Origin of the sequence: Sorangium sp. So ce406, from assembly GCF_051474675.1 — a bacterium.
Taxonomy (GTDB): Bacteria; Myxococcota_A; Polyangia; order Polyangiales; family Polyangiaceae; genus Sorangium; species Sorangium cellulosum_G.
This window is the reverse complement of the sequence record NZ_CP150340.1, coordinates 4,397,915-4,628,600: the sequence shown is the minus strand read 5'-3', so window position 1 is coordinate 4,628,600 and position 230,686 is coordinate 4,397,915. Positions and strand designations below refer to the sequence as shown.

Annotated in this window: 151 protein-coding genes and 2 pseudogenes (2 of these 153 cut by a window edge); 75 read left to right on the top strand and 78 right to left on the bottom strand. The window is 72.0% G+C overall.

What is annotated here, in order from left to right:
* The 3 genes from WME96_RS16860 to WME96_RS16850 all read right to left on the bottom strand — a co-directional run.
* Positions 1 to 182, bottom strand: partial view of a hypothetical protein gene (locus tag WME96_RS16860; protein ID WP_437291138.1) — the beginning only. Its footprint begins 637 nt before the window's first position; 182 of the gene's 819 nt are visible here — the first part of the coding sequence; the start codon lies at positions 180 to 182; the stop codon falls past the left edge of the window.
* The gene (locus WME96_RS16855; protein ID WP_437291137.1) at positions 179 to 1,327 is read right to left on the bottom strand and encodes an aromatic ring-hydroxylating oxygenase subunit alpha; all 1,149 of its coding nucleotides are present in this window, start codon (positions 1,325 to 1,327) and stop codon (positions 179 to 181) included. Before WME96_RS16855 ends, WME96_RS16860 begins: the two co-directional genes overlap by 4 nt.
* A gap of 94 nt (positions 1,328 to 1,421) precedes the next feature.
* Positions 1,422 to 2,504 (bottom strand): latent transforming growth factor beta-binding protein, encoded by a 1,083-nt coding sequence (locus tag WME96_RS16850; RefSeq protein WP_437291136.1) that lies wholly within the window; start codon positions 2,502 to 2,504, stop codon positions 1,422 to 1,424.
* 850 nt (positions 2,505 to 3,354) lie between these two features.
* Here WME96_RS16850 and WME96_RS16845 point away from each other — a divergent pair.
* Complete coding sequence (locus WME96_RS16845) at positions 3,355 to 4,911, top strand: hypothetical protein (RefSeq protein WP_437291135.1); 1,557 nt, start codon at positions 3,355 to 3,357, stop codon at positions 4,909 to 4,911.
* Between the two features lie 104 nt (positions 4,912 to 5,015).
* Here the strand turns inward: WME96_RS16845 and WME96_RS16840 are convergent, their stop codons facing one another.
* On the bottom strand, positions 5,016 to 6,353 hold the full coding sequence (locus WME96_RS16840) for a sialate O-acetylesterase (RefSeq protein WP_437291134.1): 1,338 nt from the start codon (positions 6,351 to 6,353) through the stop codon (positions 5,016 to 5,018).
* A 259-nt stretch (positions 6,354 to 6,612) separates the two neighbouring features.
* A complete protein-coding gene (locus tag WME96_RS16835; protein WP_437291133.1) occupies positions 6,613 to 7,281 on the bottom strand; it encodes a universal stress protein in 669 nt (222 codons plus the stop codon).
* A 391-nt stretch (positions 7,282 to 7,672) separates the two neighbouring features.
* On the opposite strand from WME96_RS16835, the gene WME96_RS16830 reads away from it, so the two are divergent.
* The gene (locus WME96_RS16830; protein ID WP_437291132.1) at positions 7,673 to 8,458 is read left to right on the top strand and encodes a CBS domain-containing protein; all 786 of its coding nucleotides are present in this window, start codon (positions 7,673 to 7,675) and stop codon (positions 8,456 to 8,458) included.
* Between the two features lie 206 nt (positions 8,459 to 8,664).
* Here the strand turns inward: WME96_RS16830 and WME96_RS16825 are convergent, their stop codons facing one another.
* Genes WME96_RS16825 through WME96_RS16815 form a run of 3 tightly spaced genes read right to left on the bottom strand, consistent with a single transcriptional unit; the run spans position 8,665 to position 12,328 of the window.
* Positions 8,665 to 9,531, bottom strand: a complete 867-nt coding sequence (locus WME96_RS16825) for a hypothetical protein (RefSeq protein ID WP_437291131.1) — start codon at positions 9,529 to 9,531, stop codon at positions 8,665 to 8,667.
* The gene (locus tag WME96_RS16820; protein WP_437291130.1) at positions 9,528 to 10,898 is read right to left on the bottom strand and encodes a hypothetical protein; all 1,371 of its coding nucleotides are present in this window, start codon (positions 10,896 to 10,898) and stop codon (positions 9,528 to 9,530) included. Before WME96_RS16820 ends, WME96_RS16825 begins: the two co-directional genes overlap by 4 nt.
* Positions 10,898 to 12,328 carry a LysM peptidoglycan-binding domain-containing protein gene (locus WME96_RS16815; RefSeq protein WP_437291129.1) on the bottom strand — a complete coding sequence of 477 codons (1,431 nt, stop codon included), beginning with the start codon at positions 12,326 to 12,328 and terminating at the stop codon, positions 10,898 to 10,900. Before WME96_RS16815 ends, WME96_RS16820 begins: the two co-directional genes overlap by 1 nt.
* A 448-nt stretch (positions 12,329 to 12,776) precedes the next feature.
* Here WME96_RS16815 and WME96_RS16810 point away from each other — a divergent pair, with 448 nt between their 5' ends.
* The 5 genes from WME96_RS16810 (at position 12,777) to WME96_RS16790 (ending at position 18,365) form a co-directional block, all read left to right on the top strand.
* Positions 12,777 to 13,196 carry an outer membrane protein assembly factor BamB family protein gene (locus WME96_RS16810; RefSeq protein WP_437291128.1) on the top strand — a complete coding sequence of 140 codons (420 nt, stop codon included), beginning with the start codon at positions 12,777 to 12,779 and terminating at the stop codon, positions 13,194 to 13,196.
* A gap of 485 nt (positions 13,197 to 13,681) precedes the next feature.
* Entirely contained in the window at positions 13,682 to 14,422 is a 741-nt protein-coding gene (locus tag WME96_RS16805; RefSeq protein WP_437291127.1) for a hypothetical protein, read from the top strand.
* Positions 14,423 to 14,716: 294 nt separating this feature from the next.
* On the top strand, positions 14,717 to 15,370 hold the full coding sequence (locus WME96_RS16800) for a hypothetical protein (RefSeq protein WP_437291126.1): 654 nt from the start codon (positions 14,717 to 14,719) through the stop codon (positions 15,368 to 15,370).
* A gap of 106 nt (positions 15,371 to 15,476) precedes the next feature.
* Positions 15,477 to 17,702 carry a CHAT domain-containing protein gene (locus WME96_RS16795; protein ID WP_437291125.1) on the top strand — a complete coding sequence of 742 codons (2,226 nt, stop codon included), beginning with the start codon at positions 15,477 to 15,479 and terminating at the stop codon, positions 17,700 to 17,702.
* A gap of 252 nt (positions 17,703 to 17,954) precedes the next feature.
* Complete coding sequence (locus WME96_RS16790; protein WP_437291124.1) at positions 17,955 to 18,365, top strand: hypothetical protein; 411 nt, start codon at positions 17,955 to 17,957, stop codon at positions 18,363 to 18,365.
* Between the two features lie 57 nt (positions 18,366 to 18,422).
* Here the strand turns inward: WME96_RS16790 and WME96_RS16785 are convergent, their stop codons facing one another.
* Both WME96_RS16785 and WME96_RS16780 read right to left on the bottom strand, forming a co-directional pair.
* A complete protein-coding gene (locus WME96_RS16785; RefSeq protein ID WP_437291123.1) occupies positions 18,423 to 18,977 on the bottom strand; it encodes a hypothetical protein in 555 nt (184 codons plus the stop codon).
* A gap of 131 nt (positions 18,978 to 19,108) precedes the next feature.
* On the bottom strand, positions 19,109 to 19,762 hold the full coding sequence (locus WME96_RS16780; RefSeq protein WP_437291122.1) for an RNA polymerase sigma factor: 654 nt from the start codon (positions 19,760 to 19,762) through the stop codon (positions 19,109 to 19,111).
* A gap of 295 nt (positions 19,763 to 20,057) precedes the next feature.
* On the opposite strand from WME96_RS16780, the gene WME96_RS16775 reads away from it, so the two are divergent.
* On the top strand, positions 20,058 to 20,795 hold the full coding sequence (locus WME96_RS16775) for a hypothetical protein (RefSeq protein ID WP_437291121.1): 738 nt from the start codon (positions 20,058 to 20,060) through the stop codon (positions 20,793 to 20,795).
* A 47-nt stretch (positions 20,796 to 20,842) separates the two neighbouring features.
* Here the strand turns inward: WME96_RS16775 and WME96_RS16770 are convergent, their stop codons facing one another.
* Complete coding sequence (locus WME96_RS16770; RefSeq protein ID WP_437291120.1) at positions 20,843 to 21,325, bottom strand: hypothetical protein; 483 nt, start codon at positions 21,323 to 21,325, stop codon at positions 20,843 to 20,845.
* 151 nt (positions 21,326 to 21,476) lie between these two features.
* Here WME96_RS16770 and WME96_RS16765 point away from each other — a divergent pair, with 151 nt between their 5' ends.
* Positions 21,477 to 21,710, top strand: a complete 234-nt coding sequence (locus WME96_RS16765) for a hypothetical protein (RefSeq protein ID WP_437291119.1) — start codon at positions 21,477 to 21,479, stop codon at positions 21,708 to 21,710.
* Positions 21,707 to 22,123, top strand: coding sequence for an HNH endonuclease (locus WME96_RS16760; RefSeq protein ID WP_437291118.1), 417 nt, complete (start codon positions 21,707 to 21,709; stop codon positions 22,121 to 22,123). Before WME96_RS16765 ends, WME96_RS16760 begins: the two co-directional genes overlap by 4 nt.
* Positions 22,124 to 22,212: 89 nt before the next feature.
* Here the strand turns inward: WME96_RS16760 and WME96_RS16755 are convergent, their stop codons facing one another.
* Entirely contained in the window at positions 22,213 to 23,415 is a 1,203-nt protein-coding gene (locus WME96_RS16755) for an FAD-dependent oxidoreductase (protein ID WP_437291117.1), read from the bottom strand.
* A gap of 113 nt (positions 23,416 to 23,528) precedes the next feature.
* On the opposite strand from WME96_RS16755, the gene WME96_RS16750 reads away from it, so the two are divergent.
* On the top strand, positions 23,529 to 24,533 hold the full coding sequence (locus WME96_RS16750) for a LysR family transcriptional regulator (protein ID WP_437291116.1): 1,005 nt from the start codon (positions 23,529 to 23,531) through the stop codon (positions 24,531 to 24,533).
* The gene (locus WME96_RS16745; protein WP_437291115.1) at positions 24,493 to 25,851 is read left to right on the top strand and encodes a cytochrome P450; all 1,359 of its coding nucleotides are present in this window, start codon (positions 24,493 to 24,495) and stop codon (positions 25,849 to 25,851) included. Before WME96_RS16750 ends, WME96_RS16745 begins: the two co-directional genes overlap by 41 nt.
* Positions 25,852 to 25,853: 2 nt before the next feature.
* Here WME96_RS16745 and WME96_RS16740 read toward each other — a convergent pair whose 3' ends face one another.
* On the bottom strand, positions 25,854 to 28,175 hold the full coding sequence (locus tag WME96_RS16740) for a nitric-oxide reductase large subunit (protein ID WP_437291114.1): 2,322 nt from the start codon (positions 28,173 to 28,175) through the stop codon (positions 25,854 to 25,856).
* Positions 28,176 to 28,381: 206 nt separating this feature from the next.
* Here WME96_RS16740 and norR point away from each other — a divergent pair, with 206 nt between their 5' ends.
* A complete protein-coding gene (gene norR / locus WME96_RS16735; protein ID WP_437291113.1) occupies positions 28,382 to 29,929 on the top strand; it encodes a nitric oxide reductase transcriptional regulator NorR in 1,548 nt (515 codons plus the stop codon).
* Positions 29,930 to 29,995: 66 nt separating this feature from the next.
* Here the strand turns inward: norR and WME96_RS16730 are convergent, their stop codons facing one another.
* Positions 29,996 to 30,256: a hypothetical protein gene (locus WME96_RS16730; RefSeq protein WP_437291112.1), complete on the bottom strand. Its 261-nt coding sequence runs from the start codon at positions 30,254 to 30,256 to the stop codon at positions 29,996 to 29,998.
* 739 nt (positions 30,257 to 30,995) lie between these two features.
* Between WME96_RS16730 and WME96_RS16725 the strand changes: the two genes are divergently transcribed.
* Entirely contained in the window at positions 30,996 to 31,661 is a 666-nt protein-coding gene (locus tag WME96_RS16725) for a histidine phosphatase family protein (RefSeq protein WP_437291111.1), read from the top strand.
* On the opposite strand, the gene WME96_RS16720 is transcribed toward WME96_RS16725, so the two are convergent.
* Positions 31,630 to 32,166: a phosphotransferase family protein gene (locus WME96_RS16720; RefSeq protein ID WP_437291110.1), complete on the bottom strand. Its 537-nt coding sequence runs from the start codon at positions 32,164 to 32,166 to the stop codon at positions 31,630 to 31,632. The two genes, WME96_RS16725 and WME96_RS16720, sit on opposite strands and share 32 nt — an antisense overlap.
* Before the next feature lie 759 nt (positions 32,167 to 32,925).
* Between WME96_RS16720 and nhaA the strand changes: the two genes are divergently transcribed.
* Entirely contained in the window at positions 32,926 to 34,332 is a 1,407-nt protein-coding gene (gene nhaA, locus WME96_RS16715; protein WP_437291109.1) for a Na+/H+ antiporter NhaA, read from the top strand.
* A 73-nt stretch (positions 34,333 to 34,405) separates the two neighbouring features.
* Here nhaA and WME96_RS16710 read toward each other — a convergent pair whose 3' ends face one another.
* Positions 34,406 to 36,586 (bottom strand): bifunctional alpha,alpha-trehalose-phosphate synthase (UDP-forming)/trehalose-phosphatase, encoded by a 2,181-nt coding sequence (locus tag WME96_RS16710; protein ID WP_437291108.1) that lies wholly within the window; start codon positions 36,584 to 36,586, stop codon positions 34,406 to 34,408.
* 329 nt (positions 36,587 to 36,915) lie between these two features.
* On the bottom strand, positions 36,916 to 37,950 hold the full coding sequence (locus WME96_RS16705; RefSeq protein WP_437291107.1) for a BON domain-containing protein: 1,035 nt from the start codon (positions 37,948 to 37,950) through the stop codon (positions 36,916 to 36,918).
* A 456-nt stretch (positions 37,951 to 38,406) separates the two neighbouring features.
* On the opposite strand from WME96_RS16705, the gene WME96_RS16700 reads away from it, so the two are divergent.
* The 6 genes from WME96_RS16700 (at position 38,407) to WME96_RS16675 (ending at position 45,219) form a co-directional block, all read left to right on the top strand.
* The gene (locus WME96_RS16700) at positions 38,407 to 38,970 is read left to right on the top strand and encodes a hypothetical protein (protein ID WP_437291106.1); all 564 of its coding nucleotides are present in this window, start codon (positions 38,407 to 38,409) and stop codon (positions 38,968 to 38,970) included.
* Between the two features lie 212 nt (positions 38,971 to 39,182).
* Entirely contained in the window at positions 39,183 to 39,797 is a 615-nt protein-coding gene (locus WME96_RS16695) for a hypothetical protein (protein ID WP_437291105.1), read from the top strand.
* A 220-nt stretch (positions 39,798 to 40,017) separates the two neighbouring features.
* Entirely contained in the window at positions 40,018 to 40,911 is an 894-nt protein-coding gene (locus WME96_RS16690; RefSeq protein ID WP_437291104.1) for an SRPBCC family protein, read from the top strand.
* A 226-nt stretch (positions 40,912 to 41,137) separates the two neighbouring features.
* A complete protein-coding gene (locus WME96_RS16685; RefSeq protein WP_437291103.1) occupies positions 41,138 to 41,965 on the top strand; it encodes an inositol oxygenase family protein in 828 nt (275 codons plus the stop codon).
* A gap of 440 nt (positions 41,966 to 42,405) precedes the next feature.
* Positions 42,406 to 43,707: an endo-1,4-beta-xylanase gene (locus tag WME96_RS16680; protein WP_437291102.1), complete on the top strand. Its 1,302-nt coding sequence runs from the start codon at positions 42,406 to 42,408 to the stop codon at positions 43,705 to 43,707.
* Between the two features lie 324 nt (positions 43,708 to 44,031).
* Positions 44,032 to 45,219, top strand: coding sequence for a polysaccharide deacetylase family protein (locus WME96_RS16675; RefSeq protein ID WP_437291101.1), 1,188 nt, complete (start codon positions 44,032 to 44,034; stop codon positions 45,217 to 45,219).
* A 110-nt stretch (positions 45,220 to 45,329) separates the two neighbouring features.
* On the opposite strand, the gene WME96_RS16670 is transcribed toward WME96_RS16675, so the two are convergent.
* The 6 genes and pseudogenes from WME96_RS16670 to WME96_RS16645 all read right to left on the bottom strand — a co-directional run bounded on the left by WME96_RS16670 (position 45,330) and on the right by WME96_RS16645 (position 50,289).
* Positions 45,330 to 46,910, bottom strand: a complete 1,581-nt coding sequence (locus WME96_RS16670) for an MFS transporter (RefSeq protein WP_437291100.1) — start codon at positions 46,908 to 46,910, stop codon at positions 45,330 to 45,332.
* Between the two features lie 94 nt (positions 46,911 to 47,004).
* Positions 47,005 to 48,066, bottom strand: coding sequence for a pyrroloquinoline quinone biosynthesis protein PqqE (gene pqqE / locus WME96_RS16665; protein WP_437292324.1), 1,062 nt, complete (start codon positions 48,064 to 48,066; stop codon positions 47,005 to 47,007).
* 165 nt (positions 48,067 to 48,231) lie between these two features.
* A pseudogene (gene pqqD / locus WME96_RS16660) lies at positions 48,232 to 48,492 on the bottom strand (pyrroloquinoline quinone biosynthesis peptide chaperone PqqD); the annotation flags it as partial.
* Between the two features lie 7 nt (positions 48,493 to 48,499).
* Positions 48,500 to 49,201: a pyrroloquinoline-quinone synthase PqqC gene (pqqC, locus tag WME96_RS16655; protein ID WP_437291099.1), complete on the bottom strand. Its 702-nt coding sequence runs from the start codon at positions 49,199 to 49,201 to the stop codon at positions 48,500 to 48,502.
* Positions 49,198 to 50,115: a pyrroloquinoline quinone biosynthesis protein PqqB gene (gene pqqB, locus WME96_RS16650; protein ID WP_437291098.1), complete on the bottom strand. Its 918-nt coding sequence runs from the start codon at positions 50,113 to 50,115 to the stop codon at positions 49,198 to 49,200. Before pqqB ends, pqqC begins: the two co-directional genes overlap by 4 nt.
* Positions 50,116 to 50,151: 36 nt before the next feature.
* A complete protein-coding gene (locus WME96_RS16645; RefSeq protein WP_437291097.1) occupies positions 50,152 to 50,289 on the bottom strand; it encodes a hypothetical protein in 138 nt (45 codons plus the stop codon).
* 268 nt (positions 50,290 to 50,557) lie between these two features.
* Here WME96_RS16645 and WME96_RS16640 point away from each other — a divergent pair, with 268 nt between their 5' ends.
* Complete coding sequence (locus tag WME96_RS16640) at positions 50,558 to 51,016, top strand: hypothetical protein (RefSeq protein WP_437291096.1); 459 nt, start codon at positions 50,558 to 50,560, stop codon at positions 51,014 to 51,016.
* A 19-nt stretch (positions 51,017 to 51,035) separates the two neighbouring features.
* On the opposite strand, the gene gspC is transcribed toward WME96_RS16640, so the two are convergent.
* Positions 51,036 to 51,989, bottom strand: coding sequence for a type II secretion system protein GspC (gspC, locus tag WME96_RS16635; RefSeq protein ID WP_437291095.1), 954 nt, complete (start codon positions 51,987 to 51,989; stop codon positions 51,036 to 51,038).
* 332 nt (positions 51,990 to 52,321) lie between these two features.
* Here gspC and WME96_RS16630 point away from each other — a divergent pair, with 332 nt between their 5' ends.
* The 4 genes from WME96_RS16630 (at position 52,322) to WME96_RS16615 (ending at position 58,280) form a co-directional block, all read left to right on the top strand.
* On the top strand, positions 52,322 to 53,842 hold the full coding sequence (locus WME96_RS16630) for a sensor histidine kinase (RefSeq protein ID WP_437291094.1): 1,521 nt from the start codon (positions 52,322 to 52,324) through the stop codon (positions 53,840 to 53,842).
* Positions 53,839 to 55,212 carry a sigma-54-dependent transcriptional regulator gene (locus WME96_RS16625; protein WP_437291093.1) on the top strand — a complete coding sequence of 458 codons (1,374 nt, stop codon included), beginning with the start codon at positions 53,839 to 53,841 and terminating at the stop codon, positions 55,210 to 55,212. The genes WME96_RS16630 and WME96_RS16625 overlap by 4 nt, the downstream gene beginning before the upstream one ends.
* A gap of 537 nt (positions 55,213 to 55,749) precedes the next feature.
* Complete coding sequence (locus tag WME96_RS16620; protein WP_437291092.1) at positions 55,750 to 57,012, top strand: patatin-like phospholipase family protein; 1,263 nt, start codon at positions 55,750 to 55,752, stop codon at positions 57,010 to 57,012.
* Positions 57,009 to 58,280, top strand: coding sequence for a patatin-like phospholipase family protein (locus WME96_RS16615; RefSeq protein ID WP_437291091.1), 1,272 nt, complete (start codon positions 57,009 to 57,011; stop codon positions 58,278 to 58,280). The genes WME96_RS16620 and WME96_RS16615 overlap by 4 nt, the downstream gene beginning before the upstream one ends.
* Before the next feature lie 183 nt (positions 58,281 to 58,463).
* Here WME96_RS16615 and WME96_RS16610 read toward each other — a convergent pair whose 3' ends face one another.
* The gene (locus tag WME96_RS16610) at positions 58,464 to 59,177 is read right to left on the bottom strand and encodes a YsnF/AvaK domain-containing protein (RefSeq protein ID WP_437291090.1); all 714 of its coding nucleotides are present in this window, start codon (positions 59,175 to 59,177) and stop codon (positions 58,464 to 58,466) included.
* A 919-nt stretch (positions 59,178 to 60,096) separates the two neighbouring features.
* Between WME96_RS16610 and WME96_RS16605 the strand changes: the two genes are divergently transcribed.
* The gene (locus WME96_RS16605) at positions 60,097 to 60,588 is read left to right on the top strand and encodes an HPF/RaiA family ribosome-associated protein (RefSeq protein WP_437291089.1); all 492 of its coding nucleotides are present in this window, start codon (positions 60,097 to 60,099) and stop codon (positions 60,586 to 60,588) included.
* A 531-nt stretch (positions 60,589 to 61,119) separates the two neighbouring features.
* The gene (locus WME96_RS16600; protein WP_437291088.1) at positions 61,120 to 61,692 is read left to right on the top strand and encodes a hypothetical protein; all 573 of its coding nucleotides are present in this window, start codon (positions 61,120 to 61,122) and stop codon (positions 61,690 to 61,692) included.
* 96 nt (positions 61,693 to 61,788) lie between these two features.
* Here the strand turns inward: WME96_RS16600 and WME96_RS16595 are convergent, their stop codons facing one another.
* From WME96_RS16595 to WME96_RS16565, 7 genes are all read right to left on the bottom strand, one after another.
* Positions 61,789 to 62,562 (bottom strand): hypothetical protein, encoded by a 774-nt coding sequence (locus WME96_RS16595; protein ID WP_437291087.1) that lies wholly within the window; start codon positions 62,560 to 62,562, stop codon positions 61,789 to 61,791.
* Between the two features lie 196 nt (positions 62,563 to 62,758).
* On the bottom strand, positions 62,759 to 64,387 hold the full coding sequence (locus WME96_RS16590; RefSeq protein ID WP_437291086.1) for a DUF1552 domain-containing protein: 1,629 nt from the start codon (positions 64,385 to 64,387) through the stop codon (positions 62,759 to 62,761).
* Between the two features lie 19 nt (positions 64,388 to 64,406).
* A complete protein-coding gene (locus tag WME96_RS16585) occupies positions 64,407 to 65,900 on the bottom strand; it encodes a DUF1592 domain-containing protein (protein WP_437291085.1) in 1,494 nt (497 codons plus the stop codon).
* Positions 65,901 to 66,635: 735 nt separating this feature from the next.
* Positions 66,636 to 68,108 (bottom strand): cytochrome P450, encoded by a 1,473-nt coding sequence (locus tag WME96_RS16580; RefSeq protein WP_437291084.1) that lies wholly within the window; start codon positions 68,106 to 68,108, stop codon positions 66,636 to 66,638.
* On the bottom strand, positions 68,105 to 69,013 hold the full coding sequence (locus WME96_RS16575; protein ID WP_437291083.1) for a methyltransferase domain-containing protein: 909 nt from the start codon (positions 69,011 to 69,013) through the stop codon (positions 68,105 to 68,107). Before WME96_RS16575 ends, WME96_RS16580 begins: the two co-directional genes overlap by 4 nt.
* Positions 69,010 to 70,533, bottom strand: coding sequence for a hypothetical protein (locus WME96_RS16570; protein WP_437291082.1), 1,524 nt, complete (start codon positions 70,531 to 70,533; stop codon positions 69,010 to 69,012). Before WME96_RS16570 ends, WME96_RS16575 begins: the two co-directional genes overlap by 4 nt.
* 47 nt (positions 70,534 to 70,580) lie before the next feature.
* Entirely contained in the window at positions 70,581 to 71,819 is a 1,239-nt protein-coding gene (locus WME96_RS16565; RefSeq protein WP_437291081.1) for a cytochrome P450, read from the bottom strand.
* A 1,356-nt stretch (positions 71,820 to 73,175) separates the two neighbouring features.
* On the opposite strand from WME96_RS16565, the gene WME96_RS16560 reads away from it, so the two are divergent.
* Positions 73,176 to 74,453, top strand: a complete 1,278-nt coding sequence (locus WME96_RS16560; protein WP_437291080.1) for a hypothetical protein — start codon at positions 73,176 to 73,178, stop codon at positions 74,451 to 74,453.
* A gap of 173 nt (positions 74,454 to 74,626) precedes the next feature.
* Here WME96_RS16560 and WME96_RS16555 read toward each other — a convergent pair whose 3' ends face one another.
* Positions 74,627 to 76,141 carry a glucose/sorbosone family PQQ-dependent dehydrogenase gene (locus WME96_RS16555; protein WP_437291079.1) on the bottom strand — a complete coding sequence of 505 codons (1,515 nt, stop codon included), beginning with the start codon at positions 76,139 to 76,141 and terminating at the stop codon, positions 74,627 to 74,629.
* A gap of 681 nt (positions 76,142 to 76,822) precedes the next feature.
* Here WME96_RS16555 and WME96_RS16550 point away from each other — a divergent pair.
* Complete coding sequence (locus WME96_RS16550; RefSeq protein ID WP_437291078.1) at positions 76,823 to 78,766, top strand: TrkH family potassium uptake protein; 1,944 nt, start codon at positions 76,823 to 76,825, stop codon at positions 78,764 to 78,766.
* A 222-nt stretch (positions 78,767 to 78,988) separates the two neighbouring features.
* A complete protein-coding gene (locus WME96_RS16545; RefSeq protein WP_437291077.1) occupies positions 78,989 to 79,495 on the top strand; it encodes a hypothetical protein in 507 nt (168 codons plus the stop codon).
* 48 nt (positions 79,496 to 79,543) lie between these two features.
* On the opposite strand, the gene WME96_RS16540 is transcribed toward WME96_RS16545, so the two are convergent.
* The gene (locus WME96_RS16540; RefSeq protein WP_437291076.1) at positions 79,544 to 80,827 is read right to left on the bottom strand and encodes a winged helix DNA-binding domain-containing protein; all 1,284 of its coding nucleotides are present in this window, start codon (positions 80,825 to 80,827) and stop codon (positions 79,544 to 79,546) included.
* A 10-nt stretch (positions 80,828 to 80,837) separates the two neighbouring features.
* The gene (locus tag WME96_RS16535; RefSeq protein ID WP_437291075.1) at positions 80,838 to 81,818 is read right to left on the bottom strand and encodes a MarR family transcriptional regulator; all 981 of its coding nucleotides are present in this window, start codon (positions 81,816 to 81,818) and stop codon (positions 80,838 to 80,840) included.
* A gap of 296 nt (positions 81,819 to 82,114) precedes the next feature.
* Between WME96_RS16535 and WME96_RS16530 the strand changes: the two genes are divergently transcribed.
* The 11 genes from WME96_RS16530 (at position 82,115) to WME96_RS16480 (ending at position 95,671) form a co-directional block, all read left to right on the top strand.
* Entirely contained in the window at positions 82,115 to 83,296 is a 1,182-nt protein-coding gene (locus WME96_RS16530; RefSeq protein WP_437292323.1) for a DUF418 domain-containing protein, read from the top strand.
* Positions 83,297 to 83,466: 170 nt separating this feature from the next.
* Positions 83,467 to 84,981 (top strand): CotH kinase family protein, encoded by a 1,515-nt coding sequence (locus tag WME96_RS16525; protein WP_437291074.1) that lies wholly within the window; start codon positions 83,467 to 83,469, stop codon positions 84,979 to 84,981.
* Between the two features lie 270 nt (positions 84,982 to 85,251).
* Entirely contained in the window at positions 85,252 to 86,436 is a 1,185-nt protein-coding gene (locus tag WME96_RS16520; protein ID WP_437291073.1) for a serine hydrolase domain-containing protein, read from the top strand.
* 437 nt (positions 86,437 to 86,873) lie between these two features.
* Complete coding sequence (locus tag WME96_RS16515) at positions 86,874 to 87,245, top strand: hypothetical protein (protein ID WP_437291072.1); 372 nt, start codon at positions 86,874 to 86,876, stop codon at positions 87,243 to 87,245.
* A gap of 125 nt (positions 87,246 to 87,370) precedes the next feature.
* Positions 87,371 to 87,925 (top strand): hypothetical protein, encoded by a 555-nt coding sequence (locus WME96_RS16510; protein ID WP_437291071.1) that lies wholly within the window; start codon positions 87,371 to 87,373, stop codon positions 87,923 to 87,925.
* Positions 87,922 to 88,872, top strand: coding sequence for an HTTM domain-containing protein (locus WME96_RS16505; protein ID WP_437291070.1), 951 nt, complete (start codon positions 87,922 to 87,924; stop codon positions 88,870 to 88,872). The genes WME96_RS16510 and WME96_RS16505 overlap by 4 nt, the downstream gene beginning before the upstream one ends.
* Positions 88,873 to 88,920: 48 nt before the next feature.
* Positions 88,921 to 89,604, top strand: a complete 684-nt coding sequence (locus tag WME96_RS16500) for a potassium channel family protein (RefSeq protein WP_061616550.1) — start codon at positions 88,921 to 88,923, stop codon at positions 89,602 to 89,604.
* A gap of 189 nt (positions 89,605 to 89,793) precedes the next feature.
* Positions 89,794 to 92,562 carry a TonB-dependent receptor domain-containing protein gene (locus WME96_RS16495; protein ID WP_437291069.1) on the top strand — a complete coding sequence of 923 codons (2,769 nt, stop codon included), beginning with the start codon at positions 89,794 to 89,796 and terminating at the stop codon, positions 92,560 to 92,562.
* Positions 92,562 to 93,698 carry a hypothetical protein gene (locus WME96_RS16490; RefSeq protein ID WP_437291068.1) on the top strand — a complete coding sequence of 379 codons (1,137 nt, stop codon included), beginning with the start codon at positions 92,562 to 92,564 and terminating at the stop codon, positions 93,696 to 93,698. Before WME96_RS16495 ends, WME96_RS16490 begins: the two co-directional genes overlap by 1 nt.
* Before the next feature lie 106 nt (positions 93,699 to 93,804).
* The gene (locus tag WME96_RS16485) at positions 93,805 to 94,899 is read left to right on the top strand and encodes a TRAFAC clade GTPase domain-containing protein (RefSeq protein ID WP_437291067.1); all 1,095 of its coding nucleotides are present in this window, start codon (positions 93,805 to 93,807) and stop codon (positions 94,897 to 94,899) included.
* Positions 94,900 to 94,918: 19 nt separating this feature from the next.
* A complete protein-coding gene (locus WME96_RS16480) occupies positions 94,919 to 95,671 on the top strand; it encodes a hypothetical protein (RefSeq protein WP_437291066.1) in 753 nt (250 codons plus the stop codon).
* 114 nt (positions 95,672 to 95,785) lie between these two features.
* Here the strand turns inward: WME96_RS16480 and WME96_RS16475 are convergent, their stop codons facing one another.
* Positions 95,786 to 96,682, bottom strand: coding sequence for an ATP-grasp domain-containing protein (locus tag WME96_RS16475; RefSeq protein ID WP_437291065.1), 897 nt, complete (start codon positions 96,680 to 96,682; stop codon positions 95,786 to 95,788).
* A gap of 147 nt (positions 96,683 to 96,829) precedes the next feature.
* Here WME96_RS16475 and WME96_RS16470 point away from each other — a divergent pair, with 147 nt between their 5' ends.
* The gene (locus WME96_RS16470; RefSeq protein WP_437291064.1) at positions 96,830 to 97,690 is read left to right on the top strand and encodes an SDR family NAD(P)-dependent oxidoreductase; all 861 of its coding nucleotides are present in this window, start codon (positions 96,830 to 96,832) and stop codon (positions 97,688 to 97,690) included.
* A 50-nt stretch (positions 97,691 to 97,740) separates the two neighbouring features.
* Here the strand turns inward: WME96_RS16470 and WME96_RS16465 are convergent, their stop codons facing one another.
* Positions 97,741 to 98,652: a LysR family transcriptional regulator gene (locus tag WME96_RS16465; RefSeq protein ID WP_437291063.1), complete on the bottom strand. Its 912-nt coding sequence runs from the start codon at positions 98,650 to 98,652 to the stop codon at positions 97,741 to 97,743.
* A 118-nt stretch (positions 98,653 to 98,770) separates the two neighbouring features.
* Here WME96_RS16465 and WME96_RS16460 point away from each other — a divergent pair, with 118 nt between their 5' ends.
* The 5 genes from WME96_RS16460 (at position 98,771) to WME96_RS16440 (ending at position 103,569) form a co-directional block, all read left to right on the top strand.
* The gene (locus tag WME96_RS16460; protein WP_437291062.1) at positions 98,771 to 99,541 is read left to right on the top strand and encodes an SDR family NAD(P)-dependent oxidoreductase; all 771 of its coding nucleotides are present in this window, start codon (positions 98,771 to 98,773) and stop codon (positions 99,539 to 99,541) included.
* 226 nt (positions 99,542 to 99,767) lie between these two features.
* Positions 99,768 to 100,748: a class I SAM-dependent methyltransferase gene (locus tag WME96_RS16455; RefSeq protein ID WP_437291061.1), complete on the top strand. Its 981-nt coding sequence runs from the start codon at positions 99,768 to 99,770 to the stop codon at positions 100,746 to 100,748.
* 146 nt (positions 100,749 to 100,894) lie between these two features.
* Positions 100,895 to 102,493, top strand: coding sequence for a hypothetical protein (locus WME96_RS16450; RefSeq protein WP_437291060.1), 1,599 nt, complete (start codon positions 100,895 to 100,897; stop codon positions 102,491 to 102,493).
* Positions 102,494 to 102,594: 101 nt separating this feature from the next.
* Positions 102,595 to 103,437 (top strand): PfkB family carbohydrate kinase, encoded by an 843-nt coding sequence (locus tag WME96_RS16445; RefSeq protein ID WP_437291059.1) that lies wholly within the window; start codon positions 102,595 to 102,597, stop codon positions 103,435 to 103,437.
* A gap of 3 nt (positions 103,438 to 103,440) precedes the next feature.
* A complete protein-coding gene (locus WME96_RS16440) occupies positions 103,441 to 103,569 on the top strand; it encodes a hypothetical protein (protein WP_437291058.1) in 129 nt (42 codons plus the stop codon).
* 77 nt (positions 103,570 to 103,646) lie between these two features.
* Here the strand turns inward: WME96_RS16440 and WME96_RS16435 are convergent, their stop codons facing one another.
* From WME96_RS16435 to WME96_RS16410, 6 genes are read right to left on the bottom strand one after another with little or no spacing between them, the layout of a single operon-like run.
* Positions 103,647 to 107,288 carry an SUMF1/EgtB/PvdO family nonheme iron enzyme gene (locus tag WME96_RS16435; RefSeq protein ID WP_437291057.1) on the bottom strand — a complete coding sequence of 1,214 codons (3,642 nt, stop codon included), beginning with the start codon at positions 107,286 to 107,288 and terminating at the stop codon, positions 103,647 to 103,649.
* 1 nt (position 107,289) lies between these two features.
* Positions 107,290 to 108,477, bottom strand: coding sequence for a VWA domain-containing protein (locus WME96_RS16430; protein WP_437291056.1), 1,188 nt, complete (start codon positions 108,475 to 108,477; stop codon positions 107,290 to 107,292).
* On the bottom strand, positions 108,474 to 109,370 hold the full coding sequence (locus WME96_RS16425) for an AAA family ATPase (RefSeq protein WP_437291055.1): 897 nt from the start codon (positions 109,368 to 109,370) through the stop codon (positions 108,474 to 108,476). The genes WME96_RS16430 and WME96_RS16425 overlap by 4 nt, the downstream gene beginning before the upstream one ends.
* Positions 109,367 to 110,464 carry a hypothetical protein gene (locus tag WME96_RS16420; protein WP_437291054.1) on the bottom strand — a complete coding sequence of 366 codons (1,098 nt, stop codon included), beginning with the start codon at positions 110,462 to 110,464 and terminating at the stop codon, positions 109,367 to 109,369. The genes WME96_RS16425 and WME96_RS16420 overlap by 4 nt, the downstream gene beginning before the upstream one ends.
* Positions 110,465 to 110,480: 16 nt before the next feature.
* Entirely contained in the window at positions 110,481 to 111,500 is a 1,020-nt protein-coding gene (locus tag WME96_RS16415) for a caspase family protein (protein ID WP_437291053.1), read from the bottom strand.
* A complete protein-coding gene (locus WME96_RS16410) occupies positions 111,500 to 112,390 on the bottom strand; it encodes a hypothetical protein (protein ID WP_437291052.1) in 891 nt (296 codons plus the stop codon). Before WME96_RS16410 ends, WME96_RS16415 begins: the two co-directional genes overlap by 1 nt.
* Positions 112,391 to 112,819: 429 nt before the next feature.
* Between WME96_RS16410 and WME96_RS16405 the strand changes: the two genes are divergently transcribed.
* On the top strand, positions 112,820 to 113,785 hold the full coding sequence (locus WME96_RS16405) for a hypothetical protein (RefSeq protein WP_437291051.1): 966 nt from the start codon (positions 112,820 to 112,822) through the stop codon (positions 113,783 to 113,785).
* Positions 113,786 to 113,806: 21 nt separating this feature from the next.
* Here the strand turns inward: WME96_RS16405 and WME96_RS16400 are convergent, their stop codons facing one another.
* Entirely contained in the window at positions 113,807 to 117,196 is a 3,390-nt protein-coding gene (locus WME96_RS16400) for a protein kinase domain-containing protein (RefSeq protein WP_437291050.1), read from the bottom strand.
* Positions 117,193 to 118,662, bottom strand: coding sequence for a sigma 54-interacting transcriptional regulator (locus tag WME96_RS16395; RefSeq protein ID WP_437291049.1), 1,470 nt, complete (start codon positions 118,660 to 118,662; stop codon positions 117,193 to 117,195). Before WME96_RS16395 ends, WME96_RS16400 begins: the two co-directional genes overlap by 4 nt.
* A 293-nt stretch (positions 118,663 to 118,955) precedes the next feature.
* On the opposite strand from WME96_RS16395, the gene WME96_RS16390 reads away from it, so the two are divergent.
* Positions 118,956 to 120,860: a M6 family metalloprotease domain-containing protein gene (locus tag WME96_RS16390; RefSeq protein ID WP_437291048.1), complete on the top strand. Its 1,905-nt coding sequence runs from the start codon at positions 118,956 to 118,958 to the stop codon at positions 120,858 to 120,860.
* Positions 120,861 to 120,898: 38 nt separating this feature from the next.
* Here WME96_RS16390 and WME96_RS16385 read toward each other — a convergent pair whose 3' ends face one another.
* The gene (locus WME96_RS16385; protein WP_437291047.1) at positions 120,899 to 121,639 is read right to left on the bottom strand and encodes a hypothetical protein; all 741 of its coding nucleotides are present in this window, start codon (positions 121,637 to 121,639) and stop codon (positions 120,899 to 120,901) included.
* Positions 121,640 to 121,823: 184 nt separating this feature from the next.
* Between WME96_RS16385 and WME96_RS16380 the strand changes: the two genes are divergently transcribed.
* Both WME96_RS16380 and WME96_RS16375 read left to right on the top strand, forming a co-directional pair.
* Complete coding sequence (locus WME96_RS16380) at positions 121,824 to 122,411, top strand: LysE family translocator (protein WP_437291046.1); 588 nt, start codon at positions 121,824 to 121,826, stop codon at positions 122,409 to 122,411.
* A gap of 3 nt (positions 122,412 to 122,414) precedes the next feature.
* Positions 122,415 to 123,854 (top strand): PLP-dependent aminotransferase family protein, encoded by a 1,440-nt coding sequence (locus WME96_RS16375; RefSeq protein WP_437291045.1) that lies wholly within the window; start codon positions 122,415 to 122,417, stop codon positions 123,852 to 123,854.
* 151 nt (positions 123,855 to 124,005) lie between these two features.
* Here the strand turns inward: WME96_RS16375 and WME96_RS16370 are convergent, their stop codons facing one another.
* Entirely contained in the window at positions 124,006 to 124,527 is a 522-nt protein-coding gene (locus WME96_RS16370; protein ID WP_437291044.1) for a hypothetical protein, read from the bottom strand.
* Complete coding sequence (locus WME96_RS16365; protein ID WP_437291043.1) at positions 124,461 to 124,946, bottom strand: hypothetical protein; 486 nt, start codon at positions 124,944 to 124,946, stop codon at positions 124,461 to 124,463. Before WME96_RS16365 ends, WME96_RS16370 begins: the two co-directional genes overlap by 67 nt.
* A gap of 270 nt (positions 124,947 to 125,216) precedes the next feature.
* On the opposite strand from WME96_RS16365, the pseudogene WME96_RS16360 reads away from it, so the two are divergent.
* Positions 125,217 to 125,465 (top strand): annotated as a pseudogene (locus WME96_RS16360) (eCIS core domain-containing protein); the annotation flags it as partial.
* 101 nt (positions 125,466 to 125,566) lie between these two features.
* On the opposite strand, the gene WME96_RS16355 reads toward WME96_RS16360, so the two are convergent.
* Positions 125,567 to 126,064, bottom strand: coding sequence for a Uma2 family endonuclease (locus WME96_RS16355; protein ID WP_437291042.1), 498 nt, complete (start codon positions 126,062 to 126,064; stop codon positions 125,567 to 125,569).
* Between the two features lie 143 nt (positions 126,065 to 126,207).
* Between WME96_RS16355 and WME96_RS16350 the strand changes: the two genes are divergently transcribed.
* Positions 126,208 to 126,345 carry a hypothetical protein gene (locus WME96_RS16350; RefSeq protein WP_437291041.1) on the top strand — a complete coding sequence of 46 codons (138 nt, stop codon included), beginning with the start codon at positions 126,208 to 126,210 and terminating at the stop codon, positions 126,343 to 126,345.
* Positions 126,346 to 126,501: 156 nt separating this feature from the next.
* Here the strand turns inward: WME96_RS16350 and WME96_RS16345 are convergent, their stop codons facing one another.
* The 15 genes from WME96_RS16345 to WME96_RS16275 form a co-directional block, all read right to left on the bottom strand.
* Positions 126,502 to 127,812 (bottom strand): glycoside hydrolase family 43 protein, encoded by a 1,311-nt coding sequence (locus tag WME96_RS16345; protein WP_437291040.1) that lies wholly within the window; start codon positions 127,810 to 127,812, stop codon positions 126,502 to 126,504.
* A 406-nt stretch (positions 127,813 to 128,218) separates the two neighbouring features.
* Positions 128,219 to 129,061, bottom strand: a complete 843-nt coding sequence (locus WME96_RS16340; protein ID WP_437291039.1) for a cyclase family protein — start codon at positions 129,059 to 129,061, stop codon at positions 128,219 to 128,221.
* A gap of 224 nt (positions 129,062 to 129,285) precedes the next feature.
* Positions 129,286 to 129,870: a histidine phosphatase family protein gene (locus tag WME96_RS16335; protein ID WP_437291038.1), complete on the bottom strand. Its 585-nt coding sequence runs from the start codon at positions 129,868 to 129,870 to the stop codon at positions 129,286 to 129,288.
* Between the two features lie 88 nt (positions 129,871 to 129,958).
* Positions 129,959 to 132,091 carry a DEAD/DEAH box helicase gene (locus WME96_RS16330; protein WP_437291037.1) on the bottom strand — a complete coding sequence of 711 codons (2,133 nt, stop codon included), beginning with the start codon at positions 132,089 to 132,091 and terminating at the stop codon, positions 129,959 to 129,961.
* Positions 132,084 to 133,445, bottom strand: coding sequence for a BREX system ATP-binding protein BrxD (gene brxD, locus WME96_RS16325; protein ID WP_437291036.1), 1,362 nt, complete (start codon positions 133,443 to 133,445; stop codon positions 132,084 to 132,086). Before brxD ends, WME96_RS16330 begins: the two co-directional genes overlap by 8 nt.
* Positions 133,438 to 136,425, bottom strand: coding sequence for a BREX-2 system phosphatase PglZ (gene pglZ, locus WME96_RS16320; protein WP_437291035.1), 2,988 nt, complete (start codon positions 136,423 to 136,425; stop codon positions 133,438 to 133,440). Before pglZ ends, brxD begins: the two co-directional genes overlap by 8 nt.
* Positions 136,422 to 140,225 carry a hypothetical protein gene (locus WME96_RS16315; protein ID WP_437291034.1) on the bottom strand — a complete coding sequence of 1,268 codons (3,804 nt, stop codon included), beginning with the start codon at positions 140,223 to 140,225 and terminating at the stop codon, positions 136,422 to 136,424. Before WME96_RS16315 ends, pglZ begins: the two co-directional genes overlap by 4 nt.
* Before the next feature lie 17 nt (positions 140,226 to 140,242).
* Complete coding sequence (locus tag WME96_RS16310; RefSeq protein ID WP_437291033.1) at positions 140,243 to 140,794, bottom strand: hypothetical protein; 552 nt, start codon at positions 140,792 to 140,794, stop codon at positions 140,243 to 140,245.
* Positions 140,787 to 141,878 (bottom strand): AAA family ATPase, encoded by a 1,092-nt coding sequence (locus WME96_RS16305; protein ID WP_437291032.1) that lies wholly within the window; start codon positions 141,876 to 141,878, stop codon positions 140,787 to 140,789. Before WME96_RS16305 ends, WME96_RS16310 begins: the two co-directional genes overlap by 8 nt.
* Positions 141,875 to 145,834: a BREX-2 system adenine-specific DNA-methyltransferase PglX gene (gene pglX, locus WME96_RS16300; protein WP_437291031.1), complete on the bottom strand. Its 3,960-nt coding sequence runs from the start codon at positions 145,832 to 145,834 to the stop codon at positions 141,875 to 141,877. Before pglX ends, WME96_RS16305 begins: the two co-directional genes overlap by 4 nt.
* Positions 145,831 to 150,696, bottom strand: coding sequence for a protein kinase domain-containing protein (locus tag WME96_RS16295; protein WP_437291030.1), 4,866 nt, complete (start codon positions 150,694 to 150,696; stop codon positions 145,831 to 145,833). The genes pglX and WME96_RS16295 overlap by 4 nt, the downstream gene beginning before the upstream one ends.
* An 11-nt stretch (positions 150,697 to 150,707) precedes the next feature.
* Positions 150,708 to 151,463, bottom strand: a complete 756-nt coding sequence (locus WME96_RS16290) for a hypothetical protein (RefSeq protein ID WP_437291029.1) — start codon at positions 151,461 to 151,463, stop codon at positions 150,708 to 150,710.
* A gap of 234 nt (positions 151,464 to 151,697) precedes the next feature.
* Positions 151,698 to 152,315, bottom strand: a complete 618-nt coding sequence (locus WME96_RS16285) for a hypothetical protein (protein ID WP_437291028.1) — start codon at positions 152,313 to 152,315, stop codon at positions 151,698 to 151,700.
* Positions 152,312 to 153,082 carry a hypothetical protein gene (locus WME96_RS16280; RefSeq protein WP_437291027.1) on the bottom strand — a complete coding sequence of 257 codons (771 nt, stop codon included), beginning with the start codon at positions 153,080 to 153,082 and terminating at the stop codon, positions 152,312 to 152,314. The genes WME96_RS16285 and WME96_RS16280 overlap by 4 nt, the downstream gene beginning before the upstream one ends.
* Before the next feature lie 404 nt (positions 153,083 to 153,486).
* Positions 153,487 to 154,392, bottom strand: a complete 906-nt coding sequence (locus WME96_RS16275) for a hypothetical protein (protein ID WP_437291026.1) — start codon at positions 154,390 to 154,392, stop codon at positions 153,487 to 153,489.
* A 339-nt stretch (positions 154,393 to 154,731) separates the two neighbouring features.
* On the opposite strand from WME96_RS16275, the gene WME96_RS16270 reads away from it, so the two are divergent.
* Complete coding sequence (locus WME96_RS16270; protein WP_437291025.1) at positions 154,732 to 155,112, top strand: hypothetical protein; 381 nt, start codon at positions 154,732 to 154,734, stop codon at positions 155,110 to 155,112.
* Positions 155,109 to 155,960 carry a hypothetical protein gene (locus tag WME96_RS16265; protein ID WP_437291024.1) on the top strand — a complete coding sequence of 284 codons (852 nt, stop codon included), beginning with the start codon at positions 155,109 to 155,111 and terminating at the stop codon, positions 155,958 to 155,960. The genes WME96_RS16270 and WME96_RS16265 overlap by 4 nt, the downstream gene beginning before the upstream one ends.
* A gap of 190 nt (positions 155,961 to 156,150) precedes the next feature.
* On the opposite strand, the gene WME96_RS16260 is transcribed toward WME96_RS16265, so the two are convergent.
* Positions 156,151 to 156,834, bottom strand: a complete 684-nt coding sequence (locus WME96_RS16260) for an O-methyltransferase (protein WP_437291023.1) — start codon at positions 156,832 to 156,834, stop codon at positions 156,151 to 156,153.
* 140 nt (positions 156,835 to 156,974) lie between these two features.
* Between WME96_RS16260 and WME96_RS16255 the strand changes: the two genes are divergently transcribed.
* A complete protein-coding gene (locus WME96_RS16255) occupies positions 156,975 to 157,877 on the top strand; it encodes a LysR family transcriptional regulator (protein ID WP_433937767.1) in 903 nt (300 codons plus the stop codon).
* Positions 157,878 to 157,894: 17 nt separating this feature from the next.
* Here WME96_RS16255 and WME96_RS16250 read toward each other — a convergent pair whose 3' ends face one another.
* The 5 genes from WME96_RS16250 to WME96_RS16230 form a co-directional block, all read right to left on the bottom strand.
* A complete protein-coding gene (locus WME96_RS16250; RefSeq protein WP_437291022.1) occupies positions 157,895 to 159,640 on the bottom strand; it encodes an Ada metal-binding domain-containing protein in 1,746 nt (581 codons plus the stop codon).
* 298 nt (positions 159,641 to 159,938) lie between these two features.
* A complete protein-coding gene (locus WME96_RS16245; RefSeq protein ID WP_437291021.1) occupies positions 159,939 to 166,280 on the bottom strand; it encodes a hypothetical protein in 6,342 nt (2,113 codons plus the stop codon).
* Positions 166,277 to 170,242, bottom strand: coding sequence for a hypothetical protein (locus tag WME96_RS16240; RefSeq protein WP_437291020.1), 3,966 nt, complete (start codon positions 170,240 to 170,242; stop codon positions 166,277 to 166,279). The genes WME96_RS16245 and WME96_RS16240 overlap by 4 nt, the downstream gene beginning before the upstream one ends.
* Complete coding sequence (locus WME96_RS16235) at positions 170,239 to 173,343, bottom strand: phospholipase D-like domain-containing protein (RefSeq protein ID WP_437291019.1); 3,105 nt, start codon at positions 173,341 to 173,343, stop codon at positions 170,239 to 170,241. The genes WME96_RS16240 and WME96_RS16235 overlap by 4 nt, the downstream gene beginning before the upstream one ends.
* A gap of 206 nt (positions 173,344 to 173,549) precedes the next feature.
* A complete protein-coding gene (locus WME96_RS16230) occupies positions 173,550 to 174,662 on the bottom strand; it encodes a hypothetical protein (protein ID WP_437291018.1) in 1,113 nt (370 codons plus the stop codon).
* A gap of 273 nt (positions 174,663 to 174,935) precedes the next feature.
* Between WME96_RS16230 and WME96_RS16225 the strand changes: the two genes are divergently transcribed.
* From WME96_RS16225 to WME96_RS16200, 6 genes are all read left to right on the top strand, one after another.
* Positions 174,936 to 176,273, top strand: coding sequence for a DUF2403 domain-containing lipoprotein (locus WME96_RS16225; protein WP_437291017.1), 1,338 nt, complete (start codon positions 174,936 to 174,938; stop codon positions 176,271 to 176,273).
* Positions 176,274 to 176,410: 137 nt separating this feature from the next.
* Complete coding sequence (locus tag WME96_RS16220; protein ID WP_437291016.1) at positions 176,411 to 178,120, top strand: hypothetical protein; 1,710 nt, start codon at positions 176,411 to 176,413, stop codon at positions 178,118 to 178,120.
* Positions 178,121 to 178,787: 667 nt separating this feature from the next.
* A complete protein-coding gene (locus WME96_RS16215) occupies positions 178,788 to 185,474 on the top strand; it encodes an amino acid adenylation domain-containing protein (protein WP_437291015.1) in 6,687 nt (2,228 codons plus the stop codon).
* Between the two features lie 3 nt (positions 185,475 to 185,477).
* On the top strand, positions 185,478 to 190,892 hold the full coding sequence (locus WME96_RS16210; RefSeq protein WP_437291014.1) for an SDR family NAD(P)-dependent oxidoreductase: 5,415 nt from the start codon (positions 185,478 to 185,480) through the stop codon (positions 190,890 to 190,892).
* Positions 190,893 to 190,937: 45 nt separating this feature from the next.
* Entirely contained in the window at positions 190,938 to 199,409 is an 8,472-nt protein-coding gene (locus WME96_RS16205; protein ID WP_437291013.1) for an amino acid adenylation domain-containing protein, read from the top strand.
* Positions 199,410 to 199,473: 64 nt separating this feature from the next.
* Positions 199,474 to 200,301 (top strand): FkbM family methyltransferase, encoded by an 828-nt coding sequence (locus WME96_RS16200; protein WP_437291012.1) that lies wholly within the window; start codon positions 199,474 to 199,476, stop codon positions 200,299 to 200,301.
* 55 nt (positions 200,302 to 200,356) lie between these two features.
* Here WME96_RS16200 and WME96_RS16195 read toward each other — a convergent pair whose 3' ends face one another.
* The 5 genes from WME96_RS16195 to WME96_RS16175 form a co-directional block, all read right to left on the bottom strand.
* Positions 200,357 to 202,339 carry a carbamoyltransferase family protein gene (locus tag WME96_RS16195; protein ID WP_437291011.1) on the bottom strand — a complete coding sequence of 661 codons (1,983 nt, stop codon included), beginning with the start codon at positions 202,337 to 202,339 and terminating at the stop codon, positions 200,357 to 200,359.
* A gap of 296 nt (positions 202,340 to 202,635) precedes the next feature.
* Positions 202,636 to 203,910 (bottom strand): DUF4190 domain-containing protein, encoded by a 1,275-nt coding sequence (locus tag WME96_RS16190; protein WP_437291010.1) that lies wholly within the window; start codon positions 203,908 to 203,910, stop codon positions 202,636 to 202,638.
* Between the two features lie 2 nt (positions 203,911 to 203,912).
* Positions 203,913 to 205,517, bottom strand: a complete 1,605-nt coding sequence (locus tag WME96_RS16185) for a hypothetical protein (RefSeq protein WP_437291009.1) — start codon at positions 205,515 to 205,517, stop codon at positions 203,913 to 203,915.
* Between the two features lie 353 nt (positions 205,518 to 205,870).
* Complete coding sequence (locus WME96_RS16180; protein WP_437291008.1) at positions 205,871 to 208,963, bottom strand: DUF3427 domain-containing protein; 3,093 nt, start codon at positions 208,961 to 208,963, stop codon at positions 205,871 to 205,873.
* A gap of 255 nt (positions 208,964 to 209,218) precedes the next feature.
* Positions 209,219 to 209,722 (bottom strand): hypothetical protein, encoded by a 504-nt coding sequence (locus WME96_RS16175; protein WP_437291007.1) that lies wholly within the window; start codon positions 209,720 to 209,722, stop codon positions 209,219 to 209,221.
* Between the two features lie 104 nt (positions 209,723 to 209,826).
* Between WME96_RS16175 and WME96_RS16170 the strand changes: the two genes are divergently transcribed.
* Positions 209,827 to 210,342: a hypothetical protein gene (locus WME96_RS16170; RefSeq protein WP_437291006.1), complete on the top strand. Its 516-nt coding sequence runs from the start codon at positions 209,827 to 209,829 to the stop codon at positions 210,340 to 210,342.
* Between the two features lie 47 nt (positions 210,343 to 210,389).
* Here WME96_RS16170 and WME96_RS16165 read toward each other — a convergent pair whose 3' ends face one another.
* Positions 210,390 to 211,472 (bottom strand): hypothetical protein, encoded by a 1,083-nt coding sequence (locus WME96_RS16165; RefSeq protein ID WP_437291005.1) that lies wholly within the window; start codon positions 211,470 to 211,472, stop codon positions 210,390 to 210,392.
* 234 nt (positions 211,473 to 211,706) lie between these two features.
* Here WME96_RS16165 and WME96_RS16160 point away from each other — a divergent pair, with 234 nt between their 5' ends.
* From WME96_RS16160 to WME96_RS16110, 11 genes are all read left to right on the top strand, one after another.
* Positions 211,707 to 212,720, top strand: a complete 1,014-nt coding sequence (locus WME96_RS16160; RefSeq protein ID WP_437291004.1) for a DUF2169 family type VI secretion system accessory protein — start codon at positions 211,707 to 211,709, stop codon at positions 212,718 to 212,720.
* 56 nt (positions 212,721 to 212,776) lie between these two features.
* Entirely contained in the window at positions 212,777 to 213,352 is a 576-nt protein-coding gene (locus WME96_RS16155; RefSeq protein WP_437291003.1) for a hypothetical protein, read from the top strand.
* A 25-nt stretch (positions 213,353 to 213,377) separates the two neighbouring features.
* Positions 213,378 to 213,746, top strand: coding sequence for a PAAR-like domain-containing protein (locus WME96_RS16150; protein WP_437291002.1), 369 nt, complete (start codon positions 213,378 to 213,380; stop codon positions 213,744 to 213,746).
* Positions 213,747 to 213,908: 162 nt separating this feature from the next.
* Complete coding sequence (locus tag WME96_RS16145; RefSeq protein ID WP_437291001.1) at positions 213,909 to 214,538, top strand: hypothetical protein; 630 nt, start codon at positions 213,909 to 213,911, stop codon at positions 214,536 to 214,538.
* A 9-nt stretch (positions 214,539 to 214,547) separates the two neighbouring features.
* Positions 214,548 to 215,357: a hypothetical protein gene (locus tag WME96_RS16140; protein WP_437291000.1), complete on the top strand. Its 810-nt coding sequence runs from the start codon at positions 214,548 to 214,550 to the stop codon at positions 215,355 to 215,357.
* Positions 215,354 to 216,337: a type VI immunity family protein gene (locus WME96_RS16135; protein ID WP_437290999.1), complete on the top strand. Its 984-nt coding sequence runs from the start codon at positions 215,354 to 215,356 to the stop codon at positions 216,335 to 216,337. Before WME96_RS16140 ends, WME96_RS16135 begins: the two co-directional genes overlap by 4 nt.
* Before the next feature lie 19 nt (positions 216,338 to 216,356).
* Positions 216,357 to 217,463, top strand: coding sequence for a hypothetical protein (locus WME96_RS16130; RefSeq protein ID WP_437290998.1), 1,107 nt, complete (start codon positions 216,357 to 216,359; stop codon positions 217,461 to 217,463).
* A 71-nt stretch (positions 217,464 to 217,534) separates the two neighbouring features.
* Positions 217,535 to 219,763: a type VI secretion system Vgr family protein gene (locus tag WME96_RS16125; RefSeq protein WP_437290997.1), complete on the top strand. Its 2,229-nt coding sequence runs from the start codon at positions 217,535 to 217,537 to the stop codon at positions 219,761 to 219,763.
* A 1-nt stretch (position 219,764) separates the two neighbouring features.
* Entirely contained in the window at positions 219,765 to 221,972 is a 2,208-nt protein-coding gene (locus tag WME96_RS16120; protein ID WP_437290996.1) for a type VI secretion system Vgr family protein, read from the top strand.
* 1 nt (position 221,973) lies between these two features.
* Positions 221,974 to 224,289, top strand: coding sequence for a type VI secretion system Vgr family protein (locus WME96_RS16115; protein WP_437290995.1), 2,316 nt, complete (start codon positions 221,974 to 221,976; stop codon positions 224,287 to 224,289).
* A 2-nt stretch (positions 224,290 to 224,291) separates the two neighbouring features.
* Positions 224,292 to 227,276: a hypothetical protein gene (locus WME96_RS16110; RefSeq protein ID WP_437290994.1), complete on the top strand. Its 2,985-nt coding sequence runs from the start codon at positions 224,292 to 224,294 to the stop codon at positions 227,274 to 227,276.
* 36 nt (positions 227,277 to 227,312) lie between these two features.
* On the opposite strand, the gene WME96_RS16105 is transcribed toward WME96_RS16110, so the two are convergent.
* Both WME96_RS16105 and WME96_RS16100 read right to left on the bottom strand, forming a co-directional pair.
* A complete protein-coding gene (locus WME96_RS16105; RefSeq protein WP_437290993.1) occupies positions 227,313 to 228,059 on the bottom strand; it encodes an AAA family ATPase in 747 nt (248 codons plus the stop codon).
* A gap of 255 nt (positions 228,060 to 228,314) precedes the next feature.
* Positions 228,315 to 230,686: the 3' portion of an alpha/beta fold hydrolase gene (locus WME96_RS16100; protein ID WP_437290992.1), read on the bottom strand. It continues 124 nt past the right edge of the window; the window shows 2,372 of its 2,496 coding nt (coding positions 125–2,496); its start codon lies beyond the right edge, outside the window — the gene reads right to left on this strand; its stop codon occupies positions 228,315 to 228,317.

The following is a 230,686-nucleotide window of genomic DNA, read 5'->3' as shown; positions in this document are numbered from 1 at the left end:
GGGTCCTCCTGCACCCAGGGAGCGACGACGCCCATCCATTTCAGGCTGCCGCCGGTGTACGAGGGCTCGACGCGGCAGAGCCCGAGCACGATCTCGCGATCGAGCTCCGCGAAGCAGGACGTGTCGATCAGCGACGAGAGGTCGATGTAGGGCCGGCCCCACAGGCCGCAGAGCTTGCTCATGCTGTCCTCTCGCTCTCGCCGACGGCCGAGAGGTACCTGCGCGCGACCATGCCGTCGAAGGCGTGCACGCCGTCCTCCACCGTGGCGTACGCCGACGGGGCGTACCCCGGCGCGCGCATCCCGCGCTGCTGGCGCTCGCAGATCGCGCGGTCTTCGCGGTTCACGGTGTCCCAGAACGTGAACACGTCGCCCGGATCGAAGCCGGGGGAGAACGCCGCCGGGTGGAAGTGCGTGTCGGCGACCACGAGGGTCCGGTCCGGCGCGCGCGGGGTGAGCCGGTAGGTGAGCAGGTAATCGGGCTGGAGGCTCGTCAGCAGGCCCGGGAAGAGCATCGCGTCGCGCACGCGCCGCCGCTCCGCCTCGGGGACGACGAGCGGCCGCGCGCCGCGCGCCGCCGTGGTCGACACCGTATCGGCGCCGGGCGCGAGGTCCATGATCCCGCCGAGCCACGGGCCGCCCCTGCCCCAGGAGACCGCGTCGTCGCACGGGGTGAGCCGCTCCAGCCCGGGGTGCACGCGCGGGAAGTGGTGGGACTCCTGGAAGTTCTCGACGCAGAGCTTCCAGTTCGCGGCGACCTCGTACTCCACCCGCCGGCCCCGCCGGAGCGAGCGCAGCTCGGGGCGCGCGAGCCACGGCGGCGCCTCGCCGAGCGCGCGCTCGAGCGCCGGCGCGTCCGGGTCGAGCGTCACGAAGAGGAAGCCGAGGAGGGCGCCCGCACGCACGCCGAGCAGCCCGTGCGCGCCGCGGTCGAAGCCCGGGGGCGCGTGCGGCGCGGCGCGCAGCGCGCCGGAGAGCTCGTAGGTCCAGCCGTGATAGGGGCACGCGAGGCGATCCACCCGGCCGCACGCGCCTTCCAGCAGCGTCGCCGCGCGGTGGCGGCAGACGTTGTGGAACGCGCGGATCTCCAGATCGGCGCCGCGGACGACGAGCACCCCTGCCGGCGTCAGCGGCGCGAGCAGCCACTCTCCGGGCCGGGCGAGCTCGTCCTCCCGCCCGACGCAGAGCCAAGAGCGCCCGAAGATCTCGGCCTGCTCGAAGGCGAAGACGCCCTCGTCCCAGTAGGCGCGTGCGGGCAGCGGGCGGGCGCTGTGGAGCGGCTCGAGGACGGCGTGGAGATCGGCTGGGGAGAGAGGGAGCTCCGGCAAGCGGCGCGATGCTACCAGAACGGGCCTGCCGGCGCGCCCCCGCGCCCCTGGCCCCGCGCTCCTGCAGACGAGGAGCGCCGGGAGCCGCCGAGGATCAGCACCCGAAGATGCCGCGCTTGTTGCACGAGATACGGCACTCGCTGCAGTGGACGCACCTGTCGTAGAGCCGGTACAGGGCAGCTCCGGCGGGGCGCTGGCTCTCGCACGCGCTCAGGCAGGCCGCATCGCCCTTCGCGCAGGTCACGGCGCACTGCCTGAAGTAGATGCACTCGTTGTCGCTGACGCACGCCGCGAGCTCGTCGGCGCAGCTCCCCTCGTTCGCGCACGCGACGCACCCGGACGTCTCGTTGCCGCAGGAGCGGAGGTTGTCGCAGGTGCCGAGGTCGTTGCAGTCGTTCACGTCGGTGCCCTCGGCGCAGCTCCCGTTGCCCTCGGGTTCGTCGCACTCGCCGTCGTTCGTGGTGAGGCACGGCTCCACCGCGCAGTCGTCGACGTCCGTCCCCTCCGCGCACTGACCGGTGCCCTCGGGCTCGTCGCAGGCGCCGTCATTCGTGTCGGCGCAGGTCGGCGCCGCGCAGTCGTCGACGTCCGTCCCCTCCGCGCACTGACCGGTGCCCTCGGGCTCATCGCACGTCCCGTCCATCACGTGATCGCACCGCGGGGGCTCGCAGTCCTCGACGTCGGTGCCCGCCGGGCAGAGGCCGGTGTTCTCGGGCTCGTCGCAGACGCCGTTGCCGGTGTATGGGCAGAAAGAGCGGCAGTCGTCGGGGTCGGTCCCGACCGGACAGCCGCCGGTGCCCTGCGGCTCATCGCAGGTGCCGTCACCCGCGGTGGAACAGCGTTCTTCATCGTCCGGATCGAGGCAGCCCAGGAGGGCCGCCTCCGCCTCGTCGCACACCTCGGCCACGTGATGACCGTCCACGCACCGGCCCTCCAGGCGGACGCACTCGATGTACGCCGTGTGCTCGTCCTGGCAGCGCTGCTCGGCCCTCTCCGCGAGGGCCTCCTGCTCGGCCTCGCACAGGCCATCCTTGTCCCCGGAGCAGTCCTCGCAGGCACAGCGCGCCTCGCAGACCGTCGCGTACACCGGCTCCAGGGGCTCACCCGCCTTCGAGCTGGCGCAGGCCGCGAACCAACCGGCGAGAGCTGCTGTGGCCATCACGTGTCTGACACGCATCGTGGTCTCCTCATCCTATGGCCGAAGCGAGAGAGGGTCGCGCCGAGGCGCTGCGCGCCGCCGCGAGGCAGGCAAGGGCAAACGGCGTCGCTGGAGCCGAAAGCCCCAGGTACCCTCCACCTGCGCACACCGCGCTCGACCGTCTCTCGCCTCGACTGTGGCTGTAAAATTCGGTCAAAAGAAAACAGCTACCTATACCAGTCCGCCGAGAGACCGGTCAATCGTCCAAGCAGCCTTCGTCCGACAGCCGCGAAGTGCGTCGCCGCCTGGGTCGGGCCAGGTGAGCGCAGGAGGGTATTCAGCGCAGCGACCGCGCGCTGGCGGGTGGCGCGGGCAAGTGTGTGTGTGTGGCGCGCGAGCGAGGCTGCGCGAGGTCCGCAGGAGAGAGGCACGCTCGTGGACCGGGCGCGGCGCGCGGGGCGCTCGGGAGGACCGCTGCGGTGCCGTGGAAACGATCTGGAAACGGGGAGAGCCGCGCTCAAGAGGAGCGCGCGGGATTCAAGAGGACTCGCGCGATGAGCGGAGAAAAGGACCTTGCGACCCGCAATGAGCCATCCGTTATCACGGAGAGAGCGCGGCGCCTGGAGCGAGCGCGGCAGTGCGGCGGCGACCGTCGGAAAGCTGCGGCTTGCGTTCTCGTTGCCCGGGAGAGGGCGAGCGCTGGCGGTCGGGCGCGGAATGCGCGGTCGCTCCCTGCGCAAAAGAGCCGAGAGGGCATAAAGAAGCGTTGGCTTCGGTGCGGTTTCGGCAGAAGATGTGCGCGCGCGTGGACCACGCGGCGGCGCTGGACACCTCCGAGCGACGGCGCTGCGTCACTTGACCCTCATCGGCTGGAGAGCTGCGGATGAAGATGCGATCTTTGGTATACCTCTTTGCGCTGAGTCTGTTGACGACCGCGGCGTGCGGCGATGACGACGTGACGACCCCCCCCGGGACCGGAGGAGGCGGCGCGGGCGGCGGCACCACCACGACGAGCGGTACCGGCGGCGACGGCGGCGGCACGACGGGCGGCGGCGAGGGCGGTGAGGGCGGCGCCACCACGGGCACCGGCGGCGCGGGCGGTGAGGGCGGCGCCACCACGGGCACCGGCGGCGACGGCGGCGCGGGCGGCGCGACCACGGGCACCGGCGGCGACGGCGGCGCGGGCGGCGCGACCACGGGCACCGGCGGCGACGGCGGCGGCACCACCACCGCCGCCACCACGGGCACCGGCGGCGACGGCGGCGGCACCACGGCCACCACGACCTCCGCCACCACGGGCACCGGCGGCGACGGCGGCGGCAGCGTCACCTCCACCACCTCCGCCACCACGGGTACCGGCGGCGACGGCGGCGGCAGCGTCACCTCCACCACCGCCACGACCTCCGCCACCACGGGCACCGGCGGCGACGGCGGCGGCAGCGTCACCTCCACCACCTCCGCCACCACGGGCACCGGCGGCGACGGCGGCGGCAGCGTCACCTCCACCACCGCCACGACCACGGCCACCACGGGTGCGGGCGGCGACGGCGGCGGGGGCAGCGGCGAGCTCGGCGCCGACGGCGCTTCCTGCTCGGCGGATGCCGCGTGCGAGGGCGAGGTCTGCATCCAGGAGATCTACGGCTGGCCTGCCGGCTACTGCACGGGCGACTGCGCGGCGGACAGCGACTGTGCCGGCGGCGGCTCCTGCGGGTTCACGTCGAGCGGCATCGGCTTCTGTCTGTCCGCTTGCACGGAATCGAGCGATTGCCGCGACGCCTATGGGTGCATCAACGGGTTCTGTCAGCCGAGGTGCACCAGCGACGCGCAGTGCGCGGAGGTGGGCGTCTGCGACGAGGCGTCAGGCTTCTGCGACGCGCCGTCGGACGGGAGCGCCGACGGCGTGTCTTGCTCGGCGAGCAGCGAGTGCGCCAGCGCCCTCTGCGCCGACGAGCGCACGTACGGCTGGCCCGGCGGCTTCTGCACGGGCGAATGCACGGCGGACAGCGACTGCAACGGCGGTATCTGCGACCCCATCGGCATCTGCTTGATCGAGTGCACCACGTCGAGCGACTGCCGCGAAGGCTACAGGTGCCTTGAGGACAACACCTGCTGGCCGGCCTGCACCAGCGACGACCAGTGCACGCTGGAGGGCGCCACCTGCAATGCGGTCTCGGGCCGCTGCACCCCGCCGCCCGGCGAGGGCGCCAACGGTGACGTGTGCACCGCCGACGCCGATTGCGCCGGCCTGTTCTGCCTCACCGAGGCTGATATCGGCTGGCCCGGCGGCTACTGCACGAGTGATTGTGACGCGACCACCGCGTGCTCCGACGGCTCCGTCTGCCTGACGGGCGACGATGGCACCGGCCTCTGCTTCACGGCATGCGCCACGTCGAGCGACTGCCGCGAAGGCTACATGTGCGACGAGGGTACCTGCTGGCCGGAATGAGCCAGCGACGGTGAGCGCCCGCCGAGGCCCGTTCGGCGTCACGAAGGGCCTCTGCGGCGCCATCTCCCGTGCCTCATCTCCCGTGCGTCATCCCCGGTGACGCGTCATCCGGCCTGCCGCCCGCGAGGGCGGCGGCGACGCAGGCCCGCGAGCGCGGCCAGCCCGAGCGCCGCCGCTGTCGTTCCGGGGCCCGCGCCGCCGGCCATCCCGCAGCCGCAGCCGCCGCTCGAGCCCGCGCCCACCGGCGCGGCCCCGCTCGATCCGGCCGCGCTCCCGGCGCTGCCCGTGCCCGTGGTCGCGGTGGCTCCGCTCGACCCCACCGTGACGCCCCCTCCGTCCGCGCCCGCGCTCCCCGCGCCGCCCGTGGCGGCCGCGGAGCTCCCGGTCGCCCCGGAGCCGCCCCCGGTCGCGCTGGAGCCGCCCCCGGCGCTCCCGCTCGACCCGGCCGTGGCACCCCCTCCCCCCGCGCCCGTGCTCCCGGCGCCGGTCGCCGAGGACGCGCTCGACGAGCCCTCCGCGCTGGCCAGCGCGATATACGCATCGGCGAAGCGCTGTCCGAGGACCTGGTAGGCGGCGGAATCGAAATGGTACGTATCGTCGGGCGACCGCGGGGCGAAGTCATCCGTATCGACCCACGCGACCCGGGGATCCTCGTCGGCCACGGTCACCTGCGCGGCGCGCACGGCGTCGATGTTCGCCTCCCTGCCGACGGCGATCGGCCCGCCGTTCGCCGGGTAGAGGTTGTCGCTGACCCGGCCGAGCACGACGGGCAGATCGGGGACGCCGAGATCCCCGCGGACCGCCGCGATGAAGGCGCGCAGCGCGTCGCCGTACCGGAACGCGGCCGACCACCCCGCCTCGTTCTCCCCCTGCATCCAGACGAGCGCGGCGATCTCGACGTCATGCCCCTCCGACTCGAGCCGCGCCAGGGCGTTGTCGAGCCGCGTCACCTCCTCCGGGTACTCGAGCGCGCGATCGTCGGCGTACGTCGCCGAGTCCAGCTTGCCGAAGAGCGCGTGGTAGAGCTGCGATTTGTAGAGGGCCTCGGGGTCCGGCGGGAGCCCGCGCCCCCAGTGGTCGACGAGGTTCGTGCCCCCTTGCGACACCTTGACGATCGCGATCCGGTGCTCCGGGTACGCCGCGGCGATCGTGCGGCCGAACGTGATCTCGGGCCCGTAGCGGCGGGCTTCGCCCTTCGGCTCGAGCGGACCCCAGTCGGTGCTCGTCGCCGCGGCATACGGCCCTCCCTGGCGCGCGTCGGGGTTGAAGTGGTCGTACCAGATGTCCGGCTGGCTCCGGAGCTCGACCGGGAGATCGGCGCCCACCCCGAAGCCGACCATGTTCGACTGCCCCGCGAGGACGAACACCTTCACCGGCTGCGCCATCGCGGACGCGGAGAAGGACAACACGCCGGCTGCCAGGACGATGCAAGACCGCTTCATGGCACGGTATATCCCTCGCGCGTGCCCCAACGTCAATACGCGGCAGGACAGCGCGCTCGTGATCAGCCGGGCGATCCGCGGGAATGGATATCAGGAGCCAGGAGCTACCAGACAGCACACGGGAGCAGCGACGCTCGGCGCTCAGGCTTCAGGCCTGTCTGCCAGGCCGACGCCTGGCGCTCTGTTTCAGTTCCAGTTCCAGTTCCAGGCGCGCGGCGCGGCAGGTGCTCAGTCCGGTCGAGCTCGCCTCGCGATCACGTCACTCGGGCGTCGCCTGATAAGCCGCGCTCGACGCCGCGTAGACCCCGTTGGTCGCGTAAGAATAGCGGTGCGGGCGCACGTGGTGCTCCGAGTGGCGCGCGCACCAGAGCGCGGCGCCGCCGGTCTCTTCCCGGTGCTTCACGCACTCCGGGCACGGCGGCTCGATCTCGGGGACCCGGCCCGCGGTCGCGTGCTCCTTCGGCCGCATGATCCACACCGGGCAGCGAGCGAGCCTGGAGACGCGCTCGGCGACCGAGCCGAGGAGCAGCCGCTCGAGCCCGCGGTGGCCGTGCGAGCCGACGACGACGAGGTCGGCGTCGAGGTCGGCGGCGAGCTGGGCGATGTTCTCGGCGGCGGCGCCCCGGCGGAAGTGGACGACGACGCGCTTCAGCCGCTTGCCGTCGAGCTTGCCGCCCATGGCGCGCACGCGCTCGCTCGCGCGCTGCTGGAGCTGCTGGAGCGCCACGTCGGGCCTGGTGGCCGCGGCGGGCACCCTCGCGATCCCGACGCCGATCCAGCTCTCGGGCTCGACGTAGACCGCGTGCACCTCGGCGTCCTCGCGGCAACAAGCGGACTCGAGCGCCTGATCCAGCGCACGGTTGCTCAGCTCCGAGAAGTCGACCCCGACGACGATGATGAACCGACTCGCTGCGCTCGCGCTCGACATGACAGCCTCCTCAGCCTCCTCGCGAGGCCGCACCGGCGGGAGGACCCGCCCTGCCCAGCACGCGCTCGCACGCCCCGTGCCATGCATGCGGAGTCGGGCTCTTCGCGCGGCACCAAGGGCGGGTTGCTCACGGGGCGCCGCCAGTGCGCCCGCGTGAGGCCCCGGCGCAGACGCCGGGAGCGGGCTCCGCGCGAGGCGGGCGGCCTGCATCTCCTTCGTCGCGGCGCAAACGGCGCGCGCGGGCGCAGACGTGGCGCACCGACGTTGTCGCGTCGCTCCCGGCCGGCGCGCGCGCCGGAGCGGGCGACGTCGCGGCGACGCATGGCACGGTCGGTGCTCCACGCATGACGGGCCTCGAGCGAAGGACGCCGGGGCAGCCGGAGAGACGACGATGACGAGCCCTGGACCGATCCATGGAGAGCACCCCATCCCGCAGCACACGATCCGCAGCGCGCGCGTCGTCGGAGACGACGGCGAGGAGTCGGTCCTGGCGACCGTCTACTGTCCGGTGAAGGAGCGTTCGACCACGGTGCCTGAGTGCGAGTCGTGCCATCGCTTTCATGCCTTGCACTTCGACGCGACCGCGCGCACGACGTCCGTCCTCTGCCATACCGGCCCGGCGGGCCGGGGCGCGGAGCGCGCGGATGTGCTGCGCGGCGTCGGCAAGTCGCTGGATCCGGAGACGCCGCTCGCCGACATCATGACCAGGGACGTCATCTGCGTCCGGCCGGAGGTCACGGTGGACGAGATAGCGACCTTGCTCGTGCGCCACGGCATCAGCGGGATGCCGGTCGTCGACGCGGAGGGCAAGCCGGTCGGCATGGTGTCCCGGGCCGACGTGCTCCGGGCGGCGCAGGAGCGCGGCGACACCGAGGAATCGGAGCGGCTCACCCTGCGTCCGGACGACGTCGCGCCGCTCGACATCGAGCAGGGCTTTCACGTGTACGAGCCGGTCAAGACCGCCGCGCGCGACGTGATGACGCCCGTCGTGGTGCAGCTGCACGAGAGCGCGAGCATCCGCCAGGCTGCGTCGCTCATGGCCTACGAGGGCGTCCACCGGCTGCCTGTCACCTCGGACGACGGAAAGGTCGTCGGCATCCTGTCGTCGCTCGACGTGCTGCGGTGGTTCGGCCGGAGCTGCGGGTACCTGATCCCGCCCGCGCGCAAGAGGGCCTGAGGCGCGACAGCGCAGGAGGGCTGTTCCTGGACCTGAGGGAGAAGGGGGCTCGGGGCCTCTCCACGAGCCTCCGCGCCAGAAACCTGAGCTGCGCTCGGGCGGCAAGGCCTGCACGAACACAGCATCGACGGACCCCACGTCGCGGTGGCCCCACATCACCTCAAGTGAGGCCCAACGACAGGCTCCGGCCAGTAGCTGCGCCAGCGTCACGGCGCGCGGCGGAGCGCTCCGCGCTGCCACACGTACCGGCCGCGGGAGCTGCAGATACGCCGGTAGGTGGCGCGAATGCGCTGCCTTGAGGCGCTGTTCCCGTCGGTGGCGCCCGGAAGGGGCTTGTTCGATGCGATCCACGGGTGGTCGCATGCGGGGGTCGCCCCAGCCGGTTCCTCGAGTCGGACCGCGTCCCCCTCGACGCGGAGGTCGAGCGCGACGGAGCAGGGGATCGCGGTATCCGGCGCGCACTCGTCGAGCGTCGCGCCGGTGGGTGCGTCGAGCACGGCCTGGAGCGCGCCGCCCCGCGATGCATAGAGCACCGTGTGCGTCACGAAGGGCACCGCCGAGGATTCCTGCTCGCGCCCGCGCGAGCACGCCATCAGCTCGATCTCGGCGAGCCTTAGCGTCTTGTGGCATGAGCACATGTTGATGCGGCGAGGCGGGCTCGTGGCGAGGGTCGACCAGCACGAGGCATCGGGCCGCCACGCGGCGCCACGGGAGGCCAGCCAGGCATCCTGGTCGAACGGCCCGCGAGCCGGCGCGCTCGGGTCGGGGATCATCCCAGGAGCAGGCGATGCTGCCCCCGCACCAGCGGTCGACGACGGCGCCGCTCCCGCGCGCGACGCCCCGGTGACGCCGGGGCGCGCGACATCGAGATCGACCAGGCCAGCCACGCCAGCGGAGGCCCCTCCGGCGGGCGAGGCCGACACCGCGGGCGCGCTCGCGGTGGTGATGGACGAGCCCAGCACGCCCGGCGACGCGTCGCCCTGGGACTTCCGCTCTCGATGACAACCTGGCTGACCTGCGGCCAGGGCTGCCGCGAGCGCTGCGACGACGAGCGGGACGAGGGCGCGCTTCAAAACGGAGAGTCCTGCAAGAACTGTTGCAGAAAGGTCAGGGCGAAGGGGCCGGGCATGGCGACGTAGCCGCCAAAGACCGCGAATTGATGCCAGCAGTCCGCCCTCTCGCGCAACTGCGGGTACGCGGAGATCACATGATCCCAGAGGGGGTTGCTGCCGGCCTCGTAGGCCCTCCTGTCCGGCGGCGTAGCGGTGACCCGCGGCACGGGGCCGCCCGCGAGCTTCTCGATGCTGATCCGGATCCCGTCGTTCGCCGCGAGCTGATAGCCCCCGGTCATCCGCAGCACCGTGTCGCTCCGCGCGTTGAACCACTGGATCGCGGCGGGTGCATTCGCGGGCGTGCCCCGCGCATCGAACGCGTACACCTCCGAGACGCGCTGCCGGTTGCTGGCGAGGGCGGCCCACATGGCCAGCCCGCCGGCGCTGTAACCCGCAACGCCGAGGCGGCCGAGGTGGATCGCACCACGGCTCCTCGCGAGGCGTTGCTCGGCCCACAGCAACCGGAGCGCACCGCTCGCGAGCGCCGGCAGGGAGGCGCCGGTCGCGGCGCCGAAGTCGGAGCCGCTCGGCCAGGGGTGAAGGATGATCACGGCCTTCTGGCTCCGGGAGAGAGCATCCTCGAAGCCAGCCCGCAGATGCACGAAGGGATTGTTGTCCGCGGCGGGGTCGGGGCGGAACCTATCGAGCCGCCAGACATCCGCGAACAGATCGTCCACGGGCTTGAGCAGATAGCGGTTGAGCCCGAACATCGAGTGATGGGCCTCGTCGACGCGAGTATAATCGTAGCTCGTGGGCCGGAAGAACACGAGGCAGCCGACCCCGGGGGCCGGCGGCGCGGCGCACGCCGCGGGGACGGTGGCAAACCAGATGAGCGGCTTGCCGCCGGTGTAGCCGAGGGCGACGAGCTCGGGATCGCCCGGCTGGTGATCAGCGACGTACTCGGACGCGAAGTCGGCGTACGCCATCCAGAACGGCGTGATGTTCACGAACTCCGTCCGGATCTGCGCCAGCGCGGCGCCGTGCACGTTGGCCATCACCTTCGTGTCCACGAGCGGGTGGCTCTTGACGTAGGCCGGGATGCTCGCCGCCTCGAGCATCGTTCCCCCCGCGACGACGTCATAGGGCTGCTCGACCTGGAGCACGGGATGGCTCATAGGGCCCGCGCCTCCGACCGCGCCGAACGAGACCGTGAACGTGGCCTTGAGGACGACCCGCGCCGTCCCGTCGGGAATGTCGAACTCGCGCACGCCCGCGGACGTGGACGCGAGCGGCAGCGGCGCGCCGCCGGCCTCGAGGCGCACGTCTGCGCCCGACTCGGGCAGGAGCGCGTGCCCCGCGTTCGGCCAGGTGACCCTGAGCTTCAGCATTAGACCTGCTTCGTCTCCTGGAACACGGGGTCCACCTTCCCCTCGAAGGCCAGCTCGACCATCGTCGACCGGTAGACGAGCTCCTCGACGAATGGCGGAGACGCGTCGAGGCTCGGCGCGGGCAGGTCGAGCGGGATGCTCTCGAGGAAGCGCCATACCGGGTCCAGCCGCTGCTGGAACAGCGCATCGTGGAGCGCGTCGACCGCCGCGCGGAACCACTCGGGCGGCGCCGGCGCGGCGGGCGCCGCCGCGTCCGGCGGGGGCGCAGGGCTGGCCGGCAGGGCGACCCACGCCGGGACCGCCTCGGGTGGCATCACGAGCGTGTCGCCGGGGAAGATCACGTCGGGTGAGCGCCCTGCGTAGCGCTCCTGGTTGAGCGCCCAGATCTCCCGCCAGCGGGCGCCGTCCCCGAGGTAGCGAGCCGCGATCCGCACCAGCGTGTCGCCGCTCTGGACCACGTAGACGTCGGGCGCGACCCACAGCCTGGCGTCGATCGGCGGCAGGGCGACCGGCCGCGGCGGCGCTGGCGGGGGCTCGGGCGCGACGCCCTGCAGGACGGCCTGGGCGCCCGTCGCGGAGGAGTGGAGCGCGAGCATCGCGCGCTCCTCAACGCGGGTGAGCTGCCACGGCCCGGCCTCGTCGGCCAGGGACAGCGCGGGCCACGGGGAGGCCTGGGTGACGTGGACGAGGTCGGTGCGCGTCACGAGCAGGAGCGTCTGGGGCTCGGCGTCCGGGAGGATCACGGCGTCGCCGATGCGGCTCGGGACGCGGGCGTGCCACGCATCCCCCTGGGGCAGCGGCGCGGTCCGGCGCGGGCCACGCTCCCGGCCGCCGAGCGCCCTGGCGAGCTCACCGGCGTCGGCGATCACGGCGCTCCCCCAGCCCGCCGGCACGCCATCGACGCGCACGCGCCCGCTGGCGTCCGTCGGGCGCACGACGTCCCCGGCGGGCGTGCTCACCCGCAGGCCCACGCCGGCGATCGGGGTCTCGAGCTCGTCGAGCAGGACGATCTCGTAGAACGAGAGCGCCGACCCCGCCTCGCGAGGCCGTGACGCCGCCGGTGCGTCGCGCGGCGCGCGAGCTTCCGGGCCCCGGGGCGCGGCGGACGTCGAGACGCGGACATCGCGAAATGCGACGAGCTCTCCGTGCTTCAGCGCCTGGCGCACCCGGGCGGTGATGCGATCGCGAAGCTCCCGCTGGTCCTGCTGGTGCAGGCTCGACCGGCCGCAGAAGGTGAGCTCGCAGTAGATCTCCTGGAGGACGGGGAGGTCCTCGCTCCGCCGCGCATCGATGGCGGACGAGGCAAACAGGCGAGGCACCGGCTCGAGGTGCAGGCCGGAGGGATCGCCGGGCGCGTCGCTCGCGCGCACGATGTAGATTCGCTGGCCGAAGTCCGAGACCGGCCATCTCCAGAGCCACGAAGGCATCATCTCGGGGGCGACCTTGGGATCGGCATGGATGCCATCGATCGGTCAGGGAATACCACGAGGCACGGTTGTCGAGGTAGATCGATCACGCTCCGACGCCCTCCCCGCCGCGGATGTCGCTCGTTGTATACTTCACGACGCAGGACTGCTCCTTCTTTTCAGCGAGGCGCCCGGGACTCGACGAGAGGAGATTGGCATGCCGCTGAGCTGGGACTCCGCTCTCCCGCGCTCGACATCCCAGGGGGATCATGAGCGCGCCTCGCCGGCATCCGGGCACGGGTCGGAACCTCGACCGCGAGCCCCCGCTGAGTTTCCTGTCTCTCGCCGTCTTGCTCTCTCGCCGGATGGCGTCTTCGTCGTGCACCCGGCGCGACGCCGCGCGCGCTCACACCTTTCCGCGCCGACGCCGCGCTGATGCTACGCTGCGTTCGTTCAGGAAGGGAGGCGACGAATGAGCGAGTACCGGACGTTCGCAGCGAAGCCGGTGTTGGTGGCGGCGTTCCTGGATCAGATCTTCGGCGTGGATCCGGTCACCGGGCGCGTGCTCTGGGAGCACAAGCAGGACGGGATGGTGCACTCGTCCACCGCGCTCCTGGTCACGCCGACGGCGATCTACGCGGCGACGTTCAGCAGCATCACCTGCTTGCGTTACCCGACGGGCGAGCTGCTCTGGGAGGCAAAGACCGCCGTGGGCGGTCGCGCCACGCTCCTGCTGGAAGGAGACCGGCTCTTCGTCGGCAAGCAGGGCGAGATCGAATGTTTCTCGCTCACCGGTCAGAGCCTCTGGCACAACCGCTTCAAGGGCAAGGGGATGGGCCCGGTCGCCCTCGGGGTGCCGGACAATGTCGCCCAGTCCGACGACAAGGACTGACAGGCGCCTTCCGAGCGCGTGAGCCGCCCGCGCGTCGTCGTCGGGTGAGCCCTTCGGAGCCGGGAGCGGCGTCTGCCGCGAGCAGCAGCGCGCGATAGCCCCCTCCGTCTCCGGCGTGATCTCCGCCTCGACGCCGCCCTCCGAGGCGCGACACCGTGTGTCTCCCGGACGCGGCAGGACGATCTCCCGCTCTCCTCGATGGCCCCGCAGCTCGACGTGCGCGGCGCCGCCGGCCGCCGCGCCCCTCACCGTCACGCGTGCGGCAGAGTACGCGAGGGGCAAGGGCGTTTCCAGCGGGCGGGTGGCGGCGGTCTGCACGGCGATCTGGATGAGGCGACGGACCGGTGCCGAGCACGACCGGGATTTTTTCTTTCGCGAGGAACGCCCACAAAACCCGCCTTTCTCGTCACCGGACAGCGTGATCTCGTCGCGCCGACGTCGCGCCGCGCGCCTCACGACCGGACCTCGCGGAAAGGATCGGACACATGTGTGAACTTCGGACAGGGCAGCACGGATGGCCCCTCGGCGCAGCGCCGCTGTTCTTCATGCTCGGGTGCTCGTTCGAGCTGCCGCCTCAGGTACCGGTGGGGTCGGCGGTCCCGGTCGCCTTCAGCCTACCGGACGACTCGAGCCCCTACCAGGTGAAGGTGTCTGGCCCGGGGCGCGCAGAGCAGCGCTGTGCTCTCCCCTGCGCAATGCAGGTGCCCTCGGGCTCTGCCACCGTCCTGGTCTCGGGGCCGCGCAGCTACGCCGTGCCCGTCGTGATGCCGGGCGAGCCTTCGCGGGCCGAGCTGAAGCAGCAGCGCCGCGCGCAAGCGAGCGTCGGATGGATCGCGGTGCTCAGCGGCGTCGTCGCCGGGAGCACCGCGCTCGCCGTGACCCGCGACGCGGACGCGGACGGGCAGCTCGCAGGCGGTATCGCGGGCATCGTGGGAGGCGGCGTGGGGCTCGTGGGGCTCATCGTGGCCCTCACGGCCGGCAAGGACGAGGTCCGCTTCACGCGCGCGTCCGTCGACGTCCCCCACGCGCCGGAGCCTGCACCTGTCTCCCTCGCCAGCGGCGCGCCGGAGGAGCGCGCCTGTCGATCTCGCCTCGACTGTGAGGGAGGGCTGGTGTGCCCGAAGGGGCGGTGTGTCGCGTCGGCCTGTGTCGCGGACAAGGACTGCTCGAAGGGGCAGCCGTGCACGCTCGAAGGGGTATGTGCGCCTGCGAACAGCGTCCGTTGAGCACATTCACGATGGCTGTCACGAGGAGGCTTGGAGTCATGAAGAGGAAGTTTCATTGGGTCGCAGTGGGGGCGTACCTATCACTCGTGCTCTCGACCGCCTGCGGCGTCTGTGGGCGCGTATTCCGCGACGCAGGGCAGGAAGGAGGCGGCGAGACGGGCGGGAGCACCGCGAGCGGGAGCGGTGGGAGCGGTGGGAGCTCCACGAGTGGGACCGGGGGGCAGGCCCCCGACCTATGCGTGCTGGGCTCTTCAGAGATTGGCTGTCAGTTGCAGTGAGGAAGGAAGGTATACGATGAAGCTCGATGGCATGATGATCGTCCCCGGCGCGCGGCAGAAGCGGATCCTCGCAGGTGGAGTGATCGCGTCGCTCGTTCTCGGCCTCGCCGCCGTGACGTACGCCGGGCCGCCCCTCCGCTCGTGGAAGGATGGTGACACGCTCGAGGCGACCGAACTGAATGGTAATTTTAGCGCGATCGACACGCGCCTCGCGGCCGTCGAGAAGCTCCCCACCTACCTCGTCGCCGAGAGCGAAGCGACGGAGAACGCCGCGTTCAATCAGGACGTCGTCTATCAGGGCGTCAGCCTCGATCTGACGCCGGGGACGTGGCGCGTCGAGGGGTTCGCGACGCTGTCGACGACCGTCGCCCCGGATGCCGTGCAGATCAGCCTCTGGGACGACAGCAACGGAGTCGAGTTCCCGCAGACGAGGAGCCCGCGGCAGTCGACCGTGGCGTCCAGCGGGGCGGAGTCATGCGATGGCGTGAACCAGTACTGCACCGAGGTCGCGGCGACGACGTCGAGCGTCATCACCGTGGCTGCCAACACGAAGATCCGGATCAAGGGGCACCGCAACGGAAGCTCGCAGCTCTGGTTCGGCGCTTCGGCGCCTCCCGGCGTGCTCATCCTGCCTCCTGGACACCGCCTCACGGCGCTTCGTCTGAAATAGGCAGCGGGTCCAGTAGCTTCCGCTCGTAGGTTTCGCGGGGACGCGAGGAACGGCGTCGTCCACGGTATTTCTTGGCCGCCAACCGGACCGGCGTAGAATCCATCGGGTGAAGCTTGCGTCGACGCTGACCTGTCTGGCGCTGGCGAGCCTCACCCTCGCCGTCTCCGACGACGCGGGCTTCGGATCGCCGTCACGCTGTCATGAGGCCGAAAAGCGGGGCGACTGGCGCGAGGCGCTGGTCGTGTGTCAGGCGAGCTACGCGCGTGATCCGCGGCCGAGCTACGGCCTCGCCCTGGCGAGGGCGAAGATGAGCCTTGGCGACGACGACGGGGCGCTGGCGCTCGCGCGGCTTGCCGAGGCCGGAGAGATGCGCGCCGAAGCGCTGCTGATCGCGGGGCTCGTCCTCGATCGCCGGGGGGACGAGGCGCCTGCGCGCGCGGCGCTTGGGGAGGCGCTCGCCCTCTTCCGCGCGCGGGGCGAGTCGCCCAAGGCCGCGCGGGCCGCCTACGCCCTCGCGGGATCGCACTGGCGGAAGGCTCGCTACCGCGAAGCGCTCGCGGAGCTCGACGCCTCGATGCGCGACGCGGAGGCAGGCCACGACGCGCGCATGATCGGGTACGTCGCGCTGATGCGCGGCGACGTGCTGCGAGCGCTCGGCGACGCGCGGGGCGCCGAGGGCGCGTTCCGCGAGGCCGACGCGGCGCTCGCGGCCACCCCCGGGGATCTCGTGTACGTCCGGCTGAAAATGGGGATGCTTCACCGGGCCGCCGGCCGGCTCTCGCTCGCGCGGCAGGCTTTCGAGGAGGCGCTCGCGTTCTCGCGCGAGACAGGGCTCCACGAGATCGAGGTCGCCGCGCGCCTGAACCTTGCCTACACGGCCCACCTCGAAGGGGACGCCATTGCGGGGCTAGCACACATCGCGGAGCTGTCTGCGCCCCGCGATGTGTCCTACCTCTACAACCGCGCGCTGCTCGAGTCCGATCGCGGTGCGTTCGTCGAGGCGGCGAGCCTCCTCGACGAGGCTGCGGCGGTGGCCGGGAGCGACGAATGGGCGTGGGACATCGCGTATCAGCGCGGCCGGATCGCCGCGCGCACAGGCGACACGGCGGGGGCGGAGCGCGCGTACCGTGCGTCCATTGCTGTCGTCGAGCGCATGCGCGATGCGGTCGACCTGACGGAGCTCCAGCCGTGGGTGTTGCAGCGCCGGCGCGCGCCCTACGAAGCGCTCTTCGCCATGCTCGCCCGTGCCGGCCGGACACCGGAGGCGATCGAGGCGCTCGAGGCGTTCACCGCGCGCTCGTTCCTCGACTCCCTCGTGCGCGCGGAGGGCGCCGCTTTCGATGCGCCCGCGCACGCGGACGCGATCCGCGCGCTCTGGCGCGGGCTCCGCAAGGAGGCGGCGCAATCCGAGCTCGGAACGCGCCTCGGCGAGCGCGAGATCCTGGTGCACGTCGAGGCGCAGGGCAGACTATGGGTCGTGCACCGCGGCCGGGACGGGGAGTTCGCGTTCGCCGACCACGGCGACGCGGCGCCAGCGCGAGCGCTCGCGGAGCGGCTTGCGGCCGATCCCGACGACGACGAGGCCGCCGGGGAGCTCGGGGAGCTCCTGATCCCCGAGCGCGTCACGGCGGGCGACGATCTCCTGTACGTCGTTCCGACCGGGAGCTTCCTTTCCGTTCCCTACGCGGCGCTCCGGCGTGGGTCTCGCCGGCTCGTGGACGAGCGCCCCGTCGCGCTCGCGCCCAGCGTGCGCGCGCTCGCGGTGAGCGCGGTATCCGCCCCGTCCGAGGGGGCGCTCGTGCTCGCAGACGCCGACGGCACCCTCCCGGCTGCGCGCGAGGAGGCGGCGCTGGTCGGGCGCATCCTCGGCGTCGCGCCGCTCACCCTGGCCGAGGCGACGCACGAGCGGCTCCTGGCGCCGCCGTCGCGCCGCGTGCTCCACGTGGCCACGCACGCCGGGATCGACGCCGGGGGGGCGTGGCTGCGCCTCCACGACGGGCGTTGGACCGCGCGCGACGTGCTCGCGTCGAAGGTCCGCGCCGACGTGGTGGTGCTCGCGAGCTGCTCTTCGGCGTCGACGCGCCACGAGGAGATGTGGGGCTCGCTCGCCGCGGCGTTCCTGGCCAACGGCAGCGGCGCCGTCATTGCGACGCTCGGCTCGGTGGACGACGCCGACGCGCGCGCGGTGGTGACGCGCCTCTACCGCAATGGGGTGACCGACGATCCCGTGCGCGCCCTCGCGGCCGCGCAGCGCGAGATGGCGCGTTCGGTCCCTCCCCGGCGCTGGGCCTCGTTCGTGGCGTACAGCGCTGCGGCCCCATCGCGTGAGTGATGAGGCGACGGACCTGGGCGGAGCACGACACCGCGGCCTTCACAATCTTATCAAGGGCCCGGAATCGCTTCATTTTTCGGTGAGCCCGGCGGCCCCCGTCGATCCTGCGCCGCCTGCGGCGCCTTCCGAGGTGAGCGCGCCGAGATCTTGGCCGCACGCGTGATCCGACGTCCTATCATTGGCGGTACGCGCATTACAGATCGTGGAGGCAAACGCCGCCCCGCGCGCCACACGAATTGGCAGGAGACGAACATGAGCTATGCACGATACTACATCATGCCACGGTCGCCGCAGGCCACGAAGCTGAGTTTCACCGCAGGCCAGCAGTGGGTTCAGGTGGCCATCCGCGGCGTCGATCCACATGGAAATGCGATCTCCAAGCCGCCTCTCAAGATCAAGCAGGGCGGCGGAACCCTCGATTTGAGCGCCAGCTGTGTCTACGAGATGTACTTTTCGGACGTCATCATCGATCAAAAGATGCTCGACGGCCTGAAGGGGGCCGGCCAATCCCAGTTGCCCGGGAACGGCATCACCTTCTCGCCTTCCCTTGGCGGCATCGCCCAGCACGCAGAGGACCCCCCGCCTCCACCGCCTCCAGGGAGCAGGCCCGGCGCGCCGGACGCGCCATTCGACATGAACAACGTGTACGACCTCTCGCCTTGATCGCGGCTCGCTCCGCGTCCGTCCTGGCGCACGTGATCCGCACCCGCGGATCGCGGCTCACTCCACGTCGACCGCCGGGCCCACTTCCACGCGCCCGCCGAGCGCGCGGGCCGCTCGGGCGTCCTCGTCGAGCGACCCTCCCGGCGCCGCCAGCGGCGCGTCCGCCGCGAGCACCAGCGCGCGGTAGCTCCCCCTCGACGTGAGCGTCAGATCCGCCTCGATCGCCCCGCCTGCGGCGCGACACCGACGGTCCCCCGGACACCGCAGCACGAGCTCCCGCTCTCCCCTGTAGACGCGGAGCTCCACGTGCGCGGCGCCGCCGGGAGAAGCTCGCAGCTCGAGGCGGTCGCCGACGACCGCCGAGTCGGCGCGACGGCCCGACGCCGCCGGGATCACCTCCTGGCGCAGCGCGAGCCGCTCCTCGGGCGGCCGCCGCAGGATCACCACCGCGGCGACCAGGAGGAACGCGGCCGCGAGCGCCCACGTCCAGCGCGCCGGGAGGCGCCTCGCGGGTGCAGCTGGGGGATTGACGCGATCGACGCGCTCGACGCGAGCGAGCACGCGCTCCTCCCACCCCGCGGGAGGAGCGAGCACGGGCAGCTTCACGAACATCTCGGCAATGCGATCGTAGCGAGCGCGGGCCTGCTGGCATTCGTCGCACCCGCGCTCATGGGCGTCCGGAGGCGCTCTGTCGTCCCATCGGGCGACCCGTTCTTGCTCGGATCGGTCGCAGCCCGGCCGGCTCATGGCTCGATGCCCTTCCCTTCGAGGCAACGGCGCAGGAGCGGCAGCGCGCGCGTCACCCGCGCTTGCAGCGTCGTCGATTTCTCGCGGCACATGCGGCCCATGTCCTCGTAGGTCATCCCCTCCTGGAACCGGAGGAGCACGGCCATCCTCGACTCGGCCGAGAGCTCGCGGAGGCACGCGGAGAGGGCGTTCGCGACCGCCGCCGCGTCGACGCGCTCGGCCAGGTCCCGCGGCTCGTCTGCGACGTCGGCGAGGCCCTCGTCGTCGCCGACGAAGCGCTTCTCCCGGCGGCGTCGCGCCTTGATGGCGTCCAGGCACCGGTGGTTCGCGATCCCGAAGAGCCACGACCGGGCGTGCTCCGGGCGCAGGAGCTTGCCGAGGTCGCGGTATGCCTCCTCGAACACCTGCTGGTGAACGTCGGCGCCGAGGGTGGCGTCGCCGAGCACGCGCGTGCAGTAGCCGTACACGGCCGCGCCGTGCTCCGCCATGAGCGCGCGGAGCGCTGCGCGGTGGTCGCCCCGGTCGAGCGCTGCGTGGAGCGAATCCCCGGGTCGTTCGCCGCCCTCTACCGCCCGCCTGCCCGCCATGCGCTCGGCAAGGTACGCGAGGGGCGACAGCGCTTCAAGCGGGCTGGTGTCAGGGGTCCGCATGACGATCCCAATGAGGCGACGGACCTGCGCCGAGGACGACAGAGTTTCTTTTTTGCATTCAACAACTGCCCGTAACGATTGATTTTTTGCCTCCGGGCGCCGTCCCGGGCGTCGAGCCTCATCGCGGTGGGCGCCCCATACACGTCGGTTCGCACTCTCCGGAGCCCCGCCGCGGCGCGGCCTCGCGAGATCTGCAATCGGCGTCTCGGTTGCTGAACCCCCCCCGCGCCGACGAGGATGGCTGAAGGCAGCGAGCCTCCCATCGCGCGCATCGTTATGTATGAAGGAGTTGCTCATGAAAACGCGCTTGCTCTATGTCCTGCCCGCTCTCTCAAGCCTCATGATCGCCTGCGCAGCGCCGTCCTCGACCGAGCTGCAGATCGACGAGTCGACGACCGCCGATTCCCCGCTCTCCGTTCGTGCGTCGGCGAGCACGCACGACGCGCTTCGCATCGCTTCCTGGTCGGTCTCCGGCACCGGCGACGCGCGGACCTTCGTCGGGCTGGACGACGCCGAGGAGCCGGTCGCGACCCTCACGATCCAGCCCGAGAGCCTCGAGCGAGGCGCCAGGTTGCTCGTGGAGGTCGACACGCAGGAGTCTCGCGAAACGCTCACCTTGACGGCCGACGGAGCCGTCAATGGCGATGGCTCCGCGCGCGCCGTCGCGCTGGCGAACGCGCTCTACGGGGATCTGAAGGCGTTCTCGGCGTCGGGTGCGGCGCAGCCGCGGGAGCCTCTGACGTCTGCGGATGGCGAGCAGATCGGCGCCGCGAGCGATGCCTTGACGTTCGCGTGCGGTACGACGATCAATACGGGGCATGACGTCCGCTGCGGAACTGATTTTTGGGGCGAAAACTCGATCTGCATCGTGAACAATACCGGCTCGCTCGGGAGAGCATTCGTGGACTACTTCGGCCGGTACGTTGGCGTCTATCCGCATTCCCAAACCTGCTTCCGTCGCTGGTACTGGGGAGTCGACGTTTACGTGTACAACGATTCGGACCCGGGCGTCGCCCTCACCGTCAGCCACTGACGCGCGTCGCGCGCACGCAGGACCGCTCCCGCCCCTCCACCGCCGGGCTACGCCGCCCGCGCCTCCCAGTCGATCCGGTACGCATACGCGCGCGCCTGCGCCGCCGCGCCGAGCCGCAGGAACAGCGGCAGCGCTCTGTCGCGGAGCCACCCGACCACCGGCCCTGCGACCGCCTTCCGGTTGCCCATCCACCGCGCCTGTCGGACGACTGCCTCGACGTACGGGGGCGAGCGCGTCCGGATTGAGCCACGGCGGCGCTCGCCGGCGGTAGGACGCTCGCCGCGCGGCTGGCGGAGATCCCGGTACGCCCGCTCCACCTCGCTCTTGCCGCGCGCCGGGAGCAGGCTGAGCAACACGTCCTTGGCCTCCACCGTGCCTCCCGGCGGCAGGCGCGCGGCGCGGACGCGGCCGAGGAAGTCGCGCAGGTCGGAGGCCTCGACGCCGAGCGACTCGAGCGCGCGGCGGCGCCCCTCTTCCGGGCGGGTGTGTCCGCGTCGCTCCGCGATGCCGCGTCGCTCCTCGGGAGGCACGTCGCGGCGGCTCGGCTGCCGGACGGAGGGGGCTCTCCACCGCCACCACGAACGGCTCAGCAGGCCCCCCGGCTCGCACCTTCGTCCCCGCCTCTCTCTCTCCGGCTGGTCGCCGACCTCGTACCTGCTAGGTTCTCCGAGGAGTTCGACCATGGCTACACCGGCAACGGTTCACATCGACGTGGAGCTCCCTTCCGATCTCGCCCAGCTCCGCCTTCCGGCGGGGGTCGATCGACGACTCCAGGCGCTCCTGGACAAGCAAGATCGCGGAGAGCAGCTATCCGCGGATGAGGCCATCGAAGCCGAGGGGCTCGTCGATCTCGCCGAGCTGCTCAGCCTGCTGCGACTCCGCGCATCGCGGCAGGAGCCCACGCCGGCGCGATGAACCGCGACAGCGTCCCCGCAGCGCTCCAGCGCCGCGTCCGCGAGCGAGCTGCCGATCGGTGCGAATACTGCCGCCTATCCCAGGTCGGCCAGGAGGCCACGTTTCATGTTGATCACATCCAGCCGCGACAAGAAGGTGGCCTGACTGCCCTCGAGAACCTCGCGTTCGCCTGTGTATCCTGCTCGCTTCGCAAGGGAGCGCGGACCCATGGCGCGGATCCGGTCACGGGCGCCCCCGCGAGCCTCTTCCATCCTCGCTGGGCTCGCTGGGAGGACCACTTCGACGTCACGAGCGAGCTCCTGATCGCTGGCAAGACCCCCACCGGCCGCGCCACCGTCGCGCTGCTCCAGATGAATAGGCCTCTCGTCGTCGCGATTCGACGCGAAGAGGCCCTGCGCGGTCGATTCCCCTAGAGCGCACGGCAGAGGCACTCCGCCCGCCGGCGCCGCCGCCCGCCTCAATGCGACTGCGCGCCACCTCCGCATCCACCCCACACCTGCCGCTACGCCGCCCGCGCCTCCCAGTCGATCCGGTACGCATACGCGCGCGCCTGCGCCGCCGCGCCGAGCCGCAGGAACAGCGGCAGCGCTCTGTCGCGGAACCACTCAGCCACCGGGCCCGCCACCGCCTTCCGGTTGCCCATCCGCCGTGCCTGTCGGACGATCGCCTCGACGCGCGGCCGCCGCGCTCGCTCGAAGGCCGCGAACGCCTGCTCCGGGTCGGGCTCGTCGCGGAGGCACCTCGCGAGGAGCATCCCGTCTTCCATGGCCAGCGAGGCGCCCTGACCGGCGTGCGGCGTGGTCGCGTGCGCCGCGTCGCCGATCAGGCACACCCGGCCTTCGTGCCAGCGCGGCATCGTGAGGATGTCGTGGAGCGGCCACGGCCCGAGCACCTCCGGCGTCGCGCGCACCACGTCGGCGATCCAGCCCGGATCGCCCTCGTGCAGCGCCAGGATGCGCTCGCGGAGCTGCCCCGGCGCGGCGCCCCTCCCCGGCTCGGGCTCCCCGCCGTTGTGGAACCACCAGATCTCGCCGTCCGGCGCCGCGAACGCCCCGAAGAACGCGCGCCGGCCGAACACCATCACGCTCCATCCCGGCTCGTTCGGCGCGCCGGGACAGCGCGCAAACCCGCCGAAATCGATGAGCCCCGTGTACCCCGGCGCCGGCGCGTCGGGCACCGCGCACGCCCGCGTGCGCGAGCGGAACCCGTCGCACCCGATGAGCACGTCCCCGCGCGCCTCGCCGCCCCCGCCGCCCTCGCCGAACCGCGCCACGACCTGGCGCGGATCCGACCTGTCGACGTCGGTGAGCCGCATCCCGTACCGGATCGCCACGCCGCGCCGGACCGCCTCCTCCGCGAGCGCCGCGTGCAGCGCGCCGCGCCGGATCATCACGAGCCCCGCCCCGAACCGCCGCGCCGCCTCGCGCTGGTCGATCTCGCCGATGCGCCGGCCGCGCGCGTTCTCGAACCGCATCCCCACGAAGGGCGCGCCCCGCGCCTGCACCGCCTCCGCGACGCCCAGATCGGCGAGCACGTTCATCCCGTTCGGCGCGATGCCCAGGAAGGCGCCCTCCTGCTCCGCCGGCGCCTCCCGCGCCTCGAAGATCGTCACCTCCACGCCGATCCGCCGCAGGAACATCCCGAGCACCGGGCCCGCGATGCCCCCGCCGATGACGATCGCGCGCCGCACATCCCGCTGTGTCATCCCGAAACCTCCTCTCGATGTCTCGATGTCTCGATGTCTCGTTGTCCGGGCCAGCATGGGTGCGACCAGAGCTCATTGCCAGTGATGATCCGTGATGATAATCGTCACTGACAGTGAACCTATCGGCGATCGACCTCAATCTGCTGCTCGTCCTCCACGCGGTGCTCGAGGAGCGGAGCGCGGCGCGCGCGGCGCGGCGGCTGCGCGTCACGCCGTCGGCGGTGAGCAACTCGCTCGCGAAGCTGCGCGCGCTCCTCGGCGATCCGCTGGTCGTGCGGAGCGGGCGCGGCCTCGCGCCGACGCCCCGCGCGCTGGAGATAGCGCCGCGGCTCCGCGCGGCCTTCGGGGAGATCGCGGGGGCGCTCGAGGGCGAGCGCTCGTTCGACCCGAAGGCGACCACGCGCGCGTTCGCGATCGCGTGCTCGGACGTCGACCAGATCTGCAGCCTGCCCGCCGTCGCGCGGTCGTTCGCGGCGGAGATGCCGCGCGCGGCCCTCCGCGTCGTCAGCGTCGATCACCTCGAGGCCTCAGGCGGGCTCGGAGGCGGCGAGATCGACACGGCGATCGCGCCCGCGCACCCGCTCCCGCCCGGCCACCACGCCGCAGACCTCTTCGAGCAGGACAGCGTCTTCGTCGTCCACCGCGATCACCCGTGCGCCCGCCGCCGGCTGACGCGCGAGCGATTCAACGCGATGCGCCACATCGACATCCACGTCGCGCTCGGGCGCGGCGGCATCGGCAACCGGGCCGCCCAGGAGATGCTCGCGGCCCACGGGCTGCGCCGCGAGATCGCCGTCACCGTCCCGACCTTCTTCGCCGCCGCCGTCGTTGCCGCGAGCACCGACCTCATCGCCGGCATGCCGCGCCGCCTGGCCGAGGCGCTCGCGCAGGTCGCGCCGCTCGCCATCGTCGAGCCGCCGGGGCCCGGGATGGTCTTCCGCATGCAGCTCGTCTGGCACGAACGGACGCACCTCGACGAGGGCGCCCGCCGCTTCCGCGAGATCGTCATCGCCGCCCTGCGCACCCCCCGGCGCGCGCGGGGGGGCGCCCGGCGGAGACACGACACGGCTCGCCTCGATGATCTATTGCCTGGAACGCGCAGCGCGTGGCATATCTGAATGGGGGGCCCGGCGCATTACACCAATACGGCGCTCCCCCCCGATCGAGATGTCCGCTCTTCGGATGGCAGCCCCGAGCGCCCCGCGCTGGACGGGCGGCCGGGAGGCAGCTCCGATGAATTCTCTGATTGATTTGCTGGCCCTGGAGTTCCGCGCGAATCCGTACCCGGTTTACGCCGAGATGCGACGCGCGAGCCCGGTCTGCCAGGTCGAGCCCGGCGGGATGTGGCTCGCGACCCGGTATGATGACGTGCTCTTCATCCTGAAGACCCCGGAAGTCTTCTCCTCCGAGGGCTTCAAGGCGGCCCTGGAGCCGCCCTGGGTGGGATACAACCCGCTCGGCAACTCGATGCTTGCCCAGGACCCGCCGTCGCACACGCGTCTGCGCGGCCTGATCCATCGCGCGTTCGGGGCAGCCACCGTCGCGCGGATGGCCCCGCGCCTCCACGCCGTCGCCGCGGAGCTCGCGGACGGCCTCGTGGGCGAGGTCGACTTCGTCGAGGCGCTCGCGAACCCGCTGCCGGCGTTCGCCATCGGCGAGATCCTCGGCTTCGATCACGCGCTGCGCGCCGATTTCAGGCGGTGGTCCGACGATATCGCCGGCATCATGCCCGAGCCCCTCGACCCGGAGCAACCCCGGCGCGTCCGGACGACCATCGCGGAGCTGACAAGGTACATGACGGCGGTCATCGAGGAGCGGCGCCGCGCGCCCACGGACGATCCGGTGAGCGATCTGGTGCGCGCCGAGGTCGACGGGCAGCGGTTGACGGACACCGAGATCATCGAGTTCCTCTTCCTCCTCCTGATCGCCGGGCTGGAAACGACGACGCATCTCCTCGGCAACTCGCTGCTGTTCCTCGCGGATCACCCCGACATGATGCAGCGGCTGCGCGCCGACCCGGCCCTGATCCCGCTCTTCGTCGAGGAGATGATCCGCTTCGATGGCCCGATCCACATGGTCCCCCGGATGACGACCACCGAGGTCGCGATCTCCGGGGTGACCGTGCCGCGCGGAGCGCTGCTGTTCCCGGTCCTGGCCTCGGCCAACCGGGACGAAAAGCGGTTCAAGGATCCGGATCGTTTCGATTTGCACCGTGGCGCCCAGGGAGCTCTACCTTTCGGCCACGGCATTCACTTCTGTATCGGCGCGGCGCTGGCCCGCCTGGAGGCCCGGGCGACGATGGAGGCCGTGATCGCGCGGTTCCAGCGGATCGAGCGCGTCCCGGGGGAGATCCGCTATAACCGCGTCTTCACGATCCGCGGCCCCGTCGCCTTGCCGCTCCGGTTCATCCCCGCCGGCGGCTCGCCCAGCGCCTGACGTCAGGCCGCCGGAGCGCGGCTCGCGACCGGAGCGGGCATCTCGCCCGCCTCGCCCGCCGCCGCCTCGGGCCTCGCCGAGGCGGCGCCCGCCGGCCGGCGGGTGAAGAGCCCCGCGACGAACCACACGAAGGCCGCCACGCCGACGATGAACAGGCTGTCTCCGACGAGCCGCATCCAGCGCAGCGCCTCGAGGACCGGCTGCTGCAGGAACTCCGCGCTCCGCGCATACCAGAGCCCGCGCTCGACGCTGGCCCACGCCTGCGCGAGCCCGATGGGCAAGAGGCTCAGGAGGATCATCAGCCCGAGCCCGCCGTTCATCCCCCAGAAGGCCACCCGGAGCCGCGCCTCGCGCCAGACGGCATGCGGGAACAGGCGGCGGAGCATCACGAGCACGAGGCCGAGCGAGAGCAGCCCGTAGACCCCGAACAGCGCGGCGTGCGCGTGCACGGGCGTCGTGTTGAGGCCCTGCATGTAATAGAGCGCGATCGGCGGGTTGATGAGGAATCCGAACACGCCCGCGCCAACGAAGTTCCAGAACGCGACCGCGACGAAGAACTGGATGGGCCAGCGATAGGCCTGCATCCAGGCGCTCCGGTCCTGCATCCGCCAGGTCTCGTGCGCCTCCATCCCCACGAGGACGAGCGGCACCACCTCGAGGGCGCTGAAGCTCGCGCCCACGGCCATGACCGAGACCGGCGTGCCGCTGAAGTAGAGGTGGTGGAACGTGCCGGGGATGCCCGAGACGAGGAAGATGCAGGTGGACAGGATCGCGGCGCGCGCCGCGCTGTCGGGCCGCACGAGGCCGAACCGCGTGAACAGGAACGCGATCGCCGCCGTGGCGAAGACCTCCATGAACCCCTCGACCCAGAGGTGCACCACCCACCAGCGCCAGTACTCCATGACCGACAGGTGCGTCTTCGCGCCGTAGAACAGGCCCACGCCGTAGAACATGCCGATCGCCACCGTCGCGCCGGTGAAGAGCAGCACGATGTGCCGGCTCAGGTCGCGCCGCGCGAGGGCGGGCCAGAGCGCGCGCAGCATCAGGAAGAGCCAGAGGACGAGGCCGCCGAAGAGGGCGATCTGGAAGGCGCGGCCGAGGTCGACGTACTCGTAGCCCTGGTGTCCGAACCAGAAGGACATCTCGAGGGCGAAGCGCTGCTTGACCGACAGCCACTCTCCGGCGAGCGAGCCGAAGACGACGAGGACGAGCGCCCCGAAGAGGACGTTCACGCCGAGCCGCTGCCCCCTCGGCTCGCGCCCGCCCACGGCCGGCGCGAGGAACAGCCCCGCCGCGAGGAAGGCCGTCGCGATCCAGAAGACGCCGAGCTGGACATGCCAGGTGCGCGTCACCGCATACGGGAGGTAGTCCGCGACCGGCAGCCCGAAGACCTCGTGTCCCTCGACCGTGTAGTGCGCGGTCAGCGCGCCGAGCGCGACCTGGAGCACGAGCAGCGCGACCACGACGACGCAGTACTTGCCGACGGCGCGCATCGACGGGGTGAGCTCCCACCCTCCCAGCGGATCGCGCGCCGGCGCCGGGGCGGGCGGCTCCTCGCCGCGGCGGAACGCGTGGTACCAGACGAGGGCGCCGATCCCGGCGAGCAGCAGCACGATGCTCACGATCGACCAGATCACGTTGGGCGTCGTGGGGACGTTGCCGATGAGCGGCTCATGAGGCCAGTTGTTCGTGTAGCTCGCGCCGGTGCCGGGGCGCTCCGCGGCGCAGGCCCACGCCGTCCAGAAGAAGAACGCCGTCAGCTTGTCGCGCCGCCCCGCGTCGGGCACCGCGCCCGTGTGGAGCGCGTAGCTCTCGCGCAGGCCGGCGAGCCCCGGCTCGTCGCCGAACAGCGCGCGGTAGTGCGCCGCGGTCTGCTCGATCGCGATCGCGCGATCGTCGGACACCGTGAGCGTCCCGGTCGCCGCGTCGAACCCGTTGTGGCGCATCGTCTTCTGGAGGCGGGCCTTGAGCGCGGCCTGCGCCTCGTCGGGCAGCGCCGCGAACGGCGCGCCGTGCTCTCGATGGCTCCAGATCGCGAGGAGCGCCTCGGCCTCGCGGTGCAGCCAGTCGGCCGACCAGTCCGGCGCCTGGTAAGCGCCGTGCCCCCAGACGCTGCCGACCTGCTGTCCGCCGATGCTCTGATAGACGAGCTGCCCGTCGAGGAGCTCGTCCTTCGTCAGCAACACCCTGCCGGACGGCGTCTGCACCCGCTCCGGGATCGGCGGGGCCTTCCGGTACACCTCCCGTCCCATGAAGCCGAGAATCAAGAATCCAGCGGTGATGACGGCGGCGAGCGCCAGCCAGAGTCGCCTTAGGCTATGCATATCGACCTCGTTGTTCGCGTGAGCAGCAGCGCACCCGCGCCTTCCGCGGCGCGGCGCCCGGTGCTCCGGTCGTGACAGGAGGCCGTGAAGCAGGCGGCGTGCCTCACCTGCAAGCACTTGTTTTTGTTGATCTAAGCTGCGATCGTTGTATATTTAGCAACAGTTCTACGTTGTAGATTCAACAACAAAGTTGTACATTCGACAACATGGCGAATCTGGAGGCGCTGCTGTCGGTCGCGCTCGATCTCACGACGTCGCTGGGGGCCGAGGATCGCTACCGGCGCCTCCTCGAGGCGGTGCGGCAGGTGGTGCCGTGCGACGCGGCGTGCCTGATGCGGTATCGGGACGGCGTGCTCGTGCCGCTCGCGGCGCACGGGCTCGCGCCGGAGGCGCTCGGGCGCACGTACCGCGCGCGGGAGCACCCGCGGCTCGACATCCTCTGTCACGCCGCGGCGCCGGTGCGCTTCCCGCCGGACACCGATCTTCCGGATCCGTTCGACGGGCTGCTCGCGTCGGACGCGACCTCGCTGGCGCACGTCCACGCCTGCCTGGGCTGCCCGCTGCGCGTCGAGGGCGCGCTCCTCGGGCTGCTCACCGCGGACGCCCTCGATCCGCGCGCCTTCGAGCGGGTCGACGAGGAGACGCTCTCGTGGCTGAGCGCGCTGGCCGGGGCGGCGGTGCGCACGAGCCAGCTCATCGACGCGCTCGAGCACAGCGCCGAGCGGCTCGGCCTGGTCGCCGACGACCTCCGGCGGGCCGCGGAGCGCGAGCGGGGCGCCGGGCTGCTCGGGACGAGCCCGGCGATGGAGAAGCTGCGCGACGAGATCGCGCTCGTGGGGCCGTCGGATCTCACGGTGCTGATCACGGGCGAGACCGGCGCGGGCAAGGAGCTCGTCGCGCGCGCCGTGCACGCGGCGTCGGCGCGGCGGGGCGAGCCGCTGCTCCACGTGAACTGCGCGGCGCTGCCCGAGTCGGTGGCCGAGAGCGAGCTGTTCGGCCACGTGCGCGGCGCCTTCACCGGCGCGGAGCACCACCGGCCCGGCAAGCTCGAGGTCGCCGACGGCGGCACCCTCTTCCTCGACGAGATCGGCGAGCTGCCGCTGTCGATCCAGCCGAAGCTCCTGCGCGCGCTCCAGGAGGGCGAGGTGCAGCGGGTCGGCGCCGACCGGTCGCTGCGCGTCGACGTCCGCGTCATCGCGGCCACGAACCGCGACATCGAGAAGGAGGTGGCCGAGGGCCGCTTCCGGGCCGACCTGTTCCACCGGCTCAACGTCGTTCGCGTCGCCGTGCCGCCGCTGCGCGAGCGGCGGAGCGACATCCCGCTGCTCGCCGGCCACTTCTGCGACGAGGCGCGCGCGCGGCTCGGCGTCGGCCCGGTGCGGCTCACGCCGGCGGCGCGCGCGCTGCTCATGAGCGGCGCCTGGCCGGGCAACGTGCGCGAGCTGGAGAACACGCTGTTCCGGATGGTGCTTCAGGCGTCGCGCGGCGTGCCCCGCGGGGCGCCCGTGGTCGTCGAGCCCGGCCACCTCGGCGCGGGCCTCCCGGCGGCCGCCGCCGGCCGCGGCGGCGAGGCGCCGGAGGAGGCGCCGCCGCACGCCGAGGCGCCGCTGCACGCGCAGGTGGACGCGTTCCAGCGCGGCCTCATCCAGCGGGCCGTGGCCCAGCACGACGGCAACTGGGCCGCCGCGGCGCGCTCGCTCGGGATGCACCGCAGCAACCTGCACCACCTCGCGAAGCGGCTCGGGTTGCGGTGAGGCGGCGCGCGGCGCGCGCGTCCGCCGCCGCGCCCCCGAAGCCGCGGCGGCCCGCCCCGGAGCTCTTCATTCTTCCAGGATGAAGCACATCCCGCCCAGGCAAATACACGTGTCGGACCAGCCGCAATCCGTGCAATCGCTGTCCTCGGTGCATTCGGCGCCGAGGCACTCGCCTGCGCCGTCGCACTCGGACAGGCCGTCGTTGCACGGGCTCCCCGCCGGGGCGAGTTCCCCCACGCAGGCGCCGGCGATGCAGCTGCTCCGCTGACAATCCGCCGGGAGGCCGCAATCGAGGTCGTCCACGCACCGCACCGGCCCCGACGACACGCATCTACCGGTGTCATCGCACTCGCCACCTGGGCAAGACCACCCGGGCTGGGGCGAGTGCCTCGGCGTCGTCCCATCACAGTCGTCGACGGTGCATGGATTGCCATCGTCCGGAAGCTCGTCCGCGGGGATCACGACCTGGCCACCGTGTCCATCGCAGACGGTGCGCTGACAGTCGCCGTCCACCGGCTCGATCTCGGTACCTTCCGGGAGCGGCGCCACACCACACCTGCCGTCGACGCACGCCGGGATCTGACATGGATCCGACGGAGCACGGCAATCTGACGGCGCGGTGCAGCTCGCCCCGGACCCAGGGCTCGATCCGCCATCGCCGACGGAGCCGCCGCCCCCCTGATCACCGAAGCTGCGCTCCTGGGCCTCGCAGCCGACCACGGACGCAGAGAGCGTGGCGAGCGCGCCGATCAGGAGGAGTGAAAGCGATGCGGCCACGTCGCGGCGAGCACAGCAACGCTGCCCGTTTCCAGGAAAATAAGACGACATGGGCGACATTGTAGTGCAGATCGCTCCCCCGGGCGAAGCTCGCGGCCACCGCTCGTACCGGAGCACTGAACAGGTTGAAAACCCGAGAAAACGAACCACAGCGGCACGGAGGGCACAGAGTTTTTGTTGTTCCTCTGTGCCCTCTGTGCCTCTGTGGTTCAAATCTCTTCATTCCTGGGTGCTTCAAGCAGACCGGCGCTCCAGGCTGGCGCCGAGCAGCCCTGAGCGCGCCTGAGCCATGCAACCCTGCCTCTTGATCCTCGTGCGCCACGGCCGCACCAACGGCAACCGGGCCGGTCCCGGGACACCGATGAGCGGGTGGACCGACACGCCCCTCGACGCGCAAGGCAGGCGCGAGGCCGAGGCGCTGGGCCGCCGCCTCGCCGCGGGCCCGGCGTTCGACGCCGTGTACGCGAGCCCGCTGAGCCGCGCGATCGAGACAGCGCAGATCGCGGCGGGCGCGTGCGGCCCCGTGCGCCCGCACGACGGGCTGCGCGAGATCTCCTGCGGCGACGTGGACGGCGCGCCGATGGAGGACGTCAAGGCGCGCCACGCCGCGCTCTGGGAGGCGAACCTGCGCCAGGACGACGACGACTTCCGCTGGCCCGGCGGCGAGAGCTACCGCGAGCTCCGCGCCCGCTGCCTCGCCGCCGTCTGCTCCATCGCCGCGGCCCACCCGGGGCAGCGCGTGCTCGTTGTCACGCACGCGGGCGTCATCGGCCAGATCCTCGGGGCGCTGCACGGCATCCCGCCCGCGCGCTGGGAGCCGTTCCGGCCCGGCAACGCCAGCCTCACGGCGGTCTCGTGGCAGGGCGAGCGCGGCGCCCTGCTGCGCTTCGACGACCGCGAGCACCTCGACGGCCGCGAGCGCGTCAGCGCCAGCACGCGTCCGCCCGGCGGATGACGCGCAGCCAGTCCGCCGCGTTCCGGGCCGCCGCCGCGCGCGCGTCGGGCGCAGCGCCGGGCTGGCCCGCCCCGCCCGCGAGCAAGAGCGAGAGGTGGTACCCGAGCGCCCCCGCGAGCGCGTTGGACGCGGCCGCGAACCAGTAGGCGTCGCGCAGCGGCCGCGTCAGCGCGGGAGAGAGGCCGCGCGCCGCGAGGTAGCCGGCGAGCAGCGTGTCGTGGCGGCGCCTCGCCTCCGGCTCCCAGTAGCCGAGGGCCTGGAGCCACGCGCTCACGTCCTCGAGCGGCGAGCCGACCCGCGCGCGCGCCCAGTCGAGCAGCACCGGCTCCGCGACGCCGCCGCGCCGGCGGATCATGACGTTGCCCGGGTGCACGTCCCCGTGGATCACGGCGCTGCCGAGCGGCTGGAACGCGAGGAGCTGGCGGCGCATCACGGGCAGCGCCGCGACGACCCGCCGCAGCGCGGGCAGCGCCCGGGCGAGCGCGGGGACCTCGCCGCGGGGCACGCGCTCGGCCAGCGAGAGGGCGCTCCGCGCGGCGGCGAGGCTCTCGGCCTCGTAATCCCACGCCGGCAGGGGGGGCGCCCGTCGCCGGCTCCCCGTGGAACCGCGCCAGCCGGTCGAGCACCCGGGCGGTGTGCGCGCTGTCGGTCCAGGGCCAGGGGTGCGCCGGGACGATGCGCTCGAGGAAGAGCAGCCAGCGCCGGCGCCCGAGCCGCCGCGCTCCGAGCAGCTCGGGCGAGAAGCGCCGCGCGACGGAGCCAGACAGCCGCCGGTAAACGGTCACCTCGCGCGCGGTCGCGCCGCGCGCGAGCTTGGCCACCAGCGCCACGCGGCGCGGCCTCGCGCCGCCCCGCAGCCGCGCGGTGATCAGCGCGACGTCCGAGCAGAGCCCGCCCTGGATCGGGCGGATGTCGATGGCCGCGTCGCAGAGCGCGTCGCCGTGTCGCGCGACGAGAAAGGCCGCCACCGCGGCGCGATCGAGAGCATCCCCCGTCATCCATCACCTCCCGGACCTGACCATGCGTCGCGGCCAGCTCACATTCCACGCTGCGCATCCGGATCGAGCTCACCGCGCCGCGGCGGGCGCTCAAGGTCCTCCGCAGCGGGCCCCGGCCCGGCTGGCTCGTTCGCGCTGGATCCGACGGCCCGGACGAGTATCCTCCGGCGCGGGTGTCGTGGCCGTGGAGCGCCGCGACAGGTAGTCACGGGACGGTCGGGCCGCCTTCCCCCAACGCGCGACGCCGCTCGCGTCCTGGCGGTCCATTGCATCGATCCCATCCTCAGCTCGCCCCCGGAACCTGGGCCCCCGCGCGACGCCTCGCCCAGCGCGTCCTCGGCCCGCTCGATCGCTTCCTTCATGTCGAGGCGGCCAGCGGGATCGTCCTCCTGATCGCGTCCGTCATCGCCCTCGCCTGGGCGAACTCGCCGTGGGGCGACGCGTACGAGCACCTCTGGCACGTCCCGATCACGATCGGCGTCGGCTCGTTCGTGTTCGCGCAGCCCCTCCACTTCTGGATCAACGAGGGGCTGATGACGATCTTCTTCTTCGTCGTCGGCCTGGAGATCCGGCGCGAGATCCACGAGGGAGAGCTCGCGGATCTCAAGCGCGCGGCGCTGCCGGTCGCCGCGGCCGTGGGCGGCATGATCGCGCCCGCGCTCCTCTACCTGTCGCTCAACGCGTCGCCGGCCTCGCGGCACGGCTGGGGCGTCCCGACGGCGACGGACATCGCGTTCGCCGTGGGCGTGCTGGCCCTGCTCGGCAAGCGCGTGCCCCCTGCCCTGCGCGTGCTGCTGCTCGCGCTCGCGATCATCGACGACATCGGCGCGATCATCGTCATCGCCCTCTTCTACTCGTCGGGCGTCGCGTGGACCGGGCTGCTCGTCGCCGCCGGCGGAGGGCTGGCCGTGCTGGTGCTCCAGCGCTTCGGCGTCCGCCGCCCCGCGGCCTACGTGGTGCCCGGCGCCGTGCTCTGGTGGGGCATGCTCCGCGCCGGCGTCCACCCGACGATCGCCGGGGTCGTCGTCGGCCTGCTGACGCCGGTGCGCTCCTGGTTCGGCAGCCACGGCTTCCTCACGGCGGCCCGCCGCGTGCTGGACGAGGTCGGCGAGCTCGCCGGGCGCGAGGGCCACCGGGCCGACGATCTGCTGAGCCCCCTCCGGCAGATCAAGACGGCCCAGCGCGAGGCGCTGCCGCCCGTCCTCCGGCTCCAGGCGGCGCTCCACCCCTGGGTCGCCTACGGGATCATGCCGCTGTTCGCCTTCGCCAACGCCGGCGTCCGCGTCGACGGCTCGTCGCTGGGCCACGGGGCCTCCGGGACGATCCTGCTCGGGGTCATGCTCGGGCTGGTCGTCGGCAAGCCGCTCGGCGTCTTCCTCGCGAGCTTCGCGATGGTCCGGCTCGGCGTCTGCGCCCTGCCGCGCGGCGTCGGCTGGCGGGGGATCGCCGTGGTGGGCTGCGTCGCGGGCATCGGCTTCACGATGGCGATCTTCATCGCGGGCCTCGCCTTCGACGACCCCGCGAAGCTCGCCGCGGCCAAGCTCGGCATCCTGGTCGCCTCGACCATCGCGGCGGTGATCGGCCTCCTCGTCGGCCGGCTCGTGCTCTCGGGGGCCCCGGTGCCCGGCGCGGCGCGGACGCTCCAGGAGGCCGAGACGTCGGCGGAGAAGTAGCCGCCGCGCGCGGCCGACGCGCTGCTCCGCGCCGACCGCATCTCCCCCGCTCGGCCGCCCGGGGGTCGGAACATCAGGCATGGATCGAGCGCAGGAGGTTGCGCACCGCGCCCGCGTCGGGGAGCCGGTAGGCGGCGCGGCTGCTCTTGTTCCCGACGTGGATGGTGCACGCGGACGGCGGGAGCGCCGCGAAGATGTCCTCGTCGGTGCGATCGTCGCCGATCGCGATCACCTCCGCCCGCGCCGGGACGTCGTCGAGGATGAGCGGCACGACCCGCCCCTTGTGGACGCCGCGCGGCCGGATCTCCAGGACCTTCGCGCCGCCGAGGAGCTCGAGGGCGTCCGCGGAGACGCGCTCCGCGAGGCGCGCCCGCAGCTCGCGGACGTGCTCGCCGGCGAGCTCGGGCTCGACCGTGCGGTAGTGCCACGCGAGGGTCACCGTCTTCTCCTCGATGAAGCTGCCCGGGGTGCGCCGGGTGAAGTCCTCGAGTACGGCCCGGACCTCGCCCTTCCACGCGGCGGCGTCCGACTCGAGCGGGACCCAGTCGTCGCACGCCATCGGGCGCGACCAGAAGCCGTGCTCGGCGTGCAGGTGCAGCGGCAGCGCGCCGAACCAGCGCTCGATGTCGGCGCGCGGGCGGCCGCTCACGACGTGGACGCGGTCGCGCTCGGAGAGCGCCCGGAGCAGCGCGAGGAGCTCCTCGTCGGGCGCCGCGAGGTCGGGCACCGGGGCGAACGGGACGAGCGTGCCGTCGTAGTCGAGGATCCACACGCGCTGCGGCGCCAGCCGGACGCGCTCGACGACGCTCTCGGGCACCTCCCGGCGCGGGGTCAGGGCGGCCAGCTCCGACGCAGGCGCGGCGGCGCCGTCGAGGTCGTCCAGGAACGACTGCGTCCAGGCGTGGACGTCGTGCGTGGCCACGCGGCGGCGCAGCGCCGCCATCCGCGTCTGCTGCTCGGCGCGCGGCATGGTGAGCGCGCGCTTCACGGCCGCGGCGACCGAGCCGATGTCGTACGGGTTGACGGAGATCGCCTCGGCCAGCTCGGACGCGGCGCCGGCGAACTCGCTCAGGATCAGGGCGCCGTCGTTGTCGATCCGCGCGGCGACGTACTCCTTCGCGACGAGGTTCATGCCGTCGCGGAGCGGGGTGACCAGCATGACGTCGGCCGCGAGGTAGAGGGCGACCACCTGGTCGAGCGGCACGGAGCGGTGCATGTAGTGGATCGGCGTCGCGTAGGTGGTGCCGTGCTGGCCGTTGATGCGGCCGACCATCTCGTGCACGACCCGCCGGAACTCGGCGTACGCGCCGGCCATCTCGCGCGTGGGCACGGCGAGCTGGATGAAGCGGACCTGATCGTGCAGCTCCGGCTCGCGCTCGAGGAAGCGCTCGATCGCGAGCAGGCGGCGCGGGATCCCCTTCGTGTAATCGAGGCGGTCGATCCCGAGCACGATCTTGCGGCCGCCCGCCTCCGCGCGGATCCGCGCCGCCTCCTCGCGGACGGCGGGGTGGGCCGCGAGCCGCTCGATCTCCGCCGCGTCGATGCTGATCGGATGGACCCCGAGCGCGACCCGGCGCCCGTCGTGCTCGATCGCCGCCTCGTCCGGATCCAGGCCGAGCACGTGCGCCGCCGAGGCGGCGAAGTTCTTGCGGTAGCCGGCCGTGTGGAAGCCGAGCAGGTCGGCGCCGAGCAGGCCCCGCACGATCTGCTCCCGCCACGGGAGGCTGCGGAACACGTCGGCGGACGGGAACGGGACGTGGAGGAAGAAGCCGATCTGCGCCCCCGGGAGGCGCTTCCGGAGCAGCGCCGGGAGGAGCATGAGCTGGTAGTCGTGCACCCAGATCACGTCGCCCGGCCTGTACTGCTCGGCGACGGCGTCGGCGAAGCGCTCGTTGACGCGCTGGTAGGCCTCCCAGTCGAGCTCGGCGTCCAGGTTCACCTTGTCGAGCAGGTAGTGGAACAGGGGCCAGAGGACGCCGTTGGAGAAGCCGTCGTAGAAGCGGTGCTGCTCCGTGGCGCCGAGGTGCACGGGCACGGCGCGGATCCCGGCGAGCGCCGCGTCGGCGTCCTGCCGCTGCTCCGGCGTGAGGCCCGCGACGCTCCCCGGCCAGCCGATCCAGACCGCGCACATGCGCTCGTGAGGGCCGCGCATCGCGGCGGCGAGGCCCCCCGAGGAGCGCGTCAGGCACAGCGCGCCGCGGTCGACGCGGACGCTGATCGGGAGACGGTTGGAGACGATGAGCAGTCGAGCCATGGAACTCCCCTCCTCTGCGGTGGCCCGGGCGCCGCTGGCCGCGCGGGGCGCGCCCCCCTCGGCCGGGCGCGCCGCGCCCGGGCACAGGAGAGCCGCGCGCCGCGAGGCCGCGAGGCGTCGGACACGAAAAGCGCGACGCTGGCCCGCGGCTCACCGCGGACAGGCGCAGCAGCTCGATTACTTTGAACTCAAAACATATCGAGCGACGTCGCGCAAGCTGATCCGGCGCATCGGGGGCGCGCGTGCGTCGATCGCCGCGCGAACGGCGCGGCGGCCGCGGTCCCGGGGCATCCGCGCCGGCGGACGGCGCGGCGTCGAGGTGGGGAGGTTCAGCGGCGCGCCAGATCGTTCGCCATCGGGCGCGCCGAGCTCTGCTGTGGGCCGGTCGTGCCGGTCGTGCCCATCGTACCGATCGCCGAGGTGACGGTCGTCGTCGCGCCAGGGCGCTGGACGCGGATCTGGTTGTGCACGTCATCGACGCCGCGCACGCTCTCGGCGACCTGCTCGATGATGCGCTTGTGGTGGCGCTCGTTCACCGTACCCTCGAGCGTGACCTCGCAGTTCTGCACGCGCACGGTCACCTCGCTGGGATCGATGTCGTCGCGATCCGAGAGCATCTCACAGATGTCCTCGAGGATGCGGCTGTCGGAGCGCTTGTAGCCCTTGGGCCCACGGCCGAGCGCGCTGCGCACGCGGTCACCGGCGCTGCTCAGCGCGCCGCTGACGCTCTGCATGGCAGAGCGGCCCGCGTCGCGCACGTCGCGAACGAGCCCCTGACCGAAGCCGCGGTCCTGGTCGCGCCCCCAGCCGCGCTCCTGTTCCCGGCCATAACCGCCATAGCCGCGCTCCTGTTCCCGGCCATAGCCGCCATAGGCGCGCTCCTGTTCCCGGCCGTAGCCGCCATAGCCGCGCTCCTGCTCCCGGCCGTAGCCGCCGAAGCCGCGCTCCTGTTCCCGGCCGTGGCCGCCGAAGCCGCGCTCCTGTTCCCGGCCGTGGCCGCCGAAGCCGCGCTCCTGCTCCCGGCCGTAGCCGCGGCTCTCGTCGCGGCCGTAGCCGCCGTAGCTGCGCTCCTGTTCTCGGCCGTAACCGCCGTAGCCGCGCTCCTGTTCCCGGCCGTAGTCGCGGCCGTAACCGCGGCTCTCGTCGCGGCCGTAGCCGCTGAAGCCGCGGTCGTAGTCGCCGTGACCACGCTCGCGTCCAGCAGCGAAGCGGCCCTCATCAAGCGTGTAGTCACCGTAGCCGCGCTGCGTCGTACGCCCGTAGTCGCGGTCGTGGTCCGAGGCGCGGCTCTCGTCCCGGTCCCATCGATCCCAGTCGCGATCGCCCTGTCCGTAGTTGATGTCCCTGCCGAATCGATCTCGCATGGCACCGCTCCTTGTCAGCGTTGTTCAGCCACAAAAACGCAGCGTGCTCGCGATGGCTCTGCGACAGCGAACAGCGCGCTCAGTCCATCGCATGGGCCGCTACGGTGGGACGCACCGCCGTGAATCGCAATGAGGAACATGCCTTATCTCACGCCGGGATCGACCCGAGCACGGATGGACACATCAGGCGATGGCTGAAGAGCCCGCTTCCTGGGCCAGGAGGCCGCTGAGCTCGGGCCCCGACCGGGCCCGGCGCAGGCCTCGTCCGCCCGCACGCCGCGTTCAGGGCATGAATTTGCATGCGACTGTCGCGTGCCCCGTGAGCAGGGCACCGCAGCCTCTCAGCTCGGGTGGCTGCCATCATGCACACATCGGGTCGAGCGTGGGTGAAGCAACTCTGGATCCAGAAAAGGAGGACTCGTGATGTTCCACAGGACCGCATCATTACTCGCCGCGATGGCCGCCGCCGCGCTCGTGGTCGCCTGTGACCGGAAGCCCGGTGAGGACGTCGTGCAGGCCGGCAAGGAGTCGCAGGAGGAGATCGCCCGCAGCCAGCGCGAGGCGGATCGGAAGGTCGCCGAGGCGCGCCGGGAGGCCGATCAGAAGAGCGCCGAAGCCAGGAAGAAGGCCGGGGAGGAGCAGGCCAGCGCGCAGAAGGACGTGGCCAAGGAGCGCCGGGAGCTCCAGGAGGCGCTCAAGAGCGCGCAGCAAGACACGAAGGAGGAGTACATCGAGTATGCGCGCAAGCGGGCTCGGCTCCTGGAGCTGCGGGCGGCGGAGCTGAAGGCGCAGGCGCCGACCGTGCCCGCGGTGGATCGGGGCGCTGTCGACCAGGGGCTGCACGACATCGAGGCGAAGCACCGCGAGGTGATCGGGACCCTGAACGAGCTCAGCAAGGACACGAAGCAGCCATGGAGCGCGGCGAAAGCCGACATCGACAAGAAGCTGAGCGAGCTCGAGCAGCGCATCGACGCGGTGGGCGGCGCCCCCACGATGAAGCCGACGACGCCCGCGAAGTGAGCGTCGCCCGGCAGAGGCGCCCGGCGCGCGTGGCGCACCCGATGCAGTGGAGGTGCAGTGGAGTGGAGAGCGCGCGTCGCGCCTTGCAAGGGCGTCGACGCGAGAAGGGGGGAATCATGGCGACGATGGGGCCCGAAGATCGTGAACGGTTCGCACGGAACGAGGACGCCGGGACGAAGACGATACCGAGCGCCCGCCTGAGCTCTGAGCGGGTGAGGTCACCCCGGGTCTTGCTCGGCGGCTCGCTGGCCGAGGTGGCGTGCGGGGCGGCGACCGTCGTCCTGGCGATCCTCGCGCTGACGGGCACCCTGGAGGGTTACCTCGTCCCGATCGCCACGATTGCCCTCGGCGTCGCGCTGCTCGCGCACGGCAGCGCCGTCGCCGCGCGCCTCCGCGATCTCCCCGTCGGGTGGGACACGCGCGCCGAGCTCGGCGGCGGCACCGGCGCGGAGCTCATCGGCGGCGCGACGGGCATCGTGCTCGGCATCCTTGCCCTCGTCGGCATCGCCGCGCCGGTGCTCCTCCCGGTGGCGGTGATCGTCTTCGGCGGCGCGCTCCTGCTCGGCGGCGGCGCGACCGCCGACCTCGGCACGCTCGACGCGCCGGTCGCGCACGAGCGCCTCGGCGACGTCTCCCGCCAGGCGTCGGTGGCCGCCTCCGGCCTGCAGACGCTGGTCGGCGCCGGCGCTGTCGTGCTCGGCATCCTCGCGCTCGTCGGCATCGATCCCGTGGTGCTCACGCTCGTCGGCCTGCTCGCGCTGGGGTCGGCCGTTGTCCTCAGCGGCACCACGGTCTCCGGCCGCATGGCCGCCATCCTGCGGCGCTGACCGGCGCAGGAGCCGGCGCGCGCCGCCTCCGGAGCTCGCGCCCTCGAGCGCCGCGCGCCCCATAAGGCCCACCCCGACCGCTCAATCCGCACGAGCCTGGGTGTCGGCTGCGGGGCGACGGGCCCATCTGCCCTGCGGTGCCGGGTTTCGAGCTTTCACGGCGCGCGGAGCGGGTCTCATCCCGGGGCCGCAGCCGGACGAGGTACGGAGGAGAACCACGATGAACGTCTTCGACAGGGTGCTGCGATCGGTGGGTCTACGCAGGCGGCACGATCTCGGCGATACGGCGGTCGTCGCGGCCGCGCTCGGCCTCGGCGCCGGCCTGATGTACACGCTCGACCCGGCGGGCGGCGCGCGACGTCGGGCGAGCGCCGTCGACAAGGCCGTGGGCCTCGCGCACCGCGCGGGCGCGCTGCTCGACGAGCGCCCGCGCGACCTCGCCCCGACCGGCGAGCGGCGCGATCTCACCCGGGCGAGCGGGTCGCCCGCCGCGCGCTTGCTGCTGGGCGCGCTCGGCGTGGGGCTCGTGGGCTACGCGATCAGGCGCCGCGGTCCGCTCGGGGCCCTGCTCGGCGTGGCCGGCGCTGCGCTGCTGCTCCGGGAGATCGGCGACCGACCGGCCAGGGGCGCGCTCGACGTCGGCGCGCCCCGCCCTGTCGTGGCCTTCCGCAAGACGATCACGGTGCGCGCGCCGATCCGGGACGTGTTCCTGTCGTTCATCCAGTTCGAGAGCTTCCCTCGGTTCATGTCGCACCTGCGCCGGGTGGAGACGGTGGGCGACGGCCGGATGCGCTGGACCGCCGTTGGCCCGGCGGGCATCCCCGTGACCTGGGACGCCGAGCTGACGCAGCTCGTGCCCAACGAGGTCGTCGCCTGGCGGAGCTTGCCCGGCGAGCCCATCGAGAGCGAGGGCATCGTGCGGCTCGAGGAGGACCCCGAGGGCACCCGCCTCGACATCGGGCTGTCGTACACCCCGCCCGCGGGCGCCGTCGCGACGCTCTTCGGCGCCGATCCGGAGCTCGCGATGGATGAGGACCTCGCGCGCCTCAAGACCCTGATCGAGGAGGGCAAGACCACGATCCACGCCGATGAGGTGACCCTCCGCGACCTCTAGAGCGCCGATCTGCTCGAAACACCCAGGATGAAGAGATTTGAACCACAGAGGCACAGAGGACACAGAGGAAAAACAATAAACTCTGTGCCCTCTGTGCCTCTGTGGTTCGTTTTCTCGGGGTTTCAAGCCGTTCGGTGTCCTGGTGCCGCTTCAGGCGAGCACGCGGATCGCGACGTCTCGATCGGGCGCTGGCGCTGGCCGGAATGGAGCGCTATGCGCCGGCGCGATGAGCCAGCAACGTGAGCAGTCGTCGGGCGTGGAGGGGAGCGCGGCGGGAACGCAGGGAGCCTCGCCGTTCCGCGACTACGGCGCCGAGGCGAGGCCGGGCGTGAAGGAGCTTTACCGGCTGAACCACGAGGGGCAGACGCTGGCCTTCGTGCAGGAGAAAGAGCGGCAGTACCTCGGCCTCGACAGGCGCCGGATGGGCATGTGGGAGGCGCTCGAGCTGCTCGATCAGGTGGTCGACGACAGCGATCCGGACACGGAGCTGTCGCAGATCGCGCACGCGCTCCAGTCCGCGGAGGCGGCGCGGCGGGACGGGCAGCCGCGGTGGTTCGTGCTGACAGCGCTGATCCACGACGCCGGGAAGATCCTGTGTACGTGGGGCGAGCCGCAGTGGGCCGTTGTCGGCGACACCTTCCCGGTGGGCTGCGCCACCTCGGACCGGATCGTCTTCCCCGAGCTCTTCGCGCGGAACCCGGACAGGGCGAACCCGGCGTACCAGACGCCGTGCGGGATCTACGAGGAGGGCGCGGGGCTCTCTCAGGTGCACATGTCGTGGGGGCACGACGAGTATCTGTATCATGTGGTGAAGGACCACCTGCCGCCCGAGGCGCTCGCCATGATCCGATACCACTCGTTCTACGCGGCGCACCGCGAGGGCGCGTACGGACGCCTGATGAACGAGCAAGATCGGCGGATGATGGAGTGGGTGCGGCGGTTCAACCCCTACGATCTGTACTCGAAGGCCGACGCCCCGCCCGACGTGGAGCGGCTGAAGCCGTTCTACGAGGACCTGATCGCCGAGTTCCTGCCGGCCGAGCTCCGCTGGTGAGGGGCCGGCGGAGGCGCTGTCCTCGATCGGTCACCCCGCCTGTCCCATCGACCCCCACAGCGCACCGCGGCGGAGGACGTCGAGCAGGCCTGCGCGCCGAGCCGAGGTCAGCGGCGAGCCAGGCGTCGGGCGTCCCACCTGTCCGCCTGGGACGCACACTCTCATCAGAATAAAGTTCTGTGTCGGGACTGAATTGTTTGCCGGGGACCGATGTCTCTCGGCATCGCATCGTGACGCTGTGGGCCGGATGACGGCCGCCGATCGGCTTCCGCTGCGGCACCACCTCGGGTGCCCGCCCGCGCGCAGTGTGGCCCCGGTGATGATCAAGGCGCCGCTTTGCGGGAATTGGAATTAGGATAGTAAGGAGTCTTTTTTTTCTTGAAAACTGCGCCGTTTCGCGAGAATTAGGGCGACCCCCTTTTTCTCCGGAGGACGCGAACATGAGGTCAGCACCCTTTACCCTTCTACTCTCGGCATTCCTGTGTACCATCGGCTGCTCGGACGATGGTGACGGCGGGGCAGGAGGGGCCGGCGGCCAGGGCGCGACGAGCGGCACGGGCGGCGCGACGGGCGGCACCAGCACCTCGGCGGGCGGCACCAGCGCCTCGACGAGCGGCACGGGCAGCGCGACGGGCGGCACCAGCGCCTCGACGGGCGACGCGAGCACCTCGACGGGCGACGCCAGCTCCTCGGCGAGCGGGACCGGTGGCTCGGGCGGCGGCATGGCCGTCAGGACGCCTGCTGCGAGCGCCAACAGCCTCAGGGAGGCCGGTGAGAAGGCGAACCCGCCCATCCTGATCGGCGCGGCCATCTCCGGCGGTGGTCTCAACAATGGAGACTACAAGCGCGTTGCTGCGGCCGAGCACAGCTACGTGACCGCCGAGAACGAGATGAAGTGGGACGCGCTGGAGCCCAATCCTGGGCAGTTCAGCTGGGGTAACGCAGACAACATCGTGAACTGGGCGCGCAGCAACAACATGAAGGTCAAGGGTCACACCCTGGTGTGGCACAACCAGCTGCCGGGATGGGCGAACTCGCTGAGCGGGGCGGCGCAGGTGGAGCAGGCCATCCGCAGGCACATCGAGAACGTGATGGGCCACTTCAAGGACCGCATCGACACCTGGGACGTGGTCAACGAGGCGGTCATCACCGACAGCGACACCGGCGTCGGCAATCCCCGCATGAGGCCCTCGGTGTTCTTCAACGCGCTGGGGGACAGGTTCCTCGACCTCGCCTTCGAGATCGCGCGAGAGCAAGACCCGAACGCCAAGCTCTACTACAACGACTACAGCATCGACGCGCTCAACGACAAGGCCGACTATGTCTACGAGATGATCAAGGGGATGGTCGAGCGCGGAGTCCCGATCGACGGCGTCGGGTTCCAGATGCACATCGGCCCCCCGAACAACGAGGCCGGCGGCGCGGACGTGGCGGCAAACCTGAGGCGCTTCGCCGATCTGGGCCTGGACGTGCTGATCTCGGAGATGGACATCAACCGCTGCAGCAATCAGGTCACCGCAGAGGAACAGCTCACGTACTACCACGACATCGTCGAGGCCTGCTTCGTGATGCCCGAGTGCAAGGCCATCACCTTCTGGGGGATCAACGACGGCAGGTCGTGGCTCAACTCCTGGAGCGGGGCGCTGTGCAACGGGCAGAGCTCTCAGTCTCTGCTCTTCAATGACCAGTATCAGAAGAAGGAGACTTACAACCGGGTGATGGACGCCCTGATGGGCCGTTAGTCCCTCCTCGGAACCGCGAGCGGCGTCGGCTCGACGCCGCTCCGCTGAACGAGCTCGCGCGCTGGCGTCCGAGCGACGCGGCGAGCACGCCCTGCCCGCGACCCAGCGATCGCCGTGTCACCATGAAAATTCGACGGGGCTCCCCGTCGATGCGGCGCTCGCCCCAACCCCCCGCCAACGAGATGCCGACGCGATGCGTTTAGCTCGCATGGATGGTGATCATCTGCGCGGTTTGTGGGAATATTTGTCACCATGTCAAAGCTTTCGCGACTACACTTTCTCGGGAATTTTCCTGCATCATCGTCACTCGCGCTCGGTTCTCTGTTGTTGCTGGGCGCGCTGCACGTCAGCGGCTGCAGCGATGACGGCGGGGGCGGGGGTGGCTCTGGCGGCAGCGGTGGTGATCCGACCGCGGAAGCCAGCAGCACGACCGGTAGCGGCACATCCGGCCCTGCGAGCGGCAGCACCTCGGCGTCGACCGGAGGCCCTGACGCATCGAGCAGCGCCAGCGGCAGCGGCGGCGGCGACGGCGGCGGCGGCGGTGACGTCGCGACAGGCGGTGGAGGCTCGGGCGGCGGCGTACCGCCGGTCGACTCCGGCCTTCCGACGCCCCCCGGCGCCGCCGACGTGGCGAAGCCGTCCGGCGCGGTGGGCGGGTTCAAGGTCATCGATTGGGCCGGCTTCACGGGCGCCGTGTCGTACACATTCGATGACTCGAACTCGAGCCAGATCCAGAACTACGACGCGCTGAACGCGCTCGGCGTGCCGTTCACCTTCTACCTGCAGACCGGCAAGAGCGAATCGAACGATCCGGTGTGGCAAAAGGCGCTGGACGACGGGCACGAGCTCGGCAATCACTCGAAGAGTCACTCGAGCAACGACGACGGCTCCGACACGGACGCCGCGACGAAATTCATCGAGGACAAGTTCGGGATCAAGGTGTGGACGATGGCGGCCCCGAACGGCTCGGCGGTGTACACGGGCATCGCCCGGACGCGGTTCCTCATCAACCGCGGCGTGTCCAACGCCCTGATTGGCCCGAATGACTCGACCGACCCGTTCACGCTGCCCTGCTATATCCCCCCGACCGGCGCCTCGACGGCGGCGTTCGACGAGCAGGTCACGAGCGCGCGGACGGGCAAGAAGTGGCGCACCGTCCTGGTGCACGGCTTCACCGGCGGCAGCGACGGCGCGTACCAGCCCGTGGGGCTCCAGGCCTTCGTCGATCACGTCAAGCACGCCAAGGATCTCGGCGATATGTGGCTCGACAGCGTGGTCAACATCGGCGCCTACTGGCGCGGCCAGAAGGCGGTCACCTCCGGCACCAGCATGCAGTCCGGCGGCGAAACGACCTACAGCTGGCAGCTCCCCGACCACTTCCCGCCGGGGAAGTACGTGCGCGTGACGGTCACCGGCGGCACGCTCAAGCAGAACGGCGTCGCGCTCCCCTGGAATCCGCACGGCTTCTACGAAGTGGCGCTCGACCCGGAGTCCGTCACGCTCGCGCCGTGACGAGATCCGCCCGGAGCCCCGCGCCTCCCCGGCGCGGCTTCGGGCGGAGCCGACCCCACGCCTGTCGGTGCCGGCGTGGAAGCCCCCGGGGATGCCCCGGCGAGGCCGCGCTATCGCGGCGGGCCCGCCGGCGCCGCCCTCGCGCGCGGGGACGACCCCGCCGCCGTCACGCCCGCCCCGAGGACCGCGAGGGCCGACGCCGCGAGCATCGTCCCCCGGAACGCCGCGCCGAACGCGCTGAATCCATCGACCCCCGCCGTAGCGCCCGGCCGCCCGCCGCCAAGCGCTGCGAAGATCGCCCCGGCGGCGGCCACGCCGCACAGCATCCCCACGTTGCGCGCCTCGGCGAGCAGGCCCGCCGCGGTGCCCTGCTGATCGCGCGGCGCCGCGCCCATGATGCGGCTGTTGTTCGGCGCGGTGAACAGCCCCGAGCCGAGCCCGACCAGCGCGAGCGCGGCGAGCAGGCTCGCGCGGCCGGGGTCGGGGCCGAGCGTGGCCAGGCGGGCGAGGCCCACGGCGAGCGCCGTCATGCCCGCGAGCGCCGGCGCGCGCGCGCCGACGCGGTCCGAGAGCCAGCCGCTGGCGGCGGTCGTCGCCGCCATCACCGCCGGCTGCACCGTCATCACGAGGCCCGCGTCCGCCGCGGTCATCGCGAGCGGCCCCTGCAGGTAGAACGGCAGCAGGAACAGCATCATGTACGCCGCCGCGTACTGGAGAAAGGCGGCGGCGAGCCCGGCCACGAGCGCCGGCTGCGCGAGGAGCGCGGCCGAGAGCAGCGGGGCCGGGCTCCGCCGCTCCACCCGCACGAACGCCGCGGCCAGGAAGGCGCCGAGGGCGAGGAGGCCGACGGTCGCGGGGCTCAGGACACCCCAGCGCTGCCCGCGCGTGAGCGCGACGAGGAGCGCGCTCAGCGCCGCGCCGAAGAGGAGCGCGCTCGCCCACGGGAAGGGCCGCGCGCGCGCGTCGGGCGCGGCCGCCGCCGGGCCCCGGGCCGGGGCCGTCGTCGACCGCGAGCCCTCCCCGCCCCCGACGCCAGGGGTCGCGCCGGCCGCTGCGCCGGCGGCGGCGACGGCCGCGCCGCGCCAGACGAGCGAGCGGGCGAGGAGCGCGCCCGCCAGCGCGATCGGCACGTTGATCCAGAAGGCCGCGTGCCAGCCGGCGCGCTGCGCGAGCCAGCCGCCGATCGACGGCCCCAGGGAGAGGCCCAGGTACGTCGCCGTCGCCTGCAGGCCGAGCGCGCGGCCGCGCTGCGTCGGCGGGAACGCGGCCGTGGTGAGCGCCGGGCCGTTCGCCATCAGCATGGCCGCCCCGGCCCCCTGGAGGGCGCGCGACGCGATGAGCGACGCGAGCGTGGGCGCGAGCGCGGAGAGCGCGGAGCCCACGCCGAAGACGCCGAACCCCGCGGTGTACACGCGCCCCTTGCCGTGGCGATCGCCGAGCCGGCCGAACGGCAGGAGCAGCGCGCTCACGGAGAGCGAATAGGCGGCGAGCACCCAGCTCGCGGCGCCGATGTCGACCCCGAGATCCCGGCGGACGAGCGGCACCGCGACGTTGATGAGGCTGCCGCCGAGCGCGGACATCAGGGTGCCGACGGCGACGACGCCGAGCACGACATACGGCCTGGGCGCGGGGGCGCCCGATCTGGGTTCAGGGGCGCCGGGCGCGGGGGAGCTGAGGGGGGAGGAGCTCAACCTGGGTGCGGGGAAGCTGGGGAGCCTGGGGGTGGAGGAGCTCAACCTGGGTGCGGGGAAGCTGGGGAGCCTGGGGAGCTGCGTGCAGGGGCGCTCAACGGGGCATGCTGCGGTAGAGGTAGCGAGGCTCGGTCCTCGCCGAGGCGGCGCGGAGCCGGGCCTCCTCGACGATGCCATGCGCCGGCGCGAGGGAGCAGGCCGGGTCCGTCGCGGCGGCGTCGCCGGTGAGGTGGTAGGCCTGGCAGCGGCAGCCGCCGAAATCGACCCCGCGGCGGTCGCAGCCCTGGCAGGGCGGCGGCATCCATGCGTCGCCGCGGAAGCGGTTCATGCCCGGCGCCTCGCGCCAGATCCAGGCGAGCGACCGCTCGCGCACGCTCTCGAAGCGCAGCCCCGGGATCGTGTGCGCCGCGTGGCAGGGCAGCACCAGGCCGTCCGGCGCGATGTGCAGGTAGCGGCGCGCCCAGCCGTCCATGCACGCCCGCGGCCAGGCGGCGTAGTAGTCCGGCGTGACGAAGACCATCTCCATCCGCCCGAGCAGCCGCTCGCGCGCCGCCGAGGCGATGGCGAAGGCGCGCTCGAGCTGGCCCCGCGTCGGCAGGAGCGCCTCGCGGTTCGCGAGCGCCCAGCCGAGGTACTGCGTGTTCGCGAGCTCGAGGCGGTCGGCCCCGAGCCGCTCGGCGAGATCGACGATCGCCGGGACGTTCTCGATGTTCGCGCGGTGCAGCACCACGTTGACCGTGAGCGGCAGGCCCTCGGCCTTGACCCACCCGGCCACCGCGAGCTTGTGCTCGAAGGCCGCGTAGCCGGCGATGCGGTCGGCGCGCTCCCCGTCGGCGTCCTGGACGCTGAGCTGCAGGTTGTCGAGCCCCGCCGCCCGCAGCGCGGCGAGGCGCTCGCGCGCGAGCGGGACGCCGGACGTGATGAGGTTCGTGTACAGCCCGAGCTCCCGGGCGTGGCGGACGAGCGCCTCGAGGTCGCGCCGGGCGAGCGGCTCGCCGCCCGTGAGGTGGACCTGCATCACGCCGAGCTCGGCCGCCTCGGCGAAGACGCGGCACCAGTCCTCCGTCGAGAGCTCGCCGGCGGCGCCCGCGCGCTCCATGGGGTTCGAGCAGTACGGGCACCGCAGCGGGCAGCGGTAGGTGAGCTCCGCGATCAGCGTGTACGGGCGGTGCTCCGCGGCGTCCGCCGCCGCGCCGGCGCCCGGCGCGGCGGCGCCGCTCGCGGCGTCGTCCCCGGCGTTCCCGACGGCGCGCGCGGTGCCGCTGCCCGCCCGCGCCGCGTCGTCCTGGGCCGCCCCCGCGGCGCGCCGCTCGAGCAGCCCGCGCGCGGCGAGCTGTTCCAGGAAGGCGATCACGTCGCGCTCCACCTCGCCCGGCGGCGCGGCGGCGAACGACGCCGCGATCTCGGCGGCGATCTGGCCCACGGTGCGCGTGCCGTCGAGGCGCGCGGCGACCGCGGCGGCGACCGGGTTCAGCGCGAGGCCGCGCTCCGGGTAGAGCAGGATCTCGCGGCCCGAGGTGCGATCTCGCACGAGCCGCGCCTTGCTGGCGAGGAGCAGCCGGTCGCCGGGCGCGAGGGTCATCTCGGCGTCACGCCTCGGCGCCGTAGGCCGCCGCGATGGCGTCGAGCATCGCCCAGAGGATGTCGCACTTCGTGATGAGCGCCGCGATGCAGGCCTCCTGCGCGGCGCGCGTCGTCGCGCGCGCCGTCACGTAGTCGATCGCCTCGGTCGAGTCGGCCCGGGCGCGCGTCACCCGGCTGCGGAAATAGTCGAGCGTCCCCTGGTCGACCCAGGGATAGTGCTGCTCCCAGGCGACGACGCGCCGGGACATGAGATCGGGCGCGAAGAACTCCGTGAGCGACGAGGCCACCGCCTCGAGCAGGCTGCGCTCGCGCACCAGCGTCACGTACGCGTCGCAGGCGAACCGCACCGCGGGCAAGACCCTCGTCAGGCCGGCGACCTCGTCGCGGTCGAGCCCCACGCCCTCCGCGAGCCGCAGCCACAGCGCGAGCCCGCCCTCGCCCTCGCGCGCGCCGTCGTGGTCGACGATGCGGTGGATCCAGAGCCGCCGGAACGCCGGATCCTCGGTCTTCGAGAGGATCAGCGCGTCCTTGATCGGGATCCGCGTCTGGTAATAGTAGCGGTTCAGCACCCAGCCCTGGATCTGGCGGCGCGAGAGCTCGCCGCGGTGCATCCCCTGGTGAAATGAGTGGTTGTCGTGGTAGCGCCGGGCGCCCTCGTCGCGCAGCCGCGCGACGAACGCCTCCCGCGAGAGCGGCTCGTCGTTCATAGGTCGATCACCAGGCCGTCGGCGGCCACCTCCCAGCCCGCCGCCTCCACGGCGCGCCGCTCGGGCGAGCCCTCGACGAGGATCGGGTTCGTGTTGTTGATGTGCGTGTAGATCTTCCGCCGCGCGCCGACGCCCGCGAGCAGCTGCAGGCTCCCGCCGTCGCCGCCGATGGGCAGGTGCGCCATGTCCTCCGCGCGCGCCTTGCCGAGGCCGAGCCGGACGAGCTCGTCGCTCGACCAGAAGGTGCCGTCGAAGAAGCAGACGTCCGCGCCGTCGAGGCGCGACACGTACTCGCCCGCGGCCCCCACGGCCGTCGCGATGGCGGCGAGGCGCCCGCTCGCAGCGTCGCGCACCCAGAGGCCGATGTTGTCCTCCGGCGAGGCCGGCGCGAGGCCCTCCAGGTGCTTCGGCACCTTGCCCGGCAGCGGCACCGGCGTCACCGTCAGCCCGGCCGGCGCGCCGTCCGGCCCGGCGAGCTCCGTGGGCCTCTCCAGCTCGAGGCGCCGCCACACGGTCTGCCCGGGGAAGCGCTGGAGCGTGCGGAAGATGGTGTTGCCCTCGGCGAGGCCCCGGTACACCGGCTCGGTCGCGTAGACGGCGAGCGGCGTGTTCTCGCGCAGCGAGAAGAGGCCCAGCGCGTGGTCGAGATCGCCGTTCGTGAGGATCACCCCCGCGATCGGCGTGGCGCGGCCCTCCCGCGGCTGGAGCGGCGGGAAGGCCTCGATCTGCCGGTGCACGTCGGGGGACGCATTGACGAGGAACCAGCGGCCGTCGCCCGCTTCGAGCGCGAGCGCGTCCTGGGTCCGAGGGCGGACGCGCGGCGAGCCGCGGCGCGCCTCGACGCAGTTCGAGCAGGCACAGTTCCATTGCGGGAGACCGCCGCCCGCGGACGAACCCAGGACGCAAAGGCGCATTCCGGTGCTCTCTCTCCGGTGCTCCTGCCGGCGCCCCTACTCCGCCTCCCCCGCGGCCTCGATGCGCTCCGCCGGAGCCGGGCGCGTGAAATTGATGGGATCGAAGTCGCTCTGGTACGAGCCGATCTCCGCATCCATCTTGATCTCGACAAACTCGGGCTTTTCGTAGCTCATCGGGGGCCTCCTGATTGTCTCGCCATGTCACGACGTTCGTCGCCGGCTCGTACGCCGGCGCCGTTCGCCGCTTCACAACCTGGCAATACGAGATTCTGCACCAGACGTCGAACGTCAAGCCCGAAGTGCGGACAGATCGCATCCGGAACGCCCCTACCGGCGCCGTCCTCGGGTCGCACCTGATGCGCACTGCGCCCTTCTCCGGAGCCGGGGAGCACGCGCGGAATTTATTTTGATCTCAAACCATCAGCAGGCTAGGAATTCTGCCATGAGCCTGTCTTTCTCCGGACCGAAGGGGTGGATCGAGCAGCGCTGGATCGTGTACGCGCTGCTGCGCGACAGCATTCAACACCACATCGAGGACGGGAGGCCGGGCGAGGAGTTCGCGGCGATCCACGGCGCGGCCGGGGCGCTCGGCGGGCAGCGCGTGATGCTCCCGGCGCGGAAGCTCCACGAGGAGCTCCGGCGCGCGCAGGCCGCGCTCGCGGGGCGGCCGATCGACGCGCTGGCGATCAGCGGCCGGACGCGCGCGGTCATCAGCCTGCGCTGGCCGCCTCCGAAGGAGCGCGAGACGATGCTCGTCCGCGACTGGGGAGACTCGGTGCCGCTGCTCGGCGCGCCCGCCGGCGACAGCCTCGACGACGTCTTCGGCCACCTGGTCGACGGCCTGCTGCGCATCACGGAGGGCGCGTCCGAATCGGATCAGGTCGAGGTCATGGACCTGTGAGGGGCCCGCCGACGCAGGCTCACTGGATCCGGACGTCGATCGTCATGTCTCCCCCGCCCCGCTGGACCGCGATCGCGAGGTTGTCGGCGGTGCGCAGCCGGGCGTAGGCCTGGAGCGCGCTCTGCGGGTCGGTCATGTCGAACCCGTTGATCGAGCGGATCGTGTCCCCGGTGCGCAGGCCGATCGCGGTCAGCAGCGAGCCGGGCGTGACGCGCGTGAGGCGGACGCCGATCACCCGCTCTCCGTCCCGCGCCGGCACGATGCGCGCGGAGCGCATGAGCTCGCCCTGCTTCTCCAGGACGAGATCGATCGCCGACCGGTCGACGACGAACTCGCGATCGCTCACCTGCCGGATCTTCGACGCGATCTCCGGCGGGAGCGCGCCGCGCCTCGGCTTCTTCGGCGCGGCGCTCGGCGACGGCGCCTTCGCCCGCGCCGGCGCGAGGCGGTTGTCGCCGATGCGGACCTGGCAGCGGGCCCCGGGCTCCATGAGCCACACGCGATCCCAGCCGATCGCGAGCACGGAGCGGCCCTCGACCGGATCGCCCGCCCGGCGCAGCAGCGGCTCCCCCCGCCCGACCGCGATCGTGGCGAACGACCAGGAAGGGTCCTCCGAGGCGGCGATCAAGAGGACGCGCGCGCCGTCGCAGATCGGATCCAGCAGGGGATCTCCGTAGGTGACGACATCGTCGTCCGCCTCCCCTTCCCCCGCGGGCCTCGGCGTGAGCGGCCCCGTCACCGAGTCGAACGGGTTCCGCGCGAGGATGGCCGCCGCGCTCGTCGCGTGCTCTCCGCGATCGACGTCGGGCGGCGGCGGAGCGCGCGGCGGCCGCGAAGGCGGAAGATCGGTGGTCCACGCCTCCTTCACCAGGGACGAGATCCCGAGCGCCTGATAGTACGCCGCCGTCATGATCATCCCGCCGAGGAGCGCCGGGAAACATCGCTTGATGAGGAGTTCCGGAATCACCGTCATGTCCCGTGGGAGTGCCAGCGCGATCGCCGCGCCGCGCGCTCCGCGCCTCGCAGCGACAGCCGTGGTTCGGGCGGCGCAGAGAGAGATGGCTCGACGCCTCGCGCGCCCCGGGCGAGACGCCCGCGCGCAGAGGGCGACCCGTCTCCGCCGTCTCCCCGGGGTGGGAGCAGCATCCGTGCCCAGGTGGCTTGGGAGTTGCTGCCCGGCCGCGGCATGAAGAGAGCGCCGGCGCCGGGACACGCGCGGCCGTCGATCCGATCCGGTCGGCCGCGAGGACCCCTGGGCAACCCGATGGAGTGCGACATCGTGTCGCATCTGGGACAATGGATCGCATGAACGCGTCCACCCGCGAGGGTCGGAGCACGATGGGGCTGACGCTCCGGCTCTGGCTCATGCTGCTCGTGCCGATCGTCCTGGCCGTGGCGCTCTACGGGGCGGTGATCCACACGACGCGGCACCAGTTCCTGCGCAGCCAGGCGACGGCCGAGCTGCGCCACCACGCGAGCCTGGTCGAGGCGGCGATCGGCGGGGCCGTGGAGCGCGGCCAGGTCGAGCTGCTCAAGCACCGCATCGAGCGGCTCGCGCAGGCCGACCGCATCCTCGGGATCGCGGCCTTCGACGAGCGCGGGGGGCCGATCCTCGTGACGGATCCGATCGCCGGCGAGGCGGCCGAGCTCGCCGCGCTCGCGCGCAGGGCGCTCGCCACCGGCGCCGAGATCGAGGAGGAGCAGGCGCTCGGCGGCGGTCCGGCGCTGGTCCGCACGGTCACGTTCTCGCAGCGCGGCCTGTCGGTCGTCGCCGTTGTCGTCCGGGAGCTGCGCTACCTCGACGCCTTCGCGAGCAGCTCGAACCGCGGGCTGGCGCTCGCCGGGGCGGCGCTCCTCGCCGCCACCGCGCTCATCGCCGCGTTCGCGAGCCGCGCGACCGTCGGGCGCCCGGCCGGCGCGATCGTGGCGGGCGTCGAGCGCGTGGCGCGCGGGGAGCTCGGGGTCACGGTGCCCGAGGCGGGCGCCGAGGAGCTGCGGCGGCTCGCGCGGGCGTTCAACGCGATGACCGCCTCGCTCGCCGAGGCGCGCGCCCGCCTGGAGCAGGAGCAGGCCGCCCGGGCCGCCGTCGAGCGCAAGCTGCACCAGGCGCACGCGCTGTCGGCCGTCGGGCAGGTGGTCGCCTCGATCGGCCACGAGATCGGCTCGCCGCTCAACGTCATCCTGGCGCGCGCCCGCCGCCTCGCCGACCAGCCGGGGTGGTCCGACGCCGCCCGCGGCGAGCTGGAGACGATCGCGACGCAATCCGAGCGCATCTCGCGCGTGGTGGCGCGGCTGCTCTCGGTCGCGCGCCCGCCGCGGCTCCTCGGCCGCGGCAGCGACGTGGCCCAGGTCGCGCGCGAGGTGCTCGCGTTCCTCGGGCCGGAGTGCCGGCAGCGCGGGATCGCGACCCGGATCGAGCACGACGGGGCGCCGGTGCACGTGGTGCTCGACGCGGACCACCTGTTCCAGGTGGTGTTCAACCTGTGCCTGAACGCGGCGCAGGCGCAGCCGCGCGGGGGCGAGATCGCGGTGCGGCTCCGGAAGCTCGACGCCCGCAAGGCGGCGATCGAGATCGAGGATCGCGGGCCGGGCGTCCCCCCCGGCGTCGCCGAGCACATCTTCGAGGCGTTCTTCACGTCGCGCGGCGATCGCGGCGGCACCGGACTCGGCCTCGCGATCGTCGAGGGGATCGTGCGCGAGGCGGGCGGCTCGGTCGAGCTCGTCTCCGCGAACCACGGCGACCACGGCGGCGCCTGCTTCCGCGTCACCCTGCCGCGCGGCGCCGCGGCGCCGCTCGGGGCGCGCGGCGCGGAGGCGCGCGCGTGAGCGGCAGCGCGAAGGTGCTCGTCGTCGACGACGAGCTCGAGATGGTGAAGCTCGTGGCCGACATCGCCCGCGACATGGGCCACGATCCGGTGACCCTGACGACCCCGCTGCTGGCGCTCCCGCTGCTCGAGGAGCGGGAGTTCGACCTCGTGGTGACCGACGTGCGCATGCCCGAGATGGACGGGATCGAGCTCATCGAGCGAATCGCGCGCTTCGACCCCCGCACGGCGATCATCGCCATGACCGCGTTCGGCTCGATCGACACCGCGGTGCGCGCCATGCGCGCCGGCGCGTTCGACTACCTGCCGAAGCCGTTCCAGCCGGCGGACCTGGCGCTCCGCATGGAGCTCGCGCTCGAGCAGCGGGCGATGACGGTCGAGCTGACCGAGCTGCGCTCGGAGGTGGCGCAGCGGTTCTCGATCGCGGGGATGATCGGGCGCAGCCGGGCGATCGAGGAGGTGATCGCGCTCGTGCGCCGCGTGGCCGACAACCCCGCGACGGTGCTCGTGAGCGGCCCGAGCGGCAGCGGCAAGGAGCTCGTGGCGCGCGCGCTGCACGGCGAGAGCCGGCGCCGCGGGAGGAAGTTCGTGGCGGTCAACTGCGCGGCGATCCCGGAGACGCTCATCGAGGCGGAGCTGTTCGGGGTGCGCAAGGGGGCGTACACGGACGCGCGCAGCGATCGGCCCGGGATGTTCCAGGAGGCCGACGGCGGGACGCTGTTCCTCGACGAGGTGAGCGAGCTCGCGCTGCCGCTCCAGGCGAAGCTCCTGCGCGCGCTCCAGGAGCGGGAGGTCCGCCCGGTCGGCTCGGTGTCGTCCGAGCCGGTCGACGTGCGCGTCATCGCGGCGACGAACCGCGATCTGCGCGCGGCGGTCGCGGAGCGGGCGTTCCGCGAGGATCTCTTCTACCGGCTCGCGGTGATCGAGATCGCGATCCCGCCGCTCAAGCACCGGACGGACGACATCCTGCCGCTGGCCGAGCACTTCCTCGCGCGCGCGTCCGCCCGCGCGGGCAAGCCGATCGCCGGGTTCTCGGGCGCGGCGGTGAAGCGCCTGCTCGCGTACGACTGGCCCGGCAACGTCCGCGAGCTGGAGAACGCGATCGAGCGGGCCGCGGCGCTCTGCGACGGGGGGCGGATCTCCCCGGACGACCTCCCCGAGGGCGTGCGCGCCCGGCGGGAAACGCCGGATTTCCTCGAGGCCGCGGCGGATCGGTTGATGACGCTCGACGAGCTCCAGCGCGAGTACGCGCAGCTCGTCCTGCGGCGCGTGGGCGGCAAGAAGCAGCGGGCGGCGTCGGTGCTCGGCGTCGACCGGCGGACGTTGCAGCGCTGGTTCGGCGGCGGGAGCGACGGCGAGGAGGGGGCGTGAGGGGGGATGCGCGCCGGCGGTCCCGGCGCGCCGTTCCAGGCGGAGAATTCGAGCTCTCGCGCGGACGTCGACGCCCGGGTGACCCGTGGCGTGGTCACGCAGGGCGCTGCGTGCGGAACGCACCTCACGGCCGCAGGGGCGCGAAGCTGCTCCTGCCCAACGTGCCTTCAGCGACGGACCGATTCACCGCTTCGGTCCCCGCGCCCACCTCGGCTTGACGCTGCGCCTGTCCGGTATCCATACTGCGGCGGCGAGCGGCCATGGACTGCCACGCTCTCGTCACGCATCGAGAGCGTGCTCCCCGGGTCAATGGAGCGCGGACATGGCGCTTCGTCCAGGCGGCGGGGGCGGCGGACACGAGCGACCAGGAGACCGACGGTCGGCGGCGGGGACCGGGTGGGGCGAGCGCGACCGCGCAGCGCGGGAGCATGACGTCCATGCCTCCCGGGAGCGATAGCCGCGCCGCCCCGCAGCCCGACCAGCGCGCGGGCGCTGCACGCGTCTACCCACGATTCAGGGAACCACGGAGGCAGGGTGATGGACGAGCGTCGGGGACAGCACGCCAGCCGCGGCAGCGCCGAGGATCCGCCTGCCGGGCAACGGGTCGCTCCGGCGCAGGAGCCGGGCTCCGAGAGGCCTGTCCCGGAGGCTCACGCGAGCCGGAGCGCGCCGGCGGAGCGCAGGAGCGAACGGGCGCTCCTGTCGACCTCCGAGGCGTGCGCGCCGCCGCCGTGCCCGACCCGTGAAGAGATGCGGATCCCGAAGCGGCTGAACCTCGTCTTCGAGGCGTCGGGCGCCCTGGGCGTCGCGGAGGTGGGCGCGCTCGCTGCGCTCTCGGAGGCGCTCGTCCTGGAGGAGAAGTACAAGGACACGTACATCTCCTATCTCGCGGGCACGTCCGCCGGGGCGATCATCGCCGCGCTCCTGGGCGCCCGTTACACACACAACGAGATCGCCGACCTGCTCAACGTCGATGTCGCGAAGTTCACCAGGCCGTCCTGGCTCGCCCGCGTTCCGGTCGTGGGCTCGCGTGCCCTCATGGCCCTGGGATTTCTCACGGGGCGCGGTTGGTTCCGGAGCGACTATTTCCTGCATCTCCTCCGCGACGCGCTGCACGCCAGAAAGATCAGGACCTTCGGCGATCTGGTGATGCCCGGATGTGAGCGGGAGAGAGATCCAGCGCGCAGGTACAGGGTTCACGTCATCGCCTCCGACGTCACGCGCGGGCGCATGCTCGTCCTGCCCGATGACGTCAACACCGAGCTGTACGGGGTGGAGCCGGACGACCTCGACGTCGCCGAGGCCGTGCTGATGAGCTCGAGCATGCCGTTCTGGTCCTCCCCGGTCCGTCGCACGGGGGCGAACGGGGTCGAGTGCACCATCGTGGACGGCGCGCTGACGAGCGGCTTCCCGATCCACCTGTTCGACGTCGGCGCGCCGGAGACGGAGGACACGTTGACCCTCGGAATACGGGTGAGATCCGAGCGGTACAACCCGGTCAAGTTCCCCGCCCCCTACCACCTCTTGAAGGCCATGTTCCTCACCGCGTTCACCGCGCGCGACGTGAGCGAGACCGCGAAGCGGGTGGACAGGCTGAAGTGGGCGAGGACGATCCAGATCAACACGGGCACCGTCCCCATCAGCGCGCGCCTGTCGCCGCTGCAGAGGGAGGTCCTGTACGACGCCGGCTATCTCACGATGAAGCGCGCCATCGACGGGAACATCCTGGAGCGGGCCACGCCGGTCCAGACCGCCGCGGAGAGAGCGCGGCGGAGCGTGGCGGGGCTGAGGCAGCCATGATCACCGCGCTGCCCGGAGAGGGAGCCATGGAGCAGGAAGCGCCGACCGCCATCGCGTGCGCGCCGGAGGCCCCGCGAAGCGAGTGGGATCTCCTGTCCCATGACGAGCCGTGCGCGCTCCCCCAGCCGTCCGACACCTCCGAGGAGCGGTATCCCCCGAGGAGGCTGAACCTGGTCCTCGAGGGCGGGGGACTCAGAGGGGTCGCCCTGGTCGGGGCAGTCGCCGCGCTCGCGGAGGCGCTCACCCACAAGTACAAGGACACCTACATCTCGTACCTGGCGGGGACCTCGGCGGGCGCCCTCGTCGCCACCCTCCTGGGAGCGGGGTATACCCCCTCGGAGATCGCCAGCATCATCGGTGGCCCCGAGTTCGCCAGGCTCGCTGATCCCGGCGGGCTGAGCTTCATCCCGCTCGTGGGCAAACCCCTCTCGATGTTCTGGGGGGCCATCGGGGAGCTCGGGATGCTCAAGGGAGACGCCCTGCTCGCCCTGTTCCGGGAGAAGCTCGACCAGAAACGCATCAGGACGTTCGGCGACCTCGTCATGCCCGGCTGCGAGAACGAGCGAAACCCGGCCCGCAGGTACCGGGTTCACCTCGTCGCCTCCGACATCACGCGGGGCCGCATGCTCGTCCTCCCGGACGACATCAACACCGAGCTCTACGGGGTCGAGCCGGACAACCTCGACGTGGCCCTGGCCATGCGCATGAGCATGAGCTTCCCCTTCGTGTTCAGGCCGGTGCAGCTCACCGGGCGCAACAAGGTGACGAGCTACATCGTGGACGGCGGGCTGCTGAGCAACTTCCCCGTGCACCTGTTCGACACCGGCGTTCCGGAACCGGAGGAGACGCTGACGCTGGGCATTCGCGTCCTCCGCGCCCGGTATCATTCGATCCACCGTCCTCTGCGCGCTTGCCGCGCGCTCTTGGCCCTGGGATCCACGGTGCAAGAGGCGCGCGACGTCGGCGACACGTCCAAGCTGGTGGACCGGCTGAAGTGGGCGCGGGTGATCGAGGTCAACGCGGAAGCGGTGCCGATCTTCAAGCTCAGGACGAATCCACTCGCGCTGTCGCCCGTCGAGAGGGAGCTCCTCTTCAACGCGGGTTACACCGTCACGAAGCGTGCCCTCGACACCGAACTTCTGGAGCGGGGGCGGGTGGTCCACGCCGCAGCGGCCAGGGCTGAACGCGGGGCGCGCGGCACGCCAGGGGCGGCGGTGGTCCGCCGGCGGTCCGCAGCGGGACGGACCGGGGAGCCAGGCGGCCGGTAGCCTCCACGGCGAGAAGGGCCGTGCGAGTTCCTACGCTACATGAACCCGGCTGGCCCGGATCGTCGCCTGGCCGCTCCGCCGCGGCGCCGAGAAACAGGCCGCGGGAGCGCCGTGCTGGGCTAGCTCCGCGCGCCGCTGGGTGGCCGCGTGGACCGATCGCGCCGGCCCGCCCGCCAGGGCCGCTCAGCGCCGCCGGCCGCCCGTCCCGGTGGCCCGCTCCATCGGCGGCTCCTCGGGCGGGATCGCCTCCGGCTCCCCGCGGCCGCGCTCGCGCGACACGTCCCCCTCGGTCCGCACGTCGGCCGTCTCGCGGCGCACCGTCGCCTTCGCGGTCTCGTGATCCTGGATCACGTCCTTTCCGATGCGGAGCTCCTCCTTCACCACGGGCCGCGTCGACACCTCCACGCGCTCCTCGCGGATGGGGACGCTGATCGACCCCTCCTCGAACAGGGTGTCGGACGCGGCCGGCCGCTCCCCGCTCGCGGGGACGCGCTCGACGTGCACCACCTCGCGCGCCACGGGCACCGCGATCTGCTGCTCCTCGGTCACGACCTGCTTCGTGACCCGGACCCGGCCGACCTCCTGCACCGTCTTGCCGACCGTGACCTCCTCCTCCACGAGCGGCACGCGGATCTCCTCCCCCTTCTCGATCGGGGCGCCGGCCGCACGCGCCTTCCCGCGGTCCCCGGCGAGGTGCTCGCGACCGTGCGTGAGGATGAGCTCCCCATCCCGGATGTCGGCCACCTCGTCGTAGCGCACCAGATATTCCTCCGTGAAGAAGAGGCCCTTCTCGATCTCGAACGTGGTGGGCTTGATCCGGGTCACCTTGCCCAGCTTCTCGCCGTCCGCGCTCCGGACGACCATCCCTTGCTTGATCTCCTGCTGCGTCACCATCATGCACCCCCATCCGGCATCTTCCGGTTCAGGCCCATGCATCGGGACGGCGCGGGCCCAGCGGGACTGGCCAATCCGCCCGCCGCTCTCCGCCGTTCGACCTCTGGCGTGTCGCGCGCTTGTCACGTCGCCGACGCCGCCCGCCATCGCTGCCTCGGATGCCACTCCGCCTGATGCAATCCGCACACCGGCGCTCGAGAGGCCGTGGAGGGCCGGGCCGAACCCGCCGCCGCGAGCCGCGGCGTCCGGCGCCGAGCGCCTCCGTGCAACGAGGAAGCGCCCGAGCGCTCGGGAGTCACGGCGTGGGGCGCACCCCTGTGCAGGTCCAGCCAGGGCGCTGCGATGCTCCTCGGCCGCGGAGGGATCGATCCCGTGCAGGCGCGGGTGACCACGGTGAGGCGGAGGAGCCGCTCCCGCGAGGGCGGCAGCCGGGCGCCGGCGTGGCGGCGTGATGGAAGACGCTCGAGGTCAGCGCCGCGCGCTGCTGGTGGGCCCCCGGGGTCCAGCGCGACAGGACTCCGCGCCACGGGCCATGTGACCCGGCGAGGCCGCTCCCGGCGTGGCCGGCCCCGCGCACGGGCGCTGGGTCTCCGTCCTTGATTCTCGCGCGTCGCTTCGACGCCCCGCGGCAGATGCTCTCCTGCTCTCGCGCGCCGCTTCCTGTTCTCGAGAGCGACTCCCGTGCTCTCGAGATGCTCCCCTGCCCTCGCGATCCGCTCTCCAGGAGGCGTCCAATGGCACGAGACGTGCATCGCCGTCGTGCAGTATCCGAGATGGGCTATCGCGCATGCTCATCACGCGGATAAGGCGGGGATGGGCCTCGCCGCATCGAGGGTCGAATCGCCCCGCGGGTCAAATTGCCCCGCGGCCCCGTGCTCCGCGCAGAGCGACGGAAGAAGGAGAGCGCAAGGAAATCATGAGCATGAGCAAGCCGCAGAAGCCATCGCGACGCGCCGTGTTCGCAGGTGAGGTCGCCCGCCCGATCAAGCGCGTGAGCGGCCGGACCCCGATCGACGGCACGCCCCTCGCCGTCCGCACGACGGGACTCGATATCGACGCTGACGTGCGTGATTACGCGCGCGCGCGTCTCGGGATCAGGCTGGGCAAGTTCGCGACCGAGATCCAGCGCGTCAGCGTGCGCCTCGAGGACGTGAACGGCCCGCGCGGCGGCGTGGACACCGCTTGCCGCATCAAGGTCGTGCTGAACGGGCTCGACAGCGTCATCGCTCAGGAGGTCGCGGTGGGGATCCGCGAGGCGATCGACCGGGCGAGTCACGTCGTGGAGCGCGCGGTGGGCCGCGCGATCCGACGCTCGCGGCCTGCTGCTGCGCTGCGCGGCCGCGGGCGGAGCACCTCGCCCCGGACCTCGCGCAGCGCGCGCGCGGCAGAACGGCCCGGCCACGCCCTGGCGTGACCGGGCCACCGAATGGGCCCGGCACCTTTTCCTGGGTGACCGGGCCCGTCTTCGGGTGGCGACTTGCCGTTACATCACGGGAGCGTCGGGGCCGCCACTCCACCCACCTGGCTTTGTCGAGCTCGTTCCTCGGCTTCCAGACGTCGGTGCTCACGCTGACGTCTTCGAGCAGGAACTTCTTGACGCGAGCGGCACCACCCCAGTAGGCGGCGCCGGGCTCGGCGAGCAGGTCTGAGGAGCAATCAAGAGCTTCGGGTACGCGACGTCATCGACGCCGAGTTCGTCTGTAGGCGAGGACGGCCGCACGAACCGCTTGATTTCCGGAGCGCGTTTGCCCATTCTACTCGACCAAGAGGACGTTTCTCGCCTCGCGCAGCTCTTGCCCGCGGACGACGTGATGAGAAAAGTTCGATTCCATCGCTTCATTCATCGATCGCGCGTCGCCTCCACATTCCAACATCCAGGCCTTTCGCCTGGATCCAGCGGGAACGAGAGCTGAATCTTCCCCTCTCACCACCTTGATCGTGAACCATGAAACTTCGAATCTCAAGCTTCATCGCGGCAGCCATCGTCGCCGTCCTGTCACCGCTCGCAGGCTGCTCCGACACCCCTGACGATACAGGCGCTGGAGGCGCCGGCGGCTCGGACTCTGGAAGCACGAGCACCAGCGGGTCTACCTCGAGCTCGGTCGGTTCGGGCGGCGCTGGCTCGACCAGCGCGAGCTCCGGTGGCGACGGCGGCGGCGGCTCGACCGGCAGCGGCAACGCGGTCGCCCCGACGTTCGAGACGGTGAAGTTCGTCATAGAAAGGACTTCTTGCTTCGGGGCGGGTTGCCATAACGACGATCTGAACCCCCTGGACCTGATGGTCGACGGTGAGCTGCGCACCAGGCTGACCACGCACATCTCCGAGAATTGCGGCAATCTCCCGATCGTCAATCCCGGCAAGCCGGAGGAGAGCGCTCTCGTCAAGATCCTGAAGGAGCCGTGCGGCGATACTCCGCGGATGCCCATCGAGTGCGTCAACGATGGGGACGCCAAGTGCGTGCCCCCCGACTACATCGAGGCGATCGCGCAGTGGATCGCCGACGGCGCGCAGGAGTAGCAGGAGACAGCTGAACGCAAAGCTTTGAATTCGGCCTCTCCGTACCCTCGTGAATGCTGTCGAAGCAACCCACCACGAGGAGGAGAGGCCGAGGGTCTACTGCGTCACGATCGCGCCTGCCGGGTACGCCGCATGATCAGGTCCGGGCGTGTCCACGGTGTTCGTCTCGAAGGCCCAGCTGCCGCCCGGCGGAATCTGGACCGTGCCGCTGCCGATCGCCACGCCGAGCGGGCGCCCGACGCGACTGACCGAGAAGACCGTGGCGGAGGGATGGCTCACCGCCACGTCGAGCCCGTTGAGGAGCGTGCCCGTGTACGTCGTGCCGGCGCCACCAGGGACGACCTTCACCTGGCTGATGGTGAGGCCATCGATGGGAACGACGTCGAGGGCAAAGTAAGTGCACCGGTAGACGACATATCCCACGTCTTCGATCACGAGGTCTGACGGCAAGTCCGTCACCGCGGCCATCGTCACGTCGCCTGGACCCACGCACGCAGCGATGGTGCCCGAACCATCCGTGAGTCGATAGAAATGCTGCGTCAGCAACCCGTTGATTCCGGCTGCCATGGACTGCTGGGTCTTGTCGTAGAGATCGACGGCAACGGCGGCGTGGCAGGCGGGGATATCCCCGTCGTTCCTCAAGGCGACGTAGAGCTCGGTGCTGGCTGGTCCCTTGCGGAGAGTCAGCGCGATCGCGTTGAGCACGCCGTTTCCGCCGGGGAGCGCCGAGACGGTGAGATGTTCCGGAACGATGAGCGCGTCGTCACCGATGTCCCCGCCCGCCCCGGCGCCGTCGCTCGCCTCGCTCGAACAGGCCAGCGGGAGGAGGACAGCAGCAGGGATGAAGAGACGCTTCGCCAGCATGAACATGAGAAGAGATGCCCAGCCACTCGCTGCCCGCCATCGTCGGGCAGCTCGGGCTCGCGACGTGAGGCACATCACAAATAGCGGCGAGCCCGCGGCGCCCACGGGCACAGCCGACGCACGAACCCAGAGACCCCTTCGGTGAGAAGAGATCTCTGGATCCGTGCTCGTCCGAGTGTTCAGGAATTCGCTCCGGGAGCGCTCAGGCCTTGAGCTCCGTGAACCCGCCCGGATTGTGGATCGTGGCGCCGGCGACCGCGCCCTTTCCACCGATGAAGTCCTCCGTCTTGTCGGAATAGCCGAAGTGGGTCACCTCCGCGGTGCCACCCTTCGCAGGGAAGCCATCCGCCCCCGCCTTCACGCCCAGGGCGTTCATGATGTTGCAGAAGTACTTGTTGATCGGCGCATTGCCGATCTTCGGATCGGTTCCGGTTCCCTGATTGACACCGTTGACCGTGCCGGTGCCATTGGCGCACTGCGACATGCTGTTGCCGTTCGTCAACTCCGACGAGGGGTCGAGGTTGACGATCTGGCCGGTCTTGAAGTAACCGCCGGCGCTGCCGGCCTGGATGATCGGCGCGTTGTTGAGGTTGTGCGCGTTGCCGTCCGACATCTCCTGGAACCAGATCGCGGCGCTGCTATCGAGGACCGTCCCGCTCCCCGAGGGGATGCTGTCGAGCATCCGGACGAGGTTCGCGAACTTCTGCGCGTAATAGGCGTCGACCTTCAGGAGCATCTCGAGCGCGTTGGGCAGGCAGCTGCCTTGCATGCCTGCGTTGTCGAGGCGGTGCGAGAGGGCGTGCGACTCCATGGTGATGTCGAGCCCACTGAAATTGTAATTCCCCGGGTACTTCAAGAAAATCACGGGGTTGGCGTTGCAGGCGGCCGAGAGCGCTGCGATGGCCGAATAGATGTCCGCTCCATCCAGATCGCCGGAGACCTTGGTCGTGAGGACGTCGCTGCCGAAGCCGCCCGACCCGGCCTTGGAGGCGTTCGCCGCCGTCGCGCCGAGCATCGCGCCGAGCTCCGCGTTGCACTGCGCGGTGACCATCACGTTTCCTGTCGAGTTGAGGAGCTCCTTCCAGGCCGCGAGCTTCTGCTTGTCGGCGCTGCTCATGTCGAACCGCTCGAGCGTCTGCAGATCGTCCTTCACGAGATCGAGGACGCTCTTGCCGCGGATCGTCGCGTAGGTGTCCGGGGACATCGGCTCCCCCGTCTGGAAGAGGCCCGTGAGCTGGCTGAAGGCCTGCGACGCGTTGAGGCCGCTGAACATGGTCTCGGCGGCCGAGTAGGAGATCCCCGACTGAGCGCTGTCCCTCTGAGCAGCCGTGTTCAAGAGCAACGGCGTGCCTTGCGGGCTGAGCTGCTGGGCGATGACGTGATCCAGCGAAGGACCGACGGCCTTTGCGTTGAACTTCGTCGCGGTGTCGAAGCTGAACGGGTCGTTGCTGTTCGGCGTGACCGGCTGGCAGGTGAAGAACGACCCCACGATCTGCGTGTGGGAGTCGTTCCCCTGTCCACGCTTCATGTTGGCGGTCCACTCGTTCATCGAGCGGATGCCGCGCGGCATGAGGAGCTTCTTCGCATAGGGGGCGAGGGCCGCGAGGCTCGTCGCCTCGAGGTCGGCAGCCGTGAGCTCGCCCTGCTTCTTCTCGGGGAACCACTTGTTCGTGACGCACCCGTAGTGCGTGAACATCACGATGAGCGCCTTCCCGGATGCAGGGGTGTCGCCCCTCGCGGTGCGTTCCCACACAGAGCTGAGGAACGGCGCAGCCAGGACTGCTCCGCCCATGCCACGAAGGAAGATTCTGCGGTTCAGTTGCTTGCTCATGTTCGACATTCCTCAGCTATCACTGCGTTTCACGGACTCGCGTGGTGAACGATTCCGTCTGAGTGAGATCGGCCAGCAGATCGAGAACGCTGTAGCCGCCCTCGGACAGCTTCATGTCGAGCTGATCCACGAGGCACTTGTCGTTCCCGTTCGGAGCCCGACCATAAGCATAGGCGACCCACGCCTGGGCGTAAAGCTGCTTGGCCTTCGGAGTCTGGGCGATCTCCTGCATGAGCTGCAACGGAGAGGAGATCTCCTTCACCTTGCCGTCGCCGAAGTTGACGGTGCTCGTCGTGACGCTCGCGTCGATGGCACCACCACGAGGATCTTCCGTCTGCACCTGTCCGATGGCGTCGAAGCCCTCCATCACGAACCCCGGCGGATTGATGGCCGCGTGGCAGCCCGCGCAGTTCGCGGGCTTCGTCAGCTCTTCGACGTACGCGCGCTGCGTCTTGAAGTCGCCCTCGACGGTCAGCATGGTAGCGCCGGGGAGGGGCGGACCCGGATTGGCGCCGAGCATGTACGACGTGATGAACGCGCCGCGCAGGATCGGGCTCGTGGCGTCGTAGCCCGAGTAGGAGCTCAAGAACCCGACGCGCGTCAAGAAGCCCGGCCGCTCGTCGGCGTTCAGCTCCACCTTGGTCAGCTCGGTGCCGTACTTCGAAGCATCGAGCCCGTAGATCGCCGCGTTGTCCTTGTTGACGAAGGCGACGTTGCTGAGGAGGAGGTCATCGAACGAACCGCCCGCGAACGCCACCTCTTCGAAGTAGGCGTCGAGCTCGGCCTGCGCGCTGAGCTTGGCGCCCGCGGAGTAGAGCGGATACGCGTCGCTGTCGTGATCCCCCTTCCACCAGTGGGCGCTCCCGTTGTCCATCTGGACCCAGTTGCGGTGGAACGCGGTCACGAGCGGGCCGGCCTTCTCGCGCACGGCGATCATGCGCTGCGCCTGCTCCAGGATCTGCTCCTTGGTCTGGAGCTGGTTGCCGTCGGCCGCCGCGTTCAGGGCCTCATCCGGAGCGGAGCCCCAGAGCAGGTACGAGAGCCTCGTGGCCACCTCGTGGCTGGAGAGCTGGATGCCCTTGCCCGACGGGGACGGGGTGGTCGTCAGCTCGGGGAGCATGAGGAACGAGGGCGACACGAGGAAGGCCATCAGCGTCGTCTCGGCGACCTCGGCGGGCGTCCCCGCCGGCGTCGTCTGGCCGAGCTTCAGGAACCGCGCGACCTCCTCGGCGCTCAGCGGGCGACGGAACGCCTTGCGGCCGAAGGTCTTGATGGTCTCCTCCAGGCAGCCGCTCGCCGAAGGGTCACAGCTGATGAACCTGGACTTGTTCGGCCCAGCCATCACGTCCTTGGCGATCTGCGCGGCGACGTCTTGATAGATGCTCCACGCGGGCGGGGTCATCGGGCCGTCGAAGTCGGAGACGAGCAGCTCGGAGGGCATCTTCCTCTCGGAGCCCACGGTGGTGACGCCGAGGAGGTCCCGCACCGTGTTGTCGTACTGCCGGTTCAGCATGCGGGGGATCTGGGTCGTCGCCGGAATGCCGGGAACACACTTCTCCGGCGGCGGCAGCGTGGTTCCCCCCCCCGTGTCGCCGCCGCTGCTGCCGGAGGTCGACCCGTCATCGTCCGCACCGTCCGCTATGCTGCCGGTGCAACCAGCGAACAGCGGTGTTGAGGCAAGAAAAATTGTCGTACCGATGTACGAGAGGTTTCTTAATGTTCGCATGCGCATGCGTCACCTATTCCCGGTCCGTGTCGCAGTGATCACGCGAGCGAAACGAAAGGTGTGGACGAGCCCGACGCTCGTCCCTAAGCGTGGGCACGAGCGCCTCGCCGACGGTTTCCTCTGGAGACGTCATCGTGAAATGCCGGCGTACGAGCGGCGCGGTGCTGTGCGCTTCGATGTCGAGGGCCGTGCCTCCGCGAGCTCCGCGACGCGGTTCGTCTGAAGAGCGCGCCTCCTCTTCATTCGCGGCCTTCGAGAGGGCGAACGCGCGGCCACCTCGAGATCGACCTGCGCGTCAGGACCATCACCTGTCCCGCAGGACAGGACATTTCCTGATCTACCGAATTCATGACGGGAGTCCGTTCACGCGAGAGGCGCCGGCCGCTAGGAGCCGGGCGAGCTCGTCGATCACGCCGTCAGCGTGGCGGCCGGCCGCTCGATATCGGTGCTTCGCGCCCGGTAACGCTACGCAGCATGACGGTGACGCGCGAGCCCACCCTTCCCTTGTAGGTGACTCGTGGCTTACGATCGCGTCGGCGCTGCGGTGAGGCGCATCCGCATCCCGGCCTCGGGCGTGGTGAAGGCCCGCGCGCTGGCCGCGACCGGGTGCGCGGGCGGCTCGAACGCGTACCGGGCGGCGAGCGTCGCGAGGGTCAGGATCGCCGCGGCCATGGCGTGGTGGTTGCCGATGCACTTGTGCCGGCCGGCGCCGAACGGGAGGTACGCGTGGGCCGGCCGGGTGACGCCCTCCGCAAAGTGCTCGGGGTGGAAGTCGTCCGGCCGGGCCCAGTGGGCGGGGTGGCGGTGCAGCGTGTACGGGCTGACGGCGAGGATCGCGCCCCGCGGGATCGGCACCCCGCCGAGGACGTCCCGCCGGGCGGCGACCCGGTTGATCACCCAGACCGGCGGGTAGAGGCGCATCGACTCCTGGACGACCATCCGGGTGAAGCGCAGCCCGCGCGCGTCGGCGAACGTCGGAGGCCGCTGCCCGATCTGCTCCGAGACCTCGGCGGCCAGCCGCCGTCCGGCGTCGGGGTGCGTCGCCAGCAGGTACCACGTCCAGGTGAGCGCGAGCGCCGTGCTCTTGTAGCCGCCCACGAGGAGCGTCGCGATCTCGTCGAGGAACTGCCGCTTCCCCATCGCCCCGGTGCTCAGCTCGTCGGCGAGCAGGCGCGTGAGGAGCACGTCGGGGGCGCGCCCCGCCTCCAGGCTCGCGCGCCGCCGCGCGATGAGGCGCGCCACCACCGCGCGGACCCGCGCGGCCGTCGCGGCGAACCGGCGGTTGCCCGGCGTGGGCAGCCACGCGGGGGCCAGGACGGGCGCGCCCATCGCCTCGACGAGGCGCGCCTCCATCTCCTCGTTGAGGGCGCCGAACTCGTGGACGTCGTCGCGCAGATCGCCGCCGATCAAGAGCTCGGCCAGCAGATCGAGCGCCAGGCGGCGCATCTCGCCCTCGACGTCCAGCGTCGCGCCGACCTGCGTCGACCAGCGCGCCCCCGCCGCGGACGCGGCGCGCACGACGCCGCCCGCCATATCCTCCACCGCCCTCGGCTGGAACGACGGCTGGAGGAGTCGGCGCTGCCGGAGGTGGACGTCGCCCTCGGCCGTGAAGAGCCCGCGCCCGAGCAGGCGGCCCATCACCTCGAAGAAGCGCAGCCCGTCCTTCGTGGCGCCGCCCCGGTCGATCGCGCCCGTGAGGATGCGCCCGGCCTCGTCGACGTCGTTGACGAGGTAGTTGGGGCCGAAGAGGTCGAAGAACGCGACCTCCCGGTAGCCGGAGCCGCCGTCCCGGGTGAGCCGCCGGTAGAACGCGAGCGGGTTCGCCTTGAACTCCCGCACGTTCCGCAGGCTGGCGCCGAGGCCCCGGGGGGCCGCCTGCGCGGCGGGGCGCGACGGGGCCGCGGCGGGGCGCGACGGGGCCGCGGCGGGGCGCGACGGGGCCGTGGCGGGGCGCTGCGGGGCCGTGGCGGGGCGCGACGGGGCCGGAGCGCTCATGGCGAGCCCCTGCCCGGCCTCGCCCGCAGCACGGCGTAGAAGGCCGGGATCCGCGTCGAGGTCTGGCCCGGCCGCATCGCGGCCGAGCGCAGCTCCGCGCTCCCGGCCTCGACGTGCTCCCACGACGCCCCGGGGAAGCGCAGCGCGAGCTCCCGCGCGCCGAAGCGCGCCGGCGGCGGGAGCCCCGCCTCGAGGCAACGCAGGAGCGGCGTCGGGTAGTCGCCGCCCCGCGCCCCGAGGAACTCGAGGTACGCGAGAGCGCTGCCCGGGAAGTCGGTCTCGACGAGCAGCAGGGTGCCGCGCTCACCGACCAGCGCCTGGCAGCTCTCGGCGAGGCGGTCCCGCTGCGCCGCGTCGAGCGTGTGGAAGAGCCCGCGGACGAACACGTTGGCGGTGCCCACCTCGGCGCCGAGGCGCGCTCCGGCGCCCGCCTCGGTCATGTCCAGCACGCGAAAGGAGAGGCGCGGCGGCGCCGAGGGCCCCCCGGGGGCGGCTCCCGCCTCGCCGGGCGCGGGCGCCGCGCTCGTCCGGTGGAGCGCCTCGAGCTCGGCGCGCGTCTCCCGCTCGGCGTGCGCCACGGCCTCGGCCGAGACGTCGACGCCCACCGCGGCCGTGAACCAGGGCGCGAGGGCGCGCGTGTAGCGGCCGTTGCCGCAGCCGACGTCGACCAGGGGGAGGCCCGAGTCCATGGCGCGGCGGGCCAGACCGACGATCCAGCCCCGCTCCTCCGCGCTGTCGCCGTCCCAGAGCACCTCGCCGCCGGCGCCGGTCTGCCGGATGCCGCGCCAGTAACGGTCCCAGGCGCCTCCGCGGGCCCGGAACGCGCGCAGCCCGGCGCGGACGAGCGTAGGGACGAGGAGCGCCCTGCGCCAGGGCGCGCGCTGCGTCGATGCGCGATCGGTCACAGCGATGCCCCCCGGGTCGCGAGCTCGAGCGACAGCGAGAACTGGAGCTCGAGGCAGTCGAAGACGGTGTGGATCATCCCCACGGCGACCTCGCGGCCGCGCTCGTCGAGCGGCTCGGACTTGAAGGCGACGGCGTCGGCCTCCTCGTCCGGCTCGAGCGCGGGGTGCGACAGCGCGTGGCGATCGGCCAGGTAGTCGAGCCGCAGCGGGCGCTCGGCCTCGACCCGGCGCGCGAGCGCGCGCGTGTTCTCGAAGAACGCGTCCCCGCTCGCCTCCAGCGCCTCCATCAGCCAGAACCGCAGCGCCGGCTCGGGGTGCGCGAACGCGAGCTTGACGAAGGCGGACATGCTCCGCCGCTGCGCCTCCGAGTGCTTGCTCGCGCAGTAGAACTCGAGCGTGTCGCTCGCGCTCCAGCCGAGCCGCCGGTCCATGTCGAGCTCGATCCAGTCGCGCAGGTACAGCCCGTGGTGGGACTGGAGGTCGGCGACCCAGCGGTTGATCGCCCGCTCGCGCGGGTCCGCCGGCCGCCGGTACGCGAGGGCGTGGGCGTTCAGATCCCGGTAGCCCATGCAGTCCGGCGTCCAGAAGAGCGCGATGCGGCGGAGCTTCTCCTCGGGGTCCAGCGGGTCGCGCGCCCGCATCCACGCGAACAGCGCGTGCTCCGCCGCGGCGCGCTTGCGCTGCTCCAGGACGCGCTGCACCGGCTCCTGGCCCGGCGCGACGGGCCCGCCCCGCCGGCGCGCCGGGCTCGCCGCGGCCGGCCCGGGCTCCTGCCGGGGGGCGCGCGCGGCGGACGCGATGCGCGCCGTCGACGGCGGCCCGGCGTCGCTCGTGGCCCGCTCGGCGTAGCGGAGGAGCCGGTCGCTCTTCACGCGGATCATCTCGAAGAGGCGGCTCACCAGCGCCATGGCCCGGGCGCGCCGGCCCTCGTCGAGCGTCGCCTCCTCGAAGAGCTGGCTGTCGAAGAGCAGGTGTCCGATCTCCCGCTTCAGGTGGTACGGGCCGAAGTAGCGGTACTCCACGCCGGAGCTGCTCGTGAGATCGGCGGCGACGCCGGCGGAGGCCGTGAAGAAGACATGCCCCCACGCCTCGATCGCCTGCATCACGGCGGAGCGGACCAGCGGGTCCTCGTTCAGGGTGCACATCTGCATGATCTCCATGCCGTACTCCCGGAAGATGTCCGTCTCGGTGCCCGCGTAATACCACCCGAGCATGTCGCTCGCGCGCCAGCCGAGGCGCCGGTCGAGCCCGAGCTTGCGCCAGTCCTCGAGGAACAGCCTGGCGTGCGTCTCGTCCTCCCGCGTGTGCCTGTTGATGGCGTGCTCGAAGGCGCTCGCGGGCGCCGGGTACCTCATGAACCACCGGTTCATGTCGCTGAACCCCAGGATGAAGTTCGCGATGACCGGCGCGAAATCGAACCGCGTCTCCAGCGACGTGGGGCCGCTCGCCATCCACCGGTAGAACGGGTGCGCGGCGATCTCCCGCTTCTTCTGCTCGATCAGCTCGACGACGTGCTTCATGGTGCCTTCCTCCGCTCGGGGACGACGCGCGACGCGCCGGCGCGCCGTCAATCGAACAGGACCCACAGCGTCCTGAGCTCCCGGCCGAGGGGGCGGAACACCATCCAGTCCGGGGAGGCGTCCAGGGGCCGGAGGCGCGGGAAGCGGTCGAGCAGGGTGCTGAAGAAGACCTGCGCCTCCAGGCGCGCCAGCGCCTGCCCCATGCAGGAGTAAGGGCCGATGGTGAAGCCGACCTGCCGGCCCGCGCCCTCCCGCGCGGGGTCGAAGCGATCGGGCGCCGGAAACGCCTGCGGATCGCGGTTCGCCGCGGCCAGCGCGAGGACGAGCGTCTCGCCGGCGCGGATGTGCTTGTCGCGGATGGCGAGGTCGACCGTCGCCATGCGCCGCACCGAGGCGACCGCGCCGTGATACCGCATCATCTCGTCGAAGGCGTTCGGGAGGAGCGCGCGATCGCTCGCCAGCCTGGCCCGCTCCTCGGGGTGGTCGAACAGGATCTGCACGCCGTTGCAGAGCTGGTTCGCGGTCGTGTGGTACCCGACGACGAGGAACATGATGCATTGCGCGACGATATAATCGTCGCTGAACTGTACGGCGTCCGGGTCCGCGTCCACGAAGACGCCGAGCAGGTCGGCGCCGCGCTCGCGCCTGCGCCGCGCCTGCTCGACGATGGGCCGCAGGAACTCGGACAGCTCGACCATGCCCTCCTGGCAGCGGAAGAGCTGGTCCCGATCCCCCATCTCGAGGAGCTCGGAGATCTTGTTCGAGCAGCAGAGGTACAGGTCGACGGCCTCGGTCGGCAGGCCGGTCACCCCCGCCACGACGGCCATCGCCATCGGGTGCGCGACGTCGTTGACGAGATCCATCTCGCCGCGCCGCACCGCCGCGTCGAGCAGGCCGTCGAGGATCGCCTGGACGCGCGGGCGCTGGGCCTCGACGTGCTGCGGCGTGAAGTGGCGCTTGAGGCGCTTGATGAAGAGGGCGTGCCGCTCCGGGTCGGCGCGGTCCCCCCAGGCCAGGAAGATGCGCCGGAGGGGTCCTAGCGCGAGCTGGTCGGCCGTCGTCAGCCCCTCGATGCGCTTGAGCTCCTCGACGACGGAGAGCCGCGGATCGCGGAGCGCCGCGCAGACGTCCTGGTAGCTGGTGAGGACCCACGACTCGAGCTGAGGGCTCCAGCACACAGGCGCCTCGTCGCGCATCCGGTGGAGCAGCGGATGCGGGTCGAGGAACAGGGCGGGGTCGCGGAGATCGTAGGTGCCGACGGCGTGCGAGGGGGCGGTGGCGGTCATGCGCGGCGTTGCTCCTTGCGTGCAGCAAAGCGGGAGAGGCGACGGGCAGCGGCGGCATCGGCGATGCGCCGTGTTCCTCCAGCGTGGCCAGGGTGTGGCGCGCGGCCCGGGGGCCTATCGCGGCCCGTCGCAGCCCGTCGCGGATCGGAAAAGCAATCCACGGGCCCGCCTCGCCGAGGAGGTCGCACACGCGAGAGAAGCCTGCGTGTGCAGGGATTCGCGCGACCCGGCCGGTGGCACGATGCCAGCGTGCCACCGGGCACCTGCTGGCACCGTGCCAGCGCGCCGTCGGAAGCCGGCGCTCGTGTACTCCCGCTTCGGGTGGCCTTCATCCACCAGCGCTCGAGCGTGCTCCAGTCCGCGTCGATCGCGATCGGGAAGCCGTACCCGAAGCGCGTCAGATAGCCTTTGATCGCCCAGGGATCGAGGGCTCGGGATCCTCGTGGTGAACCATCCCGACGACCAGGAGCCCTCGCGCCCGATATCGCTCGTCCAGCGCCTTGAGCGCCGGGGCCGTGGCGTTGCACAGCAGCGGAGATCCCGTCGAGGCGACCGACGGAGTCGCCCGCCCAGGCGAGCATCCCGTCCCGTCGCGCCGGAGAAGAAATTGCTGTGGTCCACGTGCGGCACTGTCCATCGTCACTGTATCATCGGTGAGGACGAATCCTCAGGTGCCGTGTCAGCGGGGGCGCCGCTCACCCTGGCGCGCGAAATCGCTGGACACGCCTCGCCGAATATCGGATTTTGAATTGTCGCAGTGGCCGGAGACGGGCGCGAGCAAGCCGTGCTGCATCCTGGCCCCGAGGCGACAGAAGATTCGTTGCGCGATCGGTCCCGTCCTGAACGAGCGCCGCAACATCACCAGCGTGTCCGCACACCGAAGAGGCCGCCTCTCATTCGCAGCCGGACGCGACAATTCAACCAATGATCGACAAATAAACAGACTCAGTTGCACAGACTCAGTCGTAAGTTAATACTGTTGACCAAGCTCGTATGCCGTCGGTAGAGTGAAGCCGCCCGCCCGATGTGGGGTTGGACGCGACTGACGGCCTGAGCTTACCGGCCTGCGAGAGCTACATGCGATACAATCACTTGCAACACGCATCTGCAACCGACCGCCGCGCATCCCGACGACGTCTGGCCGCGCTCGTGGCGCTGACCGCGTTGTCCCTGAGCGCGTGCGGCGACGAAGGAAACGACGCGTCAGGCAGCGCGCCCGAGGGCGGCGCGGGGGGGCCCGCTGCGACGAGCGGATCGGGCGGATCGGGCCCGGTGGCGGGCTCGAGCGCGACCTCGGGGTCGGGCTCGGCCTCGAGCTCGCACGCGGCCTCGGGCTCGGGTGGTGGCGACTCGACCATGCACCCGTATGACCACTGCGTGAACGGCTATATGCCCCACCCCAGCGACTCCAGCCCGACCATGAAGGATGGGCCGGCGGAGTTCTTTCCGCCCGGGAAGACCGATCCGAACATCGTTGATCTGACGGTGCAGCCGGAAGTCCTGGAGTGGATGTATGACAACTCGTGGCAGGCGGCCCACGTCGAGTGGCACGCGATCCGGGCCTGCAACCTCCCGGGCGGCGGTGGGTTGAGCAAGGTGAACATCTGCCGGTTCACCCAGCTCGTCCCGGAGGATCAGAACTGCCAGACCGGCGGCGACGGCTATCAGTTCCTGGTGTTTCACCGCCACATGATCCAGGCGTTGAAGCAGCTCTGGCCCAACCACAGCGAGCAGTTCGAGGGCTTCACCAAGTTTCCGACCTCGGCGGAAGACGTGCCGCCCCAGTGGCGTTCCGCGTGGAAGGACTGGGATGCGTCCGCCCTCGAAGCCGGGAGGATCGGCGACGAGATCGACAAGCCCGAGAACCTCGCGAGGTTCCCGGACGAAGGGACGCTCGGCTTCTGGCTCCAGTGCAACGTGGGGCAGAGGCTGCGGACGCCGGAGGCGAGCAACATGCCGTGGGTCGGCCTTCATTTCGTGCTGCACGCCAAGTGGGCGCGTCCGGGCAACACGCAGCACGGCGTGAACAACACCGAGGCGAACATCGACAACTACATGTTCTGGAAGCTCCATGGCTGGATCGACAACGTGTGGGAGAAGTATCGCCTCGCCAAGGGCCTGAAGCCGACCGACCAGAAGCTGAAGGACGATCTCGTCGCGCAGTGCCGCGAGATGGACACCGAGATCAAGATCATCCAGGAGAACCTGACGCCCGACGAGGTCGTGAACCCCAACGAGCCGTTGCCGGTGGAATCAGGGTTCTTCCACGAGAGGGTGCGGCCCCTGTTCGAGGACACGACGAACCTGTGCAGCGGATGCCACGCCGAGTCGGGGGCCAATGCGCGGCTGACGCTCGGCGGCCACATCAGCTCCAGGAAGATCGTCGACGGCCTGGTCAACCGCCCCTCCCTCGACGGCGGCCAGTACAAGCTCGTCGTTCCGGGCGATCCCGATCATAGCTGGCTCTACCTCAAGGCCGCCGGGCTGGCGGAGACCGCGGGCTGCACGCCGACCGCCACGGCACAGTGCATCGGGGGCGTGATGCCCCCCAGCACGACCGGGCCGACCATGACCCCGCAGCAGCTCGGGATCTTGCGTCAATGGATCCAGGACGGCGCCGCGGGCCCGCCCTGATCCGAGGCGGCGCACCTCGGCGTCGAGGTTGTCCATTCTCGACGCCGAGCGCGCTGACGCCCTCGTCTCCCCCTCCCCCGACCGCGACGGCCGCGTCCCATTCCTGAACAGCCGCGCGCTTCCCCGTCATCCACAGCGACCGTCCTGGCGTCCGCCCGATCGCGGGAGCTGGCTCAGTTCGCCCCTGTGTACGTGAACTCCAGGATCGCTCCCGGGTTGCTCAGGGCCGTCGTCGCCCCGCCGGTCGGGCCGCTCGTGTTCCCCTCGGTGTCCGTGATCACGTAGAATGTCAGGCCGTCCGGGCTCATCGCGAGGTCGCGGTAGCGGTTGGTGGTCTGGAAGTGGACGACGGGCTCGCCGACCACGGAATCGCCTGTCGCGCTCAGCTTCACCCGGTACACCGCGCCCTTCTTCAGCGTGGTCATCAGGAGTGAGTCCTCCCAGCCCGGGATGCCGGATGCAGCAGCGTAGTGGTGGAGCGAGGAGGGCGCGATCGTCGGCCAGCAGATATAACCGGAGGACCCGCACGTGTGATTCTGGAAGTTGTAGCCGTCGGGGACGGTGTAGAAGGTGAAGAACGGCGGCGTGAAATCGGGGTGGCTCCACGCGCTCTCCTGCTGCTGGGGGACCGAGGAAGGAGGCGCATAGTCGTTCCACGGGAGCGACGCGCAGGGCGTCGTCGAGGCCGACCAGTTGGCGTACTTGTAAGCTTGATTGTCCTGATACCCGGCCACGTGCGGCCAGCCGTAGTTCTTGCCGGGATGGATGACGTTCAGCTCGTCGTCGGTCTTCGGCCCATGCTCGTTCGCATAGAGCGTGTCGCCGCGGAACGTGAGGCCCTGCGGGTTGCGATGGCCATAGGAATAAACATGGCTGCGGGTGCCGGCGATCTGCGGGTTGTCGGACGGGATCGAGCCGTCGAGGTTCAAGCGCAGGACCTTGCCGGCGTACTTCGACCAGTCGCTCGCCGCCACCTCGGCCGCCGTGGGTAGATCCTGCGAGCCCACCGGGAGGCACTTCCTGTTGAACTGGTTGTTCCCTTGATCCCCGACGGTGTAATAGAGCTTCTGATCGGGGCCGAACAGGAGCCGCGCGGAGTTGTGATCGTCGCTGCCGGGCAGGCCCGTGATGATGTCGAGAGGGCTCTCCAGGGTCCCGGCCGTCGGGTTGTACGTGTAGCGACGGATCTTCGTCCTGCGGCTCACGGCTGAGCCTGGATCGGCGTCATAGGTGTAGGAGATGTACACGTAGTCAGCGCCCTTGCCCTGGAGCAGCTCCGGGTGCAGGGCCAGGCCCAGCACCCCGTCTTGCCCACCCGACTGGTACGCTTCCGTGATCGTGACCGCTGTCGCCTTCTGACCGTCCGACGGCCTCACGCGCACGACCCGCTTCCCCACGCGCTCGGTCAACCACAGATAGCCGTCCGGCCCCCAGACGACCCGGATCGGAAACGATAGCCCTCGCACGACCTCGCGCGAAGCGAACGTGGCGTCCTCGGCGGCGAGCTCAGCAGAACCTTCGCCCTCCTCGGCGACGGGCTCGCTGGCGCCAAACGACGGATCGTGGGCTCCGACGGGGCCGTCCAGGGAATCCGTGGGGCCACATCCGATGAAGCTCCACGACGCCGTGGAGAGCAAACCAGCCTGAGCCATGAAGATCGCCGAGCGGCGTGAGAAGAAGACGGACATGTGACTACCTCGCTGTTTGTTTCAGTTGACGGCGCTCACCAGGTCCCACCGTTCCAGGCCCCGGCGGGCGTGATGAGCGAGCTTCCGACGTGAAACCGCGGATCGCAGGGCGAGCATCGAATCGTGCCCTGATGAGGCAAAGGTCTTTACCATGAGCAACGATTGTCAAGCTCAATCCGCGTTGCAATACGAATGGATCCGGCGCGCGCACGCGGCGCAGGATCGCGGAGAGGGCGCTCCCCGCGCGCGGCGGGAGATGGCACCATCTCTGAGCCCAACAACCCCCCTGCCCTCCGGATTCACCGTAGGCGCGCGGGCTCAGGCGAGTCCGGCAGCGCCCTTACACCGCGGAGAGCCTGCTCACGTGGTCTGTCTTGTTCAAGGGGTCGCGCACGGATTGTATGCCACCCAGCAGTCGATCCACAGAGCTCTGATCCGTGCAGCCGTTGACCACGACGATCTCGAGCCTCCCCGCCATCAGGCCGAGCGTGACACAGGGCGAATGGAGGTGATCAGAAGTGGTTGCACGGCTACACCTGCGCCTGTCGTGCCTGTGAGCTGGGCAGCAGGCCCCTGCGGCCTGGAGGATGGCGTCCCGCGAGGTGACGGGCCGGAGGACTTGAATAGCGAGAGAGGCTCGAGAGAACAACGGTGTTGACGCCGCCCTGCGCGGTGGCGTGAATGCCGCGGGTGGATGCCCCGCTGACCCCCTCCTCGCCGCCGAGCGCGCCGCGCACCGAGCCGCCCGGCGACCCCGGGCAGGCCCGGCTGACGCTCGCGATGCTCGCCCAGCCCACGGCGCCGGCCGCGCCGGGGGTCACCGCGGCCGGCGCGACCGCCGCGCCCCGGCGGCGCGCCGCCTGGATGCGGCCGGCGCCCTTGCTCGCCGGCAGCGCCGTCCTCCTCGGGCTCGACCTCGCCCTCGCGATCACACCGCGCGCGTCGGTCGCCCTGACCGCGCTGGAGACGCTGCTCGTGCCCGCGTGGGTCGCGGCCGTGGTGTCGCTGGAGCGCCTGCGCAAGGCGCTCGCCGGCGCGCGGGTCGAGGCGAGGAAGCCCCGGCTCGCCCTGTTCCTGCTCGCGCTCACCCTGCTGCTCGCGTGCATCGGCGAGAAGTGGCTGATCCTGCTCGGGCACGCGGCCGAGGACGCGGGGCACCGGGGGATCGTGATCTACCGGTCCTACACGGTGCTCGCGTTCGTCGTGGCGCTCGCCGGCCTGCTGGGGCGCCGGCCGATCGAGCGGCTGATGGCCACGGCCGCGGAGCACCCGGCCCGGCTGATGGTGCTCTCGTTCGGGGTCGCCACGCTGCTCGGCAGCTTCCTGCTCACCCTGCCGCAGTCGCTCCGGAGCGTCGCGGACGCGTCGTTCATCGACGGCCTGTTCATGTCGGCGAGCGCGGTGTGCGTGACAGGGCTCGCCGTGCACAACGTCGCCGAGACCTACACGCCGTTCGGTCAGGCGGTCCTGCTGTTGCTGATCCAGATCGGCGGGCTCGGGATCATGGTCCTGTCGACCTTCTTCGCCATCGTGGCCGGCCGGAAGCTCAGGCTGCGCGACGCGGCCGTGATGGCCGAGATGATCGACGCCGAGTCGTTCGCGCGGCTCCGGCGCAACCTCGCCGCGATCGTCCTGTTCACGCTCGGCATCGAGGCGGTGGGCGCGCTCGGCCTGCTGTTCAGCTTCCTGCCCCACCACGAGATCGCCGCCGGGCCCGTCGCTGGCGAGCCGCTCTCGGGCGCCGGCGATCACCTCTGGGCGGCCGTCTTCCACGCGGTCAGCGCGTACTGCAACGCGGGCTTCTCGCTGTTCGGCGGCGGGCTCGTCCCGCTGGTCGGCTCGCCCGCTGTCTCCGGCGTGCTGGCGGGGATGGTGATCCTCGGCAGCCTGGGCTTCCCGGTGCACGACGAGCTCCTGCGCCGGGCCAGGCTGCGGCTCCGCGGCGAGCGGCCGCCGCGGCTGTCGCTGCACAGCCGGGTGGTGCTGATCGGCACCGCGGTGCTGCTCGCGATCGGGGCCGCGGGCTACCTGGCGCTCGAGTGGCGCCGGTCGATGGACGGCCTGTCGTGGCCCGTGAAGGTGATGGCGAGCTTCTTCCAGTCGGCGATGACGCGGTCGGCGGGCCTCAACACGGTGGATTACGGCCTGATGGGTCCGGCGACGTGGATGCTGACGTGCATGCTGATGTTCATCGGCGGCGCGCCGGGATCGACAGCGGGCGGGATCAAGATCACGACGTTCGCCGCGCTGTTCGCGGCGCTGCGCGCCGAGCTGCGCGGGGACGAGGCGCCGCACCTGCTCGGCCGGGCCATCCCGGCGGCCACGGTGCGCCGCGCCCTCGGCATGGCGTGCCTGATGGTGGTGCTCGTCGCGGGGTTCCTGCTCGTGATGCTCACCCTGGAGCCGCACGACCCGCTGGGCCTCGCCCTGGAGACGGTCAGCGCGCTCGCCACGGCCGGCCTGTCGGCGAACATCACGCCGTCGCTGAGCGCCCCGGGGAAGCTGGTGATCACCCTGGCGATGTTCATCGGGCGCATCGGGCCGCTGACGCTGGCGATGGCGCTCGCGAACCAGGCGCGGGCGCGGTGCTACCGGCTGCCGGAGGAGAAGGTGGGTATCGGGTGAGCGGGGCGCTCGGCGCGCGCGGCGCGGGCGCGCGTGGGCGCATGGGCGCGTGGGCGCGGGGATCGTGCTGCCCGCCCCGCCGGCGCGGCGGCGGCGACGATTTCGCGAAGGACCGGGGAGCTTCGGCTCATCCAGCGACAGGGAGCGTCGTGCTTCCCGGAGGCCGCCGTCGTCGCGACAGCGCACCACGCGGCCGCGCGGCGCTCGCGGAGGAGATCCATCATGGCATATCGCAGATCCGTTCTTGTGCTCGCAATGGCCACCCTCGGCGGCCTGTTCGCCGGGTGCGTCCCGTTCGGCGATCCCGAAGGCCCCGGCGCCAGGGGCGTCGTCTCGCTGGGTGAGGGCGTGAGCACGAGCGAGCTCAAGACACTCCGGGTCCGCGCCGTCCCGGCCTCGGACGCGCCGTTCGACACGGAGAACCCGCAGTTCCCCGGTCCCGATGTCCATGGCGACAATCGATGGGACGCGCTCGCGGAGTCTCTGGAGGGGCTGAGCTTCCCTCATCCGTACGAGATCGGCGCCGTCCTCGGCACGACCGACCACCCGCGCTGGCGCGTGTTCGCGTGGCTCTCCGCCGATGGGGTCGAAGAGCAAAGCGACGCGCCGAAGAGCGGAGAGCCCTACGGGACGACCACGGTCGATATCGACAGCTGCGGGATCAGCTACGGCGGGTACTGCACGGTCACCGAGGGGGTGGACGTCACCATCGATCAGACAGCGCCCTGACAGCGCATCGCGCACGACGCCGTCGCAACGCCCAGGCCCCTGGGCGCCTCATCCGTTGGCCTTCGCGGCCCCCCTGCCCTTCGCCCGCGCGGCAGGCGCCTTCGGGGCCGCGCCGCCCTTCGCCCGCGCCGCCGGCGCCTTCGGGGCCGCGCCGCCCTTCGCCCGCGCCGCCGGCGCCTTCGGGGCCGCGCTGGCCTTCGCCCGCGCCGCCGGCGCCTTCGTGGCCCCGGCTTTCTCGAAGCGCACATCGAAGACGCCGGCGTCCTCCTCGACGAAGCGGAGGAGCGCCTCCCCCTCCTCGGCGAGCTGGTCGCGCGCATCCCTGGAGAGCGCCGCGAAGGGCGCGATCACGAGGGTTGCCGAGGCCTTCTTCCGCTCGATCGTGCACGTGCCGGCCACGAAGCCGTCCACGAGGAACGTCGGCAGGATGCGCAGGTTCGCGGAGAGGACGATCCGGCCGCGATGCTCGTCCGCGATGACCCGCGTGCGGTCGTCGTGCGCGAGCAGGAGGTTGTCGTAGTCGGGGAGGAACCGGGCCGGCGCGGCGGTGTCCGCGGGCGGTCGCGGGGCATCGGGCAGATCGAAGAGCTCCCGGCCTCGCTCGTCGCGGAACGTGCAGAGCCGCTCTCGCAGGGACTGGAGCACGTCCTTGACCCGGGTGAGGCCGGACCACGTCTGCACGTCGGTCGCGGTCGCCGGGCCGAACGACGCGAGGTAACGGAGCACGAGCGCGTGAGGCCCCTCGCCCTCGCAAAACGGTTTGCCGAGCCACGACGCTGCCGGGGCGAAGTCCGCCGTCCCCGGGTAGCCCCACGCCGTCGCGGAGGGGACCTGCACGACCGGCAGGTGCATGCGAACCATGAGGGCCATGGCCCGCACGTCGCCCTCGGTGTGGAGCTGGGCCAGGTGGTCGCGCAGCTCGTCCATGGTCCGCGGCTCCTCGTCGAAGTACGCGCGCGCCTCGGCGACCAGCCGGGAGATGTCGAGGTCCTCCGCGCGCCCGCGGAGGACCGACCGCGCCCCGGCGTGGAGCACCGGCGCGATGATCGGGTGCAGCGCCAGGTAATCCTTCGCGCTCACGAGGTGCAGCGTGCCGCGCAGGAACGGCGCCCGGACGACCTCGCGGCGCGCGATCAGCTCGACGAGGTGCTCGCGTCGGAACCCCGCGAGCCGCGACCAGAGCCCGATGAACGGTGGCCGCGCGAGCTGGGCCTGGAGGGCGATGAGCCGCTCGATCCCCTGGACGGCCGTGGCGCGCTCCCGCGAGAGCAGCATCTGCCGCGCGAGCGTGGCCCGGTTCAGATCTCGTCGTGTCAGCGTCGTGGTGGGCACGCCGGCGAGCTTACTCGAAACGAGGTTCACCCCCCATCGGCGTCCAGGGGCCTCTCCACCGCGTCTGGCCGAGGGCCTCGCGCTGCGTCGTGGTGAGCCGATCGAGCCTGGCGACGATGGCGTAGGTGCCGGGCGCGGTGCGCCGGAGGGCGACAGGATCGGTGACGTCCGGGTGCCGTTCGGCGTCCTGCAGGGCGCTGGCGATGCGATCCCGGGGCCAGCCCAGCGCAGCGGCCAGCTGGTGCACGGTGAGCGGCGCGCCCGCGTGCACGAGCGCGGCAAGCACCGTCAGCGCGTCGCCGAGGGCGGCGTCGATCGGGCCGCCGGCCATGTCGTCGCTGAGGCGGGCGAAGAATCGGCCCATGTGGCCCAGCCGCGCTCCGGCGGGCGTGGTGGCCCCGAGGATCTCGGCTCCCTGCCGGGACGTGTCCGCCCACATCGCGTGCGCGTGCGCGCTCGTCCTCCACGACCGCTCCCAGACGTCGTCGTCGATGACGTAGCGCTCGCCCCGCCGGGGGCCGCGCTCGCGCCGGACCACCTGCAGCCCTTCCAGATAACCGATGGCCTTGGACACCGACGCAGGGCTGACCCGCAAATGCTCGACCAGCTCGGCGGCGGTCAGGACGCCGGCGTCGGTGGTGTACAGGGACGCGAGCACCCGGGCCGCCATCCGGGGAAGCCCGGTCTGGACCATCAGCGCCGCGAACTGCTCGACGAAGCCGCGCACCGCCTCGGGGTCGCGCCCGTCGGCACCGGCGGCGACCGGTAGCTCCGGGGGCCGGCCCTGTCTGCGGCGACGGGCGCGCCACCCGGTGGCCTGGTGGGCGTGGTCCGCCCGGTAGCCTTCGGGCCCGCCGTTGCGCGCGACTTCCCGGCTGATGGTCGACGTCGGCCTGCCCAGCCGCCTGGCGATCTCGGCGTACGTGAGCCCTTCGGCCAGCGCTGACGCGATGTGCCGGCGGTCCTGGTCGCTCAGCCTCCCTCCCGGCATCTCGCCCGCCTCCTGTGAGTCGATGGTCCAGTCGAGTGTGCGTTCGCGATCAGCACGGCGCAACGACCGATCGCCTGTTCGTTGCATTCATCGGCAACGCCATTGCAATGGCAGACAGGAGTCCACGAATTCGCCGGACAGAGGCGAAGATCGATTGACGCTCTGTTGACGACACCTGAAACACACCGTAGCTTTCGTGACCGTTCGAAGCGCCACGGCGGAGAGCCGCGTGACGGGCCCGGGGCCTCTCGCGGCGCAGCGCCGCGAGAGGCCCTGATGCGGGTCGGGTGACGTTCATGGGGCTTGCCATCAACCATCAGACGCCTACGGACGTGAGCAGTCGATCACTGGCGCCAGACCTGGCCCGCGGCTTCGTGCTGCTGCTGATCGCCGTGGCGCACGCGCCGGCGTTCGTCCGTCGCTGGGATCTCGGCTCGGCCGCGCTCAACACCATCGCCGCGCTCATCCGATCGCTCTTCGCCGAGAACCAGGCCCGCGCCCTGTTCGTGCTCCTCTTCGGCTACGGGCTGGGGCAGCTCGCCCGGCGGCAGCAGGCGCGAGGCAGCGACTGGGCATCGACCCGGACCCTGCTGCGGCGCCGGAGCCTCTGGCTGATCGTCATCGGCTTCGCGCACGCGGTCCTGCTCGTGCCGTTCGACATCATCGCGGTCTACGGGCTGACGTCGCTCGTGCTCACGCCGCTGGTCCAGGCCCGGGACTCGGTCCTGTGGAGGATCAGCGTCCTGACGCTCGTCCCCGCGACACTCCTGCTCTCATGGCAGAGCGTGACAGCACAGACCGCCGCCGCGATGGGCACGCCCATGACCCTGGCGCAGGACATGGCGCCCGACTATGGTGCCCACGTCCTTGCCGGACTTCCGTACTGGCCGCTGAAGACGGCCGTCTCCACCCTCGTGGTCGCGCCCGGCGTGCTGCTGGGCATCTGGGCCGCCAGGCGCCGGATCCTCGATGAGCCGGAGCGCCATGCGCCGCTTCTGTCGCGCGCCACCGCGCTCTTCATGACCGTGTCGGTCGTCGGCAGGCTTCCCATGGCCCTGTTGGTGACCGGCGCGTGGACGACATCGATGACCTGGACCGTGGCCGGCGCGCACGCCCTGACCGGATACGCCGGCGGTATCGGCATGGCCGCCGCCGCCGGGCTCGTCGCGATCAGGATCGGACGCGACCATGGGCGGCTCACCACGGCCCTCGCCGCGCTGGGACAGCGGTCGTTGACGTTCTACCTGTTCCAGTCGGCGGTGTGGGTGGCGCTGTTCTACCCCTTCACCCTCGACCTGCGGGATCACATGGGCTTCGCCGCCAGCTGCGCGGTCGCCATCGCCATCTGGGTCGCCTCGATCCTGCTGGCCGACGGGATGCGGCGCGCCGGCTATCGCGGCCCGGCAGAGGTGATGGTGCGACGGCTGTCCTACGGCCGCACCGAGCTTGTAAGCGCGCCTTCGGGTCCCCGGCGCTGACCCGCCACGGCCGCACGGCGTCGGCGAAGTGCCCTTCCGCCCGCGCGCGCACGCGCTAGGATTCACCCCCCATGCGAAAATTGTACCTGCTCAGACCGCTGACAGCGGCCCTGGCCTTGATATCGCTTCACGCAGCCGGCTGCTCCGACACGCCCTCCCAGGGCGATCCCTTGACGGGTGACCCGTCCGGCCCCGGCGGCTCCGGCCCCGGCGGCGGCTCCGGCCCCGGCGGCGCCTGCGAGCCGTCCGGCGGCGGGCCGCACTGGCTCCTCGAGGGGGAGACCGTGACGTTCCCCGTGGCGTGCTCGACGGGACTCGCGCTCCCCGGCGACGCCTTCGAGGTCGTCGATCTCCCCGAGGGCGCCGCCTACGATCCGGTCGCGCGCGAGGTGACGTTCTCGCCCGGGCTCGATCAGGCCGCTGTCTACGATGTCGAGATCCGCGTCGCGCAGACCTCCGAGGTCGGGCGCGTCAAGATCGGCGTCGCCGACGACTGGGCCGATCCGTCGAACGTGCCCGTCGTCGATCCGGCCAGCTACCCCGAGGAGTACGGCCTCCCGGTGCTCTTCCTCTCGCCGGGGCCCGAAGCCAAGGAGTACGCCCCGGCCACGGTCGTCTACCGAGGTCACACGTACCAGGCCGAGGCGGAGCTCCGCGGCGAGAGCTCGCTCTCTTACCCGAAGCAGAGCTACACCCTGAAGTTCCCCAAGAACGACAAGTTCAACGAGCCCGACGAGGCCGGCGGGTTCACCGATCGTCGCAAGGTCGTGCTCGCCAGCACGTTCGACGACAACTCCTATGTCCGGCAGCGCCTCGCCTACGACCTCTGGAACCGCCTGGATCCGGAGCACATCCAGATCAAGACCTACAGCGCCGTGCTGTACATCGACGGGGAGTACCGCGGCCTCTACACCGTCGTCGATCACGTGGACGGGTACCTGATGGAGGACCACGGGTATCCGCAGGACGGCAACCTCTACAAGGCGGTCAGCCACGACGCGAACTTCGCGCTCACGCCCTACAGGGGCGAGGGCGAACCCAAGGAGACGCTGCACGACGGCTTCGAGAAGAAGGAGGGCGAGCCGCCCGAGGGCGAGCCGGGGGCGTTCGCGGACCTGGAAGAGCTCGTGGACTTCGTGGCCACGTCCGACCCGGAGACGTTCGTCGCCGAGATCGACGCGCGGATCGATCGGCGCGACTACGAGGACTGGTGGATCTTCGCCACGTTCATCGTGGCCGACGACTCGGCCGGGAAGAACAGCTACCATTACCACGACCCCGCGCCCGGCAACGTCTTCCGCTACGCGCCCTGGGACTTCAACGCGAGCTTCGGCCAGGCGTGGGAGACGTCGCGCGAGTCGGCCTCCGAGCTCGTCGACTACGTCAGCATGAACCACCTCTTCGAGCGCTTCCTGGAGGAGCCCTCGATCGGCGACCCGCTGCGCGCCCGCTACAACGACGTCCTGCACGGCGTGTTCGCCGACGCCGAGGTGCAGGCGCTCGTGGACGGCTACGTCCAGCGCATCGACGCGAGCGCGCGCCGCGACGAGGCGCGGTGGGGCGAGGCGTACCGGAGCTACGAGGGCTGGAGCACGCGCACCGACTTCACGACCTACGAGGAGGAGATCGCCTACCTCAAGGCGTGGATCTCGGAGCGCTGGCAGCACCAGGACGAGCTCTACTGAGGCGGCGCCGGGCGCGACCCGCCAGATCCCATCACGCTTCGCTCATTCACGCTCTCCGTCCCTCCGGAACGTAGGTCTCCGCAGTGCGGGGAGTCACGCTCGCCGCTGACGGCCGTGCGCGAACTCACCTCTATTCTGCAGACCGGTTGACATCGACAGCGGTCTTCCGTCTCTTGCCGCCGCTCGGCGCGCGAGGCCGTCGTGCCCTTTCGGGTCACGTCGCCCCGGCGCGGTGGGCTCAACGTGCGCGAGGGTTCGGAGATCTGCTCGATGCGTCATGTCCTTCAGCGGCTTGCCTTGATTGCCTGCCCGGTCTTCGCGTCGCTCGCCGGGTGTGGGGCCGACCCCGCCGGCCCCACGGAGACGGCGGCGAGCGTCGACGGGGACCACGGCGGTCGACCCGGGGGGGCACCGGGCCCGGAAGGCGACGCCGTGGCCTGCGCCCCGCTCGCCGCCCGGCTCCAGGCGGCGCTCGACGCCGCGGTCGACGCGCAGGGGCTCCCCGGCGCTGCCGCGGCCGTGGACGTCGGAGGCTGCTCGTTCCGGGGCGCGGCGGGGGTCGCGAACATCGAGCCGAGGACGCCGATGAAGCCAGGAGATCTCTTCCGCGCGGGGAGCATCACCAAGACGTTCGTCTCGACGCTGGTCCTGATGCTCCGCGCCGAGGGCGCGCTCTCGCTCGACGACGCCGTATCGGCGCACGTGGCGGGCGTCCCCCGCGGCGAGCAGATCACGATCCGGCAGCTTTTGAATCATACCAGCGGCCTGTTCAACTACACGGACACCGACGCGTTCCTGAGCGCCGTAGAGGCCGACCCGACCCGCGCGTGGACGCCCGAGGAGCTCATCGCCTTCTCCGCCGCAGAGCCGCCGTATTTCGAGCCGGGCCGGGGCTTCGCGTACTCCAACACGAACTACATCGTCGCTGGCTGCCTCGTCGAGGCGGTCTCCGGACAGCCTGTCGTGGAGCTGCTGCGCGCGCGCATCCTCGAGCCCGCCGGCCTCGCCAGCACGTACCTCGACGGCGCCGAGCCCGCGGTGCCCGGGCTCGTGCGCGGCTACGGGTCGTACGGCGGCGAGCTCGTCGACACGACGTCCGCGGTGGACCCGTCGTCCGCGTGGACCTCGGGTGGCCTGGTGTCGAACACGGAGGACCTCACCACCTTCTTCGTCCGGCTCCTCGACGGCGGGCTGCTCGGCCCGGCCGAGCTCGCGGAGATGACCACCTGGGTCGGCGCCCTGCCGGCGGACGCGCGGGGTTACGGGCTCGGGCTCGCCCGACGCGCATCGCCGGTCGGCGCGACCTGCGGCCATGGCGGCAGCATGTGGGGCTTCGTGTCCGCGTCGTACTGTGCTGTCGAGCGCGACGCCGCCATCACCGTGCTCGTCAACCACGAGGAGGGCGACGTCGAGAGGATCGTCGATGATCTGTTGCGCGTCCTGCGGGCGCCTTGAGGCGATCGCCGCGCTCGACGGGGATCCGACCTTTCACCAGGAGATCCGCGCGAGTCCGCCCGGCCAGGTTCGCCTCGTCGTCGCTTTCTTGGGTTCACCGTACAAATCCCCGAGGAATTCCCTAATTTGGCAGCCCTTTTCAGCGGAGAAATTCAACAGGGAGGCGGGGAGGCGGGGAGTATTTTGAAGATTTTCCTCCCCGCCTCCCCGCCTCCCTGTGAATTTTCCGAAGAATTCGAGGGGATTCCTCAGTACAACTCCTGCACACCGAGGCGCGATCACCGATAGCACCTGCCGCCGAATCGGCGATGTCGGGACTCACCGTGGGGTTGTGACTGCGTCGCTGTCACCCCATGTTCCTACCGGATCGGCGTACCGCTTGCATCGCGAGGCTCCACGGCCCCCTCGTTGGGAGCCGACCTTGGAAGGAGTCGACGATGAAGTTTGTGGAGCTGATCATAACCCTGGGAGCATGCGCCGTGGCGCTCGGTGGCGCGCAGTTCACCGCTGCCGCCGCCACCAGGCCCGTGGAGGATCTCGCGCTGGTCGAGGAGGCGCCGGTGCCGCCCTCGGCCGAGTTGATGAGTGATCGCCAATCGCATCACGGCCATCACGGTCACCACGGCCATCACGGCCATCACGGTCACCATGGCCATCACGGTCACCATGGTCACGGCCATCACGGTCACCACGGTCACCACGGTCACCACGGCCATCGCGGCCACTGGTTCCACGGACGATCGTTCTCCGCAGCGGCTCCGTACGGGGCGCTGCCGACGCCTGTCGTGCTCCTGGCCGAGCACCGCTGACGCTCGTCCCGCGGACCGGCGACGCAGGATGAGGGACCCGGGCGACCGGCTCTGTCCTTCATCCTCGTCGCCGGCGCTCGCCGGCCGGCGCGCGACCGTCAGAAGCCGGTGTGAGAGGGGGAACGATGGGGAGAGAGGCGATTGTCCGGTGGCGAGCGCTCGTGGTCCTGGCCGCAGCCGCGGGGCACCTCGGCCTGGTGGTCGTCCTGGGAGCGTTCCCGATCGACCTGGGCTGCGGGGGTTGGCTGGCGGACGCGCTGGCCTCGTACGGCACGCTCTCCGGCGCCGACAGCGGATATTCCTTCTTCGCTCCCGCCGTCGCCTCGCCCCCCTCGGCGACGTTCGAGATCGTGGACGCGACGGGGGCGGTGACCACCGATCACCTCAAGCCCGGGACGAGCTCCGAGGCGGACCTGCGCGCCGGGAACATCGTCGGGAGGTTCTGGCTTCAAGACGATCAGGCGCTGAAGCGCTCGATCGCCGCGTCCTGGGCCGGGAAGATGTTCGCCAGGCACCCCGGCGCCGTCAGCGTGGTCGTGCGCGTGGAGGAATGCGAGGTCGCCCCGATGCACGCGTACCGTCAGGGAGACGGGTTCAGGTGTCACTGGCATTACCAGGCGAAGTTCGTTCCGCAGGCGACGGCGCGCGCCGCGAAGCAGGCAGTCCGGGAGGCGCCATGAGCGGGCACGCCGCGCTTCGCCTCGGGGGTCGGGCGGCGCTGGAGCGCGCATGGCAGGCGATCGATCGCTTCGCGTTCGCGCCCGCGTCGGCCGTGCCGCTCGCGGCGCTGCGGATCGGGCTCGCGTCGGTGCTGCTTCTCCAGGCCGCGATGGTCGCTCCGGTGTTCCTCGACCTGTACGGGCGGTCTGGCTTCCTCCAGGGGCCGCTCAGCGACATGATGGCCCGGAGTCACCTTCTCCGCGTCGGCTGGCTCATCGACGGCCTCGCCCCGCTGGGCATCGGCGAGGCAGCCCTCCTCAGGGGCACCGGCGCGCTCTACGCGCTCGCCCTCGTCGCGCTCCTGCTCGGGTGGCGGGCGAGGGCCGCGGCCGCGCTGGCCTGGCTCACCCACCTGATCCTGATGATGGCGGCGGAGAGCACGAGCTACGGCGCGGACAGCTACGCCCACATCTTCCTCTTCTACCTCGTGTGGATGCCCTCGGGAGCCGCGCTGTCGCTGGACCGCTGGCTCGATCGCGCGCCCGTCGACCCGCCGGCGACGACGCGGCTGTCGCTGCGCGTCGTCCAGGTGCACCTCTGCATCTCCTACCTCGCGAGCGGCCTCCACAAGGCGTCCGGCGAGCAGTGGTGGAACGGCGAGGCGATCTGGCGCTCGGTCATGCTGCCCGAGTATCGCCAGGTCGATTTCTCCTGGCTCGCACACGACCCCTGGATCCCGACGATCGCCGGCTGGCTCGTGATCCTCGTCGAGGCCGGCTACGCGCTCTTCATCTGGCCGCGGCGCAGCCGCCGGATCTGGGTGGCGGCCACGGTGGCGCTGCACGTCGGCATCGCGATCTTCATGGGGCTCGTCGTGTTCGGCGCCCTCATGGCGGTGCTCACGCTCGCGGCCTTCGGGGTGAGCGCGGAGCCGCGCGGATCGGTGGCGCTGGGCGCGCATCCGTGAGAGGGTCACCGCCCTGCGCCGCAGCGGAGCGGCGCGCGACCTGAGGCCATGAAATCGAAGAGCGTCCTTGTCATCGGGCTCGGCCGGTTCGGCACGTCCATCGTGGAGACCCTCTGGAAGAACCGGGCCGAGGTGATCGCGGTCGACAACAACCCCGAGGCCGTCGACGCGGTGAAGGACAAGACCTCGGCCGCGTTCGTCGGCGACGCCACCGTCCACAAGGTGCTCGAGGGGATCGGCGCGCAGTACGTGGAGACCGCGATCGTGACCTTCGGCGAGCACTTCGAGCCGTCGGTGCTCTGCGTGGCCTCCCTCGTCCGCATGGGCGTGCGCGAGGTCATCGCCCGCGCCGCCACCGACCGCCAGGCCGACATCCTGCGCGCCGTCGGCGCGACCCGCGTCATCCAGATCGAGACCGAGATGGGCCGCCGCGTCGGCGCCGACATCACCACGCCGCTCGCCCAGGACCTGCTCGACCTCGCCAGCCACTACCGCGTGGTCCCCTGGAGCGCCCACGGGCCGCTCGTCGGACAGACGCTCGCGGGCTCGAAGATCCGCCAGCGCTACCGGATCAACGTGCTCGGCGTGCGGCCGCACACGAGCAAGCTGCCCGCCGACAAGCCGCGCCTCGAGGCGCCCACGCCGGACTACGTGATCCGCGACGGCGACACGCTGCTGCTCGTGGGCGACAGCGACGACGTGAGCCGCTTCGTGGCCGAGGTCGGGGGCTGATCACCGACGCTGGACGACCGGAGATCGCCGCACCGGCGGCGCGGCAAGGCCGCACACATCACCGCAGACGTGCGCCCGTGAAGCGCGACCGCGAAGCGCGGTACGCTGGAACCGCACGCCGAACGAAGCACGCTCCGGCCTCGCGACGCATCTTCTCGCCTCGCGCCGGTCATGCGAGAGGGGCGGCGCATGCCTTCCACAGCGCCCTCTGCGATGCGCCTCCTCGTCTCCGAAGCGCTGCTGCTCGCGGTCGCCCTCGCCGGCAGCGCGGCGCGCGCGCAGCCCGCCGGCGCGCCTCCGGCGGAGCCTCCGCCCGCGGACGGGGACCCGGGCGGCGCCTCGGTCCCCCGCGGCGGCGCGGGCGCCGTCGTCGTCCCCGAGCCGGGCACGCCCCAGCCGCCGCCCGCCGCCGCCTCCGAGCCGAAGCTCGTCACGTACGCTCCGCCCGCGTATCCCGAGGAGGCCCAGCGCGCCGGCGTCGAGGGGAGCGTCATCCTCAAGCTCGACATCGACCGGACCGGGCGCGTGACCAAGGCCGAGGTCGCGACGCCGGGCGGACACGGGTTCGACGAGGCCGCGCTCGCCGCCGCGCCCGGCCTCGTGTTCGAGCCGGCGCGGCGCCCGGACGGCACGCCGGCGCCGTCCCGGATCCTCTACCGCTACGCGTTCACGCTCACGCCGAAGCCCGCCGAAGCGGCCGCGCCAGCGCCCCCGGCCGACGTCGAGACCGTGGTCGGGACGGTCATGGCCGCGGGCACCGGCGAGCCGCTCCCGGACGTCGCGGTCAGCCTCCTGCGCCCCGACGGCGGCCGCGACGAGGCGAAGACCGACCAGCAGGGCAAGTTCCGCTTCAAGAACCTCCCGCCCGGCAAGTACCGCGTCGAGGTCGCCGCCGTGGGGTTCGCGCCGTTCGCGGCCGACGAGGAGATCGCGGCCGGCGAGGCGATCGAGGTGCGCTACCGCATCTCGCTCGCAACGCCGAAGGACGGCAAGGCGCCGGCGGGCCTCGAGGTGACCGTCGAGGGGGAGCGCCCGCCGCGCGAGGTGACCCGGAGGACGCTCGAGCGCCGCGAGATCGACCGCATCCCCGGCACCGGCGGCGACGCGCTGCGATCGCTCCAGAGCCTCCCCGGCGTCGCGCGCAGCGGCTTCGGGCTGCTCATCGTGCGCGGGTCCGCGCCCCAGGACACGCTCACGTTCATCGACCGCACCCCGGTGCCGATCATCTACCACTTCGGCGGTCTCTCCTCGGTCGTCCCGACCGAGATGCTCGAGAAGATCGACTTCTACCCGGGCAACTTCAGCGCCGTGTACGGCCGCGCCATGGGCGGCATCGTCGACGTCGGGCTCCGCTCGCCGAAGCAGGACGGCAAGTACCACGGCGTCGTCCAGCTCGACCTCATCGACGGCCGCGTGCTCCTTGAGGGGCCCGTCCCGTTCCTGAAGGACTGGACGTTCATCGCCGCAGGCCGGCGGAGCTGGGTCGACGCGTGGCTCGGGCCGGTGCTCAAGGAGGCGGGCTCCAGCGTCACGCAGGCGCCCGTCTATTACGACTACCAGTTCGTCCTCGAGGGCCGCCCCTCGCCGGCCGAGCGCGTGCGCGCGAGCTTCTACGGATCGGACGACGGCTTCGAGATCACGCTGGACAACCCGCCCGAGGACGAGCCGGCGCTGACGGGCGACTTCGGGTTCCACACGGCGTTCCAGCGCTTGCAGTTCAGCTACGAGAACCGCCTGGGGAGCCGCGATCGGCTCCTCTGGTCGCTCGCCCTCGGCCGCGACGTCGTCGACTTCGAGGCAACTCCCCTCACCTTCAACATCACGTCGACGTCGCTCGACCTCCGGCTGGAGCTGTCGCACCGGTTCGCGCGGTACCTCACGATGAACGTCGGGGCCGATCTCTCCGGCGGCATCGCCACGGTCAACGTGCGCGCGCCGGCGCGGTCGCCGGCCGGCCACCCGTCGAACCAGCCGTTCTCGCTGGCCCCGTTCCAGGACCAGTCGTTCGACGGCGCGTACTCCCGGCCGGCCGCCTACGCCGAGTTCGAGGTCGTCCCCTCGCCGCGCGCGCGGCTCGTCCCCGGGGTGCGGCTCGACTACGCGCTCGACACGCGCACGTTCGACGTGAGCCCGAGGATCAACGGGCGCTACGACGTGCGGAGCGACTTCCCGCGGACGACGGTCAAGGGCGGCGTGGGCCTCTACCACCAGGCGCCCCAGTTCCAGGAGGCCATCGAGCCGTTCGGCACCGCGGGGCTCAAGTCGAACCGCGCTGTCCATTACGGCCTCGGGGTGGAGCAGGAGATCACGAAGCAGATCAACGTGACGGTCGAGGGGTTCTACAAGGCGCTCGATCGGCTGGTGGTCTTCTCTCCCGAGAAGGAAGGCTACGCCAACGACGGCACCGGCTACGCCGTCGGCGGCGAGGTGCTCCTGAAGTACAAGCCCGACGAGCGCTTCTTCGGCTGGGCGGCCTACACGCTCTCCCGGTCGATGCGCACCGACGGCCCCGGCGAGGAGGAGCACCCCATGCCGTTCGACCAGCCCCATGTCCTGACCGTGCTCGGGAGCCTGCGGCTCGGCCGCGGCTGGGAGCTCGGCGCGCGCTTCCGCCTCGTGTCGGGCAACCTGCAGACGCCCTATGTCTGCGATCCGGAGGAGAAGGGGTGCAATCCGAACCGGGTCAACGCGGTCTACCACGCCTCCTCGGCGCGCTACTCGCCGTTCCCGCTCGGGGGCGAGTACAGCGAGCGGATGCCGCTCTTTCATCAGCTCGACATCCGCGCCGACAAGACGTGGCGGTTCAAGACGTGGCAGCTCGGGCTCTACCTCGACGTGCAGAACGTCTACAACCACGCTGCCGCGGAGGGCATCAGCTACAACTTCAATTACTCGAATCGGGAGTACGTGACGGGGCTCCCCTTCCTGCCCACGCTCGGGCTGCGAGGAGACTTCTGATGAAACGGACCGCACTGCCCGCGCGCCGCGCGCTGCTCGCCGCGCTCGCGACCCTGGCCCTGGGCGCCCCCTGCTGCGCGGGGGCCAACTTCGCGCCCTCGTCCGAGGTGGAGGGGCTCCGCGTCCTCGCTGTGACGGCGGACAGGCCCTACGCGGCGACGCCGGTCGGCGAGGGCGTGACGTTCGAGATGACCTACGCCGACGCGCCGGGCGAGGGCGCGGGCCCGCGGCCGGTCGAGATCACGTGGCTCGGCGGCTGCGTGAACCCGCCCATCGGGATCGACGAGCACATCGGGTGCCTGCCGCAGCTCCTCGGCGCGGCGGCGGCGTTCGCCGCCGGCGGCGCGGCGGACACCGGCGAGAACGAGGAGACGGAAGGCGCGGCGAGGCTCTTCGATCGGGACGACATGAAGGCGGAGGAGAGCGGCGAGCCTGGCAAGTCCAGGTTCAAGATGCTGCTGCCCGACGACATCTTCGAGGGCGCGCGGCCCACCGAGACAGGGAGCGTCGAGGCGAGCGCCTACGTGTTCTTCACCGTGTGCGCCGGCACGACGCGCGTGGCGTCATCGCCGCTCGAGGCCGGGTTTCCGCTGGAGTGCGTCGGCGAGGACGGGGCGGTGCTCGGCGCGGACAGCTTCGTCGTGGGCTACACGCAGGTCTATGTGTTCGCGGACCGGCGCCGCAACGAGAACCCGCCGATCACGGACCTCACGGTGAAGCGCGGGGACACCGAGCTCGAGAAGGACGAGGACGGTTTGCCCGTCGTGCAGCGGTGCGCTCGGCCGGACGAGTCCGGGCAGGCCCAGGGCTGCAGCCCGCCGGGCACGGGGGCCGACGAGTGCACGGCCTACGACATCGACGCGGTCGTGGGGGACGTCGCCGAGGTGGACGTCGAGACTGCCGGGCTCGGCGGGCCGCCCGTGCGCGAGGCGATCTGGGTCGACTACTACACCGACGGGGGCGGGTTCGACGGCGCCAGGCGGCTCGTGAGCGACACGACGCGAGGGTTCATCGCGGACCACGGCACGACGTGGACGCCGCCCGCGGAGGCGGGGGTCGTGTCGCTGTGGGCGGTGGTCCACGACACGCGGGGCGGATCGAGCGTCTTCCGGCGCCAGGTGCGGGTGGCGGAGTAGCGCGGGCGTCGCGGCGCCGGCGGCCGGGCGGGCTCCGTGGGAGCGCGGGCCGGCGCCGCGCGGGGAGCGCTTGTGCCGGGGCGCGCGCTCCCGTATCGCACCCGCCATGCCGCCCCTCGATCTGCACGTCGCCGTGTTCGGCGCCTCCGGCGCCGGCAAGACGGTCCTCCTCGCGGCCTTTTACCGGGCGCAGACGCAGCCCTCGTTCCAGCAGGAGTACGCGTACAAGATCCAGGCGGTCAACAAGGCGCAGGGCAACCGGCTCCTCGGGCGCTTCTACCGCCTCGAGGAGGGCCGGTTCCCGGAGGGCAGCACGCGCTTCGACGAGATCGAGTTCGACTTCTTCCCGCGGGACTTGCCGGAGCCGGCGGTCCGCATCCACTGGTACGATTACCCCGGGCGCTGGTGGGAGGAAGAGCCTGTCGACGCGGACGAGCGCGAGGCGATGCGCCAGGGCCTGCTCCGGCTGGGCATGAGCCAGGTGGGCATCCTGCTCGCGGACGGCGCGAAGTACCGGAGCGAGGGCACCGGGTACATCCGGTGGCTCTTCGAGCACTTCGCGGACGAGTGCGATCGGCTGCGCCGGACGAGCGCCGCCGCGGGCGAGGAGGTGAGCTTCCCGCGCGAGTGGATCCTCGCCCTCAGCAAGGCCGACCTGTTCCCGCCGGAGTACAGCGCGAGGGACTTCGAGCGCGAGGTCTGCCGCGACGCCGACGATCAGCTCGCGAAGCTCTGCGCCGTGCTCCGCGCCGAGCACGCGTTCGGGCACCGCTTCATGCTGCTCTCGTCGGTCGCCGCGCCAGTCAACGCACACGCGCACGCGCAGGTCGACCCGAGGACGTCGCTCGGCGTGCGCACCCTCGCCCCCGCGGTCCTGGTGAGCACGGTCGAGGGCGCTGTCCGCGAGGCGCAGGCCTCGCGCAAGGAGAAGTCGGCCAAGGAGACGTTTTTCCAGGGCCTGCGCGATCTCATGCAGTTCGTCGATTCCGTGGATGACTTCCTGCCGAAGCGGTACCAGATCGTGAGCAAGATCCTGAGGTTCGTCTCGATCAAGGATTTCGCGAGCACCCGGGTCGATCGGCTGAAGAAGGCGCGCGAGGACGCGATCCGGAGGGGCGACACGTTCAAGGCGGTCCTGACCGGCATGGTGGCGGCCCTGCGCGACGACGAGGGGCTGCGGGCCTACCACCAGAACCAGTAGGGCCGTTATGCTCGCGCCCGTGCCCGCCCCCGCCCGCACCGTCGATACATCGCGCCTCCTCTGGAGGACGCGCGGCGAGCACTGGGACTACGAGTTCATCTGCGTGCCCGAGATCCCGGCGCTCCCCGCCTGGCTCACCACGCTCGAGGCGATGCTCGGCGACGCCGACGCGGGCGCGGGAGAGCTGCGCTATGGCCTGCTCGAGGTCGACGGGCGCGGGCGGGAGGGCCCGCGCGCGTTCGCGTACGTGGCGGCGCGGTTCCTCGATCCGGCGCGGAGGGACTGGACCGGGCGGCAGGTTCAGCACTTCGCGGTCTGGTTCCCGCCGATCCCGCCGGAGGAGGTCGATACGCTGCCTGCGGCGGTCCCGGCGGACTGGCATCTTCGCGTGCTCGAGGGGCTCGCGGCGACGTACGGGTCCAGCGAGGTGTTCGGGTTGCCCGAGGAGGCGATCCGCGCCTGGAAGCGGAGCCATCAGGAGAGCCGGGCGGCGAGCGCGATGGCGATCGTGAAGCGCACGCCGCCGGTGGCGCTGATCGAGGGGGAGGCGGCGTCGTCGCACCAGGACGTGCGGTGGAAGAGGGGGGCGACGATAAAAAAAAAGTCTCCTGAGCCGGCGAGCGGGGTAAGCCTGGTTGTGGCGGGCGGGGCCGTGGCGGGGACAAGGCGCGGCGGAGTGCGCCGGGGGTTCGGGTGCTTCACGGCGCTCGTGATGATGCTCGTCGCCGTCCATCAATTGATGGCGTGCGGGGGGGTGATTCACCTGGGCTGAGCCCTTGGCGCGGTGTTCACGGAGACCGGTCGTCCCGGAGCGAGCACCAGACTCGCGCGCATCCGACGCCGAGCTCGTTGCATGCGCCTCCCGTCTCCGCCGGACTGCCGTGGATCAGCCGAGGCGCGCGGCGAGCGCCTGGTAGAACGCGCGACGATCCGCGTGGTCCGGCAAGCCCGAGACCTGTCCGTCGCCCACCTCGATGACCGTCCAGCCGCCGTGGAGGAGCTCGGCCACATCCAGCGTGAAGAACCGGCTCTTCACGCGCGCCGCGAGCGCGCGCAGCTCGGCCAGCGGCGCCGTCTCCGCTGCATACTCGGCCTCGTCCCAGTAGCGCAGCGAGGCGATCGGCTCGCCGTCGAGGAGGAAGATCCGGTGCTCGCGGGCGAGCGGCATCCCGCTCTTCGGGTGCCGCCCCGCCGGCGCGAGCTCGACGAACTCACGAAAGACGAGGCCGCCCTCGAGATCGCTGCCCTGGAGCTCGAGGAAGCGGCGCACGACGCGCTCGACCGCGGCGCGGTCGGAGGCCGCAGGGATGAAGCACGCCTCGGCCCACTCATGCTTTCTCGACTTCACGAAGTCCTTCAGCAGGACAGGGCCGTCGCCGAAGGGGCCGAGGAGGGTCATCACGTCATCCATCGCGATGTCGCCCTGAACCGGGAGCCAGATCGAGCGGGGCGTGTGGCCTTCGAGCGCGGGGTACCAGCCCGGGAGGTGGTGGCCGCGCGCGTAGGCGTCGGGATCGTTGACGAGGCGCACGCCGCGGGCAGCGAGGGCGCCGTGCAGGTCCGCGTACACGCCGGGCCGGAGCATCCAGCCGCGGTAGACCGCATCCTGACCCTGCGCCTCCGGCACGCGGCGGACGGCCGCGCGGCGGTCGCCGGCGACGAGCGCCTCGTAGTCGATGAGCCCGATGTCGAGGCCAAGGCCACGGGCGGCGTCCGCCTCGCTGGCGAACGCGCTGTCGGGCTGGCGAGGGGCGAGCGGGTCGGAGCAGAAGAGAAGGATCATGGAGCTCTCTCGCGGCACGGGAACGAGCGGCCGGCGTCGGGCGGCGACGGGCGCCCGAGAAGGTGGCTGAGCGCGCCGACGCCCTTTACACTCGCCGCGGCCGTCGCGCCACCACGGCGCGGCCGCAACGCATGACGGAGATCCCCAGTGAATGACCACCCCGCATTGACGCCCGGCCGCGTGGCCGTGGTGACCGGCGCGGCGAGCGGCATCGGCCTCGCCGCCGCGAGCCGCTTCGCGCGCATGGGCTTGAAGGTCTGCCTCGCCGACCTCGACGGGCCGGCGCTCCACGAGGCCGCCGCGAGCGTGGCCGCCGTCGCGGCCGGCGGCAAGGACGACGTGCGGGCGGTGCCCACCGACGTCGCCCGGCTCGAGGACGTGCAGCGCCTCAAGCAGGTCGCCTACGACGCGTTCGGCGAGGTCGCGGTCCTGATGAACAACGCCGGTATCGGCAACGGCGCCAAGCCGTGGAAGGACCACGAGCGCTGGCGGCGCCTCATCGAGGTCAACCTCTGGGGCGTGATCAACGGCGTGCAGACGTTCACCGAGGCGATGCTCGCGCAAGGGACCCCCTGCGCCATCGTCAACACGGGTTCGAAGCAGGGCATCACCACCCCGCCGGGCGACGCCGCCTACAACGTCAGCAAGGCCGGCGTGAAGGTGCTGACAGAGCAGCTCGCTCACGAGCTCCGCAACGTCGCCGGCAGCAAGATCACCGCCCACCTCCTGATCCCCGGCTACACGTTCACCGGGATGACCGCGCGAGGCCCGGAGAAGCCGGCCGAGGCATGGACCGCGGATCAGGTGGTGGACCTGATGATCGACAGCATGGGTCGCGGCGACTTCTATATCCTGTGCCCCGACAACGCGGTGACGCGCGAGATCGACGAGCGCCGCATCCAGTGGGCGGCCGACGATCTGATCCGGAATCGACCCGCGCTGTCGCGCTGGCACCCGGACCACGCAGAGGCGTTCGCAGCCTTCATGGCCGGCGCGGCGAAGCGCTGACGATCACCCGCGCGGCCTGACCTGGCCAGCGGCGGCGCGCCGCCGCGCGGTCAGCGGTCGAGCGCGTCGAGGTGCGGAGAGAGCACCTCGGCGATCCAGCTCATCACCGCGCGCACGCGCCGCGGCACGCTCCTGCCGTGCGTGTGGAGGAGGGAGACCGGCATGGGCGCGCACGTGAGGGCGGGCAGGACCTCGACGAGCGCGCCCGCGGTGATGCCCTCGAGCATCCCCACCCGCGGCGCCTGGATGATGCCGAGCCCCGCCACGCACGCCGCCCTGTAGGCGTCGGCGCTGTTGACCGTCACCGCGCTGCGCATCGGCCGCTCGCGGTAGCCGCCGTCGTGGGGGTACTCGAACGACGGCGCCTCGGGGCCGAGCGTCGACGAGTAATGCACGATGAGGTGCCGATCGAGATCCTCGAGCCGGCGGGGCGTGCCGTGCTTGCGCAGGTACGCCGGGCTCGCGCAGTTCATCATCCGCAGGACGCCGAGCCTGCGGCCGACGAGCTCCGCGTCGCCCGGGGGGCCGATGCGCACGACGCAGTCGAACCCCTCGCGCAGCGGCTCCACGCGTCGATCGGTCGTGCTGAGGACGATCTCGAGCTCGGGGTGGCGCGCGAGCAGCTCGGGCAGGCGCGGGATGATGACGTCGCGCGCGAAGTTCACCGGGAGATCGATCCGCACGCGCCCGCGCAGGGCCCTCGCCGCCTGGAACATCCCGCCGATGTCGTCGGCCTCGAGCACGAGGCGCCGCGCCCGCGGGAGGAGCGCCTCCCCGTCCGGCGTGAGGCGCACGACGCGCGTCGAGCGCTGGAGGAGCCGGCTGCCGAGCTCCGCCTCGAGGGCCTTCAGCCGCAGCGACACGCGCGCCTTGGGCATGCCGAGGTGCTCGCCGGCCCGCGTGAAGCTCTCGAGCTCCGCGACCTTCACGAAGATCTTCAGCGATTCGAGGTCGACGCTCATTGTCTCGCCTGTCGAAACAGTGTGTCGGATCTGCCGGCCTTTCTCAACCGGGAACGGAGCGCTATTCATCAGCGCAGACAGCGGCGAGCGGCCGCGTCACCCGCGAAAGGAACTGACCATGAGCACATCGAAGCGCAACCCCGTCGCCCTCATCACCGGTGGGAACCGCGGCCTGGGAAAGAGCATGGCGCTCCACCTCGCCGATCGCGGCGTGGGCGTCGTCATCACCTACCGCAGCAACGCGGCCGAGGCGACGGACGTCGTGAAGCAGATCGAGGCCAAGGGGGTCAAGGCGGCGGCCCTCGCGCTCGACGTCGGCGACGTCCGCGGCTTCGACGCGTTCGCCGGGGCGCTGAAGGCGGAGCTCGCCGGCCGCTTCGGGCGCGATCGCCTCGATCACCTCGTGAACAACGCCGGTATCGGCGTCCACGCGAGCTTCGCCGAGACGACGGAGGAGCAGTTCGACGCCCTCATGAACGTCCACCTGAAGGGGACGTTCTTCCTCACGCAGAAGCTCCTGCCGCTCATCGCGGACGGGGGGCGGATCCTCAACGTCTCGTCGGGGCTCGCGCGGTTCACCTTCCCCGGGTACGCCGCGTACGCCGCGATGAAGGGCGGCATCGAGGTGCTCACCCGCTACATGGCGAAGGAGCTCGGACCGCGGAAGATCACGGTCAACGTCCTCGCGCCGGGCGCGATCGAGACCGACTTCGGGGGCGGCGCCGTGCGCGACAACGCCGAGCTCAACAGGATGATCGCCGCCCAGACGGCCCTCGGCCGGGTCGGCCTCCCGGACGACATCGGCGGCGCGGTCGCGCTGCTCCTGTCGCCCGAAGGCGGGTGGATCAACGGCCAGCGCATCGAGGCGTCCGGCGGGATGATGCTCTGAGGCGCGCCCCGGACCGGGCGGTGCAAGCGCCTCGCGTGCGTCGCCCGGTCCGGGCGTGTCGTCTCCGTCAACTTTGTATTCGGGAACGGCACCTTCAACCCGCCGCCGCGGATCGAGACCGCGGGCGCGGGGTCGTGGTACGGCAAGGCCATGACCTCCGCGCTCGGCGCCCCTCTCCGGCTCCGCTCGAGCGCCGAGCAGGCGATTCCGCGCCGAGAGGAGAACCATGCTGGAACGGATCTGGGCTTGTCACCGCGCCGGCGGGCTCGACGCCGCGGCGGCCGCCGCGGCGGCGCCGTCGCCGGAGGACCTCTGCTACCTCGCGATGCTGGCGTTCTCCGACGAGCGCTATCCGGACGCGGCGGCCTTCGCCGCCCGCGCCGCGCAGGCGTCGCCGGGGGACGTGCTGTTCCAGGCGGCCGCGGCGCACCTCGCCCGGGTCGCCCGGGAGGGGAAGCGCAACGTCTATGTGTCCGCCGAGGGATTCGCCGCCTTCATCCGCGGGGGCGGCAATGTGCCTCTGTACCGGGAGACGAGCGCGGCGCTGGCCAGCCAGTACCCGGAGGCGCCGTTCGATCTGCTCGACATCGGCGCCGGTGATGGGATGGCGCTGCTGCCCGCGCTGACGCCGGCCGTGCGGCGGGTGACGGTGGTGGAGCCGGCGGCGCCGCTGCTCGAGCGGTGCGCCGCGGCGCTCTCGGCGCGGGGCGTCGCCTTCGAGGCGTTCGGCGGGCGGCTGCAGGACCTGGCGGCGGACCCCGGCATGGCGTCGCGGCGCTGGGCGGTGGCGCAGGCGACCTTCTGCCTGCACGCGATCGCTCCGGCCGAGAGGCCGGCGCTGCTCCGCTGGGCGCGCGCGCACTGCGATGTGCTGCTCGTCGCCGAGTTCGACGCGCCGCGCATGGATGAGCCGCTCGCGCCGGACACCGTGCGACACGTGCTCGAGCGCTACCGCGAGGGGCTGGCCGAGTACGCCGGCGCCGATCTCGAGGTGGTGGCGCAGGGCTTCCTGATGCCGGTGCTCTTCGGCTACGCGGACCGTGGCGCCACCCGCACGACGTTCGAGCACCCCATCGACGACTGGGCGGCGCTGCTGCAGGAGGCCGGCTTCGCGCGCGTCGAGCGCCGGCTGCTTTACCCGTACTGGTGGGCGCCGGCCTGGATGCTGGCGGCGCGAGCCGCCGCGACGAAGAGCAATAGCTCTTAACACTACTTCATCGAACACCCATGCTGGTTTCATGGGGTCATGCGCTCCGCGGGCGTGTCTTGACCGCCCACAGAACGATACCTATCGAGCCGTCGTGAGCCGGGGCGCCTGTCGCGCCTGGCCACGCTGGCTCGAGGAGGATTCGAATGCGTTATCTGTACGCAGCGGCGGCGGTGTGCGTGGGTGTCCTTGGTCCGGGTTGCGTCGTCGAGGAGGACGCGGCCACGTGCGAGGAGTGCGGGGAGGCTGACTCGGCGCTCAGCGCCGGAGCGGCGGCGGCGCTCGGGTTCGAGACGCTGAGCGGATGGACGGCCAGCGCGGGCTCGCTGTCGCTGAGCGCCACGCGCAGCGAGGGGAGCAGCGCGCTCTCGGTCGCGAACGCGGCATTCACGGTGATCCAGAGCGCGCCGCTCTCGATCACCGAGCCGATCAAGAGCGCTGTCTCGCTCGACGTGCGCGTGCCGGCGCAGCAGCCGAACCCCTGGTGGGCCGGCGAGGTCACGCTCGCTGTGCAGGCGCCGTCGAAGAACGTGTGGCAGAGCCTCGGGACCAGGCCGCTGACAGGCCTCGCGCAGGGCACGTTCCATCGGCTCGCGTTCGACGTGCCCCCGGCCGTCCAGCAGGCGCTGTCCAGCGGGGCGTCGGACCTGTCGTTCTCCATCAGCCTCAACGTGCCGTCCGGCAGCGGGCCGCACCTCCTGGATCGGCTCGATGCCGTCAACGTGGCTCCGCAGATCCAGGCCGATGTCACGGCCGCGGTCGTGACCAACGCGTCGGGCGCGGCGCCGGTGAAGGGCGAGCCGCTGAAGATCACGCTCACGGTGACCAACACCGGCGCCACGTCGGGCACGGTCGAGCTCCGGCCGCTCCTCACGAGCGCCCGGTTCAACGATTTCACGGGCGTCTCGGCCGGCACCGTCAGCGTGACGCTCGCCGCCGGGGCGACGCAGCAGGTCACGCTCACGTCGGGGCCGATCCTCGTCGACGCGGCGCAGGCCAAGCGGTTTGCCCTCGGCCGCGGCGATTACACCCTCGCCGGCGTGAGCGTCGAGCCCGCGGGCGGCCCGGCGTCCGTCGACAACACCTTCACCGGCAAGAATTTCTCGATCGGCGCGAGCGACGTGATCTTCAATGCGGTGGTCTATGACCAGGCGTACCTGAACGCCATCGGGTACACCGGCACGGCCGAGGCCTACCTTGTCGAGGCGTTCACGAGGCCGAGCGAGCTGTTCACGCCCTCGAGCCCCGGATCGAGCTCCGGCACCTACGCGCTTCATCAGGGCGGCTTCGATCAGATGATGGGCGTCCGTCAGGTCTTCCACACGATCGGCGGGCTCCCCTCGAACCCGTCGAGCGGCGGTTTCTGCGAGCATGTCGGCGCCTATGCGCGCACGGCCCTCGGGCTGACGCGAGACTGGGATATCGACGAGGCCGGTGGCAACTACACCGATCCCGATCACCACGGGTTCGACATCCTGGTCGGCCTCACGCCGGAGCTCGGCGGCGGCGGCGCCTGCGGGTGGCTCGGCGTGCAGGTCAGCGGGCTGTTCGGCTTCGACCTGTCGCTGAACCGCAGTCAGGTCATCGCCGTCCACGAGACCGGGCACCTCTTCGGCGCCCCGCACTGCGACCCGCTCCAGGGTTACGTGATGTGCGGCGCCGAGCTGCACGAGCACTACATCGAGGACGATCTCTTCGTGTGGCACGTGGACTCGCTCGACGTGATGCAGAACCTCTGGGAGTGAGCGCGTCCCGGTGAGCCTCGGCGCGCGCAGCCGGCCCGCCCGCCGGCTGCGCGCGGCGCGGCGGTGCTTGCGCGCCGCGCGGCCGTGCTATGTCGAGCCGCATGACGACGCCGCGCATCGCCGTTGTGGGCCACGTGGAGCACGTGACGCTCGGACGCACCGAGGGCATCCCGAGATCGGGCGACATCGTCCACCTGCAAGACACGCGCTTCCTGCCCGGCGGGGGCGGCGGCGTCGCCTTCGCGCAGCTCTGCCGGAGCGACGCCGAGGTCCACCTGTTCACGGCGCTCGGGCGCGACGAGGCGGCGCGGGCCGTCGAGGAGCGCATCCGGGCCGCGAACGAGCGCGTCCACATCCACGCAGCGCGGCGCGGCGTGGACCACCCGCGCGTCGTGATCGTCGTCGACGCCGACGGGCATCGCACCATCATCGTCACCGGGAGCCCGCTCCAGCCCGCGGCGACCGATCCCCTCCCCTGGTCTCTCCTCGCCGACTGCGACGCCGTGTACTTCACCGGCGCCGATCCCGAGAGCCTGCGCCTCGCGCGCGCCGCGCGCCGGCTCGTGGTGACCGCCCGCAGGAGCGCGGCGCTCCGGGCCGCGGCGGTCGCGCCCGAGGTGGTCATCGGCAGCGTCGAGGATCCGCGCGAGAACGCGCCGCTCGACGCCTACGATCCGCGCCCGAGCGCGCTGGTGCTCACCGATGGTCCGCGGCCGGTGCGCGTGCTCCGCGACGGGGGCACGACGCTCGTGGACGCGCCGCCCGCGCCTGCCAGGGTGGTCGGCGACTATGGCGCCGGCGACAGCTTCGCGGGAGCGCTCACGTTCTTCCTCGCCCACGGCCTCTCGGTCGAGGAAGGCTGCCGCCGCGCCGGCCCGCACGGGGCGGCGGTGCTGCGGGGGATCGATCCGCTGGAGACGCAGACTCCCCTCGTCGCGCCGTGAATCATGGCCACATGCAAGCGCGGCGCGCGTGTGCAGCGCATCCGGGTCCTGGATCTATCGCTGCCGAAGCCTCCGCCAGGCGGCTTCGAGTGGATCGAGGCCTATCGACTCTTCCGGCACGGCAACCGGTGAACGAAGCGCCCGCCCGGGGACGGGGCTGAGGCATACAGGCCAGACGCGCGCTCGCTCCTGCCGCCCGAGACCTGCGTTCACTCGATGGGTCCACGCGCGCAGCGGAAGCCGACGCGGCTGTCACGCCACGATGGCTCATGGCGGGCGCGGTCGGCCGCGCGCACATGCGCAGGGCGCACGCTGCGCCACGATCCCCCGCGCAGCACGCGGGCTTCCCCTTCTGCCGGGCCTGTCGGGTCGACGTCAGGCTCCGTCGTCTTTCGGTACGGACCGTAGCGATCCCAGCACCACTCCTGGACATTGCCTGCCATGTCCAGGAGGCCGAACGGCGAAGCGCCGCTCGGATGCATTCCGACGGCGCTCGGGCCGGCGCGCTTGCCGCGCCCGAGCTCGTCGTCGTGCCCGTCCCAGCAGAGCTGGTCATAGGGAAGCGCGTTGCCCCAGGGATAGGCCCGGCCGTCGTGGCCCCGGGCCGCGTACTCCCACTCGGCCTCCGTGGGCAGGCGGTAGCCGTCAGCGCCACGATCCCACTGGACCTCGCCGCCCTCGACCCGGTATGCCGGCGTCAAGCCATCCCGCTCGGAGAGGGCGTTGCAGAAGCGGATCGCGTCCTCCCAGCTCACGTCGATCACGGGCAGCTCATCGCCCTCTATCGTGCTCGGGCTCTTTCCCGTCACCTCCCGGTACTGCCGCTGGGTCACCGGCACCCGCGCCATCTCGAACGCCGCGATCACCACCGCATGGCGCGGGTGCTGGTCGTCGAGCGCGCCGGGCTCCTTCGCCTCGCTGCCCATCAAGAACCGCCCCGGTGGGATGAACACCATGTCGAGCGTCAGGCGCCGCGCGGACTCCCTGGTCGAGATCGCCAGCCCGCCCTGTCCCGCTCCGAGCATCTCCTGGATGCGCCGCAGGAGCTCGTGCGCCAGCGAGCGCCGGGAGACGCTGGTTTCCTTCATCCGCGTCCCGGGCGCGCCGCTCATCTCCTGCTCCAGGGCCGCGCGAAGCGCCCCGAGCGAGGCGCCGTCCAGCGCCGAGAGCATCGCCTCGGCGGCCTGCATCGCCCAGAACTGCTCGAAATCGGAGGATGCCCGGACGATGCCCCGCATCACCAGATCGAAGCAGGCGGGATCCGGGTCGACGAACACGCCCGGGTCGACAAACACGCCCGCGAGCGCGACGATCCTGTCCCCATCCCCGCCGGCGTTGAACCTCTCCGAGAGCTCCGCTGGCGTGAGCGCCGCGCTCCTCAGCGTCTCGCAGAGCTCGTAGACCAGGCCGTCGAGCTGCGCCGTCCGCTCGGCGCCAGCGGGCGTCGTGCGCCGGAGCTCCTCGTAGCGCCTCGCGCTCGCCTCGATGCGGTCGAGCAGCGTCCATGCCGCCTTGAACCGGCCCTCCATCAGCGCGAAGACGCGCTTTCGACAGCCACGGTTTGCGTCCGAGCGCTCCTGCGTGTCGAGCAGCCGCGCCGTCAGCACGAGCCCTGCCACCGCACGTCGCGCCGCCGCGCCCTGGTCGAGCCCGGGCAGCGTCTCGTAGCACGCGAGGAGCTGCCGGAGCGCTGTCGCAGCGCCCTCCATCTCCAGTCGCTCCCGCTGCAGGCACGCGTCCAGCGCCTCGGCGGCGACGGGGAGACGGTACGCGCGGCAGACGAGGTAGCCCGCGACGCGCACGGCCGCGTGATCGGCGGCGAGGAGCGGGAGCACCAGGTCCAGCCGCGGCGCGAGCTCGGCGGCCCGGAGGGCGCGCTCGATGCCCAGGGCGATGCGGTCGCCTTCCATCGGCGACGGCGCTGCCAGGCACGCCTCTGCCCAGCGAACGGCGATGTCCTGGACCCACCGCTGATATTCGTCGGACCCGAGGACGTGCCGCGTCGCCTGGATCCAGGCGAGATACGCGGGGTCCAGCTCGGGGACGGAGGCCGTGGCGCCCACGCCGTCGTCGAAGGCGCGGCCGATCGCCCCGCGGGCGAGCGGCTGCGCGTGCCGCGCGAGCAGCGGCGTGAGCAGGGCGAGCACCCTTTCCCGGGGGGACCAGCCCTCCGCGCCATGGAGCGTCAGCCAATCCTCGACCAGCCAGGGTGCCATGGCCGGCAGGGTCGCCTCGATCCGCTGGAGCTCTACTTGGAGCGCCTCCTGGAACACTGACGCTGGAGCCGTGGGCGCCGCAGTCGACACGGCATGCGCGCCGGTCGCCCTGAGGAGCTCGTCGATCAACAACTCGATCGCGCGCGGCGTGTGGGCCCGATACGACTCGATCGGGAGCGATGCGTAGACCTGCACCTGCAGAGCCCCCACGAGACTCGCCATGCCGGACGCGAGGAGATTGTAATTCGATCTCGCCGCGGGATTGTGCAGCGCCAGCACGGCCATCACACGATCCACCAGCGAGCGCGTGTCCGACTTGAACCGAGGCCCCCTCTCCAGCAGCCGGAGCGCGCGCGCCTGTGTCGCCACGGGCGCATCCGGGCCCGGAGGGCGCGCCCGCAGGGCTTCAGCGATCCGTTGCGAGACGCCGCCTGTCCATGGCAGCGGAATCACCGGCTTGCCGCGCTCCTTCGCGGCGGTCGCGAGCGCCGCCACGAGCTCGGCGCCCCTGACGATGACCAGCGCGTCGCAGCGGCGGAGCACCTCTTCTGTCCACCCCTCGCGCGGCGAGGCCGCGACCTCGATGACGCGCCCCCCCCGGAAGACAGGCTGCATGCCGCGGCGGACCACCTGCTCCAGGTGCCCCTCGATTGGGCGCCCGAGGCGCTCGACCTGCGCGGTGAACGCGCGCGCCGTGACCTCATCCACGCCGGGGTAGCCGCCCGTCAGCAGCCCATGGCCCGCGTCGGCGAGCGCCTCACCGAGCGCCTCGGCGGCCCAGGTCGTCACGTCGTCGAGCGACAGGCTCGGAAAGCTCCCCGCGCCTGCGACCAGCACCCGCAGCCCCCTCGGCGACGCGGCGGGCGCCGGCCCCGGGGCGCCCGGCAGGACCGTCTCCGGGCCGCGGTCAACGCGCTCCGCGATCGCCTCGACCGGCACCGGCACCGCCAGGCGCACGCCCGCCACCTCGGTCGCAGGGCCATGCTCCGCCACGAACGCCGCCAGCGGCCGCGGCTCCCCGCGGCCCCACGCCGCCATGGCCTGCGCAAATTGCAGCAACGCTGGAAACTGCGCCAGCGGCTCGGCCAGGCCCTCGATCAGCGAGGCCATGCGGATCCACGACGCGAGATCGTCCGCGCCGAGCTCCGCCAGCATGCCCACGAGCAGCGCCGCGGTCCGTTCGGGCGCGCCGTACGCCAGCGCCGTGAGGCGCTGCGTCTGGGCGAGGGTCCGGTCGTAGGCATCCTCCGCGTACAGCGCCGCCGCCGCCGCATCGATCAGGAACCCCGAGAGCTCCTGCACGCGCTGCGGGCCCAAGCGGGGCTCCTCGACAAGCCGGCGGCGCAGGGCGGCGCGGACGTCGGGGGCCATCTCGTAGAGCTCCTCGCCGATCTCCGCGCAGAGCGAGGACAGGAGGAGATCGGCGACCGCGATCCACGGCACCCCGAGCGGCTGGCCCCGGACGTCGGCGCGGAACGCCGCCCAGAGCTGGTAGGCGAGCTCCGGGGTCAGCGCCGCGGGGAAGGCGGCATGGCAGGCGAAGAGCTCGTGCGCGGGGCCGAAGCGCGCGCGGAACGCGTCGAGGAGCCGCGAGACGCGGTCCGGGCGGACCCGGCGGCGAGGCTCGGGCTGCACCTCAGGGGCCTCCGTGCGGATGGGGGCGCCGGCCGCGCAGCACGCGGAGCGCCGCGTCGAGGCCGGCGCGATCGGCCTCGAACATGGGGATAACCGCGCGGACGGCCTGCGCGCTGGTGCCCGGCCATCGATGGCGCGGGACGGGGTTGATCCAGGCGACCCGCCGGAGCTGGGCGCGGAGCTCGCCGAGGAAGCGGCCGGTCGCCTCGATGCGCTCGGTGGAGTACGCGCGGCGCGCGGCGCCGGCGTCGCTGACGACGAGCGCACCGGTGACGGCGCGCGGGCCGGCGGAGAGGACGTCCCGCAGGAGCACGAGCTCGCCCCCGGCGCCCTCGCGGTGGACGGCGAGCCCTGCGTCGAGCTCGAGCGGCGTGTTGTCGAAGTACCACACGCCCACGTGCGCGAGGCGGCCGCCCCGGCGCGCGGTCTCCACGAGGCGCCGCGTCAGCACCTGGAAGGGCGTCATGGACCCGTGCCGATCCACGAGCAGGAGGAGGCGCTCCACGTTGGTCCGACGCGCCACGAGCGCGGGGCCGAGGAACACGCCGTCGCGCGCGATCTGCGCGAGCGTGGCGTCGACGTCGGGCTCGGTGCGAGGGCCCCGGCGCTCCATGCGGCGCAGGCGGCGCCACGCTTGCCGCATCTGCCGGGGGCTCACGGGCAGGTACTCGTCCGGCAGCGCGCGGCGCAGGGCGGTCGGCTCGACCTCGCCCGGCGCGCCGCGGAGCATCGCCAGCGCCAGCTCCAGCGCGCGGCCGCGCGGCGGCGGGCGCGCCTCGGTCGCGGCGGGCGCGGCGGGCGCGGCGCCGACAGCAGGCGCCGCGGCCGGCGGCGGCGCAGCGGGGGAGCCTGCTGCCGACGCGGGCGGCGGCGGCGCGGGCTCGGGCGCGACGGCGGCTGGCTCCGGCGCCGGTCGCATGCGGCGGGCGGCCGCCTCGACGGTGCGATCGAAGAGGCGCTCCAGCAACCGGGACTCCTCGCGCGTCCCCGTCCAGAGGAGCTGGCACAGGCGCAAGAGCGCCCGCGTGTCGTCGAGCCCCTCGCCCATCCGCAGGGCCCGCAGGAGCTCCAGGTAGTCGCGGGTGCCGAGCGAGAGCCCTGCCTCGCGCAGGTCCTGGAAAAGCTCGAACAGGGGCAGCTCCTCCGCGGCGAGCGGCGGCGCGGGCCCGGGCGTCGCCCCGCCGCTCACCGCGCGCCCTCGTCGGCCGCGCGCTTCGCGAAGCGCGCGTGATCGTCCCAGCTCTTGAGGAGGACGCCGGGGAACGGCAGCGCCCCCGCCAGCAGGCGCAGCGCTTCGTCCTCCGGGCGGGCCGCGAGCACGCGCACCCAGTCGAGCAGCTCGCTCGTGCCGACGCGCTTGCCGCCCTCGCCCTTCTCCGCCGCCATCCTCGCGCGGAGCTCGCGAAACCGCCGGATCGCGGCGTCGAGGAGGTCCTGCTTCAGCGCGGGGAAATGGGCCCGGACGATCGTCAAGAGCTGCTGCTCTCCGGGGAACTCGAGGTAGTGGAAGACGCAGCGCCGCAGGAACGCGTCCGGCAGGTCGCGCTCGTCGTTGCTGGTGATGACCACGAGCGGGGCGTGCTTCGCGATCTTCGTCTCGTCGATCTCGTCGATCCGGAACCGCCGTTCGTCCAGCTCGACGAGCAGGTCATTGGGGAAATCGATGTCGGCCTTGTCGATCTCGTCGATGAGCACCACGGCCGGCTGCTCGGCGACGAACGCCTGGCCCAGCGGGCCGAGGCGGACGTAGCTGCGGTCGTCGCGCGGCTCGACGAGGCGGGCAGCGACGAGCTGGGCGTCGCGGAGGCGCCCCACGGCGTCGTAGGTGTACAGGCCGTCGCGCGCGCGGCTCGTGGATTTCACGTGCCACTCGAAATAAGGCAGCCCGAGCTCCGCGGCGATCGCGCCCGCGAGCCGCGTCTTGCCGCAGCCGGGCTCGCCCTTGAGCAGGAGCGGGCGCTCGAGGAGCTGGGCGATGCGCACCGCCTCCACGAGCTCCGGGCTGGGGATGTAGGGCCGAACGCCGAGGCCTCCGCCCGGCGCGGGCTCGCGTCCCTCATAGGATCGTCTGGGCTGGCTCATGGCTGAAACCACTCTTTCTGAAGATCGCTCTGGCGATACCAATCGTAGGGCCACCGCTGACAGAGCTCGTCCACGACGTCGCACGGCACGCCGCTGCATTCCTCGAGGATGTCGAACAGCAGGTCGGGATCGTTCAGGTGGGGCGGCACGCCCCCGGCGATGTGCGCGTTGATCCACTCCTCCAGGACCCTCACGTCGAAGCACGGGAGATCCATCCGGAGCGGCCTGCGGGGGGAGTCGTCCTGCCGCGCGGGCGCGGGAGGAGCGCCCGGAACGCTCGTGTGGACGAGGAGGAAGGCGGCGATGCACGTCTTGCCCGGAGGCCGCGCGCGAGCCTCCGCGGCGTCGATGAGCGGCGACCAGAGGCCGTCCAGCAGCGCGGTGAGGCCCGCAGGGCCGAGCAGATCGACGTTGTCGAGGACGAGGACGACGCTCTGCTGCGGCCAGAGCCTGCAGATCTCGTCGACCACGCAGCGGGTGAGATCGGCGTCCTGGACCTTCGGCCGGAGCTGGCGCCTGAGCCCCGCGAGCAGGCCGTCCAGCGAGTGATCCACGGCGGCCGCGCGGAACGAGTGCCGCAGGATCATCGGCTTTCCGGGGCGCACGAGGTCGCGGAGGCGGTGAGAGAGCCAGTACAGGCCGTGCTCGGAGTCGCCCTGGATGAGGACCGACGCGAGCCGGTGCGCGTCCAGGCGCCGCTTGAACTCGGATCGCTGCCGCGCGAAGTCGAGCGCGCGGATCACCCGCGCGAACTGCTCCCGCGCGACACCGTCGCGCTGGGACCTCAGCTCCGCGATCTGCCCTTCGTACTGGAGCCGCGACGCCTCGTCGGTGTTCTCGGCGTGGGCCGCGCGGAGGCGCACTTCCCTCGTGAGCAGATCGCGGACGTGGTCCTCGCGGTCCAGGCAGCAGGCGAGCAGGGCGTCGAGCCCGTCGTGCAGCTCCCCGAGCTCGGAGACGGTGCCCTCGAGCTCCTGGATACGGCGCTCCAGGGCGAGCTGCTGCTCCGGGCGCGCGGTCACGTGCTCGCTCCGCAGCCGCTTCAGGACGTCGAAGATCCTGTCGATGGTGGACTGGAGCAGCGCCTCGATCACCCCTGCCCTCGCTCCGCTAGGCGTCGCCGAGCTCTGCGTGGAGACGATCGAGCCGCTGGGTATCGGACTCCGCCGCGCGCTCGGCGTCGTCGATCTGGCGCTCGATCCGGAGCTGCTCCGCGGGATCGGTGGAGAGCGCGCGGGCGGTCCGCAGCCGGCCGATCAGGGTACGCCGGAGCTCGAAGGCGGGCATGAGGCTGTCGATCTCCAGCTGGACGCGCTTGCGCCTCCACCCGGCCGCCGGCGCCGGCGCGGCCGCGCCCTTCGCCGCAGGCACCCGGCACAGCGTGAAGCTCTCGGTCCTGTCGACCCAGCTCAGGACGGGGTGCTGCGACGCGGGCGCGCGGCCCGGGACCTCGCGCAGGAGGTAGCTTATGACGTCGAGCGCCCACGCGAAGCCGAGGTACGAGGGCGCGCTGCCCTGGAGCGCCTCGAGGAGGCACGCGGTGAACACGCTGTTCGAGGCGCCTTGCCGGATGTACGACTTCTCGTCTCCGCGACACGAGGTCAGGACCATCTGCCCCGCGCCGCTCCGGAGCCCGTCGATCTCCGGCAGGCCGGACTTCGCGAACGCCGCGACGCTCGCGCCGTCCTTGGGCCTCGGGAGGCCGGCGGCGTGGCAGCAGTCGAGCAGCACGAGCAGCCGCTTCGCGGGGACCGCGCGGATGCGCGCGGTGAGCTCGTCGCCCGAGACACCGGTCTCATCGCGCCGCGCCTCGTCCCAGCCGTGGGGCAAGAGGTAGTATCTCGCCATCTCCGCGGTAGGCCCGAAGCGACCGCCGTGCCCCGAGTAGTAGATGATGGCGGTCGCCTCGGGATCGCCCAGGGTGCGCTGGGCCAGCAGGTCCAGGGCCGCCAGGATCCCCGTCCGTGTGGCCTGCGGGCCCGTGAGCACGTCGACCTGGTCGTCCGGGTAACCGGCGCGCGCAGGGTCGCGCAGCAGCGCGGCCAGGTCCTCGGCGTCCCTGGCCGTGACGGGGAGGTCGCCGCCGACGCCCACGAGCAACGCGTACCCGCTCGAGAAGGCGGCGCTCATCAAGCCGGATACCGGGAGACGCTGAACGCGATGTAGTTATGGGCGATGGGGACCGCCGGGTTGTCGCGCGCCACGAGGTGCTGGCCCTGCGCGTTGTAGGCCCACTGCTGCCAGCACGACGCGGTGATCTCCTCGGGCGCCTGGACCGCGAAATAGGTGCCTTCGCGGAGCCGCGCGCCGGTCGCCGAGCCGCCGAAATCGAGCCCCAGGTAGAAATCCTGGACCGAGACGTTGCGATGGCGACCGGCCAGCGCGCGGGTGATCCCCACGGCCATCGTCGAGAGCGGCGCCAGCGCGGGCTGTACGGTGGAGAGGAGCTGAAGCCCCCGCCGCATGGAGTCCGACTCGAGGACGCCGAGGAGCGCCTCGTCCTGCTCGTTCTTGACGTTGACCGTGTGGCAGCGGAAGCCCACCCCGCCGGCGCCGACGCCCAGCCCGAGGAAGATGGGGTAGCCGACCACGGCGGCGCTTTGCCCCTGCTGCGCCCGGAGGACCATGTTGAAGTGCAGGTCGTCTTCCCCGCCCTCTCGCTGGTTCCTGGCGTAGAAATCGAAGAGGATCCGGTGCACGCCGCGGCCCGGGTACGCGGCGACGCGCAGGCGGTCGAGCCTGACGGCGATGCGCGCGTTCTGGAGCGCGGGATCGGCCTTGATCTGGCTCGCGGGCTGCACGTCGACGAGGCCCGAGCCAGCGGCGGCCGGCGGGAGGAAGCCGAACGCGTGCGACGTGTGCTCCCACGGGTCGGGCACGGACGCGAAGAACCCCTTCGTTTGCGCCTTCACCTCGGCTTCCGCCGGCGGATCGAGCGCGCGGAGCGCCGCGGCGCGCTGCTCGGGGGGCAGGCGGCCGATCACCGGGAGGTCGTCGAACCAGCGTTGCTCTTCGCCCATGAATCCACCCCTTCGTCCCGCGGCGCGCCCGGAGCGCGCGATCATCGGGGATCCCCCACCGTTTGGACCACACGCGAACCGGTCCAGTCAAGTACGCGGGCCTCCGTCCATCTGCCACCCTCGGCGCGCTCACCGGCGTGCGGTTGCATGTGCCAGGTGAGGACGGGGGCCCCGCCCTCCGGGCGCGCTGTCACCGCAGCGTGACAGCCGCTGTCCGCGCGCCGGTCACCTGTCGCGCCGCCGTTACGCCGCCGTACCGCTTCGACGGGACGGGCGCGGGCGATCCGCCGTTGTCGCGCCTTTCGCGGGCGTGGCACGGCGGATGCTCTTTACCTCGGCGCGCGGGGCGGCGAGCATTGACCCCTTGCATTCTTGGCCGGCGAACGCGCCGGAACGGCGGCTTGAAACTCTCTGGATGAGGAGATCGCAATGAAGCGCTCTGTCTTTGCGCTCGGGATGATGATGGCGGTCGGGCTCCTCCCGGCGGCGTGCGGGCCGGCGTCGCAGATCGAGGGCGAGCTCGCCGGGCCGGGGCTCAGGGCGATGGCGGGCAAGCCTGGATCGGAGGACACCAACGGCACCCCGAAGCGCGCGTGGCACACATGGAAGGAGCCGCTGGTCCGCGCGCTGGGACGCCCGCTGCTGCAGGCTGACGGCACCATCAGCCCGGTGGTCCTCGCCACCGGGCTCCTCGACGGCCCGGACGGCGAGGGCGTGGGCGGCGGGGGCGCAGGCGGCGGCGGCGACGGCGACGGCGCGGAGGTGCCCGGCCACGAGGTCTTCGACCATGCGGTCCGCTGTGCCCTCGCGAGCGGCACCGCCGTGACCCACAACGGGACGCTCTACAAGGGGCTGGGCATGGTGAAAGACGCGTCGGGCTGGATCAAGGAGGGCCTCGCCGACCACGTGAAGGACAACGTGCTGGAGTGCGTGATCGCGTTCGTCAACGACAAGACCGACGGCGTCAACGTCCTGCTCACGGGCCTCAACGTCGAGGACGACGAGGGCGATCACGACCCGTTCATCTACCCCGAGGCGGTCTGGTGCGCGGACGCCGCGTCCGGCGCCGCCGTCGATGTCTACGCCACGCGCTCGTTCATGTCCCGGTGCGGGATGGATCCCGAGGCCGCGCTGGAGCAGCGGTACTGCTACGAGAAAGGTAGCTGCGGCCTTAATTACAAGGGGCTCCTGGAGCTGAACGCGGATTGTGTGCGCGTGGGACCGGCGGAGAACGGTCATTACAAATGCAATCACAAGGCGTGCACGATGACGTGGCTGAAGGAGCCCAAGCCCGAGTGGTGCGTGCCCCCTCCCACGGCCCCGACGCCTCCGACTCCCCCCACACCGCCGCCGCCTCCGCCGCCTCCGCCGCCCCCGACGCCCATACCCCAGTGAGCCCCGGCGCTCCCGCGCGGCTCAGGGCGCGGCGCGGGCCGGCGCCTCGCCCGTGAGCCGCCGCGCCTCGGCGAGGCGCGCGCCCAGCGTCCGGGCGCGCAGCGGGTTCGCGCGGATCGCCGCCTCGAGGGCCGCCACCTCGCGCAGCGTGGCCTCCCGCCGGGCGGCCGCGTCGGGCGCCGCCACGGCGCGCAGGCGAAAGAGCGCGCCCTGCGCGGCGAGCGCCCGGTCGTGGCGCGGGTTCAGCCCGAGCGCCGCGCCCGCGTGCCGGAGCCCCTCGGCGATGTCGTCGGCCGCGTCCTGCCCGCGGCCCCCCGCGGCGTCGTGCCCGCGGCCCGCCCTCCGGAGCGCCGCGCGGGCCTCGTGGATCTCCGCCAGCACCGCGTACAGCGCCGGATCGGCGAGCGGCTCGCCGAGCAGCAGCGGGCGGAGCGGGACGAGCGCCGCGTCGAGCCGCGCCGCGTCCGGACGGCCCCGCTGCGCGCCCCACCGGAACGCGAGGAGCTCCGCCTCGGCGCGCTGCACCCGGTCCCACACGTCCCAGGGCGCCTCGACCAGGCGGCGATCGAGCGTCTCGCGCACGACCTGGATCGCGGGCGCCGGATCCTCGCCCCCCGCCATCCGCACGCGCGCCTCGAGCATCGCCAGCATCGCCCGCAGCGACTCCGGATAGCCGGCCGCGCCCGGCGCCATCTCCCGCGCGCTCGCCTGCACCCGCGCGAACGCCGGGCCGGGATCGGCGCCGGCGTCGAGCGCGTACAGCGCCAGCGCGTGATCCAGCCAGAGCCGCCAGGTCGGAGCCCCGGTCCACGATGGATCCTTCTGGCGCATGGCCTCGATCACCGCGCGCGTGCGCTCGACGACCTCCTCGGGAGAGCGGCCGGCGCGGGCGAGGTGCTCGGCCTCGTAGACGCCGGTGATCAGCCGGGAGGTGCGCGCGCTGGCGAAGCCTGGATCGAGCGCGAGGACGTCGTCGCAGCGCGCCCGGGCGCGCCCCAGGGAGCCCGTCGGGTCGAGGCCGCGCAGGGACTCGTAGCGGCCGCGCTCGGCGAGGACGCCGCAGAGCTCGTGGAGGGCCCAGGCGAGGTCGGGCTCGCGCTGGAGCGCGGCCTCGTAGCCCTCGATGGCGCGCGCGAGGGCCTCGCCCTGCTCGCGGCCGGTGAGGTCCGCGTGGTACGCGCGCGCCCGGAAGACGGCGGCGGCCACGTACCGCGCCATGGCGTCGTCCGGGCTCGCGGCGAGCGCCTCCTCGGCGCGCGCGGTCGCCTCGCGGAGCGCCGCCCCGGCGTCCTCGCCCGGGGGCATCCTGCTCGCGACCCACCAGGCGAACGCGCTGTGGACCCAGGCCAGCTTCACGCGCGCCTCGGGGCTGCGCGGGCTCGCCGCGAGCGCCCGCCCGCACGCCTCGCGCGCCCGCTCGAAGCTCGGGCGCATCGGGTCGCGGCGCTTCCCGGCGGCGTTCATCGTCTGCGCCCAGAGCTCGCACGCGCCGGAGTGCACCGCCGGGTCGGAGCGGCCGTGGTCCGCGGCGATCCTGTACGCCTCGGCGGCGGGATCGAAGTGGGCCTTCATCTTCTCGAAATCGAAGGCGACGGCGTCGTGGCGGTGGCGGCTCCCCATCGCGAAGAGCACGTCGCCCTCGAGCTTCTTCGCCTCGTACAGCCACGGCGCCCCCGCGAACGCGGCCCGGGCCTTCTCCAGCGCCTCCTCGTGCCTGCCCTCGGCCAGCGCGAGCAGCCCCTCGACGTACGCGGGCGCCTCGATCGCCGCGGGCCCCTCGCCGGCGCCGGCGAGCGCCGCGCGGAGGTGCGCGGCCGCCGGGGCCCTGTACTCCGCCTCTAGCGCCGCGATCCGGGCCTCGCGCTGCGCCTTGTCCCGGACACGGCGGGCCTCCTCCAGGCCGCGGCGGTAGAGCTCCGAGAGCGCCGCGCCGGCGGCGTAGTCGAGCCCCGGCGATCGGTAACCCGCCCGCTCGGCCTCCCGGAGGTGGTCGAGCGCGGCGCGCGGCTCCTGGAGCGCGAGCAGGCCGCGGCCGAGCGCGTACTCCCCGGGGCCGCGGCCGAGCGCGCCCGCGGTCGCCAGCCGGGCCTCCACGGCCCTCAGCCGGGCGCGGACCACGTCGCGCTCGCGCTCGACGTCGTGGAGCGGCATCCCGTGGGCGCCGCGGAGGAAGAGCTCCATCTCCTTCACGGTCTCGCCGAGCTCGCGGGCGAGCGTCGCCTGCTCCGCCGCGGCGCGCCGGCTCCGGACGAACAGGCCGGCGACGACGAGCGCCGCGACGACAAGCGCGGCCGCGCCCGCGACCGCCGCCCGGTGCCGCCGCGCGTGCCGGGCGAGGCGGCGCGCGAGGGAGGCGCGCCGCGCGAGCACGGGATCGCCGTCGAGGAAGCGCTGCAGATCCTCCCCGAGCGCCCGCGCCGACTCGTAGCGGGCGCCGGGCTCCTTCTCCAGGCAGCGCGCCACCACCGCCTCGAGGTCCTGCGGGATGTCGCGGTCCAGGGCCCGCAACGGCGGCGCGTCGGCCTCCAGCACCTGGCGGAGGACGTCCATCACCGTGCCCCCCACGAACGGCGGGCGGCCGGCGAGCAGCGCGAAGAGGGTCGCGCCCAGGCCGTGGACGTCGGTCCGCCGGTCGAGCGCGCGCACCCTGCCGGCCGCCTGCTCGGGGGCCATGTACGCGGGGGTCCCGAGGACGGCGCCCGTGAGGGTCGCGCCGCCCTCGCCGGCGTCGCGCGCGATGCCGAAGTCCATGAGGTAGGGGCGGTGCGACCCGTCCTCGCCGCGCTCCAGCAGGATGTTGCTCGGCTTCACGTCGCGGTGCACGAGGCCGATCCGGTGCGCCTCGTGGAGCGCGGCGGCGATGGTCCGGGCGACGCGCACCTTCTCCTCGAGCGTGAGGTCGTCGCGGGCCTCCTGGAGGGAGCGGCCCTCGATGTAGCGCATCACGATGAACGGCACGCGATCGGCGACGCCGGCCTCGTGGACCTCGCAGACGTTCTCGTGACGGAGCCGCGCCTGGGCGCGGGCCTCGCGCAGGAAGGTCCCGTCGACGTGCGCGCCCGCCAGGACGAGCTTGATGGCCACGCGCCGGCCGAGCCGGAGATCGCGGGCCCTGTAGACGACGCCCATGCCGCCCCGGCCGAGGAGGTGGAAGTCCTCGAAGCGGGCGTGGAGCGAGGGCGGGATCGGCGAGGGCTCCTCCGGCGCGGCGGCGGGGCCGGAGGAGCCCTCGCCGAGGCCGAGGTCGGGGGTGGCCTCGGGCGCGGCGGCGGGGGCGTCGCCCGCTTCGTCGAGGCCGGGGCGAGGCGCAGGGGGCGTGACCGGGCCGGTGAGGGTGGCGTCGTCGCGGCCGCGGCGCGGCCCCGGCGGGGCGGCGGCGCAGGGCGCGTCGGCGTCCGCGGGCGGGATCATCGGGCGCGCAGGCCGTGGCGCTGGATCAGCCGGTGGACGAGCTGACGGGAGACGCCCATCGCGTCGGCCGCCTGCGAGATGTTGCCGCCGTGCTGGCGGAGCTTCTCGGTGACGTAGGCGCGCTCGAGCTCCTCGAGCACCATCTCGCGCGCCTCTGGCAGCGGCAGCTCGAGGAGCCGGCGGAGGCGGGCGTCCGCGGGGGCGGCGGGCTCCGCGCCGGCGGACGACGCGCCCGCGGGAAGGGCGCCGGAGGGGGATGCGCCGGATGCGCCGGATGCGCCGGAGGGAGCGGGGCTCGCGGGCTCCGGGCCGGCGCTCCCGCGCGGCGCCGGCGGCCCGGCGCCGACGATCTCGTGGAGCAGCTCGGGGAAGAGGACGAGGCGCGCGACGGTGTTCCGGAGCTCGCGCACGTTGCCCGGCCAGTCGTGGCCCTCCAGCAGGGCGAGCGCGCCCGGCGGCAGGTCCGCGAGCGCGCGCGGCGGCTCGCGCGCGGCGAGGAACCGCTCGACCAGGAGCGGGATGTCGTCCTTGCGCTCCCGGAGCGCGGGGACGTGGACCTCCACGACCGAGAGCCGGAAGTAGAGATCGGCCCGGAACGAGCCGTCCTGGGCCTTCGCGCGCAGGTTCCTGTGCGTGGCCGCCACGATCCGCGCGTCGAAGGGCACCCACTCGTTCGACCCGAGCCGCCGGATCTGCCGCCCCTCGATCGCGCGGAGGAGCTTCGGCTGGAGATCGAGCGGGAGCTCGCCGATCTCGTCGATGAAGAGCGTGCCCCCGCTCGCCTGCTCGAGCAGCCCCGGCCGCGCCGCCGCCGCGCCCGTGAACGCGCCCCGGACGTGGCCGAAGAGCTCGCTCTCGACGAGGTTCGGGGCGACGGCGCCGCAGTCCACGACGATGAAGGGGCCGTCCTTGCGGCGGCTGCGGGCGTGGATCGCGCGCGCCAGGACCTCCTTGCCGGTGCCGGACTCGCCGAGCAGGAGCAGCGTCTCGTCCGTCGGCGCCGCGCGCTCCAGCTTCGCGAAGAGCGCGCGCATGGTCAGGCTCCGGCCCGCCGCGTCGCCGAACGCGTCCGCGCCGGAGAGCGGCAGCACCGACGGCGGCCCCGCGGCGCCGACGACGAGCTCGGAGCTGCCGACCGTGGCGGGGACGCCCGGCGGGAGGAGGGCCTCGACGATGCGGATCTCGCGGACCAGCGTGCCGTTCTTGCTGCCGAGGTCGCGGAGGAGCACGCCGCGCTCGGTCATCCGGAGCTCGCAGTGCCGCCGCGAGGCGCGGGGATCGGCGAGGACCATGTCGCAGTCGGCGCCCGCGCCGACGATGAGCGGGCGCAGCTCGAGCGGCGCGGCGAGCGTGCGCCCGTCCGGGAGGGTGACCGTCACGGTGACGGCCGGGAGCCGCAGGGCGCGGCCCTGATCGAAGCTCGTGAGCGTGCAGGTCGCCCCTGGATCCTCGCCCATGATTGCCATGGTGCCCCTGGGGGGGTGCGCGTCAACCCGGAACCGGCGCGCCCGCGGGAGCACGGACCGCGGGCGCGCAGCTCCTGGGATCCACGGTGGGATCGGCTGTAACGCCGCCGTGACAGCGGCCGTCATGCGCGCGTGACGGGTGTCCCGGCGAGGTGTCGTCGCGCGGCGACGCGCTCGCGGGAGACGCCGGAATCGGCCTGAAAACGCGGCGATCCGCGCCGTCCGGGCGCGGCACACGCGTTGCGATGTGCCCCCTCGAACGCGACGAAACGCGGATCGAGGAGGATGCGGACATGACATCTCGTGACAGCGGCGCAGACACGGTGGAGCAGCGGGCGATCGTCGGAGCGCGGCGCGGGGCGAGGCTCGGGCTGGTCGCGCTGGCCGCGCTGGCAAGCGCCGTCTGCATGAGCCGCCCGGCGGCCGCGGTGATCGCCGAGCCGGGGCTGCGCGAGATCCCGCTCGACCCCACCGGCGCGATGTTCCACGCCGAGGTGATCGGCGACGAGCACTTCGACTACCTCCGGATGCGGGACGGCACGGTCGTGGTGCTCAACGACCTCTCGGGCGACTACGAGGTCGCCGAGCTCGGCTCGGACGCGCGCGGCACCCCTGCCCTCGTCCCCTCGGGCGTGCTGGTCCGCGATCTCCGCGCGCTGGGCGGCCCCGTGGATCCGGCGCTGCTCGCGCGCATCGACGAGGAGGCGCTCGACGACCTCTGGGAGGCGGCGATCGCGCGTTCTCCGGCCGCGCGGTCGTTCGCGGCCCCGCCCGCGAGCACCGGCGTGCGGCGCCCGCTGCTCACGATCCTGCTGGAGTTCACGCAGGGCGGCGGGATCACCGCGCCGGGGGCGTTCACCGGCAGCTTCGGGACCGACATCGCGACCTGGAAGGACACCCTGTACGGGAGCCTCCCTGGCTCGGTGAACCACTATTACGCCGACATGTCGCGCGGGAAGTTCTCGTTCATCCGCGCGCGGGAGACGCACGGCACGGCGAACGACGGCATCGTCCGGATCAAGCTGCCGTTCGCGCACCCGAACAGCAAGAAGGACTTCGCGCTGCTCCAGCCCTACCTGAAGGAGGCGCTGGTGATGGCGAATCCGTTCGTCAACTTCGCCTCGTTCGACGCCAACAGCGACGGCAAGGTCCGCGGCGACGAGCTCAACGTGCTCTTCGTCGTGGCCGGCTACGAGACCTCGAACACGAGCAAGACCCCCTCCGTCTGGGCGCACGCGACGGGCTTCGACGAGCCGATCACCCTCGATGGGAAGGCCCTCTCCGGGTACGCGGTGATCGGCGAGCGGCAGGTCCACAAGATCCGCGGCGTGCCCACCACGATGCCGGCCACGGTGGGCGTCATCGTCCACGAGCTCGGGCACTCGGCGATCGGCCTGCCGGATCTCTACAAGGGCCCGACCCCGGTCGGGGCGTGGTGCGTGATGGCGAGCGGGAGCTGGGGCACGACGACCGGATCGCCCGCCGGCTCGACGCCCGTCGCGATGGGCGCGTGGAGCCGGCTCAAGGCCGGGTTCCTGGCGCCGACCGTGATCCAGCCGGGGGCGCCGGCGCAGGACATCCCGGTGGTCCAGTCGGCCGGCGCGGAGCTCTTCGGGCAGAGCGTGGATCCGACGATCTACAAGATCGAGACGTCGGATCCGGACCAGTACTTCCTGGTGGAGAACCGGCAGAACGAGGGATACGACCGCGGGCTGCAGAAGTGGATCGGGTTCGGGGACGTGTCCGGCGGCGTGGGGATTTACCGGATCGACGAGGCGAGATCAGCGAGCAAAGGGAAGGTCGCCTTCATGGCGAGCAACCCGGGCGCGCCGAGCTCGGTGGCGAACCTCTACAACCTGGAGGGCGAGCGGACGTTCACGCCGTTCACGGATCCGAGCAGCGACGACGGGGACGGGATGTTCACGGGGCTCTCGATCACGGGGTTCAACGAGGCCGGGCCGATCATGCTCGCTCACGTCAGCTACGTGCCGTTCGGGTGCAACGAGATCACCGCGTCGGTGGCGGAGCATGAGATTCACGGCCGGGCGCAGAAGCAGGTCGTGGACCTCGGGGACGAGCAGCTCTTCCTGGGATACCGCACCACCGGGGCGCTGGAGGGGCTGGGGGTCGACAAGGACGAGGTCGTGACGCTGCACGTGGAGGCGCCGGGGATGTGGAGCGTCGGGGGCTGCGACTGAGCGACGTCATGCGCCCGCGGGCCCCGCGTCGCTCGCCATCAAGGACCTCGCTTCCGCCCTTCCTCGCGGGCCTTGCGCCTCGCCTGCTCCTCCTCGGAGATCCACTCGCTCTCTAGGATGAGCTTCATGCCCTCGCGCCGGAACGTCCGGGTCGCGGCGATCGGCGTCTCGGTCTCGTCGCCTCTGGCCTCACCCTCGGGCGCGGACTGGCAGCAGATGATCGTCCCGTCGGCGTGGAACGCCGGCGGGCGCCGATCGGCGTCGATCGCCGTGTCCGCGTCAATCTCGGGCCATCCTGACATCGGGTCCGAGAAGTCGAAGAAGCGGAATTCGTACGGGCACGCCCAGATGCACCCCTCGACGACGAGCAGCGCGGCCGACGGCTCGAAGCGCATGTCCACCCAGCAGAAGCCGACTCCTTCCCTCGCCTCGTCCGGCAGGTGGTCGCGGCGCTTCCCGGTGTCGAGCTCCACCACCGTCTGGCCCTGGTAGTCCTCGCCGCACACCAGGTAGTCGTGGCCGTTCGGGTGCGCCTCGACGAAGAGGAACGGGAACGACCCGAAGTTCCGCTGCACGACGGCGATCGGGTCAGCAGCGCCGGTCCGGTAGACCTCGCCCTGGGCATAGTCCCAGGTGCCGCTTCCGGTCGAGAAGCTCGACACCACGAGCCTGTACTTCCCCGTGGGGCTCGAGCTCTCGCAGCGCGAGCCCTCGCGCTCGTTCTCCGGCCGGAAGAACGCCTCTTTCTCCGCCGCGCGCGCCGCTGCGTCGTCCGTCATGTCTCCTCCGCGCCCCGAGCCTCGTCCGGCTGCGCGGCTCCGAGGGTAGCAGGGACGCGCCGGGATCTGCGCTGTACCGGTCTCACGGCTGACACAGTGCTTCCGTGGGACGCGGCCCCTGTGCCTTCACCGGCGAGCGCCGCCTGTCTACGTTCTGGGCTCTACGTGACCGGAGCCTCCCACCATGACCGAGCTGCTGCCGCTGGCGACCTATTGCTTCGTGATGTCCAGCACCCCGGGGCCGAACAACATGATGCTCACCGCCTCGGGCGCCAACTTCGGCTACCGCGGCTCGCTGCCGCATGTCCTCGGCATCAGCGTGGGCGGCGCGGTCCAGACCTTCGTCACGTGCCTCGGCCTGGGCGCGCTGTTCACCGCCTACCCGGTGCTGCACGGCGTGCTGCGCGTGACCGGCGCGCTGTACCTGCTGGTGCTGGCGTGGAGGCTGACCGGCGGCGTCGTGGCGAAAGGCGCCGAGGTGCCGCGGCCGCTGTCGTTCGCGCAGGGGGCGCTGTTCCAGGCCGTCAACCCGAAGAGCTGGGTCAAGGCGGTCACGCTCGCCTCCGTGTTCATGCCGGCGGGCATGCCGGTGGTGAGCGGCGCGCTGCTCGTGTCGGCCATCGGCCTCGTCATCACCTTTCCGTGCATCTCGGCGTGGGCGCTGTTCGGCGTGGCGATCCGGCGTCTTCTGACCGACCCGCGACGGCAGCGGCTGTTCAATGGCATGATGGCCGGCGTGCTGGCGGTGCTGGCGCTCCTGTTCCTGCGCTGACCCATGTTCTCGCTCGACCGCGACTCCGCCGTTCCGTTGGCCGACCAGATCGAGGCGCGGCTGCGCGCGCTGATCGAGGGCGCTCAGTTGCCGCCGGGCGCGCGGCTGACGTCGATCCGCCAGCTCGCGGGCCAGCTCGGCGTGAGCCCCAACACCGTGGTGGCGGCCTACGATCGGCTGGTCGCGGCCGGGCTGGTCGAGTCGCGCGGCACGGCGGGGTTCTTCGTGTGCGAGGCGGCCGCGGCCATGCCGGACGAGGCGTGGCTCGAGGCCGGCGAGGAGCAGGAGCCGGTGTGGCTGGCGCAGCAGTCCAACGACCAGCGCGCCGGTGTGCTGCTGGCCAGCAGCGGCGCGTTGCCGGCGACCTGGCTGAGCGACGCCATCCCCGCCGCGATGCTCCAGCGCGCGCTCGCCCGCAGCGACGCCGGGATGGCGGCGCGCATCCCGCCGCAGGGGCTGCCCGAGCTGCGCGAGCGCATCGCGATGCTGCTGCGCGCGCAGGGCATCGCCGCCGACGCGGGGCGGCTGCTCACGACGTGGGGCGGGACGCAGGCGATCGACCTGATCTGCCGCGCCTTTCTTCAGCCGGGCGACGCGGTGCTGGTGGAAAACCCGGGGTATTTCCTGATGTTCGGGCGTCTGCGGCAGGCGGGTTGCCGCATCGTGCCGGTGGCGCGGAGGCCGGACGGCGTGGATCCGGGGGCGCTGGAAGCGGCGTGCCGCGAGCACCGGCCGAAGCTGATGTTCCTCCAGAGCGTGCTGCACAACCCGACGGGCTGGGGCTCGAGCGCGGCGAACCTGCACCGCGTGCTGATGATCGCGCAGAAGTATGGAGTTCTGATCGCCGAGGACGACGTGCACGGTCACTTCCACCCCGGGCATCCGACGCGGCTGGCGCAGCTCTCGGGGTTGGAGGGGGTGGTCTATTACTCGAGCTTCTGCAAGGCGCTGAGCCCGGCGCTGCGGCTGGGGTACATCGCGGCAGAGCCAGGGCGGCTGAAGCCGCTGCTGCGCGAGAAGATCTACTCGGTGCTGACGACCGGCGCGCTCAACGAGCTCGTGCTGCTGGAGGTGCTGTCGGCCGGCAGGTGGAGGAAGCACATCGACCGGCTGCAGCAGAAGCTCGGGGTGGCGCGGAATGCGGCGGGGCGGCGGCTGAGAGAGGCGGGGGTGCTGCTGGATCACCCGGGTGAAGGGGGGTTGTTTTTATGGGGCGCAGTGCCCCGCGGGGTGGATGTGGATGAGCTGGTGAAGGATGCCTATCTGAACAAGATCCTGCTGGCGCGCGGCGCGACGTTCATGGCGGATGGAGCGGCGGATCCGCATGTACGGTTCAACGTGGTGTTCAGCCAGCATGTGAGGGTGGCGGAATACCTGGCGGAGCGGTTTGCGGCCGTGGCGAGCGCGCGGGGCGCGATGGCGAGGGCGGGCGCTGGGGTGTAGCGGGTGCGGCCGGTGAGGCGCAGGGCCGTGCCGTCGGGCAGCCTCGAGGTGACGAGAACGCCAGCCGCGCAGGCGCCGGGGTGGTGCCGGGTGCTCGTTGCGAGCCGCCGGAGCACGCTCGACCCGCCATCCCGACGCATGCTGACTTCGCTCAGGAGAGCACGTCGGCAGCGGTCTTCGCCCCGAGCACGTTCTCCGCCCACCGATCCAGGGTGGCGCCGTCCTCACACGCCAGGATGCGGTCGCGCTGCTCGTCCGAGAGCGCGATCCCCGCCCGCGCGAGGAGCCGGAACAGCACGTCGCGCTTCCCCTTCAGCTCGCCCTCGTGCTTCCCCTTGAGTTCCCCGTCGTGGAAGCCCTTCCGCTCGCCGTCACGGAAGCCCTCGCTGATGCCGCGCTCGAAGATCTTCTGCGCGAACGGGGGGAACGTCTCCTTGCCTTGGGTCTGCCGCTCCATGACCAGTGCCTCCAGAGCCCGCCTCATGGGCTCGCGCAGCGCGTCGTAGATGATCTGAAAATACACCGCCGCATGGTCCAGGTGGAGCCGCGCCAGCGCGTGGACGGCCGCCAGCACCACGGCCATGCCGCTGGGGCCATTGCCGTGCGTCACCGCCGCGAGCACGGCGAGCTCGACCTCTCTCTCCGCCTCGGCCGGATCGGTGATCTCCGGCATGACCGTCGGACCGAGCACCAGCGGCTTGACGTGCCCGAGCCCCAGCCCGAGATCGATGTCCTCCGCCGCCCAGGCGGCCACGACGGGTCGGTCGCGACCACGAGGACGGCCGTGTCGCAGCGCTTCCTGGCGCGCACGACGGCGACGTACACCGGCCAGGAGTACTTCTTGTCTCGATCCTCCTCGCGCTGAACCTCGACGACGATCGCCAGCACGAGCGCACCGGCGGCGTCGCGCAGCTCGAGCACCAGATCGGCGCGGTACTCGACCGGGAGGAGCTGATCGAGCGAGGACTCGACCACCGCCGCGGAGGTGTGCGGCGGCACCTCCACATGGAACAGAGTCGCCATGAAATGGGGTGCGAGCTCGGGATTCTCGCGGAACATCTCGACGATGCCATTGTGCTCGAGCGTCGGCATGCGGAGCTCTATCGGCGGTAGACGCCATGGCCAGAGGGGTCTGGTGCACGCGAGCTGCCGATCGTGCCGATCGCCGATCGGTCGCGGCGGGGCGCTCACGCGGCATAACGTATCGATACCGAGGGACGGTGCCAGCGTAAAATCCGCCGCAATGGCTGATTTTGTGCACACCGATCGTGCGGCTGCGCGTAATGCCGTCGCGCGTACGCAGAGAGATGGTTCCCGGCCGATGTGTACGGTGTTGGCGATCTGCCCCGCATTCGATGACTTCTGGCCTCGTGGTCCCCACGCCAACGTGGTCCCAAGATCGAGGAGCGGAGCCGGAAAACACCAGCGACAGCGCGCTATTTCGGAGCCGACTTCTCCGACGTGCGGATCCACGTCGGCCCCGAGGCCACCGCGATCGGGGCGCTCGCCTTCACGCTCGGCGCTGCTCTCTACTTCGCGCCGGAGCATTACCAGCCGCACACGCGCTATGGCCAGGAGCTCCTCGACCACGAGCTCACGCACGTGGTGCAGCAGCGGGAGGGGGCGGGTGGCCAACCCCTTCGGCGACGGCGTGGCGGTGGTGCAGGATTTCGAGCTGGAGGCCGAGCTTCCGCCGGACGGAGACCCGCCCCTCAAGGAGAACGGCCGGCCGCCGTGCCGGCTCCGCCGTCGTCCTCGTCCTCGGGCAGCTCATCCAGCTCTCTCCAGAGCGCGTCGAGATCCAGCGTCAACCCCTCGCAGCCGGGCACCACGTGGCCCCCCTCCGAGGCCGAGAGCGCGACGGCATACCGCCCATCCTGGCCGAGCTCGAAGATCTCCAGCCCGCGGACCTGGGGATCCAGGATCCAGTAGTAGCGCACGCCGAACCTGGCGTACTCGCCCAGCTTCTCGATACGATCGCGGCGCGCGTCCCGCGGTCGCGGCGAGATAACCTCGATGACGGCGCTGGGCGGTCGTGTCGCCATCGGGCTCGCTCGCGCGGGGAGCTGCGCGCCCGGCAGGTACATCGAGACATCCGGTTTACGGCCGCGGTCCTGCGCTCTCATCCCGAGCTTGAGCTCGGAGCCGAAGACGCGCCCGCCCCGCGGGGCCGCCCACACGCCGAGCACGCGCATCAGCCACGCGACCAACCGCCTCGTGCAGGACGCTCGGCGCCTCTTCCTCCTCGATCCGACCGCCGACGAGCTCCCCCGCCTCGTCCTCGTCGAGGTCGGCCCAGGCCTCGAGCGTGATCCTCGCAGGCTCGCGCGCGTCGGGCGCCGCAACTGTCGCCATGACCTCAGGGTATCAGGAACGGTCGCTCCGTGGTCGAGGGCCGCCTCGCGCCGGTCGGGCCGCCAAGCCGATGTGCGTGTCGGGCGGCGTCATCCAGATCCTGGGCCCCGACCAGACCAAGGGCATCGACGGCTGAGCGCGCCGCCGGGGCCAGCTTGGCGGCGTGCTCCTGGCCAGCAGCGGCGCCCTGCCGGCGAGCTGGCCGAGCGACGCCATCCAGGCATCGGTGCTGCAGGGCGCGCTCGCTCAGGACAGCCGGAACGCCGGATCCGACGCGATGCGCTCGCAACGATCACTTGTGCGTCGGAACGATCTTCTTGATGGTCCCGTCGTCGTTGAAGTAGGCGCGATCCACGCAGGTCGAGCGCCGGTAGCTACCGCCGGTCGGCAGCCCGGCGTTGTGGTACGTGAGGTAGCTGGCGCCCTTGAAGTCGAAGAGCGACTGGTGGATTGTGTCGCTGTTCGGCACCCGGTCCAGGATGACGCCCCGATGTTGCCACGGCCCTTCCGGCGACGTGCTGGTGGCGTAGGAGATGGTCTCCGGGAACCCCGAGGCGTACGTCAAGTAATAGAGGCTGCCGCGCTTGGAGAGGAACGGCGCCTCGGTGTAGCTGGGGACGTTCGTGAGCACGTGGATCTGGGCGCTGCCGAGGCTGCGGTTCTGCATCTTCCCGCTGCCGTCGGTCGTGTAGGTCTCCCCCTTCAGGTGGATCATGTCCTGCTCGAGCTCGACCCAGTACAGGACCCCATTTCCCCAGTACAGGTAGACCCGGCCGTCGTCGTCGACGAGGACCGTGGGGTCGAGGTTTCGCCACGAATGGTCTGCCGTGCCCTCGGTGTCGTCCAGGAAGATGAGCGGGATTCCCCGTGCGTCTCGGAACGGGCCTTCCGGCTTGTCCGCGACCGCGACGCCGATCGAGATCCCGTAACCGGCCTGGCCGCCCTCCACCGGCGCGTAGAAGTAGAACTTCGGGTTGCCGTCCTTGTCGTCGCGGTGGACCACCTGACCCGCATTGGCGTTGCCCGTCGAGTCGCCGCCGCGAGCCCACGAGAACACATCGTAGCGCATCACCGCGCCCTTGTTCTCCCAGCGGACCATGTCGGACGACGCCCAGAGCCGATAGTCGAACATGCGATATCCGCTCGCACCTTCGACCTGCTCGTCATGGCCGGTATACAGGTAGACCTTGTTGTTCCAGACCATGGCGGCGCCATCCGCGGTAAAGATCTGGTCTCCAGGACCGCTCGTCGGATCGGGCGCATCGTACTTGATGATGGGATTGTCGAACTCTGTCGGGGGTGGCGTGTCGTCCCCGCCACCGCCGGTCCCGCCGCCGCCCTCCCCGGGCTCGACCGTTCCGCCGCCGGTGCCGCCGGTGCTGCCGGTCGTCGCGGTGCTGCTGCTGATGCTGCTGGTGCTGCCGGTCGTCGCGGCGCCACCTCCGGCCTGTCCACCGGCTCCTTCAGCCTGTCCACCGGCTCCTCCGGCGCCCTCGGTGCCGCTTGAAGCTTGACCCGAGGAGTCGCAAGCCGTGAGCCAGAGCCCACCGATGGCGAGCGCAAGATACAGCGCTCCCCCAAAAGAGAGACCTCGCCTCTTCATGTTTGGCCTAGCCGGTCGGGGATCTGCGGTGTTTGCCCGCCCGAGGCGGGAACACACACTCAAAGGGGCAAGTAACCGATCCGGAAACCGGAATGTGAACGTTCACACGGCCGATGTCAAAAGAAAATGAGCGGCGCGCGGCGCCCTCGATCGCGACGGGTTGCGCAGCGGCGCCGGCTGCGGCGCCCGCGTGAGCGGTCCCACGAGAGCTCGTAGGGCGGGCCGGCGCTGACCGCGGGCCGCGCCTGCCCGTCCTGACGCCGCGCTCCGCAGGGGCCTCGCCAGCGCTGTCCTCCCCCGGACTCGAGGGGACCCGCGGGCCGGTCGATCAGGAGCGCCTGGTCCAGCGCAGGGCAAGAGGCAGGGCAGGAGGAAGCTTTGACGCGTTCACGCCTCCGCGCCGGCGCTACGGCGGGAGCACGGCGATGATCCGGAGCGGGCCCCCCGAGCCGCCGCGGATCTTCATGGGAAGCGCGAGCACCAGCGCGCCGCGCGCCGGCAGCGCGTCGAGCGAGGCGACGTTCTCGAAGGCGGGGATGTCGGCGCCGAGGAGCACCCGGTGCGTGATGAAGTCCTTCGACGGCCCGTGGTCGATGCTCGCCGTGTCGATTCCGACCGAGGCCACCTTCCGCGCGACGAGGGCGCGCGCGGCGTCCTCGCCGATGCCGGGAAAGTGCAGGTTGGACGCGTCGCCGGGCCTGTCGTCGCCGAGGTAGCGCTTCCGATCCGGCCAGCGGCTCCCCCATCCGGTGCGGATCAGCACGACGGTCCCGGGCGCGATGGCGCCGTGTTCCCGCTCGAAGGCCTCGATGTCGGCCCTCGTCACGCGGTAATCGGCATCCCGGGCGGCGGCTGCCGACACGTCGATGACGGCGGCCGGCGCGACGAGGCGCGAGATCGGCACGGCGTCGGCGGTGCTCTTGCCCTCCGCGAAATGGATGGGCGCGTCGAGGTGCGTGCCGCCGTGCTCCGGCGCGCAGAAGTCGTTCGACGCGTAGAAGAAGCCAGCCTCGGTAGGGCCGTGGTGGACCTGATTCAGCACGAAGCCCGTCGCGGCTGTCGGCCAGTAAATCGTCCTGTCGTCGAAGGGGTACGTGAGATCCACGAGCCTCGCTCCCTCGGGCAGGCGCACCCCGCCCTGGGTCGAGGCCGCCCTGGGCGCCCTGGGCGTCGTGGTGTCATTGCCGGCGGCGCAGCCGATTGCGAGCATCCCTGCGGTGAACAGCGCCCAGAACATCGCACGTGTCATGGTTCCCTCCCGGATCCCGACCGGAGGCCCAGACGCCGCGCCCCCGCGTCGTGTGAGTGTGAGGGCCAAGGCTACGCCCCGGCGGGGAGCCTGCCACCTCGAACCGCGGGGCGCGGGTCCTCGCGCTCGCGCGAAGCGTCCGCCCGCGCCATCAGGGTGGCCAAGCGGGATGCCCCGTCCACGGAAACCGGCGTCGGCGGCGTCGGCCCGGCGGGCAGCTATGACTACGATCCGGATTGACGCCCGTCCAGCAGCGTCCACGCGCTCCAGTGAGCGTAGCGCCCCGACGCGTGGACGCGCCGCCACCCGCGATCGACAAGCGCCCGCGCCAGCACCTCGCGGAGCCAGGCGTGCGTGACCGCGAGCACGCTGCCGCGCTGGGCCGCGAGCCCGATCAACCACTCGGCCGCGTCGCCCGCCTGGCGCTGCGCCGCGGCGGGCGGCGCCTCGGCGCGGAGCGCTCCATGGGCCTTCCTGAGCCCGATCGCGAGCGCCCAGACCGCCAGGGGCACCCGCGCGTTGCCCAGCGACGGCGCGGGCTGCTCCAGCTCGCGCAGCAGCGGCGACGTGGCGACCGCGGCGCCGGGGGCGAGCAGCTCGGCCGAGGCGCGGGCGCGCGGCAGATCGCTCGCGACCACCGCGCCCACCTGCATCGCCAGGGCCCGGAGCGCGGGCGGCGGCGTCTCCCCGGGCGCCAGGCCCGCGGCGTCGTAGGCGTCGCGCCAGCGCTGGAACCCGGCAGCGTCGATCCAACCGGTGTGGACGTGCCCGGAGCGGCCGTGTCGAACCAGGATGATGCGCGCGGTCAACGTCGGTCCTCGTGAGGTTCGGCCAGGGGAATTGCAGTGCTTACAGTGGATGTAGAGCTATCGATGATGAACCGGAGAAGTGCTCCCTTCAGGGCACCTCCACGACCCTCCTCGCCAGGAATCGGAGCTCTAGCTCCTCCGGCAGACACGGCTGAAACTTCGACAACGCCTCTCTCGCCCCCCCTGCCGCGTGCCGCCTCGCATCCGCCTCCGTGATCGCCCCCGGCGCCAACAGGGCGCGCGTCGCCTCGCGCACCGCCACCGCTGACCGCGCCGCTCCGCCACGAACCCTGATTGAGCGATTCCCGGGCACCACCCGCTCGCCCAGTTGCTCCTCGAGCAGCCGGGCCAGCAGATTGTTCACTCTTCCACCAAGGAACGTGTGCCACACGATCTCGTTCAGCCCCTCCACGATCGGCATAGGCGCGTCGTCCAGAAACGCATGGCTCGCGCGCTCGGCGCGCATCGCCTCGCGGGCGCGCTTCGTCCACCACGCGTCCTCGGCTGTGTCGAGCAGCGTCCGACGGAGCTCCTCGCAGAGATGACGCGCGACGAATCTCGGCTTCCCCAGCCAGTTCAGATGTTTGCCGTCCGGAGCGGGAACAACGTCGCAGATCCCCTTCTTCCAGTCGACGTGCGAAATCTGCCACGGACGCCCGCCCAGCACGAAGCAGCTCGCAGGCGGCAACGCCTGCACAAACACCGCGTCCACAGAGCCCACCTCTCGGGGCCCCCACCTCACCTGTAATAAGGACGGTGCCTCGAACACAGCGTAGAGCGCCTGGAAGTTCTTTCGGCCGTAGAGCGCCTCACCCTTGGCGCCGAGGATGAGCCGGCCATCCGCTTCGAGGACAATCCCAGCCGAGAGCATGCGACCAAGGAGCATCTCACGCTCGCGTTCCGTCACCTCCGCGAAGCACGCCGCGCCCGCGACCCAGGCCCAGACGTCCGCCAGGGGGACGCCGCCTTCCTGGAGGCACAAGGCGAGGATCTGCTGCGCGAGCACATGGAACGCCGCGCGCTCCGGCTGCACGGGCTCGACGTACCCGCTCGCCCAGAGCCGAAGCAGCGCTGCCGCCAGCACGAGCTCGCTCTCCTTGGTGCACAGGAGCGTGGCACGCGGCCTGGTCCCCGGTCGCCGGCCGGTGCGGCCCATGCGCTGGAGGAAGCTCGCCACGGAGGGCGGCGCGTCGACCTGGTACACCGCGTCGAGATCGCCGACGTCGATACCGAGCTCCATCGTCGATGTCGCGACGATCACGCAGTTCTGGCCCGACTCGAACGCGCGCTCCGACGCCCGGCGCTCATCCGCCGACAGGGACGAGTGCATGAGAAAGGTGGTCACGCCTGCGGCCTGGAGCGCCTCGCCGAGCTGCTCCACGCGGCGCCGGCTGTCCACGAAGGCGAGCCGCTTTTTCCCCGGGTCGAGCTGGGCGATCACCTTGGCGGCGTTGGAGAGGCTGCCCACCCAGTCGAGGCGTACCTCGGGCGACGCCGAGGGCTTCGGCGGATCGACGAGCCGCGCCGGGCGGCGGCTCGTGCCCCCCAGCCACGCCAGGATCTCCGCAGGGTTGCCCACCGTGGCCGAGAGGCCGATACGCTGGATATCCCGTCCGGCGTGGCGCTGGAGCCGTTCGAGCAGCGCGACGAGGTGCGCGCCGCGATCATCGGCGGCAAACGCGTGCACCTCGTCGATCACGACCGCTTCGAGGCTTCGAAAGAGCCTGCGGCTCGGGACGCGGCGGCTCACCAGCATCACCTCGAGCGACTCGGGCGTCGTCATGAGGATGTCCGCGGGATCCTCGATGAACCGGGCACGCACGCTCGGGCTGACGTCGCCATGCCACTTGAATACGCGACGCGACACCATGCCAGCGATCTGCGTGAGCCGTGCCTCCTGGTTGTTGAGCAGCGCCTTGATCGGGCAGAGATACAGGACGCTCGGTGCGCTCCAGTCCTCGGCGTGCATCCGCGAGAGCAGCGGCAAGAATGAAGCCTCGGTCTTGCCGCCGGCCGTCGGCGCCAGCACGACGCAGTTATCGCCGTCGAGGATGGCGTGCGCGGTGAGCTCCTGCACCGGCCGTAGCCCCGAGAAGCCGAGCGTGTGGACGATGTGGTAGCGGACGGCTGGGGAGAGGCGGTCGAACGCGCACCGGTCCGGCGGCGGGGCAGCCCCCGGCGCTGCCGGGCTCTGCCCTGTCCCCGGGACCTCCTCAGCCATCGTCGTCCCCATCGGCGCGCGCGCCGCCCATCTCCAGGACGATGTCGTCCGGGCTCCTCGCGATCCCGGCAGCGGCCGCCTCTTCCGCCGTCATCTCTGCCGCAGAGATCTTCAGATCGAGGTGCTTCGTCGGCTCGAAGTCCTCGAACTGGTCCACGCGGTCGAGCACGCGATCCACGAGCTTTTTCAGGAACAGGCGCGGGGCGATGCCCGTCTTCTGGCCGAGCTTGCCGGTGACCTGGCGAGCGACCGCGCGCAGGACGTCATCCGTCGCCTTTGCCTGGATGCGCGCGGGGTGGTCGGCCGGGTACAGGCTCCTGACCCGCTTCGCCACCTCGACGAGGCGCTCCTCGTCGAACGGAAGCAGGCGCACCTGCACCGCCTTCGGGTTGTCGAAGCGCGTATCCTCGTCGAAGTCGGTATGAAGCCGCTCGGCGAGCGCCGGGGCGCGCCGCACGCCCTGGGGGCCATCGAAGAACGCCGGCGTGCCGGTGATGAGCAGGTAGAGCCCGGGGTACTCGCCATGCCCGATCGCGTCGATGAGCTGGCGCAGCGCGTTCAGGCTCTTCTCGCGGCTGTCCCCGCGCACGCGCTGGATCGTCTCGACCTCGTCGAGCACGAACATGAGCCCGGGGCGCCCGGTCTGCTTGAGCAGGAGGAGCAGCCCGCGAAGGAACGCGAGCGCGCCTGTGTGATCCAGATCGGCCTTGAGGTTGGCCTTGCGCTTGATCGAGGTCGCGACGTGCGGCTGCCCCATCAGCCAGGCGATGAGCCCCTCGAACGTCGCGTCGTCCTCCTCGAGGCGGGCCCGGTGCGCGGCCCGCAGCGCCGACGAGAACGCCGGTTGATCCGCGGCGACCTCGACCAGCCGCTCCTCGAGGCGCTCGGCCACGCGCTCGTGGAAGCGCGCCGGGGCCGACGAGAGCTCGGCCTCGCCCGCGAGGACCTCCTCCTCGAGATCGAAGAACCACTTCTCGATGAGCTGCCGGAACGCCCCCCGATCGCGCTCCTTGGTCCGCAGGTGCTCGAGCGCACGCCGGTACACCGTCTCCAGCCGGTAGAGCGGCGTGTCGACCTCGCTCACCTGCACCTCGGTGACGGCCATATCGAGGGCGAGCGCGCGGGCCGCGAAGTACCGCGAGAAGAACGTCTTGCCCGCGCCGTAGTCGCCGCGCACCGCCTTGAAGCGGCTGCGGCCCGCGGTGCACTCGCGGAGCTCCTCGACGATCGCCTTCTCGAAGCGATCGAGCCCGACGGCAAGGTACTCCAGGCCCTTCTCGGGGACCGTACCGGTCCGGAGCGTGTGGAGGATGTCCTTGCGGCGGGCCTTCGACGGGAGCTCGAGCTCAGCCATCGCCTTCCTCCAGGAAGATGGCGCGGAGGAGGTGCTCGTCGAGCAGGATGTTCTGGCCCTTGCGGTCCATCGAGATCACGAGCTCCTGGTCGACGTTGAGCACCCGCTCCAGGCGGCTCAGGAACCCGGGGACACGCACGCCCTTGCCTGCCGTGTCGATCTTCAGCTCCACGGCAAAACGATCGCGCGTCATGCGCCCGCCATGGCGCAGGAGCAGCGATATCGCCCTCTTCACGTCCTCGCGATAGGCCTCCTCCGTCTCGCGGATCTGCTGGCGGAAGAGCGCCGACTTGAAGAGCGCCTCGCTGAGCTCTGGCCGCGCGGAGTGTTTGGGCCCGTGCGCCGCGGCCGCGCCTTGAGGCTCTGCAGGCGGCCCGAACGGCAGAAGAGCCTGTGCCGGCGGCGCGAGCCGCGGCGGAGAGGCCATCGGCGCGGGCGGCCGCGGGGCAGCCGGCGGCACCGGCCCAGCCGGCACCTCGCGCTCGTCGAGCTCGGCGCTCGCGCTCCGGGGCAGCTCACGGCTCCAGAACGGCGGCGGATCGAGGGGCGTCTCGACGACGTCGAGCGCCGCGAGCTCCGGTAGGAGCCCCTTCGGCGCGAGCAGCACCGCGGGCGCAATCGCCTCCGACAGGCTCGCCCCGCCGTGCTCTCCGGCGTGGAGGACCGACGTGTAACGCACCGCCTCATGCACGGCGACCGCCACGCGATCCACGCCTGCCGGCGTCACGAGCGCGCCTACCGGCAGCTCGATCTCGTCCGGCATCGCGGACTCCGAGGGACCGAGGGTGCGGTAGCGCGCCCCGGACTCGCCCTCCTCCCCTCCCCTGCCCGCACTCCGGACTGCGGCGCCGAGGAAGCGCCGCCAGCTGATATTGCCGTGATCGCTCACGAGGAGCACGAGGCGCCCGGTGCTCTCCGCCGCGTCGAGGAGGGCTCGGAGCGGCCGGATGGTCTCGGTCGAGAGCATGACGTGGAGCTGCGCCGAGCCCTTGAGCTGGTCGTCGATCGCGTTCACCACGACGGCCACGATGCGCTGGTCTCCGCGCACGATCTGCGAGGCGTCGTCCGAGAGCCCCCCGCCCGCGCCCAGGATGTCGCTCCGGAGCAGGACGCTGGGGGGCTCCCCGATCCGCACGACAGCCGCGTGGTGAGCGAGACGATCGCCGTCCCGCGTCGTGTCGAGGCTATCGCCCCGCATCATCGCGCGCCCCGCGAAGAGGGCGGTCCGGCTCAGCTTCGTGAGCGTCGGGACGTGGGCCAGCACCGGCAGGCGGCGCCCCCGCGACACGGGCACGAACGACGTGCGCGCAACGGAGGGCCAGAGCTCCGCGAGGTTCGCGGCGCTCATGCCGTCCATGCAGAGGACGAGCAGCCGCAGATCCCTGTGCTGCTCGAGCAGGGAGAGCGCCACGCGCGCGAGCACGTCCTCGATGAGCAACAGCTCCGCGCCGCGCCCATCGAGGAGCGCGGCGCCGCGCAGCACCCCACGATCCCCCTTCTTACCGACGAGCTGCGCGTACGCGCGCGCAAACCGCGCGTCGAGCGCATCGCGCACCTGATCCACGCGCTGGACGAGCGGCGCCAGACCCTTGCCCAGCGGCCCCGCGCCATCGGAGTGCACGACCTGGCGCGCCCAGTCGACGTACCCGCCGACCGTGGCCTGGAACGTGGCGAGGCTCACCACCTCGGCGTGCGGCGAGGCGGCGGCTTGCGGCTCGGGTTCGCCGAGGAACGCGGCGAGGCGCGTGGCCATCTCGACCTGCTCCTCGAGCCGCTCGTCGCCCTGCGCGCCGTCGTGCGCGAGGAGCTCCGCAGCCGCCTGGTCGACGGCCTCGAGAGCTCGCCTCGCGGACGCGGCGTTCGCCGCGCCGGCACATGCCGCGACCGCCTCGACGAACGCCCTGCACCGGTGCTCGAACACGAACGGCAGGCGGTTCGACCCGAGCGCGAGCGGCCGCACCTGCTCTGCGCCCAGGATGCCGTCAGCCTCCCCGAGGATCGCGCGCCGCAGTGGATCGTTGCCGTCGCCGTCGAGCCGCTGCCACACGAGCGGGACCAGGTAGCCGAGATCCACGAGCACCCTCGAAAGCCCAGGGACGCCTTCTCTGTCGCGGACAGGCCGGAGCGGATGCCCCTGCGTCTGCAGGACGCGCATCTCGATCACCGTGGTGAGGAGCGTGAAGCTCGCCCCCTTCGCCTCGTTGAGCACCGCGCGCGTCGCCTCGCCGACGATCGCCATCGCCGCGAGCTCCACGACGGCGTCCTCGATCCAGGCCGACAGGATCAGCGGCGCGCTCGGCCCCATCCGGCGCCCGAGCACGTCGGTGACCTCTTCCCGCGCGCCCTTGACCGCCGCGAACAAGGCGCCCAGCGCCTTGCCGCGGCGGTCGCGATCGAGCAGCGTCGCCGCGAAGAGCTGCGCTTCGGTCTCGAGCCCCTCGATCCCCAGCCGATCCCGCAAAAAGACCAGCCATGCGTCGTCGAGATCGATGCTCGGGGCGTCGCCGCGCCCGTACACGCGCGTCCCCTCGCGCTGCGCGACGCCGCGCAGCTTGCTGTTGATGAGGCGTGGCGTCCCGCTCCTCGCCCCGAACCGCCGCGGGAGCAGCCACTCGATCTTCGGCCACCAGAGCCGGCCACCCGCGACCATCGCCTCGAGGTCGCGGGGGAGCTGCCGCGAGAACGGCACGATGTAGACGACGGGATCATCCCCCTCGCCCTCGCGCGCGAGCTTTCGCCGGAGATCGAGCTCCCCCGAGGTGGCGATCACGCGGAATCGCTGCTCCTCGCCGTTCACCTTCGCCGAGACCGTGACGCCATCGTCCGAAGGCTCCGCGAGGCGCGCGTAGATCGCCGAGCGCAGCGTGCGGTGCTGGCGCTGATGGAGCTGCTCCAGCTCCCTTCGGATCGGCTCGCGCGACAGCGCCGGCGCCTCCGGCGATCCCACCTCCGCCGATGCCGCCGCGTGCACGGCCGTCATCCGCGCTCTCCGTCGAGGATCTGGATGGTCACGCGGACCTGCTTCCCGCTCTCGAGCGTCTCGCGGAGCTTCGCCACGAGCCCATCCACCTGATGCGCTCCGCACAGCACCACTTCCGTGATCGCACCCCCGGTGGGCAGCGGCGTCACGACCTGCGGCGACACGCCCCTCGGCTGCGGGGGCACCTGCGGCTCGGGCGACGGAGGGTTCACCGTCACCGGAGGCTCGGGCTCCGGCCTGGGCGGAGGCGGCCGAAAGCCCACGAGGATCTGCGTGATCTCCGCGGCCGCCTTCTCGAGCGCCGGTCGCAGCTCCTTGACGTTCTCGTCGCGCTCCAGCGCTACCCGCACGCCATCCATCACCTGCACGACCGTCCCCCCGCGGGTCGGATCCGCCTCGAGGCTGCGCCCTGCCTCGATCGGCGCCCTGAGGTTCTGCGCGCGCAGCGTCTGCAGCAGCGCCTCGACGATCCGCGGGCCGGCCATGTGCACGATGGCCGTCGTGCGCGCCGGATCCCAAGCAACACGCGCGAGCGCCTCGACCACGTCCTTGGCGCTCGCCGTCGCCGACACCGCGCTCGCGAGCTCGTGCAGCTTGCTCAGCACCTCGCCCCGCTGGGTCGCCGCGGCGTCCTTGGCGACGCCCGCCATGCGCTGCCACTCCCCCAGCGCAGCGATGGCGTCGGCGAGGCGCTTCGTATCGAGGCTCGCGGCCTTCTGCTTCACCGCGCCCGCGAGCTCGTCCACGCGCAGCGGCGTCAGCGCCTTGCCGCCGGGCGTGACCCCGAGCAGCTCGGCTGCGCCGAGCGCCCGCTGCCAGACCTGTTGCCCCGGCAGCTCCACCGGCACGAGGGCCGTGTCATCCGTCAGCTTGCCGATGAGCCCGGGAACGGCGTTCCCGTGGGCGAAGAGCTTGAGGGGACGGGTCGCGGCCTTCGCGTAGGCGAGCACGAGGAAGTCCTCCACCTCGGGAGAGAGCTCCATCAGCTCGTCCGGATCGAGCGCGGCGCGCACCGCGCCCACCGAGAGCGGGCCCTTGTGGTTCGCGAGGTTCTTCGTCACCTGGTCGAGCAGGCCGCCCGCGTAGGTCACGTCCTCCTCGATGATCCGCACGATGCCGAGGTGCTCGGCCGCGGCGATGGCGCGCAGCTCCTCGATCTGGGCCTTGTCGAACTTCGCCTTCCGATCGGGCGTATCGAGCAGCCGGTCGAGCAGCTCCAGCACCGCCTCGAGGCGCGCCTTCGTCGGCTGCTTGCCGAACACCGGGTGGCGGGGCGCCCGCGTCTCGAGCGCCTGATCGAGCACGGCCTTCAGCACCTTGTCGAAGAGCTTGTCGGCCGGCACCGTGAGCCTCGTGTCGCGCCGGAGCAGGTGCGCCTGCCGCTCGGGCGCGAGGCCCGACGCGAGGTGCGCGTCGAACGCGTGGTCCACGCCGTACGCGCTCGCGAGGGCGTTCTCCACCTGCGCGCGCTTGAGCTCGCGCTGCTGCTCCAGGGTCGAGCGCACCCGACCGAGCTCGTCCATGCTCACCCACGGGATGCGGCTCGCGAGGTCCTGGTCGCCCCGGAGCTCGTAGAGCCCGTCCAGCGTCGCGAGGTCCGCGAGCGCCTGCCGGGTGTCTTCGTCCAGGAAGGCGGGCAGCCACACCACCGTGGGCAGCCCCCGCGCCGCGTCCTTGTCGGGGAGCTCCTCGATGAGCTGCATGACGCGCCGCTCGTCGTCGCGCGGGCTGTAGCCCAGCTCGTCGAACGGGTAGTCGATGACCACCCGCAGGTCCTCGTCCTCCCCGGGGCGGAAGACGTTGTCGTTCGCGAGGCGCGTGTTGTCGTAGACGACCCCGACGCGCCACTTGCGCCCGCGCCATTCGTGGGAGCGCGTGCCCATCTGGTCCTTGCGCGCGATGCCCATCCTCTCGAAGAGGATGTCGCGCACCCGGACCCGGCGGCGGTGCTCGTTGCCGAGGTCGCGGCAGTAGTCGAGGATGCGCCGCACGTCGACCGTGTCGAGCACGCCGCGCACCTCGGGGTTGCCCACACCCTTGGCGTGCACCGCGGGCGTCACGCCCGCCCACTCGCGCACGAGCTTCGCCGCCATCGCGGTCTCCTCGTTTGGCACCTTCGACTTGAGCGTGCCGCTGTTCAGGTACACCAGGCTCGCGGCGGTCAGGTTCTTGAGCACCGGCGTGTTCGGCACGATGCCCTGGAGCAGCACGGTCTTGGCGATGCGCGTCTGCGTCCGGCACGTCTTCTCCGCGCAGCCCGCGCAGCCGAGGCGCGCGTCGAAGTCCTCCCGCAAGATCTGGCACCGCTCGGGCGTGTCGGTCTTGTTCTTCTTGCGGATGTGCGGGAGCAGGTCCCCCTCGTAGATGCGCCGCGCCTGCTCGTAGAGCCTCTGGATCGCGGGCAGGTCGCTCGTCTGCCCGTGCGCCACGACGTCGAAGAGGTCGCCCACCGGCACGACCTTGCCGAGCTCGAAGTCCGGCAGGTAGCGCACGAGCAGGTGCGTGAGCTCGCGCAGGGCGGTGCGGTCGCGCTGGAGCGTCGCGCTCAGCGCGACCATCACCTCCACGAGCGCGGGGGTGAACGGGTACACCCGGCGGAAGTCGTCGGCGTCGCCCTGGTTGCCGTTGAGCTGGCGGAAGTCCTGCGCGAACGTGCGCTTGTACGCCTCGAAGGCCCCGTCGAGCTCGGCCCTGGCCTGTGGGCCTGTCGTCCGGAGCACGCGCTTCTCGATGATGCGCGGCAGGTCCTTGTCCTCGAGCGAGATCGTCTCGAACCGGTCCTTCCAGAACGAGAGCTGGTCCTTGAACACGACCTCGTCGCGCCCCACCGCGAGCTTGCCCACCATCTCCGAGAGGTCGCGCTGCCGGGCGGCGAAGGTCAGGAACGGCAGCGCGGGCGGGTAGTCGCCGTGCTCGACCAGCGTCGAGACCTTCGGCGTCTCCAGGGCGAGCTTCTTGGGGTCCTGGAACGCGGAGAGCCAGAGGACGAGCTCGTCGAGGAACAGGACCACGCCCTCGTACCCGAGGCCCTGGAGGTGCTCGGCGAGGATCTGCAGGCCCAGGCCCAGCTTCACGAACGCGGAGCTCGCCACCACCCCCTCGAACCACGGCGTCTTGGCGAGCTCGCCGGCGAGGTCGCGCGCCTCCTTCGACTGCGGCGCGGCGATGACCCGCTCGAAGCGCCCCCGGTCCCACCCGCCGATGTCCCCCCACTCGCCGGCCTCCACGGCGCCCTGGTTCGAGGGGAACGCCCCGAAGAACTTCGCGTCGCCGAGGTCGTCGAGCAGCCGCCGCGCGCTCTCGAAGAGCTTCTGCGACTCGAAGAGCGCCGGCGCCGGGGCGCCCGGGTGGAGCCGCGAGAGCTCCTCCACCGCCGCGCCGAAGACGATCTCCTCCAGCGTCGTCGCCCCGCGGCTGATGCACTGCACGTGCAGCCGGAAGAGCTTCTTTCCGATGACCCCGGGCGAGAACTTCTTCCGGTGCGCCTGCAGCTCGGGGTGGGCCGAGTACACGGCCACGTCGTCCGCGAGCAGCAGGCTGAGCACGTTCATGAAGTGCGACTTGCCGCTGCCGAAGCTGCCGTGGACCCAGGTGAACACGCTGCGGTGGTCCTCGAGGCCGCGGCGGACGTTGTCGAGCGCGCGCTCCAGGTTCCGACCGATGGACGGCGTGACCACATACGCGCCGAGGACCGCCTCGTTGCGCTCGGTCGACGCGGTGCGGTCGATCTGGTGGACGAAGTCCACCGTCTTGACGTCCTCGGGGATCTGGAAATACCGGCGGAGGGGGGCTTCGGACATGGTTCCTTGGAGGGCTGTCAAACGATGCGTCGTGCCTCGGTGAGGCCGTTCATGAGCGACGGCGGCGCTCCGGCGGGCGCGCTCCCGGCGCGGGCGTGCGCCGCGAAGGCCTCCGCGGCGGGCCAGGTGTCGGATTCATGCTCGTCGAACTTCGGGTACACCGTCTCCTCATTCACCGGTCCCCCGCCGAGGAAGAAGTGAATCCAGGTCTCGATGTTCCTCTTCGGCACCAGGAGCGCCACGGCCTCGTCCTGCGCCCGCGGCGCGACATCTCTCTGTCTCAGCTCTCGCTCGAGCGCGTCGAGGCGATCCCGGACGGTGATCGTGTCCGCGTCCACATGAACGATCAGGGCCATCTTCATGCGTGCAGCGCGGGAGCGGTACGCTTTGAGCTCGTCGGGGTAGCGCTCGCGAACGTGCTGCTCGCCGGCGCCGCCGCGGCCGTCCCTCGGATACTGGATCACGCGAATCCGGCGGGCGTCATAGCCCAGCTTCAGCAGGGCGCGGCGTGCGAAGACCCACGCCTGCAGGTCTTCGCAGAGCACGATCGCGTTGACGCCCTCAGGCATCTTCCCACCCGCGCGCCACCGTCTCGGCGGCGCCGATCCCGTCCGCGGGCCTGAACCGCTCGACCCGCGTCGGCCCTGCTCCGTCGCGGAAGAACCGCCACCCGTAGTCCTCGGCCAGGAGGTTGAGCACCTCCGGATGGTGGCTGACGATCCAGAGCTGCGGACCGTTCTTGGCCAGCGCCAGATCCGTCATCTCGGTCAGCCACGGCTGGATCTCCCGGAGAGAGACGTAGTTGTCGGGCTCATCGATCACCAGCGTCTTGCCAGGGCCCGCGATCGTCCACCGGAGCACGTAGAGCGCGATCAGCGCCCGCTGGCCGTCGGAGAGCTCATCGAAGCGAAAGCTCTCGCTCGCGCTGTCGTCCCCGAAGCGCGCATGCAAGTAGCCGAGGCGCTCGTGGAGCTCGAGGAACCCGGGCAGCACCTGGCCGAGCGCCGCGGACGCCTTGAACACGGAGCCGGGTTTGGTAGCGAGATAGCGAAGGTAGGAGGTCGCGAAGTTCCCCATATCGGGCGCGAGCCACTCATCGTCCTTGGCCTCCACCCGCGCGGTCATCGCGCGGGGGTCCGGACGAAGCAGCCAGAGCGCGAACATCCACTCCTTGAACCACGTGAGCAAGCGGTCGTCGGCGCCCGGCGCGACGGCCCCTACCCCGGAGCGCCCCCGGTGGGCGTGAATGCGAGGCCCTGGGCTGCCATCGTCACGAAAGAGCCGCAGCTCGCCGTCGACGAACTCCACGAGCAGCTTGTCCTCGTGGTGCAGGCTCTCCTGGTTGACCCGGCTCTTGCCGGACTCTCGCGCGTCGTGCTCGATCACCAGCCGGTACCGGTACAGCCCGCCGTTGCCGCGGACGTCGATCTCGGCTGTCTGCTCTCGGCGCCGGTCCCAGCGCGTCCGGCTGGCCGCGGGGAACGCCTCCACGGACGACGCATCGCCCATGAGAAACGACTGCAAACCCCGGAGCGTATCGAGGAGGGCCGTCTTGCCTGCGCCGTTCGCGCCGAGGAGGAGCGCGAGCGGCCCCGGGCGCCACTCGAAGTTCACGAACGTCCGGATGTTGTCCAGATAGACCCGCTCGATCATGGCTCGGCTCCTTTCGCGCCATCCGTGCCGTCCTCTGCACACGATAGCAGCCGGGGCCGCTTCTTCCGCTCCACGAGGCGTCCGGCCTCGACGAGGGCGTCGATCGTCTTCTTGAGCGCGGCCGCGGACAGCCCGAGCCGCTCGCCGAGCGCGGCCAGGGCGACGCCCGCGCCCTGGTCGAGCACGCGCACGGCGTCCACTGCGGCATCGAGCGATGCCTCGCCGTTCTTCTTGCTTCGGCCCGCGGGCGCAAGCTCCAGGGTGAGCTGCCCGTCGCCGTTCGCCGCGGCCTTCGGCGCATCGCCCGCCGCCTTGCGCCCGCGCCCGCCCGAGCGCGCGGGCCGGCGGTAGGCGCGCGCATCGTCGACCGACACCTCGAGCCGCCGGGCCTGCTCGGACACATAGGCCTCGAAGGCGTCCGCGGTCTCGCCGTCCTCGTTGTGCCACTGGCGCACCCAGGGGAGCAGGTCGGTCATGCTCTGGAGGAGCGGCATGAGCTTGTCGCGCACGGCCGCATCGTGGAGGAGCTTCTCGTCGGTGGCGGCCGCGGCTGCGCCGAGCTCCTCTTCGCGGGCCTGCCGGGTGGCGCGCGGGATGAGCTCGTGGCCATGGAGGCCTATCTCTTCTTGCCAGAGCTCGATGGCGGCCTGGAGCTGCTCAAGGTGGGTCCAGCCTGCCCAGCCGTAAACGAGGCCGGCCTTGCCTGTGGCACCGGGCGGCGGGGTGGCCGTCGGATAGGCGATGAAGCGCTCCTTGGGGACATCGAGCTTGCCACGAAGACGCCAGACGGTCGCGGCGTTCTCGAAGTCCTTCTGGTCGTACCTGGGAGGGACGTCGATGGAGACCTTTTCGCCGGCATCCTCGCGGCGCTGGAGATCCCAGGTCTCTTCCCAGCGGGCTCGCTTCTCGACGCCGGACTCCGTGTAGCGCTGGCACTTGGCGGCGGCGACGGATTCCTTGGTGAGGAGGTCGCCAAGGATGGCTTCGAGGTCGTAGTTGCTGGAGCCGGTGAGGACCTCGGCGACGGCGCGGACTTTGGGGTCCTGGTGGAGAGCGTGGGCGATGGACCGGACGGGGAGTGGACGGGGATCAGGGCGGTCGCGAAGCGCCGCTTCGGCGCGGTCAAAGAGCCAGCACTCGCAGGCGCTCGTTTCGCGCTCAGCACTGTCCTCGGGCACCCAACGACGTTTATAATCGGGAACCTCGATCAAGCGAAGCCAAACATTTGAATTGATGGCCTCGGCACGCGCTTCCAGGAGCGCAGCCATGTCTTCGCCAAGCTCGCCGGGTGTAGCCGGACAAGGGACTCTTCCATGTCGCTCAAACCATGCTGTTTGCTGCTTACCGCGAGCGAGGAGAACTTCGAAGACTCGAACGCCGAATCCAGTAGGAAGCTGCAGCGTAGACGACTGGCCTACCTGAACCGACGGCAATCCCCACAGCGCATAAACCGCCCAGTCAAGCTCCTCCTGGATGGCCATCATCTGCCCTAGGAGCTGTGCTTCTTCCTGAGCACTTTGTCCGAGTTGTTCACGGACCTGACCAGCATCGGCCTTCTCGAGCGCGGACCGAGGCGACGCCTCGAGTCGCTTGCGGGCAAGAGTCGTGAGCGCCTGCGAGTAAGCCAGAAGGCCCTCGATGCCACTCGGCACTGGCAGCTCAACCATACTGTTGCCGCTGTACTCATATCGGTCCATCCATGATTCCGGCTGGATACCCCTACCCATCCCACTCCCGGCTTTATTTGCCATCACCTGCTTCATCCAGAAGCACGCCGTTGAGCTATTCAGGTAGCCGAGCAGTGCCAGGTGCTCCTCCTCGGTCGCCCCCTCCGGCAGCTTGATTATGGGAGCCGAACGGTTGAACACCTTTCCGCCCAGATCGATGACGAAGTGGTTGTGGGTGGCGACAAATGCGAAGACGATGGACAGGGGAGTGCGCCGCTTGGACTTGTAGAACGATCGATACTCGAACCATGCCAGGCCCGCCTCGATCGTATTCTTTCCGAACTGACGGCGCTCGATAAGCGCCTCACGATAGGCCCAGAGATGTCCGGCCATTCTTGGATGGAGGACTGGCTCAAGCGACTTACCATAAGGGAATAGAGCAACATCACCGGCAACCGTCGCCCAATCTCTTACGACATCTCCGGTTATCAGAGAGCGACGGCCATCGGAATCGGTTAGCCGCTCGACCCAGTGTTGCGGTCCGACAAATAGGTCATCTTCGCCCATAATGGCATCGAACCCTATGTCGGTCACAACATCACCCAGGCGCCTTTCTGCGCGTTCCTCGAGATACTCCTTCAGCTCCGCTGCGCCACCTCCGCCCAAGCTCCATGGATGATTGGACAACTTATCGCGCTCTACGTCGGCAACCGAGATATAGTCGTCCTGATAGCCCGCATCACCATGGCGCGTAGCGATCGAGGACCAGACCTTACCTTCTGCCGGCACCTCGGGCGTCGTCGGCTCACCGCGGCTGCCCATGATGACGCGAACCTGCGAGTCCACCGGTCGCCGTGCGCGGCCGAAGAGTATCACGGTCGGCGTTCCGTGCCCGGGGATATAAGCTCCGGAGGTATCGATGACCTTGGTAAGATCGAGATTGCGCAGCACTTCCGCAATCAGCGCTTTTCCGAACTCGCGCTTCATGAAGGAGTTGGCCGTGATCTGCCCGGTGTGCGCCCCATCGTTCCCGAGCTGGAAGATCCGCTCAGCGAAGGGCGCAGACAGGGCGAACTTGCCCGCCGCGGCCCTGTACCGCGCCCGGATCAGCTCCCGCTTTGTCACGTCCTTTTCGGTGATATACGGTGGATTCGCCACGACCACATCGAAGCGTGTCTTACTCAGCAGCCGATCGGCTTCGCGATCGAAGAACGAGAACGCTCCCCGCTCGAACCCTGTTTCCTTGACATCCTGGCCCTGCTGCGCCAGCGCATCCCCGAACGTGGCCTGCAATTCCCCCAGCCCCGCCAGAAGCGCATCCCCGACATACACCTTAATCCCGAGCTCGCTCGGAACGTTCTCGAGCCTGGGAATCCTCGCCTTGTCCAGGTAGCTCAGCAGCAACCGGAATCGCGCCACCGCCGCCGCATAGGGATTCAGGTCGATCCCATGCACCTGGCTCAGCGCCTTCCGCGCGCTCTCCTCATACGACGCCCCGGGCTCGACCCTCCGCCGCGCCTCGAACAGCCGGTCATACGCCCCCAGCAGCAGATGCCCCGATCCGCACGCCGGATCCAGCACGGTCACCGCGATCCCCCGCTCCCGGATCGCCGGATCCAGCGTGTTGTCCAGAATGAACCGCTCTACGAACTCCGGCGTCTGCAGCAGCGCATAGCGCTTCCGCACATCCTCGTTCAGGTTCTGGTACAGATCCCCCAGATACCGCGTCGACGCCCCGTCGTGCTCCTCCTCCCCCACGGGCCGCCCGAACGAGAAGCGCAGCTTGCCGCCCTCCGTCGCGCGCAGCTCATCGAGCAGATCGCCGAGGGCCCGCGACGTGGGCCCGAGCCGCCAGAGCGGCGCATGCGCCGGTCCGAACACCTCGCGCCCGCCCGGGAGCTGGGAGATGGCGTCGAAGATGTGCAGCAGGTAATCGCGCTCGCCCAGGTACTTGAACTGCGCCCGGAACTGCGAGAGCCGGTCCGTGGCGCCGGGCCCCGCAAGACGGTGCGGGAGGTACCCGCGGTCCTCCAGCGTGCGGGCGAACACGGTACAGAGCACCCAGCTCGCCGCGACCTGGTCGCAGAAGGCGTCGCGGTAGGACTCGAACGGCTCGCCGGTGCGGCTATTCGCGCGGTCCGCCGCGTGCGCATCGCGCAGCGAGGGCTCGACGCGCGGGTCGGCCGCGCGCTTGCCGAGGTCGTCGGCGAGGCGGCGATGCGCCTTGGACATGGCGCGGACGAGCGCGTCGGGGTCGGCGAGCGGCGGGAGGGAGGCAGGGTTGTTCATGCGCGCTGGGCAGGGAGGCTCGTGGAGCTGATGGTGCGGCGCTCGGCATGGCGTTCCAGCCACGCGGCGGGCACGTCGAGGATCTCGTGCGGCAGGAGGCCGGGCACGGGGACGAGGAAGGTGCCGGGCGAGGCGCCGACGTGCGGGGCGACGTCACCGGCAACCTCGACGACGGCGCCCTCGCCGGCGTACACGGGGAGGACGACGAACGTCGCGGCGCGCGCGGGCATGGACGCCGGGGCGCGGTGGCCCGCGGCGAGCTCGGCGACCGCGGAGAGCAGGTCGTAGCGCGCGAGCAGGCCGAGGCGGGTGAGCACGAGCAGGCGCGGCCAGCCGAGGACCGCCTCGACCGTGCTCGCCGCGGCGAGGCGCATGAGCTCGAGGAGGCGCGGCCACGCCGGACCGCCGGGGCCCTGGTCGTCCGCGGCGATGGCCGGAGCGAGGCCGTTCTTGAGCTTCTTCTCCATCGCGACGGCCTCGGCGGCGTCCACCAGGAGGGCGTCGGCGAAGCGCATGTCGCCCCCCAGACGCCGGGCCACGGCGCGGGCCACGACCTCGGCGTTGGGGGCGCCGCGCGCGAGCGGGCGGCCGTCGCCGGCGCGCTCGCCGCGCCAGAGGAGCACGCGGAAGGCGCCCTCGCGCCGGGCGCGCTGGATCTCCTCGTCGAAGACGCGCACGGCCGTGGCGCCGGCGACGTCGCCCTCGGCGCGCTCGCGGCGCGGCTGGAAGGGGACCTCGGCCGCGGTCGCGGCAGGCGCCGCGACGACGCGCGGCGGCGAGGGGGCAGGCTCCGCGGCCGAGCTGCTTGTCGAGCGGAGGGTGCCGAGCTCGGTCGAGCCGTGGAACAGCGTGCGCTCCCGCGGGACGAGCGCGCCCTCCTGGGCGTCGAAGCGCAGGCCGAGCTTGGCGGCGAGCGCCTCGATCAGCGCCGGCTCTCTGGGGAGCTCGGCGCACTCGGGGTAGCGGGCGCGCACGCGGCGCTGGAGCTCGTCGGGATCGATCCTGCCCGCGATCGCCGCGGCGCTGAGGAGGAGCGCGCGCTCGGCGGGCAGGCCCACGGGGTAGAGCTCGCCGCGCACGGAGAGGCGCGCGCGCTCGGCGGTGGCGGCCGCGAGCGCGACGAGGGCGCGGTCCGGCAGCGCGCGGGCTTGCTCGGCGCGCGGGGCGTCGACGCGGGCCGCCTCGCCGAGCGCCTCGCGCAGGCGCGCGGCGGCCGCGGCCTCGGCCACCACGTTGCCGCCGTCGACGAGCGCGTCGGCCTCCCTGCCCAGCGCCTCGGCGAGCTCGAAGCCGCCCCGGTCCCAGGCGACCAGCGCCTCGCCCGCGCGCGAGGCGGCGGCGCGCTTGCCGGCGCGGCGGAGGCGGAGGCGCGCGTCGTCGGGCCCGCCGAGGCGCGGGGCGTCGATCTCGGTGACGGCGCGGACCAGCGCCTCCGCGGCGCGCTGCGCGGCGTCCGGAGAGAGGTCCGGCTCGGCGGGGAACGCTTCCATCACCGCAGCAGCGGCGCGCCCGAGGGGGGCGACGCCCGCGCTCGCCGCGAGCGCGCCCTGAACCGCGGCGAAGACGCGCTCGAGCACGGCGAGCTCGCGCGGCTTGACCGGAGGCGCGCCGGCGGGGTGCGCCGCCTGGACCTCGCCGAGCCAGCGCTCGCGCGCCTTGCCGAGGTCGATGGAGACAAGCGCCCGCGTCTTGCCCGCGGCGTTCGCGAGCTCGAACATCGATCCGTGGCGGGGGAAGCCGGCGACGTCCTCCAGCCCGAGGTACTGCCGCACCCGCCGCAGCGACGCGGACCCGCCCTTGCCGTGGCCCGGGGCGATGAGCTCGATGGCCGCGCCGAGCGTGGCGGGCGGCCGCTCCGCGTCGACGAGGCCCTCGAGCCACGCGGCGAGGTCCCTCGGGGTCTCGGGCGCGCCCTCCTTCCGCGCGCGGGTGACAAGGTTCCTCACCTGCTTCTCGGGCGCGGAGGCGACGGCGACCGAGTCGACCAGGCCGGCCTCGACGAGGCGCCGCGAGAGCGCTGGGCTCAACCGGCTTGCCGGAGGGCCTGCAGGAGCGGAGCCGTGACCCACGTCCGGCGGACCCGAGGAGGCGCCCTCCCCCGTGTCCTCCGGGCTCGCGGATACGTAGCTGCCCGCCGTGTCCTCCAGGTCCTCGTCGATGCGACGGCGCGCGCCGGTGAAGCCGCGGAAGAACGGCGGCGGGACGTCGCTCACGCTGATCTCGAGGTGCTTGCGCACGAGATCGGCGAGATCCACGAGCGAGCGCGCCGTCTTCGCCCCCACCCCGCGCACGCCGCCGAGGCGGTTGCTCGAGAGCTGCGCGAGATCGTGGAGGGAGTAGATGCCCAAGCGATCGAGCGCGTTGCGCTGGCGCGTGGAGAGGGGGAGCGCATCGACGCGCGCCTCGACGCGGAGCCCCGTGAGGTCGGCGGCCTGGAGCACGGGCTCGTCCGCGCCGCGGCTGTCGTGCTCCGGCACCTTGTGCAGGGCCTTGATGAAGGCGTCCCGCATGTCGTCCGCCGTCGGGAAGCGCTCGCTCGCGGTCAGCCGGAAGGCGCGCTCGAAGAAGCGCACCAGTCCGTCGCGCACGTCGGCGTCGAGTCGGTCGGGCTCGACGCGAGCGGCGGTCTGGCCGGGTCGCGCGCCGAAGATGGGCGCTGGGCGGACGCCGGTGAACATCTCGTGGAGAGCGATCGCCGCGGCCCAGCGGTCTGCGGCGTCATCCCAGCGGCCGCGGGCGGCGAGCTCCGGGTCCTTGTAGGCCGGGGTGCCGATGGCGAGGTCGTCGGCGGCGCGCTGGGAGAGCGAGAAATCGAAGAGGAGGAGTCGTTTCTTGCCCTTCTCGGTGCCCGAGGTCAGGCCGATGTTCGCGGGCTTGATATCGCGGTGCTGCACGCCCGCCTCCTCGAGGCTGCGCAGGGCGGTGAGCAGGTCCTCACCCCAGCGGCGCGCGTAATCGAGCGAGAGCGCGCCCTCGGCGCGGATCTCGTCGGCGAGCGTCCGCTCGCCCGCGAACTGCACGAGGAGGCAGGTGCGGCCGGCGAGGGTCCGCGTATCGACGAGGTGCGCGATGCGGTCGACACCCGGGATGCGGCGGAGGCGCGCGAGCACCTCACCCTCGCGGGCGATGCGCGCGTCATGCGCGTCGGAGAGCGGCACCTTGAGGGCGACCTCGCCCTCGGTCGGGTGCCTCACCTTGAAGACGCGCGCGGTGGCGCCGCTGCCGAGCTCCCCGAGGACCTCGAGGTCGCCGCCGAGGAGGGTGCCCTTGCCGGCGTCGAGCGGGTCGATCTCGGGCGCGGGCTGCTCCGCGACGGGCGGCGGCGTCGCGACAGGCGGCACCTCCGGCGCCGTGAGCGCCTCCTCGAGGAAGTACACGAAGTCGAGCGGCGTCGGCAGGTCGTGGAGGCGCTCGGTCGGATCGAGCGACGTGGCGCTCCGGAGGACGAGGTCGAGGTTCTTCGCGCCCGCGGGGAACAGGTCGTCGCGGACCGCGGAGATGACGAGGCCGCCGTCGCGGGCGATGCGCTGCGCGAGCTCGGCCGAGGTCGCGGCGGGGGGCTCCTCGGCGAGGAGGTAGTAGGCGAGCGCGCCGAGCGAGAAGAGGTCGCTCGCGGGGGTGGCCGGAGAGCCGAGCGCGACCTCGGGCGCCTCGTAGAGGCTCGCCGAGGCGCCGGCGAGGCGTGTGAAGAGGCGGGGGCTCTCGCTGGCCGGATCGCCCCCGGCGGCGAGCGCGAACCGGGTGAGCTTCACCTCCAGCGCCGCCTTGCCGCGGTGGATGAGGACCGCCTCCGGCGAGAGCGCGCCGTGCACGATGTCGTTGCGATGGCAGAACGCGAGCGCGTCCGCGACGCGGCGAAGGATGGCGAGCTTGTCGTCGACGGCCAGGTCGGAGCGGCCGTCGCTCTGGCGGTGCTCCTTGACGAAGGCGTCCAGCGTCTTGCCTGGGAAGCCGCGGAAGACGAGCGCGGGGCCGAGCGGGCCCTTGGGGTCGAACTGCTCGAGGGCGAGGATGTCCGGGTGGTCGCCGAGGCGGAGCAAGATCTTCGCCTCGCGCTCGACGCGATGGTCGAGCTTCTGCGCGAGGGCGCTGTCGCTCCGGGGCGCGAGGTACGAGCGCACGCGGCAGTGGGGCCCGAGGCCGTGCGGCTCGGCCCAGTGATCCTGGTAATCGGGCCCTTCCTCGACGAGCGCCTTGAGATCGAAGCGGCCGTCGAGCACGGTGAGGGGCTTGTCGATCTTGCCGAGCCCGAACTCGCTGCTCGTGAGCACGCGGCGCAGGGCCTTGAGCGTGTCGTGGGTGTTGGCGCGACGAGGGAGATCGTCCCGCGCCCCGGGGAACCTCGCCTGGCGGAGGGCGTCGCCGAGCTCCTGCCGGCCGACGACGACGTGCGCGCGCGCGGCGTCGCGCTCCCCCAGCTTGATCCCGTCGGCGTGCGTGAGCCAGACGAGCGGCTCGAACCACAGGCCGCCGAGCTTGTCGGCGACATCCCGCCCGAGGCGCCGCGCGACCCCCCTCACGCGGGCCATCAGGGCATTCTTCTTGGCGTCGAGCAGCGGCAGCGGGTGATCGACCACCTCGCGCCCGCGCTGGGCGGACCACGTGACGAGGTGCCGCGCGTCGCCCTCGATCACCGCGCCGCGCCACGACTTCATCTCGACGATGTAGAGGCAGTGCGCCGTCATCGCGATGGCGTCGATCTCGTAGCGGCGCCCGTCGTCGGCCTGGAACGAGAAGAGCGCGTAGCCGCCGTGCGGCCCGTAGGTCGGCAGCGCCGTGGCGAGCCAGTCGAGGCCCTCCTGCTCGTGCCGGTGCGGCGTCGTGCCGATGAGCTCGAAGTGCGAAGGTCGGATCGTTGTCACGGACGCTCCCGCTACGCTCCCGCGAGGTCGAGGGTCTCCTCCACGCCGAGCACCGCCGCGAGCGCCTGCGCCGCCTCGACCTCGCTGGGGTCCGCGTCCGGCGAGCGCAGGAGCAGGCGTGCCCGGGCGACGCCGAGCCGCTGCTTCTCCCGCTCCGCCCACGCAGTGGCCGTCTCGTCCGGCCGGCGAGGCGAAACGAGGAGCGGCACGCCCTTGTCGAGCTGGAGCGCGCAGGTGATGCCGAGGATGTGCCGGCTCTCCGGCCCGTCGCCCACCGCGATCACCTGCGCGCGCGCCGAGAGCCGCTCGCCGTACAGGAACGCGCGTGCCACCTCGGCCACGGCGCGCGGCCCGACGACGACGACGTTCGTCGACGGCGAGAGGCGCTCCGAGAGGCGCGGATCCACGGCGTCCGCGCCGCCGCCGATCCCCCACGCCGCGAGCGCCTGCGCGAGCGCCTCGGCCGCGCTCGGTGGCGCGGTGCGGGCTGCGAACAGCCCCTCGATGACCTTCGCGGGCGGCCGCTCGAACCCCGTTCCCCACGGGTCGTCGTCGTACCAGCCCGGGAGGCGGAACACCGGGCCGGGGGCGAACGCTGCCGGGTAGAGCATCGCGAAGTTGCGAAGGACGAGATCACAGCGGACCGCGGTCGGCAGGTCGCTGCCGTAGGCCCGCCATGCTGCGTCGGCGTCGGCGTCCAGCACCCGGTGGTCGTTCTCCCCGTCGATCAGCCGAGCCGCCGCGAGCGCGGCTCGGTAGAAGCACATGGCCTGGTCTTGCGTTGGAAGGGCGTGGGTCATGAGGGGGCGGGAGGGGCAGGATAGTGCGGATCCAGGGCGCGCGGAAAGAGTTGGGCGCGAGGCCTGGCGAGCAGACTGGGGCGTACGGAGGTCGCCGCAGCATGTCGTGTCATCCTGGGCGCGCATGCGCTGACAAGCACTGATCTCACCGTGAGGTGCGCCCACGATTGCTCGAACTGCGACCATTCGCGGAGGAGAGGCTCAGGCGCCGACCAGCCGCCATTCGTCGAGCGGAAGGAGCAGCTTCTCCTTGACGGCCCCCTCATCACCGAGCGCGGCGAGGTTCAGATCGAAATAGCGGTGCGTGTACTCATCTACGCCGACCCTCACCTTGTGCTCGGCCCCGTTCTTCCTGTCCTTGATGCGCGAGAGCTTCTCCCAGACGGAGCTCCAATCGGGCTTCTTGGCTCGCGTGCGATACAAGCCGATCCGGAGCTCGGAGGCGGCCGTCTCGGCGGACCTGAAGCTGGTGGGATCAGGCTCGCCATCGCGGGAGTCATCGTATCCCGTATCGGCGATGGCATGGATGTGGATCTTGTAGTGGGTTCCGCTGATCGAGCCCCACCAGACGCACTCGACCTGGTAGGCCGGCGTCAGGTCCCATGCCCAGGTTTCAGGTCTGAAGAAGGGCTTCGTCGACTGGGGGAGCCTCGCGACGTTGATGGGTACCCATCGTTCGAATTCGAAGCCCCGCTCGGTGAGGAATTCGTCTGTTAGCTGGAGAAGGTCGCACAGACGTCGATGGTAGGCATGCAGGAGCCTGTACGCGCGACGCACGTCGGCGAGCGCTCCAGCCAGATCGAGGTTCTTCTCGCTCATCGGATCCTCCACGTCTGGAGCCTGGACATGGAATGTTCAGTCCGGAGTCGTTCTGCCACCCCTGGCAACGACGAAAACCAGGCTTTCCTGCGGTAGCCCCATGCTTCGAGCGCCGCGGCCATGTCACGCAAGATGGCCGATTGCGGCGATGGACGCGTCGAAGCCTCGGCGGCATAGAGCACTTCGCGCAGGTCCTCCCAGCGGATCGTGACCAGCCCGCATATCTCACCGGCGAGCTCGCGACGGACATGAGCGAGATGACCGTGGGCGTCCTGCATCACGATCCCTCCCACCGCGACCAGCCACATTTGTTTCGTAGCGTGCGCGGGCGCCGCGCGCGCCGCGCGAATCTGCTCCACCCACTGCGCCGGGTACTGAAGGCCCCGGTGCTTGGCCTCGATCAGGAGCAGCGTGTCGCTCCACGAGACGAGCACATCAGGCTCGACCCGGTACTTGTTCCGCCCCCCGTCGCCGGGCCGGAGCCCGGGCCAGAATGACCACGAGGGTACCCCCGCGGGAGGCACCGCGGGCATCGCCAGGCCTCCACCCAGCGGGTTGCTCGCGCCGCGCAGGATGTTCCACGAGAGCTCGGCCGGCAGGTACTCGAACCGCCCGAAGACCGCCGACGTGAGCGGGTCCTCGAGGTCGGTGAGCCCGTCTGACGCCGCCCTGGGCGTGTTTCCATCCTCCTGCGTGTCTCCGTCGCTCTCCTCCTCAACGCCGACCGCGACGCGGCGGAGCTTTCCGTGCAGAAGCGCCCTCAGCATGCACGACCGAGGCTACAGGCTCGTCGCGCCCACTGTCATCCGCGACAGCGAGCACGCCAGGTCCGAGATGTCGGCTCAGGTGGCCCAACGTCCTCTCAGCGATCATGCGGGTGGCCCACGCCTCTGGCCCCCCGGCGGCAGCGGCATCTCGTACGGAACGGCGGGCCGCCGCGCCCCGGCCACGCCGTCGACGAGGTCTCCCGACGGGAGCGGGACAGGCGACATAGAGTGGGGCCGCTTACATCAAGAACCCCAGCGTGACGAGCTAGCCAGGGGATCGCGGGGCCGGAGGGTGGCCTCTCCACCGCGGAGATGGGTACGACCCATCTTTTTGTTGGAGGCACGTCCACCGGGAGACGGTGCCACCCATCTCCCGGTGGACGACCCACCTCACCCGGATGCCTTCACGGCGTCCCGCCCGCCCCGAACGGCGGCGCCGGGACGGCTGGCGGCCCCGCGACGGCCGGCGGCGCCGGGACGGCCTCGGGCTTCTTGGCCGGCGCCTTCCGGCGCGGCTTCGCCAGGTCGTCGACCATCTCGACGTACGGCGCCAGCAGGAACGCCGCCAGCGCCTCACTCCCCGGGATCTCCGGGTCGGCGTGGCTCTCGATCTTCTGGATCAGGCTCCGCAGCGCATCCCGGGCGGCGCTCCACTGCGGCCGGCCGTCGGTCGGCCCGCCCTCCTTGGCGAGGACCACGGTCGTGAAGCCGTACGCCTCGCCGAAGCGCGCGTGGGCGGCGACGAGCTGCCGGTAGTGCCGGGTACCGCCGAACCCCTCGATCACCGCCTGCGCGCGCTCCTCCTCCAGCGTCTTCATCCGCTGCACCATCGCGGCCCACTGGATGCGGGGCCGGCGCGTGATGAAGCGAAGCCCCTCGGGCGCCGGGAAGAGCTGCCCATACAGCCAGCGCGCCTCGGACGGCGACGGCGTCTCCCCATCGTCGGAGAGCCCGGCGGCGCCCGCGTTCCACTGCTCGAACGCGCGCCATCGGTCGTCGCTGTCGGTGTTCGCCGCGCTCCGCTCGGCCTCGCTCGGCGCCGCATGGCGCTGGTCGGCCTGCGCGCTCGCCCGCAGGCCGCGGAACCCCTGGAGCTCCGTCGCGGCCGCGTCGAACCGCTTCCACGGCCTGTCGATGTGCGGCGGCAGCGCCACGAGGGTCTCGAGCCCCCTGGGCAGCGGCGCGTCGCCCTCCTTGCGCTTGCCGCCCTTGGGCCGGACCACCGCCGCGATCCGCGCGCTCATCTGATCTCGGAGACCGATCACGTCGTCCGCGACGAGATCCGGGGGGAGGACGATGGTCGAAAACATCGGTGATTCACTCACGGGGAAAACCTCCTGTGATGTCGGATGGGATCCGGCCTGCCGCCCTGGCGACACGCCCTGGCGACACGCCGTGGTTGCGTTGCGGCGTGGCGGCACGGCAATCGACGTGCCGGACCAAATGCGTCCCTATCTCGGCGCAACGTCTCAAGAAGACGAGGAGCCGAGCGCAACGCCCTGTGCATGATCCGCAACGGATTGCGCGGTTGCGCAACGCTCCCGCCGGCGCCTCACGACCGCTCGTGTGTCGAGCCACGCAGGGGCCTTGGAGGCCCCCTCCTGAGAATGGCCTCCCGGCGCCCCGCCCCATGCCGTACGCTGCCCGTCATGGCGCCCTCTACCCCCACGACGACACTCTACCGCCCGGTAGGCCAGGCCGAACTCGACCTCATCGAGGCGAGCGGTCGCCGCCGCTTCCCGCCGCGCCTCCCCGAGCAGCCCATCTTCTACCCGGTCTGCAACGAGGAGTACGCCACGCAGATCGCGAGCCGATGGAACACCGCCGAGGGCAAGGTTGGCTATGTGACGCGCTTCGCCGTGCGCTCGGACTTCCTGGCCAGGTACGACGTCCAGATCGTGGGCTCGCGCGTTCACGCGGAGTACTGGATCCCGGCCGACGACCTTGAGGCGTTCAACGACGCGATCGTCGGCACCATCGAGGTGATCGGCGAGCACCGGGCCGAAGGGCACGACACGACTCCGCGATGAGCATCGCCCACCTCGCCGACACGGGCCTCCCCTTCAACCGGAAGGAACGGTACTTCACGGGCACCGTGCTCCCGATGCTCGTGTGCGCCGACAACTTCGCGCACTTCGGCCGCCTCACCGAGCTGGTGGGGCTCGGCCGGATCGACGTCGACGCGCGGCCTGCCTCGGCCAATGTGCAGTTCTTCACCGAGTACAGCTTCGTGGAGTCGGTCGTCGGCGAGGCGAAGGCCCGCTTCCCGGGCGCGCCGGTGAAGAAGGACACGCCCGACGTGCTGATCTACATCGCCGGGCCCCGGCGGGCGCTGATCGCCATCGAGGCCAAGCTGTACGACCGGCCCACGACCGCCGCGCTGAACGAGCAGCTCGCAGCGCAGGCGGAGCTCGTCCGCTACATCGCGGGGCGGCTCGACGTCAACGCCGCGAGCATCGCGCACGTCGCGCTGCTGCCAGCGGCGCTCGCCTCCGAGGTCGGCGAACTCCTGGTGACGACGGTGACGTGGGAACGGCTCCTGGAAACGTATGCCGACGTCGCGCCGCCGTACTTCCTCGAGGTGCTGCGTGTCGCCCTCGCGCGGTACGAGCAGCTCGTGGCGCCGCGCACGGCCTGGGGCGCGAACACCGAGGCGAAGCTGACCGGGGCCGAGCTCCACGAACGCCATCACGCAGGCACGCTCACCACCCTGTGGATGGGACGGCAGGGCGGCCTGGACGGCGCCGAGCTCACGAAGGACATCGCGTCGGGGACATGGCGCAGCCAGCTCTACGAGTGCAGCTCGAAGGCCGTGTCGAACCGGAACTGGTTCACCGTCGCCGCGTTCGCCGCACGCATCGACTCAGCCAGGCCGTGAGCCGCGAGCGGCTGCGGGAGAGGTTCAACACGCCCCTCTACCCCGTGTTCCTGATACCCATGAGGTCATGCAGGAGGGGCTGATTCAAACCGGCATCACCGCCGTATCGTGCGCCACGACCTGTCACGGAACCCGACACAGCGTGAGCAGCGCGGGGAGCGGGGCGATCGCTCGCGCTCAAGCCTCGCCTTCACGCCTCGCCGTCGCGACCGTGCCAGCATGACACTTCCAGCCTGTCCCCCAGCGGGATCTCCACCGACCCATAGCCGCTGCCCGCGCCGCGCACGTGGTCGAGATAGGGCCGCAGGTCCTCCGGCGCGAGGTCGAGATCGTCGGCGACGATGATCGCGCCCCTCCGCAGCCTGGGCTCGAGCATCCGGAGCACCGGCAAATAGAGGTTCTTCCAGCCGTCCAGCAACACGAAGTCGATCGGCCCCTCCACATCCCGCAGCGTCACCAGCGCGTCCCCCTCGCGGATCTCGACGAGCTCCCCGAGCCCGCTCTCCTCGAGGTTGTGCCGCGCCCGCCGCACCTTCTCCGGGTGCATCTCGCTGCCGATCACCCGCCCGCCGCCGCCGTCGCGCACGGCCGCGGCCAGGAACAGCGTCGAGATCCCGAACGACGTGCCGAACTCCACCACCGTGCGCGCTCTCGCCGCGAAGGCGAGGAGGTGGAGCAGCCGCCCGACCTCGCGGGAGACAGGCAGATAGGCGTCGGCGAGCATCTGGGCGAGCTGCTCGGGATCGGGGTTCGCCCCGCGGCGCTCCCAGTCGCCGCGGACGCGGGCGATGATGCGCGGATCGCCGCTCTCGGCGTCCTGGAAGAGGCGGTCGAGGGTCCCTTGAACGCGCGGCGAAGCAAGCGTGATGCTCATGATGTCATGTCTCCTCCGGGCAGGCTGACGGCGCTGACGGCGACGGCACGCTGCTGCCCTGTTCGACAGGCAACCTGCACCCGCCGAGAGATGACTTCCAGTGCATGCACGGTAAGGTATAAATGCGTCCCGTGCACTCCATGGATCTGAACCTGCTCGTCGCGCTCGACGTGCTCCTCGAGGAGGAGAGCGTCCTCGTGGCCGCGAAGCGGATGCACCTCAGCCCCTCGGCGATGAGCCGCACGCTCGCGCGCGTCCGCGAGGCGGTGGGCGACCCGATCCTCGTGCGCGCGGGCCGGCGGCTCGTGCCCACGCCCCGCGCCGCGGAGCTGCGCCCGCGCGTGCGCGCGGTGGTCGCCTCGGCCAGCGCCGTCCTCCGCGAGCGGGGCGCGCTCGACGTCTCCGCGCTCACCCGCACCTTCGCCATCAGGACCAGCGACGGCATGATCGGGCTCCTCGGCGCCCCGCTCCTCGACGCGCTGCGAGCCGAGGCCCCGCGCGTCACCGTCCGCTTCCTCCCCGAGGGCGACGAGGACGTGGCCGCGCTCCGCGAGGGCCGGATCGATCTCGATATCGGCATCATCGGCGACATGGGCCCGGAGATCCGCGTGCAGGCGCTCGCCAGGGACCGCTTCGTGGGCGTGGTGCGCCGCGGCAGCCCGCTCGCGTCCGGCAAGGTGACGCTGCAGCGGTTCGTCGAACACCCCCACCTCGGCGTCTCCCGGCTGGGCAAGACCTGGGGCCCCATCGACGACGCCCTCCGGAAGAAAGGGCTCGCCCGGACCACCGCGGCCGTGGCCTCAGGCCATTACGCGGCGCTGCTCCTCCTCGCCAGCTCCGACCTCGTCGGCGCGTTCCCGTCGAAATGGCTCGCGCACGCCGCCCCGCGCTTCGATCTCGTCACGTTCCCGCTGCCCGTGACCACGCCGGCCATCACCATCGCGCAGGCGTGGCACCCCCGCTTTGACGCCGACCCCGCGCACCGGTGGCTGCGCGACCGGCTCCGCCGCGTCTGCCGGTCGATCGCGGAGCTCGCGGCGTAGCCACGCCGACACCAGCGTCAGGTCACCGCCCGCCGCTGCGCCCACCCGTCAACGACGGCCGCCATGACCCGGATGAGGTCGCGCACCCTCGCGCGGAAATCCTCGGCGCGGATGAACCTCGGAAACTTGTGGCCTGCCAGCATGTTGTAGCCGCGCCTGAACGTCCACCCGGCGGCCTCGAGGGCTTCACCTCGTCGCTCGAGCTCCACGAACAGCTCATCCTGCACCGCCGCGTGCTCCTTCAGCGCGGCGTCGCCGTGCTTCGCCTGCAAATCGCTCTTCGACAGGTACGGGTTCGTCTCGCAGTGAAGATAGATCGCGAGCCCGTCGGTCGCCGTGTTCCACTGGAGCTCGAAGTGGACCGACATGCCAGGATTGCCTCCTGATCTGCGCCGCTCCCACGACGGCTTGCTCCACTTGAAGAGCGGGATGTAACCGCACCCCGGGTTGGCCGTGTGTCCATGGCTGGTGACGAACCCCTCGTCCTGCATCCGGGCCGCGTCGAGCAAGCGGTGGAACACGACCGCCTCCGTGACGAGGCCCGGGCGCCGATGCAGGTAGCGGAGCACCGGGGTCGTCGGCTCGGGCGCAGGCCAGGCGTCGTGCTCTCGTATCCGAGCGGCGAGCTCGCGCAGGAGCAGGCCGACCGTGTCCGGGTGGGTCGAGGCCGCAGCGGCCTCGGCCACCACGGTCCACCGGAGCGGCCTGAACCAGGACGACCTCGGCGGCGTACCGTCGAGCGTCAGCAAGAAGCCTCGCTGGTTTGACTCCGGGGCGTCGAGGCCGAGCCGCTGGCACAGCTTCGCCCGCACCTGCGGCACGGCATACCGCATCGTCCCCTTGTCGCCCTCGCCAGCGTGGATCTTCGCCTCGACGATGACGATCTGGCGCGCCTGGCGGGAGAAGAAGACGAGGTCAGGCACGCTCTTCTCATCCTCGCCGCCGGTCACACCGACGCGCAGGCGGCACATCCAGTCGGCCTCGGCTGCGGCCGTCGCTGGCACACCGAGGGCAGGCAGCAGCGCGGCGCGGAAGCCCGCGTCGTGCGCGAAGGCGCGCGCGACGAGCGTTGTGTAGCTGTCCTCGCGATGAGAGACGCCCAGAAGATCGAACGCGTCGAGCGACACGGACGACGCCTTCGGGATCCAGAAGCTGGCCACGAACGCGGCGGGCCGGGCCTTGATCCCCGTGATGGGCTCGGCCGCCGCGAGCGCGACGTCGAGGCCATCGAAGGCATCGGAGAGCGCATCGCGGAGATCGCTCTTCGACACATCGGTGATGGGGCCGGGCGGATCGAACAGCAACCGGAGCACCTCGCCGTCCCGCAACGGGAGTTGCCAGACGCCGGTCTTCTCCCCGAGACCAAGATCCTTCACGATCTCGCGCCCAGCGTCGGTGGCGGCAGTGTTCTCCACGGGCCTGTCGACGTGCGACCTGTCGCGCCAGCTCACGTCGTTCGCCGCCGACAGCACACGCGCCTGGCTCTCCCTCCACGCGACGAACCGGTCACGCATGCAGTTGCCGCACGGCCGGTAGCCTGCCGCGACGGCGGCCTCCTCGTCCGCGAAGAAGACCCGGTGCTGCGTGTACGCCTCTCCATGATCGCGAATGGCGGCGAGCGCAGATCCGCAATCGAGGCGGCCGTAGATCTTCGCCCTCGCGTTACCACCCAGCGCGCCGGGCGTCGTGCTCTCGTACCGGTGCCCGTCGGGACCAAGGAGCCTGTACACCTTGCGGGCGCCGTGATCGGCGGGAGGGGCCATGCCCATCACTGTACCGGATGTGCAGGAGCGACGCGACGGAGGCCTGCCTGACGCCTCATCCGACACGTCGTACCGACATGCTCCGAGATGTTCGTCGATGGCCAGACCAAGGTGTGGTCTTGCACACGTCAGGTGGATGAATGGGGCACTACCCTTTCAGGTCCTCTCAGCCTCTCGGGGTCGGGGTTCGGCCCGCGGCGCTCATGATCGCATGTCCGTCGAGATGGCCCTGAGCTCCGCCATCCGCCTGACGATGGAGGCCGACGCCGATCGGGTCAGCCCCCGCGGCGCGCGGGCGTCACCAGCCGACCACGCGCGTGCTCGCCGCGCGGTAGCGCGAGACGTCATCGGCGGTCTCGCTGCGCCAGCGCGCGCGGTCGATCGCGAACCGGAAGCGATGCACGCCGGCCTCGAACGGCGCGTGGTCCCCCGACGGCCCCACCGGGATCACGAGCGCGCGCAGCTCGTCGCCGCTGCCGAGAATCACGACCGGGACCTCGGCGTACGCAGGCGGCTCGGGGATCGGCTCGGGCGCGAGGAGCGGCCTGTTGCGCTCGTCGAAGAGCCCCAGCTCGTCGGGTCCGAGCGCGGCGTAGCTCTCCGGGATCCTGTCGCCCGGGACCAGCGTCGCCACGCGCGGCGCACGGTTCGTCACGGTCGGGTCGACCCGCGGCGGCAGCTCGTACACGTGGAACACGCGCTCGTCCCGCACGCGCTCGCCCCGCGCGCGCTCGGCGCGCACGAGGCGCCGGAGCGCGCGCAGCTCGCCCGGGATCGGCGGGACCAGCAGCGCGTCGTCGGCGAGCTCGATCTGCTCCAGGAAGGTCGCGAACGGCGACGGGCGCGGCCTCCCCCGGATCGGTGACGGCGGCCAGCGCGGCGGCGTCGGGGCCGGCTCCGGAGCGCTCGCGCGGCGGTGCACCGACAGGGTCACGTCGCGGCTGAACGCGAGCGGCTCGGGGCTCTCGAGGAGGAGGAGCTCGGTCGCGCCCCCAGCGACCAGCCGCGTGAGCGCGAGTCGCGACGGCCGCTCGCGGAGGGGCACCGAGAGCGCCGCTACCCAGCGGCGGAACAGGGCGTCGCGCGCCTCGGCATCCGCGCCCGCCGCCATCGCCGCGGCGATGTCGCGTGCGTCCTCGGCGAGGAGCGCGGCCACCGTCGTGGTCGGCGCCCCGGCCACGCCCAGCGGAAGCTCCGGCAGCGCCCCGTCCCAGCTGTCGATGTGCGCAGGGAAATCCACGTACCGGCTGGTCCGGAGGTGCGCGCGCCAGACGTCGAGCCCCTGCACCGCGAGCCCGGCGAAGCGCCCGCCGCCGCGCGCGCAGAGGCCGATCCGCCCGCCCCGCACGGCGCCGCGATCCTCGTCCGGCTGGACCACCACGTCGCCCACCGCGGCGCGCACGCGATCGTCGTACGACGTCACCTCGAGCACGTACGGGCGCGGCGCGTCGTCCGCGAGCGGGCGCGCCGCGAGCTCGCGCACCACGCCGCCGCGCCGCTCGACAAGGCGCAGCCGCCGCGCCCCGCCCCGCTCGTCGATGAGCGCGAGGATCGCCTGCGCCACCGGCGCGCCCAGGACCGCGATCGCGATCCCGGCCTCGCCCCCCTCGGGATCGACGGTCGCGCGCACCTCCACGTGATCCCAGCCCGCCCCGTCGCCCACCAGCGCGAGCTGCGCCGCGTCGCCGGGCGGGAACGCGACAGGGCGGAGCGCGCCGTCGTCGACCGTCCAGGCAGCGGCGGCGCCGCTCTCCGCCACGAAGGTGCACGCGGTCGCGTCCTCGGGCTCGAAGCGGCCGCGATCGATGAACGGCGCGCCCTCCGCGCGCACGCTGACGCGGTACTCCTCGTCGGGCTCCCAGCGCGCGGGCGCCCCGGCCGGCGCGCCGGGATCGACAGGCTGGTGCACGAGGAGCTGCGAGGCGTGGATCCGCCGCGGCGCGGCGCACGCGCCCGGCCGCGCCATCATGTTCTCCAGGCGGAGCCGGCGCGGGTCGGTCGACGGCGCGCGGCGGATCGGCGCGCTCAGCACCCCGGCGTCGAGGATCCGCGGCCGGCGCGGCGGCGTGGTCGGCGGCGACGGCGGCGACGGCGCGCCGCGGTGCGCGACGATCCAGTCCTCGACCGTCTGCGAGATCCGCTCCAGCCCCGCCGCGCCCCCGACCTTGTCCACGACAAGCACCCAGCGAACGAGCTGCTGGCGCTCCTCCGGCTCACCCGGCGCCGGCGCGCGGTCGACGGGGAGGAGCACGTTCAGCCGCTCGTCGAACGCCACCGCGAGCGCCTCGGCGCGGTAGAGGCGATCGGCGGGCGCCGGGTAGCGCGACTCGACGTACGGGTCGATCTCCTCGCCGACGAACGCGCTCGCGTTCAGGCCGAGCGGACCCCGCGTGCGGAAGTACGCCTTCTGCTCGATGACCGCGTCCTGGTCGCCCGCCGCGGCGTAGCCGAGCACGACGCGGGTGCGGAGCGTGATCTCGTAGTCGGTGTTGGGGAGCCAGCCCAGCCGCCCGGCGCCGTGCACGCGCTCGTCCTGCGCATCGCAGCGGAGCAGGTCGAGGACGATCTCGTAGGCCTCGCGCAGCGTGCGGTAGCGGAGCGAGATGAGCTCGACCGGCGGCTCCCCGCTGTCGGGCTCGATGTCCCCTTCCTTGCGGAGGAGCAGCGAGGTCATCCCCTCCGGCGCGCTCACCTGGATCGGCGCGGGGGGCGACACGTCGGAGATCGCGAGCTTCAGCGAGGCCACGACGTCGAGGCCGCGGTACGCCTCCACGACCAGCGCAGCGGCGGAGTGGATCGGCTTCCAGGCCGCGTACACCTCGCAGATCGCCGCCGGCTCGTCGAAGCTCACCGCGGCGATCACCCCGGCGGGGCGCGCGCCCAGGTCGACGGCGGCGACGTTGGCCCCGCCGGGCGCGACCTGGGGCGGCACCACGACGGGCGGGCGCCCCCCGACCCAGCGGAGCGTGCTCGCGCTCTCGCTGAAGCGCTCGATCGCCGGCGTGCGCGCGCCCGGCGGCGTGTCGTGGAAGTGGACGATGTGCCATCGCACCGGCCGATCGGCGCGCCGGCAGCAGGGCCAGCCGGGCAGCGTCGCCGCGACGATCTCGTCCGCCTCGGGGTTGCGCGTCGCGAAGGTGTAGGGCGTGTCCGCGTTGACGAGCAGCCGCCGCGGGTCGACGCGCCCCACCCGGTGCACGTCCGGGTCCCAGTCGAACGTGACGACGGGGCGGAAGCGCGCCTCGATCTCCTCGGCCGAGAGGCCCCCCAGCGCGTCGACGCGGGTCGTCAGCGGGTCGAGGAGATCGCGCCAGACGCCGTCGCCGAAGCGGCGGCGGCGGCGCACGCCGATCTCGACGATCTCGTAGCGCGCCTCCAGGTCGTTCGAGCGCTGGGCGCCGCCGGCGGTGCTCGTGGTGCTGGGCAGGGCGGTCGCCCACGCGTCGCACGAGGCGCCCAGGTCGAGCGCGATCACGCTGTCCACGGCGACCGGGCGGAGCGCCGCCAGGTCCGCGTCCGAGGGGCTCGCCGGCGCCGCGTCGCGCAGCGCCCGGAGCGCGTACGTGGGCCCGTCGCCCAGGTCCCCCGCCGGGCGGGTGACGCCGATCGCCGCCGCCTCGCGCGGGCCCGCGGGGCGGTACGCCGACGCGCTCGCGAGCGGCAGCGACACGACAGGCATCGCCTCGGGGACCGGCGTCCCGTCCTGGCTCTCCCAGCGGAAGGTCAGATCGGGCAGGTACCAGGGGGTCTCGATCCGGAAGATCGTGCTCTTGCGGTGGTAGGTCGGGTCGCCGGGGCCGAGCGCCGCGACGTCGACCTTCACGTGCGCGCCGAAGTTGAAGCAGCCGAACACCTTGCAGCGAATGCCGGCCTCGACGACGAACTGGTGCCCCGACGCCATCCCCTCGTTGCGCCACTGCCCCATCACGACCTGCACGGTCAGGTAGACCTGCAGGCTCCCGAGCGGACCGAGCTTCCCGCCCCCCTGCATGGAGAGGCTGAGCGCCCAGACGTTGACGCTCTCGACGTTGGGGTCGAGCGCGTCGGCCTCATCCACGCGGTGGTGGCAGAACGCGGCCGAGATCCCGAAGCTGACGCGCCCGCCGAACGCGAAGCGGAACTGCAGCCAGGTCGACGGATCGTTGTACTGCCCGATCGCGAGGGTGTCCGGCTTGTTGCCGTAGAAGAAGGTCCCGGTGAGCGCGGCGAGATCGGCAAGGAAACCGGGGAGATCGTCGCCGAGGAGGTTCTCCAGACCGAGCGCGATCCCGAGCAGCAGCCCGAACTTGTCGCGCTGCATGTCCCACTCGAAGACGCCGAACGCGATCGGCTTCTTCGACTTCGCCAGGTAGAGCTCGACGCCTGCGAGCAGCCCCTTCTCGCCGGCGCCCTCGTGGTAGAAGAGGAAGCCGTCGAGCCCCATCGCCCGCGTCGCGGCGAGGTGGATCGTGAGCCCGATCCCCGCCGCGCCGGCGCCCTCGGCGGGCTGCCACGCGGTCAGCTTGCGCGAGAGCGGCACCGCGATCGCGTCGCCGTTCTGCTTGTACCAGCGGAACAGGCGCATGGACTGGCCGTGGCCGTCGGGAGGCGAGAGGCGCGGCGTCAGGTTCGACGTGAACAGCACGCGCACGTTGGCGAGCTCGGTGGCGCCGAGCGGCAGGCGCCCGAAGGAGAGCGCGAGCAGCAGGTAGGTGAACTCGTCGGCGCCTGTCACGCGCCCGTGGAGGAACTGCCCGCCGAGGTCGAACGTGCGCCCCAGCGCGTCGAAGCGGAACGAGAGCTCGATCCCGATCTCGCGGTGGTGGTTCGCCCCCTGGTCGTACTCGCTGACCATCCCCATGCCGGCCAGCTCGAACTTCCCCTTGCGGGCGAAGAAGCTGATCCCGTCGAGGAGCCACGGCGCCTGGGTGTCGCTGCTCCGCGCGAGCAGCATCCGCAGCCGGTGCAGGCGCAGGCCGAACCCCTTGCGCCGCGCGTCGTCGGCGGACGCTGTCGTGGCGGGCGCCGCCGGCGCGCCGACCTCGGCAGGCTCGGGGGGCGTGGCCTCGCCGAGCGGCGTGCTGAGCCCCGCCGTCACGAGCAGGTAGAGCCCGCCGTTGTTCTCGGTCACCAGGCCGAGCTCCTCGATGCGCAGGCGGAGCTTGTCGGCGAACACGAAGTCGAGCCCGTCGGGGTCGTACAGGCTGCCGAGCGACGGCTTGCCGAACGCCCAGCCGACGTCGTGGAGCACCTGGAACCCCGGCTTCCCCGACGCGTCCTGGAGCTCGAAGATCTGCCCGTCGCGGACGGTGTCGTTCTGGAAGTCGCCGAGCAGCGCGAGCACATCGGTCCAGGCGTCGTCGTCGCCGTCGAACACCTTCTTCAGCGACACCCCGAAGCGGAGCGCGCCGAGCCGCACGTGGGCCCCGAGGACGCGCAGGAACGTGACCGGCGCCGGGTTCAGCGCGCCGACGAGGAGCTCGCCGCCGTCGGTGAGCGTGACCTCGCCCTGCAGCGCGCCGGTCGGGTCGTCGGGCGAGTCGCTCCACTTCACGTCGAACGCGGCGGGCGACTCGCCGCCGCCCGGGGTCTGGAGCATGAGCCGGAACAGCTTCAGGTACGTCCCGCGCACCTCGATCTCGACCGGCGCGTCGCGCAGGTCCCACGTCTCGCCCCCCGCGTCGCCCGCGACGATGCTGCGGCGCAGGTGGAAGCGGCCGTGCGTGGGGATCGGCAGCGGCGGCGCGGTGCGGAACGGCAGCGCGACGTCCTCGAGGACCAGCTCGACGGGGTCCGCCTCGGGGCGGCGCGCGTGGATCCGCTCGGCGAGCCCCTTCAGCGGGCCGCGCGTGGTGTCGAGATCGATCGTCCGGATCGTGATCAGCCCGGGAGAGCTCGCGTCCGTGTCGGCGATCGAGATGTCGTGGCGCGCCCACTCGAGCGCGACCTCGGGCCCCTCGCGCCCGTACTCCACGTGGCGCGGGCGCGGCGTCGGGATGAGCTGCACGTCGTGGAGGCCGCGGCAGGGGAGCCCGGAGAGCTTGCACGCGCCGATCGAGAGCGGCACGACCGTGTCGAACAGGAAGTCGCCGGTCTCGGTCAGGCGCACGTTCACGCGCACGCTGACCCGCGTCGGGCCCGACTCGCTGGCGACGATCTCCAGGCTGTCCGCGTGATCGGGCTCGAACGCGTCGGTGAGCAGCTTGTCGGGGGGATCGCCGACGACGCCGGCGAGCTCCTCGTCGGTGTAGAGCGGCTGGACGAACCCGGGCGGCAGGTGCATCGCCACCGGGAGCCCCTGGATCGCCACCTCCAGCGCGCCCCCGGGCCCGCGGGTCACGAACAGCGTCGCGGGGAGGTTCGCCGTCGCGCGCAGGTGGAATGCGACCTCCGGGAGCTGCGCCATCACGAGCGGCAGCGCGACGGGGGGCGGGGTCACGTGCACGTCGGCCACGAGCCCCAGCCTGTCGCCGTCGGCGCCGGGGCGGAGCCCGCGCAGCTCCAGCGCGTCCTGGAGGTGGATCATGAGGTCGCGGTAGAGCGCGTCCCTGCCCCCCTCCAGGACGCCGACGAAGGGGCGCACGAGATCGCGCGGCCAGCGCTCGGCGGCCTCCTCCGGGGTGCTCACGCCGAGGAGCGTGTAGAGTCGGATCCGGCTCATGAGGGCGTCACCTCGGCGGAGAGCGCGTCGCGCCCGTCGAGCGAGAGCGCGCGCAGGCGGTAGCGCCAGGTTCCTGGCGCCGGGCGGTGCGCGTGCGCCGCGACGTCGCGCGCGATCCGCCCGGAGACGCGCGACCACGCGTCGCGATCGGCGGGCGCAGCCTCGAGGAGGACCTCGGTCGCGTCGGCCGGGGACGGCCAGGTCCAGGTGAAGAGCAGCTCGGGCGGGCTGGCCGAGACCGCGAGCGCGGGGGCCGCCAGGGCGGCCAGCGGCATCGCGATCGCCCACGCCTCGGGCGCCGACGCGACCCCGTCCCGCGTGATCGAGACCGCCCAGACCCGCGCGCGCTGGCCGTCGACGAGCGCGAGGTCGAGGACCACGCGCCGCGAGGGCGGCGCCCCGGCCACGTCGGGATCGGAGAGGCTCTTCACCTGCGGGGCGAGGATCTCGCCCCCGAGGCGCAGGCGCACCCCCGCGCCCGGCGGCAGGCGCGCCGCGCCCGGGACGCGCAGGAGCTCGGCCTCGTCGCCGGACGGCGCGCGCCCCGGGTCGACCGCGTCGACGCGCTGGAACAGGAGCAGGTGCGTGACCTCGCCGGGACCCTCGACGCGCAGGCGCAGGCGCGCGCGCGGATCGCCCGGCTGCGCCGCCTCGCGCCGCGGCGGCGGGACGCGGGTCGTCGACGGCACGCGCACCACCCCGCGCAGCGTGCGCCCGTCGGCGGAGAGGCGCCCGGCCGCATCGGCGAGCCGGACGCGGTAGATCCAGCGCGCGCCGCGGTTCGGCAGGGTCTCGGCGAAGCGCGGCAGCGCGACCTCGGCCTGCGTGACCGGCGTGAACAGGCGCGCGCGGAACGGGTGCGCGGCGGCCAGGAACACGGCGTGCCTGTCGGTCAGCGCGCCGACGTCGTGCCCGTCGAGCGCGGCGAGGATCGCGGCGCGATCCGACGCGTTCGGCACCGCCACCTCCACCTCGGCGTCGCCGGGCGCCGGCGGCTCGAGGACGCGCGCGAGCACGCGGCCGCCGCTCGCGCGGTAGGCGCGGAAGACCTCGTCCGCCGAGCAGCGCTCGGGGCGCACGCGCTCGCTCCCCGAGAGCCCGGTGCCGGCGAGGAGCGGGGTCACGTCGAGGACGAGCCGCATCGGCCGATCTCCCGGCTCGGGCGTCACCACCGCCGGCACGTCGGCGAGCGCAGGCGCCTCGGCGAGCACCGGGCGCCCCTGCCAGCGCCCCTCCACCTCGACGGCGGCGATCGCGCTCTCGTTGCCCGGGCGCGCGTCGCCGGGCGCGAGCCGGTCCGGGACGTAGTCCTGCGCGTCGGCGACGCTCACGCCGACGAGCGCGCGGTCGTGCGGGTGATCCGCGCGGAGGTCCAGGAGATCGAAGATCGGCGCGGACTCGTACGCGGCGTCCGGGCCGATCGCCCGCACCTCGACGCGCGGGCCCCACGCGGGCGCCGTCGTGCGGTCGGGCGTCAGGTGGACCGGCAGCAGCACCTCGCCCGCGCGCGGCACCGGGAAGGCGCCGCCGGGGAGCGGCACCTGGGCGCGCAGGGTGATGGAGAGCGGCGTCCCCGCCGCGCCGCCGTCATGGGCGAGGATCTCGAACGGGTACCCCGCGTCCAGGCGGAGCCGCCGCGCGGCGTTGGCGAGCACCGGCTCGCCGAGCGTGAGGGTCGCCAGGTACAGGCCGCCCGAGCCGGACACCGCGGAGAGCGCGCCCGGGATCGCGTCCAGGCGCCGCCGGGTCGCGTACACGCGGAACTCGGTCGCGTGGGGGTCCTCGGCGCGCTGCGCGGCGTGCCACCCCCAGCGGAGCAGGATCGCGCTGCCGTGCCCGCCGAGGAGCGCGCGCTCGTCGTCGGTCAGGTCGGGCGCGCCGGCGACGAGGACGCGCGCGTGCACCCCGGTCGGCGCCGGGAGCGCGAGCGCGTCGGCCTTGGCCTCGTCGGGCCCCGCCGGCAGCGGCGGCGCGCGCCGCTTCTCCAGGCGGAGCTCGCCTGTCTCGCACCACGCTGTCCCCGCGCGCCCGACCGCGTCGACGGCGCGCACACGGTAGCGGTGGCGCGTCCCGGGCTCCGGGCGCGGGCGCCGCACCGGCGCGCCCCCGTCGGGGAAGTCGAACACGTCGCGCCAGGAGAGCGTGAGCCCGCCGGGCGCCGGCGACAGGACCTCCGGGAAGGACGCCATCAGGTCGCCGCCGACCGTCATCGGCGGCAGCGCGACCTCGTCGCGGTGCCCGGTCACGTGGTTGTCCTCGTCGAGGAGCGGGGTCCAGGACGGCGCTCCGCCGGCGGGCGTGTGCTCGATCTGGAACAGCGCGGCGTCGATCGGAGGGGGCGGCAGGTCCGCGGGCCATGCCTCGATCCCCTCCGTCGGCGCCGGGATCCAGCGCACCTCGAAGCCGAGCGCATGGCGCGGCGGCGGCGGCCCGAGCGGCGCGTGGCCGGGCGCGACGCTCTCCGGCTGCTGCAGGTTGGTGATCCACGCGGCGAGCGGCGCGGCCGGGCGCGGCGTGTCGGCGAGGACGAGCGGGGGCAGCACCACCGCGCGCTCGACGATCGCCGCCGAGCTCTTCGCGGGGATGCGGAGCGCGCAGAGGAACCCCTCGCCCCCCAGGCGGAGCTGGTGCACCGGCGTCGCGAAGGAGAGCGCCGGGCGATCGCCGGCGGGGACGTTCGCCTCGGGCCCCGGCGGCAGCCACGGCGCCCCCGCCGCGAAGGTCAACGAGTGCGCCGCGTGCCCCAGCTCGAGGACGAGCGACGTCACCGCGACGGGCAGATCGATCACCGCGCTCCAGCCGTCGGTCCCGGGCGTCAGCCACCCGGGCTCGCGCCGCGGTGAGAGCGCCACGCCGCGGCGCGTGAGCGCGATCGGATCCGACGGGCGCGGCTCGGCCAGCTCGACCAGGCGCGGCTTCGAGAAGCGGACGCGCACGTCGCCGAGCCACAGCTCCGCCGGGAGCTGCGTGGTCGCGGGGGCGGTGTGGAACCCGACCACGCGGTCCGTCAGGTCGGCCTCCGGCCAGCCGCCGCTCACGCGGTACTGGTAGATCTGGCCCGGCACGAGCGCCGGGTCCGCGTCGAAGTGCGCGAAGCCGAGCACCCGGCGCCAGCGCGGGTGCGCGATCACGGCGCGGAGCGGATCGAGCGCGACGAGCTCGTCGTGGCGCAGCTCGGGGTCGTCGCGGAGGAGCAGCGTCATGTCGATCGGGCGCGGCGGCCCGGCGGCGGCGACGACCTTGCGCAGGATCCCGGTCAGGTGCTCGAGCTCCCCGCGATCCAGGGTCTCGCCGGGGAGGAGCCGGCGCCTCGCCTCGTCGTACTCGTCGTCGGCGCTGGTCAGCTGCGGGTCGAGCTCGCGCAGCGGGAGCTGCAGGCGCGCGATCGTCGCGGCGTCGCGCCAGTCGTCCTCCCTGGCCAGCGACACGCAGACGCCGAGCGCGGTGAGCCCGCGCGCATGGACCACCACGGTGTCGATCCCCGCCGCGACGAGCTCGTGGGCCGTGTTGCCAGCGACGGCCCGCCCGCCGGCGACCACCTTGCCGTCGCGCAGGGCGACAGCGAGGCTCGCCGTCGCCTGGGCGGGGACGCGCACCCCGTCGGTCGGCGTGTCGAGCTCGACCGTGATCACCTCCCACGGCGCCGCGCCGACGGCGCTCGCGGCGACGGCCGCCCTGGCGGCGGCGAGCGCCCCGGCGGCGGCGAGGAGCGGCGCCGGGGCTGCCCCGACGCGATCGGTCAGCACGCCGAGGCGGATCCGCAGCTCGCGGCGCGCGCGCAGCGCGGCGAGCTGGTCGGCTGTCAGCGAGACGCAGTCCCAGCGGGGGCGCGGCGCCCCCTGGCGGCGCTGAATCGTCCACCCGGCGGGGGAGTAAAGCCAGGCATGGGGGCCGCTCCAGAGCAGGTGCACGCCGACGATCGGCGGCTCGACCTGGGGGATCGCGCGCGCGAACAGGCTCACGGGACGGGCCCCTCCGTGGGTGCGGGCTCGACGCCCGTCGTCGGGTCGATGACGAGGTTCCAGGCGGTGCGCTGGAAGAAGGACAAAAACCCCGCCGGCACGCCCTCGAGGAGCAGCGCGAGCGCGCCGATCAGCGTCATCGGCCAGAGCTGCGTGTCGGGGAGCGACAGGAAGGGGCGGATGTCCGTGCTCTCGAGCGGCGCGAAGCGCGACCCGCCGAGGTGCGGGCGGCGGAACAGCTCGAACCCCGCGATCGCGTCGCCGAGCAGCGCCCCGCCCTGCGCCGGCGGGATCCCCAGGTGCTCGGCCCAGAGCGCGGCGCGGAGCGCGCGCGCCGGGTTGTCGGGCGCGCCGCGCAGCTCCTCGGGGATCGCGAAGACGTTGATCTCGCCGTCGTGGAAGAAGCCGCGGCGGTTCAGGTTGGTCGAGCCGATCGAGACGAAGACGTCGTCGATCATCATGCACTTGGCGTGGACGTAGATCCCGGCGGGCTGCGAGAAGGTGACCGCGGTCCCCGCGCGGTGCGCGCGCGGGTGCGCGCCCCAGCGGCCGCTCGCCGAGATCCCGCCGCGATCGACGACGATGCGCGCCGCCGGCTCCCCCTCGTGGACGACAGGGCGGGTGACGCTGCGCGCGAGCATCAGCTCGCCGTCGACCCAGAGCCACGACGGCGCGCCGATCGCGCGCGCGGGCGGGCCGACGTACAGCTCGGTCGCCCCCGGCGCGAGGTCGCCCACGAGCCACGCGCGCCCGCGGCTCGCGAAGCGGTCGGCCCGGCGCAGCCGCGGGCGCCGCTGCGGGTAGCCGACGATCATCCGGTCGCCCCAGACCTCGCGCAGGCGCGCGAAGACGTGCCGCCGGCGCAGGTCGCCGAACGGCTGGTCTCCCTCCCCGGGCACGACGATCAGCAGGCGGCGGCAGCGGCCGGCCCCGCCGGCGGCGCGCAGCGCGTCGACGAAGACGTCGTCGGGGGTGAAGTACTGCTCCTCGATGTAGATGTGGTCGCGCGCCTGGCCGATCGCGACGAGGAGCGTGTCGTAGGTGCCGCGATCGCCGCCGGGCGCGAACTCCAGCGCGGGCGTGCTGCGCGGGTAGGTGCGCCCGATGCGCGCGATGTGGCGCGCGCCCGTGTGCTGGGGCATCGCCGCGGCGACGGGCGCGGGGAGCTCGGCCTCCAGCGCGGCGGGGTCGATCCCCGCGTCGCGCGCCCAGCGCTCGTAGAACGCCCGGAAGGCGTCGGCGACGACGGGCCCGCTGAAGCGGGCGTGGACGTCGTGGTACGGCCCGCCGATCTGGTGCCCCGGGGAGTCGAGGCGGTTGCGGTTGACGTCGATCCCGCCCAGGAACCCGACGAACTCGTCGCCGCGCGCGTCGGCGCGCCGCCGGACGAGCTGCATCTTGTTGTGGTAGACGCCGAACTGATCCGCGTCGTCCTCGAGCCCGAACAGCGGGCTGTCGCCGTACAGCGGCGCGAGCGGGTTGTCGGCGAGCCGCACCGGGTTGCTCGACCAGACCGCGGTGCCGGGCGCGAGCGCGTTCAGATCGTCGACGGTGTCGCGCGCTGTCTCGAGCATGCCCACGAGCGCGTCCTCGAGCCACCCCAGCTCGGCGGCGGCCAGCCCGAGCATGCCGGCGACCGCCGGCAGCGCGAACCAGGCGAAGACGACCCAGTCGTCGGTCTCGGCGGTCGGCGCCGAGAAGCTGAACACCTCCGCGGCGAGCTTGATCAGGAGCTCGGTCACCAGCGTCGCGTTGCCGAGCGCGATGAGCAGGAGCACCGCGGCCGCGCGCGAGCCCGACAGCTCCGGGTCACGCAGGTTGAGGAACCGGTTCGCGAGCACGAGGACCGCGCCGTCGCGCGCGAGGATGTCCTCCGCGAGCTCGACGAGCGCGGTCCGTGTGCCGCCGGGGAGGAGCTGGAAGCGGTTGAAGGTCCACCCCGTGAGGTGCGCGCGGAAGCGCGCGCCGGGCGGATCCGCGGGCGTGCGGATGCACGCGCGCAGGTCCTCGACGAGCGCCTGGAACGTGGCCATCCCGTCGACGAGCGGGATCACGAGGCTGTTCGTGTGGTACCGCTCGACCGCGTGCCCGGGCGGCACGGGCGGGTACCAGCGCGCGAGGTCGAGCACCTCCAGGGTCGCGCGCGGCTCGGCGAGCGCGGGCACCCGCAGGAACCCGCCCGGCGGGCTGCTCACGCGCATGCCGACCAGCACCTGGACCGGCAGCGACGATCCGGCGGGCGCGTCGCCGGCCCAGCGGACCGCGACGTGGTGCCCGGGCGGCGGCGCGAACAGCGAGCCGACGGGCGAGGCGGCGGCGGCCGGCTCGAGATCGCCGTCGGCGCCTGCGTTGACCGATGCGGTCGCCACGGCGGCGCCGTCCTCGTCACGGCGCAGCTCCAGGTCGAACCCGGCCGCGGCGCCGAGCGCGCCGCCGTCGTGGCGCACGGCGACGAAGCGCCGCGCGGGGCCGCCGAGCGTCGCGAGCTGCGCGCGCCACGCCGCCGCGGCCGCGCCGTCGCCCGCCGCCTCGAGCGCGTCGGCGATCAGCCCGAAGGCGGTGGCCGGCGGCAGCGCGGTCCCGTCCTGGAACAGGACGCCGACGGAGAGCACGGCCCCCGGGGTGAGCTCCACGATCGGCGCGCCGCGGAGCAGCAGCGCGTCGTCGAGCGGCTCGGCCGGCGGGAGCGCGGCGGCGACGGCGGCGAACGGCGCGACGTAGAAGGTCGGTACGCCGCGCGACCCCAGGCGGCGCAAGGTCTCCTCGAGCAGCGGCGGCGCGCCCGGGGTGTGATCCAGGAACGGGAGCGGCGACAGCTCGAGCAGCTCGACGCCGCCGCCGGGGAGCGGCGCCGCCGGATCGAGCGCCACGCGCCGCACCGCCGCGCGCACCGGCGACGTGACCGTGTGCGCGGCTTCTCCTGCGCGCAGGCGGACCTGCAGCAGCGTCACGCGCCGGGCGGCGTGGCGCGCCACGCCCGGGCGGGTGATGACGATGGGATCCGGCGCCGGCGCCGGCCGTGGCGGGTCCGGCAGCGTGATCGTCGCTTCGAGCACACGCTCGAGGCGCAGCGGATCGAAGAGCGGATCGAAGCTCGCCATGCACCGCGCCCCCCTTGGACGCGCGTCGACCGAAGGCCCGATGGTACGGGCGGCTGCGCCGCAATGGCAATGACGAAGCGGCCGGGCGAGGCGAGCGACGATGAGCGGATCGAGGCATCCAAGTCGCCCGTTCGTCACGGTGGAGCGCAATCGTGTCAGGGACCGGCTTGTTGCATTGAGACGGGAATAGCGAACGCCTCGCCGCGCTATGCGGCCACGCCGAGGGTGCCTATCGACTCGAATTCGCGGATCATCCGATCGAGCCCGCCCTCGTCGACCTTGAGGCCGAGGGCCGCCGCGGCGTGGGCGAGGAGCTTCCGCTCCCGCAGCGACGCGACCTTGTCCACGGCCGCCGCGATCTCGAGCGCGCGCAGCAGCGGGGCGCGCGCGCCCTCCGGCACGCCGCGGAGGCGCTCGATCCAGGCGATGTCGTCGGCGAGCCGCTCGTTCCGGCAAGCGCGCGCCGAGGCGGGGAGCTGCCGCAGCACGGCGGCGAGGAGCGCGGTCTCCTCCGGCTTGAGTCGCCCGTCGGCGGTGAAGATGAACCAGAGCCCTTCGAACAATCGCTCGACGTGCGGGCGCAGCGCCTCGTCGCAGAGCGCCCCGTCGAGCGCGCGCCGGTAACGCAGGTATCGGCGCGCGGTATCCCCGAGGCTCCGGGTGACCACCCAGCTCGTGATCGACGATGAGGCCACCGAGAGCACGGGCACCAGGTTGCGCGCCACGCTCTCGCCGGCGAGGCGCGCCGCGAGCTGCTTGGCCACATCCGAGCCGCGCTCGCGCGCCGAGCGCACCAGCACGCCCGCCGGATCGTCCGTGTCCTGGGGGGGCTCCACGACACCGAACGTGAGGGCGAACAGCGCCCACACGTCGGCCGGCTCGTCCGGATCGAACCGGAGGCCAAAGAGATCCGCGAGCTCGCAGAGCATCCGCACGTGCAGGAGCAGCCGGAGCATCGTCTCGCCGCCCATCGCGAGCGCGGCGGCAGGGATCGCGACGAGCCCGGCGAGCCCTTCCGTTTCCGCCGTGGCCGCGGCCGCGCCGGTCGAGAGCGCCCCTGTCGCGCCGCCCGCGAGCGCCGAGCGGATGCAGGCGCGCCGCACGACAGCGCGCGCGTCGGTCGGCTCCGTCACGCCGGTGGACGCCGCGATGATCGCGGGACGAGGCCGCCTGTTGTAGCGGCGCACCGCGCGGGACAGGAGCGCCTCGAGCCATGCGTCGACCGGGCGCACGCGCGCGCCTGCTTCGCTTGCCGCCTCGGTCAGCGGGAGCGCGGCGGCCCCCGCTGCGTCACCAGGATACGCAGCCTCGTCGCTCATGGATCAGGGCGGTTCAAGATGCATTCCGCGCCCGGCGGGCGCCGAGGCCGAGCCCGGTCGCACCCCTGTCGAGATGGGCCGTCGTGGGTGGCGTACGCGGCCGGCCGAAACGTCGTTCATGCCGTGCAGCGCCTGGCAGCGTGGCCCTGGGACGCCGCCGCGCGGTGCCCATGTGGTCCTCGCTGCACCCCTGTGAACCTGGCTATGACCTATCGGCTCTGATCCCGCCGCTTTCCATCACGGAACGGGCGCGCTCCGGAAACACTCACGGGTATGAAGCGCACCTTGCTGTCCGTGCAAGCTTCTCTCGTCCTCCTCGCATGCGCCTGCGGCGGCGGAGGCGACCTCGGAGGAGGCGGCGGCGCAGGAGGCCAGGCGAGCGAAGGCCCGTCCACCACCACGACGGCCGCCGGCGCAAGCCCCTCCACCAGCGCGACCACCTCGACAGGCGCCGGCGGCAGCCCGTCCACCGGCACGACGGGCGCCGGCGGAGGTCTCGGCCCCCACGTCCCCGAGCCGAGCACGCCGACGCGCGGCGGGACGATGACGTTCACGAACATCGGCGCGCCCGGCTCTTGGCCCCGTCGCCTCGACCGCGAGCCCGGCGATGCGGCGTGCGACTACAAGGACGGCAACGACACCTGGGGCGGGCACTGCTGCATGACGGAGCACCCCACGACGAGCGACAGGCTCGCTCCGTTCGACGAGGAGATGACCCTCATCATGAAGGCCATCCGCGTGAAGCAGCTCGCCGTCTACCAGCCCGGCAGCGACCCGGCCGCCTGGCAGATGATCTCGTCGTGGGACGCGAGGAGCGGCGTGGGCTCCAACCTGCTCGTCACGCAAGAGCAGACAACGTCCGCCGACTTCACGGGCGACCTCACGAAGACGGACTGCGTCACGTACTTCATGCAAAACAGGCCCTTCGCGTGCGGTGACGGCAAGGACTATTACTGTCCTGACGACCCGGGCGTCATGCACCTCGGCTGGGCAGGCTCGAAGCTCGTTGTCTTCCTCGCGTCCATGACGTTCGACGACGCGGGCGTCGAGAAATGCAGCGGCGATGGGCAGGGCCATCCCGGCCCGTGGGTCGCGTTCGTCGCGTCCGAGCTCATTCGCGACGGCGGCCGCAAGTGGAACGGGCTGTGCAACTGCTATTCGAAGACGGGCACCGTCGGCGACGGCTGCGGCGAGATCAACGTGTTCGAGGTCGTGATGGACAACAACGAATACAGCAACCGCGAGTTCATGAGCACCGGTGTCCGCTCGTACCAGGAGGGGCACATCGGCGGCAGCGTCTGCGGGAGCGGCTGCGATCGCGACGATTTCGCCAGTGACGTGGAGGTCGTGGATGCGTGCGCGCAGAAGGCCTATGAGAAGGGGCCCGTCATCGAGGCCGGCGGGCGCTCGGACGGCTGCCCGACCTGGCGCCGGCCCATCGGCGATCGCTACTTCATGATCCTGCTCGACGAGGCGCAGCGCACGATCCAGGTCGCGGTCATCCACCCCGAGAGGATCCCCTCCCCCGCCGCCGAGATGCTCCCCGATCTGCCGGGCAGGCTCTCGCGCGGCGCGATCGACGCCATGCTCTCGATGCGCCTGCCCGAGTGAGCCCGGTGAAAACGAACAACGCCATGGAACACGGACGCCGGCGCCGCAGCCCATTTCGCTGTCGGAATCCTGGGTCGACGTGGACGGCGCGTCGGCCGCTTTGATAGCGTCGGCCCTCTATCACGAGGGGAGGCTTCATGGCTCGTCAATGGCTCTCTGGCGGCGCGCAGCCGCGGCTCTGGCGCTGTTCACTCGCGCTCGCTCTGGTCCTCGCGGCGTGCGGGAAGGTGTCGCTCCCCGAGGACCAGCACGGCGCGGCGTCCGGAGGCGGGGGCGGCTCGAGCGCGACAGGCGCGGGCCCGGAAGGACAGTGCGCGCTCGCGGTCACGAGCGGCGCGGCGCACGCGTGCGCGCTGTTCGCCGGGGGCAGCGTGTGGTGCTGGGGCGACAACACGCGCGGACAGCTCGGGGACGGCAGCTACGAGCGGCGCGACGAGCCCGTGGAGGTCCGCGTCCCCGCCGCCGTGAAGGTGGTCGCCGGCGGCAGGCACACGTGCGCGCTCACCAGCGGCGGCGAGCTCTGGTGCTGGGGAGACAACGCGGCAGGGCAGCTCGCGGGCGTGTCGGACGCGAGCTCGAACCTGCCCGTGGCGATCCAGGCGGCTGGCATCTCCGTTGCGCACATCGACGTGGCGCTCGCCGATCGGCAGACCTGCGTCGTCGATGGGCTCACGCACGCCACGTGCTGGGGCACGGACGCCTCCGGCGTCCGGCAGGGTCCGACGCTCGCGGCGGTCTCGGACGAGCAGCCTGTCTTCGGGCTGATCGGCGGCTTCGACCACATGGCCGCGCTCGTCGAGGAGGGGACGATCGTCGACATCTCGGCCTGGGATGGCGCCGAGCCGCTGCGCGACGGCGCGGACTCTCCGGCAGCCGGCGCGGCGCTCGGCGCCTCGCAGCGCTGCGTGCTCAAGCGGAGCGGGCTCGTCTGGTGCTCGCCCTGGCTCGGCCCGCCCTCGGAAGAAGCGCCGGGCCTCGTCCTGGAGATGGGCACCGACGTGGTCGAGATCGGCGCCGGCGCCTCGAGCACCTGCGCGCGCAAGGCGGACGGCGGCGTGTGGTGCCGCGGCTGGTCGGACGGCGGGCAGCTCGGCGACGGGCGCAACGGAACGCCGGACGATCGCGCCTTCGGGAGCGGGGCGGTCGCCGGCCTCGACGGCGTGATCGACCTCTCCGTGGGCGGGCATCACGCCTGCGCCGTCCGCGACGACGGGAGCGTGTGGTGCTGGGGCGACCTCGATCCCGGGGCGACGGCCGCACCGTACCTCGTGAGCCGGGGGCCGGGAGCCGGCGCGTGCCCCGCTCCGGAGCCGGCGCCGCGGCCTGCCGCCCGGGATCGCCACATCGATGCGGTCCGCGCCTACGCAGAGACCATGTGCCGCTGCGGATTCGGCATCGATGCCGACATCAGCGGCTGCATTGCCGCGGAGGGGCCGCTGAGCGTCGCCTGCCTCGACGCGCTCCCCGCGGACGAGACGTATCTCGATTGCGTCGCTGACGACCTGTACCTGCCCCGCGCGGCGTGCTGGGCAGCTTGCATGAAGGAACCGGGCGAGGCCCTGCCGAGCTGCCCGGTGGACAGCGCCGCGTGCGAGGCGCCGCGGTCCGGAGTCGAGGCGTCGAGGCTCTACCGCACGAGCTTGCTGCCCTGCGAGAACGAGCAGGGCGGCGTGAGCAACGAGGCGCTCTGCGACGGAATCCGCGACTGCGACGACGGCGCCGACGAGGCCAACTGCTCGCCGGGCCAGGACGCCTTCTACTGCGCCGAGGGGGAACCGATTCCGTTCGAGCGCGTCTGCGACGACGTGATCGACTGCAAGAACGAGAGCGACGAGTACTGCCTCTAGCCGTGAGGGCTGCCCGGAAGCGCCCCGCGGCAGCGCGTGGCGCGCCGGCCGACGCCGGAGGAAGACGCGGCGCTCGTGGGTGGCGCCGCGCTCACGCACGGTCGGGGATCCACGTCGCGGGGCTCCTGCGCGATTCGATGGCGTACGGCCCGGTGTCCATCTCAACACTAAATAACACTACTTAACATCGCGTCACGAGGCGATCGCGTGGTGGTCCTTCGCGATTCGATGGCGTACGACCCGGCGTCCATCTCAACACTAAATAACACTACTTAACATCGCGTCACGAGGCGATCGCGTGGTGAGTATGCCTCGTAAATCGCTGCGACACGGATAGCTCACGCACCGTCAGGGCACGGCCGGATCCGTCGATTGGCGGGCTAGACAGGACCTCTCCTCCGTGTCATGACCTGCGCCCGTGACTTGAGCGTTCCGCGTATCCCATGATCCTCTCGGCCTCGCGGAATCCGGGGATCGTCTCGACCATTTACGCCCCCTGAGTCTGCCGCGAAGCCTCCGATGGGCTGCGGGCAGCACGCATCGCTTCGATGGATGAATTGCCTGTGCGCACGCAGGTGGTCTTGCTTGCTTGCATCGAAAGGAACTGTTCGTGACACCTGGTATGACTCTTGCTCGACATGAGCCCAGTTCCGCGCAGGATCACGTGTTGGAATCTCGGAGCGCCACGGCATCGCTGCCCGAGCTGCTCGCTCGCCGCGCGGAGGAGCTCGGCGACGCACCTGCGTACATTCATCTTCACGAAGGCGAGGAGGAGACGGCGGCGCTCTCGTTCGCCGCGCTCCACGCCCGTGCTCGAACGATCGCCGCCTTCCTCCGGAAACACTACCCTCCGAGGAGCCGCGTCCTCCTCCTGTTCGGCCCCGGGCTCGATTTCATCGAGGCGTTCTTCGGCTGCCTGCTGGCGGACATGGTGGCCATCCCCACCTCGCTCCCGCGACCGAATCAGGCGGAGTCTCGGTTCGACGCCATCACGGCCGACTGTGCTCCTGCGTGCGCGCTCACCGCGCGACCCGTGCCGCGGGAGAGGAGCGCGTCGACCTCGCGCTCCGGGTCGCCCCTCCACACGCTGCCCATTCACACGGTGCCCATTCACACGGTGCCCATTCACACGGTGGAAGAGTGCTCCTCGGGCGCCGGTGCCGGGCGCGGCGACTGGGCGCCTGGCGCGCCCGATGACGTCGCGTACCTCCAGTACACCTCCGGCTCGACCTCCAGCCCCAAGGGCGTGATGGTCAGCCATCGCAACGTCCTGCAGAACTGCCGCATGCTCGCCGACGGGTTCGGGATCGAGCGCGGCGACACCTTCGTCACCTGGCTGCCCCACTTCCACGATCTGGGGCTGATTCACGGGATCATGCTGCCGCTCTTCGTGGGCGGCAGGTGCTACAGCATGCCTCCGGCGTCGTTCATCTTCCGGCCCATGCGCTGGCTCGAGGCGCTGTCGCGCCACCGCGGCCACCACAGCGCGGCGCCGAACTTCGCCTTCGATCTCTGCGTGACGAGCTCGACCGCCGAGCAGCGCGCCCGGCTCGATCTGTCAACGTGGAAGACGGTGATCAACGGAGCCGAGCCCGTCCGCGCGGGGACCCTCGCGCGCTTCCTCGCGGCCTTTGCGCCGAGCGGATTCCGGCCCGACGCGCTGCGACCCTCCTATGGCCTGGCAGAGGCGACGCTGGGGGTCAGCGTCTCGCCGAGGCGCCCGCCGCGCGTCCTCAAGGTGAGCTCCACGGCGCTGCAAGAGGGGCGGGTGCGCGCCTGCGCCGCCGCGGACACCGACGCACAGGAGCTCGTGAGCTGCGGCCGACCCCTGGCCGACACGCGCGTCGCGATCGTCGATCCAGCCACCGCAGAGCCCGCCCCGGATCTGCAGGTAGGCGAGGTGTGGGTCGAGAGCAGCGCGGTCGTGAGTGGCTACTGGCAGAACCCGGAGGCCACCCGCGCCTCGTTCGGCGCGCGGCTGCGCGGCGCAGGCGACCTGCGCTTCCTGCGGACCGGCGATCTCGGGTTCTTGCATGAGGGGGAGCTGTTCATCGCAGGACGGCTCAAGGACGTCATCATCGTCCGGGGACGCAACTACTATCCGCAGGACATCGAGCTCGCTGTGTGCTCCGCCCACGAGGCCTTTGCCACCGACGGGGGAGCAGCCTTCTCCGTGGGCCTCGAGGACGGGGTGAGCCTCCCTGTCGAGGATCCGGAGGCGATCGTCGTCTGCCAGGAGATCAAGCGCGGGCAGCGCGGGCTCGATCTCGAGGCGCTCGCGCGCGCCGCCCGGCGCGCCGTGGCGCAGCAGTTCGGGCTGCCCGTGCACGCTGTCGTGCTCCTCCCCCCGCGCCGACTCCCCAAGACAACGAGCGGGAAAGCGCAGCGAAGGGCGTGCAAGGCGGCCTTCTTGCGCGGCGAGCTGGAGCCGCTCGGCGTGTTCCACGGCGCGCCGGCGCGCGATGGAGCGCCGGGCCCCGCCCAGGACGGGGCCTCCGCGGCGGCCTGCACGCAGCCCGACGAGTCGGGCTGTACGGCGCGCCTCGGGGCGCTCGTGGGAGAGATCCTTCAGGTGGACGCCGCGCAGCTGCGCTGGGACGTGCCGCTCGTCGAGGTCGGGCTCGAGTCGATCAAGGCGGTCCAGCTCGCGGAGCGCGTCGCCGGGCTCAGCGGCAGGCAGATCTCGCCGGTGAGCTTGATCGACGGAATGACGTTGACCGGGCTTCTGCGCCTGATCGCCGAGCCGTCGCCGTCGGGCGGCCGCGAGGGCGAGGCCCCCGCCGTCGGCCCGGGCGACGGCGACCCGGAGGCGCCCTTTGCCCAGACCGACGTTCAACGGGCGTACCTGGTCGGGCGCGAGCCCGCCTTCGACCTCGGGGGCGTCGGCTGTCACGGCTACCTCGAGCGGGAGTGCGATGGACTGGATCTCGAGCGCTTCGCGCGAGCGTGGAACCGGGTCATCGCGCGGCACGGGATGCTCCGGTCCGTGTTCACCGAAGACGGGCTGCAGCGCGCGCAGCGGACGGTACCCCGCTTCGAGCCGAAGGTCTGGGACCTCCGCGCGATGGCGCCGGCCGACGCCGGCCGGGCGCTCGATGACATCCGTCATCGGCTCTCCCATCGCGTGTTCGTGCCCACGGAATGGCCCCTGTTCGACGTCGCCGTGTCGCTCCTTCCAGACGGCCGCTCCCGCGTGCACATCAACCTGGATCTCCTCGCGCTCGACGCCTGGAGCTGCGGGATCGTCTCGCGCGATCTGCAGCGCTTCTACGAGCAACCCGAGATCGAGCCCCCGCCGCTCGGCGTGACCTTCCGGGACTGCATCGTCGATGCGGAGCGCCACCGACAGACACCGGATCACGAGCGCTCGCTCTCGTACTGGCGCGAGCGCGTGGCGAGCCTTCCCCCCGCGCCCGACCTGCCGCTCGCCAGGAGGCCTCGAGACGTCACGCCCCCCCGGTTCGTGCGGCACAAGGGGCGTCTCGACCGGTCCGCGTGGGAGTCGCTGAAGAGCCGGGCGAAGTCGAGCCGCCTCACGCCTTCGGCCGTCGTCCTCGGGGCGTTCGCCCAGGTGCTCGGGAAGTGGAGCGCCCGCCCGGAGTTCTCGCTCACGCTGACGTCGTTCGAGCGGCCGCCGCTGCACGAGGACGTCGCGGAGATCGTCGGCGACTTCACCACGATCGTGCTCCTGGGCTTCGACGTGGGCCGCCACAGGGGGGTCTCCGAGCTGGCCCGCGCCACCCAGGACCAGATCTGGAGGGCGATCGAGCACCGGCGCGCGGGGGCGATCCCGGCGCTCCGCCAGCTGCGCGCGCCGAGCGTCCCCGTGGTGTTCACGAGCCTGCTCGGCCAGGGAGGGGCCGAGCCGCAGTCGCTGTTCTCCTGGCTCGGCGAGGAGGTCTTCATGGTCACCCAGACGCCGCAGGTGTGGCTCGATCATCAGGTGACCGAGGACCAGGGGGACCTCGCGCTCTCCTGGGATGTCGTCGAGGCGCTCTTCCCTGAGGGGATGGTCGGAGCGATGATGGAGTCCTATCTCGATCTGCTCGCGCGGCTGGCGCGCGGCGACGAGGCGTTCCAGCGGGCGAGGGTCGCGCTCCCTGTCTCGCAGCAGGCGGCGCGCGCCGAGGTGAACCGGACGCAGCGGGCCGCGCCGGACGAGCTGCTCCACGCGGCGTTCCTCCGGAGCGCGGCGGCGCGCGGCGAGTCGCCCGCGGTGATCGCGCCCGAGGGGAGCATCACCTACGGGGAGCTCGACCGGCAGAGCAACGCCCTCGGCCGAGCCTTGCGGGCCCGCGGCGCGCGCCCCAACACCCTCGTCGCCATCGCCTGCGAGAAGGGCATGGCGCAGGCGCTCGGGACGCTCGGCATCCTCAAGTCCGGGGCTGCCTACGTGCCCGTGGATCCGACATGGCCCCGAGAGCGGATCTGGGGGATCCTGGAGCAGAGCGCGGCGCAGATCGTCCTGACCCAGGCGCGGTTCGCGGAGCCGGCCCGGTGGCCCGCGGGGACGACCGTCGTGCCCCTGGACGCGCCGGGCGGACTGCCAGAGGACGGATCACCCCTCGAGGCCGTGCAGCGGCCCGACGATCTGGCCTACGTCATCTTCACCTCGGGCTCGACAGGGAGGCCGAAGGGCGTGGCGATCGACCACCTCGGCGCCGTGAACACCATCGCGGACGTGAACGCGCGCCTCGGCGTGAAGGCCTCCGATCGCGTCCTGTCGCTCTCGTCGCTCGCCTTCGATCTGTCGGTCTACGACCTCTTCGGCCTGTGGGCGGCGGGGGGCGCCGTGGTGCTGCCCGATCCGGCCCGGTTGCGCGATCCCGGCCACTGGGAGGAGCTGATGTCCCGGCACGGCGTGACGCTGTGGAACACCGTCCCGGCGCTGATGCAGATGCTCGTCGAGCACCGCGCGCTCCGCTCGAGCGCGCCCCTGCGCGCCGTGCTCCTCAGCGGGGACTGGATCCCCGTGACCCTGCCCGACCGCATCCGTGAGACGTTCCCGGGCGCGTCGGTGCTGAGCCTCGGCGGGGCGACGGAGGCGTCGATCTGGTCGATCGCCTATCCGATCACCCACGTGGATCCGAGCTGGAGGAGCATCCCTTACGGGAAGCCGCTCGCGAACCAGCGGTTCTACGTGCTCGACCGGGCGATGGAGCCGTGCCCCGACGGGGTGTCCGGGCGGCTCTACATCGGCGGCATGGGCCTCGCGCGCGGCTACTGGCGTGACGAGGAGAGGACGCGCGAGCGCTTCGTGACGCACCCGGAGACCGGCGAGCGACTGTACTGGACCGGCGACCTGGGACGCTGTCTGCCGGACGGGAACATCGAGTTCCTGGGACGCGAAGACTTCCAGGTGAAGATTCAAGGGCACAGGATCGAGCTGGAGGAGATCGAGGCCGCGCTGCTTCAGCACCCCGACGTGGCGAGCGCCGCCGTCTCGGTGGGGAGCACGGCGAGCGGTGGAAAGCGGTTGATCGCCCATGTCGTCCCGGCCCCGGGCAGGCCGCTCGACCTCCCCGTGCTGCGGGCGTTCATCGCCGCGAAGCTCCCGGACTACATGGCGCCGAGCGCCTTCGTGGAGCTGCCCCGCCTCCCCCTCACCAGCAACGGCAAGGTCGATCGCAGCGCCCTTCACGATCCGGGGCGCGAGCCCGGCGTGGAAGGGCCGCTCGGCGAGCCTCCGGCGGGCATCGCGGCCGCTCCGGCGCTCGCGCCCGGACTCGAGGCGCTGCTCCGCGAGCATCCGAGCGTCGAGGCAGCGAGGGTGGAGCGCGCGGCGGGCGAGCGAGCCGGGCTCGTCGCGTACGTGACGACCCGGGAGGGCGCGGCGGACTCGACCTTATCCTTGCTGCAGGATCCGATCGCGAGGCTGAAGTTCAAGCTGAGCAAGCCGGCGCAGCGCGATGATCTCTCCGGGGCTGCCATCCCTCTGATCGCCCGCGCGCGCACGGACGAGGAGCTCTCGGCGCTCGCGCGGCGGCGCAGCTATCGCGAGTTCCGGAGCGAGCCCATCGCCTTCGAATGCCTGGCGCGCTTCCTTCGACAGCTGTCTCCGGTGAGGCTGCCGGGCTATCCGCTCGCCAAGCAGCTCTATTCCTCGGCGGGCAACCTGTATCCGGTGCATGCGTATCTGTACGTGAAGCCGCACCGGATCGAGCGGGTCCCCGGCGGCACATACTACTTCCACCCCGAGCGCGAGCAGCTGGTCACCATCCAGCCCGGCGCGCACATCGATCGCTCGGTCCACGGGGGCCCCAACGGGCAGGCGTTCGACAGCTCGGCCTTCAGCGTGTATCTCGTGGCGGACCTCGGCGCCATCGAGCCGGTGTACGGCAGCCGGGCGCGGGATCTGTGCCTCATGGAGGCCGGCATCATCGCCCATCTGCTCGAGTCGACGGCGCCGGACCACCAGATCGGCCTCTGTCAGACGGGCGGGTTCGACTTCGCGCAGGTCGCCCATCTCTTCCAGGTCGGCCCGCGGTACGAATACCTCCACGGGCTCGTCGGAGGGGCCATCTCGGCCTCGGACACCACCGTCGAGGCGCTGGCCCGCGAGTCGGCGGCGCTGGGGGCCATGGTCGATGCCGCGAGCCGCGCCGCGTCGTCGCAGGGCTCCGCCCTGCCGAGGCCGGAGCGGCTGCGCGATCGGCTCGCGCGAGCGCTCTCGTCGTTCGTCGCGGAGCGCTGGACGGAGCAGCCCGTCACGGTGGTGGTCGTCGACAGGCTCCCTGGCCCGGCGGAGGGCGCGCGGCGCTCGGCCCTGGAGGACGCGCCGCCGCGCGCGGCCCTGCCGGCGCGCGCCGAGGAACAGGAGCTCCCGGCCAGGGGGGAAGCCGACGAGCACCCTGGCCTGGAGCCACCGGCGCGGCGCTCGATCCCGGAGCGAACGCCGCCGCGCGCGGCGCTGGATCAGGCGAGGGCCGCCGCCGTCACGGGAGATGGGCTGGAGAGCGCGATCGCCCGTATCTGGGCCGAGGTGCTCAAGCGACGGCAGGTCGGACACGACGACAACTTCTTCGACCTCGGGGGCGACTCGCTCCTGCTCGTGGGCATGGCGCGGCACATCCGCGAGCGCTTCGGGAGGGATGTGACGTTGATCCACCTGTTCGAGCATCCGACGGTGTCCCAGCAGGCGGCCTACCTGAGGACCCTCGGGGTGAACGCACCCCCCTCGGCGAAAGGAGAGGTCGCCGCGGAGGGCGAGGCGGCGCCGGGCGCGGCGGAGAGCGGCCGGTTCAACGCCATCGCCGCGCGCGCCCAGCGGCAGCGCGAGCGAGGTCTGGAGCGGCGCGCGCTCGCGTCGTTCGAGCCAGGGCAGGCCTCGCGCCAGGGCACCCCGGAGGATTGAACGATGCAGGACCTCGGAGATCTGCGCGACGCCATCGCGATCATCGGGCTGAGCGGGCGATTCCCGCAGGCGAATGATCCCGAGGCGTTCTGGAGGAACCTGCGCGATGGCAGGGAGTCCATCACCCGATTCACGGACGAGGAGCTGCTCGCCGCCGGGGTCCCTCGCGCCCGGGTGATGGATCCGGGCTACATCAAGGCACGACCTTGCCTCGACAGGCCGGAGTGGTTCGACGCCGACTTCTTCGGATACAGCGCGCGGGAGGCGCAGTGGATCGATCCGCAGCAGCGGCTGTTCCTCGAGTGCGCGTACGAGGCGCTCGAGGACGCAGGCCACGACGCCGAGCGGTACCCTGGCTGGATCGGCGTCTTCGCCGGCGCCAAGATGAACTCGTATCTCCTCGCGCACCACCGCGCGCTGCTCCAGAAGTTCGAGTCCTCCGAGGCGATGCAGCTCCTGATCGCGAGCGACAAGGACTATCTGACGACGCGCGTCGCGTACAAGCTCAACCTCAAGGGCCCGAGCATCAGCGTCCAGACGGCCTGTTCGACCGGGCTCGCGGCGGTCCACCAGGCATGCCAGAGCCTGCGCGCCGTCGAGTGCGACATGGCGATCGCGGGCGCGGCGTCGGTGATGTTCCCGGAGCGGCGCGGGTACTTCTACGAGAAGGGCGGGCCATGCTCTCCCGACGGCCACTGCCGTCCTTTCGACGCCGACGCCGCGGGCACGGTGTTCGGCGACGCGGTGGGGGTCGTCGTGCTCAAGCGGCTCGAGGACGCGATCGAGCAGGGCGACTTCATCCACGCGATCGTCCTCGGGTCCGCGACGAACAACGACGGCGCCGCCAAGGTCGGGTACACCGCCCCGAGCATCGACGGGCAGGCCTCGGTGATCGTGATGGCGCACGAGGTGGCCGGCGTCCGGCCGGACACCATCGACTACGTCGAGGCGCACGGGACCGGCACATCGCTGGGCGACCCCATCGAGTTCCGCGCCCTGGAACAGGCCTTCCGACGCGCTCCCACCCCGCTCCGCCGGTGCGCGCTCGGATCGGTGAAAGGGAACGTCGGTCACTCGAACACGGCGGCCGGCATCGTCGGGCTCATCAAGACGGTGCTGGCGCTCCGGCACGCGCAGATCCCGGCCACGCTCCACTACCAGCGGCCCAACGCGGAGATCGATCTCGACAGCTCCCCTTTCCACGTGAACACGGAGCTCCGCGCCTGGCCGAGGAACAACGGCCCTCGGCGAGCCGGCGTGAGCTCGTTCGGCATCGGGGGGGCGAACGTGCACGCGGTCCTCCAGGAAGGTCCGGGCTACCAGCCGACCCCCGCGGGAGAGAGCGAGATCCTGGCGCTGTCGGCCCGGAGCGAGGCGGCCCTGGCGCAGATGCGATCGCGCCTCGCGGAGCACCTCGAGGCGCACCCGGAGATCTCCTTGCGCGACGCGGCGTTCACGCTGCTCGAGGGGCGGCGGAGGTTCTTGCACCGCAATGTCGTCGTCGCGTCCTCGCTGCCCGACGCCGTCGCGCGGCTGCGCAAGCCCGGGCCGGTGCGAGCGGCGCAGAGGGGCGCCCCCGGCGTGGTGATGCTGTTCACCGGACAGGGGAGCCAGCACCCCGGCATGGGCCGGTCGCTGTACGACGAGCACGCCGTCGTCCGGGAGACCGTGGACGAGTGCGCCGAGCGGCTCCGGCCGCTCCTCGGCCGCGACCTGCGAGCGCTGCTGTTCGACGGCTCGGCCGACGAGCTCCGGGAGACAGAGGTCGCTCAGCCGGCGTTGTTCGTCGTCGAGTACGCCGCGGCGCGGCTGCTCGAGTCGTGGGGAGTGCGCCCCGAGGCGCTCCTCGGGCACAGCGTCGGCGAGCTCGTGGCGGCCTGCGTCGCGGGGGTCTTCTCGCTCGAGGATGGGCTCCGGGCGGTCGCTGTGCGCGCGAGGTTGATGCAGTCGCTGCCGCGCGGGGCGATGCTCGCGGTGCCGCTGTCCGAGGGGGCGGTGCTCGAGAGCCTGCCGGCGGAGCTGTCGCTCGCCGCGGTGAACGCGCCCGAGCTGTGCGTCGTCTCCGGCGCCGAGGCGGCCGTCGCGAGGTACGAGGCGCAGCTCGCCGCGCGCGGGATCAAGGGACGCCGGCTCCAGACCTCCCACGCCTTCCACTCCGCCGCGACCGAGCCGATCCTGGACGAGTTCCGCAGGGCCATGGCGGGGATCACGCTGGGCGAACCCCGGATACCCGTCCTCTCCAACGTCACCGGCGGGTGGATGACGGGCGCGATGGCGCGAAGCGCCCAGTACTGGGCTGACCACCTGCGGCGCACGGTCCGCTTCGGAGACGGCGTGAAAGCGGTGCTCGAGGGCGAGGGACCGCATCTCTTCGTGGAGGTCGGGCCCGGCTCGACGTTGTGCTCGCTCGTGCGCGCGGAGCTCGGGGCCAACGCGGAGAGCGCCGCCATTCCGCTGCTGCCCGGGCCTGGCGACGCCGGGAAGGGCCGGCGCGTGCTGCTCGAGGCGGCCGGCGAGCTGTGGGCGCGCGGCGCCGACCTGCGCTGGCAAGCGGTGTTCCCGGACGCCCGGGCGCGCCGGGTCCCCTTGCCTACCTACCCCTTCGAGCGGACGCGCCACGCGGTCGAGGACAGCCCGCCGGAGCCGTCCCTGAGCACGGCGGAAACGGCGGCTCCCGAGGGCGTAGAGGACGCCGGCGGTGTGCGGCTGTTCCGGCTCTGCTGGTCCCGTCTCCACGAAGCCGCCCCGGTATCCCGGCCAGCGGACGAGGCGCCGTGGCTGCTCCTCACCGACGCAGGCGAGAGCGCGGGCGCGCTGGAAGCGCACCTCCGCGACTCGGGCGCTCGCGTGATCACGGCCCGCTCCGGGCCGGCGTTCGCTGCGTCGGGCACCTCCGCGTTCGTCGTGCGCCCGGACAGCGAGGAGGATTTCCGGGCGCTGCTCTCGACCCTCGACGGACAAGGCATCTTCCCGCGGCGCATCGTCCACCTGTGGAGCGCGCTGGGGGGGCCGGGCAAGAGCGCTGAAGAGCCCCTGCGACGGGGCTTGCTCAGCGTGTGCGCCGTCGCGCGGAGCCTCGGCGCCGCGCCGCCGCGGGCCGGGATCGAGCTCTCGATCGTGACCCGGGGAGCCCACGCGATCGCCGGCGAGGCGACCCCTTCGCCGGACCACGCCGCGCTCATCGGCCTTTGCCGCAGCCTGGGCAACGAGCTCGCCGGCGTCCGCTGTCGCGTCGTCGATGTGATCCTGCCGCGCGACGGGGAGACGAGCGCGTCGTGGGCGCGGGCCGTCTCCCGGGAGCTCGCGGGCGAGCCGGAGCACGACCTCGTGCTCCTGCGCGCACAGCAGCGCTGGGTTCCGGCGTTCCAGGCGGTCCCTCCCCCTTCACCGGCCGCGGAGGCGTCCCGCTTGCGGCGAGGGGGCATCTACCTGATCACGGGCGCCTTCGGTGGCATCGGGCTGCGTCTCGCCGAGCACCTCGCGCGCACCTGGTCGGCGAAGCTCGTGCTGATGGGGAGAACGCCGCTCCCGCCACGATCGGAGTGGTCGAGCTACCGGGAGCGCGACGACGCGCTGGCCGCGACCGCCGAGATCCTCGAGGCGCTGGAGCGGATGGAGGCGCAGGGGACAGAGATCGTCGTCGCCACCGGGGACGTGGCCGAGCCGCGGGACGTGGCGCGCGCGTTCGCCGAGGCGAGGGCCCGTTTCGGGCGCATCGACGGGGTCTTCCACGGCGCCGGGGTTCCAGGCGCCGGCCCGATCGAGGCGCGGACGAACGAGGAGCTCTGCCAGGTGCTGTCGCCGAAGACCACGGGGACACGGAACCTCGCCGAAGAGCTCGGGCACGAGAAGGAGCAGCCCTTCCTGGTGCTGTTCTCGTCGACGTTCTCCCATCTCGGGGCGATCGGCCAGGCGGACTACGCTGCCGCGAATGCGTACCTCGACGCCTTCGCCGGGGCGTACCAGAGCACGACAGGCAACCCGAGCTTCGCCATTGCGTGGGACGGCTGGGAGGAGATCGGCATGGCGGCGCGGGCCGGAGTCACCCGGCCGGGGCCGTTGCCGCCCGGGCCGAGGTCGAACCTGCGGGGGCCACACCCGCTGATCGACCGGGTCGAGGGCGGGGCGCTCGGGCCGCGGGCGTTCCACAAGCGGTTCAGCCTGGCGCGCGACTGGCCTGTCGTGGAGCACCGGACGCAGCACGCCGGGCTCGTCTCCGGCACGACCCTGCTCGAGATGGCGCGGGCCGCGGCCACGCTCTCGGGGATGGGCGCCGTGGAGCTGCATGAGGTCCGCTTCCACGCGCCCTGCCGCGTGGAGGACGGGGCGCCGCAGGACGTCTGTCTCGCGAGCGAGCGGAGCGGGACGCGGACCGAATTCTCGATCTTCGCTCCGGGCCCCACCGGGGCCAGGGAGCGGCTCGCGTCAGGCTACTGGGCGCCTGCGCTCGGCGAGGCGCGCGAGCGCGCGCCGGTCGGGTCGATCCGGCGGCGCTGCCGCCCGGCAGCCGCCCGGCAGCTCTTCGAGGCCGTCAACGCGAGCCGCTTGCTGCGGTGGGGGCCTCGCTGGGACTGCATCGAATCTCTTCGTGTCGGGGAGGACGAGGCCCTCGCCGACATCCGTCTTCGCCCGGAGTTCGCGGCGGACCTGTCCGTGTACGGCTTGCATCCAGCGCTGCTCGACGTCGCCACCTCGCTCACCGCCCTGCTCGATCCTCGAGGGGTCTATCTCCCCGCGGGGTATGGCCGCGTGGTTTGCCTCGCGTCCACTCCATCGAGGCTGTTCAGCCATGTTCGCCTGCGCCGGGAGGAGACCGAGCCTGGCCGTGTGCTCTGCGCGGACGTGACCCTGCTCGACGAGCACGAGCGGGTCATCGCCGACGTGACCCGCTTCGTCCTCCAGCGCGTCCACGGCGGCGCCGGAGCCGCCCTCTCCGCGCCGTCGCAGAGGACGTCGCGCGGCATCGCCCCGGAAGACGGGATGAGGGCCATCGAGCAGATCCTCGCGCTCACCGGGCCCGAGCAGATCGTGGTTTCGCCGCGCGACTTCCCTGCCCTGGCCGAGCAGCAGCGCCGCGCCCGGCTCGAGCCCTCCGCAGGTCCGCGGCGGCCCCTCGGCGACGACGAGCGGCCTCGCGACGAGATAGAGCGCGTGCTGTGCTCGCAGTGGGAGGAGCTGCTCGGCCGGCGGCCCATCGGCATCCACGACGAGTTCTTCAGCCTCGGCGGCCACTCGCTCCTGGCGATCCAGGTCCTCTCGCGGGTCAAGGACGCGTTCGACGTCGATCTGCCGAAACAGGACATGTTCGAGGGGGCGACCGTCGCAGGGCTCGCCGAGAAGATCACGAGCGCTCTCGCCGAGCGCCTCGCGATGCTCGAGTCGATGACAGACGCCGCCGCGCCCGGCGATCCGTCCTGAACCACGAACGCACCGGAACCGGGAAACCGGGAGAGGAACGTCACGTTGAGCGAGCTGCAGCAGCGGATCAAAGGCCTGTCGTCCGAGGAGCTCAAGGCGCTCGTCGCGAAGCTGAAGGGACAGCGTCCGTCCGGCGGTGGCGCGGCGGCGGGGCCGGAGCGGACCGGGACGCGGTCGAGGTTCCCCCTGTCGTTCGCGCAGCAGCGGCTCTGGTTCCTGTACCAGTACGCGCCCGACAGCCCTGCGTACAACCTCCACGGGGCGGCGCGCCTCCGGGGCTCGCTCGACGTGGCGGCGCTCGAGCGGGCGATCTCGCTCCTCGCGGAGCGGCACGAGATCTTGCGGACGCGCTTCGGCGAGGACGCCGAGGACCCGTATCAGGAGGTGCTGCCAGCGTCCGGCGTCGCCGTGGCGGTCACGGACCTCTCCACGATGGCGCCGCCGGCCCGCGAGCGCGAGCTCGTCCACCGATGCGCAGAGATCGCCCATGCGCCCTTTGTCCTGGAGCGAGGCGACCTCCTCCGGGCGGCCCTCTTTCGCCTGACCGCGCAGGAGCACGTCCTGCTCCTGGCGACGCATCATATCGCCAGCGATCACTGGACCTGGGGTGTGCTGCTCCGGGACCTCGCCGTGCTCTACAATGAGCTGGTCGCGGGGCGCGCCCCGCGGCTGCCCGAGCTGCCCGTCCGGTATGGCGATCACGCCGTCTGGCAGCGAGGCCAGTGGAGCCAGGAGCGCCTTCAACGGGAGCTCGCGTACTGGAAGGAGCGGCTGCGCGGCGCGCCGGCGCTCGTCGAGCTTCCGCTGGACCGGCCGCGCCCGGCCTCGCAGGCGCACCGGGGAGCGAAGGCGTCGCTCACGCTGTCACCCCGGCTCTCCGCGGCGGTGAAGGCGCTATGCCAGCGGGAGGGCGTCACCCTCTTCATGACGCTCCTCGCCGCGTACCAGGTCCTCCTGTGTCGCGTGACGCAGAAGCTCGATGTCGTGGTCGGGTCGCCCATCGCCGGGCGGACGCGGCGAGAGATCGAGCCGCTCGCAGGGATGTTCGTCAACAACCTCGCGCTCCGCGCCGACCTCTCGGACGACCCCAGCTTCGTCGAGCTCCTCCGCCGGACGAAGCGCGACGTGCTCGACGCCTTCGCGCACGACGATCTGCCGTTCGAGCTGCTCGTGGAGGCGCTGCAACCCGAGAGGAGCACGTCCCACGCGGCGCTGTTCCAGACCCTGTTCATCCTGCAGAACGCGGCGGCCGATCTGCCGGTCTTCACGGCGCTCACGCTCGATCCGGTCGAGGTGCCGGTGATGACGTCGAAGTACGACTGGACCGTCGAGGCCTGGGACCGCCCGCAGGGCATCCGGCTCGATCTGGAGTACGACACCGATCTGTTCCGCCGCGAGACGGTGGACCGGATGCTCAGGAGCTACGAGGCGCTCCTGCGCGCGGCGGCCGCGCGCCCCGACACACGCGTGCTCCATCTGCCGGTCGTGCACGAGGACGACGCGCTGCTCCTCGAGCAATGGAACGGGACGGAGCGGCCTTTTCCCGACGATCTCTGTGTGCACGAGCTCTTCGAGCGGCAGGCGCAGCGCCATCCGGAGCGCGTCGCGCTCGCGTTCGGTGAGGACGAGATCACGTACGGAGAGCTCGACCGCGCCTCCGCCCGTCTCGCGCGCCGGCTGCGCGCGATGGGCGTCGGCGCGGGCGTCCCGGTGGCGATCTGCATGGAGCGATCGCTCGATCTCGTCATCGGGCTGCTCGCGATCCTGAGATCGGGCGGCGCCTACGTGCCGCTGGATCCCGCGCTGCCGGGCGAGCGCATCGGCTACATCCTGCGCGATCTCGGGGCCGCCGTCCTGCTCACGCAGCGCGCGCTGCGGTTGTCGCTCGCCGGCGAGCCGCAGCGGACCGTGTTCTTCGAGGATCTCACCGCGGGGGGCGGCCTGGCCGAGGAGCCGCTCGTGGCGCCGCCCTGCAGCCGGGATCTCGCCTACATCATCTATACGTCGGGCTCGACCGGACACCCCAAAGGCGTTCAGGTCGAGCACCGCAGCGTGGTGAACTTCCTTGAGGCGATGCGGGACAGGCCCGGTCTCGACGCCGGCGACGTGATGCTGTCGGTGACCACGGCGTCGTTCGATATCTTCGTCCTGGAGCTGTTTCTGCCGCTGAGCGTCGGCGGAAAGACGGTCCTCGTGTCCGCCGCCGAAGCGCGGGACGGCACCGCGCTCCTGCGAGCGCTGGAGAGCTCGGGAGCGACGGTCATGCAGGCGACGCCGAGCACCTGGCGTCTCCTGCTCGCGGCGGGGTGGACCGGCAGCCCGCACCTCCGTGCGCTGTCGGGCGGGGAGGCGCTCCCGCCGGACCTCGCCCGGGAGCTCAGGGTGCGCGCGGGTTGCCTCTGGAACCTGTATGGCCCGACGGAGACGACCGTGTGGTCCGCCGCGGCGCGCGTCGACGATCCGGACAGGATCACCCTGGGATCTCCCATCGCCAACACGCGCATCTACATCCTGGATGAGCGGCGCGAGCGGCTCCCGATCGGCGTGGCCGGGGAGCTGTACATCGGCGGAGCGGGCCTGGCCCGCGGCTATCATGGCCGGCCCGACCTGACCCGGGAACGCTTCGTCGAGGACCCGTTCTCGACGGCGCCGGGCGCGCGGATGTACCGGACCGGCGACCTGGCGCGCATCACGCAGGACGGGCAGCTCGAGTTCCTCGGCCGGATCGATCATCAGGTGAAGATTCGCGGCTTCCGCGTCGAGCTCGGCGAGATCGAGGCGACCGTGGCGCGCCACCCCGGCGTCAGGGAGTGCGTCTGCGCCGCGCACCGGGACCCGGTGGGCGAGTCGGTGCTCGTGGCCTATTACGTGCCCGCGGCGGAGCCGGTGAGCCCCGACGCGCTCAGGGCGCACGCGCGCGCGTTCTTGCCCGAAGCCATGATCCCGGCGCGCTTCGTCGAGCTGCCGCGGCTGCCGCAGACGCCGAACGGCAAGATCGACCGTAAGGCGCTCCCGGGCCCGGACGCGCTGGAGCGCGCGCCGGCGCGAGATCGGCAGGCCCCGGCGACCGAGACGGAGAGGCTGGTGGCCGCTGTGTGGGAAGAGCTCCTCGGGCGCGCGCCGGGCAGGACCGACCATTTCTTCGAGCTCGGGGGCCACTCGCTGCTCGCGATGCGCGTCGTCTCCCGCCTCCGCGAGCGAGCGGGCGCCGAGGTGCCGCTCCGGTGGCTGTTCGACACGCCGGTGCTCGCCGATCTGGCGCAGCGGATCGAGCAGATCGCGCGTCCATCGACGCGTCCGGCGCTGCGCCGCCGCGACCCGGGCGCGGTGATCCCCCTGTCGTACGCGCAGACGCGGCTCTGGTTCCTGGACCGGCTGGCGCCCGGGACAGGGGCCTACAACGTCGGTGGTGCGGCCGAGATCGCGGGGCCCTTGTGCGTGCGCTCCCTCGAGCGCGCGCTCCATGCCGTCATCGAGCGGCACGAGGCGCTCCGCACCGTGTTCCGCGTCGTGGACGGGGCGCCCGTCCAGATCGTTCAGCCGTCAGCGCAGCTCGACTTCGAGGAGATCGATCACCGTCACCCGGCGCTCGCGCCGGACGCGCGCGAGGCGGCGGCGCTGGCGCGGCTCCGGCGGATGGCCGGGCGCCCGTTCGACCTCGCCAGAGGCCCCCTGGTGCGGGCCGAGCTCGCGCAGATCGACGACGAGCGATACCTGTTCGCGTTCGCGATGCACCACATCGTGACGGACGGCTGGTCGCACGAGATCTTCGTGCGCGAGCTCGCCGCCGCCTATGAAGCGATCTCGACGGGCGAGCGCCCCCGCTGGGGCGCGCTCCCGGTCCAGCACGGCGACCACGCGGTCCACGAGCGGCGGTGCTGGGACGAGGCGACGCGGAGCGAGGAGATCGCTTTCTGGAAGGCCGAGCTCGCGGGCGCCAGTCAAACGCTCGATCTCCCGACGGATCACCCTCGTCCCGCGGAGAAGCAGGTTCAGGGGGCGCGGCACCATTTCCGCCTCTCGCGAGCGCTGACGGAGGCCATCGAGGGCCTCGGCCGCGAGCGCGGCGTCACGCCGTTCATGGTCTTGATGGGCGGGTTTCTCGCGCTGCTCCATCGGCTCAGCGGGCAGGCGGACCTCCTCGTCGGGACGCCGATCGCGGGGCGCGATCACCCGGAGCTCGAGGGCGTCATCGGGTGCTTCGTGAACACCCTCGTGTTCCGCGGCGACCTTGGGGACGATCCGCCCTTCAGCGCGCTCCTCGCGCGGGTGCGCAGCACGGCGGTGCGCGTGTTCGCTCACGCGGACATCCCCTTCGAGCGGCTCGTCAACGCCGTTCGACCGGAGCGAGACCTCGGCCGGACTCCGCTGTTTCAGGTGATGTTCGCCTTCCAGCCCAAGGTGCCCGCGCCGGTCGCGCTGGGGCGGGCGCGGGTGACGCCCATCGACCTCGACCCCGGGACGTCGCAGTACGACATCACCCTGTCGATGCAGCACGACGGCGCGACCCTGAGCGGTCATATCGAGTACGACACGGCGCTGTTCTGCGAGGCGACGATCGCGCGCCACGCCGAGCTCTTCCAGCGCCTCCTCACCGAGGCGACGCGCGAGCCCGACACGAGGGTCTCGGCGCTCCTCCCCCGCGACGCGCTCGGACCCGCGACGGCAGCGGCTGCGCGCCGGGCGCTCTCGGCGCCCGCGCTCCCGTTCGTGCGGAGCGACCCTGCGGCGGAGCCTCCTCGGCTCGTCCGCCGCACCCGGCGCGTCGACGCCGGGCTCATTCGCGGCATCGAGGCGCGCGCGGCGCTCCTCGGCGTGAGCCCGGGGGCAGCTGTCGTCGCCGCCTTCGCGCAGGCGGTCGCCGCGTGGAGCACGTCGCCGCTCGTCGTTGTGGTCGGCGTGTCGGGCGAGCCGCCGGACGGCGTGCTGTCCGTCTCCATCGGCGCGGGGAGCGGCCCGATCGAGGTGAGCCGCGGTGGCGAGACGCCGTTCGTCGAGCTTGCCCGGTCCCTCGACGAGGCCATGGCGCCCGGGACGCGAGCGCCGGACGAAGGCGTGCTTCACCCCGGCGCGACGGCTGTCCGGCTGCACGTCCCCGCGCCCGTCCAATCCGAGCGAGGTGGACAAGGCACGCAGACTTCCTGCATCGAGCACGAGATCCGGCAGGACGAGGGGGGCTTCGCGCTGAGCTCCAGCGCCGCGGACGATCTGTTTCCTGAAGGCCTCGCGGTGGATCTCCTGGAGGTGTACGAGGCGCTCCTGAGCCGCCTTTCTCGGGACGACGCGTCCTGGACCAGGGCGGCGACCATCGAGCTCCCGGAGCGGCAGCGAGCTGTCCGCGCGCGCGTCAACGGCACCACGCGTGAGGTCTCGAGCGACCTCCTGCACAGCGGGTTCATGCGGCAAGCGGCGCTGCGGCCCTCCGCACCGGCGGTCATCAGCCCCGAGAGGACGTTGACGTACGGGGAGCTCGATCGGCAGAGCAGCGCGCTCGCCCGGCGCCTTCGCGCGCTCGGAGCCCGACCGAATGCGCTCGTCGCGGTGGCCGCAGCGAAGGGATGGGCGCAGATCGTGGCGATCCTGGCGGCCCTCAAATCGGGAGCGGCGTACCTGCCCGTCGATCCGGAGTGGCCCATCGAACGCATCCGCACGACCCTGGATCAGGGCCAGGTGGAGATCGTCCTCACGCAGGAGCGTCTGGCCTCCTCGCTGGCCTGGCCCGACGCCCTGCGCCTGATCGCGGTCGACGACGACAGCGCGTTCGTGTCGGAGGACGACAGCCCGGTCGCGGCCGTCCAGGGGCCGGACGATCTCGCCTACGTGCTGTTCACGTCGGGCTCGACGGGCAAGCCAAAGGGCGTGGCGCTCGATCACCGCGGCCCGCTGAACACGATCCTCGAGATCAACGAACGCTTCCAGGTCTCCCCCTCGGATCGCGCCCTCGCGCTCTCGGCCGTTCACTTCGACCTCTCCGTGTACGACGTGTTCGGACTGCTCGGCGCGGGAGGCACCCTGGTCATCCCCTCACCGCAGGGCGCGCGGGATCCGGCCTACTTTCGGCAGCTCATCGAGACCCACCAGATCACGGTATGGAACTCCGTACCCGCGCTGATGCAGATGTTCATCGAGCACCTCGGCGGCGGTCCTCGGGCGTGCCCCTCGCTGCGATGGGTCATCCTGAGCGGCGACTGGATCCCCGTGTCCCTGCCCGATCGGATCCGCCGCGTTTGCCCGGGGGCGCAGGTCATCGGCGCAGGGGGGCCGACGGAGACCTCGATCTGGTCGATCTTCTATCCCATCGGAGAGGTGGATCCGACATGGAAGAGCATCCCTTACGGCAAGCCCCTCCCGAACCAGCGTGTCCACGTGCTCGACGAGCGCATGCAGCCGTGTCCCGACTGGGTTGTCGGCCGCATGTACGTCGGCGGGATCTGCCTCGCCCGCGGCTACTATCGGGATCCCGCGCAGACCGCGGAGCGCTTCCTCGAGCACCCGGAGACGGGCGAGCGGCTCTACTGGACTGGCGACCTCGGGCGATTCCTTCCGGACGGGAACATCGAGTTCACCGGACGGGAGGACTTCCAGGTGAAGATCCAGGGAAACCGCATCGAGCTCGGCGAGATCGAAGCCGCGCTGGCGCAGCATCCCGAGGTCAGGCAAGCGGTGGTGTGCGTGGAGTCGACCCCGAGCGGGACCAGGCGCCTCGTCGCCTGCTACGTGGCTGAACGGGGCGCCGCGCTCGAGCCTCGCGTCCTGGAGGAGGTCGTCGCCGCGAGGCTGCCGCCGTACATGGTACCCAGCGCGTGGGTCGCGCTGGAGCGCATGCCTCTGACGGCCAACGGCAAGGTCGATCGGAGGGCTGTCCTCGATCTCGCTCTCCAGCACCGCCCCGGGGCGAGCGCGGCCTACCGGGCGCCGTCGTCGGAGGCAGAGCGCCGGATGGCCGCCCTCTGGGCCGGCGTCCTCAAGCTGGATCGGGTGGGCGTGGACGACAATTTCTTCGCGCTTGGAGGGGATTCGCTCCTTGGCATTGCGCTGGTGGAGCGGGCGCGGGAGGCGGGGCTCGACATCACGCCGAGGCAGCTCTTCCAGCACCAGACGGTCGCGCGCCTCGTGACCGCTTGCGCCTCCCCGGACCGCGCGGAGGGGGACGTCGAACGAGAGATCGGGGAGCAACCGCTCACCGTCCTCCAGCGCTGGTACCTGGAGCAGGCCCACGAGCGCACGCGCCCGGCGCGCTGGAACGTGAATCTGCTGCTCGAGGCCGTGGCGCCGCTCGATCTCGACAGGCTCGCTCGCGCTTCGCTGATCCTCGTGAACCGCCATGAGGCGCTCCGCGCGCGCTTCGAGCGCGCTCCGAGCGGCTTTCGCCAGGTGATCGACGCGCCGTGGACCGAGGCGCCGTTCGCCTGTGTCGATCTGTCGAGGGTCCCGGAGGATCAGCGCCCGGCCGAGCTCGAGCGGCATTGCGATCGCATGCAGGACGAGTACGAGCTCGAGCGCGGGCGGCTGTTCCGGATCGTGTTTTTCCGGTGGAACGAGCAGGGGCAAGGCCGGTTGTGGCTCAACGCGCACCACCTCGTCGTCGACTGGATGTCGATGATGATCGCCGCGCTCGACCTGCAATCCATCTATCATCAGCTCGCGCATCAGCTCGCGACGACGGCCGCGCCCCGCCTGCCGTCCAGGGGCACCTCGCCCGGCCGCTGGACGCGCGCGCTCGAGCGGTGGGTGAACGACGAGATCCTACCGAACGAGCGCGCCTACTGGCTCTCGCTGCCCTGGGACGAGATCGACCTCCTCCCGGCGGACCACCCGGCGACCCGCCATCTCTATACCGTGGAGTCGGTCCGCGATCACTGGGCGTCGCTCCCCGAACAGGAGTCCCAGGTCATCTTGCGGGACCTGCCGGCGCGCTTCGGGGTGAGCACGGAGAACGCGCTCATCGCCGCTGTCCTCCGCGGCGTGACCGCCTGGACGGGCCGCTCCCTCCAGGACATCATGGTCCTGAACTCGGGGCGTGATCTGATGCCCCACCGCGCGAAGCTCGACGCGTCGCGCACGGTGGGCTGGCTGAGCGCCGAGCGGGTGCTCGTGCTCCGGCGCTCGAGCCAGGAAGAGCCCCTCGCGGCGCTGCTCGACGTGAGCCGGCAGATCGATCGCATCCCGAACGGGGGCCATGGCTACAACCTCCTCAAGTACCTCGGCGGTGACGCCCGGCTCAGCGCGGAGCTCGGGCGGCTCCGGAAGCGACCGGGGATCCTGTTCAACTACCAGGGGCGCATCGAGCCGCCTGCGCAGGGATCGATCTTGCGCGTGGCGAATGAATCCACGGGGTATGACGAGGCGGCGACGAACCTGCGGTTCAACCTGTTCGAGTGCCACGTCCTGGTCCGCGGAGAGGCCCTGATGTTCCGGTGGCGCTACAGCGCAAACGTGCATACGCCAGCGACGGCGCAGCGGGTCGCAGACGACGTCATCGACGATCTGCGGGCGATCGCGCGCGCGTGCCGGTGAGCGGAGCCCGCGCTCCTGTGCGCGCGGCGCGAGAGACGGACACAACCCATTGGGATGAACCAGCATGAAGACGTTCGCAATCCAGTTGCCGGACCAGAGGGTCGTTCACGATCGCGTCCCCGACATGGCGAGGACCCTGCATCTCCAGGTGCAGGGCTACTTCAGGCCTCGCGTGCAGAGCCTCCTGGCCGGCGGAGACGTGACGGTGATCGACGTCGGCGCGAACATCGGCCTCTTCGCGCTCGAGGTGCTGAAGCGCACCGGCGGACGAGCGCGCATCCACTGTTTCGAGCCGATCCCCGAGACCTTCGAGCTCCTGCGGATGAACCTGGGGTCGTCGGGACCGGAGCGCGTGCGCCTGCACCGCGCGGGCCTCGGTCGAGCCGCGGGCGCCGCGACCTTCCACTACGCTCCGCGCCAGAGCGCCATCTCGAGCATGTACGACATGATGGCGAGCGACGACAAGCAGGCCACGCTCGCGGCCATCTACGACGAGCGGATCCGAGAGAAGCACCACGCGGATCTGCCGGCCTACATGACGTACCTCCCGCGCGCGGTGAACTCGCTGCTCATCGACTGTCATTCGTGGTGGATGAGGCGTGGCATGAGGCGCGTCGAATGCGAGCTCACGACGCTGTCCGAGCTCATCGAGCGGGAGCAGATCGATCACATCGACTTGCTCAAGATCGACGCCGAGAAGGCCGAGATCGACGTGCTGGAAGGCATTCGCCCCGGCGACTGGGGCAGGATCCGGGCCATCGTCCTCGAGCTGCACGACTTCGGCGGGAGAGGCGAGCGCGTCCGGCGGATGCTGCGCGATCACGGGTTCGAGGTGGAGACCGATCAGATCTGCCCCGAGGACGTGATCATCACCATGGCGGGGTACCGGTAGAATGCGGGGGAGCGCCGGCCTCGGGGTGCTCGGCGCCTCCCCCCCTCATCCGCCGTCAGTGGCCGGTAGCAGGCAGAAGGCGCACCACGCGCTGCGACCAGAGCTCGATCAGCTCGGCGATCACCGCCTCGCGGTCCGTCACGTCGTCGAGCAGCTCGCGGAGCCGCTTCTGGCCGTCGGCCCGCCACAGGACCTCGAACGTCTCTTCAGAGACAGGGTACTTCGCGTCGTTGTAGGTCGTGACGATCGCGCGCTCGACGACGTGGCCGCCCGGCGTGGGGCCCCGCAGCGAGCGCAGCTTCACGAAGGTCGGGAACGACGGGACGAGCTCCGCATAGGCCGACGGCGGCGCAGGCTTCTTGTGGACGAGGTAGTCGCCGACGACGAGCTTGTCGAGCCGCGTCGTCAGGAAACAGGTCACGCAGTCGTCGACCGAGTCGACGATCGGCTCGGCGTTGTTGTTGAAGGAGGTGTTGAGCACCACCGGTACGCCGGTGATGTCGCCGAAGGCCCGGATGAGCTGCCAGAAGCGCGGGTTCGTGCGCCTGGAGACCGTCTGGACCCGCGCGGTCCCGTCCACGTGGGTGATGGCGCCGAGCTGCTGTCGCCTGTGCTCGTGGACGGGCACCGTGAAGATCATGAAGGGCATGGTCTCCGCGCCGCCGAGATCGAAGTAGTCGTGCGCGTCCTCCTCGGTGACGGACGGCGCGAAGGGCCGGAACTCCTCGCGCTTCTTCACCATGGCGTTGATGATGTCCTTGTTCGCCGCCGGCCGGGGATCCGCCACGATGCTGCGGTTGCCGAGCGCGCGGGGACCGAACTCGGACCGGCCCTGAGCCCAACCGATCACGTTCCCCGCCGCGATCAGCTCGGCCGCGGCCTTCGGCGCGTCGGCGAGCTCCTCCACGCTGATGAGATCGCGCCACGCGTCCAGCGCTCGCCGCACCTCGGCCCGCTCGCCGATGTGCCTTCCCCAGTACAGATGGCTGATCGCGGGCGGTCGCCGCGCCGGGGCCTTTCGCGTGTGCACGGCCATGGCGGAGCCGAGCGCGCAGCCGGCGTCGTGCGCGGCTGGCTGGACGAACACCCGCTCGAAGAGCCCGGAGCGGAGGAGCTTCCCGTTCAATGTGCAGTTGTGCGCGACGCCGCCCGCGAAGCAGAGGCTCGCCTGTCGGGTCTCGCGCTGGAAGTGCCGCAGGCAATGGAAGACGATGGTCTCGAGCGCCTCCTGGAGCGAGGCGGCGATGTCCTTGTGGTCCTGCGTGATCGGCTCCCGCGGGGCGCGCGGCCGGATCACGTCGTGGAGATCGACGATCTTGTCGGCGTCGATGGCCCACGCGCCCTCCGGGAGCAGCGTGACCATCGCCTGGAACAGCGCCCGGTACCTGCGCGGATCGCCGTACGGGGCGAGCCCCATGACCTTGTACTCGTCGAACAGCGAGAACCCGAGGAACCGTATCACCTGGAGGTAGAAATTGCCCAGCGAGTCCCGTTCCGCGATGTCTCTGAGCGATTGAAGCTCGCCGCCGGAGCCGACGGAGACGGATCCCGACTCGCCGTCGCCGCAGCCATCCAGCGTCAACACGAGGCTGCTCTCGTACCCCGAGCCGATCAGGGCGCTCATCGCGTGGGCCGTGTGGTGCTTCACGAACTGGATTCGCTCGGGCGCCACGTCGACGCCGAACTCGGCGAGCACGAGGCGCCGCATGACATCGTGCGCCGTACGCAGCTCGGGGTCGGCGGAGAAGAGCCCGCGCTTCACCTGGGCGTTGCACCAGTCTTCGCTGATGTAAAAGCAGATGTAGTCCACATCGTCGACGCGGAGTCCCCGGCTCTCCAGGCAGAAGCGCGCTGCCTGGAAGGGGGCCTTGTTCGAATGCTTGAGGCGGTTGAGCCGCTCTTGCTCGATCGCCGCGACTACCTCTCCGTCCTCGAGGAGGACGGCGGCGCCGTCGTGCGACGTCGCCGCGTTGAATGCTGGTCTCGGATAACCTTGATGGTCCGGCTCGTGGCCGCCGCTAATGCCAAGGATTCGCATGAGTGGAGGGTAGCATTCGAATGCGATAAGTAAACCATCGTCGATGGGCAAATCGACGCGCGGACATGGCAATCAATAAAAGACTCGAGCGGCGCGATCGACGCGACGAAAGGGGCTACTTCCATTCGTGTTTCTGCCGGAGCATGGCTCTCGGAGGCAGCGAACAGGGAGCATGTGGCCAGGCGCTTCGTGCTCGTGAGCCACGACAAACGACGCCGCGCCGGCTCCTTCGTGGAGGTTTATCACCCACGCGAGATCGGTTAGAAGGAATCCGGCGAGCGCCTCGCGCTCGGCCCTCAATCCTCGCAACCGCAGACGCCGCCATGATGTGAGCAGCAACCACGGTAGGAGGAGCGACCGCAAAGGCAGCTCGGCGAGAGCGTGCCATCGCAGCACTGCACCCGGAGGCTCGCTTGTCGCCTCTCCTCGGCTGCCTCTTTCATCTGCTGCAGTCTCTCCTCTGCCGCCGCCTTGAGCTCCTGCCGCCGCCGTTCCTCTGCTTCTCGCCGCTGCCGGGTCTGCTCCACGCCCGCGTCGACGTCCGGGCGCAGCCGCACGACCTGCGCGAGGAGCGCAGCGCCGCGCTCCGAGCGCTGCACGTCGGTCCCCCGGAACTCGTCCAGCGCGAGCTCCGCCTGGCTCAGCGCCGCCTGGGCATCCTCCCACCGTCGCTGCGTTGCCCACGCGGAGGCGACCTGCACCTGACGTGCGATCGCCGGAGCGACCTCCTTGAACCGCGCAGCGGCCATCTGCTCCCTCTCCGCCCGCCTCCGCTGCTCCTCGGCCCGCTCCCGCTCCTCCTCGGCGCGCTCCCGCTCCTTGCGGGCGGCTTCCTCCTCTGCGCGCCGCTGGATGGCCTCGCGCTCCCTCGCGTCGACCTCTGCCTCCGTACGCGCGACCTCCTGCAGCGCCGCCCCCTCGACACAGGTGCGCCGCGCCTCCTGGAGATGCGATCGCGCCTGGTCGAAGCTCGCCGCCTCCAGCGCCTCACCCGCGCTGCGGCGCGCCTCCTGGCAGGCGGCGAGCGCCTCCAGACGGGCGCGCTCGTCGGCGCTCCGCTTGGTGAGGAAGCCCGCGAGGCCCACGCCGAGCAGACCGGCCACAGCGGGGTAGATCACCCACGGCGCCCGGCGCGAGGCCCGTGCCGCGGCCGCGAGCGGCTGGGGAGCCCCTGCGGCGCCGGCGCCGATCGCGATCGCCAGGCCGGCGACGACGCCTGCCCCGAGCACGGCGAGCGCCACGGGTTCGGAGGCGGCGCCGATCATGTAGAGCAACAGCAGCGTGTAGATCTGGGTCCCGGCCCACCCGAGACCGATGCCGAGCCTTGCCCTGTCCTCACCGGTGTATCGCCCGTCCGAGCGGGTGATCTCGCGGAGCACGAGCCCGCCGAGCAAGATCGCTGGCACGCCGGCGAGAGGTCCAAGCACCAGGGCCGCGACGCCCAGCAGGAAGAGTGTCTCGCTCGACGGATGGATCCGAGGGAAGAGCCCCTCCAGGCTCGGCACCGGGTTCGGGCCGAGCGGCGCTGCGGGAGGCTCGGGCGGCGTGCTGGGCGGATTCTGCTCTGCCATCGTCACGCCTCCAGCGCCGCGAGCGCTTCCTCGATCCATCGGATCTGCTGCGCCTGCAGGTCGTCCGGGATGTCGTCGGCGCGGAGGGCCTCGAGCGCGGCGAGCAGGTGGCGGCGTTTTGCTGCCGCGGTCCTGAGCCCGTCCACCTTCTCCAGGACGGCATCGACCTCGATCCGCGAGGCCTCCAGCAGGAGTTGATCGCGCAGATCCTGGAGCGTGAGCCGGTCGAGGCCGGCCCGCACGGCGCTCCTCCGTCCGGCAGGTCCCCTCGCCGCCTCGAGCTTCGCGAGCGCCTGATCCAGCGTTGCCTGCTCCTGCGCGCGCAGCGCCCGCTGGGGGCGCGCCTCCTCCTCGACTCGGATCGCCTCCCGGCGCGCCGCTGCGTCCTGGTAGTCGCCGAGCGACTCGTACTCCGCAGCGGCCTGCGTCGGCGACCCGGCGTCCTCCAGGGTGACCGCGAGCGTGTAGCGGAGCGCGCGCGCGGTCTCGTCATCCATGGCGAGCCCCAGCGCGCGGCGGAGCTCTGTCACCGCAACGCCGTGATGGCCCCCGGCGCGGAGCTTCTCCGCGTGAGCCACCGCGTTCTTCAGGGCGTCTCGACGCTGCGCCTCCTCCTGGATTCTCCGCGCCTCTTCGTCGCGTCGCCGCTCCTCCTTGATCTCTGCCCGCAGCGCCTTGAGGCGCTCGGCCGCGTCCTCATGGCCGCCCTGCGCGATCAACGCCTTGTATTCCCGTACGGCAGCGGAGCGGGACTCGTGGCCTTCCAGCAACCTTGCCAGCTTGTATCGCAGGCAGCGCGACAGCTCTGGGGCAACGCTCGGTGCATCCGCAGCTTGCGCCAGCGCCGTCGTTGCCTGGTCGACCTCGCCCAACGCGACGTGCGCATTCGCCAGCGCGCACATCCCCATCGGATAAGCGGGATCGGAGTTGGCGAGCTTGAGGGCATCCAGCGCCTTGCGCGGAGCCCCGGCGAGCACATGCATCTGGGCCATCGCGACCTCGACGTTGCCGAAGTCCCTGCCATCCGGGCGGAATAACAGCGGCGCAGGCAGCCCGGGGAAGGCCAGCACCATGCCCGACGAGAGCCGGCCAATGCTACCGGTTCGCGTCGCGGCTCGTTCCAAGGCCGCGAGCGCATCCTGGTATCGTGCCCGGCTTGCAGCGTCGGCTGCGACGACCAACCACGCGTCGGCCTCATGCCTTCCGCGGTGCTCGAGCGCATCGAGCAGCTCGGCAGCCCTCGGATCCGACGCGTGGCGGGCGGCCACCGTGTCGAGGAACAGGACCTCCAGGCGCTCGCGCCAGATCCGCCGCGCCACTCGGTATATCGCGTAGCCGGCGCCCCCGACGCCGAGGAAGATCCAGACAGCAGGGATCATCAGCACCATGACGAGTGCGTACAGGAGCAGTGCAACAACGGCAGTCAGGGCGCCGAGCACCGCGAGCACCACGAGCGGGTGTCCGCCCTCCGATCCCGTCAACCCGCGCTGGGCGAGGCGCTCGCGGTAAACGACATAGCCTGTGCCGACGAGCCCCAGCGCGATCCACGGATACGGTGTTGCGAGCACCGCGCCGATCGCAGCCAGGATCGCCGCGAGCACGTACAAGCCAGATGCGATCGCGATCAGGATCAGGATCGCGACCGCTCCGGCCGATCCGCCACGCCGCCCGCCTCCCCGTGGAAGACGCGCGCGAGGGAAGAGTCGAGGGCTACGGCGTCCCATGCGCAACGGTCAGGTTCGGTGGGGCGCCCCTGCTTGTCAACGCTCCCTCGCAAGATGGTGGGACAGCATCTCCCCTGATCCGCTGCGGGCGGTGCGCACCCGCCATCTCGCGATACCGGCGCGTACCTGGGAACAGAAGGAGAGCTGTCCTTCCCCGCCCCGTTCGCGCCGTCGGGTAGCCAGTTTCTGCGCCTCTCGGCTCTTCGCAGTAGGCTGCGTGGGCCCGGATCGCCCCGTCATGCCACCGCCGCCGCGAACGACGCGAACAGGTCTCCCGGCAGCGCATGGTCCAGCCGCCACGTGATCGCCATCGGCAGCTCGCCCTCGTGCCGCACGTAGCTCGCCGGCCCCAGGAACCAGAACGCCCGCTCATCGCTGCGCAGCCGCGCGAACAGCATCACCGCCGTGCCGAGCGCCTCGTGCTGCCGGTAGCGCCGACCCATCTCGCTCTCGGCGCGGGTGGTCGACTGGCTCTCCCAGTGGATGAGCTGCCGGCTGATGGCGTGGTCGCGGTAGCGCGTTGTCGGCGAGAACTGCCCGCTGGTCTTGTCGAGCGTGAACGCGAGCAGGTCGGCCCTGGCGTCCTTCGCCCAGTACACCCCTGTCTGCCATGGCGCGACCTTCGCGCTGCCCCCGACCCCGAACGCCGCCAGGATCTCGATGCGCGAATAGCGCGCGTGCACCTCGAGCGGCACGTCCGGGTGGGTCGTGAGCGCCCGATGAACATGGTCGACGCGCCCGGCGAGCACGCCCGTCAGCTCGATGATCTCCGCGCGCACCTGGGGGTGCGCCCAGATCAGCGCGCAGGCCTGCGCCAGCGTGGCCGTCTTGCCGACCGCGCGATCCGCCACGGTGGCGACGAGCATGCGCAAGAGCCGTCGCTCGCGCACGCTCATCGCCCCCGGATCCGGACACGCCTCGGACGCGAGCAGCCGGCGATACGCCTCGATCCGCGCGAAGTCGTCCACGTGCAACAGCCGCCCGCACGCGCGCCGCAGCGCCTCCTCGTGCGGGCCCGCGGCCAGCAACGGAAGTCCCGCCTCACCACGGAGGTCGGACCACGACCGCTGGCCGGCATACAGGTCCTCCAGCTCAAGCCCCGTTTCCGCGAGGAACCGCGCGAGGCTCACGTCGCTACCGCGGCCGATCCGCCGCAGCTCGTCGACCTTGGCCGTCCACCCCGACGGCACGGCTTGCCGGATGTTCTCGAGCACCAGCTCCGACGCCTTTTGATCGAGCTCCATGTGGCAGCCCGCGGGAAGAAACGGGAATCCGCTCTCGATCTGCTGCATCACCTCCTTTCTGCTCCCGCCGAGCAGGGCTCCGAAGCGGCGATCGAACCGGAACTCGCGGCGATGGTGCCCGACGAAGTCGAGCACCGTGCACACGGTCTTGCCGGCGCTGCGCCTCAGACCGCGCCCGAGCTGCTGCAAGAAGAGCGTTGCGCTGTCGGTCGGGCGCAGGAGAATCAACGTATCGACCGCGGGGACATCGAGCCCTTCACTGAACAGGTCCACCGAGAAGACGACGTTCACTTCCCGCGCCCCCAGCTTCGCCAGGGCCGCGCGCCGCTCCTCACCGGGGCTATCCCCCCACACGGCCGTCGCCGCGATGCCCGCATCGCGGAAGACCCGCGCCATGAACCGCGCGTGCTCGATGCTCACGCAGAACCCGAGCGCCCGCATCTTCCGCGGGTCATCGACGTGAGCGGCGAGCTGGGCCACCACCTGCCGGGCCCAGATGTCGTTGGCCGTGAGCAGCCTGGAGAGCCCCTCGACGTCGTAGCCGCGCCCGCGACGCCACGGCACCTCGCGCAGGTCCAGCCCGTCGTGGATGCCGTGATAGATGAAGGGCACCAGCCGATGCTGGTCGATCGCGTCCCAGAGCCGCAGCTCCGCGGCGATCCGGTCGTCGAACCAGCCGAGCAGCGGAAGCCCATCGCTCCGCTCGGGCGTGGCCGTGAGGCCGAGGAGCTCGACGGGCCGCACGTGCTCCAGCAAGGCGCGGTACGACGGCGCGGCCGCGTGGTGGAACTCGTCGACGATCACCACGTCGAAATGGCGCGGGTCGAGATCATCGAGCCCTGCCGCAGCGAGGCTCTGGATCGACGCAAACACATGCTCGAAGCGCCGCGGGCGACGGCCGCCGACCCACAGCTCACCGAAGGCGTGATCCCGCAGGCCCTGACGGAAGGTCGCCAGGCTCTGCTCCAGGATCTCCTCGCGGTGGGCCACGAAGAGCAGGCGCGCGCGGGGCAGCGCCTCGCGCAACCGGGCGTAGTCGATGGCCGCCATGACGGTCTTGCCGGTGCCGGTCGCCGACACGAGCAGGTTGCGGTGGTGCCCCCGCTCGCGGGAGAGCGCGATCTGCTCGAGCAGGCGCTCCTGGAACGGCTCTGCGCGGAGCTCGACCGGGCTGAGCATCACCGAGCGCGCCCCGCTCGAGGCCTGCTCGGTTCGATCGAGGAACTCCTCGCGTTCGTACGGCACGAAGTCGCCGCTGTTCCAGTAGCTCTCGAAGACGGCGGCGACCTTGGCGACGACATCCGGGTTGCGCGCGCCGGACACGCGGACGTTCCACTCGAGTCCGCTGGTCTGCGCGGTGTGCGTCAGGTTGGAGGAGCCGATATAGGCCGTCGAGAAGCCCGATGCGCGATGGAACAGCCAGGCCTTCGCGTGCAGGCGCGTCGTGCCCGTGTCGTACGAGACGCGCACGTCGGCGCCGATCGTGCGGAGCGCGTCGAGCGCCCGCGCCTCGGTCGATCCCGTGTACGTGGTCGTCAGCACGCGCAGCTGCCGGCCCACCTGGCGGTGCACGCGGACGGCATCGAGGAGCGGGGCAATGCCGCTCCAGCGGACGAACGCCATGACCACATCGATGCGGTCCGCCGAACGAACCTCCGTCAGGAGCTGGTGACCCACCCTGGGCTCGCCCGGCGCGTTGGTGAGCAGCGTCGTGTCGAGGAGCGGGATGAGCGGCTCGGCGATCGTCTCCGGCCTGCCGTCCGGCTGCCGCCCCACGATCGCCCGGAGCACCGTCCCCGGCTCGACCGGCGCATCCGGCTGGACCTCTGCGCCGGCGATCACCTCGTCGATCTGCGCGACCAGCCTCCGCGCCAGCCCCACGCCCACGCTCACGCGCTCCTTGTCCGGTACGCCCGCGATCGCGCGCTGCACGACGCGACCCAGGTGCAGCGCGATGCGGTCGGCGGCCTCGGCGACCCGGATCTCCCCGGTGCAGGCCTCCAGGCCGCCATCGATCTCACGCAGGCCCGGCGCGAGCGCCTCCGTCACCAGGATCTCGTAAAGACCGCGCCGGCTTGCCTTCATGACCCGCGAGTCTACGGCACCCGAGCGCGCCTCCGAGAGCGCTCGCCTACCGCTACAGCCCCCACACATCTCAACACAGGCGCTCTCCTCGCCACGCCGCCAGTCCCCGTCGATCGTCTCGCCCTTCCTGATCTACGAGCGCTTCATCGCCGAGCTGCTCCGGCGGCAGGCGCGCACTCACAAAGGCTGGTGCCCCCCTCGGCGCGCCAGGCGCGCTGGTGAGCAGCGTCGTGTCGAGGAGCGGCAGGAGCGGCTTCAGGGCTGTGGCGCCGGCTGAAGCCCCTGGTACGCGTCGAAGAACGCCTTCGACTCCGCCGGATCGGCGGAGAGCACCCGCGCCATGTGGCGGGACAGGCGCAGATAATCCGCGAGCGAGAGATTGCGCGCGGCGAGCGGCTGCGCCGTTCCCCCGGCCGCCTGGATGTCGACCACGAGCCTGGCATACGAGGCCGCATCGAGGCTCGGCGGCGGCTTCAGCGCGTCCTGCGCCTTGCTGAAGGCGTCGGAATAGAGGTGCGGAATGCGCGCGTCCTCGCCGTGCTCGCGGACGTCATCCCCGATGCGGGTCATCCAGAAGATCGACGCCTCGCCCCATTGCGCCTCGGTGAGCTCGTGCGCCTTCAGGATATCGGCCTGGGAGCGATCCCCCTCGGCGATCTCCGCCGAGATCTCCGCGTGCTGGAACAGCGTGATGCCGTGGGGCGCCCCTGCCTGGCTCACCCCAGCCGCGGCGACGTCGCGCTCCGATCCCTCGGCCATGCGCGCATCGTGGACGGGCCGACCGCCGGCCGTCCAGCGGATTGTCTCGCCCTCTCGGCTCACCGAGCCTTGCCCCCCGCGGCGCGCGGCGATAGGCGATCCGCGTGCCTGCCGTGAAGGAGCTGCTGCCGCTGCTCGCCCGCGGAACCGAGGCCGACCAGGGCCGGCCGGTGCCGCGCGAGCCGGTCGACGGCGTGGACCTCGCCGGCTACGCGCGGATCGCTGCCGAGATCGCGGGAGGCGCGCGCCCGCGCGCCGAGGTGCTCGCCGCGCACGGCCTCGACGAGGCGCGTTACCTGGCGATCGAGACGACCTGGCTCCTGCGCCTCGCCGCCGCCGCGCTGCGCCGGGATCTGGACCTGCTCGCCGTCCACGAGCGCGCCCAGGCCGACGCGCACGCGGCGCTCGCCCCTGCGTCGCCGGAGCGGCCCCTCGAGGACTACGCGGCGCTGTGCGCGCAGATGGAGGCCGGGCAGGACCCTCGCGAGGTCCTCGCGTCCGCCGGCCTCTCGCTGGGCGCCTGGGGACACCTGCAACGGGCCTGGACGGCGCGCATCGCGAGCAGCGCCGACGTCGCCGCCGCGTTCGAGGCGCACAGGCGCGCGCGCGCAGGCAGGTAGCCCGCTCATCGGCCTTCGAGGCCGCGCGTGGAGCGCCCCGGCTCGCCTCAGCGCGCGGCCGCCGCCACCAGCGCGCCCCGCGCCGCGCCCTCGGCGTGCGCCGCGATCAGGACCTGCGCGTCGGGGGCGCAGCCGGTCTCCCAGCGCGTCACCGCGATCGCGAGCATCACCCCCACGCTGGCGGCGCCGAGATCGCCGGTCACGAGCAGCGGCTGCTCGTGCACGTGGTCCGGCGTGAGCGCATCGGCGATCCGCGCGGCGGCGAACGCCCACTCATCGACCCGATGCCGCTCGTCGACCACGTCGGTCATCAGCCACCCGATCGGGCGCGACGAGGCGCCCGCTTCCTCGACCGCCCGCCGCGCGGCGCGCGTGATGCCGGCCGCGAGGCAGGGCTCGTCGGAGCCCCAGGGGCGCGGCTCCACGTCGGTCGCGGCGGAGAGGATGCTCCCGAGCTGCGGCGCGCCGCGCGCCCGAGGGCTCGCGGCGAGCAGGACGAAGCCGGCGCCCTCTCCGGGGATGAACCCGTTCTCGGCGGTCAGGCTGTGGAGCCGGAGCTCCCGATCGAGGCGCTCCAGGGCCTCGGGCTCGAACCAGCTATCCACGCCCCCCACGAGAACCGCAGGGGCGCCCTCACCGAGCAGGTCGAGCGCCGCCATCACCGCCTCGACGCCCCCCGCGCGGCAGCCGAAGAACAGCCGCGAGCGCGCCGGGTCGCACCGCACCTGCGCGCGGGCCGAGAGCCCCGCCAGGAGGTCCCGCCCGAGCCGGGGATCGAGCCCGGGGCGCTGCTCGCTCGGCACGGCCACGAGGATCGGCAGCGGCTCGGGCTCCCCGCTCGCGGGCCTGCCGCTGGCCCGCGCGGCGAGCCACGGCGCCGCCGCCTGCCGGAGCGCCGAGGCGCCGAGCGCCACCAGGCGATCCAGCCCCGTGACGTTATCGCCGATCGAGGCGAGTCGCGCCGTCGAGATCGGCTCGCCCGCGCGATCGATGAGGTGGGACTCGCGCGGCTCCAGCTTGCCCGCGCGGACGCCCATCGTGACCTGCAGCGCGGTCAGCCCGTTGGCGGCGCGCGCGCCGGCGCCAACGATGACCGCTCGGGGCGGAGGCCTGCTCGTGCGGCTCGACACGCGACGTCGAGCTTGCGCGAGCGGGCGCCCCCGCGTCAATGCCCCGGCGCCAATGCCCCGGCGCCAATGCCCCGGCGCCAATGCCCCGGCGCGAATGCCCCGGCGCCAATGCCCCGGCGCCAATGCCCCGACGCCAATGCCCCGACGCCAATGCCCGGCGTCGATCGACGATCGCCGGCTTGACGCGCCCGCCGGGGCCGTGATCTCATCGCAGGCACCACGGAGCGCCGGCCGGTGCGCATCGTCAACCAGACACGCGCCAAGCACGCCACCATCCCGATGCGAGACGAGGGGGGTCGCGAACACCTCGTCTGCGTCCTCAAGTACACGTTCGCCGTGGGGCCAGGGGGCCGCTCCGAGCTCGTCTCCGACGGCCCGGGCCCCTACCTCTGCGACGAGTACAACGGCGAGGACCCCGCGGCGTCGAGCGTCCGCAAGCCGTCGGACGTGTTCCTGTTCAAGCCAGGGACCGACGTGATCCTGATCGGGCACGCACATCCCCCGCCCGGCCGGGGCGCGACGCACGTCGACGTCACGCTGCGGGTGGGCCCGATCGACAAGACGGTGCGCGCCCACGGCCTCCGCGTGTGGCAGCGGGGCCTCCTCGGCCGGCTCATGCCCGGCCCGGCGCGCCCGATCCACGAGCCTGTCCCGCTCGTGTACGAGCTCGCCTGGGGCGGGCTCGACCTGAGCGATCCGGCGCGGCCGCTCGGCGAGCCGCGCAATACCGTCGGCCGGGGTGTCGCGCGCGATCCGGACCGCCTCGTCGCGCAGCCCGCCACGCAGCTCGAGCGCCGGAGCGGCCCGCACGACGAGCCGGCCTCCTTCGGCGCCATCCACCGGCACTGGATGCCCCGGTCGGCGTATGCCGGCACGTACGACATACGCTGGCAAGAGACGAAGATGCCGCTCCTGCCGGACGATTTCGATCCGCGGTTCAACGTATCCGTGGCGCACGATCAATGGTCGAGCGCGCCGCTGCGCGGCGACGAGCCGGTGGAGGTGACCGGCGCGACGCCGGAAGGGAGCTGGCGGTTCTCGCTCCCGCGCATCGCCCCCGGGTTCGCGACCTTCGTCGGCGACCGGCGCCGCGATCACCCCACGCACCTCGACACGATGCTCATCGACGCGGACCTCGGCCGCGTCGAGCTGACGTTCCGCGCCGCGGCGCCGCTGCCGCGCAAATACGAGATGCTCGAATCCGTCATGATGTTCGAGAAGCAGCTCGTGGCGCGCCGCAATTCGTGAGAGACAGCGCGCGGGCTGTATGATACCGTAATCATAGCTGTGCTTCTGGAGGGTGGATGAGCCGTCCCGATCGCGCCTCGCTCGCCAACGACCTTGAGCCCGCCGCCCGCGCCGCCTCCACCGGGCAGCGGTGGCCGAGCCGGGCGCCGGAGCAGCCCGCGGACGACGCGCCGCGCTCCGGTGCGATCGCCACGCCCCCCGCCGGCTCGGAGGCCTCTCCCACGGGCCTCATGGCCCTGGAGGTGACGGGCTTCGACCCGGCCACGGGTCGCGCGGCGCTCCGGCTGGGGGCCGCCGTGATCGAGGCGCGGCTCGACGCGCCGCTCGATCCGGTGGTCGTGGAGGGCGCGCTCGCGCGCCGCGAGCGCCTCATCGTGCAGCGCGAGGAGGGCGAGCACGTCGTGCTCGGGGCGCTGCGCACCGCGCCCACGCCGGGGATCGATCCCGGCGACAGCTACGTCATCGAGGCGCGGCGGGTCACCCTCCGGGGCGAGCACGAGGTCGCCTTACTCACGGGGGCGAGCAGCGTCGTGCTGCGGGCCCTCGGGCATATCGAGCTCCTGTCCCGCAACATCACGTCCCGCGCCTCGGGCGTCCAGAAGCTCATCGCCCGCATGATCCACCTCAACTAGGACGAGGAAGGGGGAGGTTGACGCGATGCCGCTGGTCAGCGCCAAGAAGTTCGTCGCGAGCGTCGCGACCGCACACACGTCGGTGAGCGACGGCCCCACCGACGTTTGCAAGACGCCGGCCGCCCCATCTCCCCTGCCCCTCCCCTACCCGAACATCGCGGTGTCCACGACCATGGGGAGCGGCTACGCGACCAAGGTGCTCGTCGTCGGCACGCCGACATGGACGAAGCGGGGCAAGACGGCCGTGTCGAACGGCGATCAACCCGGCACGCTCTTCGGGGTGATCAGCAACAAGATCATGGGTCGGTGCGGGATCATCATGGCCTCGACCGACGTGAAGGCCGAGCGCGGCGGCGTGGTCCGGACGCTCGACTCGTCCAACTCGAACGGCTGAACACGGGTGATGGGAGCTTGATTCAAGGCACCTGAAGGCATCTGGCGTGACCCAGCCCGGAGCGCCTTCGGAGAGCTCGAGGACCGAAAGGGCGCGGCGCTCGCCGGGCAGGAGGCCCCCGGCGCCCTGGGACACCTTCACGGACCGCGGCGGAGGGATGCGGTGACGACGAACGTTCCGAAGGGCAGCATCCTCGCGCCGGGCGGCACCGTCGTCGCCCCCGACCCGGGAGATCCGATCTGCGCCGCGTACGACGCCGCGCTGAAGGACTGGTGCGCCACACCGAAGGACGATCGCGGTGACTTCAACGACGCGGTCTTCGACAAGCTGAACGATCCGGCGCTCGCGGCCACGCGCGAGCGTCCCATCGGCTTCATCGGAGGCGCCAGGGCCGCGGGCGGCCCCCGCGGCGTGCTCGGCCTGCGGAACCTGGCGAGCCAGGGGGGATACGGCAGCCGCGTCGCGCGGCGCGCGCTCGGCGTGATCAACCAGATGGCCGCCAACCCGCCGGCGTCGGCCAACACCTATTCTGCGCTCCGGCACCAGATGTCGGGCGCCACGAGGGGGGCGCTCCGGCGGCGCTTCCGCGTCCACCGGGTGCTGTGCCCCGACGCCGAGCGGCCGAACGGCCGCCCCGTCGAGATCAAGCGGCCCACCGAGAAAGAGAGTCACCCGGGGCAGCTCTCGAACTATGCCAAGGCGAGCCCCGACGGAACGGTGGAGCTCGTCAACTGCGCGGCCTGCAAGCTGGCCTGCAAGGACTGGAACAGCGACTGCGAAGGGTACCCCTGACGTGCCGCCATGAGCCACAGAGCCCCGCTACCGCCCGAGCTGGCCTTCGTTCGAGGTGGGCTGCAGATCGCCTACCGCGCGAGCCTCGCCCCCCAGAAGCTCGCCCTGCTCCTCGATCTGGAGGGGCCCGATCCCGGGACGCTCATCCCCTTCCTCGTGCGGACGATCATCGAGGAGATCAACGCCGGAGCCGCAGGAGGCGCGGAGTTCGACCCGGGCGCGGGCCGGGCGCGGTGGCTCGAGGGCCCCATCGACCCCGCGGATCCTGCCGCGGTCGGGCCCTCGTACCTCTACGGGATCGAGGTCGCCGCGGTCTCGCCGCGCTACCTGCGCCACGTCGTCGAGCTCCTCGGCGGCAGCGGCCGGGTCCGATCGCTCTCCCTCTTCGGTGGCCTGCCGCTCGACGGCAGCGCCCTCTCGGTGCGCGAGGGTGACGTCGAGGCGTGGATGCACCCGCCGAGGACGCACCTCGAGCTGCACCCGGCCCCGTTCACGGTGCGCGACGTCCCGCTCGCGGGCAAACAGGCGTTCGTCCGGGCCGTCCTCGCCGACACCGCGTCGAACGATCTGCTGCTCGCGTTCGATGACGTCCTGCTGGTCTGGACCGGGTGCCTCGTCACGTATGGCGGCGCGGGCGGGCTCGGGCGCTCTCGTGTGGTGATGCCGCCCGGCGCGGGGCGCGGCGGCCACATCCTCGCCGCCCGCTGGGACGAGTTCCTCTGTGAGCGCCGCGCCGCGCGCAATCTGCTGATCAACCTGGTGGGCGCGTTCCACCTGCGCGCCGCGCGCGTCGCCAGGCTGGACGTGGGGTTGCCGTGACGAGCGCCGCGCCGCCGCCCCTGTGCACCTCCGGCGCCACGCCCGTCCTGCATGGCGTCCTCGGCGCCGTGTTCCACCTGGAGGCGTTGCTCCCCGAGGACGAGGCGCGCCTCGAGCAGGTCCACCTGAAGGTCCTCGACTGGATGGGCGGCGAGCTGCGCTGGACCCTGAACTCGCGGATCGGCCAGGAGGAGCCGTTCGAGCCGGCGGATCTGGCGTTCGCGAGCGCGTACCCGGCGTCGCTGGCCGTCGTCCCGCACGGGCAAATCCAGGATCCGGAGGCGTTCCGGCTGGCCCTGGAGTTCAACGTGCGCCGGCGCGCGGACATGGGGCTCGCCTGCCACGGCGCGGCGCGCCGGCTCTGGGCGTCACCCTGGTCCTACCGGTTCTACGCCGAGATCGTCGGCTCGGACGACACCCCGCAGCTCATCGCGCCGGCGGTCCTGCGGCTCACCGTGCCCTCGACGTGGCCCCTCGACGACTTCGCGCGGCGCACCCTCGAGATCGCCGCGCTGCTGCGCCTCCGCTGGGGCGCGGCGGGGCTGACGTATTCAGCGTGGGAGACGCAGCTCCACGCCGAAGCGATGCAGGCGATCTACGCGCACGCGCGGCGCCACCCCGGCTACGATGTGGGACTCTACGTCGCCTGGATGGAGGAGCTTCACGACCGCCTGCGGACCGTCAACTGGCTCACGCTGCTCGGGCGAGGGCTCCAGGACGAGCTCGCGCAGGCCCGCGGCCGGCTCCCCGAGAGCGACGACCTGGTGACCACGTTCCGGGCCGGGGAGCACCTGGTGCTCCGCGCCGGGCCGCAACCGGAGGCAGGAGACCACAATCGCCTGAGGATCCCCCCGGCGTACGTGCGCGCCGACGAGATGGTGCGTCCGGTGCGCGCCGCGGAGGGGCTGAATTTTTACGAGGCCTGGACCGAATCGACGACGACGCAATGGCTGCGTCGCTTCGAGAAGCGGCTCTTCTGAGCCGGGAAGGAAAGACGAGATGGGATACGACGTGGCCGCGATCGCCGCGTTCGAGGTGCCGGCGGAGGCGCTCGCCGGGTGGAAGAGGAGGAAGATCGACCCCGCCGCGTACACGGACTGGCCCGATCCGCTCGAGGCCGAGGGCGCCTCGCCGGCGACGGTCGCGGCGATCTTCTCGGATCTCGCGAAGCGCCTCCAGGGGCTGCCCCACGGGCTGCGCGACGAGTCCGGCCGGATCGAGCTCGCGGCGGTGCTGCCCGAGCACATCTTCACCGCCTTCGGCGCGCGGCTGGCCGCCGCCCTCCGGGCGTCCGCCGACGTCGGCGGCCGGGGCCGCCTCGATTTCATCGGGTTCAGGACGAGCCCCCTCTCGATCTCGTTCGAGGTCCGCCCGGAGGGGACGACCGTGCGCACCCCGCTGGAGGACGAGGAGATCGCGCTCATCGAGAAGAGCGCGCCGTTCGTCTGGCTGGAGCGGACCGCGGACGGCGAGACAGCGCCGCTGCCCGCGTTCAAGAAGCTCAAGAAGCCGAGCGCGAAGGCCGGGGCCGCCGACAAGGCGCCGACGGGCAAGGCCAGGAGCGCCGCCGCGGCGGCGGAGCCGGCGCCCGCGGCGGCCGCTTCCGGGGATCAGGGCTTCGACGTCATCGTCTCGGGCGAGGTGCAGTTCGCCAAGAAGGCAGAGTGCTTGAAATGGGGGCGCACGAAGGTCCGCCCCGCGGATCTCGCCGGATGGCCCGCCGCGCTGTCGGGGAAGCCCGGGCCGCCGACGTCTCCGCAGGACCTGACCTGGCAGGTTCAAGAGATGGACCCGCCGCTCGCGTTCTTCCGCGTCAACGCCGACGAATCGCGCGCCTTCGTCAAGGGCGCCCTCGGCGCGGGCGCGCTGTCGATGTGGGGGACGCGGCTGGCCGCGGTCTTCCGCGCCGCCTCGGCGCACGGCGGGCGCGGCCGGCTCTGGATGCTGTCGCCGCCGGGCGCGCCGCCGCGCGGGTTCGTGATCGACGTCCAGCCCGACGACGCGTCGATCCGGGAGGCCACCCCGGCGGACCTGGAGGCGGCTGCCGGTGACGCGCTCCACGGCCAGGCGTCGAGTCAGTTCGGAGGGAATCTCTCGCGGCGCTGAGGGCGCCGCGGTCCGGCGGACGGTTCTGATGGACTCGCCGCGCGGCGCAGGCCAGCGCGCTGGAGGGACGAGTGGAACGACATCTGACAGCGGCGCTCCGCGGCGCTTCCCTGGATGAGCTCAACGTCGTGTCCGCCGAGGTGCGCGAGGCGCTCTCCGAGCCGACGCGCGCGGCGGTCGTGGCCGTCGGCGACGTCGACCTCGACGGCGCGGCCTGCGTCGGCGAGCCGGTCACGCTGGAGATCGCGGTCGACGGCGCGCCCGTGCGCCGCTTCCACCTGGTCGTCATGGCGATGCATTTCGACGGCATCCACCGCGGCCACCGGCGCCGCTACCGCGTCGAGCTCGCGCACGAGCTGGAGCTGCTCGCCCTGCGCGCCGACGTCCGCACCTTCCAGGACAAGGACGCGCAAGCGATCGTCTCCGGGGTCCTGCAGGACGCTGGCATCGCCCCTTCGCGCTTCTCGTTCTCGCTGCAGCGCGCCCTGACCACGCGCGCCTATTGCGTCCAGCACCGTGAGACCGATCTCGCGTTCGTCTCCAGGCTGCTCGAGCACGAGGGCATCTTTTACATCGTCGCGCAGGACGAGGGCGCGGCGCACCTCCGGATGGCGGACGCTCCGAGCGCGTTCGAGCCGATCGAGGGAGACGAGATCCTGCGGCTGATCGACGATCGCATGCACGGCGAGGGGGTGCACGCCTTCGCGCTCGAGTCCCGCGCCACGCCGGAGCGCTGCTCGGTCGGCGACTACAACTTCATGCAGCCGAACCTGGATCTCGTCGCCAGCGCCGAGCTCGTCCCTTCGAGCCAGCTCGATCGCTTCGAGTTCCCCGGCGGCCACCAGACGCCGGAGGAGGGCGAGGCGCTGGCGCGGATCCGGGCCGAGGAGCTCGCCGCGCAGCGGCGGATCGGGGTGGGAGAAAGCGACCGGCTGGAGATGCGCGCCGGCGCCACGTTCACGCTGGAGGGGCCTACCCGCGCGGAGCTCGCGCGGGGGTACGCGCTCACGAGCGTCGAGCACGAGCTCGTCCTGATCGCGCATGAGGGGGGCGACGTCGAGCAGGCGCGCGCGAGCTACCGGAACCGGTTCACCTGCATCCCGCAGGGGACGCCGTACCGTCCGCCGCGCCGGGCGCCCCGGCCCGCGGTGCGCGGCCCCCATGCGGCCGTGGTCACGGGCCCCGCGGGGAGCGAGATCCACACGGACGAGCTCGGGCGGATGAAGGGGCGGTTCTTCTGGGATCGCCTGGGGAAGCAGGACAACACCAGCTCGTGCTGGATGCGCGTCGCCCAGATCCCGATCAGCGGCTCGATGGCGCTCGCCCGCGTCGGCTGGGAGATGGCGATCGTCTACCCGTTCGGAGACCCGGATCGGCCCACCGCCATCGCCCGCATGTACAACGCCGAGAAGGTGTCGCCCTACGCCTACCCGGCCGCCGGCTCGAAGATGGCGCTGCAGACGCGATCGAGCCCCGGCGGCGGCAAGAGCAACGAGGTCCGGATGTCGGACGGCGCGGGCGGCCAGGAGTTCTTCCTCAACGCGTCGAAGGACTACGACGGCACGACGAACGACAACCAGACCGAGGACATCGGCGCCGACGACGCGCGCGAGGTGGGGAGCGACTCGATCGCGCAGATCGGCAGCAACCAGGCTGTCCGCGTCGGCGCGAACCTGACGACGACGGTGGGCGGGGACGCCGGCTTCACGCTGGGCGGCGACCGGACGAAGCGCGTCGGCGCCTCGGAGACGGTCACGCTGAGCGGCAATCTCACGGCCATCGTCGGCGGCGGCGACACGGAGACGGTCGGCGGCACCCACACGACGCTCGCCGCGCTGGGGCTGACGCGCACGGCGGTCGGCGCCCACAGCCTGACGGTCGGCGGCTCGATGGTGACGGCCGCCGGCTCCGAGCACACCGTCGCGGTCGCCGGGGCGAGATCGGAGACGGTCGGCGGGGTCAAGATCGTGGCCGCGGGCTCGTCGATCAGCCAGTCGGCGATCGGCGCCATGGCCGTGACCGTGGGGGGCGTCTGCGTGCAGGCGGCGGGCGGCAACTACTCCGGCGGCACCAAGGGCCCGAGCGTGATCACCGTGGGGGGAGTCGCCTGCGCGAACGCGGCGGGCAAGCTCTCGATCAAATCGAAGAAGGTCTCGATCAAGGTCGCCGGCATCGCGAACCTGCTCGGCGGCGGCGGCGTCCTCACGCTCACCGCGGGCTCGGCGTCGTTCGTCGGCCTGGTGAAATGCGACGCGTCGGGGAAGCTCAAGATCTCCGGGAACCCGAACCTGGTGGGGTGATATGTCGCTGTGCGAGCTCGAGATAGACGGCGTCCCGCTCGACGTGGCGGCGGCGCGCGGGCGGCTCGCGCTGTCCGAGCTCTTCCGGTTCGAGGTGGAGGCGTTCGCCCGCGAAGATCCGCCGGCGCCAGCGGACCTGGTCGGGCGGCCCTTCACCTTGACCCTGCGTGACCGCTTCGGGAGCGCGCTCGCTGTGCGCGGCCTGGTCATGGCCGTCGAGCGCACCCTGAGCGCGCTGGGCGCAGGCAGCTTCGTGCTGACGCTCGGCCCTGCCGTCGAGGCGCTCACGGTGGGCGCGGACTGCCGGGTGTACCAGGAGCAGACCCCGGTCTCCGCGGTGAAGGACGCGCTCGCGCGCGGGGGTCTCGACGGCGCGACGCGCTGGGTCCTGCGCGGATCCTGCGCGGAGCGCCCCTGCATCGCCCAGTACCGCGAGAGCGACTGGTCCTTCGTGGAGCGGCTGCTCGCCGAGGAGGGAATCGCGTACTGGTTCGAGTGCGGCGAGGACGCGACGACGCTGGTGCTCGGCGACGACACGACGGCCGCCGCCGACCTGCCCGGGGGCGCCGCCATGCCGTTCCAGGACGACAGCCAGCTCGCCGCCACGCGCGACGCCGTCCAGCGCCTGCGCAGGACGCACCGGGCGCGCACCGAGGCCGTCCGGCTGCGTGACTACGACCCGCAGAAGCCCCGGTTCGTCCTGGAGGGCCGCGCGACGCGGGGAAAGGGCGCGCTCGAGGTCTACGACTACCCGGGGCGCTTCTCCCGGCCCGACGCCGCCCAGACCCGCGCAGCGCGGGCGCTCGAGGCGCTCTCCGCGGACCGGGACATCGTCTCCGGCGAGGCGAGCGGCGTCCGGCTGCTGCCCGGATACGTGATCGCGATCGAGGATCACCCGGTGGACTCGCTGAACGGCCGGTACCTGCTGCGCGCCGTGACCTGCGATCTGCGGCAGCCGCGACACGGCCAGGGGCTGGACGAGGAGTGGTCGGTGCGGTGGGAGGCGCAGCCGGCCTCGATACCGTTCCGGCCGCCGCGGCGCGCCGTCACGCGGACGCCGGGAGGTCCGCAGACGGGTACGGTCGTCGGCCCGGCTGGCCAGGAGATTCACCCCGACGACGCGGGGCGGGTGCGCGTCCAGTTCCACTGGGATCGCCTCGGCGGCCGGGACGAGAACGCCTCCACGTGGCAGCGCGTGGGGCAGCTCCCGCTCCCTGGCTCGATGATCCTGCCGCGCGTCGGCTGGGACGTGCTCGCCTACCATCACGACGAGGACATCGACGCGCCCGCCGTCGTGGCGCACCTGTACGACGGCGAGCACCCGACGCCCTATGCGCTCCCGGCGAACAAGACGCGCACGTCCTGGCAGACCGCCACCACCCCGGGGGGCGGGTCCACCAACGAGATCCGCTTCGAGGACAAGGTCGGATCCGAGGAGATGTTCATCCAGGCCTCGAAGGACCAGAAGATCGTCGTCGGCAACAACCTCGAGGCGAAGATCGGGACGGATCACACGGTCGCCGTCGGCGCGAACCAGCGCGTGACGATCGGGAGCAACGCCAAGGCCACGATCGGCGGCGATCAATCCGTGCAGGTGGGCGCCTCCGAGTCGCTCACCGTGAGCGGCAGCCGCAGCGTGGCGATCACCGGCGCCGAGTCGGCCACGATCGGGGCCTCGCGCACCCAGATCGCCACCGCCGGCACCACGCTGGACGCGCAGAGCGGGAGGACGCTGACGGTCGGCGGCAGCATGATCGGCGCGAGCGCCCTGGAGGCGAGCCGCTCCACGCTGGGGTCCGCGAGCGTCTCGGTGGCCGGGGCCCACATCGCCGCCGCGGGGTCCGGGGTGTCGCACGTCACGCTGGGCGCCTGCGCTGAGACGGTCGGCGGCGCGAAGATCGAGGCGGCCGGATCGAGCTACGACCTGTCCGGCAAGGGCGCCGTCGCGCTGACGGTCGGCGGCGCCAACGTCATCGCCGCCGGGAGCAACATCGGCGAGTCCTCGACGAGCAAGATGAAGGTGATCGTCGGCGGCGCGTTCGTCGGCAACGCCCCCACCATCAGCATCGAGGCCGAGAACGAGATCCTGATCGTCGCTGGCGCCGCGTCGCTCAAGATCAAGCCGGGCTCCGTCGAGGTCAAGGCGCCCGCCATCGGGCTGCCGGCGGGCACCATCGACACCGGCGGCTCCGTCATCGAGCACAACTGACATGGCGACCGAACACACCCCCTATCAGGTCTTCTTCGCGACGCAGGGCGTCGATCCAGGTCTCGCCCGCGTGCGCAGCTTTCACACGCGCGAGGGCCTCAGCGTCTCGTTCGTGGCCGAGCTGGAGATCGAGATCCCTGGCACGGACATCGACCCTCACGCCTGGCTCCTCTCGCGCGCGCAGGTCGTGATGGCGCGGCAGAGCGACGGGGCCGTGCTCCGGCGCCTGAGCGGCCTCGTGACCCGGGTCCTCGAGCGCGCGACCGCGCTCGGGGATCGTCAGCGCGTGAGCCTCACGGTCGAGTCTCCGCTCGCCGCGCTCAAGCTCATCACCGATCATCGCCTGTTCCAGGACATGACCACCGAGGGCATCGCGCGGATCCTGCTCGAGGAGGCGGGGCTCGACGGCGCCGAGGTCGCCTTCCGTCTGTCGGGCAGCTACGCGAAGCGCGAGGTGTGCACGCAGTTCGGCGAGACGTCGTTCGACTTCCTCTCGCGCATCCTCGAGGAGGACGGCATCTTCTACTTCTTCGAGTTCGACGAGGCGGGCTCGCTCCTGGTGTTCGCGGACGCCAGCTCGGCGCTCGCGAAGGCGGCAACGCCGGAGGTGGTCTTCCGCCCCGAGTCGACCCTCGCAGCCCAGGAGGCCGTCGCCTCGATCGCGGAGGTCGAGCGCGTCCGGCCCGCGAAGGTCACCCTCCGGGACCACGACTTCAAGCGTCCGAGCCTGGATCTCACGGCGGAGGCGGCGGACGAGGCGCCGCTCGGCCGCGAGCTCTACGACTATCCGGGGCGCTACGTCGACCCCGCGGAGGGGCGGCGCCGCGCCGCAGCGTTCCTCGACGCCCTCCGGACCGAGGCGCGCTGCATCCGGTGCGTGGGCGGCACATCCGCGCTCCTTCCCGGTCACACGTTCGCGCTGACCGGCGCGCCCGCGGGCGATCTCGACCGCACGTGGGTGGTCCGGGAGCTGGAGCAGCGCTGGGAGGACCGCGCCGGCGCGGCGGATGCCCAGGGCGCGCGCGGACCGGGGCGAGGCGCGGCTCCTGCGGACGACCCCGGCGGGGCGCTCGATGTCGATCTGACGCGGCTCACGAGCACGTTCACCGCCCTCCCGGAGGACGCCGTGCTGCGGCCGTCCCGGCGGACGCCGCGCGCCGCGGTGCCAGGGCCCCAGATCGCGAAGGTGCGCGGTCCGGCCGGGTCGGAGATCCACTGTGACGAGCACGGTCGGGTGAAGGTCTCCTTCGTCTGGGACCGCCGCAGCACGCAGGACGAGCGGAGCTCTGCCTGGGTGCGGGTCGGGCAGCAATTCCTGAGCGGCGCGCTCGCCATTCCCCGGGTCGGCTGGGAGGTGCTTGTCGACTTCGAGGACGGCGACCCCGATCGGCCGATCGTCGTCGGGCGCGTCTACAACGCGATCTTCGCGCCCCCCTACAAGCTGCCCGACGGCAAGACCATGACGGGCCTGAAGTCGCTGTCCACCCCGGGCGGCGGTGGCTCCAACGAGATCCGCATGGAGGACGCCGCCGGCTCCGAGCAGGTGATGGTCCACGCGCAGAAGGACGCGAACATCGCGGTGGCGAACGACCGCGACGAGAAGATCGCCGTCCACGAGAGCCGCGTCGTCGGCGCGAACCAGTCCGTGTCGATCGGCGCGGATCAGACCGTGGATATCGGCGCCGCCTCCGAGCTCCAGGTGGCCGGGGTGCAGCAGTGGGAGGTCGGGGCGTCGCGCACGAAGACGGTATCCGGCGACGAGAAGGTGGACATCAAGGGCGCGCGGTCGCTCACGATCGGCGGCTCGCACACGCAGCTCACGCCGATGTCGACGTCGATCACCACGGCGGGCTCGCTCTCGGAGACGGTGGGCGGTAGCTGCGTGGAGGTGGCCGCGCTCAGCGCGTCCATGGCCGTCGCCGGCGCCGCGAGCGTCTCCGTGGGCGCCGCCAAGATCGAGGCGGCCGCCTCTGGCCGGAGCGAGCTGACGGTCGGCGCGCACGCGTCGACGGTGGGCGGCGCGCTGATCACGGCCGCCGGAGGCGACGTCAACGTGGGCGTGGGCGGCGCGAAGGCGACGACGGTGGGTGGCATCTGGGCTGCGGCGGCGGGCGGCGACGTGCAGCTCACGGCGTCGAGCGCCCTCTCGATCCTGGTCGGCGGCGCCGTGGCCCTGAACGCGGGGAAGATCGTCCTCAAGGTCGGCGGCTCGAACGTCACCGTGGCGAACGGCGCGGTCAGCATCAAGTCGAAGACGATCAAGCTCATCGCCACGGGCCCGCACGCGGAGCTGGCGCCCATGGTCGAGGACAAGTAGCGGTGGCCGTCGAGCCGAGCCCTGGCCACGCGGCCGTCGTGGTCGCGAGGAGCGCCGTCGAGGAGGTGCTCTTCGCGCTCGCGGGGCTCCCGCTGGACGTCGATCGCGAGGGCATCCGCGACCGGCTGCTCCACGCCATCGAGTGCGTCTACGTCGTGCTCGACTCCGGTCCGCTCGCGCGCGCGCACCTCGACGGGCTGAGCGAGGCGGCGGCGCTCGTCGGCGAGGCGCGCGCGCTCTTCGACGCCGCAGCGCAGCGCGGCGCTCCTGCGCAGAGCCTCCCGCCGCAGGCGGACGGCGTCGGGCTGCTCGCCAGGGTGCTCGGCGCCCTGAGGACGGCGCAGTCGGCGCTGCAGTCGGGCCACGACGCCGTCGCCCGGGCGCAGTTCGCCCGCCGCGCGGAGATCTACGGGACCGAGCGGGTCGAGGCGCCCACGCCCCGGCCCTTCCGCGCGAGCCGCGGCGTGCCCGAGCTCCACGCCTTCCCTCGCCGCTCGCTCGTGCCGCACGTCGAGGTGACCCCCGAGGAGCCGCCGCCCGCGGCCGCCCCGCCCCGCGCGGCGCCGCCGAGGCCCCGCACGCTCGAGGAGCTCGAGGCGTTCCGGCGCGCCGCCGTGTCGGGTGAGCTGGCCAAGCGCCTGCTCGGGGCCGAGCCGGGCTCGCTCCGCGGCGAGGAGGACGGCGCGGCGCCGGCCGGAGACCCGCTCCCGCTGCCCTACGAGCCCTCGGTCGAGGAGGCGGAGGTGCTGCGCCGCCTCGCGCGCTCCTACCTCGAGGACATCGCCGGCGCGCGGGAGCTCCGCAAGCCGAACGCGATCGAGACCTGGCTCGACCAGGCGAGCTTCGAGGAGCAGCTCCTCGAGAGCCTGGACGCCTTCGCCTCGCTCGGCGGCACGGCGCTGCCGATCGTCTCGCTCTACCACGCCGAGGCCAAGATCCCCGACCCCGAGCGCGCCTTCGCGGTCGCGCTCACGCTCGGCAGCATCGAGGGCAACGACACGGTCGGCGCGGCGGTCATGACGCTCAAGCAGAGCGCGCCGGAGGAGCTCCCGGGCTGGTTCGAGGGCTTCTGGCTCGCGCCGAGCCCTGCCATCGACCGCGCCATGGCCGACCTGTGCACGAGCGCGCGGCCGGAGCTCGTGGCCCTCGCGCTGGACGTCCTCCACGCGCGCGGTCCGACGCCCGATCAGGTCGTCGTTCCGCTGCTCGAGCGCGCCGAGCCGGAGATCGCCGCGCGGATCGCGCGAGCGCTCGCCGCCGCGCTCCCCCGTCGCGACGCGCTCGCCCACCTCGAGCGCCTCTGCGCGACGACCGGGGACGAGGACGTCTTCCTCGTCGCGGTGGAGTCGCTCCTTCGCCGCGGGCATGCCCCTGCGCTCCAGCTCCTGCGGAGCGCGGTCGACGCCCCGGTGTCGCCCTCGCGTGTTCCGAGGGCGCTGGCGCTCCTCTGCCTCGCGGGGCGCGCGAGCGACCTCGATCGCCTCCTCGGCGCCGCGAGCGCCGCGCCCACGGCGAGCCTGCTGCGCGGCCTCGGCCGTTTCGGGCACCTCGACGCGCTCGGGACGCTGATCCGTGCCCTGGAGCACGAGGATCGCGAGATCGTCGCCGCCGCGGCCGAGTCGCTGGAGCGGATGACAGGGGCCGGTTTGCGCGAGACGGTCGAGGAGCCGTGGGAGGTCGAGCTGCCTCCGGAGTTCGCTGACGCGGGCAGCATTCCCATCCCGCTGCGCAAGGTGGAGCGCATCGTCACCGATCCGTCGCGGTGGTCCGCCTGGCTGCATGCCAGGGCGCAGCGCCTGGACGCCCGGATGAAGACCCGCGGAGGCGCCGCGTTCACGCCGCTCCAGATCGTCGACGAGCTGGAGTCGCGGCTCACCCCGCCGGCAGCGCGCGAGGCGGCTGCCCTGGAGCTCGCGCTTGTCACAGGGATGTGCTCTCCGTTCTCGCCGCGCGACTGGGTCGCGCGTCAGCGCCGGCACCTGTCCGATCTGCGGACGCGCGTGGCGGCCATCAAGGTCGCCCCGGGCGCGTGGTCGTATGGGCTGGCGAGGGAGCCCGAGGAACCGGCGTTGCCCATGCGCGCGCGCTCGCTCGCGCCGGCGCCCTCGTCGCCCGAGCCGAGCGCACCTGCGTCGCGGGCGGAGCTCTCCGGGACGTACGTGTTCGGGGACCAGCGCGACGCTCCTGCCAGGGCGACGAGCGAGCGCGCTCCGGACGTGTCCTTGCCGTTCCGCCCTGCGGGGCCGGGAGGTGAGCAGCGTCCAGGCGCGCGTGGTCCGGAGCCGACGGTGACCGGCAGAGGCGCTGTCGACTTCGGAGGGACGATGCCCGTGGCGCCCCTCCCGCCACGTCCAGAGTTACCTTTCCGCGCCGCGGGACCGAGCCGGAGCGGCGCTGCGGGTGACGTCGAGCAGCGGCTGTCGGCGCTCGCCGGTGGCACGGTGTCGGTCCCCCTGATCTCGGCGGCGCCTGTGCTGCCATTCCGCGCCGCGCCGTCACCTCCGGAAGGGGGCTCCGGAAGCGCAGCGCCGGTGCCGGGGAGCCGGCGCGACGCGGGCACGCCCTTCATGACGACGCAGGAAGTCTCCGTCGCGCCGGCGAGCTCGGCGATGCCGTTCCAGCGGCCCGCTGACGGCTCCGGGTCGCCCACGCCGCCGCCCTCGCCACCTGGGTTCGGGCCGGAGCATGGCGCTGGCGCGCCGCGCTCCTCGGCACCTCCGCCTCCGCCGGGTCAGCCAGACCCTGGAGCCGACGCCGACCTTTCGCTGGCCCAGTATGCATCGCTGTGCGCCGAGCTGGCGGTGTTCCCCTGGGCCGCCGAGGCCACCTTCCAGCGTTACGGGCTGCAATCGCCGCAAACGCGGGCGGCGGTCGATCGGGCCTGGAAAGAGCGGCTTGGCCGCGATGCGGCGGTGTACGGTGCATGGCAGGAGATGTACCGGCGCTATCACGACCACTGGAGCAAGCGAGGCGCCCCGGCGAAGTGAGGCGCTCAGGGTGCCCTGCGGCCGCTCAGGCCAGGTTCACGCGTCGTCCCGGAAGAGCTCACGGAAGAAGCGGTCCCTGTGCAGCAGGAAGTCGCGCGTGAGCGCGAAGTGCTCTGTCTCCTCGTAGGCCACTGGCGCGATGCCGTCCTCCGAGAGCCGGTAGATCGTCGCCGCGGGATAAGCGAGCACGATGGGCGAGTGCGTGGCGATGATGAACTGCGATCGACCGCGCTCGATGAGCTCGTGCATGCGCGCGAGCAGCGTGAGCTGCCTGGCCGGCGACAGCGCCGCCTCCGGCTCGTCGAGGATGAAGAGGCTGTCCGGCTTGAACCGGTTCTTCACGAGGGCCAGGAACGACTCGCCGTGCGACTGCTCGTGCAGCGACGTGCCGCCGTAGCCCGCGGTCACTTCCAGCTCGTCCACCTGGGTGGCGACGTTGAAGAAGCTCTCGGCGCGCAGGAAGAAGCCGTTCTTCTCGCGGCGCGCCCCGCGCACGAGCCGCATGGCCGTGTGCAGCTCCGACTCGGAGCGCCGGGTCGAGAAGTTGAAGCCCTTCGAGCCGCCCTCCGCGTTGAAGCCGGCCAGCAGCGCGAGCGCCTCGATGAGGGTCGACTTTCCGGAGCCGTTCTCGCCGACGAGGAAGGTCACCTTCGGGTGCAGCGCGAGCTCGTCGATGGCGCGCACGGCGGGGATGCTGAACGGATACCTGGAGAAGTCGTCGACCCGCTCGCGCAGGAGCTGGACGGAGCGGATGAAGCCGTGCTGGAGGAGGGCGCGCGTCATGGGGCTGTCGATGCCATCTTTCCACGGCGGAGCCCCCGCGCTACTGCTTTGAAAAGGAGAAGGATCTCGGCTTTGGTCCTGCAGGAACATCACAAGCTGACCCAGAACGGTTGCGCGATCCTCAGGCGCGAGGGGATGGCAGGATACATCAACATTCGAGTCGTGAGCAAGAGCCCTCCGGCCTTGAAAGTCCGTGCGGTGCTCTCCGTGTCCCGTCCAGAGTGACGACCTCTGGCAGGGCCCTTGCCCGCGGTCTCAGGGTTCGGCAGCCGACGTTGAATCACGTCGCTCCGCGATGCTCTCGATGCTTCGGTTCAGCGCGGATGCGAGCACACCGACGTGCGGCTCGGTCATCATGGAAAGATGATCGCCCGGTACCCAGCGCACCTCCACCGGGCCGCTGCAAAGTCTGCTCCATCCAATCGTCGGGTCGTCCGAGGAACCGGGCAGCGCGCTGCCTGCCTCCTGCAGACACTCCGTGGCGCGGAAGAGGACGGTCGGCACCGCGCATCCGCTCGTGGGCCGGTAGCGGGTGCGACGATTGGCGGTGAAAACAGAGAGAAAACCACGGATCTGGTCTGCCGAGGCGCTTTGCGTGGCGATCCGAGCATCCGCGATGCGGCGCCGGAGCACCTCCATGGGCGCGCCGTCCAAAGGCTGGCGCGAGGACGCCTCTCCCCGGCCAAAGAGCTGATCCACCATGTCAGCGACCACCCGCATCGTTTCTTCCTCGGTCTCGATCTTGGGCTCGGGAGCGAACCCCTCCAGCGGAGCTACTGTGTCGAAGAGCGCGAGCAACGCCACCCGCTCCTCGCCGAGGACGAGGCGGCGAGCTATCTCGAAGGCGACGAAGCCGCCGAACGAGTGGCCGCCCAAGAGGTAGGGGCCGCGCGGCTGCGCCGCCCGGATCTCGTCGAGATAGTGCATTGCCATCTCCTCGACGGACCGCTGGGGCTCGGAGAGGCCGTCGAGCCCGCGCGCCTGCAGGCCGTAGAAGGGCCGGTCGGCGCCGAGGTGCGCCGCGAGCCGGTGGAGGTAAAGAACGCTCCCTCCTGCGCCCGGCACGCAGAAAAATGGCCGCTTCGACCCCTGCGCCCGCAGGGCGACCAGCGTTGGCCAGGGCTCCTGGGCAGCATCGACGCGCAGGGCGGCCGCGAGGCCCTCGACCGTGGGATTCTGCAGCAGAATGGAAAATGGCACCTCCTTCCCGAACTCCTCGCGAAGGGACGCCACGAGCCGGAGGGCGAGCAGCGAATGCCCTCCGCTCTCGAAGAAGTCGTCGAGCGCCCCCATGGGCTGAACATCGAGGAGCTGCTCGCACATACGCGCGACGCGGCGCTCCAGCGGATCGCGAGGCGGGACGAACACGCGATCGATGCTCCGTGAGACCGGCGCCACCCTGGGGAGCTCGTCGTCGCGGATCGCGGCCAGGAGCGAGCCCAGCGAGGGCTCCGGGCTCGCCGCGATCATCGACGCGAGGCGACAGAGGTGATCGAGAATCCGGGAGGCATCCTGATCCGCGAAGCGACGCCGGTCGTGGAGGAGGGCCAGGCGCACGCTCTCCCCCTGCGACACGAGCAGCGTGAGCGCGTGCTTGGTCCGGGATCCGACCGTGCGGGATTGCCCCGGATCCACGAACGCAGCCAGCTCCAGCGGAGCGGCGGACCGGGTCGGCACGTTGTCGAACACGACGAGGGTGTCGTAGAGGCGCTGAGCGCTCCGCACCTCGCTCCACGCGTGGATCTGCCCCGCCGAGCAATATTCATGGCCTCGCTGGCGAAGCTGCTCGCCATGTGCCTCCGACAGCCAGTCCCATAGCTGGGCCTCCGGCCGAATGAGCCTGCGCACAGGGAGCGTCGTGATGAAGAGCCCGATGATTTCCTCTACCCCAGGCAGGTCGGGCGGCCGGCCCGAGCACGTGGCGCCGAAGACGACGTCGGTCTCGCCCCCGTACCGGCCGAGGAGCAGCGCCCACATCCCCTGGATCAGGATGTTCATGGTCACGCGGTGGCCGCGGATCAGGCGCGTGAGCGCCGCCGTCGTCTCCGCCGAAAGCAACGCTCCTTGCTCCCCGTAGGGCTCCGCCGGGAGAGCGGGGATGGCCTCGGCAGGCACGCCGAGCCGGTTGGGCCGGACGAAGCCGGCCAGCCTGCGTCGCCAGAATGCCTCGGTCTCGGCCATCTGCTGCTTCTCGAGCCACGCCAGGTAATGCCAGTAGAACCGCCGCGGCGGGAGCAGCGCCCGGCCCTGCTGCAACGCGAGGTAAAGACGCTGCACCTCGCTCAGGATGATCGAGACCGACCAGCCATCTGTGACGAGGTGGTGGTGCGTCCAGACGAACCAGGAGCCGCCGCCGCGCGCGCAGAACAGCGCGAGACGCACGAGCGGGGCCTTGTTCAGAGGGAACCCGCGGAGCCGATCCTCGGCGAGGTAACGCTGAAGCCGCTCCTCCACGGCGTCCTCGGGGAGGTCGCTCCAGTCTTCCTCGTGAACGGGGACCTTGACGGAGCGGAGGACGACCTGGCGTGGCTCCTCCAGGTCCATCCATGCGAAGCATGTCCGCAAGATCGGCTGCTCCGCGACGAGCTGCTGCCAGGCACGGAGAAAGACCTCTCGATCCACGGTAG

Coding starts and splice junctions, on each gene's coding strand:
- WME96_RS16850 (WP_437291136.1), bottom strand. CDS start 2,504: ATGCGTGTCAGACACGTGATGGCCACAGCAGCTCTCGCCGGTTGGTTC.
- WME96_RS16845 (WP_437291135.1), top strand. CDS start 3,355: ATGCGATCTTTGGTATACCTCTTTGCGCTGAGTCTGTTGACGACCGCG.
- WME96_RS16840 (WP_437291134.1), bottom strand. CDS start 6,353: ATGAAGCGGTCTTGCATCGTCCTGGCAGCCGGCGTGTTGTCCTTCTCC.
- WME96_RS16835 (WP_437291133.1), bottom strand. CDS start 7,281: ATGTCGAGCGCGAGCGCAGCGAGTCGGTTCATCATCGTCGTCGGGGTC.
- WME96_RS16830 (WP_437291132.1), top strand. CDS start 7,673: ATGACGAGCCCTGGACCGATCCATGGAGAGCACCCCATCCCGCAGCAC.
- WME96_RS16820 (WP_437291130.1), bottom strand. CDS start 10,898: ATGCTGAAGCTCAGGGTCACCTGGCCGAACGCGGGGCACGCGCTCCTG.
- WME96_RS16815 (WP_437291129.1), bottom strand. CDS start 12,328: ATGATGCCTTCGTGGCTCTGGAGATGGCCGGTCTCGGACTTCGGCCAG.
- WME96_RS16810 (WP_437291128.1), top strand. CDS start 12,777: ATGAGCGAGTACCGGACGTTCGCAGCGAAGCCGGTGTTGGTGGCGGCG.
- WME96_RS16805 (WP_437291127.1), top strand. CDS start 13,682: ATGTGTGAACTTCGGACAGGGCAGCACGGATGGCCCCTCGGCGCAGCG.
- WME96_RS16800 (WP_437291126.1), top strand. CDS start 14,717: ATGAAGCTCGATGGCATGATGATCGTCCCCGGCGCGCGGCAGAAGCGG.
- WME96_RS16790 (WP_437291124.1), top strand. CDS start 17,955: ATGAGCTATGCACGATACTACATCATGCCACGGTCGCCGCAGGCCACG.
- WME96_RS16785 (WP_437291123.1), bottom strand. CDS start 18,977: ATGTTCGTGAAGCTGCCCGTGCTCGCTCCTCCCGCGGGGTGGGAGGAG.
- WME96_RS16780 (WP_437291122.1), bottom strand. CDS start 19,762: ATGCGGACCCCTGACACCAGCCCGCTTGAAGCGCTGTCGCCCCTCGCG.
- WME96_RS16775 (WP_437291121.1), top strand. CDS start 20,058: ATGAAAACGCGCTTGCTCTATGTCCTGCCCGCTCTCTCAAGCCTCATG.
- WME96_RS16765 (WP_437291119.1), top strand. CDS start 21,477: ATGGCTACACCGGCAACGGTTCACATCGACGTGGAGCTCCCTTCCGAT.
- WME96_RS16760 (WP_437291118.1), top strand. CDS start 21,707: ATGAACCGCGACAGCGTCCCCGCAGCGCTCCAGCGCCGCGTCCGCGAG.
- WME96_RS16755 (WP_437291117.1), bottom strand. CDS start 23,415: ATGACACAGCGGGATGTGCGGCGCGCGATCGTCATCGGCGGGGGCATC.
- WME96_RS16745 (WP_437291115.1), top strand. CDS start 24,493: ATGATCTATTGCCTGGAACGCGCAGCGCGTGGCATATCTGAATGGGGG.
- WME96_RS16740 (WP_437291114.1), bottom strand. CDS start 28,175: ATGCATAGCCTAAGGCGACTCTGGCTGGCGCTCGCCGCCGTCATCACC.
- norR (WP_437291113.1), top strand. CDS start 28,382: ATGGCGAATCTGGAGGCGCTGCTGTCGGTCGCGCTCGATCTCACGACG.
- WME96_RS16725 (WP_437291111.1), top strand. CDS start 30,996: ATGCAACCCTGCCTCTTGATCCTCGTGCGCCACGGCCGCACCAACGGC.
- WME96_RS16710 (WP_437291108.1), bottom strand. CDS start 36,586: ATGGCTCGACTGCTCATCGTCTCCAACCGTCTCCCGATCAGCGTCCGC.
- WME96_RS16705 (WP_437291107.1), bottom strand. CDS start 37,950: ATGCGAGATCGATTCGGCAGGGACATCAACTACGGACAGGGCGATCGC.
- WME96_RS16700 (WP_437291106.1), top strand. CDS start 38,407: ATGGCCGCCGCCGCGCTCGTGGTCGCCTGTGACCGGAAGCCCGGTGAG.
- WME96_RS16690 (WP_437291104.1), top strand. CDS start 40,018: ATGAACGTCTTCGACAGGGTGCTGCGATCGGTGGGTCTACGCAGGCGG.
- WME96_RS16685 (WP_437291103.1), top strand. CDS start 41,138: ATGAGCCAGCAACGTGAGCAGTCGTCGGGCGTGGAGGGGAGCGCGGCG.
- WME96_RS16680 (WP_437291102.1), top strand. CDS start 42,406: ATGAGGTCAGCACCCTTTACCCTTCTACTCTCGGCATTCCTGTGTACC.
- pqqC (WP_437291099.1), bottom strand. CDS start 49,201: ATGAACGACGAGCCGCTCTCGCGGGAGGCGTTCGTCGCGCGGCTGCGC.
- pqqB (WP_437291098.1), bottom strand. CDS start 50,115: ATGCGCCTTTGCGTCCTGGGTTCGTCCGCGGGCGGCGGTCTCCCGCAA.
- WME96_RS16645 (WP_437291097.1), bottom strand. CDS start 50,289: ATGAGCTACGAAAAGCCCGAGTTTGTCGAGATCAAGATGGATGCGGAG.
- WME96_RS16640 (WP_437291096.1), top strand. CDS start 50,558: ATGAGCCTGTCTTTCTCCGGACCGAAGGGGTGGATCGAGCAGCGCTGG.
- gspC (WP_437291095.1), bottom strand. CDS start 51,989: ATGACGGTGATTCCGGAACTCCTCATCAAGCGATGTTTCCCGGCGCTC.
- WME96_RS16630 (WP_437291094.1), top strand. CDS start 52,322: ATGAACGCGTCCACCCGCGAGGGTCGGAGCACGATGGGGCTGACGCTC.
- WME96_RS16620 (WP_437291092.1), top strand. CDS start 55,750: ATGGACGAGCGTCGGGGACAGCACGCCAGCCGCGGCAGCGCCGAGGAT.
- WME96_RS16615 (WP_437291091.1), top strand. CDS start 57,009: ATGATCACCGCGCTGCCCGGAGAGGGAGCCATGGAGCAGGAAGCGCCG.
- WME96_RS16610 (WP_437291090.1), bottom strand. CDS start 59,177: ATGATGGTGACGCAGCAGGAGATCAAGCAAGGGATGGTCGTCCGGAGC.
- WME96_RS16605 (WP_437291089.1), top strand. CDS start 60,097: ATGAGCAAGCCGCAGAAGCCATCGCGACGCGCCGTGTTCGCAGGTGAG.
- WME96_RS16600 (WP_437291088.1), top strand. CDS start 61,120: ATGAAACTTCGAATCTCAAGCTTCATCGCGGCAGCCATCGTCGCCGTC.
- WME96_RS16595 (WP_437291087.1), bottom strand. CDS start 62,562: ATGTTCATGCTGGCGAAGCGTCTCTTCATCCCTGCTGCTGTCCTCCTC.
- WME96_RS16590 (WP_437291086.1), bottom strand. CDS start 64,387: ATGAGCAAGCAACTGAACCGCAGAATCTTCCTTCGTGGCATGGGCGGA.
- WME96_RS16585 (WP_437291085.1), bottom strand. CDS start 65,900: ATGCTGAACCGGCAGTACGACAACACGGTGCGGGACCTCCTCGGCGTC.
- WME96_RS16580 (WP_437291084.1), bottom strand. CDS start 68,108: ATGAGCGCTCCGGCCCCGTCGCGCCCCGCCACGGCCCCGCAGCGCCCC.
- WME96_RS16570 (WP_437291082.1), bottom strand. CDS start 70,533: ATGAAGCACGTCGTCGAGCTGATCGAGCAGAAGAAGCGGGAGATCGCC.
- WME96_RS16565 (WP_437291081.1), bottom strand. CDS start 71,819: ATGACCGCCACCGCCCCCTCGCACGCCGTCGGCACCTACGATCTCCGC.
- WME96_RS16560 (WP_437291080.1), top strand. CDS start 73,176: ATGCACCCGTATGACCACTGCGTGAACGGCTATATGCCCCACCCCAGC.
- WME96_RS16555 (WP_437291079.1), bottom strand. CDS start 76,141: ATGTCCGTCTTCTTCTCACGCCGCTCGGCGATCTTCATGGCTCAGGCT.
- WME96_RS16550 (WP_437291078.1), top strand. CDS start 76,823: ATGCCGCGGGTGGATGCCCCGCTGACCCCCTCCTCGCCGCCGAGCGCG.
- WME96_RS16545 (WP_437291077.1), top strand. CDS start 78,989: ATGGCATATCGCAGATCCGTTCTTGTGCTCGCAATGGCCACCCTCGGC.
- WME96_RS16535 (WP_437291075.1), bottom strand. CDS start 81,818: ATGCCGGGAGGGAGGCTGAGCGACCAGGACCGCCGGCACATCGCGTCA.
- WME96_RS16530 (WP_437292323.1), top strand. CDS start 82,115: ATGGGGCTTGCCATCAACCATCAGACGCCTACGGACGTGAGCAGTCGA.
- WME96_RS16520 (WP_437291073.1), top strand. CDS start 85,252: ATGCGTCATGTCCTTCAGCGGCTTGCCTTGATTGCCTGCCCGGTCTTC.
- WME96_RS16515 (WP_437291072.1), top strand. CDS start 86,874: ATGAAGTTTGTGGAGCTGATCATAACCCTGGGAGCATGCGCCGTGGCG.
- WME96_RS16510 (WP_437291071.1), top strand. CDS start 87,371: ATGGGGAGAGAGGCGATTGTCCGGTGGCGAGCGCTCGTGGTCCTGGCC.
- WME96_RS16505 (WP_437291070.1), top strand. CDS start 87,922: ATGAGCGGGCACGCCGCGCTTCGCCTCGGGGGTCGGGCGGCGCTGGAG.
- WME96_RS16500 (WP_061616550.1), top strand. CDS start 88,921: ATGAAATCGAAGAGCGTCCTTGTCATCGGGCTCGGCCGGTTCGGCACG.
- WME96_RS16495 (WP_437291069.1), top strand. CDS start 89,794: ATGCCTTCCACAGCGCCCTCTGCGATGCGCCTCCTCGTCTCCGAAGCG.
- WME96_RS16490 (WP_437291068.1), top strand. CDS start 92,562: ATGAAACGGACCGCACTGCCCGCGCGCCGCGCGCTGCTCGCCGCGCTC.
- WME96_RS16485 (WP_437291067.1), top strand. CDS start 93,805: ATGCCGCCCCTCGATCTGCACGTCGCCGTGTTCGGCGCCTCCGGCGCC.
- WME96_RS16475 (WP_437291065.1), bottom strand. CDS start 96,682: ATGATCCTTCTCTTCTGCTCCGACCCGCTCGCCCCTCGCCAGCCCGAC.
- WME96_RS16465 (WP_437291063.1), bottom strand. CDS start 98,652: ATGAGCGTCGACCTCGAATCGCTGAAGATCTTCGTGAAGGTCGCGGAG.
- WME96_RS16460 (WP_437291062.1), top strand. CDS start 98,771: ATGAGCACATCGAAGCGCAACCCCGTCGCCCTCATCACCGGTGGGAAC.
- WME96_RS16455 (WP_437291061.1), top strand. CDS start 99,768: ATGCTGGAACGGATCTGGGCTTGTCACCGCGCCGGCGGGCTCGACGCC.
- WME96_RS16450 (WP_437291060.1), top strand. CDS start 100,895: ATGCGTTATCTGTACGCAGCGGCGGCGGTGTGCGTGGGTGTCCTTGGT.
- WME96_RS16445 (WP_437291059.1), top strand. CDS start 102,595: ATGACGACGCCGCGCATCGCCGTTGTGGGCCACGTGGAGCACGTGACG.
- WME96_RS16440 (WP_437291058.1), top strand. CDS start 103,441: ATGGCCACATGCAAGCGCGGCGCGCGTGTGCAGCGCATCCGGGTCCTG.
- WME96_RS16425 (WP_437291055.1), bottom strand. CDS start 109,370: ATGAGCCAGCCCAGACGATCCTATGAGGGACGCGAGCCCGCGCCGGGC.
- WME96_RS16415 (WP_437291053.1), bottom strand. CDS start 111,500: ATGAGCGCCGCCTTCTCGAGCGGGTACGCGTTGCTCGTGGGCGTCGGC.
- WME96_RS16410 (WP_437291052.1), bottom strand. CDS start 112,390: ATGGGCGAAGAGCAACGCTGGTTCGACGACCTCCCGGTGATCGGCCGC.
- WME96_RS16405 (WP_437291051.1), top strand. CDS start 112,820: ATGAAGCGCTCTGTCTTTGCGCTCGGGATGATGATGGCGGTCGGGCTC.
- WME96_RS16400 (WP_437291050.1), bottom strand. CDS start 117,196: ATGATCCCGCCCGCGGACGCCGACGCGCCCTGCGCCGCCGCCCCGCCG.
- WME96_RS16395 (WP_437291049.1), bottom strand. CDS start 118,662: ATGGCAATCATGGGCGAGGATCCAGGGGCGACCTGCACGCTCACGAGC.
- WME96_RS16390 (WP_437291048.1), top strand. CDS start 118,956: ATGACATCTCGTGACAGCGGCGCAGACACGGTGGAGCAGCGGGCGATC.
- WME96_RS16385 (WP_437291047.1), bottom strand. CDS start 121,639: ATGACGGACGACGCAGCGGCGCGCGCGGCGGAGAAAGAGGCGTTCTTC.
- WME96_RS16380 (WP_437291046.1), top strand. CDS start 121,824: ATGACCGAGCTGCTGCCGCTGGCGACCTATTGCTTCGTGATGTCCAGC.
- WME96_RS16375 (WP_437291045.1), top strand. CDS start 122,415: ATGTTCTCGCTCGACCGCGACTCCGCCGTTCCGTTGGCCGACCAGATC.
- WME96_RS16370 (WP_437291044.1), bottom strand. CDS start 124,527: ATGCCGGAGATCACCGATCCGGCCGAGGCGGAGAGAGAGGTCGAGCTC.
- WME96_RS16365 (WP_437291043.1), bottom strand. CDS start 124,946: ATGCCGACGCTCGAGCACAATGGCATCGTCGAGATGTTCCGCGAGAAT.
- WME96_RS16350 (WP_437291041.1), top strand. CDS start 126,208: ATGACCTCAGGGTATCAGGAACGGTCGCTCCGTGGTCGAGGGCCGCCT.
- WME96_RS16345 (WP_437291040.1), bottom strand. CDS start 127,812: ATGAAGAGGCGAGGTCTCTCTTTTGGGGGAGCGCTGTATCTTGCGCTC.
- WME96_RS16340 (WP_437291039.1), bottom strand. CDS start 129,061: ATGACACGTGCGATGTTCTGGGCGCTGTTCACCGCAGGGATGCTCGCA.
- WME96_RS16330 (WP_437291037.1), bottom strand. CDS start 132,091: ATGGCTGAGGAGGTCCCGGGGACAGGGCAGAGCCCGGCAGCGCCGGGG.
- brxD (WP_437291036.1), bottom strand. CDS start 133,445: ATGGCTGAGCTCGAGCTCCCGTCGAAGGCCCGCCGCAAGGACATCCTC.
- pglZ (WP_437291035.1), bottom strand. CDS start 136,425: ATGACGGCCGTGCACGCGGCGGCATCGGCGGAGGTGGGATCGCCGGAG.
- WME96_RS16315 (WP_437291034.1), bottom strand. CDS start 140,225: ATGTCCGAAGCCCCCCTCCGCCGGTATTTCCAGATCCCCGAGGACGTC.
- WME96_RS16310 (WP_437291033.1), bottom strand. CDS start 140,794: ATGCCTGAGGGCGTCAACGCGATCGTGCTCTGCGAAGACCTGCAGGCG.
- WME96_RS16305 (WP_437291032.1), bottom strand. CDS start 141,878: ATGATCGAGCGGGTCTATCTGGACAACATCCGGACGTTCGTGAACTTC.
- pglX (WP_437291031.1), bottom strand. CDS start 145,834: ATGAACAACCCTGCCTCCCTCCCGCCGCTCGCCGACCCCGACGCGCTC.
- WME96_RS16290 (WP_437291029.1), bottom strand. CDS start 151,463: ATGTGCTTCTACCGAGCCGCGCTCGCGGCGGCTCGGCTGATCGACGGG.
- WME96_RS16285 (WP_437291028.1), bottom strand. CDS start 152,315: ATGAGCGAGAAGAACCTCGATCTGGCTGGAGCGCTCGCCGACGTGCGT.
- WME96_RS16280 (WP_437291027.1), bottom strand. CDS start 153,082: ATGCTGAGGGCGCTTCTGCACGGAAAGCTCCGCCGCGTCGCGGTCGGC.
- WME96_RS16275 (WP_437291026.1), bottom strand. CDS start 154,392: ATGTTTTCGACCATCGTCCTCCCCCCGGATCTCGTCGCGGACGACGTG.
- WME96_RS16270 (WP_437291025.1), top strand. CDS start 154,732: ATGGCGCCCTCTACCCCCACGACGACACTCTACCGCCCGGTAGGCCAG.
- WME96_RS16265 (WP_437291024.1), top strand. CDS start 155,109: ATGAGCATCGCCCACCTCGCCGACACGGGCCTCCCCTTCAACCGGAAG.
- WME96_RS16260 (WP_437291023.1), bottom strand. CDS start 156,834: ATGAGCATCACGCTTGCTTCGCCGCGCGTTCAAGGGACCCTCGACCGC.
- WME96_RS16255 (WP_433937767.1), top strand. CDS start 156,975: ATGGATCTGAACCTGCTCGTCGCGCTCGACGTGCTCCTCGAGGAGGAG.
- WME96_RS16250 (WP_437291022.1), bottom strand. CDS start 159,640: ATGGCCCCTCCCGCCGATCACGGCGCCCGCAAGGTGTACAGGCTCCTT.
- WME96_RS16245 (WP_437291021.1), bottom strand. CDS start 166,280: ATGAGCCGGATCCGACTCTACACGCTCCTCGGCGTGAGCACCCCGGAG.
- WME96_RS16235 (WP_437291019.1), bottom strand. CDS start 173,343: ATGGCGAGCTTCGATCCGCTCTTCGATCCGCTGCGCCTCGAGCGTGTG.
- WME96_RS16230 (WP_437291018.1), bottom strand. CDS start 174,662: ATGAGCGACGAGGCTGCGTATCCTGGTGACGCAGCGGGGGCCGCCGCG.
- WME96_RS16225 (WP_437291017.1), top strand. CDS start 174,936: ATGAAGCGCACCTTGCTGTCCGTGCAAGCTTCTCTCGTCCTCCTCGCA.
- WME96_RS16220 (WP_437291016.1), top strand. CDS start 176,411: ATGGCTCGTCAATGGCTCTCTGGCGGCGCGCAGCCGCGGCTCTGGCGC.
- WME96_RS16210 (WP_437291014.1), top strand. CDS start 185,478: ATGCAGGACCTCGGAGATCTGCGCGACGCCATCGCGATCATCGGGCTG.
- WME96_RS16200 (WP_437291012.1), top strand. CDS start 199,474: ATGAAGACGTTCGCAATCCAGTTGCCGGACCAGAGGGTCGTTCACGAT.
- WME96_RS16195 (WP_437291011.1), bottom strand. CDS start 202,339: ATGCGAATCCTTGGCATTAGCGGCGGCCACGAGCCGGACCATCAAGGT.
- WME96_RS16190 (WP_437291010.1), bottom strand. CDS start 203,910: ATGGCAGAGCAGAATCCGCCCAGCACGCCGCCCGAGCCTCCCGCAGCG.
- WME96_RS16180 (WP_437291008.1), bottom strand. CDS start 208,963: ATGAAGGCAAGCCGGCGCGGTCTTTACGAGATCCTGGTGACGGAGGCG.
- WME96_RS16175 (WP_437291007.1), bottom strand. CDS start 209,722: ATGGCCGAGGGATCGGAGCGCGACGTCGCCGCGGCTGGGGTGAGCCAG.
- WME96_RS16155 (WP_437291003.1), top strand. CDS start 212,777: ATGAGCCGTCCCGATCGCGCCTCGCTCGCCAACGACCTTGAGCCCGCC.
- WME96_RS16150 (WP_437291002.1), top strand. CDS start 213,378: ATGCCGCTGGTCAGCGCCAAGAAGTTCGTCGCGAGCGTCGCGACCGCA.
- WME96_RS16140 (WP_437291000.1), top strand. CDS start 214,548: ATGAGCCACAGAGCCCCGCTACCGCCCGAGCTGGCCTTCGTTCGAGGT.
- WME96_RS16130 (WP_437290998.1), top strand. CDS start 216,357: ATGGGATACGACGTGGCCGCGATCGCCGCGTTCGAGGTGCCGGCGGAG.
- WME96_RS16120 (WP_437290996.1), top strand. CDS start 219,765: ATGTCGCTGTGCGAGCTCGAGATAGACGGCGTCCCGCTCGACGTGGCG.
- WME96_RS16115 (WP_437290995.1), top strand. CDS start 221,974: ATGGCGACCGAACACACCCCCTATCAGGTCTTCTTCGCGACGCAGGGC.
- WME96_RS16105 (WP_437290993.1), bottom strand. CDS start 228,059: ATGACGCGCGCCCTCCTCCAGCACGGCTTCATCCGCTCCGTCCAGCTC.